This is a genomic window from Streptomyces sp. NPDC052040 (assembly GCF_044548405.1).
Classification (GTDB): Bacteria; Actinomycetota; Actinomycetes; order Streptomycetales; family Streptomycetaceae; genus Streptomyces.
On the sequence record NZ_JBIUBV010000009.1, the window covers coordinates 1 to 169,507 of the forward strand.

Annotated in this window: 158 protein-coding genes, 1 tRNA gene, 1 pseudogene and 1 riboswitch; of the genes and pseudogenes, 122 read left to right on the forward strand and 38 right to left on the reverse strand. The window is 71.4% G+C overall.

Features of this window, described 5'->3' with window-relative positions; all coding sequences use genetic code 11:
• Positions 1-154: 154 nt before the first annotated feature.
• Positions 155-1,381 (reverse strand): pyridoxal phosphate-dependent aminotransferase, encoded by a 1,227-nt coding sequence (locus ACIHAA_RS19115; RefSeq protein ID WP_399818577.1) that lies wholly within the window; start codon positions 1,379-1,381, stop codon positions 155-157.
• Positions 1,382-1,654: 273 nt separating this feature from the next.
• Here ACIHAA_RS19115 and ACIHAA_RS19120 point away from each other — a divergent pair.
• The 48 genes from ACIHAA_RS19120 to truA all read left to right on the forward strand — a co-directional run bounded on the left by ACIHAA_RS19120 (position 1,655) and on the right by truA (position 40,140).
• A tRNA-Trp gene (locus ACIHAA_RS19120) sits at positions 1,655-1,727 on the forward strand.
• A gap of 108 nt (positions 1,728-1,835) precedes the next feature.
• Positions 1,836-2,120, forward strand: a complete 285-nt coding sequence (secE, locus tag ACIHAA_RS19125) for a preprotein translocase subunit SecE (RefSeq protein ID WP_399818579.1) — start codon at positions 1,836-1,838, stop codon at positions 2,118-2,120.
• A gap of 82 nt (positions 2,121-2,202) precedes the next feature.
• Positions 2,203-3,096, forward strand: a complete 894-nt coding sequence (gene nusG / locus ACIHAA_RS19130; protein ID WP_399818582.1) for a transcription termination/antitermination protein NusG — start codon at positions 2,203-2,205, stop codon at positions 3,094-3,096.
• Between the two features lie 170 nt (positions 3,097-3,266).
• Positions 3,267-3,701 (forward strand): 50S ribosomal protein L11, encoded by a 435-nt coding sequence (gene rplK / locus ACIHAA_RS19135; protein ID WP_399818584.1) that lies wholly within the window; start codon positions 3,267-3,269, stop codon positions 3,699-3,701.
• A gap of 97 nt (positions 3,702-3,798) precedes the next feature.
• Positions 3,799-4,524 (forward strand): 50S ribosomal protein L1, encoded by a 726-nt coding sequence (gene rplA / locus ACIHAA_RS19140; RefSeq protein ID WP_399818585.1) that lies wholly within the window; start codon positions 3,799-3,801, stop codon positions 4,522-4,524.
• Positions 4,525-4,703: 179 nt separating this feature from the next.
• Positions 4,704-5,573, forward strand: a complete 870-nt coding sequence (locus tag ACIHAA_RS19145) for a hypothetical protein (RefSeq protein ID WP_399818587.1) — start codon at positions 4,704-4,706, stop codon at positions 5,571-5,573.
• A 112-nt stretch (positions 5,574-5,685) separates the two neighbouring features.
• Positions 5,686-6,555, forward strand: a complete 870-nt coding sequence (locus tag ACIHAA_RS19150; protein ID WP_399818589.1) for a DUF1396 domain-containing protein — start codon at positions 5,686-5,688, stop codon at positions 6,553-6,555.
• Between the two features lie 286 nt (positions 6,556-6,841).
• Positions 6,842-7,372: a 50S ribosomal protein L10 gene (rplJ, locus tag ACIHAA_RS19155; protein ID WP_399818591.1), complete on the forward strand. Its 531-nt coding sequence runs from the start codon at positions 6,842-6,844 to the stop codon at positions 7,370-7,372.
• Positions 7,373-7,482: 110 nt separating this feature from the next.
• Positions 7,483-7,872, forward strand: coding sequence for a 50S ribosomal protein L7/L12 (gene rplL / locus ACIHAA_RS19160; protein ID WP_399818593.1), 390 nt, complete (start codon positions 7,483-7,485; stop codon positions 7,870-7,872).
• 708 nt (positions 7,873-8,580) lie between these two features.
• A complete protein-coding gene (rpoB, locus tag ACIHAA_RS19165; protein ID WP_399818595.1) occupies positions 8,581-12,066 on the forward strand; it encodes a DNA-directed RNA polymerase subunit beta in 3,486 nt (1,161 codons plus the stop codon).
• A gap of 97 nt (positions 12,067-12,163) precedes the next feature.
• Entirely contained in the window at positions 12,164-16,063 is a 3,900-nt protein-coding gene (locus tag ACIHAA_RS19170) for a DNA-directed RNA polymerase subunit beta' (protein WP_399818597.1), read from the forward strand.
• 550 nt (positions 16,064-16,613) lie between these two features.
• Complete coding sequence (rpsL, locus tag ACIHAA_RS19175; protein WP_003948652.1) at positions 16,614-16,985, forward strand: 30S ribosomal protein S12; 372 nt, start codon at positions 16,614-16,616, stop codon at positions 16,983-16,985.
• A gap of 2 nt (positions 16,986-16,987) precedes the next feature.
• Positions 16,988-17,458: a 30S ribosomal protein S7 gene (rpsG, locus tag ACIHAA_RS19180; RefSeq protein WP_073792897.1), complete on the forward strand. Its 471-nt coding sequence runs from the start codon at positions 16,988-16,990 to the stop codon at positions 17,456-17,458.
• Between the two features lie 39 nt (positions 17,459-17,497).
• Positions 17,498-19,624, forward strand: coding sequence for an elongation factor G (gene fusA, locus ACIHAA_RS19185; protein WP_399818600.1), 2,127 nt, complete (start codon positions 17,498-17,500; stop codon positions 19,622-19,624).
• A 142-nt stretch (positions 19,625-19,766) separates the two neighbouring features.
• Positions 19,767-20,960, forward strand: a complete 1,194-nt coding sequence (gene tuf, locus ACIHAA_RS19190) for an elongation factor Tu (RefSeq protein ID WP_399818602.1) — start codon at positions 19,767-19,769, stop codon at positions 20,958-20,960.
• A gap of 235 nt (positions 20,961-21,195) precedes the next feature.
• Positions 21,196-22,071, forward strand: a complete 876-nt coding sequence (locus tag ACIHAA_RS19195) for a helix-turn-helix domain-containing protein (protein ID WP_399818603.1) — start codon at positions 21,196-21,198, stop codon at positions 22,069-22,071.
• Positions 22,068-22,277: a DUF397 domain-containing protein gene (locus ACIHAA_RS19200; protein ID WP_399818605.1), complete on the forward strand. Its 210-nt coding sequence runs from the start codon at positions 22,068-22,070 to the stop codon at positions 22,275-22,277. The genes ACIHAA_RS19195 and ACIHAA_RS19200 overlap by 4 nt, the downstream gene beginning before the upstream one ends.
• 445 nt (positions 22,278-22,722) lie before the next feature.
• Positions 22,723-23,031, forward strand: coding sequence for a 30S ribosomal protein S10 (rpsJ, locus tag ACIHAA_RS19205; RefSeq protein WP_003948644.1), 309 nt, complete (start codon positions 22,723-22,725; stop codon positions 23,029-23,031).
• A gap of 18 nt (positions 23,032-23,049) precedes the next feature.
• On the forward strand, positions 23,050-23,694 hold the full coding sequence (gene rplC / locus ACIHAA_RS19210) for a 50S ribosomal protein L3 (RefSeq protein WP_399818606.1): 645 nt from the start codon (positions 23,050-23,052) through the stop codon (positions 23,692-23,694).
• 8 nt (positions 23,695-23,702) lie between these two features.
• The gene (gene rplD / locus ACIHAA_RS19215) at positions 23,703-24,356 is read left to right on the forward strand and encodes a 50S ribosomal protein L4 (RefSeq protein WP_399818608.1); all 654 of its coding nucleotides are present in this window, start codon (positions 23,703-23,705) and stop codon (positions 24,354-24,356) included.
• Complete coding sequence (gene rplW / locus ACIHAA_RS19220; RefSeq protein WP_399818610.1) at positions 24,356-24,775, forward strand: 50S ribosomal protein L23; 420 nt, start codon at positions 24,356-24,358, stop codon at positions 24,773-24,775. Before rplD ends, rplW begins: the two co-directional genes overlap by 1 nt.
• Positions 24,776-24,813: 38 nt before the next feature.
• Positions 24,814-25,650: a 50S ribosomal protein L2 gene (rplB, locus tag ACIHAA_RS19225; protein ID WP_399818612.1), complete on the forward strand. Its 837-nt coding sequence runs from the start codon at positions 24,814-24,816 to the stop codon at positions 25,648-25,650.
• Between the two features lie 12 nt (positions 25,651-25,662).
• Complete coding sequence (gene rpsS / locus ACIHAA_RS19230; RefSeq protein WP_003974263.1) at positions 25,663-25,944, forward strand: 30S ribosomal protein S19; 282 nt, start codon at positions 25,663-25,665, stop codon at positions 25,942-25,944.
• Between the two features lie 44 nt (positions 25,945-25,988).
• Positions 25,989-26,336 (forward strand): 50S ribosomal protein L22, encoded by a 348-nt coding sequence (gene rplV, locus ACIHAA_RS19235; protein ID WP_399818614.1) that lies wholly within the window; start codon positions 25,989-25,991, stop codon positions 26,334-26,336.
• Positions 26,336-27,160: a 30S ribosomal protein S3 gene (rpsC, locus tag ACIHAA_RS19240; RefSeq protein WP_399818615.1), complete on the forward strand. Its 825-nt coding sequence runs from the start codon at positions 26,336-26,338 to the stop codon at positions 27,158-27,160. The genes rplV and rpsC overlap by 1 nt, the downstream gene beginning before the upstream one ends.
• A gap of 5 nt (positions 27,161-27,165) precedes the next feature.
• Positions 27,166-27,585, forward strand: a complete 420-nt coding sequence (gene rplP / locus ACIHAA_RS19245) for a 50S ribosomal protein L16 (protein ID WP_399818617.1) — start codon at positions 27,166-27,168, stop codon at positions 27,583-27,585.
• The gene (gene rpmC / locus ACIHAA_RS19250; RefSeq protein ID WP_054217228.1) at positions 27,585-27,809 is read left to right on the forward strand and encodes a 50S ribosomal protein L29; all 225 of its coding nucleotides are present in this window, start codon (positions 27,585-27,587) and stop codon (positions 27,807-27,809) included. Before rplP ends, rpmC begins: the two co-directional genes overlap by 1 nt.
• The gene (gene rpsQ / locus ACIHAA_RS19255) at positions 27,809-28,093 is read left to right on the forward strand and encodes a 30S ribosomal protein S17 (protein WP_153539280.1); all 285 of its coding nucleotides are present in this window, start codon (positions 27,809-27,811) and stop codon (positions 28,091-28,093) included. The genes rpmC and rpsQ overlap by 1 nt, the downstream gene beginning before the upstream one ends.
• Positions 28,094-28,222: 129 nt before the next feature.
• Positions 28,223-28,591 carry a 50S ribosomal protein L14 gene (gene rplN / locus ACIHAA_RS19260; RefSeq protein ID WP_003998823.1) on the forward strand — a complete coding sequence of 123 codons (369 nt, stop codon included), beginning with the start codon at positions 28,223-28,225 and terminating at the stop codon, positions 28,589-28,591.
• 2 nt (positions 28,592-28,593) lie between these two features.
• On the forward strand, positions 28,594-28,917 hold the full coding sequence (gene rplX / locus ACIHAA_RS19265) for a 50S ribosomal protein L24 (protein ID WP_399818619.1): 324 nt from the start codon (positions 28,594-28,596) through the stop codon (positions 28,915-28,917).
• A complete protein-coding gene (gene rplE / locus ACIHAA_RS19270; protein ID WP_399819068.1) occupies positions 28,914-29,471 on the forward strand; it encodes a 50S ribosomal protein L5 in 558 nt (185 codons plus the stop codon). Before rplX ends, rplE begins: the two co-directional genes overlap by 4 nt.
• 5 nt (positions 29,472-29,476) lie before the next feature.
• Positions 29,477-29,662 (forward strand): type Z 30S ribosomal protein S14, encoded by a 186-nt coding sequence (locus ACIHAA_RS19275; protein ID WP_003956452.1) that lies wholly within the window; start codon positions 29,477-29,479, stop codon positions 29,660-29,662.
• A gap of 209 nt (positions 29,663-29,871) precedes the next feature.
• Positions 29,872-30,270 carry a 30S ribosomal protein S8 gene (gene rpsH / locus ACIHAA_RS19280; protein WP_007384075.1) on the forward strand — a complete coding sequence of 133 codons (399 nt, stop codon included), beginning with the start codon at positions 29,872-29,874 and terminating at the stop codon, positions 30,268-30,270.
• Positions 30,271-30,294: 24 nt separating this feature from the next.
• Positions 30,295-30,834, forward strand: coding sequence for a 50S ribosomal protein L6 (gene rplF, locus ACIHAA_RS19285; protein WP_399818621.1), 540 nt, complete (start codon positions 30,295-30,297; stop codon positions 30,832-30,834).
• Positions 30,835-30,837: 3 nt separating this feature from the next.
• The gene (gene rplR, locus ACIHAA_RS19290; RefSeq protein ID WP_067045323.1) at positions 30,838-31,221 is read left to right on the forward strand and encodes a 50S ribosomal protein L18; all 384 of its coding nucleotides are present in this window, start codon (positions 30,838-30,840) and stop codon (positions 31,219-31,221) included.
• A gap of 37 nt (positions 31,222-31,258) precedes the next feature.
• Positions 31,259-31,864: a 30S ribosomal protein S5 gene (gene rpsE / locus ACIHAA_RS19295; protein ID WP_365161927.1), complete on the forward strand. Its 606-nt coding sequence runs from the start codon at positions 31,259-31,261 to the stop codon at positions 31,862-31,864.
• A 2-nt stretch (positions 31,865-31,866) separates the two neighbouring features.
• Entirely contained in the window at positions 31,867-32,049 is a 183-nt protein-coding gene (rpmD, locus tag ACIHAA_RS19300; protein ID WP_003998814.1) for a 50S ribosomal protein L30, read from the forward strand.
• Between the two features lie 2 nt (positions 32,050-32,051).
• Complete coding sequence (rplO, locus tag ACIHAA_RS19305) at positions 32,052-32,507, forward strand: 50S ribosomal protein L15 (RefSeq protein ID WP_023547373.1); 456 nt, start codon at positions 32,052-32,054, stop codon at positions 32,505-32,507.
• Positions 32,508-32,750: 243 nt separating this feature from the next.
• Entirely contained in the window at positions 32,751-34,067 is a 1,317-nt protein-coding gene (secY, locus tag ACIHAA_RS19310; RefSeq protein ID WP_399818624.1) for a preprotein translocase subunit SecY, read from the forward strand.
• Complete coding sequence (locus tag ACIHAA_RS19315; protein WP_399818626.1) at positions 34,067-34,729, forward strand: adenylate kinase; 663 nt, start codon at positions 34,067-34,069, stop codon at positions 34,727-34,729. Before secY ends, ACIHAA_RS19315 begins: the two co-directional genes overlap by 1 nt.
• 184 nt (positions 34,730-34,913) lie before the next feature.
• The gene (gene map, locus ACIHAA_RS19320; RefSeq protein WP_399818628.1) at positions 34,914-35,750 is read left to right on the forward strand and encodes a type I methionyl aminopeptidase; all 837 of its coding nucleotides are present in this window, start codon (positions 34,914-34,916) and stop codon (positions 35,748-35,750) included.
• Positions 35,751-35,892: 142 nt separating this feature from the next.
• A complete protein-coding gene (infA, locus tag ACIHAA_RS19325; protein ID WP_003948620.1) occupies positions 35,893-36,114 on the forward strand; it encodes a translation initiation factor IF-1 in 222 nt (73 codons plus the stop codon).
• 80 nt (positions 36,115-36,194) lie between these two features.
• The gene (gene rpmJ / locus ACIHAA_RS19330; protein ID WP_003974245.1) at positions 36,195-36,308 is read left to right on the forward strand and encodes a 50S ribosomal protein L36; all 114 of its coding nucleotides are present in this window, start codon (positions 36,195-36,197) and stop codon (positions 36,306-36,308) included.
• Between the two features lie 187 nt (positions 36,309-36,495).
• Positions 36,496-36,876 carry a 30S ribosomal protein S13 gene (gene rpsM, locus ACIHAA_RS19335; RefSeq protein ID WP_365161918.1) on the forward strand — a complete coding sequence of 127 codons (381 nt, stop codon included), beginning with the start codon at positions 36,496-36,498 and terminating at the stop codon, positions 36,874-36,876.
• Between the two features lie 65 nt (positions 36,877-36,941).
• On the forward strand, positions 36,942-37,346 hold the full coding sequence (gene rpsK / locus ACIHAA_RS19340) for a 30S ribosomal protein S11 (RefSeq protein WP_003956432.1): 405 nt from the start codon (positions 36,942-36,944) through the stop codon (positions 37,344-37,346).
• A gap of 164 nt (positions 37,347-37,510) precedes the next feature.
• Complete coding sequence (locus ACIHAA_RS19345; protein ID WP_003966937.1) at positions 37,511-38,533, forward strand: DNA-directed RNA polymerase subunit alpha; 1,023 nt, start codon at positions 37,511-37,513, stop codon at positions 38,531-38,533.
• A 177-nt stretch (positions 38,534-38,710) separates the two neighbouring features.
• Positions 38,711-39,211: a 50S ribosomal protein L17 gene (rplQ, locus tag ACIHAA_RS19350; RefSeq protein WP_399818630.1), complete on the forward strand. Its 501-nt coding sequence runs from the start codon at positions 38,711-38,713 to the stop codon at positions 39,209-39,211.
• A 74-nt stretch (positions 39,212-39,285) separates the two neighbouring features.
• Positions 39,286-40,140 (forward strand): tRNA pseudouridine(38-40) synthase TruA, encoded by an 855-nt coding sequence (gene truA / locus ACIHAA_RS19355; protein WP_399818632.1) that lies wholly within the window; start codon positions 39,286-39,288, stop codon positions 40,138-40,140.
• 57 nt (positions 40,141-40,197) lie between these two features.
• Here the strand turns inward: truA and ACIHAA_RS19360 are convergent, their stop codons facing one another.
• A complete protein-coding gene (locus tag ACIHAA_RS19360; protein WP_399818634.1) occupies positions 40,198-41,061 on the reverse strand; it encodes a hypothetical protein in 864 nt (287 codons plus the stop codon).
• A 337-nt stretch (positions 41,062-41,398) separates the two neighbouring features.
• Here ACIHAA_RS19360 and rplM point away from each other — a divergent pair, with 337 nt between their 5' ends.
• From rplM to glmM, 3 genes are all read left to right on the forward strand, one after another.
• Complete coding sequence (gene rplM, locus ACIHAA_RS19365) at positions 41,399-41,842, forward strand: 50S ribosomal protein L13 (RefSeq protein WP_205382460.1); 444 nt, start codon at positions 41,399-41,401, stop codon at positions 41,840-41,842.
• Between the two features lie 43 nt (positions 41,843-41,885).
• Positions 41,886-42,398 carry a 30S ribosomal protein S9 gene (rpsI, locus tag ACIHAA_RS19370; RefSeq protein WP_399818637.1) on the forward strand — a complete coding sequence of 171 codons (513 nt, stop codon included), beginning with the start codon at positions 41,886-41,888 and terminating at the stop codon, positions 42,396-42,398.
• A gap of 275 nt (positions 42,399-42,673) precedes the next feature.
• A complete protein-coding gene (gene glmM, locus ACIHAA_RS19375; RefSeq protein ID WP_399818639.1) occupies positions 42,674-44,032 on the forward strand; it encodes a phosphoglucosamine mutase in 1,359 nt (452 codons plus the stop codon).
• Here the strand turns inward: glmM and ACIHAA_RS19380 are convergent.
• The gene (locus ACIHAA_RS19380; protein ID WP_399818640.1) at positions 44,029-44,976 is read right to left on the reverse strand and encodes a DUF389 domain-containing protein; all 948 of its coding nucleotides are present in this window, start codon (positions 44,974-44,976) and stop codon (positions 44,029-44,031) included. The genes glmM and ACIHAA_RS19380 overlap by 4 nt on opposite strands.
• Before the next feature lie 34 nt (positions 44,977-45,010).
• Positions 45,011-45,979 (reverse strand): type I pantothenate kinase, encoded by a 969-nt coding sequence (gene coaA / locus ACIHAA_RS19385; RefSeq protein ID WP_399819070.1) that lies wholly within the window; start codon positions 45,977-45,979, stop codon positions 45,011-45,013.
• Between the two features lie 190 nt (positions 45,980-46,169).
• Between coaA and glmS the strand changes: the two genes are divergently transcribed.
• From glmS to ACIHAA_RS19425, 8 genes are all read left to right on the forward strand, one after another.
• On the forward strand, positions 46,170-48,017 hold the full coding sequence (gene glmS, locus ACIHAA_RS19390) for a glutamine--fructose-6-phosphate transaminase (isomerizing) (protein WP_399818642.1): 1,848 nt from the start codon (positions 46,170-46,172) through the stop codon (positions 48,015-48,017).
• A gap of 288 nt (positions 48,018-48,305) precedes the next feature.
• A complete protein-coding gene (locus ACIHAA_RS19395) occupies positions 48,306-48,605 on the forward strand; it encodes a hypothetical protein (protein ID WP_399818644.1) in 300 nt (99 codons plus the stop codon).
• 9 nt (positions 48,606-48,614) lie between these two features.
• Positions 48,615-48,986 (forward strand): holo-ACP synthase, encoded by a 372-nt coding sequence (locus tag ACIHAA_RS19400; protein WP_399818645.1) that lies wholly within the window; start codon positions 48,615-48,617, stop codon positions 48,984-48,986.
• A gap of 65 nt (positions 48,987-49,051) precedes the next feature.
• Positions 49,052-50,485 carry an NAD(P)H-hydrate dehydratase gene (locus ACIHAA_RS19405; protein WP_399818647.1) on the forward strand — a complete coding sequence of 478 codons (1,434 nt, stop codon included), beginning with the start codon at positions 49,052-49,054 and terminating at the stop codon, positions 50,483-50,485.
• Positions 50,486-50,798: 313 nt separating this feature from the next.
• A complete protein-coding gene (alr, locus tag ACIHAA_RS19410) occupies positions 50,799-51,962 on the forward strand; it encodes an alanine racemase (RefSeq protein WP_399818649.1) in 1,164 nt (387 codons plus the stop codon).
• 92 nt (positions 51,963-52,054) lie between these two features.
• Positions 52,055-53,284: an alpha/beta fold hydrolase gene (locus ACIHAA_RS19415; protein WP_399818651.1), complete on the forward strand. Its 1,230-nt coding sequence runs from the start codon at positions 52,055-52,057 to the stop codon at positions 53,282-53,284.
• Entirely contained in the window at positions 53,253-53,783 is a 531-nt protein-coding gene (gene tsaE / locus ACIHAA_RS19420; RefSeq protein WP_399818653.1) for a tRNA (adenosine(37)-N6)-threonylcarbamoyltransferase complex ATPase subunit type 1 TsaE, read from the forward strand. Before ACIHAA_RS19415 ends, tsaE begins: the two co-directional genes overlap by 32 nt.
• Positions 53,784-54,024: 241 nt before the next feature.
• The gene (locus tag ACIHAA_RS19425) at positions 54,025-54,231 is read left to right on the forward strand and encodes a hypothetical protein (RefSeq protein WP_399818655.1); all 207 of its coding nucleotides are present in this window, start codon (positions 54,025-54,027) and stop codon (positions 54,229-54,231) included.
• A gap of 79 nt (positions 54,232-54,310) precedes the next feature.
• On the opposite strand, the gene ACIHAA_RS19430 is transcribed toward ACIHAA_RS19425, so the two are convergent.
• Complete coding sequence (locus tag ACIHAA_RS19430) at positions 54,311-54,862, reverse strand: hypothetical protein (RefSeq protein ID WP_399818657.1); 552 nt, start codon at positions 54,860-54,862, stop codon at positions 54,311-54,313.
• A 175-nt stretch (positions 54,863-55,037) separates the two neighbouring features.
• On the opposite strand from ACIHAA_RS19430, the gene tsaB reads away from it, so the two are divergent.
• From tsaB to ACIHAA_RS19450, 4 genes are read left to right on the forward strand one after another with little or no spacing between them, the layout of a single operon-like run.
• A complete protein-coding gene (gene tsaB, locus ACIHAA_RS19435) occupies positions 55,038-55,691 on the forward strand; it encodes a tRNA (adenosine(37)-N6)-threonylcarbamoyltransferase complex dimerization subunit type 1 TsaB (protein WP_399818660.1) in 654 nt (217 codons plus the stop codon).
• A complete protein-coding gene (gene rimI / locus ACIHAA_RS19440; protein ID WP_399818662.1) occupies positions 55,688-56,218 on the forward strand; it encodes a ribosomal protein S18-alanine N-acetyltransferase in 531 nt (176 codons plus the stop codon). The genes tsaB and rimI overlap by 4 nt, the downstream gene beginning before the upstream one ends.
• Positions 56,211-57,311, forward strand: a complete 1,101-nt coding sequence (tsaD, locus tag ACIHAA_RS19445) for a tRNA (adenosine(37)-N6)-threonylcarbamoyltransferase complex transferase subunit TsaD (RefSeq protein ID WP_399818664.1) — start codon at positions 56,211-56,213, stop codon at positions 57,309-57,311. The genes rimI and tsaD overlap by 8 nt, the downstream gene beginning before the upstream one ends.
• The gene (locus ACIHAA_RS19450; protein WP_399818667.1) at positions 57,308-57,565 is read left to right on the forward strand and encodes a hypothetical protein; all 258 of its coding nucleotides are present in this window, start codon (positions 57,308-57,310) and stop codon (positions 57,563-57,565) included. The genes tsaD and ACIHAA_RS19450 overlap by 4 nt, the downstream gene beginning before the upstream one ends.
• 57 nt (positions 57,566-57,622) lie before the next feature.
• Here ACIHAA_RS19450 and ACIHAA_RS19455 read toward each other — a convergent pair whose 3' ends face one another.
• The gene (locus ACIHAA_RS19455; protein ID WP_399818669.1) at positions 57,623-58,795 is read right to left on the reverse strand and encodes a methyltransferase domain-containing protein; all 1,173 of its coding nucleotides are present in this window, start codon (positions 58,793-58,795) and stop codon (positions 57,623-57,625) included.
• Between the two features lie 90 nt (positions 58,796-58,885).
• On the opposite strand from ACIHAA_RS19455, the gene ACIHAA_RS19460 reads away from it, so the two are divergent.
• The 3 genes from ACIHAA_RS19460 (at position 58,886) to groL (ending at position 62,260) form a co-directional block, all read left to right on the forward strand.
• On the forward strand, positions 58,886-59,890 hold the full coding sequence (locus ACIHAA_RS19460) for a polysaccharide deacetylase family protein (RefSeq protein WP_399818671.1): 1,005 nt from the start codon (positions 58,886-58,888) through the stop codon (positions 59,888-59,890).
• A gap of 288 nt (positions 59,891-60,178) precedes the next feature.
• The gene (groES, locus tag ACIHAA_RS19465; RefSeq protein ID WP_399818673.1) at positions 60,179-60,487 is read left to right on the forward strand and encodes a co-chaperone GroES; all 309 of its coding nucleotides are present in this window, start codon (positions 60,179-60,181) and stop codon (positions 60,485-60,487) included.
• A gap of 147 nt (positions 60,488-60,634) precedes the next feature.
• Positions 60,635-62,260, forward strand: coding sequence for a chaperonin GroEL (gene groL / locus ACIHAA_RS19470; RefSeq protein WP_399818676.1), 1,626 nt, complete (start codon positions 60,635-60,637; stop codon positions 62,258-62,260).
• A 184-nt stretch (positions 62,261-62,444) separates the two neighbouring features.
• Here groL and ACIHAA_RS19475 read toward each other — a convergent pair whose 3' ends face one another.
• Together ACIHAA_RS19475 and ACIHAA_RS19480 are read right to left on the reverse strand one after the other, a co-directional pair.
• Positions 62,445-63,218 (reverse strand): SDR family NAD(P)-dependent oxidoreductase, encoded by a 774-nt coding sequence (locus tag ACIHAA_RS19475; RefSeq protein ID WP_399818679.1) that lies wholly within the window; start codon positions 63,216-63,218, stop codon positions 62,445-62,447.
• 89 nt (positions 63,219-63,307) lie between these two features.
• A complete protein-coding gene (locus ACIHAA_RS19480; RefSeq protein ID WP_399818681.1) occupies positions 63,308-63,982 on the reverse strand; it encodes an MOSC domain-containing protein in 675 nt (224 codons plus the stop codon).
• 79 nt (positions 63,983-64,061) lie between these two features.
• Between ACIHAA_RS19480 and ACIHAA_RS19485 the strand changes: the two genes are divergently transcribed.
• On the forward strand, positions 64,062-64,958 hold the full coding sequence (locus ACIHAA_RS19485; RefSeq protein ID WP_399818683.1) for a LysR family transcriptional regulator: 897 nt from the start codon (positions 64,062-64,064) through the stop codon (positions 64,956-64,958).
• 113 nt (positions 64,959-65,071) lie between these two features.
• Here the strand turns inward: ACIHAA_RS19485 and ACIHAA_RS19490 are convergent, their stop codons facing one another.
• On the reverse strand, positions 65,072-65,404 hold the full coding sequence (locus ACIHAA_RS19490) for a WhiB family transcriptional regulator (RefSeq protein WP_310765088.1): 333 nt from the start codon (positions 65,402-65,404) through the stop codon (positions 65,072-65,074).
• Positions 65,405-65,783: 379 nt separating this feature from the next.
• Between ACIHAA_RS19490 and ACIHAA_RS19495 the strand changes: the two genes are divergently transcribed.
• The 4 genes from ACIHAA_RS19495 (at position 65,784) to ACIHAA_RS19510 (ending at position 70,316) form a co-directional block, all read left to right on the forward strand.
• On the forward strand, positions 65,784-66,395 hold the full coding sequence (locus tag ACIHAA_RS19495; protein WP_003948568.1) for a response regulator transcription factor: 612 nt from the start codon (positions 65,784-65,786) through the stop codon (positions 66,393-66,395).
• 256 nt (positions 66,396-66,651) lie between these two features.
• Entirely contained in the window at positions 66,652-67,227 is a 576-nt protein-coding gene (locus tag ACIHAA_RS19500; RefSeq protein ID WP_310765333.1) for a sigma-70 family RNA polymerase sigma factor, read from the forward strand.
• A gap of 268 nt (positions 67,228-67,495) precedes the next feature.
• Positions 67,496-69,001 carry an IMP dehydrogenase gene (guaB, locus tag ACIHAA_RS19505; protein WP_399818686.1) on the forward strand — a complete coding sequence of 502 codons (1,506 nt, stop codon included), beginning with the start codon at positions 67,496-67,498 and terminating at the stop codon, positions 68,999-69,001.
• A 190-nt stretch (positions 69,002-69,191) separates the two neighbouring features.
• Positions 69,192-70,316, forward strand: coding sequence for a GuaB3 family IMP dehydrogenase-related protein (locus ACIHAA_RS19510; RefSeq protein WP_399818688.1), 1,125 nt, complete (start codon positions 69,192-69,194; stop codon positions 70,314-70,316).
• A 204-nt stretch (positions 70,317-70,520) separates the two neighbouring features.
• Here ACIHAA_RS19510 and ACIHAA_RS19515 read toward each other — a convergent pair whose 3' ends face one another.
• Positions 70,521-71,729, reverse strand: coding sequence for a nucleotide sugar dehydrogenase (locus ACIHAA_RS19515; protein WP_399818689.1), 1,209 nt, complete (start codon positions 71,727-71,729; stop codon positions 70,521-70,523).
• A gap of 261 nt (positions 71,730-71,990) precedes the next feature.
• Here ACIHAA_RS19515 and ACIHAA_RS19520 point away from each other — a divergent pair, with 261 nt between their 5' ends.
• Positions 71,991-73,697, forward strand: a complete 1,707-nt coding sequence (locus ACIHAA_RS19520; RefSeq protein WP_399818691.1) for a glycerol-3-phosphate dehydrogenase/oxidase — start codon at positions 71,991-71,993, stop codon at positions 73,695-73,697.
• 78 nt (positions 73,698-73,775) lie between these two features.
• On the opposite strand, the gene ACIHAA_RS19525 is transcribed toward ACIHAA_RS19520, so the two are convergent.
• Positions 73,776-74,876 (reverse strand): serine hydrolase domain-containing protein, encoded by a 1,101-nt coding sequence (locus ACIHAA_RS19525; protein WP_399818693.1) that lies wholly within the window; start codon positions 74,874-74,876, stop codon positions 73,776-73,778.
• A gap of 299 nt (positions 74,877-75,175) precedes the next feature.
• On the opposite strand from ACIHAA_RS19525, the gene ACIHAA_RS19530 reads away from it, so the two are divergent.
• The 6 genes from ACIHAA_RS19530 (at position 75,176) to ACIHAA_RS19555 (ending at position 87,946) form a co-directional block, all read left to right on the forward strand.
• The gene (locus ACIHAA_RS19530) at positions 75,176-77,458 is read left to right on the forward strand and encodes a serine/threonine-protein kinase (RefSeq protein ID WP_399818695.1); all 2,283 of its coding nucleotides are present in this window, start codon (positions 75,176-75,178) and stop codon (positions 77,456-77,458) included.
• A gap of 170 nt (positions 77,459-77,628) precedes the next feature.
• Positions 77,629-80,460 (forward strand): protein kinase, encoded by a 2,832-nt coding sequence (locus tag ACIHAA_RS19535; RefSeq protein ID WP_399818697.1) that lies wholly within the window; start codon positions 77,629-77,631, stop codon positions 80,458-80,460.
• Between the two features lie 176 nt (positions 80,461-80,636).
• Positions 80,637-82,247 (forward strand): serine/threonine-protein kinase, encoded by a 1,611-nt coding sequence (locus ACIHAA_RS19540; RefSeq protein WP_399819073.1) that lies wholly within the window; start codon positions 80,637-80,639, stop codon positions 82,245-82,247.
• A gap of 327 nt (positions 82,248-82,574) precedes the next feature.
• Positions 82,575-84,221 (forward strand): protein kinase, encoded by a 1,647-nt coding sequence (locus ACIHAA_RS19545; protein ID WP_399818699.1) that lies wholly within the window; start codon positions 82,575-82,577, stop codon positions 84,219-84,221.
• 127 nt (positions 84,222-84,348) lie between these two features.
• Positions 84,349-85,989, forward strand: a complete 1,641-nt coding sequence (locus tag ACIHAA_RS19550; protein ID WP_399818701.1) for a succinic semialdehyde dehydrogenase — start codon at positions 84,349-84,351, stop codon at positions 85,987-85,989.
• A gap of 211 nt (positions 85,990-86,200) precedes the next feature.
• Positions 86,201-87,946, forward strand: coding sequence for a GMC oxidoreductase (locus ACIHAA_RS19555; RefSeq protein ID WP_399819075.1), 1,746 nt, complete (start codon positions 86,201-86,203; stop codon positions 87,944-87,946).
• A gap of 622 nt (positions 87,947-88,568) precedes the next feature.
• Here the strand turns inward: ACIHAA_RS19555 and ACIHAA_RS19560 are convergent.
• A complete protein-coding gene (locus ACIHAA_RS19560; RefSeq protein ID WP_399818704.1) occupies positions 88,569-88,952 on the reverse strand; it encodes a chorismate mutase in 384 nt (127 codons plus the stop codon).
• A 338-nt stretch (positions 88,953-89,290) separates the two neighbouring features.
• Between ACIHAA_RS19560 and guaA the strand changes: the two genes are divergently transcribed.
• Positions 89,291-90,871, forward strand: coding sequence for a glutamine-hydrolyzing GMP synthase (gene guaA / locus ACIHAA_RS19565; protein WP_399818706.1), 1,581 nt, complete (start codon positions 89,291-89,293; stop codon positions 90,869-90,871).
• Between the two features lie 42 nt (positions 90,872-90,913).
• Here the strand turns inward: guaA and ACIHAA_RS19570 are convergent, their stop codons facing one another.
• A complete protein-coding gene (locus ACIHAA_RS19570) occupies positions 90,914-91,405 on the reverse strand; it encodes a pyridoxamine 5'-phosphate oxidase family protein (protein ID WP_399818708.1) in 492 nt (163 codons plus the stop codon).
• A 150-nt stretch (positions 91,406-91,555) separates the two neighbouring features.
• On the opposite strand from ACIHAA_RS19570, the gene ACIHAA_RS19575 reads away from it, so the two are divergent.
• The 3 genes from ACIHAA_RS19575 to ACIHAA_RS19585 all read left to right on the forward strand — a co-directional run bounded on the left by ACIHAA_RS19575 (position 91,556) and on the right by ACIHAA_RS19585 (position 94,664).
• Positions 91,556-92,350, forward strand: a complete 795-nt coding sequence (locus tag ACIHAA_RS19575) for a class II aldolase/adducin family protein (protein ID WP_399818710.1) — start codon at positions 91,556-91,558, stop codon at positions 92,348-92,350.
• A gap of 210 nt (positions 92,351-92,560) precedes the next feature.
• Positions 92,561-93,850 (forward strand): hypothetical protein, encoded by a 1,290-nt coding sequence (locus ACIHAA_RS19580; RefSeq protein WP_399818712.1) that lies wholly within the window; start codon positions 92,561-92,563, stop codon positions 93,848-93,850.
• A gap of 262 nt (positions 93,851-94,112) precedes the next feature.
• Complete coding sequence (locus tag ACIHAA_RS19585; RefSeq protein WP_399818713.1) at positions 94,113-94,664, forward strand: DoxX family protein; 552 nt, start codon at positions 94,113-94,115, stop codon at positions 94,662-94,664.
• On the opposite strand, the gene ACIHAA_RS19590 is transcribed toward ACIHAA_RS19585, so the two are convergent.
• Both ACIHAA_RS19590 and ACIHAA_RS19595 read right to left on the reverse strand, forming a co-directional pair.
• Positions 94,643-94,912: a hypothetical protein gene (locus ACIHAA_RS19590; RefSeq protein WP_399818716.1), complete on the reverse strand. Its 270-nt coding sequence runs from the start codon at positions 94,910-94,912 to the stop codon at positions 94,643-94,645. The two genes, ACIHAA_RS19585 and ACIHAA_RS19590, sit on opposite strands and share 22 nt — an antisense overlap.
• The gene (locus ACIHAA_RS19595; protein ID WP_399818719.1) at positions 94,899-96,431 is read right to left on the reverse strand and encodes a PspC domain-containing protein; all 1,533 of its coding nucleotides are present in this window, start codon (positions 96,429-96,431) and stop codon (positions 94,899-94,901) included. The genes ACIHAA_RS19590 and ACIHAA_RS19595 overlap by 14 nt, the downstream gene beginning before the upstream one ends.
• A gap of 177 nt (positions 96,432-96,608) precedes the next feature.
• Between ACIHAA_RS19595 and ACIHAA_RS19600 the strand changes: the two genes are divergently transcribed.
• Both ACIHAA_RS19600 and ACIHAA_RS19605 read left to right on the forward strand, forming a co-directional pair.
• Complete coding sequence (locus tag ACIHAA_RS19600) at positions 96,609-97,901, forward strand: PspC domain-containing protein (RefSeq protein ID WP_399819077.1); 1,293 nt, start codon at positions 96,609-96,611, stop codon at positions 97,899-97,901.
• Positions 97,898-98,623 (forward strand): LuxR C-terminal-related transcriptional regulator, encoded by a 726-nt coding sequence (locus ACIHAA_RS19605; protein ID WP_399818720.1) that lies wholly within the window; start codon positions 97,898-97,900, stop codon positions 98,621-98,623. Before ACIHAA_RS19600 ends, ACIHAA_RS19605 begins: the two co-directional genes overlap by 4 nt.
• 56 nt (positions 98,624-98,679) lie before the next feature.
• Here the strand turns inward: ACIHAA_RS19605 and ACIHAA_RS19610 are convergent, their stop codons facing one another.
• Positions 98,680-99,750, reverse strand: coding sequence for an NlpC/P60 family protein (locus tag ACIHAA_RS19610; RefSeq protein ID WP_399818721.1), 1,071 nt, complete (start codon positions 99,748-99,750; stop codon positions 98,680-98,682).
• Between the two features lie 459 nt (positions 99,751-100,209).
• Between ACIHAA_RS19610 and ACIHAA_RS19615 the strand changes: the two genes are divergently transcribed.
• On the forward strand, positions 100,210-100,563 hold the full coding sequence (locus tag ACIHAA_RS19615) for a hypothetical protein (protein ID WP_399818723.1): 354 nt from the start codon (positions 100,210-100,212) through the stop codon (positions 100,561-100,563).
• Here ACIHAA_RS19615 and ACIHAA_RS19620 read toward each other — a convergent pair.
• Positions 100,541-101,509 (reverse strand): tellurite resistance/C4-dicarboxylate transporter family protein, encoded by a 969-nt coding sequence (locus tag ACIHAA_RS19620; protein WP_399818725.1) that lies wholly within the window; start codon positions 101,507-101,509, stop codon positions 100,541-100,543. The genes ACIHAA_RS19615 and ACIHAA_RS19620 overlap by 23 nt on opposite strands.
• A gap of 429 nt (positions 101,510-101,938) precedes the next feature.
• On the opposite strand from ACIHAA_RS19620, the gene pcrA reads away from it, so the two are divergent.
• Positions 101,939-104,506: a DNA helicase PcrA gene (gene pcrA, locus ACIHAA_RS19625; RefSeq protein WP_399818727.1), complete on the forward strand. Its 2,568-nt coding sequence runs from the start codon at positions 101,939-101,941 to the stop codon at positions 104,504-104,506.
• An 87-nt stretch (positions 104,507-104,593) separates the two neighbouring features.
• Here pcrA and ACIHAA_RS19630 read toward each other — a convergent pair whose 3' ends face one another.
• Positions 104,594-106,249, reverse strand: coding sequence for a M23 family metallopeptidase (locus ACIHAA_RS19630; RefSeq protein WP_399818729.1), 1,656 nt, complete (start codon positions 106,247-106,249; stop codon positions 104,594-104,596).
• A gap of 218 nt (positions 106,250-106,467) precedes the next feature.
• Positions 106,468-107,328, reverse strand: a complete 861-nt coding sequence (locus ACIHAA_RS19635) for an esterase/lipase family protein (RefSeq protein ID WP_399818730.1) — start codon at positions 107,326-107,328, stop codon at positions 106,468-106,470.
• Positions 107,329-108,065: 737 nt separating this feature from the next.
• Here ACIHAA_RS19635 and ACIHAA_RS19640 point away from each other — a divergent pair.
• Positions 108,066-108,482, forward strand: a complete 417-nt coding sequence (locus ACIHAA_RS19640) for a cobalamin B12-binding domain-containing protein (protein WP_399819079.1) — start codon at positions 108,066-108,068, stop codon at positions 108,480-108,482.
• A 36-nt stretch (positions 108,483-108,518) separates the two neighbouring features.
• Here the strand turns inward: ACIHAA_RS19640 and ACIHAA_RS19645 are convergent, their stop codons facing one another.
• Positions 108,519-110,135 (reverse strand): DUF5691 domain-containing protein, encoded by a 1,617-nt coding sequence (locus ACIHAA_RS19645; protein WP_399818732.1) that lies wholly within the window; start codon positions 110,133-110,135, stop codon positions 108,519-108,521.
• Between the two features lie 41 nt (positions 110,136-110,176).
• Positions 110,177-111,529 carry an SWIM zinc finger family protein gene (locus tag ACIHAA_RS19650; RefSeq protein ID WP_399818734.1) on the reverse strand — a complete coding sequence of 451 codons (1,353 nt, stop codon included), beginning with the start codon at positions 111,527-111,529 and terminating at the stop codon, positions 110,177-110,179.
• A gap of 131 nt (positions 111,530-111,660) precedes the next feature.
• Here ACIHAA_RS19650 and ACIHAA_RS19655 point away from each other — a divergent pair, with 131 nt between their 5' ends.
• From ACIHAA_RS19655 to sucD, 5 genes are all read left to right on the forward strand, one after another.
• Positions 111,661-112,884, forward strand: coding sequence for an AAA family ATPase (locus ACIHAA_RS19655; protein WP_399818736.1), 1,224 nt, complete (start codon positions 111,661-111,663; stop codon positions 112,882-112,884).
• Positions 112,881-115,493, forward strand: a complete 2,613-nt coding sequence (locus ACIHAA_RS19660) for a DUF5682 family protein (protein ID WP_399818738.1) — start codon at positions 112,881-112,883, stop codon at positions 115,491-115,493. The genes ACIHAA_RS19655 and ACIHAA_RS19660 overlap by 4 nt, the downstream gene beginning before the upstream one ends.
• 62 nt (positions 115,494-115,555) lie before the next feature.
• A complete protein-coding gene (locus tag ACIHAA_RS19665; protein ID WP_399819081.1) occupies positions 115,556-116,719 on the forward strand; it encodes a VWA domain-containing protein in 1,164 nt (387 codons plus the stop codon).
• Positions 116,720-117,327: 608 nt separating this feature from the next.
• On the forward strand, positions 117,328-118,509 hold the full coding sequence (gene sucC / locus ACIHAA_RS19670) for an ADP-forming succinate--CoA ligase subunit beta (RefSeq protein WP_399818740.1): 1,182 nt from the start codon (positions 117,328-117,330) through the stop codon (positions 118,507-118,509).
• 21 nt (positions 118,510-118,530) lie between these two features.
• A complete protein-coding gene (gene sucD / locus ACIHAA_RS19675; protein ID WP_399818742.1) occupies positions 118,531-119,415 on the forward strand; it encodes a succinate--CoA ligase subunit alpha in 885 nt (294 codons plus the stop codon).
• A gap of 123 nt (positions 119,416-119,538) precedes the next feature.
• Here sucD and ACIHAA_RS19680 read toward each other — a convergent pair whose 3' ends face one another.
• Positions 119,539-120,381, reverse strand: coding sequence for an RNA polymerase sigma factor (locus ACIHAA_RS19680; RefSeq protein WP_399818744.1), 843 nt, complete (start codon positions 120,379-120,381; stop codon positions 119,539-119,541).
• A 96-nt stretch (positions 120,382-120,477) separates the two neighbouring features.
• Here ACIHAA_RS19680 and ACIHAA_RS19685 point away from each other — a divergent pair, with 96 nt between their 5' ends.
• Complete coding sequence (locus tag ACIHAA_RS19685; RefSeq protein ID WP_399818746.1) at positions 120,478-122,235, forward strand: DUF6350 family protein; 1,758 nt, start codon at positions 120,478-120,480, stop codon at positions 122,233-122,235.
• A 113-nt stretch (positions 122,236-122,348) separates the two neighbouring features.
• On the opposite strand, the gene ACIHAA_RS19690 is transcribed toward ACIHAA_RS19685, so the two are convergent.
• A complete protein-coding gene (locus tag ACIHAA_RS19690) occupies positions 122,349-123,122 on the reverse strand; it encodes a hypothetical protein (protein WP_399818748.1) in 774 nt (257 codons plus the stop codon).
• 353 nt (positions 123,123-123,475) lie between these two features.
• Between ACIHAA_RS19690 and purN the strand changes: the two genes are divergently transcribed.
• Positions 123,476-124,135: a phosphoribosylglycinamide formyltransferase gene (purN, locus tag ACIHAA_RS19695; RefSeq protein WP_399818750.1), complete on the forward strand. Its 660-nt coding sequence runs from the start codon at positions 123,476-123,478 to the stop codon at positions 124,133-124,135.
• Positions 124,132-125,721 (forward strand): bifunctional phosphoribosylaminoimidazolecarboxamide formyltransferase/IMP cyclohydrolase, encoded by a 1,590-nt coding sequence (gene purH / locus ACIHAA_RS19700; protein ID WP_399818752.1) that lies wholly within the window; start codon positions 124,132-124,134, stop codon positions 125,719-125,721. The genes purN and purH overlap by 4 nt, the downstream gene beginning before the upstream one ends.
• 176 nt (positions 125,722-125,897) lie before the next feature.
• Here the strand turns inward: purH and ACIHAA_RS19705 are convergent, their stop codons facing one another.
• Positions 125,898-126,503: a hypothetical protein gene (locus ACIHAA_RS19705; RefSeq protein ID WP_399818754.1), complete on the reverse strand. Its 606-nt coding sequence runs from the start codon at positions 126,501-126,503 to the stop codon at positions 125,898-125,900.
• Positions 126,504-126,776: 273 nt separating this feature from the next.
• Here ACIHAA_RS19705 and ACIHAA_RS19710 point away from each other — a divergent pair, with 273 nt between their 5' ends.
• The 5 genes from ACIHAA_RS19710 to ACIHAA_RS19730 all read left to right on the forward strand — a co-directional run bounded on the left by ACIHAA_RS19710 (position 126,777) and on the right by ACIHAA_RS19730 (position 131,889).
• On the forward strand, positions 126,777-127,631 hold the full coding sequence (locus tag ACIHAA_RS19710) for a bifunctional methylenetetrahydrofolate dehydrogenase/methenyltetrahydrofolate cyclohydrolase (RefSeq protein ID WP_399818756.1): 855 nt from the start codon (positions 126,777-126,779) through the stop codon (positions 127,629-127,631).
• Positions 127,621-128,133, forward strand: a complete 513-nt coding sequence (locus ACIHAA_RS19715; protein WP_399818758.1) for a DUF3017 domain-containing protein — start codon at positions 127,621-127,623, stop codon at positions 128,131-128,133. Before ACIHAA_RS19710 ends, ACIHAA_RS19715 begins: the two co-directional genes overlap by 11 nt.
• A gap of 396 nt (positions 128,134-128,529) precedes the next feature.
• Complete coding sequence (locus tag ACIHAA_RS19720) at positions 128,530-129,138, forward strand: helix-turn-helix domain-containing protein (RefSeq protein ID WP_399818760.1); 609 nt, start codon at positions 128,530-128,532, stop codon at positions 129,136-129,138.
• 153 nt (positions 129,139-129,291) lie between these two features.
• A complete protein-coding gene (locus ACIHAA_RS19725; protein ID WP_399818762.1) occupies positions 129,292-130,353 on the forward strand; it encodes a DUF2690 domain-containing protein in 1,062 nt (353 codons plus the stop codon).
• A 546-nt stretch (positions 130,354-130,899) separates the two neighbouring features.
• Positions 130,900-131,889, forward strand: a complete 990-nt coding sequence (locus ACIHAA_RS19730; protein ID WP_399818763.1) for a malate dehydrogenase — start codon at positions 130,900-130,902, stop codon at positions 131,887-131,889.
• A 163-nt stretch (positions 131,890-132,052) separates the two neighbouring features.
• Here the strand turns inward: ACIHAA_RS19730 and ACIHAA_RS19735 are convergent, their stop codons facing one another.
• Positions 132,053-133,459 (reverse strand): MFS transporter, encoded by a 1,407-nt coding sequence (locus ACIHAA_RS19735; protein ID WP_399818765.1) that lies wholly within the window; start codon positions 133,457-133,459, stop codon positions 132,053-132,055.
• Between the two features lie 95 nt (positions 133,460-133,554).
• On the opposite strand from ACIHAA_RS19735, the gene ACIHAA_RS19740 reads away from it, so the two are divergent.
• Positions 133,555-134,478, forward strand: coding sequence for a LysR family transcriptional regulator (locus ACIHAA_RS19740; protein ID WP_399818767.1), 924 nt, complete (start codon positions 133,555-133,557; stop codon positions 134,476-134,478).
• 91 nt (positions 134,479-134,569) lie between these two features.
• Here the strand turns inward: ACIHAA_RS19740 and ACIHAA_RS19745 are convergent, their stop codons facing one another.
• Entirely contained in the window at positions 134,570-135,346 is a 777-nt protein-coding gene (locus ACIHAA_RS19745) for a hypothetical protein (RefSeq protein WP_399818769.1), read from the reverse strand.
• Between the two features lie 193 nt (positions 135,347-135,539).
• Here ACIHAA_RS19745 and ACIHAA_RS19750 point away from each other — a divergent pair, with 193 nt between their 5' ends.
• Genes ACIHAA_RS19750 through ACIHAA_RS19770 form a run of 5 tightly spaced genes read left to right on the forward strand, consistent with a single transcriptional unit; the run spans position 135,540 to position 142,792 of the window.
• On the forward strand, positions 135,540-137,060 hold the full coding sequence (locus ACIHAA_RS19750; protein WP_399818771.1) for an aldehyde dehydrogenase family protein: 1,521 nt from the start codon (positions 135,540-135,542) through the stop codon (positions 137,058-137,060).
• A 57-nt stretch (positions 137,061-137,117) separates the two neighbouring features.
• The gene (locus ACIHAA_RS19755) at positions 137,118-138,647 is read left to right on the forward strand and encodes a GMC family oxidoreductase (RefSeq protein WP_399818773.1); all 1,530 of its coding nucleotides are present in this window, start codon (positions 137,118-137,120) and stop codon (positions 138,645-138,647) included.
• Complete coding sequence (locus ACIHAA_RS19760) at positions 138,647-139,891, forward strand: glycine betaine/L-proline ABC transporter ATP-binding protein (protein ID WP_399818775.1); 1,245 nt, start codon at positions 138,647-138,649, stop codon at positions 139,889-139,891. Before ACIHAA_RS19755 ends, ACIHAA_RS19760 begins: the two co-directional genes overlap by 1 nt.
• Positions 139,891-141,831, forward strand: coding sequence for an ABC transporter permease (locus ACIHAA_RS19765; RefSeq protein ID WP_399818777.1), 1,941 nt, complete (start codon positions 139,891-139,893; stop codon positions 141,829-141,831). Before ACIHAA_RS19760 ends, ACIHAA_RS19765 begins: the two co-directional genes overlap by 1 nt.
• A 1-nt stretch (position 141,832) precedes the next feature.
• The gene (locus tag ACIHAA_RS19770; protein ID WP_399818778.1) at positions 141,833-142,792 is read left to right on the forward strand and encodes an ABC transporter substrate-binding protein; all 960 of its coding nucleotides are present in this window, start codon (positions 141,833-141,835) and stop codon (positions 142,790-142,792) included.
• Between the two features lie 124 nt (positions 142,793-142,916).
• Here the strand turns inward: ACIHAA_RS19770 and ACIHAA_RS19775 are convergent, their stop codons facing one another.
• Positions 142,917-143,462: a carboxymuconolactone decarboxylase family protein gene (locus ACIHAA_RS19775; RefSeq protein ID WP_399818780.1), complete on the reverse strand. Its 546-nt coding sequence runs from the start codon at positions 143,460-143,462 to the stop codon at positions 142,917-142,919.
• A 47-nt stretch (positions 143,463-143,509) separates the two neighbouring features.
• On the opposite strand from ACIHAA_RS19775, the gene ACIHAA_RS19780 reads away from it, so the two are divergent.
• Entirely contained in the window at positions 143,510-144,901 is a 1,392-nt protein-coding gene (locus ACIHAA_RS19780) for a PLP-dependent aminotransferase family protein (RefSeq protein WP_399818782.1), read from the forward strand.
• Between the two features lie 70 nt (positions 144,902-144,971).
• On the opposite strand, the gene ACIHAA_RS19785 is transcribed toward ACIHAA_RS19780, so the two are convergent.
• Complete coding sequence (locus tag ACIHAA_RS19785; RefSeq protein WP_399819083.1) at positions 144,972-145,823, reverse strand: hypothetical protein; 852 nt, start codon at positions 145,821-145,823, stop codon at positions 144,972-144,974.
• Positions 145,824-145,961: 138 nt separating this feature from the next.
• On the opposite strand from ACIHAA_RS19785, the gene ACIHAA_RS19790 reads away from it, so the two are divergent.
• The 3 genes from ACIHAA_RS19790 (at position 145,962) to ACIHAA_RS19800 (ending at position 149,264) form a co-directional block, all read left to right on the forward strand.
• Positions 145,962-146,288, forward strand: coding sequence for a hypothetical protein (locus ACIHAA_RS19790; RefSeq protein WP_399818784.1), 327 nt, complete (start codon positions 145,962-145,964; stop codon positions 146,286-146,288).
• 5 nt (positions 146,289-146,293) lie between these two features.
• A complete protein-coding gene (locus ACIHAA_RS19795) occupies positions 146,294-147,478 on the forward strand; it encodes a glutathionylspermidine synthase family protein (RefSeq protein ID WP_399818786.1) in 1,185 nt (394 codons plus the stop codon).
• Positions 147,479-147,682: 204 nt separating this feature from the next.
• Positions 147,683-147,772, forward strand: a riboswitch (ZMP/ZTP riboswitch).
• Between the two features lie 40 nt (positions 147,773-147,812).
• The gene (locus tag ACIHAA_RS19800; protein ID WP_399818788.1) at positions 147,813-149,264 is read left to right on the forward strand and encodes a glycine hydroxymethyltransferase; all 1,452 of its coding nucleotides are present in this window, start codon (positions 147,813-147,815) and stop codon (positions 149,262-149,264) included.
• A gap of 44 nt (positions 149,265-149,308) precedes the next feature.
• On the opposite strand, the gene ACIHAA_RS19805 is transcribed toward ACIHAA_RS19800, so the two are convergent.
• Entirely contained in the window at positions 149,309-149,983 is a 675-nt protein-coding gene (locus ACIHAA_RS19805) for a hypothetical protein (protein WP_399818790.1), read from the reverse strand.
• A gap of 105 nt (positions 149,984-150,088) precedes the next feature.
• Here ACIHAA_RS19805 and trpS point away from each other — a divergent pair, with 105 nt between their 5' ends.
• Together trpS and ACIHAA_RS19815 are read left to right on the forward strand one after the other, a co-directional pair.
• Positions 150,089-151,102 carry a tryptophan--tRNA ligase gene (gene trpS / locus ACIHAA_RS19810; protein WP_399818792.1) on the forward strand — a complete coding sequence of 338 codons (1,014 nt, stop codon included), beginning with the start codon at positions 150,089-150,091 and terminating at the stop codon, positions 151,100-151,102.
• Positions 151,103-151,257: 155 nt separating this feature from the next.
• Positions 151,258-151,845: a 2'-5' RNA ligase family protein gene (locus ACIHAA_RS19815; RefSeq protein WP_399818794.1), complete on the forward strand. Its 588-nt coding sequence runs from the start codon at positions 151,258-151,260 to the stop codon at positions 151,843-151,845.
• A gap of 73 nt (positions 151,846-151,918) precedes the next feature.
• Here the strand turns inward: ACIHAA_RS19815 and ACIHAA_RS19820 are convergent, their stop codons facing one another.
• Complete coding sequence (locus ACIHAA_RS19820) at positions 151,919-152,683, reverse strand: SDR family NAD(P)-dependent oxidoreductase (RefSeq protein WP_399818796.1); 765 nt, start codon at positions 152,681-152,683, stop codon at positions 151,919-151,921.
• Between the two features lie 138 nt (positions 152,684-152,821).
• Here ACIHAA_RS19820 and ACIHAA_RS19825 point away from each other — a divergent pair, with 138 nt between their 5' ends.
• The gene (locus tag ACIHAA_RS19825) at positions 152,822-153,742 is read left to right on the forward strand and encodes a YihY/virulence factor BrkB family protein (RefSeq protein WP_399818798.1); all 921 of its coding nucleotides are present in this window, start codon (positions 152,822-152,824) and stop codon (positions 153,740-153,742) included.
• Here the strand turns inward: ACIHAA_RS19825 and ACIHAA_RS19830 are convergent.
• On the reverse strand, positions 153,690-154,946 hold the full coding sequence (locus ACIHAA_RS19830; protein WP_399818801.1) for a D-alanyl-D-alanine carboxypeptidase family protein: 1,257 nt from the start codon (positions 154,944-154,946) through the stop codon (positions 153,690-153,692). The two genes, ACIHAA_RS19825 and ACIHAA_RS19830, sit on opposite strands and share 53 nt — an antisense overlap.
• A 193-nt stretch (positions 154,947-155,139) precedes the next feature.
• Here ACIHAA_RS19830 and ACIHAA_RS19835 point away from each other — a divergent pair, with 193 nt between their 5' ends.
• Positions 155,140-155,382, forward strand: coding sequence for an SCO4848 family membrane protein (locus tag ACIHAA_RS19835; RefSeq protein WP_399818803.1), 243 nt, complete (start codon positions 155,140-155,142; stop codon positions 155,380-155,382).
• A gap of 173 nt (positions 155,383-155,555) precedes the next feature.
• Entirely contained in the window at positions 155,556-157,112 is a 1,557-nt protein-coding gene (locus tag ACIHAA_RS19840; protein WP_399818805.1) for an ABC transporter substrate-binding protein, read from the forward strand.
• A 27-nt stretch (positions 157,113-157,139) separates the two neighbouring features.
• Here the strand turns inward: ACIHAA_RS19840 and ACIHAA_RS19845 are convergent, their stop codons facing one another.
• The 7 genes and pseudogenes from ACIHAA_RS19845 to ACIHAA_RS19875 all read right to left on the reverse strand — a co-directional run bounded on the left by ACIHAA_RS19845 (position 157,140) and on the right by ACIHAA_RS19875 (position 162,349).
• Complete coding sequence (locus ACIHAA_RS19845; protein WP_399818807.1) at positions 157,140-157,859, reverse strand: TetR/AcrR family transcriptional regulator; 720 nt, start codon at positions 157,857-157,859, stop codon at positions 157,140-157,142.
• 11 nt (positions 157,860-157,870) lie between these two features.
• Positions 157,871-158,056, reverse strand: a pseudogene (locus tag ACIHAA_RS19850) (Uma2 family endonuclease); the annotation flags it as partial.
• 95 nt (positions 158,057-158,151) lie between these two features.
• Positions 158,152-158,931, reverse strand: coding sequence for a succinate dehydrogenase iron-sulfur subunit (locus ACIHAA_RS19855; RefSeq protein WP_399818809.1), 780 nt, complete (start codon positions 158,929-158,931; stop codon positions 158,152-158,154).
• Positions 158,931-160,685 carry a succinate dehydrogenase flavoprotein subunit gene (gene sdhA, locus ACIHAA_RS19860; protein ID WP_399818812.1) on the reverse strand — a complete coding sequence of 585 codons (1,755 nt, stop codon included), beginning with the start codon at positions 160,683-160,685 and terminating at the stop codon, positions 158,931-158,933. Before sdhA ends, ACIHAA_RS19855 begins: the two co-directional genes overlap by 1 nt.
• Before the next feature lie 19 nt (positions 160,686-160,704).
• Positions 160,705-161,187: a succinate dehydrogenase hydrophobic membrane anchor subunit gene (locus tag ACIHAA_RS19865; RefSeq protein ID WP_399818814.1), complete on the reverse strand. Its 483-nt coding sequence runs from the start codon at positions 161,185-161,187 to the stop codon at positions 160,705-160,707.
• 5 nt (positions 161,188-161,192) lie between these two features.
• Positions 161,193-161,573: a succinate dehydrogenase, cytochrome b556 subunit gene (gene sdhC / locus ACIHAA_RS19870; RefSeq protein WP_399818816.1), complete on the reverse strand. Its 381-nt coding sequence runs from the start codon at positions 161,571-161,573 to the stop codon at positions 161,193-161,195.
• Positions 161,574-161,767: 194 nt separating this feature from the next.
• Positions 161,768-162,349 carry a 2-oxo-4-hydroxy-4-carboxy-5-ureidoimidazoline decarboxylase gene (locus tag ACIHAA_RS19875; RefSeq protein ID WP_399819085.1) on the reverse strand — a complete coding sequence of 194 codons (582 nt, stop codon included), beginning with the start codon at positions 162,347-162,349 and terminating at the stop codon, positions 161,768-161,770.
• A gap of 324 nt (positions 162,350-162,673) precedes the next feature.
• Between ACIHAA_RS19875 and ACIHAA_RS19880 the strand changes: the two genes are divergently transcribed.
• The 7 genes from ACIHAA_RS19880 (at position 162,674) to ACIHAA_RS19910 (ending at position 169,220) form a co-directional block, all read left to right on the forward strand.
• Positions 162,674-164,266: a glycoside hydrolase family 20 protein gene (locus ACIHAA_RS19880; protein ID WP_399818818.1), complete on the forward strand. Its 1,593-nt coding sequence runs from the start codon at positions 162,674-162,676 to the stop codon at positions 164,264-164,266.
• 450 nt (positions 164,267-164,716) lie between these two features.
• A complete protein-coding gene (locus ACIHAA_RS19885) occupies positions 164,717-165,295 on the forward strand; it encodes a hypothetical protein (RefSeq protein ID WP_399818819.1) in 579 nt (192 codons plus the stop codon).
• A 159-nt stretch (positions 165,296-165,454) separates the two neighbouring features.
• Positions 165,455-165,847: a hypothetical protein gene (locus tag ACIHAA_RS19890; RefSeq protein ID WP_399818821.1), complete on the forward strand. Its 393-nt coding sequence runs from the start codon at positions 165,455-165,457 to the stop codon at positions 165,845-165,847.
• 207 nt (positions 165,848-166,054) lie between these two features.
• Positions 166,055-166,693: an RNA polymerase sigma factor gene (locus tag ACIHAA_RS19895; RefSeq protein ID WP_399818823.1), complete on the forward strand. Its 639-nt coding sequence runs from the start codon at positions 166,055-166,057 to the stop codon at positions 166,691-166,693.
• 36 nt (positions 166,694-166,729) lie between these two features.
• The gene (locus ACIHAA_RS19900) at positions 166,730-167,050 is read left to right on the forward strand and encodes a hypothetical protein (RefSeq protein WP_399818825.1); all 321 of its coding nucleotides are present in this window, start codon (positions 166,730-166,732) and stop codon (positions 167,048-167,050) included.
• A 434-nt stretch (positions 167,051-167,484) separates the two neighbouring features.
• Positions 167,485-168,162, forward strand: a complete 678-nt coding sequence (locus tag ACIHAA_RS19905; RefSeq protein WP_399818826.1) for an RNA polymerase sigma factor — start codon at positions 167,485-167,487, stop codon at positions 168,160-168,162.
• On the forward strand, positions 168,162-169,220 hold the full coding sequence (locus tag ACIHAA_RS19910; RefSeq protein ID WP_399818828.1) for an extensin: 1,059 nt from the start codon (positions 168,162-168,164) through the stop codon (positions 169,218-169,220). Before ACIHAA_RS19905 ends, ACIHAA_RS19910 begins: the two co-directional genes overlap by 1 nt.
• Positions 169,221-169,507: the final 287 nt, after the last annotated feature.

The window sequence follows — 169,507 nt, forward strand, 5'->3', positions numbered from 1 at the left end:
CACCGTCCCGACGGGGTGCTGGCGGGACCCGACGAGTCCCAACGCATGGAGGCGGGGGGGGGGGCGCCGGGGGGGGGCGCCCCCCCCCCCGGGGGGGGGGGGGGGGGGCCCCCCCCCCCCCCCCCGCCCCTCGTGACGCGCATCCCGTCGGACGTCAGTCCCGGGCCTCCGCCAGCAGCTTCTGGATCCGGCTCACGCCCTCCACCAGGTCCTCGTCGCCGAGGGCGTAGGACAGCCGCAGATAGCCGGGGGTGCCGAAGGCCTCGCCCGGGACGACCGCGACCTCGGACTCCTCCAGGATCAGCGCGGCCAGCTCCACGCTGCTCTGCGGGCGCTTGCCGCGGATCTCCTTGCCGAGCAGCGCCTTCACCGACGGGTACGCGTAGAAGGCGCCCTCCGGCTCCGGGCACAGCACGCCGTCGATCTCGTTCAGCATCCGCACGATGGTCCGGCGGCGCCGGTCGAAGGCCTCGCGCATCGTCGCGACCGCCTCCAGATCGCCCGAGACGGCGGCGAGGGCCGCCGCCTGTGCGACGTTCGACACGTTGGAGGTCGCGTGCGACTGGAGGTTGGTCGCCGCCTTCACCACGTCCTTGGGGCCGATGATCCAGCCCACCCGCCAGCCCGTCATCGCGTACGTCTTGGCGACGCCGTTGACCACGATGCACTTGTCGCGCAGCTCGGGCAGCAGGGCCGGGAGGGAGACGGAGACCGCGTCGCCGTAGACGAGGTGCTCGTAGATCTCGTCGGTCAGCACCCACAGGCCGTGCTCCACGGCCCAGCGGCCGATGGCCTCGGTCTCGGCCTCGGAGTAGACCGCGCCGGTGGGGTTGGACGGGGAGACGAAGAGGACGACCTTCGTCTTCTCCGTGCGCGCCGCCTCCAGCTGCTCGACGGAGACGCGGTAGCCGGTCGTCTCGTCCGCGACGACCTCCACCGGGAGACCGCCGGCCAGCCGGATCGACTCGGGGTACGTGGTCCAGTACGGCGCCGGGACGATCACCTCGTCGCCCGGGTCGAGGATGGCGGCGAAGGCCTCGTAGATCGCCTGCTTGCCGCCGTTGGTGACCAGGATCTGGGAGGCGTCCACCTCGTAGCCGGAGTCGCGGAGCGTCTTCGCGGCGATCGCGTTCTTCAGCTCGGGCAGGCCCCCGGCGGGGGTGTACCGGTGGTACTTCGGGTTCTTGCAGGCCTCGACGGCCGCTTCGACGATGTAGTCCGGCGTCGGGAAGTCGGGCTCGCCCGCGCCGAAGCCGATCACGGGGCGCCCGGCGGCCTTGAGGGCCTTGGCCTTGGCGTCCACGGCGAGGGTGGCGGACTCGGAGATCGCGCCGATCCGGGCGGAGACCCGACGCTCGGTGGGAGGGGTTGCAGCGCTCATGGGACCCATCGTTTCAGACCGGAAACGCCCGCGGCACGCGGGTTTCACAGACTGAACCGGAGCGGGCCGATGACCGGACACCAGTCCGGATACCCGGGCCGGATACCCGGGTGGCCTGGCCGATCTTCGTCCGGCAAGCCCCGTACGGGCACTTTCTGTTCGACGCCCGGCCGTGGAACACGTACACTCTCACCTCGTTGGCCTCCAGCGACAGTGATCGCGCCGGTGCACACCGAGCACCCGGCCGGATGCGGTACGTTGGGGTACACACAAAGGGTCGTAGCTCAATTGGTAGAGCACTGGTCTCCAAAACCAGCGGTTGGGGGTTCAAGTCCCTCCGGCCCTGCTACACACTCCCCGAGGGGAAGTGTGCGCACAGTACGTACGTATTGCACTCGCCGTGCGGCTCCACCGGGCGCGGCACGGTCACGACCCGGGAATCAGGTGAGGACGAGTGACGGACGCCGTGGGCTCCATCGACATGCCTGACGCCCAGGACGATGTGCAGGATCAGAAGAAGTCCCGCAAGGGCGGCAAGCGGGCCAAGAAAGGCCCGCTGAAGCGCCTTGCCCTCTTCTACCGCCAGATCGTCGCGGAGCTCCGCAAGGTCGTCTGGCCGGCGAGAAACCAGCTGACGTCGTACACCACCGTGGTGATCTTCTTCGTCGCGATCATGATCGCCCTGGTGACTCTGATTGACTATGGGCTCAACCACGCCGCCAAGTACGTCTTCGGCTGAGCCGAGAGCGAAGGACGCCGAGATGCTCCCGGCGTCCCTTTCGCGTGTTCCACCCCTATGTATCCAGGAAGAAGCAGCCACCGTGTCTGACCCGAACCTGAACGACGCCGTTGAGCCACGCGGCGAGTCCGCCGAGTCCGTGGATGACGAGCTCGACATCGTCGAGGGCGCGGACGAGCAGGACGAGTTCGAGGCTGCCGACGCCGAGGCGGGTGAGCCGGCCGAGGAGGCCGCCGTCCGCGTCGTGGACGAGGACGAGACCGCCGAGGCGGACGAGCCCGCGGACGAGGAAGCCGACCAGGACGAGGCCGCCGACGAGGAGGCCGAGGAGGCCGCCGTCGTCGAGGAGGCCGAGCCGGTCGACCCCGTCCAGGCCCTCCGCGAGGAGCTGCGCACGCTGCCCGGCGAGTGGTACGTGATCCACACGTACGCCGGCTACGAGAACCGCGTGAAGACCAACCTCGAGCAGCGCGCCGTCTCGCTGAACGTCGAGGACTTCATCTTCCAGGCCGAGGTGCCCCAGGAAGAGGTCGCGCAGATCAAGAACGGCGAGCGCAAGACCATCCGCCAGAACAAGCTCCCGGGCTATGTCCTGGTGCGCATGGACCTGACGAACGAGTCCTGGGGCGTCGTCCGCAACACGCCCGGCGTCACCGGCTTCGTGGGCAATGCCTACGACCCGTACCCGCTGACCCTGGACGAGATCGTCAAGATGCTCGCCCCGGAGGCCGAGGAGAAGGCCGCCCGCGAGGCCGCCGAGGCCGAGGGCAAGCCCGCTCCGCAGCGCAAGGTCGAGGTCCAGGTGCTGGACTTCGAGGTCGGCGACTCGGTCACCGTCACCGACGGTCCGTTCGCCACCCTTCAGGCCACCATCAACGAGATCAACGCCGACTCCAAGAAGGTCAAGGGCCTGGTGGAGATCTTCGGCCGCGAGACCCCGGTCGAGCTGAGCTTCGACCAGATCCAGAAGAACTAGCTCCTTCTGGAACACGCACTTCCGAACAGGTCAGACGGGCCCTCACAGCCGGTCTGACCTGCTCGGTTTTTAGCCGCGCAAGGGTACCCGTTATCGTTGTGCGGTATGCCTCCATCCGGATGATCCGGATCGGAAGGCGGAAAACTCTCACTAAGGACCCGGAGAGAGCAATGCCTCCCAAGAAGAAGAAGGTCACGGGGCTTATCAAGCTCCAGATCAAGGCCGGTGCGGCCAACCCGGCTCCGCCGGTCGGTCCCGCGCTGGGCCAGCACGGCGTCAACATCATGGAGTTCTGCAAGGCCTACAACGCCGCGACCGAGTCGCAGCGCGGTTGGGTCATCCCGGTGGAGATCACGGTCTACGAGGACCGCTCCTTCACCTTCATCACCAAGACGCCCCCGGCCGCCAAGATGATCCTCAAGGCCGCGGGCATCGAGAAGGGCTCCGGCGAGCCGCACAAGACCAAGGTCGCCAAGATCACCGAGGCGCAGGTCCGCGAGATCGCCACCACCAAGATGCCCGACCTCAACGCCAACGACCTGGACGCCGCCGCGAAGATCATCGCCGGTACCGCGCGTTCCATGGGCGTCACGGTCGAGGGCTGAACCCCACCTTCGTAGAACCATGCGGCCCGTCGGCCGCACGTGGCAGGGCCCGCTCGGCCCGTACCACGACTCCTTTCAGAACAACACAGGAGCAGTTGTGAGCAAGCGCAGCAAGGCTCTCCGCGCTGCGGACGCCAAGGTCGACCGGGAGAAGCTGTACGCCCCGCTCGAGGCCGTCCGTCTCGCCAAGGAGACCTCCACGTCCAAGTTCGACGGCACCGTCGAGGTCGCCTTCCGTCTGGGTGTCGACCCGCGTAAGGCCGACCAGATGGTCCGTGGCACCGTGAACCTCCCGCACGGCACCGGTAAGACCGCCCGGGTCCTGGTCTTCGCGACCGGTGACCGTGCCGAGGCCGCGCGTGCCGCGGGCGCCGACATCGTCGGCGCCGACGAGCTGATCGACGAGGTGTCGAAGGGCCGTCTGGACTTCGACGCCGTTGTCGCCACCCCGGACCTCATGGGCAAGGTCGGCCGCCTCGGCCGTGTGCTCGGTCCCCGTGGTCTGATGCCGAACCCCAAGACCGGCACCGTGACCCCGGACGTGGCGAAGGCTGTCACCGAGATCAAGGGTGGCAAGATCGAGTTCCGCGTCGACAAGCACTCGAACCTGCACTTCATCATCGGCAAGGTGTCCTTCGACGACACCAAGCTGGTGGAGAACTACGGCGCGGCGCTGGAGGAGATCCTCCGTCTGAAGCCGTCCGCCGCCAAGGGTCGCTACGTCAAGAAGGCCGCCATCACCACCACGATGGGCCCCGGCATTCCGGTCGACCCGAACCGCACCCGTAACCTCCTCGTCGAGGAGGACCCGGCCGCCGTCTGATCCTGACGGCAGCCGCGGGCACGCGCAGCTGACACCGGGCCCCGCACCTGAGAAGGTGCGGGGCCCGGCGTCGTTTCCGCCCGGCGGCCCGAGGGGCCCTGCCGTTTCCCTACCGGTGCGTACCGTTTCCGCGGCGGGGGAGTTAGCGTGAAGATCGCTGAGCGCTCTGGGGGGAACGGATGAGGGACACGATCGTCAGGCGGGGGATCCTCCCGGTCGCGGCCGTCGCCGCGCTGTCCGCCGTGGCGGGCTGCGGCCTCCTCGACGACGGCGGCCCCCACCGGGGCTCCGCGGCACCCTCCGGGAGCGCCGACCCCCGGACGGCCGCCGCCCTGCGCGCCGCCGAGCAGGCCACCGTCAGGGCCGGTTCCGCCCGCGCGGAGTCCACGACCGCCATGGGGGAGATGCTCTCGCTGCGGACGGACGGTGTGCTCGGCTGGTCCGGCGCCCCGGTCGGCACGCTCCGCATCACCTGCACCGGCGGCCGTCTCGCCGCCACCCTGCGCACCCTGAGCAGCACCTCCATGGAGGCCCGGCTGCTGCCCGACGCCTACTACGCCAAGGTCGGCGGGACCTTCGCCGCACGCCTCGGGGGACGGCACTGGATCCGCTACGGATACGGCGACCTGTCGGCCCTGCCGGACGGCTCGGGGACCGCTCTCACGGACCAGCTGCGCAGCACCGCGCCGCTCCAGCCGGTCCGGCTGCTGCGGGCCTCCCGCGATGTGCGCCGGGTGGGCGAGGAGACGGTACGCGGTCGCGGCACCACGCACTACTCGGGCACGGTCACCCCGGCGGGCCTCACCGGGCCGGACGCCGCCGCTCTGGGGAAACGGCTGGAACAGGCCGGTGTCGTCACGGAGACGGTCGACCTCTGGATCGACGACCGGGGCCTGCTGGTCAAGAAGGCGGAACAGGGCGAGCTGACCAGCGGCCGGATGTCCGCCACGGCCTACTACCGCGACTACGGGGTGCGGGCCGCCGCGGCCCGGCCCCCGGCGCCGGACACCGCCGACTTCCGAGAACTGGTGGACACCCCTGGCGCGTAACCACCCCTGCCGGACGACCGCCTCCAGGAAACCGGACGACGTTGTCAGTCCTTCGGGATAGGCTCACGGCGCTTTGCTGTGGATCAGCCAAGAACTTCTCTGGGGGAATGCAATGACTTCTGCGGTACGGAACAAGAAGGTGGAGCGCCGGGCGGCGGGCGCGGTCCTCGCGGCGCTGGTCCTCGTGGGCGGGGCCGTCGGCTGCTCGAAGGGCACCACGGACGAGTCGCCGCAGATGACGCCCGCCGCGGCCGTCGCCAAGGCCGCCAAGAACACCGAGGGCATCACGTCCCTGCACTACCGGATGACCGGTTCGGTGCCGGGCGCGGGCCAGGTCACCGCCGAGGCCCGGATGGCCATGAAGCCGCTCGCCGCGAGCATCAAGATGACGTCCTCGGCGCAGAAGGCCGAGGGCCCGGTCGAGATACGCATGGTCGGCAAGGTGATGTACCTCGGTGGGGGCGCCGAGGCCGCCAAGGAGATGGACGGCAAGCACTGGGTCAAGTTCGACCTCGGCGCGCTGGGTGCGGACAAGCAGCTGAACCCCGACCAGTTCGGCGCCGGCGGCGCGGACCGCAACCCGGCGCAGGACTCCACCTTCCTCACCAGCTCCAAGCATGTGACGAAGGTCGGCACCGAGACCGTCGACGGCGTGCGGACGACCCACTACCGGGGCGACATCACTCTCGCGGAGCTGCGCGCCGACCTCAAGGCCCAGAAGCTGGACAAGGCCACCCGCGAGCAGCGCGAGAAGAGCCTCGACCAGTACGCCACGATGGGCGCCGACAAGATGGCCATGGACATGTGGGTCGACGGAAGCAACCACACCAAGCAGTTCCGGATGCGCGGCGACACCGCCAAGGGCCCGCTGAACATGACCATCACCTTCCTCGACTACAACAAGCCGGTGACGGTGACGGCCCCGTCCGCCCAGGACACCGCCGACCTCGCCGAGATGATGAAGGCCGCCCAGCAGGGCTGAGCCCGCCGCCGGGAACGGATTTGCCTGGCGGCGATCCGTTCCCGTACTCTCCTACAGAAGCCAAAGACCGCTGGTCGTTGCCGTGGACTCGAAAGAGGACGCGGTGGCCGAAGGATCCGCTGAACTGCGGACGACCCGCGCAGGTGATTGTGGAAGAACTCCCGGAGTGCGCACGTCAGTCGTGTGTCCGACCGGTCGAGTCCGCCCCGAGCGCCTGCGCCGGGGCGTTTCGTTTTCCCAGCCCCTTCTGAGCGGTCCTCATCACCCGGAAGGAGGCCGACGCTCTATGGCAAGGCCCGACAAGGCTGCCGCGGTAGCCGAGCTGGCGGAGCAGTTCCGCAGCTCGAACGCCGCCGTGCTGACCGAGTACCGGGGTCTCACCGTGGCGCAGCTCAAGACGCTGCGTCGTTCGCTCGGTGAGAACGCCCAGTACGCCGTGGTGAAGAACACGCTGACCAAGATTGCGGCCAACGAGGCCGGGATCACGACGCTCGACGACCTGTTCAACGGTCCGACGGCGGTCGCCTTCGTCACCGGTGACCCGGTGGAGTCGGCGAAGGGTCTTCGTGACTTCGCCAAGGACAACCCCAACCTCGTCATCAAGGGCGGTGTCCTTGACGGCAAGGCGCTGTCCGCCGACGAGATCAAGAAGCTTGCGGACCTCGAGTCCCGCGAGGTTCTGCTCAGCAAGCTGGCCGGCGCGATGAAGGGCAAGCAGTCCCAGGCTGCCTCGCTCTTCCAGGCGCTGCCGTCGAAGCTCGTCCGCACCGTGGACGCTCTTCGCGCCAAGCAGGCCGAGCAGGGCGGTGCCGAGTAATTCGGCTCGCGCAGTGACCGCCGCCTGAGGCGACGGTCGTAGCGGGCCAACGTACGCCCGCCATACATGTACATCCGGCACCAGCCGACTTATTGGAAGGATCGCCCATCATGGCGAAGCTCAGCCAGGACGACCTGCTCGCGCAGTTCGAAGAGATGACCCTCATCGAGCTCTCCGAGTTCGTGAAGGCCTTCGAGGACAAGTTCGACGTCACCGCCGCCGCTGCCGCGCCGGTCATGGTCGCCGGCGGTGCCGCCGGTGGCGCTGCCGCCGAGGCCGAGGAGGAGAAGGACGAGTTCGACGTCATCCTCACCGGCGCCGGCGACAAGAAGATCCAGGTCATCAAGGTCGTGCGCGAGCTGACCTCTCTCGGCCTGAAGGAGGCCAAGGACCTGGTCGACGGCACCCCGAAGCCGGTCCTGGAGAAGGTCAACAAGGAAGCCGCCGACAAGGCCGCCGAGGCCCTCAAGGGCGCCGGCGCGGCTGTCGAGGTCAAGTAACACCTCTGGGTCCCGCACCGGGACCCACGGGCCTTCAGGGGCTCACCGGGCCGTACGGGGCTGTGCTCCGTACGGCCCGCTTGTTGTGCGGCGGCGCGCGGTTCACTCGAACGCCGCAGCCGGGATCCAGCGGATTCCGGTCGCGGCTCACCCGTAGGGCTGTAACGCGAACGCACCGAAGAGCGATCATCCATCCGGGTGGTCGCTCTTCGGCGTTCGGGGGGTCCGGCGGTGGCTGCCTTGCACCCGTCGCCGCGGAGAGTATGGTGATCTTCGTCGTGTCTCCCGAGGGGCCCGGTGACGGCTGCAAGTGACGATGGCAGCACCCGGTTCGGCCGTGGGGGGCCTTGACGAACTGCACGCAGCGCGCAATTCTCAGGACGCGTCGTCACAACGATCCGGATCCGAGGCATGGATCGACGGCGAAGAGGGCAGTATCGATGTGCATCGAGGGCGTGGCTTGCCGCAGGTGTTGAGGGACAACGAGGGGCTCCGTCGGGGGCCTGTAAACCCGCACTGGACATCAGTGTGCCAAGTGGCTACACTGACCCTTTGCGCTGCCTGTTAGCTGCCTCCTGCCCGTCACCAGGAGCATGCCCCTCGCCTGAGCACTGACGACAAAGAGTCTCTGACCTGAGGCTTTCCACTCTGTGCCCGGTGGGGACCGGTACGCGCGTAGTGAGTCCGAGCCCTCGGAAGGACCCCCTCTTGGCCGCCTCGCGCAACGCCTCGACCGCGAATACGAACAACGGCGCCAGCACCGCCCCGCTGCGCATCTCCTTTGCAAAGATCAAGGAGCCCCTCGAGGTTCCGAACCTGCTCGCGCTGCAGACCGAGAGCTTCGACTGGCTGCTCGGCAACACCGCCTGGCAGAGTCGGGTCGAGGAGGCTCTGGAGTCCGGTCACGACGTCCCCACCAAGTCCGGCCTCGAGGAGATCTTCGAGGAGATCTCCCCGATCGAGGACTTCTCCGGGTCGATGTCGCTGACGTTCCGCGACCACCGCTTCGAGCCGCCGAAGAACTCGATCGACGAGTGCAAGGACCGCGACTTCACGTTCGCCGCGCCGCTCTTCGTCACGGCCGAGTTCACCAACAACGAGACCGGCGAGATCAAGTCCCAGACCGTCTTCATGGGCGACTTCCCGCTCATGACGCACAAGGGCACCTTCGTCATCAACGGCACCGAGCGTGTCGTGGTGTCGCAGCTGGTCCGTTCGCCGGGTGTCTACTTCGACTCCTCGATCGACAAGACGTCCGACAAGGACATCTTCTCGGCCAAGATCATCCCGTCCCGGGGTGCCTGGCTGGAGATGGAGATCGACAAGCGCGACATGGTCGGTGTCCGTATCGACCGCAAGCGCAAGCAGTCCGTGACCGTCCTCCTGAAGGCGCTCGGCTGGACCACCGAGCAGATCCTCGAGGAGTTCGGCGAGTACGAGTCCATGCGCGCCACCCTGGAGAAGGACCACACCCAGGGCCAGGACGACGCGCTGCTCGACATCTACCGCAAGCTGCGCCCGGGCGAGCCCCCGACGCGTGAGGCCGCGCAGACGCTGCTCGAGAACCTGTACTTCAACCCGAAGCGCTACGACCTGGCCAAGGTCGGCCGCTACAAGGTCAACAAGAAGCTGGGTGCGGACGCTCCGCTCGACGCGGGTGTCCTGACCGTCGAGGACGTCATCTCGACGATCAAGTACCTGGTGAAGCTGCACGCGGGCGAGGCCGAGACGGTCGGCGACAGCGGCCAGTCGATCGTCGTCGAGACCGACGACATCGACCACTTCGGCAACCGCCGCCTGCGCAGCGTCGGCGAGCTCATCCAGAACCAGGTCCGCACGGGTCTGGCCCGTATGGAGCGCGTCGTGCGCGAGCGCATGACCACCCAGGACGTCGAGGCGATCACGCCGCAGACCCTGATCAACATCCGGCCGGTCGTCGCCTCCATCAAGGAGTTCTTCGGCACCAGCCAGCTGTCGCAGTTCATGGACCAGAACAACCCGCTGTCCGGGCTGACGCACAAGCGTCGTCTGTCCGCGCTCGGCCCGGGTGGTCTGTCCCGTGAGCGGGCCGGCTTCGAGGTCCGTGACGTGCACCCCTCGCACTACGGCCGCATGTGCCCGATCGAGACCCCCGAAGGCCCGAACATCGGTCTGATCGGCTCGCTCGCCTCCTACGGCCGGGTCAACGCGTTCGGCTTCGTCGAGACTCCGTACCGCAAGGTCATCGACGGCCAGGTCACCGACGAGGTGGACTACCTGACCGCCGACGAGGAGGACCGCTTCGTCATCGCCCAGGCCAACGCGCCGCTGACCGACGAACTCCGGTTCGCCGAGGCCCGCGTCCTGGTGCGCCGCCGTGGCGGCGAGGTCGACTACGTCGGCGGCGAGGACGTGGACTACATGGACGTCTCGCCGCGCCAGATGGTGTCGGTCGCGACCGCCATGATCCCCTTCCTGGAGCACGACGACGCCAACCGTGCCCTCATGGGCGCGAACATGATGCGCCAGGCCGTGCCGCTCATCAAGAGCGAGTCCCCGCTCGTCGGCACCGGCATGGAGTACCGCTCCGCCGTCGACGCCGGCGACGTCGTCAAGGCCGAGAAGGCGGGTGTGGTCCAGGAGGTCTCCGCGGACTACATCACCACCGCCAACGACGACGGCACGTACATCACGTACCGCCTGGCCAAGTTCGCCCGCTCCAACCAGGGCACCTCGGTCAACCAGAAGGTCATCGTCAACGAGGGCGACCGGCTCGTCGAGGGCCAGGTCCTCGCCGACGGCCCGGCCACCGAGAACGGTGAGATGGCCCTCGGCAAGAACCTGCTCGTGGCGTTCATGCCGTGGGAGGGTCACAACTACGAGGACGCGATCATCCTGTCGCAGCGCCTCGTGCAGGACGACGTCCTCTCCTCGATCCACATCGAGGAGCACGAGGTCGACGCCCGTGACACCAAGCTCGGCCCCGAGGAGATCACCCGGGACATCCCGAACGTCTCCGAGGAGGTCCTCGCGGACCTCGACGAGCGCGGCATCATCCGTATCGGTGCCGAGGTCGTCGCCGGTGACATCCTCGTCGGCAAGGTCACGCCCAAGGGTGAGACCGAGCTGACCCCGGAGGAGCGCCTGCTGCGCGCCATCTTCGGTGAGAAGGCCCGTGAGGTCCGTGACACCTCGCTGAAGGTGCCGCACGGCGAGATCGGCAAGATCATCGGCGTCCGCGTCTTCGACCGCGAAGAGGGCGACGAGCTGCCCCCGGGCGTGAACCAGCTGGTCCGCGTCTACGTCGCGCAGAAGCGCAAGATCACCGACGGTGACAAGCTCGCCGGCCGCCACGGCAACAAGGGTGTCATCTCCAAGATCCTGCCGATCGAGGACATGCCGTTCCTGGAGGACGGCACCCCGGTCGACATCATCCTCAACCCGCTGGGTGTGCCGTCCCGAATGAACCCGGGACAGGTCCTGGAGATCCACCTCGGCTGGCTCGCCAGCCGCGGCTGGGACGTCTCCGGCCTCGCGGACGAGTGGGCGCAGCGCCTCCAGGCCATCGGCGCCGACCAGGTCGCCCCCGGCACCAACGTCGCCACCCCGGTGTTCGACGGTGCCCGCGAGGACGAGCTGGCGGGTCTGCTCCAGCACACCATCCCGAACCGCGACGGCGAGCGCATGGTGCTCCCGACCGGCAAGGCGCGGCTGTTCGACGGCCGCAGCGGTGAGCCGTTCCCGGACCCGATCTCGGTCGGCTACATGTACATCCTGAAGCTGCACCACCTGGTCGACGACAAGCTGCACGCGCGCTCGACCGGCCCGTACTCGATGATCACCCAGCAGCCGCTGGGTGGTAAGGCTCAGTTCGGTGGCCAGCGGTTCGGTGAGATGGAGGTGTGGGCCCTCGAGGCCTACGGCGCCGCGTACGCCCTCCAGGAGCTGCTGACCATCAAGTCCGACGACGTCACCGGCCGCGTGAAGGTCTACGAGGCCATCGTCAAGGGCGAGAACATCCCCGAGCCCGGCATCCCCGAGTCCTTCAAGGTGCTCATCAAGGAGATGCAGTCTCTCTGCCTGAACGTGGAGGTGCTGTCCAGCGACGGCATGTCCATCGAGATGCGTGACACCGACGAGGACGTCTTCCGCGCCGCGGAGGAGCTCGGCATCGACCTGTCCCGGCGCGAGCCGAGCAGCGTCGAAGAGGTCTGACGGGAGTCCGGCGGGACCCTCACCCACAGGGTCCCGCCGACCCCCAGGCCCCCGTTTCAGACCACAGACTTTCGACCCTGAGAGGGATTGACGCATAGTGCTCGACGTCAACTTCTTCGACGAGCTCCGGATCGGCCTGGCCACCGCTGACGACATCCGTCAGTGGAGCCACGGTGAGGTCAAGAAGCCCGAGACCATCAACTACCGCACCCTGAAGCCCGAAAAGGACGGACTCTTCTGCGAGAAGATCTTCGGTCCGACCCGGGACTGGGAGTGCTACTGCGGCAAGTACAAGCGCGTCCGCTTCAAGGGCATCATCTGTGAGCGCTGTGGCGTCGAGGTCACGCGCGCCAAGGTGCGCCGTGAGCGGATGGGCCACATCGAGCTGGCCGCCCCCGTCACCCACATCTGGTACTTCAAGGGCGTTCCGTCGCGGCTGGGCTACCTGCTCGACCTCGCCCCGAAGGACCTGGAGAAGGTCATCTACTTCGCGGCGTACATGATCACGTACGTCGACGAGGAGCGCCGCACCCGCGACCTGCCCTCCCTGGAGGCGCACGTCTCCGTGGAGCGCCAGCAGATCGAGAACCGCCGCGACTCCGACCTGGAAGGCCGCGCCAAGAAGCTCGAGACGGACCTCGCCGAGCTGGAGGCCGAGGGCGCCAAGGCCGACGTGCGCCGCAAGGTGCGTGAGGGCGCCGAGCGCGAGATGAAGCAGCTGCGCGACCGCGCGCAGCGCGAGATCGACCGCCTCGACGAGGTGTGGACCCGCTTCAAGAACCTCAAGGTCCAGGACCTCGAGGGCGACGAGCTGCTCTACCGCGAGCTGCGGGACCGCTTCGGCACCTACTTCGACGGCTCGATGGGTGCCGCGGCGCTCCAGAAGCGCCTGGAGTCCTTCGACCTCGACGAGGAGGCCGAGAAGCTCCGCGAGATCATCCGCACCGGCAAGGGCCAGAAGAAGACCCGCGCCCTGAAGCGGCTGAAGGTCGTCTCCGCGTTCCTCCAGACCTCCAACAGCCCCAAGGGCATGGTCCTGGACTGCGTGCCGGTCATCCCGCCGGACCTGCGTCCGATGGTGCAGCTGGACGGTGGCCGCTTCGCGACCTCCGACCTGAACGACCTGTACCGCCGTGTCATCAACCGCAACAACCGCCTGAAGCGGCTTCTCGACCTCGGCGCGCCCGAGATCATCGTGAACAACGAGAAGCGCATGCTCCAGGAGGCGGTCGACGCCCTCTTCGACAACGGCCGCCGCGGCCGCCCGGTGACGGGCCCCGGCAACCGTCCGCTGAAGTCCCTCAGCGACATGCTGAAGGGCAAGCAGGGCCGTTTCCGTCAGAACCTGCTCGGCAAGCGTGTGGACTACTCCGCGCGTTCCGTGATCGTCGTCGGTCCGCAGCTGAAGCTGCACCAGTGCGGTCTGCCGAAGGCGATGGCGCTTGAGCTGTTCAAGCCGTTCGTGATGAAGCGCCTGGTCGACCTGAACCACGCGCAGAACATCAAGTCGGCCAAGCGCATGGTCGAGCGCGGCCGCACCGTGGTGTACGACGTCCTCGAAGAGGTCATCGCCGAGCACCCGGTGCTGCTGAACCGTGCGCCCACCCTGCACCGCCTCGGCATCCAGGCCTTCGAGCCGCAGCTGGTCGAGGGCAAGGCCATCCAGATCCACCCGCTCGTCTGCACCGCGTTCAACGCGGACTTCGACGGTGACCAGATGGCCGTGCACCTGCCGCTGTCCGCGGAGGCGCAGGCCGAGGCCCGCATCCTGATGCTGTCCTCGAACAACATCCTCAAGCCGGCCGACGGCCGCCCGGTCACGATGCCGACCCAGGACATGGTCCTCGGTCTGTTCTTCCTGACCACCGACGGCGACCTGCGGAACGTGAAGGGCGAGGACCGCGCCTTCGCGTCCGTGGCCGAGGCGATCATGGCGTTCGACGCCGGTGAGCTGTCGCTCCAGTCGCGCGTGGACATCCGCTTCCCGGTGGGCACCATCCCGCCGCGCGGCTGGATGCCCCCGGCGCAGGAGGAGGGCGAGCCCGAGTGGCAGCAGGGTGACAGCTTCCGGCTGCGCACCACGCTGGGCCGTGCGCTCTTCAACGAGCTGCTGCCCGAGGACTACCCGTTCGTCGACTACGAGATCGGCAAGAAGCAGCTCTCGGAGATCGTCAACGACCTCGCCGAGCGCTACCCCAAGGTCATCGTGGCAGCGACGCTCGACAACCTGAAGGCGGCCGGCTTCTACTGGGCGACCCGTTCCGGCGTCACCGTGGCCATCTCCGACGTCGTCGTTCCCGAGGCGAAGAAGGAGATCGTCAAGGGCTACGAGGCTCAGGACGAGAGGGTCCAGAAGCAGTACGAGCGCGGTCTGATCACCAAGGAAGAGCGCACTCAGGAACTGATCAACATCTGGACCAAGGCGACCAACGAGGTCGCCGAGGCGATGAACGCCAACTTCCCGAAGACCAACCCGGTCTCGATGATGGTGAACTCGGGCGCACGAGGCAACATGATGCAGATGCGTCAGATTGCCGGTATGCGTGGTCTGGTGTCGAACGCCAAGAACGAGACGATCCCGCGTCCCATCAAGGCGTCCTTCCGTGAGGGCCTGTCCGTGCTGGAGTACTTCATCTCCACGCACGGTGCCCGTAAGGGTCTGGCGGACACCGCCCTGCGTACCGCCGACTCGGGTTACCTGACCCGTCGTCTGGTGGACGTCTCGCAGGACGTCATCATCCGCGAGGAGGACTGCGGCACCGACCGCGGCCTCAAGCTCAAGATCGCGGACCGCGGCGCGGACGGTGTGCTGCGCAAGGCGGAGGACGTCGAGACCTCCGTGTACGCGCGCTGCCTCGCCGAGGACATCGTCGTCGACGGACAGGTGCTGGCCCCGGCCGGTACCGACCTCGGTGACGTCCTCATCGAGGAACTGGTCGCCCGCGGCGTCGAGGAGGTCAAGACCCGCTCGGTCCTGACCTGCGAGTCCGCCGTCGGCACCTGCGCCATGTGCTACGGCCGTTCGCTGGCCACCGGCAAGCTGGTCGACATCGGTGAGGCGGTCGGCATCATCGCCGCCCAGTCCATCGGTGAGCCCGGTACCCAGCTGACGATGCGTACCTTCCACACCGGTGGTGTGGCCGGTGACGACATCACCCAGGGTCTGCCGCGTGTCGTCGAGCTCTTCGAGGCCCGTACCCCGAAGGGTGTCGCCCCGATCTCCGAGGCCCTGGGCCGCGTCCGGATCGAGGAGACCGAGAAGACCAAGAAGATCGTCATCACGCCGGACGACGGCAGCGACGAGACGGCGTTCCCGATCTCGAAGCGCGCCCGACTCCTGGTCGGCGAGGGCGAGCACGTCGAGGTGGGCCAGAAGCTCACCGTGGGTGCCACCAACCCGCACGACGTGCTGCGCATCCTGGGCCAGCGTGCCGTCCAGGTCCACCTGGTCGGCGAGGTCCAGAAGGTCTACAACTCGCAGGGTGTGTCGATCCACGACAAGCACATCGAGATCATCATCCGGCAGATGCTGCGCCGCGTGACGATCATCGAGTCCGGCGACGCCGAGCTGCTGCCCGGCGAGCTGGTCGAGCGCTCGAAGTTCGAGCACGAGAACCGTCGTGTGGTCCAGGAGGGCGGTCACCCGGCCTCCGGCCGTCCGCAGCTCATGGGTATCACCAAGGCCTCGCTGGCCACGGAGTCCTGGCTGTCGGCCGCCTCCTTCCAGGAGACGACCCGAGTCCTGACGGATGCGGCGATCAACGCCAAGTCCGACAGCCTCATCGGCCTCAAGGAGAACGTCATCATCGGTAAGCTCATCCCGGCCGGTACGGGTCTGTCCCGCTACCGCAACATCCGGGTGGAGCCGACCGAGGAGGCCAAGGCCGCGATGTACTCGGCCGTCGGCTACGACGACATCGACTACTCGCCGTTCGGCGCCGGCTCCGGCCAGGCGGTGCCGCTGGAGGACTACGACTACGGTCCGTACAACCAGTAAGCGAGCAGCCTGAACCGAAGGGCGGTCACCGTGCAGGTGGCCGCCCTTCGGCGTGCCCGGGGGAGTGTGTGTGCCGGGGGGAGGCGCCGTAGAGCGGCTCCGCGGCACTTCTCGGCGTGGTGGGGGCCCGGTCCGGGGTGGTGGGGGGCGCGTCCGTCCCGGGACGCCCGCGGGTGCCCGTCCGCGGCGTTCCGGCCGCTCACCGGGCGTGCGTACGCACGGTGCGGTGACGTGTACGGTAAGTCAGGAACGGGCCGTTTTCGGGTAGTTCGGCAGACCGGAGCGGTGCGCGGAAAGTCCGGCGTGTCGTGAGGGGGTCCATTTGTTTTGACCGGAGTCCGTGCTGTAGGTACGCTCAGACCTTGTGCCTGGGGTGTGCCCTGGCCCTCGTGCGTGCCTTTGAACCGTACAGAGAGTCATGAACGGCCACCGAAATCTGCGCCCTTCCCGCTTCGCGGCGGGAGTTTGCGGGTTCGACACGCCCGACCGCGTGGGTCGGAGATGTTCCAGGTTAGCTTTACCTATTCGGCACACAGAAACCGGAGAAGTAGTGCCTACGATCCAGCAGCTGGTCCGTAAGGGCCGGCAGGACAAGGTCGAGAAGAACAAGACGCCCGCACTTGAGGGTTCTCCTCAGCGTCGGGGCGTCTGCACGCGTGTGTTCACGACCACCCCGAAGAAGCCGAACTCGGCCCTGCGTAAGGTCGCGCGTGTGCGTCTGACCAGCGGGATCGAGGTCACTGCTTACATTCCGGGTGAGGGACACAACCTGCAGGAGCACTCCATCGTGCTCGTGCGCGGCGGCCGTGTGAAGGACCTGCCGGGTGTTCGCTACAAGATCATCCGCGGCTCGCTCGACACCCAGGGTGTCAAGAACCGCAAGCAGGCCCGCAGCCGCTACGGCGCCAAGAAGGAGAAGTAAGAATGCCTCGTAAGGGCCCCGCCCCGAAGCGCCCGGTCATCATCGACCCGGTTTACGGCTCCCCTCTGGTGACCTCCCTGATCAACAAGGTGCTGCTGAACGGAAAGCGCTCCACCGCCGAGCGCATCGTTTACGGCGCCATGGAGGGCCTGCGCGACAAGACCGGCAATGACCCGGTCATCACGCTGAAGCGCGCTCTCGAGAACATCAAGCCGACCCTCGAGGTCAAGTCCCGCCGCGTCGGTGGTGCCACCTACCAGGTGCCGATCGAGGTCAAGCCGGGCCGCGCCAACACCCTGGCGCTGCGCTGGCTCGTGGGCTACTCCCGCGCCCGTCGCGAGAAGACCATGACCGAGCGTCTGCTCAACGAGCTTCTCGACGCTTCGAACGGCCTCGGTGCGGCCGTCAAGAAGCGCGAGGACACGCACAAGATGGCCGAGTCCAACAAGGCCTTCGCGCACTACCGCTGGTAGTCGCAGTCCACATCGAGACCGAGAGAAGACTGAAGCCTTATGGCTACCACTTCGCTTGACCTGGCCAAGGTGCGCAACATCGGCATCATGGCCCACATCGACGCGGGCAAGACGACCACCACCGAGCGGATCCTGTTCTACACCGGTGTGTCTTACAAGATCGGTGAGGTCCACGACGGCGCTGCCACCATGGACTGGATGGAGCAGGAGCAGGAGCGTGGCATCACGATCACCTCTGCTGCCACCACCTGCCACTGGCCGCTGGAAGACGTCGACCACACCATCAACATCATCGACACCCCGGGTCACGTCGACTTCACCGTCGAGGTGGAGCGCTCCCTGCGCGTGCTCGACGGTGCCGTGACGGTGTTCGACGGCGTCGCCGGTGTTGAGCCCCAGTCCGAGACGGTGTGGCGTCAGGCGGACCGCTACGGCGTTCCGCGCATCTGCTTCGTCAACAAGCTCGACCGCACCGGTGCCGAGTTCCACCGCTGTGTCGACATGATCTCCGACCGCCTGGGTGCGCAGCCGCTCGTCATGCAGCTGCCCATCGGCGCGGAGGCGGACTTCAAGGGCGTCATCGACCTCGTGACGATGAAGGCCTACGTCTGGTCCGCCGAGGCGACCAAGGGCGAGATGTACGACACCGTCGACATCCCGGCCACGCACACCGAGGCTGCCGACGAGTGGCGCGGCAAGCTGCTCGAGGCCGTCGCGGAGAACGACGAAGAGATCATGGAGCTGTACCTGGAGGGCGAGGAGCCTTCCGTGGAGCAGCTGTACGCCGCGATCCGTCGTATCACCATCGCGTCCGGCAAGGGCACCAGCACCACCGTCACCCCGGTGTTCTGCGGTACCGCGTTCAAGAACAAGGGCGTTCAGCCCCTGCTCGACGCCGTCGTGCGCTACCTCCCCTCCCCGCTGGACGTCGAGGCCATCGAGGGCCACGCCGTCAACAACGCGGACGAGGTCGTGAAGCGCAAGCCGTCCAACGAGGAGCCCCTCTCGGCGCTGGCGTTCAAGATCATGAGCGACCCGCACCTCGGCAAGCTCACCTTCGTCCGGGTGTACTCCGGCCGCCTGGAGTCCGGCTCTGCCGTGCTGAACTCCGTCAAGGGCCGGAAGGAGCGCATCGGCAAGATCTACCGTATGCACGCGAACAAGCGTGAGGAGATCGAGTCGGTGGGCGCCGGTGACATCGTCGCCGTCATGGGTCTGAAGCAGACCACGACCGGCGAGACGCTGTGCGACGACAAGCAGCCGGTGATCCTGGAGTCCATGGACTTCCCGGCGCCGGTCATCCAGGTCGCCATCGAGCCCAAGTCGAAGGGCGACCAGGAGAAGCTGGGCATCGCGATCCAGCGCCTGGCCGAGGAGGACCCGTCGTTCCAGGTCCACTCGGACCAGGAGACCGGTCAGACCATCATCGGCGGTATGGGCGAGCTGCACCTCGAGGTGCTGGTCGACCGCATGCGCCGTGAGTTCAAGGTCGAGGCCAACGTCGGCAAGCCCCAGGTCGCGTACCGCGAGACGATCCGCAAGGCCGTCGAGCGCCTCGACTACACGCACAAGAAGCAGACTGGTGGTACCGGCCAGTTCGCCAAGGTGCAGATCGCGATCGAGCCGCTCGAGGCCGGCGACACCTCGTACGAGTTCGTGAACCAGGTCAGCGGTGGCCGTATCCCGAAGGAGTACATCCCTTCGGTCGACGCCGGTGCCCAGGAGGCCATGCAGTTCGGCATCCTCGCCGGTTACGAGATGACCGGCGTGCGTGTCATCCTGCTCGACGGTGGTTACCACGAGGTCGACTCCTCCGAGCTGGCGTTCAAGATCGCTGGTTCGCAGGCCTTCAAGGAGGCCGCCCGCAAGGCCAGCCCCGTGCTGCTCGAGCCGATGATGGCCGTTGAGGTCACCACGCCCGAGGACTACATGGGCGAGGTCATCGGTGACATCAACTCCCGCCGTGGCCAGATTCAGGCCATGGAGGAGCGTGCCGGCGCCCGCGTCGTAAAGGGCCTGGTTCCGCTGTCGGAGATGTTCGGCTACGTCGGCGACCTCCGCAGCAAGACGTCGGGTCGCGCGAGCTACTCGATGCAGTTCGACTCCTACGCCGAGGTTCCGCGGAACGTCGCCGAGGAGATCATCGCGAAGGCCAAGGGCGAGTAACGCACCCCGTCACCACGCCTTAGGCTTGACACCGACCGCCGGGGGTCCTTCCTCGTGAAGGGCCCCGGCGGGCGGCACCCCAGCAAAGATCACCTGGCGCCGATGAGTAAGGCGTACAGAACCACTCCACAGGAGGACCCCAGTGGCGAAGGCGAAGTTCGAGCGGACTAAGCCGCACGTCAACATCGGCACCATCGGTCACATCGACCACGGTAAGACGACCCTCACGGCCGCCATTACCAAGGTGCTGCACGACGCGTACCCGGACCTCAACGAGGCCACCGCGTTCGACAACATCGACAAGGCGCCCGAGGAGCGCCAGCGCGGTATCACCATCTCCATCGCGCACGTCGAGTACCAGACCGAGTCGCGTCACTACGCCCACGTCGACTGCCCCGGTCACGCGGACTACATCAAGAACATGATCACCGGTGCCGCCCAGATGGACGGCGCGATCCTGGTGGTCGCCGCGACCGACGGCCCGATGCCGCAGACCAAGGAGCACGTGCTCCTGGCCCGCCAGGTCGGCGTTCCGTACATCGTCGTCGCCCTGAACAAGGCCGACATGGTGGACGACGAGGAGATCCTGGAGCTCGTCGAGCTCGAGGTCCGTGAGCTCCTCACCGAGTACGAGTTCCCGGGCGACGACGTTCCGGTCGTCAAGGTCTCCGCTCTGAAGGCCCTCGAGGGCGAGAAGGAGTGGGTGGACTCCGTCCTCAGCCTGATGGCCGCCGTCGACGAGTCGATCCCGCAGCCCGAGCGCGACGTCGACAAGCCGTTCCTGATGCCGATCGAGGACGTCTTCACGATCACCGGTCGTGGCACCGTCGTCACCGGTCGTATCGAGCGTGGTGTCCTCAAGGTCAACGAGACCGTCGACATCATCGGCATCAAGACCGAGAAGACCACCACCACGGTCACCGGCATCGAGATGTTCCGCAAGCTGCTCGACGAGGGCCAGGCCGGTGAGAACGTCGGTCTGCTCCTCCGTGGCATCAAGCGCGAGGACGTCGAGCGCGGCCAGGTCATCATCAAGCCGGGCTCGGTCACCCCGCACACCGAGTTCGAGGCGCAGGCCTACATCCTGTCCAAGGACGAGGGTGGCCGCCACACGCCGTTCTTCAACAACTACCGTCCGCAGTTCTACTTCCGCACGACGGACGTGACCGGCGTGGTGACCCTCCCCGAGGGCACCGAGATGGTCATGCCGGGTGACAACACCGAGATGAAGGTGGACCTCATCCAGCCCGTCGCCATGGAAGAGGGCCTGAAGTTCGCCATCCGTGAGGGTGGCCGCACGGTGGGCGCCGGCCAGGTCACCAAGATCGTCAAGTAAGTACTCCTTGCTCTGACGGTCACTCGCTGACCTGAAGAGGCCCGTACGACTCCGGTCGTACGGGCCTCTTCGCGTTCCCGCCCCCGCGGTGACCGCGGGCCCCTGCGGTGAGGGGTGATCGCACGGTCGCGCGCGGTGACTGTCGGCGGCTTGTCCAGCACTGTCCGGGCTGCCTGACTCGTTACCGGGGGAGGGGCGTCGCGGGACGCGCGCGGGACTACGGAGGGGGCACAGGGTGTCGGTGGACGACGAGGCGGGACAGCTCCAGGGGGAGGCGGACGAGCCGGGCTGGGAGGTGGATCCGGACGACGAGTGGGGTGTGGCCGTACTGGCCACGGTGGGGCGGCAGCTGAAGCTGCGCAGGGAGGCCGCGGGCCTACGGGCCGCCGAGTTCGGTAACGCCATCGGGTACGGCGAGGACCTGGTCTACAAGGTGGAGGGAGGGAGGCGGATCCCGCGGCAGGACTACCTGCTACGGGCCGACGAGGTACTGGACGCGGGCGGCCTCATCACGGCGACCTGGGAGGACGTACGGCGGGTCCGGTATCCGAAGAAGGTTCGGGAGCTGGGCAAGATGGAAGCCAGGGCGGTCGAGATTGCTCTGTACGAGTGCCACATCATCCCCGGGCTGCTACAGACCTCCGATCACGCACGCTCCGTGATCGGTGCGGCTCAGCCGCCGTACTCGCCGGACGATGTGGAGCGCATGGTGGCCGCACGTCTGGCCAGGCAGTCCGTCTTCGAACGCTCGCCCGCTCCGGCGCTGAGCTTCGTGCTGGAGGAGGGGGTTCTGCGGCGGCCCATCGGGGGCACAATGGCGTGGCGTCAGCAGCTCGAACACCTACTGGCGGTAGGGCGGTTGCACAACGTCGTACTCCAGGTGATGCCGTTGCACTGCGACACGCATTCGGGCCTTGACGGTCGGATCGAACTGCTGAAGTTCCCGGACGGCACAGCGGTCGGCCGCTCGGACGGTGCCTTCAGCGGTCGGCCGACCTCCGATCCCAAACACCTGCGCATCCTTGAACTGCGATATGGCACCATCCGGGCTCAGGCGCTCTCTCCAGGGGAGTCGCTGGCCCTTATTGAGCAACTGCTGGGAGAGACATGATCCGCAAGACCACGGCCGGGGACTCTTCCGAGCTGGTGTGGTTCAAGAGCAGCTACAGCGGCGGCAACGACGGCAACTCCTGTGTCGAGCTGGCCGTGGCGCCCGGTGCCGTGCTCGTCCGGGACTCCAAGGAGACCGCGGGCCCGCGGCTGGCGATGAGCCCCGCTGCGTGGTCGGCCTTCGTGCCGTACGCGGCCGGGAGCTGAGCTTCGGGGCGGGACACGGCGGCTCGCCGGTTTGACCTGTGCCACTCCCGGGGTATTCTCTCCGGCCCGATTGGCCAGGCCCCCGCCCCGTATGGCAGACTAGCGGGGTTGCTCGGTCGAGTGTTGATGCTGCGCGCCTCCCGCCGGGAGGACCGGAAGCGAGTCCCACAGTACTCGTCGTCCTAACTGCCTCACGGCAGCACTGGGACGGACGTACGGGAATCTTCCGGGAAGTGTGAGCGCGACACCGGCCAGGCACCCGGTGGGCTCTCCGCCCCCGGTCCCACAGTTCCGGAAGGGCTGTGTCCAATCCCGGACAGGGGATGTTCGAACAAGGGACATCCATGTCAGCGGAGGTGCGACACGCCCGACCGCGTGGGTCGGAGAACGGGGCCGGAACCGCCGGGTTCCAGAGCGTAAGAAGAGACAGGACTACGAAGTAGCCATGGCGGGACAGAAGATCCGCATCCGGCTCAAGGCCTACGACCACGAGGTCATCGACTCTTCGGCGAAGAAGATCGTCGAGACGGTGACTCGCACTGGTGCGTCGGTCGCGGGCCCGGTGCCGCTGCCCACTGAGAAGAACGTGTACTGCGTCATCAAGTCGCCGCACAAGTACAAGGACTCGCGCGAGCACTTCGAGATGCGCACGCACAAGCGCCTGATCGACATTCTCGACCCGACGCCCAAGACCGTTGACTCCCTGATGCGACTCGACCTCCCGGCCGGTGTCGACATCGAGATCAAGCTCTGAGGGCCGGTGATCTGAAGAATGGCTAAGCAGATCAAGGGCATCCTGGGCGAGAAGCTCGGCATGACGCAGGTCTGGGACGCGAACAACCGTGTCGTCCCCGTGACCGTCGTCAAGGCCGGCCCCAACGTCGTCACCCAGGTCCGTACGAACGACGCCGACGGCTACGAGTCGGTCCAGATCGCCTTCGGCGAGATCGACCCGCGCAAGGTGAACAAGCCCCTCAAGGGCCACTTCGCCAAGGCCGACGTCACCCCGCGCCGTCACCTCGTCGAGATCCGCACCGCGGATGCCGCCGAGTACACCCTCGGCCAGGAGATCACCGCTGAGGTGTTCGAGGCCGGCGTGAAGGTCGACGTCACCGGCAAGAGCAAGGGCAAGGGCTTCGCCGGTGTCATGAAGCGTCACAACTTCAAGGGCCTCGGCGCCGGTCACGGCGTTCAGCGCAAGCACCGCTCTCCCGGTTCCATCGGTGGCTGTGCCACCCCGGGCCGTGTGTTCAAGGGCGTCCGCATGGCGGGTCGCATGGGCAACGAGCGCGTCACCACCCAGAACCTGACCGTCCACGCCGTTGACGCGGAGAAGGGTCTGCTGCTCATCAAGGGCGCGGTTCCCGGTCCGAACGGCGGCCTCGTCCTGGTCCGCACCGCGGCCAAGGGGGCCTGAGGTAACCGATGAGCACTGTTGACATCCTTTCGCCGGCGGGCGAGAAGGCCGGTTCCGTCGAGCTCCCCGCGGAGATCTTCGACGTTGAGAAGGTCAGCGTTCCGCTGATCCACCAGGTCGTCGTCGCCCAGCTGGCCGCTGCCCGCCAGGGCACGCACAAGACGAAGACCCGTGGCGAGGTCCGTGGTGGCGGCAAGAAGCCGTACCGCCAGAAGGGCACCGGTCGCGCCCGTCAGGGTTCGACCCGCGCGCCGCAGTTCGCCGGTGGTGGCGTCGTGCACGGTCCCGTGCCGCGCGACTACTCGCAGCGGACCCCCAAGAAGATGAAGGCCGCGGCCCTGCGCCACGCCCTCACCGACCGGGCCCGCAACAACCGCATCCACGTCGTCAGCGACGTGGTCGAGTCGGACGTCTCCACCAAGGCCGCCAAGGCTCTCCTCGGCAAGATCAGCGAGCGCAAGAACGTGCTCCTGGTCGTCGAGCGTGAGAACGAGAAGGCCCTGCTGTCCGCTCGCAACCTGCCCCAGGTCCACATCCTGGAGCCGGGCCAGCTGAACACGTACGACGTGATCGTCTCCGACGACGTGGTCTTCACCCAGGCCGCTTTCGAGTCCTTCGTGTCCGGCCCGAAGGCCAACGACACCGAAGGGAGCGAGGTCTGATGGCCATCCGTCACCCCGCCATTGCCTCGAAGGCCGCCAAGGCCGCCAAGGCCGCGCGCGTCGCCAAGGCGCGTCGTCACGCCGCCGAGGGCAAGAACACCGTCGTCACCCCGGCGAGCAAGGCGTACACGGACCCCCGTGACGTGCTGCTGAAGCCGGTCGTGTCGGAGAAGAGCTACGCGCTCCTGGACGATAACAAGTACACGTTCATCGTCGACCCGAACGCCAACAAGACCCAGATCAAGCAGGCCGTCCAGGCGGTCTTCTCGGTCAAGGTCACCGGGGTCAACACGATCAACCGCCAGGGCAAGCGGAAGCGCACGAAGACCGGCTTCGGTCAGCGTGCCGCGACCAAGCGCGCGATCGTGACCCTCGCCGAGGGCGACCGTATCGACATCTTCGGCGGTCCGACCGCGTAAGCGGGTCGGATCGTCCGATATCGGACGAGGACTGAGAAATGGGAATCCGCAAGTACAAGCCGACTACGCCGGGCCGTCGTGGCGCCAGCGTCGCCGACTTCGTCGAGGTCACGCGGTCCACGCCGGAGAAGTCGCTGGTCCGCCCGCTGCACAACAAGGGCGGCCGTAACAACACCGGTCGTGTGACCGTTCGCCACCAGGGTGGCGGACACAAGCGCGCCTTCCGCGTGATCGACTTCCGTCGTCACGACAAGGACGGCGTGCCGGCGAAGGTCGCGCACATCGAGTACGACCCCAACCGCACCGCGCGCATCGCGCTCCTGCACTACGCGGACGGCGAGAAGCGCTACATCCTCGCGCCGCGTGGCCTGAGCCAGGGCGACCGCGTGGAGAACGGCCCCGGGGCCGACATCAAGCCGGGCAACAACCTTGCCCTGCGCAACATCCCGGTCGGTACGACCCTGCACGCCATCGAGCTGCGTCCGGGCGGCGGCGCCAAGTTCGCCCGCTCGGCAGGTGCCTCCGTGCAGCTGCTCGCGAAGGAGGGCGCCTACGCCCACCTGCGCATGCCGTCGGGTGAGATCCGCCTGGTCGACGTCCGCTGCCGCGCCACTGTGGGCGAGGTCGGCAACGCCGAGCAGTCGAACATCAACTGGGGCAAGGCCGGCCGCATGCGCTGGAAGGGCGTTCGCCCCTCCGTGCGTGGTGTGGTCATGAACCCTGTCGACCACCCGCACGGTGGTGGTGAGGGACGTACCTCTGGTGGCCGCCACCCGGTGTCCCCGTGGGGTCAGAAGGAAGGCCGTACTCGTTCCGCCAAGAAGGCGAGCAACAAGTACATCGTCCGCCGCCGCAAGACGAACAAGAAGCGCTAAGGACGGGTTGAGATGCCTCGTAGCTTGAAGAAGGGGCCCTTCGTCGACGACCACCTGATCAAGAAGGTGGACACGCAGAACGAAGCCGGCACCAAGAACGTCATCAAGACCTGGTCCCGTCGCTCGATGATCGTCCCGGCCATGCTCGGCCACACGATCGCGGTGCACAACGGCAAGACCCACATCCCGGTGTTTGTCACCGAGTCGATGGTCGGCCACAAGCTCGGCGAGTTCTCGCCGACCCGCACCTTCCGGGGCCACGTCAAGGACGACCGGAAGTCGAAGCGCCGCTAGCCGGCGGGGTGCAAACGACCATGACAAACATTGAAGGGACAACCATGGAAGCCAGGGCCCAGGCGCGGTACATCCGCGTCACGCCCATGAAGGCCCGCCGTGTGGTGGACCTCATCCGCGGCATGGGCGCCGCGGAGGCTCAGGCGGTCCTGCGTTTCGCCCCGCAGGCCGCGAGCGTGCCGGTGGGCAAGGTGCTGGACAGCGCCATTGCCAACGCCGCGCACAACTACGACCACACCGATGTCGACAGCCTTTACATTGCTGAGGCGTACGTCGACGAGGGCCCGACCCTGAAGCGGTTCCGTCCGCGTGCCCAGGGCCGTGCCTACCGGATCCGCAAGCGGACCAGCCACATCACCGTGGTCGTCAGCAGCAAGGAAGGAACCCGGTAATGGGCCAGAAGGTAAACCCGCATGGGTTCCGGCTCGGTATCACGACCGACTTCAAGTCGCGTTGGTACGCCGACAAGCTGTACAAGGACTACGTCAAGGAAGACGTCGCCATCCGTCGGATGATGACGTCCGGCATGGAGCGCGCCGGTATCTCCAAGGTGGAGATCGAGCGCACCCGTGACCGTGTCCGCGTGGACATCCACACCGCGCGTCCGGGCATCGTCATCGGCCGCCGTGGCGCCGAGGCCGACCGCATCCGCGGTGACCTCGAGAAGCTCACGGGCAAGCAGGTCCAGCTGAACATCCTCGAGGTCAAGAACCCCGAGACGGATGCTCAGCTCGTGGCCCAGGCCGTTGCCGAGCAGCTCTCCTCCCGTGTCTCCTTCCGTCGCGCCATGCGTAAGAGCATGCAGTCGTCGATGAAGGCGGGCGCCAAGGGCATCAAGATCCAGTGCGGCGGCCGCCTCGGTGGCGCCGAGATGTCCCGCTCGGAGTTCTACCGCGAGGGCCGTGTGCCCCTGCACACGCTCCGCGCGAACGTGGACTACGGCTTCTTCGAGGCCAAGACGACCTTCGGCCGCATCGGTGTGAAGGTCTGGATCTACAAGGGCGACGTCAAGAACATCGCCGAGGTCCGCGCCGAGAACGCTGCCGCCCGTGCGGGTAACCGCCCGGCCCGCGGTGGCGCCGACCGCCCGGCCCGTGGTGGCCGTGGCGGCGAGCGGCGCGGTCGCAAGCCGCAGCAGGCTGCCGGCGCCGAGGCCCCCAAGGCCGAGGCTCCCGCGTCCGCCGCTCCGGCTGAGAGCACCGGAACGGAGGCCTGACCGAAATGCTGATCCCCCGTAGGGTCAAGCACCGCAAGCAGCACCACCCGAAGCGCGATGGTATGGCCAAGGGTGGAACGCAGGTTGCGTTCGGCGAGTACGGCATCCAGGCCATGACCCCGGCCTACGTGACGAACCGCCAGATCGAGGCGGCTCGTATCGCGATGACCCGCCACATCAAGCGTGGCGGCAAGGTCTGGATCAACATCTACCCGGACCGTCCGCTGACCAAGAAGCCCGCCGAGACCCGCATGGGTTCCGGTAAGGGTTCGCCGGAGTGGTGGATCGCGAACGTCAAGCCCGGTCGCGTGATGTTCGAGCTGTCCTACCCCAATGAGAAGATCGCCCGTGAGGCGCTCCTTCGCGCGGCCCACAAGCTGCCGATGAAGTGCCGGATCGTCAAGCGCGAGGCAGGTGAAGCGTGATGTCGGCCGGTACCAAGGCGTCCGAGCTGCGCGAGCTGGGCAACGAGGAGCTTCTGGACAAGCTCCGCGAGGCCAAGGAAGAGCTGTTCAATCTCCGCTTCCAGGCGGCGACTGGCCAGCTCGAGAACCACGGCCGTCTGAAGGCGGTCCGCAAGGACATCGCGCGGATCTACACCCTGATGCGCGAGCGTGAGCTGGGCATCGAAACGGTGGAGAACGCCTGATGAGCGAGAAGAACGTGACTGAGAACACTGAGGCGCGCGGCTTCCGCAAGACCCGCGAGGGTCTCGTCGTCAGCGACAAGATGGACAAGACCGTCGTCGTCGCCGTCGAGGACCGCGTCAAGCACGCGCTGTACGGCAAGGTCATCCGCCGTACGAACAAGCTCAAGGCGCACGACGAGCAGAACGCCGCGGGTGTCGGCGACCGCGTCCTCCTGATGGAGACCCGGCCGCTGTCCGCGACCAAGCGCTGGCGCGTCGTCGAGATCCTCGAGAAGGCCAAGTAGGTAATTCCCGCAAGGGAATTCCAAAAAGTACGTTCCTGCGGGGCGCCCCTCGCAGGACAGTTCCGCCAGGCTCCGGGGGCCGCTCGCTGAGCGGCCCCCGGGGAACCGGCAGACAAACAGGAGATAGACGTGATCCAGCAGGAGTCGCGACTGCGTGTCGCCGACAACACTGGTGCGAAGGAAATCCTTTGCATCCGTGTGCTCGGTGGCTCCGGTCGCCGCTACGCGGGCATCGGTGACGTCATCGTCGCCACCGTCAAGGACGCGATCCCCGGTGGCAACGTGAAGAAGGGTGACGTCGTCAAGGCGGTCATCGTTCGCACCGTCAAGGAGCGCCGTCGTCCGGACGGCTCGTACATCCGCTTCGACGAGAACGCCGCCGTCATTCTGAAGAACGACGGCGACCCTCGCGGCACCCGTATCTTCGGCCCGGTCGGCCGTGAGCTGCGCGAGAAGAAGTTCATGAAGATCATCTCGCTCGCGCCGGAGGTGCTGTAAGCATGAAGATCAAGAAGGGTGACCTGGTCCAGGTCATCACCGGCAAGGACAAGGGCAAGCAGGGCAAGGTCATTGCCGCTTACCCGCGCGACGAGCGCGTCCTGGTCGAGGGTGTCAACCGGGTCAAGAAGCACACCAAGGCCGGCCCGACCGCCACTGGCTCCCAGGCCGGCGGCATCGTGACCACCGAGGCCCCGATCCACGTGTCCAACGTTCAGCTGGTCGTGGAGCAGGACGGTCAGAAGGTCGTCACGCGTGTCGGTTACCGCTTCGACGAGAACGGCAACAAGATCCGCGTTGCCAAGCGGACGGGTGAGGACATCTGATGGCTACCACCACTCCGCGTCTCAAGCAGAAGTACCGCGACGAGATCGCCCCCAAGATGCGTGACGAGTTCAAGTACGAGAACGTCATGCAGATTCCGGGCCTCGTCAAGATCGTGGTCAACATGGGTGTGGGCGACGCCGCCCGCGACTCCAAGCTGATGGACGGCGCCGTGCGCGACCTCACCACGATCACCGGTCAGAAGCCGGCCGTCACCAAGGCCCGCAAGTCCATCGCGCAGTTCAAGCTGCGTGAGGGCCAGCCGATCGGTGCCCACGTCACGCTTCGTGGCGACCGCATGTGGGAGTTCCTGGACCGCACCCTGTCGCTCGCGCTCCCGCGCATCCGCGACTTCCGCGGCCTGTCCCCCAAGCAGTTCGACGGCCGTGGCAACTACACCTTCGGTCTCACGGAGCAGGTCATGTTCCACGAGATCGACCAGGACAAGATCGACCGCGTCCGGGGTATGGACATCACCGTGGTCACCACGGCGACCAACGACGCTGAGGGCCGCGCGCTCCTTCGTCACCTCGGCTTCCCGTTCAAGGAGGCGTAAGCGAGATGGCGAAGAAGGCTCTGATTGCCAAGGCTGCTCGTAAGCCCAAGTTCGGTGTGCGTGCGTACACCCGCTGCCAGCGCTGCGGCCGTCCGCACTCCGTGTACCGCAAGTTCGGCCTGTGCCGCGTGTGCCTTCGTGAGATGGCTCACCGTGGCGAGCTGCCGGGCGTGACCAAGAGCTCCTGGTAACAACCCACTTGGGTTGAAGCCGGGCTCTCGGTAAGCATCTGGGTCGGCAGGCGGTCCATCTCCCATGCCTTAGGCTAGTGGGGTTGGGCGTCTGCCGCCCGTACGACTTACTACGCCGTAGGTCCACCGCGCCGCACCCGTCCCGTCTCGGATCGGGGAGAGGGATGGCGCACCAGGAAACCCCGGCGAGAGAGGCCGAAGGCCAATTCATGACCATGACTGATCCGATCGCAGACATGCTGACCCGTCTGCGGAACGCGAACTCGGCATACCACGACTCCGTGACGATGCCGGCATCGAAGATCAAGTCGCACATCGCAGAGATCCTCCAGCAGGAGGGCTTCATCACGGGCTGGAAGGTCGAGGACGCCGAGGTCGGCAAGAACCTCGTTCTCGAGCTGAAGTTCGGCCCGAACCGTGAGCGCTCCATCGCGGGCATCAAGCGGATCTCCAAGCCCGGTCTCCGGGTGTACGCGAAGTCCACCAACCTGCCGAAGGTGCTGGGCGGCCTCGGCGTGGCGATCATCTCCACGTCGCACGGGCTCCTCACTGACAAGCAGGCCGGCAAGAAGGGCGTGGGTGGGGAAGTCCTCGCCTACGTCTGGTAGCAGAAGGGAACGGAGGAAACAGCTATGTCGCGCATCGGCAAGCTCCCCATCGCGGTTCCCGCCGGCGTGGACGTCACCATCGACGGCCGTACGGTCGCGGTCAAGGGCCCCAAGGGCACGCTGACCCACACCGTCGTGGCGCCGATCGAGATCGCCAAGGGCGAGGACGGCACCCTGGCGGTGACCCGCCCCAACGACGAGCGTCAGAGCAAGGCCCTGCACGGCCTGTCCCGCACGCTGGTGGCGAACATGATCACCGGCGTGACCCAGGGTTACGTGAAGAAGCTCGAGATCAGCGGTGTCGGTTACCGCGTGGCCGCCAAGGGTGCGAACCTCGAGTTCGCGCTCGGTTACAGCCACCCGATCCTGATCGAGGCCCCCGAGGGCATCACCTTCAAGGTGGAGTCCCCGACCCGCTTCCAGGTCGAGGGCATCGACAAGCAGAAGGTCGGCGAGGTTGCGGCCAACATCCGCAAGCTGCGCAAGCCTGACCCGTACAAGGCCAAGGGCGTCAAGTACGAGGGCGAAGTCATCCGCCGCAAGGTCGGAAAGGCGGGTAAGTAAGCCATGGCATACGGGCAGAAGATCCTCAAGGGCGACGCCTACAAGCGCGCCGCGATCAAGCGCCGTCACATCCGGATCCGCAAGAACCTTTCCGGTACGGCGGAGCGCCCCCGTCTGGTCGTGACCCGCTCCAACCGCCACATCGTGGCGCAGGTGATCGACGACCTGAAGGGCCACACCCTGGCATCGGCGTCCACGCTGGACAGCTCGATCCGCGGTGGCGAGGGCGACAAGTCCGCGCAGGCCAAGCAGGTCGGCGCCCTGGTCGCCGAGCGTGCCAAGGCCGCCGGTGTCGAGGCTGTCGTGTTCGACCGTGGTGGCAACCAGTACGCCGGGCGCATCGCCGCCCTGGCGGACGCCGCCCGCGAAGCCGGGCTCAGGTTCTGAGCCGCCGTAGCTAGCGGAAAAGAAAGAGGTAAATCCAATGGCTGGACCCCAGCGCCGCGGTGGCGGTGCCGGTGGCGGCGAGCGGCGGGACCGGAAGGGCCGTGACGGCGGCGCTGCTGCCGCCGAGAAGACCGCGTACGTTGAGCGCGTTGTCGCGATCAACCGCGTCGCCAAGGTTGTGAAGGGTGGTCGTCGCTTCAGCTTCACCGCGCTGGTCGTGGTGGGCGACGGTGACGGCACCGTGGGTGTCGGATACGGCAAGGCCAAGGAGGTGCCGGCCGCCATCGCCAAGGGCGTTGAGGAGGCCAAGAAGCACTTCTTCAAGGTCCCGCGTATCCAGGGCACCATCCCGCACCCGATCCAGGGTGAGAAGGCTGCCGGCGTCGTGCTGCTCAAGCCCGCGTCCCCGGGTACCGGTGTTATCGCCGGTGGTCCGGTGCGCGCCGTGCTCGAGTGCGCCGGTATCCACGACGTGCTGTCGAAGTCGCTCGGCTCCGACAACGCGATCAACATCGTGCACGCGACCGTGGCGGCCCTCAAGGGCCTCCAGCGTCCCGAGGAGATCGCGGCCCGCCGCGGTCTGCCGCTCGAGGACATCGCGCCCGCGGCTCTTCTGCGTGCGCGTGCCGGGGCGGGTGCGTAATCATGGCGCAGCTCAAGATCACGCAGGTCAAGTCCTACATCGGCAGCAAGCAGAACCACCGTGACACGCTGCGGTCGCTTGGTCTCAAGGGGATCAACACCGTGGTCGTCAAGGAGGACCGCCCCGAGTTCCGCGGCATGGTGCACACCGTCCGCCACCTCGTGACGGTCGAGGAGGTCGACTGATCATGGCGGAGCAGAACCCGCTCAAGATCCACAACCTCCGTCCCGCCCCGGGCGCCAAGACCGCCAAGACCCGTGTGGGTCGTGGTGAGGCGTCGAAGGGTAAGACGGCCGGTCGTGGTACGAAGGGCACCAAGGCCCGTTACCAGGTTCCGGAGCGCTTCGAGGGTGGCCAGATGCCGCTCCACATGCGCCTCCCGAAGCTGAAGGGCTTCAAGAACCCGTTCAAGACCGAGTTCCAGGTCGTGAACCTCGACAAGCTGGCCGCGCTCTACCCCGAGGGTGGCGAGGTCACCGTCGAGGGTCTGGTGGCCAAGGGCGCTGTTCGTAAGAACAGCCTCGTCAAGGTCCTCGGCCAGGGCGAGATCTCCGTGGCGCTGCAGGTGACGGTCGACGCCGTCTCCGGTTCCGCCAAGGAGAAGATCACCGCCGCGGGCGGTACCGTCACCGAGCTCGTCTGAATTTTTCGGGCGTCTCGATGACCTGAACGATCCCGACCGGGGATACCCCACATAAGGGGTATCCCCGGTTGGTCGTTCCACGGGGGGTGTCTCGCCGGTAAGGTGGCTTGCACTGCCAACTTTCACGGAGTGCCGCGGTTCGGGCACTCAAGGCGGCAGTGGGACGTTACCCAAGTCGTTGTTCAGTCGGAATCTCAAGACCGTCACCCTTGACGCAGTTGCGCGGGGGTCGCAGGAGGCACCGTGCTCACCGCGTTCGCCCGGGCGTTCAGGACGCCCGACCTGCGCAAGAAGCTGCTCTTCACGCTCGGGATCATCGTGGTCTACCGGGTCGGTACCCACATCCCGATCCCCGGCGTGGACTACAAGAGCGTCCAGACCTGTATCGACGTGGCCAACAAGGGCAACCAGAGCCTCTTCGGCCTGGTCAACATGTTCAGTGGCGGAGCGCTGCTCCAGATCACGGTCTTCGCGCTCGGCATCATGCCGTACATCACGGCGAGCATCATTCTCCAGCTGCTGACCGTGGTCATCCCGCGCCTGGAGGCCCTGAAGAAGGAGGGCCAGGCGGGTACGACGAAGATCACGCAGTACACCCGCTATCTGACGGTGGCGCTGGCCATCCTCCAGGGCACCGGTCTGGTGGCGACCGCCCGCAGCGGCGCGCTCTTCAACGGCTGCCCGGTGGCGACCTCGATCGTCCCCGACCAGTCGATCTTCACCACCATCACGATGGTCATCTGCATGACCGCCGGTACGGCCGTCGTCATGTGGCTCGGTGAGCTGATCACCGACCGCGGCATCGGCAACGGCATGTCGATCCTGATGTTCATCTCGATCGCCGCGACCTTCCCGTCCGCGCTGTGGGCCATCAAGAAGCAGGGCACCCTGGCCGGCGGCTGGATCGAGTTCGGCACGGTCATCCTCGTCGGCCTGGTCATGGTCGGCCTGGTGGTCTTCGTGGAGCAGGCGCAGCGCCGCATCCCGGTCCAGTACGCCAAGCGCATGATCGGCCGGCGGTCCTACGGCGGTACGTCGACCTACATCCCGCTGAAGGTGAACCAGGCGGGTGTGATCCCCGTCATCTTCGCCTCGTCGTTGCTGTACATTCCGGCGCTGGTCGCCCAGTTCGCCGGGGGCACCTCCGGCTGGAAGACCTGGGTCCAGAACAACCTGACCAAGGGTGACCACCCGATTTACATCACCCTGTACTTCTTGCTCATCGTTTTCTTCGCGTTCTTCTACGTGGCGATCTCCTTCAACCCCGAGGAAGTCGCGGACAACATGAAGAAGTATGGTGGCTTCATCCCGGGCATCCGGGCCGGTCGGCCCACCGCTGAGTACCTGTCGTACGTGCTCAACCGGATCACCTGGCCGGGTTCGCTGTACCTGGGTCTGATCGCTCTGGTACCGACCATGGCGTTGGTCGGCTTCGGGGCGAGCCAGAACTTCCCCTTCGGCGGGACCAGCATCCTGATCATCGTGGGTGTCGGACTCGAGACGGTGAAGCAGATCGAGAGCCAGCTCCAGCAGCGCAATTACGAAGGGTTCCTCCGCTGATGCGAATCGTCCTCGTCGGGCCGCCCGGTGCCGGCAAGGGAACGCAGGCTGCGTTCCTGGCCAAGAACCTGTCGATCCCCCACATCTCCACGGGCGACCTGTTCCGGGCCAACATCAGCCGCCAGACGGAGCTCGGGAAACTCGCGAAGTCCTACATGGACGCGGGCAACCTGGTGCCGGACGAGGTCACCATCGCGATGGCCAAGGACCGCATGGAGCAGCCGGACGCCCGCGGCGGCTTCCTGCTCGACGGTTTCCCGCGCAACGTCTCGCAGGCCGAGGCGCTGGACGACATGCTCAAGGACGAGGGCATGAAGGTCGACGCGGTGCTCGACCTGGAGGTTCCGGAGGACGAGGTCGTCAAGCGCATCGCGGGCCGCCGCGTCTGCCGCAACGACTCGGCGCACGTCTTCCACGTCTCGTACAAGCAGCCGAAGCAGGACGGCGTCTGCGACGTGTGCGGCGGCGAGCTGTACCAGCGCGACGACGACTCCGAGGAGACCGTCCGCAAGCGGCTGGAGGTCTACCACACGCAGACCGAGCCGATCATCGACTACTACAAGGCCCAGGGCCTGGTGGTCACCATCTCGGCGCTCGGCAAGGTGGAAGAGGTCACCCGGCGCGCCATGGAGGCGCTCAAGCAGAAGTCCGGCGACAAGTAGTCGTCGTCCCTGCCACGGCCGCGGTTCCCTGCCGGGAGCCGCGGCCGAGCTGTGGGCGGTGCCGGTGGCGCCGTCCTGCGGCGGCCGGGCCGGTTCCGGTCCCCTCGCGCCGGACGGGGCGGCGCCGCGGCCCCGTATCGTTGAAGCAGTTCCCGTAGCCCCGGTCAGAAAGGCCGCAGCCCTGATGGTGCAGATCAAGACCCCCGAGCAGATCGCCAAGATGCGTGCGGCGGGCCTGGTCGTCGCCGCCGTGCACGCGGCCACGCGCGAGGCCGCGGTGCCGGGCGCCACGACCAAGGACCTGGACGAGGTGGCCCGCAAGGTGATCGCCGAGCACGGGGCGAAGTCGAACTTCCTGGGCTACGGCGGCTTCCCCGCGACCATCTGCACCTCGGTGAACGAGGTGGTCGTCCATGGCATCCCCTCCGACGAGGTGGTCCTCAAGGACGGCGACATCATCTCCATCGACGCGGGCGCGATCGTGGACGGCTGGCACGGTGACGCGGCCTACACCGCCTTCGTGGGGTCCGGTCACTCCCCGGAGCTGGTCGAGTTGTCCCGGGTGACCGAGGAGTCGATGTGGGCCGGGATCGCGGCCGTGCGCCTCGGCAACCGGCTCGTGGACATCTCCCGCGCCATCGAGACGTACATCCGTCGCCAGCCCAAGCCGGGCGGCGGCCGATACGGGATCATCGAGGACTACGGCGGCCACGGCATCGGCACCGAGATGCACATGGACCCGCACCTGCTGAACTATGTGGAGCGCCGCCGCGGCAAGGGCCCGAAGCTGGTGCCCGGCTTCTGCCTGGCCATCGAGCCGATGGTGTCCCTCGGCACCCCGCGGACCGAGGTCCTGCGGGACGACTGGACCGTCATCACCACGGACGGCACCTGGTCCTCCCACTGGGAGCACTCCGTCGCCCTGACCGAGGAGGGCCCCCTGGTCCTCACGGCCCCCGACGGCGGCAAGGCCAAGCTGGCGGAGTTCGGGATCACCACCGCCCCCGACCCCCTCGCATAATGACCTTCGGCAGAGGGCAGACTCACCCGGATTCGTGTTTCGGGATGCGCTGACGTAGACTGACTCGTCGGCTCCCGTGCACCCGCATGCCTGCATGCGCTCGGACGGAGTCGATCAAGGTAGTCGATTCGAAGGGCGAAGCGTGGCCAAGAAGCAAGGTGCCATCGAGATCGAGGGCACTGTCGTCGAGTCTCTGCCGAACGCCATGTTCAAGGTCGAGCTCCAGAACGGCCACCAGGTCCTGGCACACATCAGCGGCAAGATGCGTATGCACTACATCCGCATCCTCCCTGACGACCGGGTCGTGGTGGAGCTTTCTCCGTACGACCTGACGCGTGGCCGGATCGTCTACCGATACAAGTAGATCTTGCCCGCATCCCGTTCCGCGGGGTGCGCATCCCGCTTCTGCGGGGTGGTGGCACTGACCCGGAGAACCTCACACCCATGAAGGTCAAGCCGAGCGTCAAGAAGATCTGCGACAAGTGCAGGGTGATCCGCCGTCACGGTCGGGTCATGGTCATCTGCGACAACCCGCGCCACAAGCAGCGCCAGGGCTGACGCACGACCGCACCCTCTGCACCCCTCGCAGAGATTCGCGCGACGCAGCTGAATAGTTCATACGCAGGACCCGAGCCGCACGGCTCGACACCCCCGGTTCGGAGGCCGGGGACCCAGTTCGTACCTCGTACGGCGGCTGGGAGCCGGTCCTGTGGAAGACCTCCGAGTAGTTAACTGGAGCCATTGAATGGCACGCGTTTCCGGTGTTGACATCCCGCGCGAAAAGCGCGTGGAGGTCGCCCTCACCTACGTGTTCGGCATCGGCCGGACTCTTTCGCAGGAGACGTTGGCTGCGACCGGCGTCGACCCGAACACCCGTGTTCGCGACCTGACCGAAGAGCAGCTGGTCGCGATTCGCGAGTACGTCGACAACAACATCAGGACCGAGGGTGACCTCCGTCGTGAGATCCAGGCCGACATCCGCCGCAAGGTCGAGATCGGCTGCTACCAGGGTCTGCGGCACCGCCGCGGTCTGCCCGTCCGCGGTCAGCGCACCAGCACCAACGCCCGTACCCGCAAGGGCCCGCGTCGCGCCATCGCCGGCAAGAAGAAGCCGGGCAAGAAGTAGTCCGCAGCGGACACCTGTCCACGGTCTTCGCTGTAGGACCGACCACCTCCCGTAGGAGTTAGTAGATGCCCCCCAAGGGACGTCAGGGCGCTGCCAAGAAGGTGCGCCGCAAGGAAAAGAAGAACGTCGCTCACGGCCACGCGCACATCAAGAGCACGTTCAACAACACCATCGTGTCGATCACGGACCCGTCGGGCAACGTGATCTCCTGGGCCTCCGCCGGCCACGTCGGCTTCAAGGGCTCCCGGAAGTCCACGCCGTTCGCCGCGCAGATGGCCGCCGAGTCGGCTGCCCGCCGCGCCCAGGAGCACGGCATGCGCAAGGTCGACGTCTTCGTCAAGGGCCCGGGCTCCGGTCGTGAGACCGCGATCCGCTCCCTCCAGGCCACGGGCCTCGAGGTCGGCTCCATCCAGGACGTCACCCCGACCCCGCACAACGGCTGCCGCCCCCCGAAGCGCCGCCGCGTCTGACGCACGGCTGCTTCGTCCGGCACCGGTCGGGCAGTGGTTTCCGGGCGGTACGGCTCCTTCGGGCCGTGCCGCCCGTACCCTTGCAGTACCCGCGCTTCTCACGGGCGCGGTTTCCGTCGGACGTCAAATAGCGGGCGTCCACGAAAGAAGGATCTGATCCACACATGCTGATCGCTCAGCGTCCCTCGTTGACCGAAGAGGTCGTCGACGAGTTCCGCTCCCGGTTCGTGATCGAGCCGCTGGAGCCGGGCTTCGGCTACACCCTCGGCAACTCCCTGCGCCGTACCCTCCTCTCCTCGATCCCGGGTGCGGCGGTCACGTCCATCCGCATCGACGGCGTGCTGCACGAGTTCACCACCGTGCCGGGCGTCAAGGAGGACGTCACCGACCTGATCCTCAACATCAAGCAGCTGGTCGTCTCCTCGGAGCACGACGAGCCGGTCGTGATGTACCTGCGCAAGCAGGGCCCGGGTCTGGTCACCGCCGCCGACATCGCGCCCCCGGCCGGTGTCGAGGTGCACAACCCCGACCTCGTCCTCGCCACGCTCAACGGCAAGGGCAAGCTGGAGATGGAGCTGACCGTCGAGCGCGGTCGCGGCTATGTCTCCGCCGTGCAGAACAAGCAGGTGGGCCAGGAGATCGGCCGTATCCCGGTCGACTCGATCTACTCGCCGGTTCTCAAGGTCACCTACAAGGTCGAGGCGACCCGTGTCGAGCAGCGCACCGACTTCGACAAGCTGATCGTCGACGTCGAGACCAAGCAGGCCATGCGCCCGCGCGACGCCATGGCGTCGGCCGGCAAGACCCTGGTCGAGCTGTTCGGTCTCGCCCGCGAGCTGAACATCGACGCCGAGGGCATCGACATGGGCCCGTCCCCCACGGACGCCGCCCTGGCCGCCGACCTGGCGCTGCCGATCGAGGAGCTGGAGCTCACGGTCCGCTCCTACAACTGCCTCAAGCGCGAGGGCATCCACTCCGTGGGTGAGCTGGTCGCCCGCTCCGAGGCCGACCTGCTGGACATCCGCAACTTCGGTGCGAAGTCCATCGACGAGGTCAAGGCGAAGCTGGCCGGCATGGGCCTGGCCCTCAAGGACAGCCCGCCCGGATTCGACCCGACCGCCGCCGCCGACGCCTTCGGCGCCGACGACGACGCGGACGCCGGGTTCGTGGAGACCGAGCAGTACTGATCCGGCTGCCGGTCGTGCCCCACGCGGCCCGGCCGCACAGGGGCACAGCCCCGCGCCCTCAGGGGCGCGGACCCTCCGGGCGCCCTCTGGGGCGCCCGGATCTCCGACAGACAACCGTCTGCTCGGATACTGACTCCGGTACCTGACACGGCCGGGGCAGACACCTTAGGAGAAACAATGCCGAAGCCCGCCAAGGGCGCCCGCATGGGCGGCAGCGCTGCGCACGAGAAGCTCCTCCTCGCGAACCTCGCGAAGGCGCTCTTCGAGCACGGCCGTATCACCACCACCGAGGCGAAGGCCCGCCGCCTGCGCCCGTACGCGGAGCGTCTGGTCACCAAGGCGAAGAAGGGTGACCTTCACAACCGCCGTCAGGTGCTCCAGGTGATCACGGACAAGAGCATCGTCCACACGCTCTTCACCGAGATCGGCCCGCGCTACGAGAACCGTCCGGGTGGCTACACCCGTATCACCAAGATCGGCAACCGCCGGGGCGACAACGCGCCCATGGCCGTGATCGAGCTGGTCGAGGCGCTGACGGTGCAGCAGAACGCGGTCGGCGAGGCCGAGGCGGCGACCAAGCGCGCCGTCAAGGAGGCCGACGCCAAGGCCGAGGAGACCAAGGCCGAGGAGACGGCTCCGGCCGCCGCCGAGGCCACCGAGGAGTCCAAGGACGCCTGAGGTCCGCCCTCGCAGTGAGCGGGTCCGCCCTTCGCGGGGCGGGCCCGCTTTCGCGTACCTGAGAGGATCGAGGAGTGAGTGAGGAAGTACGGCCCGGGCATGTCCGGGTCCGTCTCGACCTCTCCTACGACGGCACCGACTTCCACGGCTGGGCCAAGCAGGCCGGGGGCAGGCGGACCGTCCAGGGGGAGATCGAGGACGCGCTGCGGACGGTCACCCGGTCCCGGGAGACCTACGAGCTGACGGTGGCCGGGCGGACCGACGCCGGGGTGCACGCCCGCGGGCAGGTCGCCCATGTGGAGCTGCCGCTGGAGATCTGGGGCGAGCACCGCGGAAAGCTGCTGAAGCGGCTCGCGGGGCGCCTGCCCAAGGACGTACGGGTGTGGGCCCTGCGGGAGGCGCCCGAGGGCTTCAACGCCCGGTTCTCGGCCGTCTGGCGGCGCTACGCCTACCGGGTCACCGACAATCCCGGCGGGGTCGACCCCCTGCTGCGGAGCCATGTGCTGTGGCACGACTGGCCGCTCGACGTGGCGGCCATGAACGAGGCGGCCCGGGGGCTCCTCGGGGAGCACGACTTCGCCGCCTACTGCAAGAAGCGCGAGGGTGCCACCACCATCCGCACCCTTCAGGAGCTGAGCCTGGTGCGCGGCGAGGACGGCATCGTCACCGCCACCGTCCGGGCGGACGCGTTCTGTCACAACATGGTGCGCTCGCTGATCGGGGCGCTGCTGTTCGTGGGGGACGGTCACCGTCCCGCCGACTGGCCCGCGAAGGTGCTGGCCGCCGGGGTGCGGGACTCCGCGGTGCATGTCGTACGCCCGCACGGGCTGACGCTGGAGGAGGTCGGCTATCCGGCCGACGGGCTGCTGGCCGCGCGGAGCAAGGAGGCGCGGAACAAGCGGACGCTTCCGGGGGCGGGCTGCTGCTGAGCCCCCGTGCACCGGGGCCCGGCGCCTTCGCGCCGGGCCCCGGTGACGTAGGAGCCGCTAGTTCGAGGCGGCGGAAGCCTGGGCCTCGCCGCGGCGCCGTATCTGGCGGAAGGTGAATTCGGCCAGATCGTCGCCGGCCGCGAAGACCTTGGCGTCCTTGGCGGTCACGTCCTTGCCGCTGGTGAAGCCGGCGAGGGTGAAGTAGGCGTAGCGGCCGTAGGAATTGGTGGTGGAGCGGCAGATCTTCGTCCGGCAGAAGGCGGGCACGCCCTTGCCGAACAGCGAGGTGATGATGCTCTTGCCGTCTGCCTGCTGCTTGGCCGCGGTCGCCTTGGACGCATTGTCGAACAGAGCCACACCCACGGTGACCGCGACGCCGTTCTTGGTGTAGGTGGCGCGGAAGAACTGGGTGCAGCCGTTCTTGGTGAGCACCGCGGGCAGGGTGCCGCGGACGGCCGAGGCGCAGCTCTTGGTGGCGGCCGAGGGGCCCCGCTTGTAGACGTTCGCGCCCACGGTCAGCTGGGTCCCGGGAAACAGCGTGTTCGCGCTGATCGGGGCCTTGTCCTTCGCGGCGCTGGAGATGAAGTCCATCGGGTTCAGCGGGGGAGGGGCCGAGGTCGGCGCGAAGGAGGGGGCCGGGTCGGCGCTCTCACTGGGGATGTGCGCCGTGCCGGGCAGCGCGCTGGCCGGCTGGTTCGAGGTGTCGGAGCCGCCGTCCGCGGAGACCACCGCGACCGTGACCGCGGCACCGACGGCGACCGTGGCCAGGGCGCCGCCGAGGATCAGCAGCAGCCGACGGCGCTTGGCGCGCGCCTCGGAGGCCTCGGCGAGCGCGGCCCAGTCGGGGGTGCCGGTCTGGCTGTCCTGCTGGGAACTCGGTGTCCAGGGATCCCACTGCGGCTCCCCCTGCCCATAACTCATGCGGCGCATCTTAGACGCGCCGTGGACCGCGTTGTTCCCCTTCGTCGGGGACCGCCGAGACAACCCGGCGCAAGGGAGACAAAGCTCCGGTCACCCGGATGGCGCGCACGGGTGGCGGCGGCCCCGTTTTGACCCTGGTGTCCGCCGCCGTTATTCTGGCTGTTCGTTATGTGTATTGGCTTGCTCATTCTCACGTGAGGGGCCCTTACACCGGTCCGCCGGGCCGATGACCAGCGACCAGCACGCGGTTTGCGTCACCGTGGTGCGGTCTGGGCTGTCGTGATCGTCTTCGGTGACCTTGTCAGGATCCTCACTGAAGAAGCGAAGGCTACGAACCGTGCGTACGTACAGCCCCAAGCCCGGCGATGTGACGCGTCAGTGGCACGTCATCGACGCCCAGGACGTCGTCCTGGGTCGTCTGGCCACCACTGCCGCCACCCTTCTGCGCGGCAAGCACAAGCCGATCTATGCGCCCCACGTGGACGCCGGCGACTTCGTCATCATCATCAACGCGGACAAGGTGCACCTGTCCGGCAACAAGCGGACCCAGAAGATGGCCTACCGCCACTCGGGCTACCCGGGCGGTCTGCGCTCGGTCCGCTACGACGAGCTGCTGGAGAAGAACCCGGAGAAGGCCGTGGAGAAGGCCGTCAAGGGCATGCTCCCCAAGAACTCCCTGGGCCGTCAGATGCTCTCGAAGCTGAAGGTCTACAAGGGTGACCAGCACCCGCACGCTGCCCAGCAGCCGGTGCCGTTCGAGATCACCCAGGTCGCGCAGTAAGTCCGGCCACACCCCCAAAGCTGAAGAGAATCTGAGGAGAATCGTGGCCGAGACCACTGCCGAGCAGCCGCTCGAAGAGCTTGACATCGACAGCTACACCACCGAGTCCGAGGTTCCGCTCGAGGGTGAGTACACCTCCGAGTCCATGGCCTCGCGCTTCGGTGAGCCCCAGCCGGCCGCCGGCCTGGGCCGCCGCAAGAACGCCATCGCCCGCGTCCGGATCGTCCCGGGCACCGGCAAGTGGAAGATCAACGGTCGCACCCTCGAGGACTACTTCCCGAACAAGGTGCACCAGCAGGAAGTCAACGAGCCCTTCAAGGTGCTCGAGCTCGAGGGCCGCTACGACGTCATCGCCCGCATCGCGGGTGGCGGCGTCTCGGGTCAGGCCGGTGCGCTCCGTCTCGGTGTCGCCCGCGCCCTGAACGAGGCCGACGTGGACAACAACCGCGGCGCCCTCAAGAAGGCCGGATTCCTCCGCCGCGACGACCGTGCGGTCGAGCGCAAGAAGGCCGGTCTCAAGAAGGCCCGTAAGGCGCCGCAGTACAGCAAGCGCTAAATCGCGTCCGCTGGTCGCACGGGCCCTCGTGGCCCGCAGCGCGCACGAATCGCCCCGGCAGCACGCTCTGTGCCGCCGGGGCGGTTCGTTTAGGCGGGCAGATGCTTATCGCCGGTTTACCACCGGCTCAATGGGGCTTATGGAGCAATCCCGACAGGCGCGGGGCGGCTGCATGGGATAAGCCTCAAGAGGGGCCTCGGGGATGTACGTATCCCGCGCCGGTCTGGACACTCGGCACGGGCCGCATAGTTGCAGCAAGTTCGGAGGACACCACAGTGGGACGACTCTTCGGCACGGACGGCGTGCGCGGTGTCGCCAACGCGGATCTCACGGCCGAGATGGCACTCGGCCTGTCCGTCGCGGCGGCGCACGTACTGGCCGAGGCGGGCACCTTCGAGGGCCACCGGGCGACGGCGGTCGTCGGACGCGATCCGCGGGCGTCCGGGGAGTTCCTGGAGGCCGCCGTGGTCGCCGGTCTCGCCAGCGCGGGCGTGGACGTGCTGCGCGTCGGCGTGCTGCCCACCCCCGCCGTGGCGTATCTGACCGGGGCGCTCGGCGCCGACCTCGGTGTGATGCTCTCCGCCAGCCACAACGCCATGCCCGACAACGGCGTCAAGTTCTTCGCCCGCGGCGGCCACAAGCTGGCCGACGACCTGGAGGACCGGATCGAGGCCGTCTACGAGGAGCACCGCACCGGCGCTCCCTGGGACCGGCCCACCGGCTCCGGCGTCGGCCGGGTGAAGGCGTACGACGAGGGCTTCGACCAGTACGTCGCCCATCTCATCGGGGTCCTCCCGAACCGGCTCGACGGGCTGAAGATCGTCCTGGACGAGGCGCACGGCGCCGCCGCCCGGGTCTCGCCCGAGGCGTTCAGCCGGGCGGGCGCCGAGATCATCACGATCGGCACCGAGCCGGATGGGCTCAACATCAACGACGGCTGCGGCTCCACCCACCTGGACAAGCTGAAGGCGGCCGTGGTCGAGCACGGCGCCGACGTCGGCATCGCCCACGACGGTGACGCCGACCGCTGCCTCGCCGTCGACCACACCGGTGCGGAAGTGGACGGCGACCAGATCCTCGCGGTGCTGGCGCTGGCGATGCGGGAACGGTCCGCGCTGCGCTCCGACACCGTCGTCGCCACGGTCATGTCGAACCTGGGCTTCAAGCTGGCCATGGAGCGCGAGGGCATCGAGCTGGTGCAGACCGCGGTCGGCGACCGCTATGTGCTGGAGGAGATGAAGGACAAGGGCTACGCCCTGGGCGGCGAGCAGTCCGGCCACGTCATCATCCTCGACCACGCCACCACCGGCGACGGCACCCTCACCGGCCTGATGCTGGCCGCCCGGATCGCCGAGACCGGACGGCCGCTGCGGGACCTGGTGTCGGTGATGGAGCGGCTGCCGCAGGTCCTGGTGAACGTCCCCGACGTCGACAGGTCCCGGGTCGGCACCTCCGCCGAGCTGGCCACCGCCGTCACGGAGGCCGAGCGCGAACTGGGCACCACCGGCCGGGTGCTGCTGCGCCCCTCGGGCACCGAGCCGCTGGTGCGGGTCATGGTCGAGGCCGCCGACATCGACCAGGCCCGCTCGGTCGCCGGCCGGCTCGCGGACGCGGTGAAGTCGGCGCTCGGCTAGGTCTTTTGCGTCGCACCGGCGCGGGCGCGCTGTCCGGCCCAGAACCACTTCTGGGCCAGCAGGGTCAGCGTGCCCGCCAGGACGATGCCCAGCAGGTTCAGCAGCAGCTGCTCCGTGGACCCCACGGCCTGCCGGTACCCGTCGTAGCCGAAGGCCACGGCCGCGTTCGCCGCGGCCGGGACCGTGGTGACCGAGATCGCCACGCCGATCAGCGCACCCGACTTCGCGGAGGTCAGGGAGAGCGTCCCGGCGATGCCCGCGAGGACCGCGACGACGAACGAGAAGGCGTCCGGCCGGTAGATGAAGTTGGTGTTGGGCCGCTCGGCGTCCAGCTTGACCCGGCTGAACAGGCCGATGGCGTCCATGAAGTACGTGAAGCCGACCGCCACCAGCAGGGCCACCGCGAAGCCCACCAGCAGCGCGGTCAGCGAGCGCAGCGCCAGCCGGGGCGCCCGCTGCACCAGCGCGGTGCTCAGCCCGGCGAGCGGGCCGAACTCCGGGCCCACCGCCATGGCCCCCACGATCAGGATCGCGTTGTCCAGGACGACACCGCAGGCCGCGATCATCGTGGCAAGGGTGAGGAAGGCGACGTAGGAGACCGACAGCGTCGACTCCTCGTGCGTCGCGTCCTCCAGGTGCTCCCACAGCACCGCGTCCGCGCCCTCGCCGGGCGCCTGTTCCGCGGCCTCGTCGGCGCGCCGGGACAGCGACAGGTCGATGTTCTCGACCGCGATCGAACCGGTCTCCTCCAGGCCCGTCTCCTTGAGCCGGGCGAGGAGTTCGTCGCCCGCCTCCCGTGCGACGTCGCACATCACGACATCACCGGCGGGATGGCGGGCGGCCCCCGGTATGACGACGAGATGCGCGGTGCCGACCGTCCCCCGGATCAGACGCACCACCTCGTCCGTCAGCTCGGCCGGGGTGATCAGACGCAGATGCAGCATGACGCCTTTCTAACAGGTCCCGTCGAACGGCTGTTCAGAGCTTGCGCAGGCTCAGCTTCTGCACCTTGTGGTCGGGGCCCTTGCGGACCACCAGGGCGGCCCGCCCGCGGGTGGGGGCGACGTTCTCCAGCAGATTCGGCTTGTTGATGGTGCGCCAGGTCGTCCGGGCGTAGTCGAGGGCCTCCTCCTCGGAGACCTGGGTGTACTTGAGGAAGTACGAGGACGGGTCCTGGAAGGCGGTCTGCCGGAGCTTGGTGAACCGGTTGAGGTACCAGCGTTCGATGTCCTCGGGCCGGGCGTCGACGTACACGCTGAAGTCGAAGTAGTCCGCGAGGCCGACCCGGGTGCGGCCGTCCTTGCCGGGCAGGGCGGGCTGAAGCACGTTCAGGCCCTCGACGATGAGGATGTCCGGGCGGCGGACGGTGAGCTTTTGGCCGGGGACGATGTCGTAGATCAGGTGCGAGTAGACGGGGGCCGTCACCTCGTCCTTGCCCGCTTTGATGTCGGCGACGAACCGGGTGAGCGCACGGCGGTCGTACGACTCGGGGAAGCCCTTGCGGGACATCAGCCCGCGGGCCTGGAGCTCCTTGGTCGGCAGCAGAAAGCCGTCGGTGGTCACCAGCTCCACCCGCGGATGCTCGGGCCAGCGGGACAGCAGGGCCTGGAGCAGACGGGCCACGGTCGACTTGCCGACCGCGACGGAGCCCGCCACGCCTATCACGAAGGGCGTGCCGGACTGGGAGCCCTGCTCACCGAGGAAGGTGTTCAGGGCACCGCGCAGCCCGTCCGTGGCGCCGACATAGAGATTGAGCAGCCGGGACAGCGGGAGGTAGATGTCCCGCACCTCGTCGAGGTCGATGACGTCACCGAGGCCGCGGAGCTTCTCCACCTCCTCGGCGGTCAGCGGGAGCGGCGTCTTGTCGCGCAGCGCGCTCCACTCGGCGCGGGTGAGGTCGACGTAGGGAGTCGCCTCCGGCTTGGGCCGGTGGGCGCTCCGGGGCATCGAGGAGACCGGAGAGATCACAGTCCATTGTTAACGGAGTTTGAACGAGCTGCGGGGTGGGGTGCGTCACGCCGGAACGGGCGGTGCGGTCCGGTCGGTGGGCGCGGGGCGTTCGTATGCCCGTGGGAATTTCCGATTTCGGGCAGGATTCAAGAGGTCGGGGAGCGTTTTCGATCGTAGGCTGCCGCACATGTGCGGAATCGTGGGATACGTAGGGCCGCAGTCGGCGCTCGATGTGGTCGTGGCCGGACTGAAGCGGCTGGAGTACCGGGGTTACGACTCGGCGGGCGTCGCCGTGCTGGCGGACGGCGGTCTGGCCGCCGCGAAGAAGGCGGGGAAGCTGGTCAATCTGGAGAAGGCGTTGGTCGAACGGCCGCTGCCGGACGGCACCACCGGGATCGGGCACACCCGTTGGGCCACTCATGGCGGCCCCACCGACGCCAACGCGCACCCCCACCTCGACAACGCCGGACGGGTCGCCGTCGTCCACAACGGCATCATCGAGAACTTCGCGGCGCTGCGGGCCGAGCTGGCGGAGCGGGGGCACGACCTGGTCTCCGAGACGGACACCGAGGCCGTGGCGCATCTGCTCGCCGAGGAGTTCTCGGCCACCGCGGACCTCGCGGAGGCGATGCGGCTGGTGTGCCGCCGTCTGGAGGGGGCGTTCACCCTGGTCGCGGTGCACGCCGACGAACCGGACGTCGTCGTTGGCGCCCGGCGGAACTCCCCGCTCGTGGTGGGCGTCGGCGAGGGCGAAGCCTTCCTCGCCTCGGACGTGGCCGCCTTCATCGCCCACACCCGCTCCGCCGTCGAACTGGGCCAGGACCAGGTGGTCGAGCTGCGCCGGGACGGGGTGACGGTCACCGGATTCGACGGCCGCCCCGCCGAGGTCCGCTCGTACCACGTCGACTGGGACGCCTCGGCCGCCGAGAAGGGCGGCTACGACTACTTCATGCTCAAGGAGATCGCCGAGCAGCCCAAGGCGGTCGCCGACACCCTGCTCGGCCGGATCGACCGGGCCGGTTCGCTGACCCTGGACGAGCTGCGGATCTCGGCCGCCGAACTGCGCGAGACCGACAAGGTCGTGATCGTGGCCTGCGGAACCGCGTTCCATGCCGGGCTCATCGCCAAGTACGCCATCGAACACTGGACGCGCATCCCGTGCGAGGTGGAGCTGGCCAGCGAGTTCCGCTACCGGGACCCGATCCTCGACCCGCGCACCCTGGTCGTCGCCATCTCCCAGTCCGGGGAGACCATGGACACGCTGATGGCGCTGCGGCACGCGCGTGAGCAGGGGTCCAAGGTGCTGGCGATCTGCAACACCAACGGTTCGACGATCCCGCGCGAGTCGGACGCGGTGCTGTACACGCACGCGGGTCCGGAGGTCGCGGTGGCGTCCACCAAGGCGTTCCTGACCCAGCTCGTCGCCTGCTACCTGGTCGCCCTGTACCTGGGCCAGGTGCGCGGCACCCAGTGGGGCGACGAGATCCGGGCCGTGATCCGCGATCTGTCGAAGATCTCCCAGTCGGTCGAACGGGTCCTGCGGACCATGGAACCGGTCCGCGAGCTGGCACGGTCGCTCTCCGCGAAGGACACGGTGCTGTTCCTGGGACGGCATGTCGGCTATCCGGTGGCCCTCGAAGGCGCGCTCAAGCTGAAGGAACTGGCGTACATGCACGCCGAGGGCTTCGCGGCGGGCGAGCTGAAGCACGGGCCGATCGCGCTGATCGAGGAGGACCTGCCCGTGGTGGTCGTGGTGCCGTCGCCGCGCAGCCGCTCGGTCCTGCACGACAAGATCGTGTCGAACATCCAGGAGATCCGGGCGAGGGGTGCGCGCACGATCGTGATCGCGGAGGAGGGCGACGAGGCGGTGGTCCCGTACGCCGACCACCTGATCAGCATCCCGGTGACCCCGACACTCCTTCAGCCGCTGGTGGCGACGGTCCCGTTGCAGGTGTTCGCCTGCGAACTGGCCACGGCCCGCGGCAACGAGGTGGACCAGCCGCGGAACCTGGCGAAGTCGGTCACGGTGGAGTGACCCCTCGGGGCGTCGACGACGGTGGGGAAGGCCGAGGTGAACTGCCCGACGCGGTCGGATTGATCGTTTTTTCGCCGCTCGAAAGGGTGAACGTCTTTTACCGCCCGGGCAGTTCGTCTTGTGATCCACCTAGTTTGCGCACATGGTCACATCAGCTCACGAGGGCATGCACCGCATCTTCCAGGAGCGGCCCGAGATTCTGGCCCCCGTATTCGGGGTGCTGGGCGTCCCGTTGTCCGAGAAGGCGACCGTGGACGCGGTCACCACGGACGTGACGGAAGGGAAATCATGTCGTTTGTCAGCTACTTCCCTGGCCGGGGCACGGTCCGTGAGACCGCTTACCTGGAGGGCAAGGCCGAAGGCAAGGTAGAAGGCAGAGCCGAGGGTAAGGCCGAGGGCCGTGTCTCGCCGATCCTGCGGGTTCTGGAGAAGCGCAAGGTTGCCGTCCCCGAGGAGATCCGGGAACGCATCCTCTCGTGCACCGATCTCGACACTCTGGCCGTCTGGTTCGACCGGTCCCTGACTGCCGCGAAGGCCGAGGATCTGTTCGTCGGAGAGCCGGGGCCGGGGGCTGTGGCCGGGTCGTAGAGTGCAGGGGTGAGCATCATCGGAGTGGGGATCGACGTCGCCGAGATCGATCGGTTCCGGGCGTCGCTGGACCGTACGCCCGGGCTTGCCCGGCGGGTGTTCCTGCCACAGGAGTTGCTGCTCCCGAACGGTGAGCGGCGTGGCATCGCCTCGCTGGCCGCGCGGTTCGCCGCCAAGGAGGCGGTGGCCAAGGCCCTGGGCGCGCCCGCCGGGCTGCACTGGACCGACGCCGAGGTCTACGTGGAGGACAGCGGGCAGCCCCGGCTCCGGGTGACGGGCACGGTCGCCGCCCGCGCCGCCGAACTCGGGGTGCAGTCCTGGCATGTGTCGCTCAGTCATGATGCCGGTGTGGCCTCGGCGGTGGTGGTGGCCGAGGGGTAGCGGCGGCCGTGCCAGCGGGGACCGCCTCCGACGGCGTACGGCATGCGTGGGGGAGACTCGACGGTATGCGGAGTGCGTACAGCGTGGAGACGGTGAGGGCTGCCGAGCGTTCCCTCATGGCACGGCTTCCGGAAGGCGCGCTGATGCAGCGCGCCGCCGCCGGACTGGCCGCGGCCTGCGCGGACCTGCTCGGGCGGGTCTACGGCAGTCGGGTGGTGCTGCTGGTCGGCAGCGGGGACAACGGCGGTGACGCCCTGTACGCGGGGGCCCGGCTCGCCCGGCGCGGCGCGGGTGTCACCGCGGTGCTGCTGTCGCCCGGGCGCACCCACGAGGGCGGGCTCACCGCCCTGCGGAGGGCGGGCGGTTCGGCCCTGGAGGTCTCGGAGGCCGCCGAGGATCCGGTCCGGCGGGCCGATCTCGTCCTCGACGGAATCGTCGGCATCGGCGGTACGGGCGGACTGCGGCCGGAAGCCGCCGCGCTCGCCGCACTCGTGGAACGGTCGCGCGCGGCCGTCGTCGCGGTCGACCTGCCGAGCGGGGTCGAGGCCGACAGTGGGGAGGTGCGGGGCGAGGCCGTCCGCGCGGACCTCACCGTGACCTTCGGCACCCACAAGCCGGCCCTGCTGATCGATCCCGCGCGGGAGTACGCCGGTTCCGTACGCCTGGTCGACATCGGGCTGGACCTGCCGGAGCAGGCCGAGCTGGAGGCGTTGCAGCATGCCGATGTGGCGGCGCTGCTGCCGATGCCGCAGGCGGAGAGCGACAAGTACCGGCGCGGGGTGGTCGGCATCGCCGCGGGTTCGGCGCGCTACCCCGGGGCGGCCGTGCTGGCCGTGTCGGGCGCGCTGCGGGGCGGTGCCGGGGCCGTGCGGTATGTCGGCCCCGCCGGGAGCGCGGTGATCTCCCGCTTCCCGGAGACGCTGGTGTCCGACACGGGACCCGCGAAGGCCGGGCGGGTGCAGGCCTGGGTGGTGGGTCCCGGCGCCGGGGACGACGCGGCGACCGTGGCGGAGGTCCTGGAGGCGGATGTGCCGGTGCTCGTCGACGCGGACGGGCTGCGGCTGGCCGACCGGGACGCCGTACGCGCCCGCAGCGCACCGACCCTGATGACCCCGCACGCCGGGGAGGCGGCCGCGCTGCTCGGGGTGTCGCGCGAGGAGGTGGAGGGCGCCCGGCTCTCGGCGGCACGGGAACTGGCGGACCGCTACCGGGCGACCGTACTGCTCAAGGGCTCCACCACGCTGGTCGCGGACCCCGGGGGCGGCCCGGTGCGGGTGAACGCCACGGGCACGCCCTGGCTGGCGACCGCGGGCAGCGGGGACGTGCTGTCCGGACTGTCCGGCTCGCTGCTCGCCGCCGGTCTCCCGGCACGTGACGCCGGCAGCGTGGCGGCCTATCTGCACGGTCTCGCGGGCCGTTACGCGGCCGACGGCGCCCCCGCCGGAGCCCATGACGTGGCCGAGGCGATCCCGGAGGCCTGGCGGGACGTGCGTGACTGAAAGGGCTGCCCTCGGCGGCCCGCACACCGGGCCGGTCGTACGGCCTGCGCGCCGCCGGTCTTCCCGTGCGTGATGCCGGTGGTGTGGCGGGACGTGCGCGGCTGAATGGGCCTCCGGCGCCCGTACGCCGGGCCGTTCGGCTGCCCGCTCTCCTCCGGTCTCCCCGTGCGTGACGCCGGTGGCGGGGCCGGACGTGTGCGGGTGGCAAGGGTCCCTGCGGCCGCCCGTACCCGGGGCCGTTCGGCCCGGTGTCCTTTGCCCCGGGGCCGGGTGCCGGGATGGCGGCGGGGGGCTCTGAGACACTGGTGGCGCGATGACGAGTACTGAGACAGCATCCCTGCGTGCCCGTGCCGAGATCGATCTGGCTGCTCTGCGGGCGAACGTACGTGCCCTGCGTGCCCTCGCGCCCGGCGCGGCCCTGATGGCCGTCGTGAAGTCGGATGCGTACGGCCATGGGGCGGTTCCCTGTGCCCGCGCGGCCCGGGAGGCCGGCGCCGACTGGCTCGGTACGGCCACTCCCGAGGAGGCCCTCGCCCTGCGCGAGGCCGGTCTGACCGGGCGCGTGCTCTGCTGGCTCTGGACCCCCGGCGGCCCCTGGCGGCAGGCGGTCGAGGCCGACATCGACGTCTCCGTGAGCGGGCTGTGGGCGCTGGAAGAGGTGCGGTCGGCGGCGGCCGCCGCAGGCAGGCCCGCCCGGGTCCACCTCAAGGCCGACACGGGACTCGGACGCAACGGCTGCCAGCCCGAGGACTGGCCCGAACTCGTCGCCGAGGCCCTTGCCGCGCAGGCGGACGGCCTGGTCCAGGTGGTGGGCCTGTGGTCGCACTTCGCCTGCGCCGACGAGCCCGGCCACCCCTCCATCCGGGCCCAACTGGACTGCTTCCGGGAGATGGTGGCGTACGCCGAGGAGCAGGGCGTACGCCCCGAGGTGCGGCACATCGCCAACTCGCCCGCCACGCTGACCCTGCCCGAGGCCCACTTCGACCTCGTCCGGACGGGCATCGCGGTCTACGGCCTGTCGCCCAGCCCCGAACTCGGCACCCCGGCCGACTTCGGACTGCGGCCGGTGATGAGCCTGAAGGCCTCGCTGGCCCTGGTGAAGCAGGTCCCCGGCGGCCATGGCGTGAGCTACGGCCACCTGTACACCACCCCCGGCACCACCACCCTCGGCCTGGTCCCGGTCGGCTACGCGGACGGCATTCCGCGGCACGCCTCCGGTTCCGGACCGGTCCTGGTCGGCGGCAAGCTCCGTACGGTCGCGGGCCGGATCGCCATGGACCAGTTCGTGGTGGACCTCGGGGGCGACGAGCCCGGGCCCGGCACGGAGGCCGTGCTCTTCGGCCCCGGCGACCGGGGGGAGCCCACCGCCGAGGACTGGGCGCAGGCCGCCGGGACCATCGCTTACGAAATCGTGACCCGGATCGGAACCCGTGTGCCCCGCGTCTACGTAAATGTGAAGGCAGAACAAGATGGGTAACCCACACGGGTGAACCTGGGCAGGTGTACGGCAGGACGAACGGAGCATCCGCGCAGAGCGGGACAGGCGGAGCATCCGGCGAGGAGGGGGACGTGAGCGAGACGAGCGCCGAGGGCGTGCGGGCTGTCGCGGGAGCGACCGCCATCACCACCGGGAACTGGCGCCTCGCCGGGTTCGCCGGTGCCGCGATAGGCGTGGTCGCGGCGGGCGCCGCGGCCGGGGTCGCCCTGGAACGGATGACGGTGGGCCGCGGCATACGGCGCAAGGCACGGCTCGCCCTCGACTCGGCCGGCCCCTACGGCACCCTCCGCGGCACCCCCGGCAGGGCCCGTGCGGACGACGGCACCGAGCTGTACTACGAGGTCGACGACGTGGAACCGGAGGGCGGCCCCGCGCCCCGCCGACGGCGGCTCTTCGGACGCAAGGCCCCGGCCCCGGTCACCGTCGTCTTCAGTCACGGCTACTGCCTCAGCCAGGACTCCTGGCACTTCCAGCGGGCGGCCCTGCGCGGTGTCGTGCGCACCGTGCACTGGGACCAGCGCAGCCACGGCCGCTCGGGGCGGGGGATCGCCCAGGCCGACGGCACGCCGGTCTCCATCGACCAGCTGGGGCGCGATCTGAAGGCCGTGCTGGACGCCGCCGTGCCCGAGGGGCCGGTCGTCCTCGTCGGGCACTCCATGGGCGGTATGACGGTGATGGCCCTCGCCGACCAGTTCCCGGAGCTGATCCGGGACCGGGTGGTCGGCGTGGCCCTGGTGGGAACCTCCTCCGGGCGGCTCGGCGAGGTCAACTTCGGACTGCCCGTGGCGGGTGTCAACGCGATACGCCGGGTCCTTCCCGGGGTGCTCAAGGCCCTGGGACAGCAGGCCGAGCTGGTGGAGCGGGGGCGCCGGGCCACCGCCGACCTGTTCGCCGGGATCATCAAGCGGTACTCGTTCGCCACCCGCGATGTGGATCCGGCCGTCACCCGGTTCGCCGAACGGATGATCGAGGCCACACCGATCGACGTGGTCGCCGAGTTCTATCCGGCCTTCACCGACCACGACAAGACCGCGGCGCTGACCCGTTTCGCGGGCCTCCCCGTGCTGGTGCTGGCCGGGGTCCAGGACCTGGTGACCCCCAGCGAGCACAGCGAGGCGATCGCCGGTCTGCTGCCCGACGCCGAGCTGGTGCTCGTGCCGGACGCCGGGCATCTGGTGATGCTGGAGCACCCCGAGGTGGTCACCGACCGTCTCGCCGACCTCCTCATGCGCTCGGGAGCGGTTCCCGCAGGAGCTACCGTGGGGGGCTATGGAAGCACCAGCACCGCACAGCCCGGCTGAGTCCCCGCTGCCGGGCGTCATCGTCGAGCTCACCGTCACCTCCCCCGAACAGATGCAGGAGCTGGGGCGCCGCCTGGCCAAGCTGCTGCGCGCAGGCGACCTGGTGATGCTGAACGGCGAGCTGGGCGCGGGCAAGACCACACTGACCCGCGGTCTCGGCGAGGGGCTCGGAGTGCGCGGTGCGGTCACCTCTCCGACCTTTGTGATCGCCCGGGTGCACCCGCCCCTCGGGGGCGGTCCCGCGCTGGTCCACGTGGACGCGTACCGGCTGGGCGGTGGCCTGGACGAGATGGAGGACCTGGACCTCGACGTCTCGCTGCCGGACTCCGTGGTCGTCGTGGAGTGGGGCGAGGGCAAGGTCGAGGAGCTGACGGACGACCGGCTGCACGTGGTCATCCACCGCGCGGTGGGGGACACCACGGACGAGGTCCGCCATGTCACCCTCACCGGCATCGGACACCGCTGGTCGGCGGCGGACCTGCCCGCGCTGTCGGCCTGAGGACCGCTGTCACCGGGGCGGCCCCGCGGGCGGCCCCGTGCTTTCTCCGCGGCGGCACACGGCCGTGACGCCTTCTCCCCGGTGCCTTCTCCGCGGTTCCTCGGTGCCTTCTCTTCGGTCGAACATGCCGACATGTCGTCGGCAAGGTGTTGCGCCGCAGGTGCCGGGCGTGGTGACATGGATATCAGTCCGTGGTTAGGTCTGCCTAACCATGCCCGCCCCCGCGAGCCAGGAGGCGTCCATGCCGGCTTCAGAACGCGACAAGGCGCCGCCGCGCGTGGCGGCCGCCACGGCCGGAGTGTCGATGCGCGACCTGCTGGCCTCGTGCGCCGCCGCACGAGCCGTCTCGACCCCGCCACGGGCCCCCGCCCCGCAGGCGCCCCAGGCGCCCTCCGGGACGGCGACGGCGGCGGGCGAGGAGCGGCCCAGGGCCGCCCGGGCCGCGTGACCGGTCTCGCAGGACTCTGTGCGGGGCTCCCGCGGGCCCGCCGCGCCTCCACCACAGCCCGGTAAGCCGGGCCGACGCCTCAGGGGACGACGACGACCTTCTCGTCGGTCGTCGCGAACTCCCACAGCGCCGTGCCGTCCGCGCGGGACTCGCGGATCCCGCCCAGCTTCCTGGAGGCGTCCGGCCTGGGCGTCGAGCCGTCCGTGGCCGCGCTGAAGCCGATCACCACGCCCTGGTTCATGGCGAACCGCACGATGTGCTCCACCGCCGTACCGTCCGAGCCGAGGGCGGCCCCGGTGCGGGAGGTCACCTTGTAGGTGCCCGGCAGCGGGTCCACCGTCCCCGGTGTGACCGCGAAGGTCCGCTGCACCTTGTTGTCCGCGCCGACCAGCCACACGCGGTCGTCGCCGAGCGCGTACACCACCCGCTCGCCGCTGCCGGAGGAGCCGGGCAGCGCCGCCGGGTGGTTCCTGGGCCGGGCCGATGCGGACGGGGTGGAGCCCGAGGCCTTCACCTTCGGCTTTCCCAGGTCCGCGGGGACGTTCGCCGACGCCTGGTAGGCGAGGAAACCGACCACGGCGATCGCCGCCACGGTGAGCCCGGCCGCAAATCCCGAGCTGCTCCTTGCCACCTGTGTCCACCTCTCGACCCCGCACGCGGAAGCAGTGCGTCGCCCGGATACCTCTCGCGGGACGGCACCGGTCTGCTGATCGATACCGTCGTACTTCTTCGCTGTGACGGTAGCAGCAGGCGTGCGCCGCACCGGCCCGGCCGTGCGTCGGGCGCGGGCGCCGTACGCTGTTTGCGTGCTCTTGCTCGCTCTTGATACCGCCACCCCCGCCGTCACCGTTGCCCTGCACGACGGGACCTCCGTCATCGCCTCGTCCAGCCAGGTCGACGCGCGGCGGCACGGGGAACTGCTGCTGCCCGCCGTCGACCGGATCCTCGCCGAGGCGGACACCCGGCTCGACGCCGTCACCGGAGTCGTCGTGGGTGTGGGTCCCGGCCCCTACACCGGGCTGCGCGTCGGCCTGATGACCGCCGACACCTTCGGCCTCGCGCTCGGGGTGCCCGTGCACGGTGTGTGCACCCTCGACGGCCTCGCCTACGCCTCCGGTCTCGAGGTGCCCTTCGTGGTCGCCACCGACGCCCGGCGCAAGGAGGTCTACTGGGCGCGCTACGACAACGCCAGGACCCGGGTCACCGGACCCGCCGTGGACCGGCCCGCGGACATCGCGGAGCAGGTCGCGGGGCTGCCCGCGGTCGGCGCGGGCGCGCTGCTCTACCCGGACACCTTCCCGAAGGCCCATGAGCCCGAGCATGTCTCGGCGGCCGCCCTCGCGTCCCTCGCGGCCGAGCGGCTGGCCGCGGGCGAGGAACTGCCCGCGCCCCGCCCGCTCTATCTGCGCCGCCCCGACGCGCAGGTGCCCAAGAACTACAAGGTGGTCACCCCCAAGTGACCGGCCCCGTGACACCCGTGCTGCGCGAGATGCGCTGGTGGGACATCGACCAGGTCCTGGAGCTGGAGAAGGAGCTGTTCCCCGAGGACGCCTGGTCGCGGGGCATGTTCTGGTCCGAGCTGGCGCACGCCCGCGGCCCGGAGGCGACCCGGCGCTATGTCGTGGCGGTGGGCGGCGAGCGGATCGTCGGCTACGCGGGGCTGGCCGCCCAGGGCGACCTGGCGGACATCCAGACCATCGCCGTGTCCGGCGCCCTGTGGGGCACGGGACTCGGCGGGCGGCTGCTGACCGAGCTGCTGCGGGCCGCCACGGACTTCGAGTGCGCCCAGGTGATGCTCGAATGCAGGGTCGACAACGTGCGGGCGCAGAAGCTGTACGAGCGCTACGGCTTCGAGCCCATCGGATTCCGGCGCGGTTACTACCAGCCGGGCAATGTGGACGCCCTGGTCATGCGTCTCACGACCGCACCCGACGGCGGCTTCGCCGCGGGCCCCCCTTCCGTACGGGAGACCGAGAACAATGGCTGACGAACCCCTGGTCCTGGGGATTGAGACCTCCTGCGACGAGACCGGCGTCGGCATCGTCCGCGGCACCACGCTGCTCGCGGACGCCGTCGCCTCCAGCGTCGAGGAGCACGCGCGCTACGGCGGTGTGGTCCCGGAGGTCGCCTCCCGCGCACATCTGGAGGCGATGGTCCCGACCATCGACCGGGCGCTGAAGGAGGCGGGGGTGAGCGCCAGGGACCTGGACGGCATCGCCGTCACCGCGGGCCCCGGGCTCGCCGGTGCGCTGCTGGTCGGCGTCTCGGCCGCGAAGGCCTACGCGTATGCGCTGGGCAAGCCGCTCTACGGGGTGAACCATCTGGCCTCCCACATCTGTGTGGACCAGCTGGAGCACGGCGCACTGCCCGAGCCGACGATGGCGCTGCTGGTGAGCGGCGGCCACTCCTCGCTGCTGCTGTCCACCGACATCACCGCCGACGTACGGCCGATGGGCGCGACCATCGACGACGCGGCGGGCGAGGCCTTCGACAAGATCGCCCGTGTGCTGGATCTCGGCTTCCCCGGCGGCCCGGTCATCGACCGGTACGCACAGGAGGGCGACCCGGAGGCGATCGCGTTCCCGCGGGGGCTGACCGGTCCGCGCGACGCCGCCTACGACTTCTCCTTCTCCGGTCTGAAGACGGCCGTGGCCCGCTGGATCGAGGCGAAGCGCGCGGCGGGCGAGGACATCCCGGTGCGCGATGTGGCGGCCTCCTTCCAGGAGGCGGTGGTCGATGTGCTGACCCGCAAGGCGGTGCGGGCCTGCAAGGACGAGGGTGTCGGCCATCTGATGATCGGCGGGGGAGTGGCGGCCAACTCCCGGCTGCGCGCCCTGGCCCGGGAGCGCTGCGAGCGGGCCGGGATCCGGCTGCGGGTGCCCCGCCCCAAGCTGTGCACCGACAACGGCGCGATGGTCGCGGCGCTGGGCGCGGAGATGGTGGCCCGCGGGCGGGCCGCCTCCGACTGGGACCTGTCGGCGGACTCGTCGCTGCCGGTGACCGACCCCCATGTGCCCGGTCAGGGGCACGCCCATCACGACCATGTGCACGAGGTCAGCAAGGAGAACCTGTACTCGTGACGGTCGCGCTGATGTGGGAGGCCCGGGCCGCGGCCGGACGGGGCGAGGAGCTGCTGGACTGGGCGCTGGCGCGGGAACTGACGCCGCCTCCGCTGCGCCGTGAGACCTTCCGGGCCCCTCAGGACCGGGTCCTCGTCATCACCTGGTGGGACGCGGACCTCGCCGACGAGCTGCCCGAACTCCCCGAGCCGGACGGGGGTCTGGTGACCCGGGCGGTGCACCGCTGGCGCTTCGAAGCGGTGGACGGCGGCTGACCGGGCCGCAGGGCCGCAGGGCCGCGGGCCGTTCGGCCGCCGCCGGGGCGCCCGCTCTCAGACCGGGTGCCCCAGCAGCATCGTCGGCGCCCCTGCCACCCGGGTCAGGAACACCGTCACCGCACGGGAGCCGTACGGCTTGGGCAGGACCTTGCGGCGCAGTTCCTCCGGTTCGACGGCCGAGCCGCGCTTCTTCACGGTCAGCACCCCGACCTCGCGCTCCCGCAGCAGCGCCTTCAGCTTCTTCACGTTGAAGGGCAGCCGGTCGGTGATCTCGTAGGCGGTGGCCCAGGAGGAGTCGCGGTGCTCGTCCGCGGTGATGTAGGCGATCGTCGCGTCGAGCAGCCCGCCGTCCAGTTCCTCGGCCGCCTCCGCCACCAGATGCGCGCGGATCACGGCGCCGTCGGGCTCGTAGAGGAAGCGGCCGAGGGGGCGCACCGGCGGGTCGGGCAGGCCGCGGCCGCGCAGTTCGCGGGGGCCGGGCAGCAGGGTGGCCCGGACGAGACCGGGCTCGGTGCCGAACCACAGCACCGCCTCCTTCACGTCCCCGCCGTCCGAGATCCACTCGGCCTCCGCCTCGGCGGGCACCGCCTCGTGCGGGATGCCGGGGGCGACCTTCAGCGCGGCCCGCGGTGCCTTCAGGGCCGCGGCGACGGCCCAGGACAGCGGGGGCGAGTACGCCTCCGGGTCGAAGATGCGGCCGCGGCCGCCGCGCCGGGCCGGGTCCACGAAGACGGCGTCGTACGCGGAGACGTCCACCTCCGTGACATCCGCCTCGCGCACCTCGATCAGCCCGGACAGGCCGAGTTCCTCGGCGTTGGCCCGCGCCACCGCGGCGGTCCCCGGGTCCCGGTCCACGGCCAGGACCCGGATCCCGGCGCGGGCCAGCGCGATCGCGTCGCCGCCGATCCCGGAGCACAGATCGGCGACCGAGGTCACGCCGAGGGCCCGCAGCCGCTGCGCGCGATGGACGGCCACCGCCGTCCTCGTCGACTGCTCCACACCGTTCGGGGTGAAGAACATCCGCCCGGCGTCCTCGGCCCCGAACTTCGCCGCCGCCCGCTCGCGCAGCCGCGCCTGGGCCAGGGCCGCCGAGACCAGCGGGGCAGGATACGCGCGGCGCAGCCGGGTGGCCACGGCCAGTTCGTCGGCCGGGGCGGTGCCGCGCACCTGGTCGAGGAGGGCGCGGCCCTCGGGGCCGCGCAGGGAGTCGAGGGGGAGGTCGTTCACGGGGCCATTGTCGGCCAGTCGGTGGACGGCGTGCGCCCGGCCGCGGTGTCGGCCCTCCGCGGCCGCCGGTGGCTGGAAGGATCCGAGATCATGCAGCTCGTACGACGAAATGACCGAAAGGGTGTGGATGCCCTGGAGGGGCCCGTCGTGCTCGTCCCCGGCTGCACCGGCGCCGAGGCGCGGGACGCGCTCGCCCCTCGCGCGGGGGCGGCCCGCCCGTCGGGCCGCCGCCCCGGCGCCCTCCGGGCGCCGTACGGGCCCGCCCACCCGGGGAACCGTCGGCCGAGAGAGCGGCGCAGGCTGCGCGCGACGGCCGCCGGAGTGCTCGCCGCGGTGCTGCTGTCCGGCTGCGCCCAGTCCGTCGACCCCATCGAACGGCTCGGCAGGAAGGCGGCCCAGGGGGTCCAGCAGAGCCGAGCACCCCGGGAACACGCCTACCGGCACTGGGGCCTGCCCGCCCCGCTCGCGCCCGCGCCGCGCCCGTACCGCGCGCCGGGACGGGCGGACGGGCGCCTCCCCCGGGTGCTCGACCGTGTCCCCACCCGCGACCGGGTGGTCTTCCTGGTCTACGGCGACGGGCCCGAGGACGACCCCCGGTTCGCCGCGATGATCCGCGAACTGCGGCTGCCGGTCAGCGTGTTCCTCACCGGCCGCGCCGCGGGCCCCCGCCGGGCCCGCGTGGCGCGGCTGCGGGCCGCGGGCGCGGCCATCCAGAACCAGACCCTGGACCGCGCCGCGCTGCGCGGCCGCCCCTACCGCGAGCAGCGCGCGGAGATCTGCGGCCAGCGCGACCGGCTGAGGGCGCGGCTGGGCGTGCTGCCCCGGCTGCTGCGTCCGCCGGGCGGCCGGTACGACCGTACGACGCTTCGGGCGGCGGCGGCCTGTGGCATCAAGGCGCTGATCCTGTGGCGCCCCGCCCCGGGCGTCCGCACCGGCCGCCGCGGCGGGGGAGCGGCGGGGCCCCGCGCGGGTGACATCGTGCTGGCCCACGACACGGGCCGCGCATTCTCCTCGCCGACCGTCGAGACGACCCGCCTGCTGCGCCGTATCCAGGCAAGAGGTTTCGCGGTCGGCCGGCTGGAGGACTACCTCTAGGGAGGACCGCCTCCAGGGAGGACCCGGACCTCTTGTGGGCGCCGCCGCTGCGGGCTCCCCGGGTGCTCTGCGGGCCCCCGCGGAGCCCCTCGCATCCGCGCCGCGCAAGCGTCAATTGGCACTCCGCTTGACCGAGTGCTAATCGCGGTCATAGTCTCGGCTCTGGCACTCACCGTTGGAGAGTGCCAACACAGCGACGGGCAGGTCCGGCACCCGCGACGACGGATCCACCTGGTCGCCACCTCAGACAGTTAACCCCGTGAGATCTCCGAAGGGGGAGGTCGGATCGTGACGACCGCCAGCACCAAGGTTGCCATCAAGCCGCTCGAGGACCGCATTGTGGTCCAGCCGCTGGACGCCGAGCAGACCACGGCCTCTGGCCTGGTCATCCCGGACACCGCGAAGGAGAAGCCCCAGGAGGGCGTCGTCCTCGCCGTGGGCCCGGGCCGTATCGAGGACGGCAAGCGCGTCGAGCTCGACGTCAAGGTCGGCGACGTCGTGCTCTACAGCAAGTACGGCGGCACCGAGGTGAAGTACAACAACGAGGAGTACCTCGTTCTCTCGGCCCGCGACGTGCTCGCGATCATCGAGAAGTAATTCACCGAAGCACACTGCTTTGAGCTGCGCCCCTGGTCCCGCGAGCCTTCAACAGCCGGGCGCCGGGGGCGCGGTTCGTTCTTCACCGTGGTGACGGCCGCACCGGGAGGGCGGCCGGGCACCGCAACGAGAGGACTGAAACGCTCCATGGCGAAGATCCTGAAGTTCGACGAGGACGCCCGTCGCGCCCTCGAGCGCGGCGTCAACAAGCTTGCCGACACGGTCAAGGTGACGATCGGCCCCAAGGGCCGCAATGTCGTCATCGACAAGAAGTTCGGCGCCCCGACCATCACCAACGACGGTGTCACCATCGCCCGTGAGGTCGAGGTCGAGGACCCCTACGAGAACCTCGGTGCCCAGCTGGTGAAGGAGGTGGCGACCAAGACCAACGACATCGCTGGTGACGGCACCACCACCGCCACCGTGCTCGCCCAGGCGCTGGTGCGCGAGGGCCTGCGGAACGTCGCCGCGGGCGCGTCCCCGGCCGCCCTGAAGAAGGGCATCGACGCCGCGGTCAAGGCCGTCTCCGACGACCTGCTCGCCACGGCCCGCCCCATCGACGAGAAGTCCGACATCGCCGCCGTGGCCGGGCTGTCCGCCCAGGACCAGCAGGTCGGCGAGCTGATCGCCGAGGCGATGGACAAGGTCGGCAAGGACGGTGTCATCACCGTCGAGGAGTCCAACACCTTCGGTCTCGAGCTGGACTTCACCGAGGGCATGGCCTTCGACAAGGGCTACCTGTCGCCGTACTTCGTGACGGACCAGGAGCGCATGGAGGCCGTCCTCGACGACCCGTACATCCTGATCCACCAGGGCAAGATCGGCTCCATCGCGGACCTGCTGCCGCTGCTGGAGAAGGTCATCCAGGCGGGTGCCTCCAAGCCGCTGCTGATCATCGCCGAGGACGTCGAGGGCGAGGCCCTGTCGACCCTCGTCGTCAACAAGATCCGCGGCACCTTCAACGCCGTCGCCGTGAAGGCCCCCGGCTTCGGCGACCGCCGCAAGGCGATGCTCCAGGACATGGCGGTCCTCACCGGCGCGACCGTTGTCGCCGAGGAGGTCGGTCTCAAGGTCGACCAGGTCGGCCTGGACGTGCTGGGTTCCGCCCGCCGCGTGACGGTCACCAAGGACGACACGACCATCGTCGACGGCGGCGGCCGGTCCGAGGACGTCGCGGGTCGCGTGGCCCAGATCAAGGCCGAGATCGAGACCACCGACTCCGACTGGGACCGCGAGAAGCTCCAGGAGCGCCTCGCCAAGCTGGCCGGCGGCGTGTGTGTGATCAAGGTCGGCGCCGCCACCGAGGTGGAGCTGAAGGAGAAGAAGCACCGTCTGGAGGACGCCATCTCCGCGACCCGCGCCGCGGTCGAGGAGGGCATCGTCTCCGGTGGCGGTTCCGCTCTGGTGCACGCCTCCAAGGTGCTCGAGGGCGGCCTCGGCAAGCAGGGCGACGAGGCGACCGGTGTCGCCATCGTCCGCCGCGCGGTCGTCGAGCCGCTGCGCTGGATCGCCGAGAACGCGGGCCTCGAGGGCTATGTCATCGCCTCCAAGGTCGCCGAGCTGGACAAGGGCCAGGGCTACAACGCGGCCACCGGTGAGTACGGCGACCTGATCAAGGCCGGCGTCATCGACCCGGTCAAGGTCACCCGCTCCGCCCTGGAGAACGCCGCCTCCATCGCCTCCCTGCTGCTCACGACCGAGACCCTGGTCGTCGAGAAGAAGGAAGAGGAGGAGCCGGCCGCCGCTGGTCACGGCCACGGCCACGCCCACTGACGGCGGACACCTCTGCGAACCGAGGCCCGGCACTCCCTCCCCGAGGGGGCGCCGGGCCTCGGCGCGTCCCGCCGGGCCGACGGCAGGACATGAAGCGGCCGAGCGGCCGGGCACATCGCCCCACCCGGGAGGCCGAGCGGCCGGGCACGTCGCCCCACCCGGGAGGCGACGTCACCGCCGCCCGTCACTGCGGCCCGTACTTGCGCCCCGTCCGGGAGGTGAGGCCGCCCAGCAGTGCGCGCGGCGTCACCTTCACCACGCCCATCAGTGCCTTGTACCGGGGGTCCGGAATGGACAGCGTTTTGCCGCGCGCCAGGTCCGCGAGCGCCGAGGCCACCAGCTTGTCGGCGTCCAGCCACATCCAGCCCGGGATGTTGTCCGTGCCCATCCCGGCGCGCTGGTGGAACTCGGTGCGGACGAAGCCCGGCGCCAGCGCCATCAGCCGTACGCCCGACCCGGCCAGGTCCCGGGCCGCGCCCTGGGTGAACTGCACGACCCACGCCTTGGACGCGCCGTAGGTGCCGCGCGGGACGAAGGCCGCGACCGAGGCCACGTTCACGATGCCGCCGCGGCCCCGGGTGCGCATGGCCTCGGCGGCCGCGCCGGTCAGCCGCAGCACGGCCTCGCAGTGCACCTTCAGCATCCGCAGCTCATCGGCCATCGGCACGTCGAGATAACGGCCCTTGTTCCCGAAGCCCGCGTTGTTGACCAGCAGGTCGACCGGGTTTCTGAGGTCGGACAGACGCGCGGCCACCGCCTCGATGCCCTCGTCCGAGGCCAGGTCCGCGGCCAGCACCTCCGCCTCGACGCCATGGCGGTCGTGCAGTTCCGTCGCCTGCTCGCGCAGCCGCTTGGTGTCCCGCGCCACCAGCACGAGGTCATGGCCGTCGGCGGCGAGCCGCCGTGCGAACGCGGCGCCGATGCCCGCGGTCGATCCCGTAATCAGAGCCGTTGTCATGCGCCAACGATAGTGACCCGGAGCGGCCGGGTCCGCCTGCCGGACCGGGGACTTCACCTACCGTTCGGCCAACCTCCGCACGGGCCCGGTCAGTTCCCCGGGGCCTGCTGGCGGGCGTACTCCCGGGCCGACTCGGCGACCCCCGCGTGCAGCGCGTCGCCCGCGGCCAACAGGGCGGGCAACAGCCGCCGTTCCGTGGTCGAGGCCCGGAACTGGAGGGCGACCGTGATGTCGTGGCCGGGCCGGTGCACGACCTCCACGGCGTCGCCCACCCTGATCTCGCCCGGCTCGATCACCCGCAGATACGCGCCGGGAGAGCCCTGCCGGGTGAACCGCCTGACCCAGCCGCGCTCGCCCAGATGCTCCTGGAAGGTGCGGCACGGTATCCGCGCCGAGGTCACCTCGAGGACCACCTCGGGCCCCACCCGCCAGCGCTCGCCGATCCGCGCGCCGGACACGTCGAGCCCCTCCGTGGTGAGGTTCTCGCCGAAGCAGCCGCTCGGCAGCTCCCGGCCCAGCTCCCGCTCCCAGGCGTCCAGGTCCTCGCGGGCGAAGGCGTACACGGCCTGGTCGTCACCGCCGTGGAAGCGCAGATCGCACACCGCGTCACCGGCCACCCCGCTCGCGCCGGTCCCCCGGGGCCCCGGCGCGGCCACCCGCACCGGTCCGTCCACGGGCCGCTTGTCGATGCCGGTCAGGCCCGCCGACTGGTCCGTATGGGGGACGGCCCGGGCGCGGCCCACGTTCACAGAGAGAAGCTTCATGCCCGCACGGTAGGCGATCGGGGTCAAAGCGTCGAAGAGGAATGTGCCGTCGTACCCAAGATGCGCTTATGCTCGGGGTGTGATCGAGGCCCGCCATCTCCGAGTGCTGCGCGCCGTGGCCGCCACCGGGTCCTTCTCGGCGGCGGGCCGCGAGCTGGGCTGCACCCAGCCCGCCGTCAGCCAGCAGATGAAGGCGCTGGAGACGTCCGTCGGCACGCCGCTGCTGGTCCGCACCGGCCGTGAGATGCGCCTGACCCAGGCCGGGGAGGCGCTGGTGCGGCACGCGTCGGGCATCCTCGCCGGGCTGACAGCCGCCGAGGAGGAGGTGGCAGCCATCGCGGGGCTGCGGGCGGGCCGGGTCCGGCTCGTCTCCTTCCCCAGCGGCAGTTCCACGCTCGTCCCGACCGCGCTCGCCGCGCTGCGCGCCGCCCACCCCGGAACCCGGGTGTCCCTGGAGGAGTCCGAGCCCCCGCAGTCCGTCGAGAAGCTGCGGGCGGGCGACTGCGATGTGGCGCTCGCCTTCCGCTACGAGGGCGCCGCGGGCGCGGAGGAGTGGGACGACCTCTTTGTACGCCCCCTGCTCACCGACCGGCTGGTCGCCCTGGTGCCCGAGGGGCACCGGCTGGGGCGCGCGGAGTCGGTCGCCATCGGCGACCTCGCCGGGGAACCGTGGATCGCGGGCTGCCCGCGCTGCCGGGGACAGCTCGTAGAGGTGTGCGAGAGCGCCGGTTTCGCGCCCCGTATCGACTTCGCGACCGACGACTATCCGGCGGTGGTCGGACTGGTGGGCGCCGGGCTCGGAGTGGCCGTGCTGCCGCAGCTCGCGATCGAGTCGGTACGGCCGAGGGATGCGCGCCCGGTGGCGCTGGAGCCCGCGGTACGGCGGGAGATCGTCGCCCTGACGCTGCCGGATCTATCGCAGGTGCCGGCGGTGGCGGCGACGCTGGGGGAACTGGCGCGGGCTGCCGTGCGCTAGCCCGGTCCGCGGCGGGGGCCGTCCTGGATGCGGCCCGGCGGTACGCCGAGAAAGTACGGCGGTACCCCAAAAATGGGCACGCTCATGCGTGCCCGTCGTGCTGAAACGTTCCTTCAGTTGTTCGAGGCGGCGGAGCCTCCGCTGGAGGTGGAGGCCGGAACCAGCCGGTTCCTCGCCCGTCCCATCAGCTCCTCGCGCTCGTCCTCGGTCAGCCCGCCCCATACGCCGTACGGTTCACGCACCGCCAGTGCGTGGGCCGCACATTCGGCGCGTACGGGGCACCTCATGCAGACCTCTTTGGCCGAGTTCTCACGAGCGCTCCGGGCCGCCCCCCGTTCGCCCTCCGGATGGAAGAACAGCGAACTGTCGACCCCACGGCAGGCCGCATGGAGCTGCCAGTCCCACAGATCCGCGTTCGGACCGGGAAGGCGGGAGAAATCTGCCATTGCGTGTCCCCTTGTTGCCGTTCTGGGCGGATACCTGCCCCTGACCGTACATCTACGATCTAAGGATATGAAAATATGACTCATTGCGAATCTAGCCCTAGACACCAGCGAACGGGAAGAAAAGCGGCTAAATGGGGCATAGGTTGTGATGAAAGTTCGAGGGTCCGCCGCGCATGTATGCACCGTGTCCGCGCCCTCACGTACAGTGCCGAAGACGGCTTGCTGCACCGTAACTCTTTCGAGTGACCATCGTTGAGAGTGCGGAGGCGGTTGAAAACACAAGCGCTCGGGCAGGCGTCCGAGGGTGTCGACCGCTCAGGTGACGATTCGTACCAGCCTGGAGGCTCAAGGTGACGCGCATCAGCTGCGGAGGGCGGTCATGACATCCGTCCTCGTCTGCGACGACTCCCCGCTTGCCCGAGAGGCGCTCCGCCGCGCGGTGGCGACCGTGCCCGGTGTCGAGCGCGTGACGACGGCGGCCAACGGCGAGGAAGTCCTCCGCCGTTGGGGGGCCGACCGTTCGGACCTGATTCTGATGGACGTACGCATGCCCGGTCTGGGCGGCGTCGAGACCGTGCGGCGGTTGCTGTCCGCCGACCCCGGTGCGCGCATCATCATGCTCACCGTCGCGGAGGACCTGGACGGGGTGGCGCTCGCGGTCGCCGCCGGCGCGCGCGGCTATCTGCACAAGGACGCCTCGCGCGCGGAACTGCGGGCGACCGTCACGCAGGCGCTCGCCGACCCGACCTGGCGGCTCGCCCCCCGGCGGCTGCGCTCGGCCGAGATGGGCGCCGCGCCCACGCTCACCGCGCGCGAGATCCAGGTCCTCGAAGGAATGAGTCACGGCCGCTCGAACGCGGAGATCGGCCGTGAGCTGTTCCTCTCCGAGGACACGGTGAAAACGCACGCGCGCCGGCTGTTCAAGAAGCTCGGCGCCTCGGACCGGGCGCACGCCGTGGCGCTCGGTTTCCGCTGGGGCCTGGTCCGCTAAGTGGACCACCGCGGGGGTGTGCAGATCCCCGCCTACCGCACGGTGGGCGGGGCCCGCAACGGGGCCCGCCGGGTGCCCGTCGCTCGTTTCGCCGCGGATGCCGCATCCTTGAGGTGTGGAGTTCCTCGGGGACGATTCGGTCGAGCGGGAGGGGAGGGCGTTGGCGATGGGTTCCGGCGCACCTGCTCATAACGCTTCGGTGCACAACTACGGACGCGGTGCCACGGACCGTACGGCGCCAAGGCACCATGGACCGATGCGCGACGACGGGACAACGGTGATCGGTGCGCTCGTCCACCGCGCCGTCGACGGCGACGAGCAGGCGACCCATGACCTGCTCGCCCGCGTTCACCCACTGGCCCTGCGCTACTGCCGTACGCGGCTGTCCCGGCTGCCCGGCGACGCCCGGCACTTCGTCGAGGACCTGGCGCAGGAGGTCTGCGTGGCCGTGCTGCTCGCGCTGCCCCGCTACAAGGACACCGGACGCCCCTTCGAGGCGTTCGTCTTCGCGATCGCCGCGCACAAGGTGGCCGACCTCCAGCGCGCGGCGATGCGCCACCCCGGCTCCACGGCCGTCCCCTCGGACGAGATGCCGGAGCGCCCGGACGACTCCCTCGGCCCCGAGGAGCGGGCGCTGCTGAGCAGCGACGCCGAGTGGGCCAAGAAACTCCTGGCCAACCTCCCCGAGAACCAGCGCGAGCTGCTGCTGCTGCGCATCGCGGTGGGCTTGACCGCAGAGGAGACAGGTCAGATGTTGGGAATGTCACCGGGAGCGGTGAGGGTGGCCCAGCACAGGGCGTTGAGCAGGCTCCGCGCGCTCGCCGAGCAGTAGCGGGTCCGGTCCTCGTCCCCATGTGCCGCGGTGTCCGTCCGCGGCCGCTTTTCTTCGCACGCGCAACGGCGACCAGCCAAGACGGCGGAGTGCGAGCAGGCGCGGAGGTCCGCCCGGCCGCGCCCCGCGGTCCCGGTCCGGCACGCCGGACCCTTGGTTTCGTACTAACGCACGAAGCTGACCGTCTCCTTCGATCGTGGAATGGGACGCCCCCGCTTCCCGTTAGCATGGACATCCGCACCGATCAAGGCCATTTGGGGAAGGTGTCATGACTGCCAACGTCGACGGAGTGCCCGACAAATTCGCGACACTCGGGCTGACCTACGACGACGTGCTGCTGCTGCCGGGCGCGTCGGACATGGCGCCCGACGAGATCGACACCGCCTCGTACGTCTCCAAGAACGTCCGGGTCAACATCCCGCTGCTGTCCGCCGCCATGGACAAGGTCACCGAGTCGCGCATGGCGATCGCGATGGCCCGCCAGGGCGGCGTCGGCGTACTGCACCGCAACCTGTCCATCGAGGACCAGGCCAACCAGGTCGACCTGGTCAAGCGCTCCGAGTCCGGCATGGTGGCCAACCCCATCACCATCCACCCGGACGCCACCCTCGCCGAGGCCGACGCCCTGTGCGGCCGGTTCCGGATCAGCGGTGTGCCCGTCACCGACCCCGCCGGCAAGCTGCTCGGCATCGTCACCAACCGGGACATGGCCTTCGAGAGCGACCGCTCCCGCCGGGTGCGCGAGGTCATGACCCCGATGCCGCTGGTCACCGGCAAGGTCGGCATCTCCGGCGAAGAAGCCATGGAGCTGCTGCGCCGCCACAAGATCGAGAAGCTTCCGCTGGTCGACGCCGAGGGCGTCCTCAAGGGCCTGATCACGGTCAAGGACTTCGTCAAGGCCGAGCAGTACCCGAACGCCGCCAAGGACGCCGAGGGCCGTCTGCTCGTCGGTGCCGCGGTCGGCGTGGCGGGCGACGCCTTCGAGCGCGCCCAGGCCCTGATCGAGGCGGGCGTCGACTTCATCGTCGTCGACACCGCGCACGGCCACTCCCGGCTGGTCGGCGACATGGTCGCCAAGATCAAGTCGAACTCGTCCGGCGTCGACGTCATCGGCGGCAACATCGCCACCCGCGCGGGCGCCCAGGCCCTGATCGACGCCGGTGTGGACGGCATCAAGGTCGGCGTCGGGCCGGGCTCCATCTGCACCACGCGCGTGGTCGCCGGTATCGGCGTGCCCCAGGTCACCGCGATCTACGAGGCCTCGCTCGCGGCCCGGGAGGCCGGTGTCCCGGTCATCGGCGACGGCGGCCTCCAGTACTCCGGCGACATCGCCAAGGCCCTGGTCGCGGGCGCCGACACGGTGATGCTGGGATCCCTGCTGGCCGGTTGCGAGGAGTCGCCGGGCGAGCTGCTCTTCATCAACGGCAAGCAGTTCAAGTCGTACCGCGGCATGGGGTCCCTGGGCGCCATGCAGTCCCGCGGCGACCGCAAGTCCTTCTCCAAGGACCGCTACTTCCAGGAGCGCATCGCCTCCGACGACGAGCTGATCCCCGAGGGCATCGAGGGCCAGGTCCCCTACCGAGGCCCCCTCTCCTCGGTCGTCCGCCAGCTGGTGGGCGGTCTGCGCCAGTCGATGTTCTACGTCGGCGGCAAGACGGTCCCCGACCTCCAGACCAACGGCCGGTTCGTCCGGATCACCTCTGCGGGCCTCAAGGAGAGCCACCCGCACGACATCCAGATGACGGTCGAGGCGCCGAACTACAGCAGGAAGTGACGTACGCGCCCATGCGCGCGCGACGGCCTGGCCAGGGGCGGTCCGGAAGCTTCCGGACCGCCCCTGGCCGTGCGCCCGGAGCGCTCCCCCGCCGCGTCCCGGCCGCCCCCTCGCCGGTCCGGGGCGGCCCCGGAGGCGGCCGTCGGCGATACTGGAAGACGCTGCAATGCATCAGGGAAAGGCCACAGACGTGACTGAGATCGAGATCGGGCGCGGCAAGCGCGGCCGCCGGGCGTACGCCTTCGACGACATCGCCGTCGTCCCCAGCCGCCGTACGCGGGACCCGAAGGAGGTCTCGATCGCCTGGCAGATCGACGCCTACCGCTTCGAGCTGCCCTTCCTGGCCGCCCCCATGGACTCGGTCGTCTCCCCGGCCACCGCGATCCGCATCGGCGAGCTGGGCGGCCTCGGCGTACTGAACCTCGAGGGCCTGTGGACGCGGCACGAGGACCCGCAGCCGCTGCTCGACGAGATCGTGGGGCTGCCGGTCGAGGCCGCCACCCGCCGCCTCCAGGAGATCTACGCGGCCCCCATCAAGGAGGAGCTGATCGGGCAGCGCATCAAGGAGGTGCGCGACTCGGGCGTGGTCACCGCCGCCGCGCTCTCCCCGCAGCGCACGGCCCAGTTCTCCAAGGCCGTGGTGGACGCGGGCGTGGACATCTTCGTCATCCGCGGCACCACGGTGTCGGCGGAGCACGTCTCCCACTCGCACGAGCCGCTGAACCTGAAGCAGTTCATCTACGAACTCGACGTCCCGGTGATCGTCGGCGGCTGCGCCACCTACACCGCCGCCCTGCACCTGATGCGCACCGGCGCGGCCGGTGTCCTCGTCGGCTTCGGCGGCGGCGCCGCCCACACCACGCGCAATGTGCTCGGCATCCAGGTCCCGATGGCCACGGCGGTCGCGGATGTGGCGGCGGCCCGCCGTGACTACATGGACGAGTCCGGCGGCCGGTATGTCCATGTGATCGCGGACGGCGGGGTCGGCTGGTCCGGCGACCTGCCGAAGGCGATCGCCTGCGGCGCCGACTCCGTCATGATGGGCTCCCCGCTGGCCCGCGCCACGGACGCGCCGGGCCGGGGCCACCACTGGGGCATGGAGGCCGTCAACGAGGAGCTGCCGCGCGGCATGAAGGTCGACCTCGGCACGGTCGGCACGCTGGAGGAGGTCCTCACCGGCCCCTCGCACACCCCCGACGGCTCGATGAACTTCTTCGGCGCCCTGCGCCGCGCCATGGCCACCACCGGCTACAGCGAGCTGAAGGAGTTCCAGCGGGTCGAGGTGACCGTGGCGGACTCGCAGCACCGGCGATGACCTGACACCGCGCCCGGCCCGAGCGCACGGAGGCCCGGTCCATCCCTGGGATGGACCGGGCCTTTTCGTATGCCGGGTGGACATTCCGTGCACCATCAGGAGCCCGCAGTGCCCTCTGCGGTGGGCTCCGTCTGCGTACCGTAGCGGCGGCGTCGGGCCGCGTGCCCATGGTTCCGGGGGCCCGGGCCTCGTGCGCGCCCCCTTTCACAGCCGATGCGCTGCCCCGGTGGGTGTGGCCCCCCGGGTGTCCAGGAGCAGCTGGGCCTTCACCGACAGGCCCTGGAGGTCGTAGGTGCGGTGCTGCTGGAGCAGGATCGTCAGGTCCGCGTCGGCCGCCGCCTCGTAGAGGGTGTCCGCGCGCGGGAGGGGGCGGTCGAGCACGCTCCAGGCGGGGACGTGCGGGTCGTGGTAGCTGACGGAGGCGCCCAACTCCATCAGGCGCAGGGCGATCTCATGGGCGGGGGTGCCCTGGAGGTCGGCGAGGTCCGGCTTGTAGGTCACCCCGAGCAGCAGGACCCGGGCGCCCCGGGCGGACTTGCCGTGCTCGTTCAGCAGGGCCGCGGCGCGCTGCACGACGTACTGGGGCATCCGGCTGTTGACCTGCTGCGCCAGTTCGACCATGCGCAGGCCGCGGCCCCCGGGGCCCGCCAGGTCCTGGGGGACGGCATGGCCGCCGACGCCTGGGCCGGGGCGGAAGGCGTGGAAGCCGAAGGGTTTGGTCTCCGCGCAGCGGATGACGTCCCAGAGGTCGACGCCCAGGTCGTGGCAGAGCACCGCCATCTCGTTGACGAGCGCGATGTTGACCTGCCGGTAGTTCGTCTCCAGCACCTGCACGGTCTCGGCCTCGCGCGGCCCGCGCGCGCGTACCACCTTGTCGGTCAGACGCCCGTAGAAGGTGGCGGCGGACTCCGTGCAGGCGGGGGTGAGGCCGCCGATGACCTTGGGTGAGTTCGCCGTCCGGTAGTCGTGGTTGCCGGGGTCGACCCGGCTCGGGGAGCAGGCGAGATGGAAGTCGCGGCCCGCGCGCAGTCCGGATCCCTGTTCGAGGAGCGGGCGCAGGAACTCCTCCGTGGTGCCGGGCGGAACCGGCGATTCCAGGATGACGGTGGTGTGCGGGCGCAGCCGTCCGGCGAGGGTGCCCGCGGCGGCCTTCACCTGGGTGAGGTCGGGGGCCCCGTCCACGGCACGGGGGACCGGGGCGCAGATGACGGCGGTGCGGACGCGGCCGAGTTCGGCCGGGCTGGAGGTGGGCCGGAAGCCCCGGGCGAGCATGCGGCGCAGTTCGGCGGGGGTGAGGGAGCCCGCCTCGGGACCCGTCCGGTAGCCGAGCGTCGGGATGCCGGCCGCGACGGCGGCCTGGGCCAGGGGCAGGCCGAGATGACCGAGTCCGATGACGGCGAGATCTGCGGGCATGAGGTGGACGGTCCTTCCCAGTAGCCGAAGCGGGAGAGGCGCGCAACCGCTGTGGACACAACGAGGGAAGCGCAATGTCACACTAGGAGTAAATATGACCGATTTGCGGGATTGACTGGGCGCGTTTCCTGGGCTGTTTGTCCACAGGTATCGGCGCGTGGTGGCCGAAGCCGGGCATCACGGTCAGACTTTGGGCATGAGGAGAGACGAGCCGGGATTCGTTTGACGGGTGTGGCCGGCGCGACATGGCGGGAGGCAGCGGTGAGGACAGCGACACTGGGGCCGGCGCAGCGAGCCGAGGCACTGACCGGTATGGCCGGGCGCGAGCTGGACGTGCTGGTCGTGGGCGGGGGAGTGGTCGGCGCGGGCACGGCGCTGGACGCCGCCACCCGCGGCCTGTCCACGGGCCTGGTCGAGGCACGTGACTGGGCGTCGGGCACCTCCAGCAGATCCAGCAAGCTGATACACGGCGGTCTGCGCTATCTGGAGATGCTGGACTTCGCGCTCGTCCGCGAGGCGCTCAAGGAGCGCGGACTGCTGCTTGAACGCCTGGCGCCCCATCTCGTCAAGCCCGTCCCCTTTCTCTACCCCCTCCAGCACAGGGGCTGGGAGCGGCTTTACGCGGGCTCGGGCGTCGCGCTCTACGACGCCATGTCGATGGCGCGCGGCCACGGCCGGGGCCTGCCGGTCCACCGTCACTTGAGTCGCCGTCACGCCCTGCGGGTTGCCCCCTGCTTGAAGCACGATGCCCTGGTCGGCGCGTTGCAGTACTACGACGCCCAGATGGACGACGCGCGCTTCGTGGCGAACCTGGTGCGCACGGCCGTGTGGTACGGCGCGAAGGCCGCCAACCGCACCCGGGTGGTCGGCTTCCTGCGCGAGGGCGAGCGGGTCGTCGGCGCCCGGATCCAGGATGTGGAGGGGGGAGGGGAGTACGAGGTCCGCGCCCAGCAGGTGGTCAACGCGACGGGCGTGTGGACCGACGACACCCAGGCGATGGTGGGCGAGCGCGGACAGTTCCACGTCCGGGCGTCCAAGGGCATCCATCTGGTCGTCCCCAAGGACCGGGTGCACTCGACCAGCGGGCTGATCCTGCGCACCGAGAAGTCCGTCCTCTTCGTCATCCCCTGGGGACGGCACTGGATCATCGGCACCACCGACACCGACTGGAGCCTGGACAAGGCGCACCCCGCGGCCTCCAGCGCCGACATCGACTATCTGCTGGAGCATGTGAACTCGGTCCTCGCGGTGCCGCTCACCCGCGACGACGTCGAGGGGGTGTACGCGGGCCTCCGACCCCTGCTCGCGGGCGAGTCCGACGCCACCAGCAAGCTGTCCCGCGAGCACACCGTGGCCCATCCGGCGCCCGGTCTCGTGGTCGTGGCGGGCGGCAAGTACACGACCTACCGGGTGATGGCCAAGGACGCCGTCGACGAGGCGGTGCACGGCCTCGACCGGCGGGTGGCCGACTGTGTCACCGAGGACGTCCCGCTGGTGGGCGCCGAGGGGTACCGGGCGATGTGGAACGCGCGGGCGCGCACCGCCGAGCGCACCGGACTGCACGTGGTCCGCGTCGAACACCTGCTGAACCGCTACGGCTCGCTGGCCGAGGAGGTGCTCGACCTGATCGCGGCCGACCCCTCGCTCGGCGAACCGCTCCAGGCCGCCGACGACTACCTGCGCGCCGAGATCGTGTACGCCGCCTCCCACGAGGGCGCCCGCCATCTGGACGATGTGCTGACCCGGCGGACACGCATCTCGATCGAGACCTTCGACCGCGGGACACGCAGCGCCCGGGAGGCCGCCGAACTCTTGGCGCCGGTGCTCGGCTGGGACCTGGACCAGATCGACCGCGAGGTGGAGCACTACGAGAAGCGGGTGGAGGCGGAGCGGGAGTCGCAGCTCCAGCCCGACGACCTGACGGCGGATGCGGCGAGACTGGGGGCGCCGGACATAGTGCCGCTGTAGGCGCCGGTGCCCCGGGGCCGGCACTCGGCACTCGGCACTCGGCACTCGGGTCCAGGATCCCCGGACGCCTCCTCGGGTTCACTCGAACGGGTGGCTGGATCCGGGATCTCTGTTCGGTGCCGGGTCGTTGGACGGGGTGCGGGGGCAGAACTCGGCCGTGAGCAGGGCCCGCTCCAGGCCGGGATCCCGGAACCCGTCCGTGTTCACCCGGAAGGTGAGGACCCGACGGCCGTCGGCGGTGGCCGCGGTGCGGACATAGCTGCCGGGTATCCGGCCGTCGTGCCCCCACACCGTGGTGCCGCACGGCAGCCGCACCGGAAAGAGACCCATGCCGTACGCCCCCTGTGCGGCCCGGGTGTCGAGCATCTCGCGCAGCGGGCCCGGGGGCAGCAGCCGCCCGCCGAGCAGCGCCGCGTAGAAGCGGTCCAGATCGGCGAGCGTCGTCACCAGCTCACCCGCCGCGCCGGCCACGCGCGGGTCCAGCCTGGTGACGTCGGTGCCGCGCGCGGTCCAGGCGCGGCCGTGGGGTGAGGGAAGCGTGGTGCGGGCACCCGGGAAGGAAGTGCCCGTCAGATGAAGGGGAGTGATGATGCGGCGCTCGGCCTCGACGGCGTAGGAATGCCCGGTGACCTGCTGGATCACCATGCCGAGCAGGACGTAGTTGGTGTTGGAGTACCGGAAGCGGCCGCGGGCGGCCGGAGGGTGGGTGAGCGCGATGTGTACGGCCTGAAGCGGGGTCAGGGGGACGACGCCCCCGGTGTCCGCGGTGAAGTCGGCCAGACCGCTGGTGTGGGTGAGCAGGGAACGGAGGGTCAGTGCACGGCCGTCGTTGCCCGCGCCGCGCACCAGCCCGGGCAGATGGCCCTCCACCGTGTCCGTCAGGGAGAGCCGGTGCTCCTGCGCCAGTTGCAGTACCACCGTCGCGATGAAGCTCTTGGTGACACTGCCCGCGCGGAAGTGGTCGGCCGGGCTGATGCCCCGTCCGGCCCGGGCGAAGTGCGTTCCCGTCCGCGCGCGGTCCAGCAGTGCGGCGGCGGGGACCCGGTCCCGGGCGACCAGCAGCGGGAGCACGGCGTCGGCCCGGTCCGCGGGACGGCCGGGACCGCCCGGGGCGAGGCCGAGCAGAGCCAGACACACGGGCACGGCCAGCAGGGTCCGTGGTGTCCGGCGCGGCGGCATCGCGATCCCTCCTTGTCGCGGCTCATGATGGGTGACCAACCTGTGACACGGACGGCCGGGGCGCCTCTGCGGCCCGTTCCGGCGGTGGAACAGGGGCGGCGCCCGGGGTGCACAACGGGCCTTAGGGGCGCACACCGGGCTCTTGGGCGCCGCGCGGATGCCACTTGTGCTTCGGTGGCCGTCCCGAGGCGCCCTCCGACACGGGGCGACCCGCCGAACCAGGGGCACCCTGGGCGTGGGCCGGTCCGCGGGTGAGGGACAATGGAGGCTCTGTCAGGGCGGGTTGCATGAGGGGACGCATGTCGGAGGCGGAGCGGGCGGGGACATCCCGTCAGGACAAGAGCGAACGTCTCCTCGCCGGGCGCTACCGGCTGGGAGACGTACTCGGCCGCGGCGGCATGGGCACGGTGTGGCGGGCCGAGGACGAAACCCTCGGTCGTACGGTCGCCGTCAAGGAGCTGCGGTTCCCGTCGAGCATCGACGAGGACGAGAAACGCCGGCTGATCACGCGCACGCTGCGGGAGGCCAAGGCGATCGCCCGGATCCGCAACAACGGTGCCGTGACGGTCTTCGACGTGGTCCATGAGGACGACCGGCCCTGGATCGTGATGGAGCTGATCGAGGGCAAGTCGCTCGCCGAGGTCATCCGCGAGGACGGCCTGCTGGAGCCCAGGCGTGCCGCCGAGGTCGGACTCGTGGTCCTCGACGTGCTGCGCGCCGCGCACCGCGAGGGCATCCTGCACCGCGATGTGAAGCCGTCGAACGTGCTGATCTCCGAGGACGGCCGGGTCGTGCTCACGGACTTCGGCATCGCGCAGGTCGAGGGCGACCCCTCCGTCACCTCCACCGGCATGCTGGTCGGCGCCCCCTCCTACATCTCCCCGGAGCGGGCGCGCGGGCACAAGCCCGGCCCGGCCGCGGACCTGTGGTCGCTCGGCGGACTGCTGTACGCGGCGGTCGAGGGCGTTCCGCCGTACGACAAGGGGTCGGCGATCGCCACCCTGACCGCGGTGATGACCGAGCCCCTCGGGGAGCCGAAGAACGCGGGCCCGCTGAAGAACGTCATCTACGGCCTGCTCGCCAAGGACCCGCAGCAGCGCCTCGACGACGGCGGCGCCCGGAAGATGCTCAACGAGGTCATCCACGCGCCCGACCCGAAGCAGGAGGTTCCGGCGGACGCCACCCGGGTTGTGGCGCTTCCTCCGGTGCCCGAGGAGAACGCTTCCGGCAGCACCCCGGCCGCCGGGGGCAAGCGGGGCGAGGAAGCCGCCGACCGGCTGCGCGGGGCCCTGCGGTCCGTACGCAAGTCCGCGGCGTCCCTCGGTGCGGCCACGGCCGCCGCGACCGCCGCGCGCACCAAGCCCTCCGGGGACGGCGCGGAGACGGCGTCCGAGGACGCGGGCTCGGGCGCGAAGGACGCGGGCGGCAAGGGTGCGGCTGCGAAGGGAGCCGGCTCCAAGCGCGCCGACTCCAAGGGCGCGGGTGCCAAGGGCGGGAGCACCAAGGGCGGGAGCGCCGCCGGAGGGGCCGCCAAACCGGGAGCCGCTGCCGGTTCCGTCGGCTCCGCCGCTTCTGGCGCTTCCGCCGGTGCCGCCGCTGCGGCGGGTGCTTCCGGCGCTTCCGGTTCCACGGGCGCCAAGGGTTCCTCGGGCTCATCCGGTTCCACGGGTTCCGCCGGGCCCGGGGCGGCGTCCAAGGGCGAGCGGGGCGGGAGCGCCGCCACCGCGTCGGACTCCGGCGCCTCGAAGCCGAGTTCGGGCTGGCCCATACTGCCGGACCCGGACCGGCCCGCGCGCCCGACGCCGCCCCCGAGGGCGCCGATCACCGATGTGGTGCCCAAGCGGACGCTGGTCATCGTGGCGGTCGTCCTGGTGCTGGCCGTGCTGGGAGTGGTGCTCGCCGTCGTCCTCCACGACGGGGGCGGCGACGCACAGGACGGCAAGAAGGGCGGCGCCCGGACCCCCGTGACCGCCGGTGCGACGGCACCGGGCGGAAGCGGCGCCAAGAGCGGTGGCAGCACCCACACGGACAGCGGCAGTTCCGGCGGTTCCGCCCCGGGCGGGTCCAACACGCAGAACACCTCGGACAGCACGCCGGGCTCCGGCGGGAGCGGCGACGGCTCCTCCGCCGGCTCCGCGGGCGGCGGCGACAGTTCGGTGACGACGTACAAGGGCGGCCAGGGGTACTCCATCGGGCTGCCCAAGGGCTGGTCGTACAAGTCGTCGGACTCGGCGGGCGACCGTTTCGCCGGGCCCGACGGGCAGCGGCTGCTCGTCGCCTGGACCTCCACGCCCAAGGGCGACCCGGTCGCGGACTGGAGGGACCAGGAGCACTACATGACGCGTCCCCAGTACCAGCGGGTCAGCATCGAGAAGGTGGACTACAAGGGCTGGAACACGGCCGACTGGGAGTTCACCTACGTCGACGGCGGTACCAAGAACCGGGTGATCGACCGTGGACTGGTCGTCAACTCGCATCTGGGGTACGGGCTCATGTACACGGCGAAGTCCGACGACTGGGACGGTGATCTGCGTACCAGCACCTGGAAGACGCTGACCGACACCTTCCGGCCGAAGTCGTGACGTACCACGTGCCGATGTGACGTTCCGCGGGGTCGTGTCGTGGGGAGATATGGCATCCCCGGGTTGCACGTTGCCTCCGGCACGTATCGTGAGGAATCAAGGAGCGAACGCAGCCGGAACGGGGCACAAGGCGAACGGAACTGACCAGCCGGGCGGCCGGGGGAGGCAACGTGGACGACTATGCGGGACGGGTGCTCGCCGACCGCTATCGCCTGCCGCTGCCACCCGCGGGCGAGTACGAACTCGCCGAGTCGCGGGCCTTCGACACCTATAGCGGCCAGGAAGTGCTGGTCCGTCAGGTGCCCCTGCCCGAGGTGGTCGAGGCGGAGGTGCTCGGCGCGGACGGGCTCCCCGAGGGATTCGTGGCCCGGGACGGCGGGGGCCGGGACGCCGGGGGCCGCGCCGGGGCCGGTGGCGGCACGGCCACCCGTAGGCCCGCCGATCCCGCCGTACGCCGCGCGATCGAGGCCGTGCAGGCCGCGGCCCGGATACCCGACCACCCCCGGCTCGACCAGGTCTTCGACGTGTTCGCCGAGGGCGGTTCGCTGTGGATCGTCAGCGAACTGGTGCCCGCGCGGACGCTGGCGGCCCTGCTCGACGAGACCCCGCTGACGCCCTATCGGGCGGCGGAGGTCGCCTCCGACGTTCTCATGGCCCTGCGGGTGCTGCACGGCCATGGCTGGGTGCACCGGAACATCACGGCACGCACGGTGCTGGTCTGCGACGACGGCCGGGTGATGCTGAGCGGCCTCGCGGCCGGGGCTGCGGAGGAGGCCCTGTGCGGGTACGACCCGGTGCCGCCGCAGGAGGACGACACCGGAACATCCCACCCGGCCGGTGACGCCGGTGGACGCACGGGGAGTGACGGACCTCCCGGCCCGGGGTCCGGGGGGCGCTCCGGTGGCGTGGCTTCCGGAGCCCCGGGAGGGCGCGCGACGGGCGGCGGCTCCCTCGGGGCCTCCGGCGTGCCCGCGCCCGGCCCGGGCACGGACCCCGAGGCCGCGCGGCGGGCCGCGATCGAGGCGAGGGCGAACGGCGCGGCCTCCGGCGGGACGGCGCCCGCCGCCGGGACTTCCGTGCCCCGGGCGCTGGAGTCCGCGGAGGACGTACGGGCCGCGCGGGCCGGGGCGATCGCGGCGTACCGCGCCGGGGCCCGGGCCGCGGCCCGGGTGCAGGAGGAACAGCGCGGCGGCCGGGCGGCGTTGCCCGCACCCCGCCAGGCCGACCCCGGGGCCGCGGGTCCGCAGCCGAGCCCTCGCCCGGACGAGGCCGGACCGGACGGGGAGCGCCGTCTCGGACCGGGGTCGGGGGCGGACGGGGAGCGCCGTCTTGCACCGGGGGCGGGACTGGACGGGGAGCGCCGTCTCGGACCGGGTCCCGGACCGGGTGGGGAGCACCATCCTGGCGTTTCGTCCGCGCCGGGCTCCGGGGCCGACGAGGGGCGTCGGGCCGGTACTCCGTCGGGGCAGATCGCCGATCCGTACGGGGTGGGCCGTAGGACGTCCTGGCATGGTGCGGTACCGCGCCCTGCCGCACCCGCCGACGGCGAGGGCTCCCGCACCCCGGCGCTGCCAGGGGGCGCGTCCGTGGCTCGCGGTATCCCGGAGCAGGCGCCCGGTACGACCCCCGGCACGGCCCCCGGCACGGCCCCCGGGGGGAACCGTGGGCAGGCGCGCAGCGGTGGTGCGCAGCCGCTCGTGGGCGGTGGGGGGCCCTCCGCCGTGGACGCGCCCTGGGGCCACCGCGGCCCCGCCACCGCTCTCGCCGCCGAGCGGGCGCGGCAGGCGCGGATGGCCGTGGTCGGGCCCGTCACCGAGCGGTGGGCGCCCGAACAGGCCGGGCCCGTGCACGAGAACTGGCGGCTGGCCCCGCCGATCGGTCCCGCCACCGACCTCTGGGCGCTCGGCGCGCTGCTGTTCCGGGCCGTGCAGGGGCACGCACCGTATCCCGAGGAGAACACCGCCGAACTGGTCCAGCTCGTCTGCTCCGAGCCGCCCGCCTTCGCCGAGGAGTGCGGCCCGCTGCGTCCGGTCGTGGAGTCGCTGCTCCGTCAGGACCCCACCGAGCGGCTGGACGTCGAGGAACTGCGCGGCTGGCTGCGCTCCCTGGTCCGTTCCGCCCCCGAGCCCGAGGCGGGGACGTATGTGATCGCCGCCCCGCCCGTCGACCCCGACCGGCTGCCGATCGTGCGGCGCCGCGGCGAGCTGGTCCGCAGGCGCCGCGCCCGGCTGCCCGCGACCACCGGGGCCCGCCACCGGCGCGCCCGGGACGAGCGCCCGCACAAGCCGCGCAGGCTGGGCCGCACCCTGCTGGTGCTGATCCTGCTCGCGCTGGCCGCGGTGGTCGCGTATGCGATGGCCTTCATGCCGAAGGCCGGTCATGACGCCGGTTCCGGCACGGGACGGCGCACCGGCGCCGCCGGGGACATCGGCCCGGCGCCCGGCCGGTCCGCCACCGGCGCACCGCAGCCGGGCAGCGGAGGCGTCAGCAGCGCCTCCCCGTCGGCCGGTTCCTCGGACACCCAGACGCAGACGGGCAGCCCCCGGGTCGCACCGGGCTTCACGCTGCGCACGGACCCGGAGGGCTTCCGTGTCTCCGTGGCGAACGGCTGGAGCCGGGCGCCGAAGAACAGTGGGGATCAGATCGTGTATTCACAGGGCGACTTCCAGCTCATCGTCGTCCCCGGACGGGACACCACCAGTCGCTACGGCACCGATCCGCTGACGTACCAACGGGAGTCCGAGCCCGAACTTCAGCCGTTCCGCGACTCGACCTGGGCCACCTCCAGCGGGATGAGACGTATCGACGTCGGCGGACGCACCATGGCGGAAGGGCAGTTCACCTGGACGGGCGGGGACGGCCGCGAAGTGTTCGTACGCAATCTGGCCCTGGTCGTCGGCGGCCGCTACCACGTGGTCCAGGTCCGCGGCCCGGACGCCGAAGTGGACGAGGTGACACGGCTGTTCGAGCAGGCGGAGCAGACATACCAGCCGACCGGCTGAGGCCCCGGACCTCGCGCACGAGGTCCGATTGAGCTGAGAGTGCGGTGGTTTCCGTCCCGGGAAGGGGGGCGAGAACCGTCACAGTGCGGTCTCCGTTGCGACCCCACCCGTTCCCACTGTGAGGGGTGCTCTTTAGTCTGGCCTCGTCAAGACCATTGCGGGGAAACGTGAATCAGATGCAGGGCCTGCTCCTCGCGGGCCGATACCGACTCGTCGACTCCATCGGCAGCGGAGGTATGGGCCGGGTGTGGCGCGCCCACGACGAGGTGCTGCACCGGGCTGTCGCCATCAAGGAGTTGACGGCCGCTCTGTATGTCACGGAGAGTGACCGACCGGTCCTTCTCGCCCGGACTCATGCCGAGGCCCGGGCCGCCGCACGGATCAACCACTCGGCCGTCGTCACCGTCCACGACGTGCTGGAGCACGACAACCGGCCCTGGATCGTGATGGAGCTGGTCGAGGGCGGCTCGCTGGCCGACGCGGTCAAGGAGCGCGGCCGCGTGGAGGCCGCCGAGGCCGCGCGCATCGGGCTGTGGGTCTTGCGGGCGCTGCGCGCCGCGCACTCGGCGGGCGTGCTCCACCGCGATGTGAAACCCGGCAACGTCCTGCTCGCCTCCGACGGGCGGGTCCTGCTCACCGACTTCGGCATCGCCCAGGTCGAGGGCGACACCACCATCACCCGTACGGGGGAGATCGTCGGGTCCGTGGACTATCTGGCGCCCGAGCGCGTCCGCGGCCACGACCCGGGCCCCTCCTCCGACCTGTGGGCGCTCGGCGCCACCCTGTATACGGCGGTGGAGGGCAGGTCGCCGTTCCGGCGGACCTCGCCGCTGACCACCATGCAGGCCGTCGTGGACGAGCAGCCCGCGCAGCCCGCCAACGCCGATGCGCTGGAGCCCGTGATCGCGGCGCTGCTGCGCAAGGATCCGGCCGAGCGGCCCGACGCGGAACAGCTCGAACACATGCTGGCCGAGGCCGCGGAGGGGCGGCGGCCCAAGGCGGCACAGGAGTATGTGGCGACCCAGAACGTCGGGATGAGCCAGGCCGGTGACCCCACCGTGTCCGTGCCCGGCCACCGGGACTCCCGCGGTTCCCATACGACCGGCAGCACCCTGAACCAGCCCACCCCGACGGCCGTGCCCGCCGCCCCCAAGCGCCGCCGCGGCCGTATGGTCGCGCTGGTCCTCGCGGTGGCCGCGGTCCTCGGCGCGGCGGGCGCGGTGGCCCTGGACACCTTCGGCAACCACGGCAGCGGCACCACCGCCAACGCCGAAACGCCCGACCCCTCGCCCTCCACGAGCCCCCAGCAGTCGGGCGGTCCCGACCCGGCGGGCTGGGTGCGCAAGAAGGACCCCGCGGGCTTCAGCCTGGCCCTGCCGTCCAACGAGTGGAAGCGGCAGCGGTTCGACGCGTTCCAGACCGACTACTCGCCCGACGGCGGCAAGCACTTCATCCGTATCGCGGTGGACAGTTCACCGGACTTCGACGACGGCTACCAGCACCAGCTGGACCTTGAGCAGCAGCTGCAACGGCTCGTCGACTACCGGCGGGTGACCCTGCACAAGAACATCTACCGCGACTGCCCCGGCTCCCTGTGGGAGTACACCTGGACGGCGCTGTCGAAGGACACGCCGTTCCCGGGACCGCGCCATGCCGTGGAGGAGACGTACTTCGCCCGCAACGGTGTGGAGTACGCCATCTACATGTCCGGTCCGGCTTCGGACTGGGAGACGACACAGCAGCAGTTCAACGCCGTACTGCGGGGCTGGCGCCAGCCGGAGGGGTGAGGGGGCGCGAGGGAGCGCTCCGCCTTACGGCGCCCGCGCGCCCCTTGCTGCTTTCTCCTCCCGGTGCCCGGGCGCCCCAGCGCCCTTGCCGCATCCCTGCCCCCGGCGCCCGCACCGCCCCGGTGCCCCTGACGGCACGTCGTCTCCTGGCGCCCGGGTCCCCTGACCGCGCGTCACTTCACGGCGCCTGCGCCCCCGTAGGCGCACCCCGTCCGCGCCCCTCGGGCGCCCTGCTCACCCCGTCCGTGCGCCCTTGTACGTCGCTTGTCGGCCACCGTCACGACAGCGTCACGGAGGGTTTTCGTCCGGTGCGGCATGATGGGGCGCATGGGGACCGAGGGGGAGAACGTCCGTGTCATAGCGGGTCGCTACCGGCTTCATGAGCGCATCGGCCGCGGCGGCATGGGTGTCGTCTGGCGGGCGACCGACGAACTGCTCGGCCGTCAGGTGGCGGTCAAGGAACTCACCCTGGACCCCTCCCTCTCCGCCGACGAGGCCCGGAACCAGCGCGAGCGCACCCTGCGCGAGGCGCGCGCGGTGGCGCGGTTGCACCATCCGCACATCGTCGTCGTCCATGACGTCGTGGTGCACGACGAGCGCCCGTACATCGTGATGGAGCTGATCGACGGCGGCTCACTCGCCGACCGGGTTGCGGACCGGGGCCCGGTCGACGCCCGCGAGGCCGCCCGGATCGGCATCGGACTGCTGGGCGCCCTGCGCCGCGCGCACGACGCCGGGGTGCTGCACCGCGATCTGAAACCGGCGAATGTCCTGATCGAGTCGGGCACCGACCGCGTCGTCCTCACCGACTTCGGCATCGCCCAGGTCGCGGGCGCCACCACGCTCACCGAGAACGGCTCCTTCGTGGGCTCCCCCGAATACACCGCCCCCGAGCGGATGTCCGGCGTCCGGACCGGACCCGAGTCCGATCTGTGGTCCCTCGGCGCGCTGCTGTGCGCGGTGCTGAGCGGCAAGTCGCCCTTCCGCCGCGACTCGCTCGGCGGCATCCTGCACGCGGTGGTCGTCGACGAGATCCGGCCGCCCGCCCAGGCCGGGCCGATCCTGCCCGTCGTACGGGGACTGCTGGAACGCGACCCGCAGCGGCGCCTGGACGCGGCCGAGGCGGAGCGGCTGCTGCGGGAGTTCCTGGAGACCGGGCGGACCCCGCGGGTACCGGCGGTCCACCCGCCGACCCAGCGGGACCTGCCCCGGCGCGCCCTGTCACTGCCGTTACGGACCGGTCCCGGGACGGCGGCGGCCCGGGACGCCGCCGGATGGCCGGTCCGCAGGCCGGGCCGCGGCGCCGTGGTCGCGGCCGCCCTGGTCGCGGCGATGGCGGGGGCGGGCGTCTCGGCGGCCGCACTGCTGATGCGGCACGGCGACGGCGGGGTCGCGCCCGCGACCACCGCACCACCCCACCCCTCGGCCGGATCCGGGACGCCGGGCCCGTCGACCCCGGGCTCCCGGCCCGGCCCCACGGTGACGGTCACCCGCACGGCGCCCTCCGCCCCGCCCGCCGGACGCACGGCACCCGCGGGCTACCGGACGGTGCGGGATCCCCAGGGCTTCTCCCTCGCCGTCCCCGCGGACTTCACCCGCAGCCCGCAGGGGGAGCGGATCTTCTATCTGTCCCCGGACCCGGACCAGACCTTCCGCCTCGGCATCAGGCTGGCGGACCCCGACCCCGGCGGCCCGCTCGCCGTGCTGCGCCGCTCCGCCGCCGAGGGGCCCTCCACCAACCCGGGCTACCGCGACGGCACCGTCACCGGGACCTCGCACCGGGGATACCCGGCCGCCCTCTGGGAGTTCAGCCGACGGGGCTTCACCACGGCGGAGGGCCCCCGGCACACCTACGACCTGTGCTGGCAGGAGGGCGGCCGGCTGTACGAGGTGTGGCTGTCGGCGCCCGTCGGAAAGGTGGCGAAGGCGAAGGAGTACTTCGACGTGGCGGTCGGCACGTTCACGCCGGGGTGAACCGGGCGACCGGCACGACCCTGGTGACCGGCACGCTGCCAGCCCTCACTGGCGCGGTGTGGACACCCGGTGAAACCCCGTTACCGACGGGTACCCAAACGCTTCACCCCGGCATACGCTGCGCCCCATGACGGACTCGCAGGCCCCGGAGAAGGCCACCGACAAGACCCTTGCGGGCGCGGCCGGTACCAACCCGCTCGCCCCCGCCCCCGTCGGCGCCCGCACCGCCGCCGACGTGGTCACCCCGGAGCTGGTCGCCCAGCTCACCAAGGGTGTCGTCGGCTCCGGCCGGACCGCCAACCACACTCCCTTCACCGGAGAGAAGCTGGCCGATCTGCCGGAGTCCACCCCCGAGGACGTGGCGGTCGCCTTCGAACGGGCCCGCGTCGCTCAGCCCGCCTGGGCCGCCACCCCCGTTCGGGAGCGCGCCGCCGTCCTGCTCCGCTTCCACGACCTGGTGCTCGCCCGCCAGGCCGAGGTCCTCGACCTGATCCAGCTGGAGACCGGCAAGGCCCGTCTCCACGCCCACGAAGAGGTGCAGGCCGTCACCATCGCGGCCCGCCACTACGGCCGCCGGGCCCCCGCGTATCTGAGGCCCAAGCGGCACACCGGCGCGATCCCCACCCTGACCAGGGTCACCGAACTGCGCCACCCGCGCGGCGTCGTCGGTCAGATCGCCCCCTGGAACTACCCCTTCGAGCTGTCGGTCGGCGACGCACTCCCCGCCTTCGCCGCGGGCAACGCGGTCGTGATGAAGCCCGACACCGAGACCTGTCTGACCGCGCTGTGGGCGCGCGATCTGCTGATCGAGGCCGGGCTGCCGCCCGAGGTCCTCCAGATCGTCATCGGCGAGGGCCCGGTCGTCGGCCCCGAGATCGTCCGGCACGCCGACTATGTCTCCTTCACCGGCTCCACCCGCACCGGGCGCGAGGTCGCCCAGGGCGCCGCCGCCCGGCTGATCGGCGCCTCGCTCGAACTCGGCGGCAAGAACGCCATGCTGGTCCTGGAGGACGCCGACCTCGACAAGGCCGCCGCGGGCGCCGTCCGCGCCTGCTTCTCCTCCGCGGGCCAGCTCTGCATCTCCATCGAGCGGCTCTATGTCCACGAGTCGGTCGCGGACGCCTTCCTGGAACGCTTCGTGGCCCGCACCAGGGCCATACGGCTCGGCACGTCCCTCGCCTACGGGGCCGACATGGGCTCGCTGGTCGGCGAGAGGCAACTGCACACGGTGTCCCGGCATGTCGAGGAGGCCGTGGCCAAGGGCGCGCGGGTGCTGGCGGGCGGGGCGGCCCGGCCGGACGTCGGCCCGTACTTCTACGAACCCACCATCCTCGACGGGGTGCAGGCCCCGATGGCGGTGTGCGCGGAGGAGACCTTCGGACCGGTCGTGTCGGTCTACCGCTTCACCTCGGAGGACGAGGCCGTCGACCGCGCCAACTCCACGCCCTACGGCCTCAACTCCTCCGTCTGGACCAAGGACGGCCGACGCGGCCGTGCCCTCGCCGCCCGGCTGCGCACCGGCACGGTCAACGTCAACGACGGCTATGCGCCCGCCTACGGCAGCGCCCAGTCCCCGATGGGCGGCATGGGGGACTCCGGCCTCGGCCGCCGCCATGGCTCCGAGGGCATCCTCAAGTTCACCGAGGCCCAGACCGTCGCACACCAGCGGCTGCTGCCGATGGCGCCGTCGCTCGGCCTGGACGACGAGCAGTACGCGGCGCTCATCAGCCGGGGCCTGCGTCTGATGAAGACCTTCCGCATCCGCTAGCCGCCCGGCCCCCGCTGTCCGCCCCACGAGCCGTTCTCAACGAGGAGAGCATGTGTCGCAGGAGAAGTCCGTCCACACCCCGGACTCCGACCGCACCCGGGACTCCGACCGCACCCCGGACTCCGACCGCACCCCGGACTCCGACCGCACCCCGGACTCCGTTCCCACCCGGGACGGGGGCGAGGACGGGTACGACTACGACGTCATCGTCGTGGGGTCGGGGTTCGGCGGCTCCGTCACCGCCCTGCGGCTGACCGAGAAGGGCTACCGCGTGGGAGTCCTGGAGGCGGGCCGCCGCTTCACCCGCGCGTCGCTCCCGAAGAACTCCTGGGACCTGAAGAACTATCTGTGGGCACCCGCCCTCGGCCTGTACGGCATCCAGCGCATCCATCTGCTCGGCAACGTGATGGTGCTCGCGGGTGCCGGGGTCGGCGGCGGCTCCCTCAACTACGCCAACACCCTCTACGTACCGCCGAAGCCCTTCTTCGACGACCCGCAGTGGAAGGGCATCACCGACTGGCAGGAGGAGCTGGCGCCGTACTACGACCAGGCGCAGCGCATGCTCGGCGCCCGGCTCAACCGCACCATGACCTCCGTGGACGTCCATCTGAAGGCCGCCGCCGAACGCATCGGCGTGGGGGACACCTTCCACATGGCGCCCGTCGGTGTCTTCTTCGGCGACGGCGACGACGCCGACGGGACCGGCAGGGCCGAGCCGGGCACGGAGGTCCCCGACCCGTACTTCGGCGGCGCCGGACCCGCCCGCCGGGCGTGCACCGAGTGCGGCGAGTGCATGACGGGCTGCCGCCACGGCGCGAAGAACACCCTCAACGAGAACTACCTGTATCTCGCCGAGCGGGCGGGCGCGACCGTGCACCCCATGACCACGGTCGTCTCGTTCACCGAGGACGCCCGGGGCGGCTACACCGTCGCCACTCTGCCGACCGACGCCAAACGCCGCGGCAAGGAGCGGTTCTTCACGGCCCGCCGGATCGTTCTCGCGGCGGGCACCTACGGCACCCAGACGCTGCTGCACCGGATGAAGGCGCACGGCAGGCTGCCCCGGCTCTCCGACCGGCTGGGCGAGATGACCCGTACCAACTCCGAGGCGGTGGTGGGCGCCCGTACCGACGACCGCCGCTACCGCGCGGCGCACGGCACGGACCGGGTCGACTTCACCCGCGGGGTGGCGATCACCTCCTCCATCCACCCGGACGAGAACACCCATATCGAGCCGGTCCGCTACGGCAAGGGCTCCAACGCCATGGGCGCCCTGTCGACCCTTCAGGTCCCCTACGCGGAGGGCTCCTCCCGTGCCCTGGCCTGGCTGGCGAACGTCGCCCGGCACCCGTGGCAGATGGCCCGTTCCCTCTCCTACCGGCGCTGGTCGGAGCGGACCCTCATCGCGCTGGTGATGCAGTCGCTGGACAACTCCCTGACCACCTATCTGAAGCCGAAGGGCCTGGGCCGGGGGCTGCTGACGGCCCGCCAGGGGCATGGCACGCCCAACCCCACCCAGATCAAGTCGGGCACGGCGACGGCGGACGCGCTCGCCGTCGAGATCAACGGTTTCGCGGGCAGCAACGTCGGCGAACTGATGGGCACCCCGCTGACCGCGCACTTCCTCGGCGGCTGCGCCATCGGGGCCTCGCCCGAGACGGGTGTGATCGACCCGTACCACCGGGTGTACGGCCACCCCGGGATCTCAGTGGTGGACGGAGCGGCGGTCTCCGCCAACCTGGGCGTCAACCCGTCGCTGACAATCACCGCGCAGGCCGAGCGGGCGATGTCGTACTGGCCGAACAAGGGCGAGGAGGACCCGCGCCCGGCGCAGGGACAGGCCTATGAGCGCCTCAAGCCGGTGGAGCCCCGGCAGCCGGCAGTGCCCGAAAAGGCGTTCGGAGCGCTGCGGCTGCCGTTCCTGGGGATCCCCGCGGTGCCGCCCAGGAGCGAGTGAGATCCCCGGCCCGGGTGTGAGGGCGCATGTCCCCGGCCTGGGCGTGAGGGCATACGCGTGTCCGTGAGGGCATACGAGTGTCAGGGCGAAGGGCCCCGCGGCTCGGCCGCGGGGCCCTTCCCTCGTCGACAACGGCGGCAGGGCGCGCCGGTGCCCGGGAGCGGCGCCGGGGGGTCGCGCCGCCTGTCCGTGTGCTGGGTACCGCCGGGGCCGGCCGTCTGTCCGACCGACGAGGCCGACCGTTCGATCGACGAGGTCGACCGTCCGACCAAGGAGGCCGACCACTCGGTCGACGGGGGGCCGGCCGGCCCGGAGCGGATTCCGCCGGCCGGCCCCGGGCGTCCCCGGAGCCGGCCGTTCACTGCTGACCGGGCTGCTGTCCCCTGCCGTCCGGTCACCTTCCTGGAGCGAGGTCCCACGGCGCTCGGCATGACGCCCGCGCCTCATCGCCCCAGCGGAGCCACGCGTGGTTCTTCCGGTTCCGCCCCTGGCTGGCGCGGACACCGGTACCAACGACGCCCCGGGGACCCGGTCACGCGCCGTACGGGTGAGGCGATGGGGGAACGTCCGTCCCGCCGTACGGGGATTCGTACGCCCCGGGACCCGATGCCGTACGGAGTGCTCAGACGCGGCCCCGGCACAGCTCCAGCAGGGTCATCGCGAGGGCCGTGCCGGGCTTGCCCAGGGCCTCCCGGTAGTGGCCGAGGATCTCCATCTCGCGGGAGAGGTTCACCCGGCGGCCGCCGGAGGCGATGCGGGCCTGCTGGATCCCGGCCGAGACCGCCATGCGCTCCTGGACCAGGCCGATGATGCGGTCGTCCAGCGCGTCGATCCGTTCACGCGCCCCGGCGATGGCATCGACGGCCTCGGGCGTACGGGCTCCGGTCCTCTCGGCGGTCGTGCTGTTCTCCGCGGCCGTCTTCCTCTGAGAGGCGGCGGCCTGCTGCGTGGCGGTGGCAGTGATGGTCGTGGTGACGGCGGTCTGCTCGGTGGTGGTGGCGGTCATGTCGTGGGCTCCTCGGAGTCGGTGGCCGGCCGGGGCCCGGAGTGACACGGTCCGTATACGCCAGGCGCCCCGGACCGAAATCGGCCCGGGGCGCCTGGGAAGTCGCTTGTCAGTGGCTCAAGCAGCACGACCATGGCATCCGGCGGGCCCGGTGCCATAGGTAAAGACGAACGTCGTGTGCGCAAGCATGGACCCAGTATGCCGTGGTCACGTCCCGCGTCCAACCGGGTTCGCATGGTGAGACGGCGGCGGCCGCCTCCGCACACGGGAGGGGCCCCGCGGCCACCCCGTTAGAATCGATGGCACAGACCCCCCGCCCGACCGCCGGAAGGCACCCCGTGTCATCAGCGACCCCCGCTGCCGCCGCCCCCGACACCGTCCTGGTCGTCGACTTCGGCGCGCAGTACGCCCAGCTCATCGCCCGTCGCGTCCGCGAGGCCCGGGTCTACAGCGAGATCGTGCCGAGCACCATGCCGGTCCAGGAGATGCTCGCCAAGAACCCGGCAGCGATCATCCTCTCCGGCGGCCCCTCGTCGGTCTACGAGGAGGGCGCCCCCCGCCTCGACCCCGCGCTGTTCGAGGCCGGCGTCCCCGTCTTCGGCATGTGCTACGGCTTCCAGCTGATGGCCCAGGTCCTCGGCGGCACGGTCGACAACACCGGCGCGCGCGAGTACGGCCGCACCGACCTGCACGTCTCCAAGGCCTCCTCCACCCTCTTCGAGGGCACCCCGGCCGAGCAGCACGTGTGGATGTCGCACGGCGACGCCTGCTCCGCCGCCCCCGAGGGCTTCACCGTCTCCGCGTCCACGGACGTGGTCCCGGTCGCCGCCTTCGAGAACGACGAGAAGCGGCTCTACGGCGTCCAGTACCACCCCGAGGTCATGCACTCCACGCACGGCCAGCAGGTGCTGGAGCACTTCCTGTACCGCGGTGCGGGCCTCTCCCCGACCTGGACCACGGGCAACGTGATCGAGGAGCAGGTCGAGGCGATCCGCGAGCAGGTCGGCAACCGGCGCGCCATCTGCGGTCTGTCCGGCGGTGTGGACTCCGCCGTCGCCGCGGCCCTCGTCCAGAAGGCCATCGGCGCCCAGCTGACCTGCGTCTACGTCGACCACGGGCTGATGCGCAAGGGCGAGACCGAGCAGGTCGAGAAGGACTTCGTCGCGGCCACCGGCGTCCAGCTGAAGGTCGTCGACGCGGAGGAGAGGTTCCTCACCGCGCTCAAGGGCGTCTCCGACCCCGAGGAGAAGCGGAAGATCATCGGCCGGGAGTTCATCCGGGTCTTCGAGCAGGCCCAGGCCGAGATCATCGCCGACGCGGGGCCGGCCGTGGAGTTCCTGGTCCAGGGCACCCTCTACCCGGACGTCGTCGAGTCCGGCGGCGGCACCGGCACGGCCAACATCAAGTCCCACCACAATGTGGGCGGCCTCCCCGAGGACCTCGAGTTCCAGCTGATCGAGCCGCTGCGCAAGCTCTTCAAGGACGAGGTCCGCATGGTCGGCCAGGAGCTGGGCCTGCCGGAGGAGATCGTCCACCGCCAGCCCTTCCCGGGCCCGGGCCTCGGCATCCGCATCGTCGGCGAGGTCACCAAGGAGCGGCTCGACCTGCTCCGCGAGGCCGACGCGATCGCCCGCGAGGAGCTGACGGCGGCCGGTCTGGACCGCGAGATCTGGCAGTGCCCGGTGGTCCTGCTCGCCGATGTCCGCAGCGTCGGCGTCCAGGGCGACGGCCGGACCTACGGCCACCCGATCGTGCTGCGCCCGGTCTCGTCCGAGGACGCCATGACCGCCGACTGGTCGCGCCTGCCCTACGACGTCCTCGCCCGGATCTCGACCCGCATCACCAACGAGGTCCGCGACGTCAACCGGGTCGTCGTCGACGTGACCTCGAAGCCGCCGGGCACCATCGAGTGGGAGTAGTGATCCCGGGGGTCCGGCTCTGACCGGCCGGACCCCTCCGGATCAGGTCCGTCTGAGCGTGCGCACCGGCTCTCCGGGCTTCCAGGTCTCGACGACCAGACAGGTCTCGTCCTCGACCCTGGTCCGTACGACCTCGGTCAACTCGGTGCGGAAGAGGTGGAACGGCTCCGGCGGTTCCGCCTCTTCGCCGTATGCGCCCTTGACCGCGGGGTCGTCGACCTCGATTGCCCGCCCGCCGATCCGCACGTCCCCGCCGCCCATCCCGGTGCCCGGTCCCGGGTTCGCCTGGAGCACGAAGCGCGGGTCGCGGCGCAGGTCGAGCGCCTTGAGCGAGTCGGGCATCATGCCGAACCACAGCTCGCCGTCCAGAAAACGCACCTCCAGGCCGGTGGTGCGCGGCGAACCGTCCTTGCGCAGCGTCGCGAGGACATGGTGGGTGAACGCCTCGAAGCGCGCCTGGACGGTGCCGGCCAGGCCGGGTTCCGCCGCGGCGAAGGACCCCCAGTTCGCTGCCGTGGGGCGAGTCGTGGTCATGAGGGCGAGTCTGCCGCCGAATCCGGACATTGTCGTGCGGATTTCGGGCGGGCGCGTCGGGTGTGCGCCATCTTTACAAACCCGCGCTGTCATCCGGGCCCGACCGGGGGTAACTTCCGGCCCGACAAGCAATCCAGTGCCGGAGGATCCATGCACGGCCCCACTCCGCCCCCGCCCCTGCCCACCGACCGGCTGACGTTCGCCATGCCGCCGAGGCACGAGTCGGCCGAGGACGAACGGGCGCACCGCAAGGAGCGGCTCGCGGGCGCCCTGCGGATCTTCGGACGGCTCGGCTTCGAGGAAGGCGTCTCCGGGCACATCACCGCCCGCGACCCGGAGTTCAGCGACTGCTTCTGGGTCAACCCCTTCGGAATGCCGTTCCGGCATGTCACCGTGAGCGATCTGGTCCTCGCCAACCAGGACGGACAGGTGGTCGAGGGCCGCTACCACGTGAACCAGGCCGCGTTCACCGTGCATGCCCAGGTCCACGCGGCCCGCCCCGATGTCGTCGCCGTCGCCCACTGCCACTCGGTGCACGGGCGCGCCCTCGCGGCCCTCGGTGATCTGCTGGACCCGATCACCCAGGAGTCCTGCGCCTTCTACGAGGACCACGCCGTCTACGAGGCCTACACCGGGGTCACCGTGGACGCCGAGGAGGGCCGCCGGATCGCGGCCGCCCTCGCCAGCCGCAAGGCGCTGGTGCTGCGCAACCACGGGCTGCTGACCGTCGGCGACTCGGTGGACGCGGCGGCCTGGTGGTTTCTGTCCATGGAACGCTCCTGCCAGGTCCAACTGACCGCCCGGGCCGCGGGACGGCCCGTTCTGATAGACCACCGGCAGGCGGCGGCGACCCGCGAGCAGCTCGGCGGGGACCTGGTGGCCTGGATCAACTACCAGCCGCTGTGGCAGGACATCAGCCGCAGCGAGCCCGACCTGCTGACCTGACGTCCTGCCGACGGGCGCTGTGTATGCCGCGGAGTGCGGCGCGTCGGGGGCAGCAGGCGGTGCGTGTCAATCGAGAGTGTGTTCTTTCACCCGCTCTGACCGGCACGGCGAACGCGAAGCGTGTTCCGTACGGCACAATTCGCTGTCGTCGCATGCCAGTTGCGGTGGCGGGTGCGACTTGGGATCTGGCGCGGGAAGGCGGCAGTGGTCGTGGCGGTGCAGGAGGCGAGGCAGGGTGCCGGGCATGGAAGTGGTCCGGGAGCCCATGAAGGTGGCTGCACCTGCGGGGACTGCCCGCACGGCGCGCGTGAGGGACATCGGCGCGCGGTGGCCGAATTCCTGGCGAAACGGGACGAGTTCGCCTCCGGCCGGGGGCTGCCCCCGGCGGTCGCGTACTCCGCGTCCGCGTCCCGCCAGTGGGTGTCCGACGAACTCACCCAGTCCGCGGACCTGGTCGCCGAGCGGAGCCGCGCCGACGGCGACGCCTGGCTGTCCCGGCTGTGGCGGCGCACGGCGGTCGTGGTCTGGGGCACGGTCACGGTCCTGCTGCTGGCCCAGGCGCTGACGGCGATCGGCGCGGGGTGGACCGCCGCGCGGACCGCCGGACTGGTCGCCGCCGTGCTGGCGGGTGCCGCGCTGACCGCCGCCGGGCATCTGCACCGGGCCCGCGGCGGGGCGCTCGCGCCGGTCGTCGGGGAGGACAACCGCCTGTCGACCTCCCGTGCGGTGGCGGCCTGCTGGGTGCTGTTCGTCGTCTACGCGCTGCTGGTGCTGATCGTCGAGCTGGCGGTGGCCTCCGCGCACGGACGCCGCGACGCGTTGATCGCCGGGCTCGGCCTCGCCCGCGGGGCGGGCGCGGTGACCGTGGTCGCCGTGGTGTGCGGGATCGCGGTCCTGGTGCGGAGGGTGGTCGGACTCCGGGTCATCGGGCAGCGGCTCCAGAAGGTCCCCGCCGACCGGCCGCGGGCGGCGGATCTGCTCACGGACGACTCCGGCCGGGGCAGCTTCGCGGACACCCAGTATGTGGTGGTCAGCGCGGTCGCCCTGGTCTTCGCGGTGGTACGGCTCGCCCGCCGTCCCGACCAGCTTCCCGATCTGCCCTGGGGTCTCGCCGTACTGGTCCTGGTCTCCGCGGGGACCTATCTCGCCGGGAAGTACGCCGAGGGCGGCCGCCCGGTCGTGCTCTCGGTGGTGCGGGCGCGGGAGGCGGGCGATCTGGACGCGCCGATCCGCACGGGTGACGACATCGAGATCCGCGGCGCCGGTTTTGTGCCGCCCGGCGCCGAGTCCCCGGGCAGGCTGTCCCGGATGGCGGTCCGCATCGGGGCGGTCCACGTCCATGTGCCTCTGGTCCCGGTCCCCGGCGGCTTCAGCAACCCGACGGACACCCTGCTGACCGTCCCGGTGCCCGCCGATGTGGAACCCGGACGCGTCGACGTCCAGGTGGTCACGGCCGCCGGACTGGAGACCAACCGGGTGACCATCGATGTGACGGAGTGACGGGTGACGGCGGCCGCCTTCCGCCTTTCGGCCCCCCTCCGGGCGACGCAGCCCCGCCCCGGTGGAACGCTGGAGGAAGCAGCAACGCGGGCCCGGGACCGGGACCGTTCGCGCCGGCAAGGGTCCGGGGGTGACGTCCTCCGGGCGCAGAAAGCCGGAATGTCGGCGCATACCGGTTGAGCGGTCGTCCCCTTTCGTACGTATGGTCTGTTGAGGGGTCAACGACTGGTAGGCGAGAGGCGGCGTCACGATGGCTCAAAGCATGCGTACGGAGTCGCACACTTCATATGTCGAGGAGGTGCGTTCCTGGCGGGACACCGCCACCCGGTACGCCCTCCTTCCTCTGCGGGTCTTCCTCGGTATCACCTTCATCTACGCGGGCCTGGACAAGCTCTTCAGCAGCACCTTCCTGCGCGACTCGGGGCCCGGCTCGATCGGCGACCTGATGCACGCCGTACGGGACTCCTCCGCGATCCCGGCGCTGGTCGACCTCGCGCTGAAGAGCCCCTCCGGCTTCGGCTGGGCCATGGCCCTCGGTGAACTGGCCGTCGGCCTGGGCACCCTGGCCGGTCTTCTGTCCCGGGTCGCCGCGCTCGGCGGTGCGCTCATCTCCCTGAGCCTGTGGCTGACGGTGAGCTGGGCCTCCACCCCCTACTACTACGGCAACGACCTCGCCTATCTGATGGCCTGGACCCCCCTGGTCCTCGCCGGTGCCCCTGTTCTCTCCCTGGACTCCGTACTCCGCGACCGACGACGGCCACACCAGCACACCGACCTCTCGGCCCTGCGGGGCTACCCCGCCCCGCGGGGCTGAGGCGCCGTCACTCCGTCCTGTCCGCCGTGCGGCCCCCTGTGGGCCGCACGGCGGCTGCGTATCGCGCGGGCCACGCTGGCCAGCAGACCGGTCACGGCCCCGAGGCAGAGACCGCCGCCGACGATCGGGACGATCACCCACCACGGTGTCGTCCAGGCACCCGCGGCGTCACCGGCGAAGAGGACACCCGCGGCGGCGAGGGGGGCACCGGTGAACAGCCTGCCGGGCTGGAACTCATGACGCAGCACGGGACACCTCCAGCTGGCCCACACCGACTTCGAGGCTGAGGTCCAGCGTGGCGACGCTCCTGGTGCCCGCCGCCGGGGAGAGCGTCACCTGCTTGTGCCTGCCCGCCTCCACCTCCACCTTCCGGGAGTCGCCCGGCAGCCGGATGTCGCCCACCCCCGCTTCGAGCCTCAGCCTCACCGTGGCGTCCTTGGGCACCACCACCTTCAGTCGGCCCACGCCCACCTCGGCCCGGCTCGTCACGCTCCCGCCTCCCGTCTGCCGCACACGGCTGAGATCCAGGGTGCCCACGCCGGCCCCCAGCTCATATCTGCTGTGGACCGCGGCCGCCGAGGACGGCGCCCACGTCGTGTGCGTCCCATGGGTGCCCACGTCCTTCGGCAGCGCGGCCGACCCGGCGAGCAGCGCCGCCGTGACCAGCGCCAGAAGGACCGAGCCCGCTCCCGTGCGCCCCAGGAGAGAGCTGACGGCGATGCCCGCGCCGAGGACGACGAGGGCGCACGCCAGGCCAGTCTGCAAGCTGGTGCCGAGGGCCCGGTCGTCCCAGGTCAGGCCGGAGCCGAGGCCTCCCGCGAGCAGGGCGAGAAGGAACACCCGGCCGCCGATCCAGCGCGGCCCCGGCGGCGCGGCGGGGCGGGACGGGGTGCGTATCCGCTCTCTGTCCGAGCCGCCCCGGGCGATGGTGACCGCCGCCGCCACATCGCGCCCGTCCCGGCCGTCGCGGCCGGGGGTGTCGCTCGGGCCCCACAGATAGCCCGTACCGCCCACATGCGTGCCGTCCTTGACGATGGGGTCGCGCCACCAGGAGGGGTGACCGGCCGGGGCGGGCGGTGCCGTCGCCTCCGGGGGCGCATCGGCCACCGCCTGGGCGGCCAGTGGGTCCGGATCGGGGGCGCCACGCTGCCGCGACCAGTACCCCGCGCCCGCGAGGAGCAGTGACAGCACGACGGCGAAGGTCAGCACCCCGCCATTTCTGATCATCGACAGAAAGACCCCGCAGCCCACCAGCGCGAAGAGGACCGCGGCCAGCCCCTGTCCGTCGACCCGGCCGGTCAGCAGTTTGCGGACCTCGTTCTCCTCCTCGTCCTCGTAGGGCACGAAGAGCCAGCAGAAGCCGTAGAAGACAAGGCCGAGACCGCCCGCCGCGGAGAGCACCGCCAGCCCGATCCTGAAGATCACCGGGTCCATCTCGCACTGCCGTCCGAGCCCGGAGCAGACACCGGCCAGCATCTTGAACCGCCGGTCGCGCCGGAAGTGGCCGGAGGCCCCGTCCGTGCCGGGCGTGCCCCCGGGCGGCGCACCGCCGTCCGCCTCGGCCCGCCCGTCCTCGCGCACGCCGTCGGCCGCCCTGCCGTACCCGGCTCCGTTCTCCCGCACGGCGGCATCCTGCCGTACGGATGTCTCCTCCTGCGCGCGCGGCTCCTCTCCCCGGGCAGCCGGGGCAGCCGCTGGCGTCCCGGCGTCGGGGGCGTGCCCCGTGCCGGGACTCCGCCCCGCTGCTGTCTGCCGCTGATCCGTCATGGGTCCATGGTCGCTGCCGCGGACGTCTCGCGGCAGTCGGGACGACCCTGGCAGAACCCTGAAATCCGCCCCGAGCGCCGCCAAGGGAAGCGTTCGATCAGCGGGATTCGAAGATCAGGGGAGTCTCGGGGGTCCACCCTGATGTCCGCGCCCACCGCCCATGTGACCATCAATGGCATGCCGGACGCCGCAGCAGCACCCCACGCCGACCCGCGGCCGCCGCGCAAGCTCTACCGCAGCAGTGACGGACGCTGGCTCGGGGGAGTGGCGCGGGGGCTCGCCGGACATCTCGGGCTGCCTGTGATCTGGGTCCGGCTGGTGTTCGCGGGTCTGATGATGGCGGACGGTCTCGGCGCCCTGCTGTATGCCGCGTTCTGGTTCTTCGTGCCGCTCGGCGTCGGCGGCGTCGACGAGCGCCGCCCGCCCTCGCTGGTCGGCACGGAGACCTCGCCCGACGGCCGCCGCCGACTGGTCGCCCGCCGACCCGACCGGGGCCAGATCGTCGCCCTGCTCCTCATGGTCGTGGTGGCGCTGACCTTCGTCCACAGTGTCAATCTCGGCGGCGCCGCCAAGGGATATCTCATCCCGGCCGTCCTGGTCGCGGCGGGCGTCGCCCTGGTCTGGCGGCAGGCCGACAACGCCCGGCGGGCCCGCTGGATGGAGGTCGGCAGCCGTCGGCGCACCCTCACCCTGCTGCGCGCCGCGGCCGGTGTCCTGCTCGTCACCGCCGGTGTCACCGCCATCTTCCTGATCCAGGGCTCGGCCGCCCATCTCGGCTCCGTCCTCCAGGCGGCGCTCGCGGTCCTCGTCGGTATAGCGCTGCTCGCCGGGCCGTACCTCGTGCGCATGTCCCAGGACCTGTCCGAGGAGCGTCTGATGCGCATCCGGGCCCAGGAGCGCGCGGAGGTCGCCGCCCATGTCCACGACTCGGTGCTGCACACCCTCACCCTGATCCAGCGCAACGCGGAGAACGCGGGCGAGGTGCGCCGCCTCGCCCGCGCCCAGGAGCGCGACCTCCGCGCCTGGCTCTACAAACCGGAGGGGACCGGCAAGGACGAGAACGAGGAGCCCCGCACCCTGGCGGAGGCGGTCCGGCGCAACGCGGCGGAGGTGGAGGACAAGCACGGCGTCCCGATAGAGGTCGTCGTGGTCGGCGACTGCCCCCTCGACGAGCGGACGGCCGCACAGATGCAGGCCGCGCGCGAAGCAATGGTGAACGCCGCCAAGTACGGTGGCGAGGGCGGCGCCGTCCAGGTCTACGCCGAGGTCGAGGGACGGACCGTGTTCGTGTCGGTCCGTGACCGCGGCCCCGGATTCGACCTCGACGCGATACCCGCGGACCGCATGGGTGTCAGAGAATCGATCATCGGCCGCATGGAGCGCCACGGGGGCAGCGCACGGCTGCGCGCGGTGCCCGGCGGGGGCACGGAGGTCGAGTTGGAGATGGAGAGGGCGGAGAGCACGACATGAGCGACGCGAACGAGGCGGCCGGTCCGGCGGAGCCGGAGGGCGCGGAGGGGGACGCGGGGGAGCGGCGCGTCAGGGTCGTGCTCGTCGACGACCACCGCATGTTCCGCACCGGGGTCCGGGCGGAGATCGGGCAGACCGAGCGGACCGGGGTCGAGGTCGTGGGAGAGGCCGCGGATGTCGACCAGGCGGTGTCGGTGATCACCGACACCCGGCCCGAGGTGGTGCTCCTCGACGTCCATCTCCCGGGCGGCGGAGGCGTCGAAGTGCTGCGCCGCTGCGCCGCGTTGACGGCGGACGCGGAGCAGCCGGTCCGGTTCCTCGCGCTGTCCGTGTCGGACGCGGCGGAGGACGTGATCGGAGTGATCCGGGGCGGTGCCCGCGGCTATGTGACCAAGACGATCACCGGCTCGGACCTCGTCGACTCGATCTTCCGTGTCCAGGAGGGCGATGCCGTGTTCTCGCCGCGGCTGGCCGGGTTCGTGCTCGACGCGTTCGCCTCCACCGACGCCCCGCCGGTCGACGAGGACCTCGACCGGCTCACCCAGCGCGAGCGCGAGGTGCTGCGCCTCATCGCCCGCGGCTATGCCTACAAGGAGATCGCCAAGCAGCTCTTCATCTCGGTGAAGACGGTCGAGTCCCATGTCTCGGCGGTCCTGCGCAAGCTCCAGCTGTCCAACCGTCATGAACTGACCCGCTGGGCCACGGCACGCCGACTGGTCTGACGGCCCGGTTCCGGGCGCCTCCTCGGGCAGCCGGGGTCGCGCCCGGCGCCCGTGGCTCACACCACCCGGGTGGCCCCGGCGAACGGCATCTGGTCGATCGGTGCCAGCCGTACCGGCGCCGAGGGGTTCGGCGCGTGGATCATCTGGCCGTGGCCCACATAGATCCCTACATGGCTGACCCCGGAGTAGAAGAAGACGAGGTCGCCGGGGCGGAGGGCGGAGCGCGGGACCCGCTGGCCCGCGCCGATCTGGGCGTAGGTCGTCCGGGGCAGCGAGACGCCCGCCGAGTGGTACGCGGCCTGCACCAGCCCCGAGCAGTCGAAGGCGCTGGGGCCGGTGGCGCCCCAGACGTAGGGGCTGCCGAGCTTGCCGTAGGCGTAGGCCACCGCGGCCGCCGCGCGGGCGTCGGGTGCCTGCGCGGCGGCCTGCGCCGCCGACACCGCACCGAGGAGGTCGCGCCCCGCCGACCGGGACGCGGCCCCCGCCCCGCCGCCCCCCGCGAGCTCCTGGCGCTGGCTCTCCGTCAGCCGGGACAGCAGCCGCCGGGCCTCGCCCAGCTTCTCGGTGACCGTCTGCTTCTGCCGCCGGAGTTCCGCCTGCCGCGACGTCAGGGTGGCCAGCTCCACGCGGGCGGCTCCGCGCAGCCGTCCGATCTCCGCCAGCTGTGCGCGCACGGCCGCCACGGCCGCCGCCTGCCGTCCGTCGACCCGCTCGGCGAACGCGGCGTCGTCCAGATAGCGCCCGGGGTCCGAGGAGAGCAGCAGCTGCACCGAGGGTGCGATACCGCCCTTGCGGTACTGCGCCGCGGCGGCGGCACCCAGCGCCTCGCGCGCCGAGTTCAGCCGGTCGGTGCGACGGGCGGTCTCGTCCCGGAGCGCGTTGAGCCGCTGTGTGGCCCGGTCCGCCTGTTCCTTCGCCCCGTCGTACTTCTCGGTGGCGACCTCGGCCTCCCGGTACAGCCGGTCCACCTCGGCTCTGGCCCGGTCCGGGGAGAGCGGTGGCCCGGCGGCGTACCCGGTCCCGGTGAAGCCGGTCGCGGAGGCCGCTCCCGCGAGGGCGAGCGTGACGGCGGTCCGGGCCGTGGCCCCGCCGAGCGAACGCTGCCTGGGCTTGCGGTGCGCTGCCACCTGACCGTCACGTCCTTTCGTACGACCGCCGAGGCCGGGTCATGCGTCCGGCGGCGGCCCGCACAGGGGGAGCAGGCCGCCGCCGGACCTTCTCGGCGGTGGTGTCCGGCGGCCGTCCGGGCGCGGACGGCGGTGGGGAGCCGGTCACCTGGGGGAGGACGCTATGCCGGACCGTGACCTCGCCGTGACGCAAAGTGCGGAAGTGGCGCGACCGGATCGGCGGTGACCGTATGTGACCACTATGTGGCCCTCTGGCCTTCGGCTTCGCACCGGTCGATGGTCATTGTGTGTTCGGTGCCGCGGATGAGGTCGGGTGAGGTCACAGAGGGCCATGGGGCGCATATGCGCGGGGAGCGCGGAGGCCGTCGATGTGTGCGCCCGGTGTCCCCGCTGTGACCGCCGTCCCACTCCGCAGCCCGGTGTCGGAGCCCCCGGAGGCCCTCACTAGGCTCCGGATCCATGGACGTACTCATCCATCTCTTCGTCGGCCTGCACATCATCGGTATCGCCGCCCTCCTCGGCGGATTCCTGACCCAGATGAAGGCGATGGGCCGCGGCACGGCCCGTTTTGTGCCCGGCATGCTGCACGGCGCGCTGACCATGCTGGTCACCGGTGTGGCCCTGGTCGGCCTCAACCAGGCGCAGCACCACCAGCTCAACACCGTCAAGATCGGCATCAAGCTGGCCCTGCTCATCGTGATCCTCGGCCTGGTCTATGTGAAGCGCGACGAGGAGAAGGTGGAGAAGCCCCTGTTCGCCCTGGTCGGCGCGCTGACCACGGTGAACATCTTCATCGCCGTGCTGTGGACCTGATGCTTCCGCCCAGGTGTCCGACGGCCCCCGCGAGGACCGCGCACCAGAGCGCCACCGCGATCCACAGCAGTACCTGACCGGGGCCGCGCAGCCATGACGCCCTGAGGCCGACGGCCACGGACAGCGCCGCCACGGCCGTCGCCCCCGCCGAAAAGGCGGTCGACCACCGGCGTACGTCGTAGCCGGGGCGCGGGCGGCGCAGCTCGGTCACCGCCAGGACGCAGTACCAGACGAAGGCGATGACCAGCAGGGCGATGGTGACGCTCCGCAGGACGTCCTCGTCGTCGTAGTTCCACAGATACGGACCCGAACGGCCGATGTGGGCCAGCCGGGATCCGGCCATCGCGGCGAGCGCGGGCGCACCGGCCGCCACCCACTGGTCCCCGGCGCCCGCGACCACCTGCCGGAGGTCGAAGCACCGGAGCCCCACCAGATAGAACGCCAGCCCGAGCCAGAAGAACACCATCGCGGCATGGGCGAGCCAGGCCACTCCCAGGACCACCGCCAGCGCGGCCCCCAGCACCGCGATGCCCTCCGTCGCCGCACAGCCGAGGAACACCGCCCCCGGCATGCCGCGCTCCCAGTTCCGTACGGCCAGGAGCACCAGGACCGCCCACAGCACACAGGCCAGCGCGAGGAGCGCCTCGGCGAACTGATGCCGGTCCAGGGCGGAGACCCGGGTTCCCAGCACCGTGGTGGCCGGAACCGCCGCGAACGCGTCCGGGGAACCGGCCGGCCACCCCGGGTGCCCCCACAGCAGCCCCACGGTGACGGCGGCGATCAGCGCCAGCCAGGCGGCGCCCGCCAGCGCCAGGGCGACACGGGACAGGACCTCGTACCCGGTCTGGTGCAGCCCCACCGACAGGACACCGGTCGCCAGCACGGCGGACCCGGTGGCGGGCGGACGCTGCGCCCACCAGGTACGGAGTGCGGAGGAACCGGACATACGCCCGATGCTAGGGACGCGCGCACGGCTTGCGTGCGGGGCGCGCGCGTGCGGTCGAAAACACCCCCGCGCGCGCCGGGTCGAGGTCGTCCGCCACCGCATCGTGCGGGGCGCCACCACTGCACCCGTCCGAAGCCGCCGCAGGTGTACCCCGCGGGGCCACCGCCGGTGGGTGCGTGCCGCACGTCCGAGGGGGCCCGTCAACTCCCGTGGCGGCCGACCGGGTTGATCGGCGGCAGGTCCGAGAGGTCGCCGCAGAGCCGGGCGCGGAGTGCGCCCCCGGGGTGCCGGACGCGTGCGGACGGCCCCGGGGAGGGGGCGCCGTGCGGCGCCGGGAAGCGGGGGCCGAGACCGGGGAGCGATGGGTTCCGGGCGGAGTTCCGGGGACGGCGACCGGTTGTCGGTGGGGCGCCCTAGACTCGTAGAGCGATGAGCAGCCTCTTTGACGACAGCTTCCTGGCGAACCTCCAGGCCACCTCGGCCCATGAGGAGGAGCCCCCGCCACCCGAGGACGATCATGCTCCGGAGCCGGTTCCGGACGATCTGTTCGGCGGGCGGTTCGACCTGCCACCGGACCGGGACGCCTACTACCGCGACGGCGCTCCCCGCCCGGCCCTCGACCCCCGCACCCTGCTCGAAGGGCTGAACGAGAACCAGCGCGCGGCGGTCGTGCACGCCGGTTCCCCCCTGCTCATCGTCGCGGGCGCCGGTTCCGGCAAGACCCGGGTGCTGACCCACCGCATCGCCCATCTGCTGGCCGACCGGGGTGTGCACCCCGGGCAGATCCTCGCGATCACCTTCACCAACAAGGCCGCGGGCGAGATGAAGGAGCGCGTCGAGCAGCTCGTCGGCCCGCGCGCCCATGCGATGTGGGTGATGACCTTCCACAGCGCGTGTGTCCGCATCCTGCGCCGGGAGAGCAAGAAGCTCGGCTTCACCTCCTCCTTCTCGATCTACGACGCCGCCGACAGCAAGCGTCTGATGGCGCTCGTCTGCCGCGACCTGGACCTCGACCCCAAGCGGTTCCCGCCCAAGTCGTTCAGCGCCAAGATCTCCAATCTGAAGAACGAGCTGATCGACGAGGAGGACTTCGCCGCCCAGGTCGCTGGGGGCACCTCCCAGACGGAGTCCGGGGGAGGTTTCGAGAAGACCCTCGCCCAGGCGTACGCGCTCTACCAGTCGCGGCTGCGCGAGGCGAACGCCCTCGACTTCGACGACCTGATCATGACGACGGTCAATCTGCTGCGCGCCTTCCCGGACGTCGCCGAGCACTACCGCCGCCGCTTCCGGCATGTCCTCGTCGACGAGTACCAGGACACCAACCACGCCCAGTACGCCCTGGTCCGCGAGCTGGTCGGCACCCAGGAGCCCCCCGTGGACGTGCCGCCCGGGGAGCCGGGCGCGTCCGGGGAGGGCGACCTCCCGCCCGCCGAGCTGTGCGTGGTCGGTGACGCCGACCAGTCGATCTACGCCTTCCGCGGCGCCACCATCCGCAACATCCTCCAGTTCGAGGAGGACTACCCGGACGCCACCACGATCCTGCTGGAGCAGAACTACCGTTCCACGCAGACGATCCTGAGCGCCGCCAACGCGGTCATCGAGCGCAACGAGTCGCGCCGCCCCAAGAACCTGTGGACCAACGCGGGCTCGGGCGCGCGGATCACCGGCTATGTCGCCGACACGGAGCACGACGAGGCGCAGTTCGTCGCCGAGGAGATAGACCGCCTCACCGACCGGGGCGAGGCCAAGGCGGGCGATGTCGCCGTCTTCTACCGCACCAACGCCCAGTCCCGTGTCTTCGAAGAGATCTTCATCCGGGTCGGCCTGCCGTACAAGGTCGTGGGCGGTGTCCGCTTCTACGAGCGCAAGGAGGTCCGGGACGTCCTGGCCTATCTGCGGGTCCTGGCGAACCCGGAGGACTCCGTTCCGATGCGGCGCATCCTGAATGTGCCCAAGCGGGGCATCGGCGACCGCGCCGAAGCGATGATCGACGCCCTGGCCCAGCGGGAGAAGATCAGCTTCTCGGCGGCGCTGCGCCGGGTGGACGAGGCCTACGGCATGGCGGCCCGCTCGACCAACGCGGTCAAGCGGTTCAACGTCCTGATGGAGGAACTGCGGACCATCGCGGAGTCGGGCGCGGGCCCGGCCACGGTCCTGGAAGCCGTCCTGGAACGCACCGGCTATCTGGCCGAACTCCAGGCCTCGACCGACCCCCAGGACGAGACCCGGATCGAGAACCTCCAGGAACTCGCGGCCGTCGCCCTGGAGTTCGAGCAGGAGCGCGGTGAGGGCGCGGCGGAGCCCGGGGCCGCGGCGGCGGGCGGCACGCTGGCCGACTTCCTGGAGCAGGTCGCCCTGGTCGCCGACTCCGACCAGATCCCCGACGAGGAGGACGGCGGCGGCGTCATCACGCTGATGACCCTCCACACCGCGAAGGGCCTGGAGTTCCCGGTGGTCTTCCTGACCGGCATGGAGGACGGCGTCTTCCCGCACATGCGCGCGCTCGGCCAGACCAAGGAGCTGGAGGAGGAACGGCGCCTGGCCTATGTCGGCATCACGCGCGCCCGGGAGCGGCTCTACCTCACCCGGTCGGCCATGCGCAGCGCCTGGGGCCAGCCCTCGTACAACCCGCCCTCGCGCTTCCTTGAGGAAATCCCGGACCAGCATGTGGAGTGGAAGCGCACGGGTGGCTCCGCCGCGCCCGGCTCCTCGCGGCCGGTGTCGGGGGTCGCGGCATCTCTGTCGTCGTCCCTGTCGTCGGCCCGGTCGCGGTCCTCGGCCGCGGGCGCGTCCGGTTTCGCCACCCGCAGGGGCGGCGCGACGGAGAAGCCGGTGGTGGCCCTGGCCATCGGCGACCGTGTCACTCACGATCAGTTCGGTCTGGGCACCGTGGTCGGAGTGAAGGGCACGGGCGCCAACACGGAGGCCACGGTCGACTTCGGGGACACCAAGCCGAAGCGGCTGCTGCTGCGCTACGCGCCGGTGGAGAAGCTGTAGTCGACCGAACGGGCAGGGCCCCGCCGTACGACGGAGGCCCTGCCCAAAGGATGTGATCGGGCCGGGTTGTGCGGCCCGAGGTCTCACTCAGGTGGGGTCGAGGCCGTGGCTGCGCAGCCACGGCAGCGGGTCCACCGCGGCACCGCCGTTCGGCCGGACCTCGAAGTGCAGGTGCGGGCCTGTGGAGTTGCCCGAGTTGCCGGAGAAGGCGATGGGCTCGCCGGCCTTCACGCTCGCCCCCGTGGCCACCTGGTAGCGGGAGAGGTGGCAGTACCACGTCTCGGTGCCGTCCTTCGCCGTCAGGATCAGCATGTTGCCGTAGGCGCTGTTCCACTGGGTGCGGACGGTGCCGTCGGTCGCGGCCATGACCGTGGTGCCGTAGGAGACGGGGAAGTCGATGCCGGTGTGCACGGACATCCAGTTGACACCGGCCTGGCCGAAGTAGGCGCTGAGCCCCTTCTGGGTGACCGGCAGCACGAACTTCGGGCGCATCCGCTCCTTGAGGGCCGCCTCGGCCGCCGCCTTCTTCTTCTCGGCCGCCTGCTGGGCCTTGAGGTCGATACGTTCCTGCGTACGGCTTGCCCGGTCCGCGAAGTCGTTCGCGCCCGCCGAGAGGCCTCGGAGCTGGGAGTCCAGCTTGTTGTTGGCGGTGGACGGCTTCACCGGCACCGCGTCGGACGCGCTTGCCGTGGTCTCGTTGCCGTCGCTTCCGCCCACTCCGACGGTCGCGGCGGCGGCGATCCCGGCGACTCCCATGACACAGGCCGACGGCACGGCGATGGTCAGCAGCGCGGAGCGCCTCGGCGGGGTACGGCGCCGGGACCGGCCGGCCGTGCGGGACGCGGCGCGGGGAGCCGGGGCGGGGGGGATGTCCTCCTGGCCCTCGAGCAGCGTCGTCTCGGTGGACGGCTCACCGGGGTGATCCGGCTCGTCGTCGGCGGGGTGCCGCTCGTACGGGAGCTGCTCGAAAGCGGCGGTGGCTCCGTGGTCGAAGCCTTCCGCGGAGTCGATGACCTGCGTCTCCGGATGACCGAAGCTTTCGGCGTGCCCGAAGGCCTCGGCGTGCCCGAGGGAATGGGCGTGCCCGAGGGTGTCGGTGTGGTCGTAGGACGCGGCGTGCCCGAACGGCTCGGCGTGCGCGAAGGTGCCCGTGGCCGCCGTCGCCGCCGCGGTGTGCCCGTCGTGCTCCCCGGGTTCGGCGGCGCCGCCCGAGTTCCACTGGGTGGCGTCGTACGCCCCCGTGTCGAACCCCTGGGTGCCCCACTCCCACTGCTGGGTGCCGTCGGCGGACCGGCCCGCCTCGGTCCAGGCCCGCGCGTCCCACTGGCCGGTGCCGTCGCAGGACCCGGCCTGCGCGGGGATGCCGGTGAACTGCTGGTAGTCCGTGGCCCAGGCGGAGGTGTCGTAGGTGCCGGTGTCGAACGCGGCATGGTGCTGGGCGGCGTACATGTCGTACGGGAGCGCCTCGTGCGTACCGGTGCCGGGCAGAGGGGCGTCGGCCCCGGGAGCCGGGTGGGTGCCGGTGGCCCAGGCGGAGGTGTCGTAGGAGCCGGTCGCCCCATGGCCCGACAGGTCCCCGAAGAGGGGGTCGGCGGGGAAGGCCGTGGTCGCGGAGGGGTCGGTGTACGAGGCGAAGCCACCGTAGTGGGCGTCCTGCCCGCCGTACGACGCGTAGTGCGCCGGGGCGGCATCGGGGCCCGGAGCCGGGGGAGTTGCGGTCCCCGACGGGTGACGGTCGTTCACCAACGTCTCTTTCGCCGACAACAGGGGCTGGCAGAGCAGTGCGGCGACTGTACCCGGCGGTGCGCGGGCGCGACAATCTTCCGCAGGTTTCCCGCGGGCAGGAAACGGGCAATCGGCCGTGTTTCGGCGTTCCCCGGTAAGGCCTTGGCGCTGCGTTCGGTGAATGTTCGAGAGTCAGGGGGTGGCCGTGAGGTGTCGGGGGCCGTTCGGGGCAGCCGTCACGCCACCGTCAGCCCACCGGTGGGAGCGTCGGCGGGGGACGTCGGGTGCACGAGATCCAGTGCCTGCCGTATCCCGGTCGCGACCGTGGGGTGGACCGGCAGGGCCAGATGGCCGATGCCGCTCACCCGGATGTTGTGCGACAGCAGATCGGGGTGGTCGACACAGGCCGTCTCCAGCGGATCCATCAGCGGGTCCAGATCGCTCCAGAAGCTCACGAAATGCGTACGGCATCCGGGCGCGGGCTCGCGCAACTCCTGGATCAGCTCGGAGTTCGGGCGCATCTGGCGGACGATCGGGTGCGCGTTGGCCAGCGGGGCGACCCGGGTGCCGGAGTGGGGCGTGCCCAGCGTCACGAGCGTACGGACATGGCGGTCGCCGCCGAGCCGCTGCACGTAGTACCGCGCGATCAGCCCGCCCAGGCTGTGGCCGACGACGTCCACCCGGCCCTGCCCGGTGCGTTCGCACAGTTCTTCTATGTGGCGGCCGAGCAGTTTTGCCGCGGTACGGATGTCGCAGGTCAGGGGCGAGTAGTTCAGCGACTCGATGTGCTGGCGGCCGTGCTGGGCCAGATTGCGGCGCAGCAGGACGAAGACCGAGCGGTTGTCGATGAAGCCGTGGACCAGGATGACCGGGGGCCGGGCCTCGGTCGGCAGCGTCGTGGCGTCCGGGGGGAGGGGGAGCGGCTGGGCATGGCGCTCCTGGATCATCCCCGACGGGTAGAGGAGCAGATGGCCGGCGAGTATCGCGAGCTCCAGGGCGGTCGCCTTCAGCAGAGCCATGGAGAGACCGGCCAGCCTGCTCGGAAACATGCGCTGGCACAGAGGTAGGAAGGGCTGCACTGCCCGCGTGACCATCATGGCCGACCTCCCGTCGGCGCACGCGGGGACGCCTGCGTCCCCCGTGTGCCCTTGTGGAAAGCCGTGGTGGCGGTGGTTTGCGGGGCGGGCGCCGTGGATACGGCCGTACCGCGGATGCGGCGCTGAGCCGGGGGTGCGGCGGCCCTCTTTTCGTCGCAGTGACGAAAGATGTGCCCGCCGTCCGCGTGATGCGGTTCCCGTCCTCCTTGTAACGGGTGCGGCTCCCGCTGTCGTCGTGCCCTGGCAATTCCTACGCCGACGGTCCCCGCCCCCCGGCGCCCGGGCCGGTGGTGGCGTGACCGCCTTGAAGCGGCTCTCCGTGCGCACGGTCCCCACGGACCACGGCGCGCGAGCCGCCGATGCTGCGGCGCGTGTGCCGCGGGGAGGGGGGCCCTGCGCGGCGAACGTGTCCCATTGTGTGATTTCCCCCTCCGTCACCGTCGCGAAACTGCCCGTTGCCGGATGCCGGTGACGACGTCCGTGTGCCGCGCGGCCCGGCGCGGGGCGGGAAGCCCCTGGTCCAGGGCCTGGTCCGGCCCCTGATCGGGGCTCGGCCGGGCTCTGGTCGAGCCCCGGACGGGACCCGGACGAGCCCCGGATGGGTGCCCGGGCGGGCGGTGGCGTGGCGGCGGGGCCGTTCCTCGGGTACACGATGGAAGGAGATGGCTTTCACGGAGGTCGCGGGGGTCGTGGAGGTCTCGCAGGCCACGGAGGTCGCTGGAGTCGTGGAGGCAGTGATGGGTGTCGCAGTCGGGCCGATCCGCGTGGTGGTGGCCAAGCCGGGGCTCGACGGCCATGACCGCGGGGCGAAGGTGATCGCCCGGGCGCTGCGCGACGCGGGCATGGAGGTCGTCTACACCGGGCTGCACCAGACGCCCGAGCAGATCGTGGACACGGCGATCCAGGAGGACGCCGACGCGATCGGGCTGTCCATCCTGTCCGGCGCGCACAACACCCTGTTCGCCGCGGTGATCGACCTGCTGAAGGAGCGCGACGCCGCGGACATCCTGGTCTTCGGCGGTGGGATCATCCCGGAGGCGGACATCCCGCCGCTCAAGGAGAAGGGCGTCGCGGCGATCTTCACCCCCGGCGCGACGACGGCGTCGATCGTGGACTGGGTCCGGGCGAACGTGCGGCAGCCTGCCGGGGCGTGAGGTGCCCGTCCTGCACTCCGCTTCTACTGCCCTCTTTTACTGCCCTCCCAGTTCCTCCCGCATCGTCGCGCGCAGACGCAGGGTCGTGGCCAGGCGCTGGAAGGCCTCGGCCCAGTAGCCGCCCGCTCCCGGTGAGGCGTTCTCCTGCTCGTCGGGTATCGCGGTCAGCGTGGCGAGGCGGGTCGCCTCCGCGGGGTCCAGGCAGCGTTCCGCAAGGCCCATCACCCCGCTGAAGCTCCACGGGTAACTTCCCGCGTCCCGAGCGATGTTGAGTGAATCCACCACCGCCCGGCCCAGCACCCCCGCCCAGGGGACCGCGCACACGCCGAGCAGCTGGAACGCCTCCGACAGTCCGTGTGCGGCGATGAACCCGGCCACCCACTCGGCCCGTTCGGCGGCGCCCAGGGCCGACAGCAGTTTCGCCCGCTCGGCCAGGGACACTGCACCCGGGCCGCCGGCCTCGGGCACCGAGGGCGCTCCGAGCAGCGCCCGGGACCAGCCGGAGTCGCGCTGGCGGGCCGCCGCCCGGCACCAGGCCGCGTGCAGTTCGTCCCGCCAGTCGTCCGCCACCGGCAGCGCGACGATCTCCTGAGGTGTACGTCCGCCGAGGTGTGCGGTCCAGGTGCCGAGCGGCGCCGCCTCCACCAACTGGCCCGTCCACCACGACCGTTCACCGCGCCCGGTCGGCGGATTCGGCTGCACCCCGTCGTGCTCCATGCCCGCATCGCAGGCGTGCGGTGCCTCGACCACGAGCGTCGGCTCTGCTGCCGTACGGTCGAGCGCCACACAGGCCGCCGCCCGTGCCGCCATCCGTGCGGCCAGGGCCGAATCCGGCAGCGCGGACAGCAGTTCCGCGGCGGTCGCCCGGACGTTGCGGCTGCGGTCGGACAGGGCTTTTTCCAGGAAGGGTTCGTCCGCGGGCTCCAGGCCCGTACGGAGCGAGTCGAGGAACATCAGGCGGTCCTCGGCGCGCTCGGTCCCCCAGGTGCCGGTCAGCAGCTCCCGCCCGGCGGACGGTCGCTGCGCGCGGAGGACGCCGAGGAGCGCCACCCGCTCGGCGAACAGGCCTTCCTGCCAGAGGCGTTGTATCTCCTCCGGCTCTTGCGACGGATGCATGGTGCCGTCGCCGGGCGCCGAGCGCAGTGCGAACCGCCAGTCCGGGTTGAGGCGGGCCAGCCACAGGGCACGCGGGCCCGCGAAGGCCAGCACGGCGGGGCGCAGATCGGTCCGGCCGCGGGCCGCGTCCAGGAGTGCGGGCAGGGCCTGAGGGGGTGGTGCGAAACCGCGGGCGTTGGCCAGGGCCAGCCACTGGGGCAGCAGTTCCATGAGGTCGGGGGCCGCACCCCGGCGGCCGCCCGAGGGCGTGCCGGGCCGGTCGGACAGCAGCAGGGTGAGCCGGCGGGCCGCCGCGGGCGGCAGCAGTGGACGGGGGTCCGGAGCCGCGGGCTCCGGCCTGGTCCCGGCCGGTGCCGGGCGCAGCCCGGCGCGGCGCCGCACGGTCTCCACGGCGGCCAGGTCCAGCAGGGCCGTCGGCGCCTCCCGGCCGCCGGGCGCCCAGGGCGGCGTACGCCGGTCGGTGCCCAGCAGTGCCACGGTCACCAGCTCCTCCCAGGGCACGGCGGGAGGTGTGTCCGGCGTGGCGGTCGTACCCATATCGGTCTCTTCCCGGTCGGTCATGAGCCGTTGCGGTGGAGTCAGCACAGCGGGACCGCCTCTCCGGCACCCTCCGGCCAGACGGTCAGCGGAGTGAAACCGCGGTGGCCGCACTCGCCGAAGACCGTGACGGGAGCACCGCCCGACAGGGCGACCAGCCGCCACAGGCCCGGACGGGTGCCCGCCTGCCCGGTGAGCGGCAGGGCCGTGCCGCGGTCCGCGTCCGCCAACTGCCAGGAGTCCTCGCAGGGCGTCGGCACCACCTGCCCCAGGGTCACTGGATAAGAGTCCAGCCACGGGTCCTCGCGCAGTGCCCGCCCGTAGCGCTCCAGCGCCCGGGACGTGGTCACCCCCGGCGGCCGTATCCCCGCCGGGGCCGCGGGTGCGAACTGCTCGCCCAGTGCCGCCCGCAGCTGCCCCGCCCCCGGATACGCGGACACCTCCGCCTCCAGCGCCAGGCCCACCGGGAGCGTCAGCTCGGGTGCGCGTCCGGCCGCCCCGTAGGCGAGGAGCAGCGCCGTACGGCCCGAGTCAGTGCCGTGCAGCCAGATGCGGCGGGTCGTCAGACGGCCGTCGAAGGTGTCGTACTGGGCCAGCACCAGCCAGTGGTCGCGGACGGGTGGCCCCTCGGGTGAGCCCGGCAGGCCCACCCGGGCCCGGACCGTCGCCGCCAGGCCGTCGGGCAGCCGCTCCCGGCGCAGCCAGCCCTGGTCCAGCAGGTGCAGCAGGGCGCACTCCTCCAGCAGGCGCGTCGGCCAGTCCGCACCCGACGCCGGGATCGCCCCCAACTCCCGTGCGCGTGCCGCCAGTCCCGGAGTCTGGGCGTCGACCATGCGGGCCGCCGTCTCCTCCCATGTCCCGTATCCGGTCCTGTCGGCCGTGGCGAGGCCTCCGCGCAGCAGGTCCGCGAGCCGCTGCTCCAGCTCGGTCGCCCCCGCGGTGATCCGCTCGGCCCGCCGCTCCGCCCTGCGCCGGGCCGCTTCCGGATCGGCGGTCCCCGCAAAGTCCGCCCCACTGGACGGCCGTTCCCCCTGTGCTCGCCCCCGCCGTCCCCCGATCCACCGCTCCGCCCAGTCCGGCATCCGCCCCCGCGGCACCGCCCCGTCCCCGCCCGCCCGGAACAGCAGCAGCCCCAGCGCGTGCTTGCAGGGCACCTTCCGGCTCGGGCAACTGCACGTGTACGCCGGACCGGCCGCGTCCGCGAGATCGACGACCGTCCGGTACGCGCTCCCGCCGCTGCCCTTGCACACCCCCCACACCGCCCCCTCCTCGCTGCTCCCCGTCTCCGACCACGGCCCGGCCGTGCCGAGCCTGCTTCCCGCCGCGCGTGACGCAGCGTCAGGCGCCAGTGCCAGCACCTGTTCCGTGGTCGGTCGCACCCCCTGCTCAGTCATGTCTCGACGGTAGGTCCCGCCACTGACAATCACCGGTCCCCGGGCATCTGCGCAGGTCACCACGCATTGTCAGTGGGGTGGTGCACGGTTGTCGGCAGCTGGGAACCGGCCGAGCCGAGGGGGATGTGGCCATGCGTGTGTCCGTTGATCCGACGTCCGTGGAACCGAACCGGGGCACGTCCGCGCCCGTGGCGGGGGCTGGGGGCGCCGACGCCCACGGGGGAACGCCCGGCCCCGTGCACCCGGCCGCGCGGGAGACGGCGGCCGGGGCGGCGGGGGAGCCGCTGCGGCCGCACGCCGAGAACGCCTTCGCCGCCGAACTCGCCGCGCTGGCCGCGCAGGACGACCGCCCCCGCCCGGCCCGCTGGCGGCTGTCGCCCTGGGCCGTGGCCACCTATCTGCTGGGCAGCACCCTGCCGGACGGCACGGTGATCACCCCCAAGTACGTCGGGCCGCGCCGCATCGTCGAGGTCGCCGTCACCACCCTGGCCACCGACCGGGCGCTGCTGCTGCTCGGTGTGCCCGGCACGGCCAAGACCTGGGTGTCCGAGCATCTGGCGGCCGCCATCAGCGGCGACTCGACCCTGCTCGTCCAGGGCACGGCCGGAACACCGGAGGAGGCGATCCGCTACGGCTGGAACTACGCGCGGCTGCTCGCCCACGGCCCCAGCCGTGACGCACTGGTGCCGAGCCCCGTCATGCGGGCCATGGCCGAGGGGGGCATCGCGCGGGTCGAGGAGCTGACCCGGATCCCCGCCGATGTGCAGGACACCCTGATCACGATCCTGTCGGAGAAGACCCTGCCGATACCGGAGCTGGGGCAGGAGGTGCAGGCCGTCCGCGGCTTCAGCCTGATCGCCACGGCCAACGACCGCGACCGCGGGGTCAGCGAGCTGTCCAGCGCCCTGCGCCGCCGTTTCAACACGGTGGTGCTGCCGCTTCCGGAGAGCGCCGACGCCGAGGTGGACATCGTCTCCCGCCGGGTTGCGCAGATCGGCCGCTCGCTCGATCTGCCGACCGTGCCCGAGGGCATGGACGAGATCCGTCGCGTCGTCACGGTCTTCCGCGAACTGCGCGCCGGGGTCACCGCGGACGGCCGGACGAAGCTGAAGTCGCCCAGCGGGACGCTGTCCACCGCCGAGGCCATCTCCGTGATCACCGGCGGGCTGGCGCTGGCCGCGCACTTCGGTGACGGGGTGCTGCGTGCCGGGGACGTGGCCGCGGGCATCCTCGGTGCCGTCGTCCGCGATCCGGCGGCCGACCGGGTCGTCTGGCAGGAGTACCTGGAAGCGGTGGTCCGGGAGCGCGCGGGCTGGACGGACTTCTACCGGGCGTGCAGGGAGGTGAGCGCATGACCGGCTCGCCCGGCCGGGGGCCGCTGCTGCTCGGGGTGCGGCACCACGGCCCCGGCTCCGCCCGCGCCGTGCGGGCCGCGCTGGAGGCGGCCCGGCCGGGAGCCGTGCTGATCGAGGGGCCCCCCGAGGCGGACACCCTGATCCCGCTGGCGGCGGACGAGGGGATGCGGCCGCCGGTGGCCTTGCTCGCCCATGCCGTGGACGAGCCCGGACGGTCGTCGTTCTGGCCGCTCGCCGAGTTCTCCCCGGAGTGGGTGGCGCTCCGCTGGTCCCTGGAGCACGGCGTCCCGGCCCGCTTCATCGATCTGCCCGCGGCCCACACCCTGGCCTGGGACAGGGCGTCCGGGGACGCCGGACCACCCGGGCCGGAGGGTGCCGGATCCGGACCCGGTGAACGACCCGGGCCGGAGGGCCCCGGATCCGGACCCGGTGAACGCCCCGGTGAACAGGGGGCGTCGGATCCGGGCTCCGGCGAAGCCGTCCGTATCGATCCCCTGGCCGTGCTCGCCGGGGCCGCCGGGTACGACGATCCCGAGCGGTGGTGGGAGGACGTCGTGGAGCACCGGGGCCCGGACGGTGCGGATCCGCTCGCGCCCTTCACGGCCCTGGAGGAGGCGATGACGGCGCTGCGGGAGGAGTACGGCACCGCAGGCCATCGGCGTGACCTCGTGCGGGAGGCGTATATGCGGCTCCAAGTGCGAGCTTCCGTAAGGGAGTTCGGGCCGCGGGTGGCGGTGGTGTGCGGGGCCTGGCATGTGCCCGCGCTGCGGCACAGGGCCGCCGTCGCGGCCGACCGCACCCTGCTGAAGGGTCTGCCCAAGGTGAAGACGGACATGACCTGGGTGCCCTGGACCCACCGCAGGCTGTCCCGGGCGGGAGGGTACGGGGCGGGGATCGACTCACCCGGCTGGTACGCCCATCTGTTCACCGTGCCCGACCGTCCGGTCGAACGATGGCTGACCAAGGTCGCCGGGCTGCTCCGGGAGGAGGACCGGACCGTGTCGCCCGCGCATGTCATCGAGGCGGTGCGGCTCGCGGACACGCTCGCGGCCCTGCGCGGCCGCCCGCTGCCGGGTCTGTCCGAGACGACCGACGCGGTCCGGGCGGTGATGTGCGAGGGCTCGGACGTGCCGCTGGCGCTGGTGCGCGACCGCCTGGTGGTGGGCGATGTCCTGGGGGAGGTGCCGTCGTCGGCCCCCGCGGTGCCGTTGCAGCGGGACCTCGCGCGGATCCAGAAGCGGCTGCGGCTGAAGCCGGAGCCGCAGGAACGGGAGCTGGAGCTGGACCTGCGCCAGGACACCGACGCCGGACGCAGCCGACTGCTGCACCGGCTGTGCCTCCTCGGCATCGGCTGGGGCGGGCCCGCGGTCTCGCGCGGCAGCACGGGCACCTTCCGGGAGACCTGGCGGCTGTGCTGGGAGCCCGAGTTGGCGGTGCGGGTCGCGGAGGCCGGGGTGTGGGGGACGACCGTGCTCGCCGCGGCAACCGCCAGGGCCGAGGCGGACGCGGTCGCCGCGCGGTCGCTGGCCGATGTCACAGCCCTCGCGGAGCGGTGCCTCCTGGCGGAACTGCCGGACGCGCTGCCGGTGGTGATGCGGGCCCTCGCCGACCGGGCGGCCCTCGACGCCGATGTCGGCCACCTCGCGCAGGCGCTGCCCGCCCTGGTCCGGTCCCTGCGGTACGGGGATGTGCGCGGCACGGACACCCGGGCACTGGCCGAGGTGGCGGCGGGGCTGGCGGAGCGGGTGTTCGTCGGACTGCCACCGGCGTGCACCGCGCTCGACGCGGAGGCGGCCGAGGAGATGCGCCGCCATGTGGACGCCATGCACACGGCGGTGGGACTGCTGGCGGAGGGGGCGGCCGCCGCGGACGGGGGGATACGCGGGCGCTGGCGTGCCGTGCTGCGGACGCTGGCCGACCGGGACACCGTCGTGGGCGTCGTCCGCGGACGTGCCGTACGGCTTCTGCTGGACGACGGGGAGCTGACGCCGGACGGGGCCGCGCGGCTCATGGGCCTCGCGCTGTCACCGGGGGCGGCACCGGCGGACGCGGCCGCGTGGATCGAGGGGTTCGTCGGAGGCGGCGTCGGCGGGGGCCTGCTGCTGGTCCACGACGAGCGGCTGTTCGGGCTCGTGGACGCGTGGCTGACAGCGGTGCCGGGGGAGGCCTTCACGGGCGTACTGCCCCTGCTGCGGCGCACGTTCTCCGCGTACGAGCCGGGAGTCAGACGCACACTCGGCGAGTTGATACGGCGCGGCCCGAAAGCACGGGGCGTGGTGGGTGCCGTCGGCGGTGGCGGCCCCGGGTTCGCGTCCGGCCTGGATGCCCGGCGGGCGAACCAGGCGGTCCCGGTGGTGCGGCTGCTGCTGGGCCTGGCCGACCCCTGCGACGGCGCGCCGGAGGTGCGCGTCGGCGGCGGCCGGGGCGGGACGCGGGGCAGCGGCCCGGAGGGATGCGTCGGCGAGGGCCGGGGGCGGGCTGCGGCTGCCGGGAGAGAGGGGGCCGACAGCAGCGGCTCGGGTGGGGTGGGCGGCAGCAACTCGGGTGGGGCCGACAGCAGCGGTTCGGGTGGGGTGGGCGGTGTTGATCTGGTGGGAGCGACGTGGTGAATGACGTGGTGAACAGGGACGGGACGGGCACCGAGGCGACCGCGCTGTCCGGGGGTCAGGCCATGGAGCCGTCCGGCGGCCCGGCGCGGGCGGACGAGCGGCTGCGGCGCTGGCGGCTTGTGCTGGGGTCGGACGCGGCGGACGGGACCGGGTACGGGCTGACCGGGCGGGACGCGGCGATGGACGGGGCGCTGACCGCGTTGTACGGAAAGCCGCACGGAAAGGGGGACACGGCGGGCCGGGCCGGGCTGGGGGCCTCGGCGCCGTCCGTGGCGCGCTGGCTCGGGGACATCCGTACGTACTTCCCGGCGTCCGTCGTCCAGGTCATGCAGCGGGACGCCATGGACCGGCTCGGTCTGTCCGCGCTGCTGCTCGAACCGGAGATGCTCGAAGCCGTCGAGGCGGATGTGCACCTGGTCGGCACGCTGCTCTCGCTGAACAAGGCGATGCCCGAGACGACCCGGGAGACGGCGCGGGCGGTGGTGCGCAAGGTCGTCGAGGACCTCGAGAAGCGGCTTGCCGCCCGCACCCGGACCGCGCTCACCGGCGCCCTCGACCGCAGCGCACGGGTCCACCGCCCCCGCCACCACGACATCGACTGGAACCGCACGATCGCCGCCAACCTCAAGCACTACTTGCCGGAGCACCGCACGGTGGTGCCCGAGCGGCTGATCGGATACGGGCGGGCGTCCCGCTCGGTGCAGAAGGAGGTCGTCCTCTGTATCGACCAGTCGGGATCGATGGCGGCGTCGGTGGTGTACGCGTCGGTGTTCGGAGCCGTGCTCGCGTCCATGCGCTCCCTGGCGACCCGGCTCGTCGTCTTCGACACCGCCGTCGTGGACCTCACCGACCAGCTCGACGACCCGGTCGACCTCCTCTTCGGCACCCGGCTCGGCGGCGGTACGGACATCAACCGGGCTCTGGCGTACTGCCAGTCCCGGATCACCCGGCCCGCGGACACGGTCGTGGTCCTCATCAGCGACCTATATGAAGGGGGCATACGGGACGAGATGCTCAAGCGGGTGGCGGCGATGAAGGCGTCGGGGGTGCAGTTCGTGGCGCTGCTCGCGCTCTCCGACGAAGGGGCGCCCGCCTACGACCGGGAGCATGCCGCGGGGCTGGCGGCGCTGGGGGCCCCGGCGTTCGCGTGCACACCGGATCTGTTCCCGGAGGTGATGGCGGCGGCGTTGGAGAAGCGGGCACTGCCCGTCCCGGAGACGGCCTGACCGGGGCGCCGCCGGGCGGCGGCGTACCCGGCGGGGCCGTCCGGACCTGGCGGGGCCGTCCGGACCTGGCTGCGCACCCGGCCCTGGCCGCGCCCCGCACCCGGCTGCCCGGGCCGCGTGCGGGAGCTCCCGGGCCGCGTGCGGGAGAGCGTCACCCGTTCGGCGTAGCGCCTGATGGATGGGTGGCGGCCGGAATCCCGGGGCGGGCGGCTCCGGGGCGCCTTTCCCCGTGATTGCGGGGAAAGAGGCTCCGGGGCGGTCGGAATCCGTCGGCCGGTCCCGCCGGAACCCCGTGGACCGGGTGGGCGGCCCCCTTGGGGTGGGGGCCCGCTCGCTCCGTGTACCTCCCGGGGCGGCGCAAGGGTCCCGCCGGGCCCGCCCCAACCCGGTGGGACCCCCACTGCCACGTGCGCATGTGACAGGTATCACCGCTCAGGTGGGATCTGCGATTTAGAGCCCCACCGCATGCGGCGATAACCTGCGAGACGGACATGCCGCGCGCTCGGACACCGTGTGCGCCTCCCTTGTGACAGCGGACGTCACGTTGCCCTTCGCGGCACGCCCACGCATCCAACGAACCGCGAGATCACTGATAGGGACGGAAGCGCGTGGACCTGTTCGAGTACCAGGCGAGGGACCTCTTCGCCAAGCACGGTGTACCGGTGCTGGCCGGTGAAGTCATCGACACGCCTGAGGCGGCGCGCGAGATCACCGAGCGGCTGGGCGGCAAGTCGGTCGTCAAGGCGCAGGTGAAGGTCGGTGGCCGTGGCAAGGCCGGTGGCGTGAAGCTGGCGGCCACCCCGGACGAGGCGGTCGCGCGTGCGACGGACATCCTCGGCATGGACATCAAGGGCCACACGGTCCACAAGGTGATGATCGCCGAGACCGCTCCGGAGATCATCGAGGAGTACTACGTCTCCTTCCTCCTCGACCGTGCCAACCGCACCTTCCTCTCCATCGCCTCCGTCGAGGGCGGCATGGAGATCGAGGAGGTGGCGGCCACCCGCCCCGAGGCCGTCGCCCAGATCCCGGTGAACGCCATCGACGGTGTCGACAAGGCGAAGGCCCAGGAGATCGTCGCCGCGGCGAAGTTCCCGGCCGAGGTCGCCGACCAGATCGCCGACGTCCTCGTCGGCCTGTGGGAGGTCTTCGTCAAGGAGGACGCCCTCCTGGTCGAGGTCAACCCCCTCGCCAAGGTCGCCTCCGGCCAGGTCATTGCCCTCGACGGCAAGGTGTCCCTCGACGACAACGCCGAGTTCCGCCACCCCGACTTCGAGGAACTCCACGACAAGGCCGCCGCCAACCCGCTCGAGGCGGCCGCCAAGGAGAAGAACCTCAACTACGTCAAGCTCGACGGCGAGGTCGGCATCATCGGCAACGGCGCGGGTCTGGTCATGTCGACCCTGGACGTCGTCGCGTACGCCGGTGAGAACCACAAGGGCGTCAAGCCCGCCAACTTCCTCGACATCGGTGGCGGCGCCTCCGCCGAGGTCATGGCCAACGGCCTGGAGATCATCCTCGGCGACCCGGACGTCAAGTCCGTCTTCGTCAACGTCTTCGGCGGCATCACCGCCTGCGACGCCGTCGCCAACGGCATCGTGCAGGCCCTGGAGCTCCTCGAGTCCAAGGGCGAAGAGGTCAACAAGCCGCTCGTCGTGCGTCTCGACGGCAACAACGCCGAGTTGGGTCGCCAGATCCTGGACGACCGCAACCACCCGCTGGTGCAGCGCGTGGACACCATGGACGGCGCGGCCGACAAGGCCGCCGAGCTGGCTGCTGCCGCGAAGTAAGGGACGAGGTCACAGACAACCATGGCTATTTTCCTCACCAAGGAATCCAAGGTCATCGTCCAGGGCATGACCGGCTCCGAGGGCCAGAAGCACACCAAGCGCATGCTGGCCTCCGGCACCAACATCGTCGGCGGCGTGAACCCCCGCAAGGCGGGTCAGTCCGTGGACTTCGACGGCACGGAGATCCCGGTCTTCGGTTCCGTCCAGGAGGCCGTCGAGAAGACCGGCGCCGATGTCACGGTCATCTTCGTCCCGGAGAAGTTCACCAAGGACGCGGTCATCGAGGCGATCGACGCCGAGATCCCCCTCGCGGTCGTCATCACCGAGGGCATCGCGGTCCACGACTCCGCCGCCTTCTGGGCGTACGCGGGCAAGAAGGGCAACAAGACCCGCATCATCGGTCCGAACTGCCCCGGCCTGATCACCCCCGGTCAGTCGAACGCCGGCATCATCCCGGCCGACATCACCAAGCCGGGCCGCATCGGTCTGGTCTCGAAGTCCGGCACGCTGACGTACCAGATGATGTACGAGCTGCGTGACCTCGGCTTCTCGACCTGCGTGGGCATCGGCGGTGACCCGATCATCGGCACCACCCACATCGACGCCCTCAAGGCGTTCCAGGACGACCCCGACACCGACCTGATCGTCATGATCGGTGAGATCGGCGGCGACGCCGAGGAGCGGGCCGCGGCCTTCATCAAGGAGAACGTGACCAAGCCGGTCGTCGGCTACGTCGCGGGCTTCACCGCGCCCGAGGGCAAGACCATGGGCCACGCGGGGGCCATCGTCTCCGGTTCGTCGGGCACCGCCCAGGCGAAGAAGGAGGCCCTGGAGGCCGCCGGTGTCAAGGTCGGCAAGACGCCGACCGAGACCGCCAAGCTGGCGCGCGAGATCCTCGCCGGCTGAGTCTCCCCTCGTAGTACCGGCCCCGAGCGGTCGGCAGGCTGAACGCCGGGTGGGCCCGTGCTCCCTTTCCAGGGGGCGTGGGCCCACTGTCGTGTCCGGTGCGGAGAACCCCGCGGGGCGGGGTCAGCGGGGGTCCGGGGCCAGGCGGTTCGGGCCGCGGAGCGCCTGGGAGGCGAGCAGGGCGCGGGTCCGCAGCTGCTCCTCGGACAGCGGGCCCGCGGCCCCTGGCGGCGGCAGGTCGCGGATCGCCGTGCCCCGGGCCACCGGGGGTTCGTAGTGGTCCTGGGCGATGTGCAGGGTCAGCGCCGTCGCCGCGACGACCGCGGTCGTGCAGGCCAGTGAGGCGGTGGTCCACCGCCGCACGCGCCGTTCGCTCCCGTCCCGGACCCGCGGCGGCCTGGCGGCACGGAGCGGCTGGGCCGACGCCAGTTCGCTCAGCCTGCGGCCCAGCACCTCCGGTGCGGCCTGGGCCGGGACCAGTTCGGCGAGCGCCTCCCGGGCGTGCAGCAGCCGCCCCGCCGTGGCCGGAGTGCTCGCCTGTGTCTCCGCCGCCGTCTCCGCCAGACCGAGGCCGACACCGTCGTGGAGCAGCAGGGTGCGGCGGTGGCGGGGCGGCAGCGCCAGCAGTGCGTGCAGCAGCGCGCGGTCGGACGGTTCCTCGGGGAGTGGCTCGGCCTGCCGGTGGCCCGGGCGGAAGCGGTGCCAGGGGGAGAGGGCCCGTTCGTGTGCGGCGGCCCTCACCCAGCCTCCCGGATCGGGGTCCCCGGCCACCTCCGGCCAGTGCTCCCACGCCTCCTGGAAGGCCCGTTCGACCGACGCGCGGGCCAGTTGCCGGCGGCCGGTGAGCAGATAGGTCTGGCGTACGAGGGCGGCCACACAGGACTCGTACAGGGCGTCGAAGGCCTGCTGGGGCGTCATGGCGGGCCCCGCGTCCGGCGGTTGCGGGGCGGCGGGAGTCCGGTTCATGGGGCGACCCTCCGTACGAAAAAGTACATAAGAATATATTGAGCGACACATCGGTGGTTCCTCCGTTACGCCCGAAAAGCGCGTGTCGTTGGGAGCATGGCGGGCGTGATCCCTTGGACCGACCGCCGAACCCCGCCGTCGCCCCCGCTCTCCCGGTCGCGCACATCGCGCACATCGGGCCCCACGCACACAGCGCGCACCCGGTGGCCCGGCCTGGGCGGAAGCCTGCTGGCAGGTGCCGTCGCCGCCGGGCTGGGGCTCGGCGCGCTCGCCCTGCTGGTGATCCTGATGTGGATCAGCTCGCCCTTCCCCGACAACGGCCCCGGCGGTGCGTTGCGCCTCGCGGCCTCGCTCTGGCTGCTGGCCCATGGAGTCGTCCTCGTCCGCACCGACACGCTCTCCGGGCTGCCCGCGCCCGTCGGGGTGACGCCCCTGCTGCTGGCCGCGGGGCCGGTGTGGCTGCTGTACCGGGCCGGGCGGGACGCGGTGATCGGCGAGGACGCGGAGGACCCCGGAGCCGAAGGGGCTGCGGGGACGGCGGGGGCTGAGGACGAGGCGCCGCTTGTCCCCGCGCGCACGGCATGGTCCGGGGTGGTGGCGGCCTATCTCGCCGTCGGAACGGCGGCCGCGCTCTTCGCCTCCGGCGGATCGCTGAGGCCGTCGTGGACCTGGACCGCGGTCTGCCTGCCCCTGGTCACCGCGGTGACGGCGGGAGCGGGGGTGTGGACGGCGCACGGGCGGCCGGGCGGACCGGCGTGGTCGCGCGGGACGGCCGCAGGGCCGCACCCGGGGGCGAGGCGGTCCGGGGGCGACGGGCCCCGGGACCCCGAGGGGCGGCCGTGGCCGGCGGTCTCCCTGCGCGCCGCCCTGGCCGGTACGGCCGTGCTCCTCGGCGGGGGCGCGCTGCTCATGGGCGCGTCGCTGGGGTGGCACGGCGGGGCCGCGCGGATGTCGTTCCTCCAGCTCGCCCAGGGGTGGCCGGGGCGGTGCGCGGTGCTGCTGCTGGCGCTGACGCTGGTGCCGAACGCGGCAGTCTGGGGCGCGGCCTACGGGCTGGGGCCCGGCTTTGTGCTCGGGGCGGGGCATGTGATCGCGCCGCTGTCCGGGGGACGGCCCCCGGCGCTGCTGCCGCCGTTTCCCCTGCTGGCCGCGGTGCCCGCCGCGGGGGGCGGTCCGCTGTACTGGGCGGTCGGGGCGGTTCCGGTGGCGGCGGGGGCGGTCACCGGGTGGCTGGTGGCGGGGGCCGCGTGCGGGAGCCGGGGGGTGCGGCGGGACCGGCGGGGGGCGTGGTCGGCGGCCCGGACGGCGGGGGCGGCCGGGGTGGCGGCGCTGCTGTGCGGGGCCTTGCTCGGCGGGCTCGCCCAGGCGGCGGGCGGCCCGCTGGGGGTGGCCGCGCTGGCGCACTTCGGGCCGGTGGGCTGGCAGGTGGGAGGCGCCGCGACCGGCTGGACGGCGGCGCTGGGGCTGCCGGTGGCGCTGGCCGTACGGGGCTGGCGGCTGCGCGGGAGCGGGAAGGCGAAGCGAAGCGCGCCGCGGGTGCTGCGGGTTCCAGGGGTTCCACGGGTGCCGCGGATGCGCTGGCCCAGGGTGGCACGGGAAGCGCCCGCGGTGCCCGCGCCCTCGCCGCCCACCCCGCCGCTCCCGGAACCGGCCGGGCCGCGCGCGAGGGGCGGGGCGCCCTGGGAGGACCCCGATCTACGGCCGTACGAGGTGCTGTCGAGGGAGATGGACCCGTTCCTCACGGCCCCGGAACCGGACCTGTCCCGCACGGACCGGGACACGGACCCGGCCCCGGACCAGGGCCCGGCGAAGAACGACCCTCCGCAGGCTCCAGGCCCGCATCCGCATCCCTGAGACCGGAGACGGCCCTGAACGGCCCTGAGACCGCACCCGGCCGCGGGACCACCCGCGGCCGCCAGCTGCGGCCTCCCCCCGCTCCGCTCACCCCCGGCGGACCGGTCCCGGTCTTACTCCTGGGTGCCCAGCACGCCCCGTAGATCCTTCGGCAGCAGGTCGTTGCACGAGTGCTTCGCCGCCGTGGTCAGGGAGTCGTTCACACAGGTGTAGTAGTCGCGGTAGACCAGTTGGGCCGTGAAGGTGGCCGCCACCATGGTGATCGCCAGGGACGCCGTGACCAGGCCGCTGACCGCCGCCGTGGTCTGGGGGCGGGCCTGGGGCGCCGGGTTCTTCGGCTCGGGGGTGCGGGGCTTGGCGCGCAGCGCGCTGATGCTCCAGTACACCGCCAGCGCGCCCAGCAGCAGGGCCACGTACGGCCAGCTGAAGAGGGCGAAGAAGAAGGCCCACATGCCGGACAGGAGTGCGTAGCGCGCACGGCGCTGGGCGGGGTCCGTGGGGTCCCAGCGCAGGTTGGGGCCCTGGGCGCCGGGCCCCTCGGGGCCGCCCTGCCCGCCCTGTCCGCCGGGGCTGCCCGGCCGGTCGCCGAAGCGGCCGCCGGACGCGGGGCCGGGCTGCCGGTCGCTCCACTGGCTGCCCCACACGGGCTGCCCGCCGTCCTCCTCGGAGCCGTCCCGGCCTGACTCCGGGTGGCGCGGCCGCCAGGGCCGGTCCGGGGTGCCCTCCGGCGGGGGCGCGAAGGGGTTGTCGTCCGCGGGGCCTCCCGCGCCCTGCCCGTCGCCCGCGGATCCGCCTCCCGGGGTCTCGTCGCTCTCCCGCGGCGGCACGGGCGAAGGGTGCCGCTCGCGCAGCAGCGGCAGCGGGAGTCGGAGACTGCGGTCCGGCATCAGGTGTGCGTCTTCCCCTTGGTGGTTCTGGCGGGCGGCTGGTCGGCGGGGCCTGCCACGAGGCGGGATGCCCGGCGGGCGTCCTCGCCCGGATCAACGTCCCGCAGGTGCGCGGCGTTCCCCCGTGCCGATCCGCTTCCCCGGGCGGTTCCTCCGCAGACGCTACCTCCCGCCCGTCCCCCCGTCCCGTGGGGGCCGTCGGGTGTGCCGGTATCGTTGCTGCCGGTCGTCCGCTTCGTAGACTTCCCCGTATTCGAGTGTGCGAAGCATTCGTACGACCATACAAACGCGCTCCCGGGTCTCCCGCCCGCCGGGCGACCCGCACGCACGCTCCCCCGAGAAAGGGCCCCGACGTGGCCGAGCCCGTGGCCGAGACCGCCTTCGAGTCCGAGTCCGAGTCCGCGGCCAAGCGCCTGGTCGTCCTGGTCTCCGGGTCCGGCACCAACCTTCAGGCGCTGCTCGACGGCATCGACGGGGCCGGGCCCGCCTACGGGGCCCGGATCGTCGCCGTGGGCGCCGACCGCGACGGCATCGAGGGCCTCGCCCGGGCCGAGCGCGCCGGGCTGCCCACCTTCGTGTGCCGGGTCAAGGACCACGAGAGCCGCGAGGCGTGGGACGCCGCCCTGACCGAGGCGGTCGCCGCCCATGATCCCGACCTGGTCGTCTCCGCGGGCTTCATGCGGATCGTGGGCAAGGAGTTCCTCGCGCGGTTCGGCGGGCGGTTCGTCAACACCCACCCCGCCCTCCTGCCCAGCTTCCCCGGCGCCCACGGGGTGCGTGACGCGCTCGCGTACGGCGTCAGGGTCACCGGCTGCACCGTCCACTTCGTCGACGACGGGGTCGACACCGGTCCGATCATCGCCCAGGGCGTGGTCGAGGTCCGGGACGAGGACGACGAGAGCGCTCTGCACGAGCGCATCAAGGAAGTCGAGCGAAGGCTGCTCGTCGAGGTCGTGGGGCGGCTCGCCCGCAACGGCTATCGCATTGAGGGACGAAAGGTAGTTATCCAGTGACCGCCGAGAGCACCAAGCGGCCCATCCGGCGCGCGCTCGTCAGCGTCTACGACAAGACCGGGCTCGAAGAGCTGGCCCAGGGCCTGCACGAGGCCGGTGTCGAGCTCGTCTCCACCGGGTCCACCGCGTCGAGGATCGCCGCCGCGGGCGTTCCCGTCACCAAGGTGGAGGAGCTGACCGGCTTCCCCGAGTGCCTGGACGGCCGGGTCAAGACGCTGCACCCCAAGGTCCACGCGGGCATCCTCGCGGACCTGCGCCTGGAGGGCCACCGCGCCCAGCTCGCCGAGCTGGGCGTCGAGCCCTTCGACCTCGTGGTGGTGAACCTCTACCCCTTCCGGGAGACCGTCGCCTCCGGGGCGTCCCCCGACGAGTGCGTCGAGCAGATCGACATCGGCGGCCCCTCCATGGTCCGTGCCGCCGCCAAGAACCACCCCTCCGTGGCCGTGGTCACCAGCCCGGAGCGGTACGCCGACGTGCTCGCCGCGGTCCGTGACGCGGGCTTCGACCTCGCCGCCCGCAAGCGGCTCGCCGCGGAGGCCTTCCGGCACACGGCCTCGTACGACGTGGCGGTGGCCTCCTGGTTCGCCTCCGAGTACGCCCCCTCCGACGCCCAGGCCGAGGGTGGCCCCGCCGCGGGAGCCTTCCCGGACTTCGTGGGCGCCGCCTACGAGCGCAAGAACACCCTGCGCTACGGCGAGAACCCGCACCAGCCCGCCGCGCTCTACGTCGACGGCACCGGCGGCGGCCTCGCGGAGGCCGAGCAGCTGCACGGCAAGGAGATGTCGTACAACAACTACACGGACACGGACGCCGCGCGCCGTGCCGCGTACGACCACGACGAGCCGTGTGTGGCGATCATCAAGCACGCCAACCCCTGCGGTATCGCGGTCGGCGCGGATGTCGCCGAGGCCCACCGCAAGGCGCACGCCTGCGACCCGCTCTCCGCGTTCGGCGGCGTCATCGCCGTCAACCGGCCGGTGAGCCGGGAGCTGGCCGAGCAGGTCGCCGAGATCTTCACCGAGGTCATCGTGGCGCCCGGCTACGAGGACGGCGCGCTGGAGGCCCTCACCCGGAAGAAGAACATCCGGGTGCTGAGGGCTCCGCAGGCCCCCGGCGGCCAGGTGGAGGCCCGGCAGATCGACGGCGGTGTCCTCTTCCAGGTCACCGACCGCCTCCAGGCCGACGGCGACGACCCGGCCCGCTGGACCCTGGCGTCCGGCGAGGCGCTCTCCCCCGGGGAGCTGGAGCAGCTGGCCTTCGCCTGGCGGGCCTGCCGGGCCGTCAAGTCCAATGCCATCCTGCTCGCCAAGGACGGCGCCTCGGTCGGTGTCGGCATGGGCCAGGTCAACCGGGTGGACTCCTGCAAGCTGGCCGTCGAGCGGGCGGGCGAGGAGCGGGCGCGCGGTTCCTACGCCGCCTCGGACGCCTTCTTCCCGTTCCCCGACGGGCCGGAGATCCTGATCGCGGCGGGCGTGAAGGCCATCGTCCAGCCGGGCGGTTCGATCCGGGACGAGCAGGTCGTGGAGGCCGCGCAGAAGGCGGGCGTGACCATGTACTTCACGGGCACGCGCCACTTCTTCCACTGATCGCACCGATCGCCGCTGATCGCCGCCGATCGCACTGACCGCCGCTGATCGCGCCGATCGCCGCCAGTCCCACCGGTCCCACCGGTCCGAGGCCCGTTCCGCACGGGCCCGGACACCACTGCGGCCTCCGGCCCTCCCCTCGGGGGAGCCGGAGGCCGCAGTGCGCAGGTCCCGGGTCAGTACGACGGCTGCCTGGGGCGGTTGAACCAGGAGGCGCCGCCCGTGTTGCCGACGAAGACGGCGATGAGGATGGCGAGCACCGTGTGGAGCAGGCCCACCACGATGAACGGGTAGATGCCGAGGATCGCGGTGATGATCGCGAAGACCAGAACGGCGACCCGGAGCCCGTTGCCGCCGGTGTTGAACTTCACCGCCAGCACGATCGCGAAGACCGCCCAGGCCAGGGCGAACACCGTGGCCGCCCACAGCCAGCCGGTCGAGTAGTCGGCGAGGTGCTGGAAGTTGGTGTTGTCCTTCAGCTGCGCGTCGTTCTTGGCGGCGTGCACACTGGCCGCCGCCACCGCGAAGAGGGCCGCACCGATCAGCTGGAGGCCGACGATGACCCACAGCAGCACCCGGGCGGTCGAGACCGTGCTGGGCATGGCCGTCGGGAAGGGCGGCTGGCCGTAGCCCCCGTGGACGGGCGGGGCCTGGGGATAGCCGTAGCCGGGCTGCTGGCCCTGGGGGTGGCCGTACCCCTGCTGGCCCTGCGGGTAGCCGTAGTCCGGCTGCTGGCCCGGGGGCGGGGGGCCGTAGGGGCTGTTCGGTTCGCCGAAACTCATGTGCGGTCTTTTCCTCCGTCTGCTCAACTGCGGGACGAGCGCGGCAGGGGTCGGAGGAATGTTCTACAGCTGCGGTCCGTCCCCCCGGATACTGCCCGCGGCACCGCCCTTCATCGTTCTCAACCGCTCGTCCCTTTGTCCAGCGGCTTTTCACAGGTGTTGTGCAAGCGCAACCTCCGTGATCACGGGTGGGAAGGGCCGGGAGGGCCGGGGTTGCGGCGGGTTGCGCACCGGATTGGAACCCGGGGCGGGTCATCCGGGAGGATGGGAGCCATGACCGCCCAGATTCTCGATGGCAAGGCCACCGCAGCCGCGATCAAGTCCGATCTGACCGCCCGCGTGGCGGCGCTGAAGGAGAAGGGGGTCACGCCCGGGCTCGGCACGATCCTGGTCGGGGACGACCCCGGCAGCCGGAAGTACGTCGCGGGCAAGCACCGCGACTGCGCCGAGGTCGGCATCGCGTCCATCCAGCGCGAGCTGCCCGCCACGGCCACCCAGGAGGAGATCGAGGCCGCCGTCCGCGAGCTGAACGAGGACCCGGACTGCACCGGCTACATCGTGCAGCTGCCGCTGCCCAAGGGCATCGACGAGAACCGGATCCTGGAGCTGATGGACCCGGAGAAGGACGCCGACGGGCTGCACCCGATGAACCTCGGCCGCCTGGTGCTGAACGAGCCGGCGCCGCTGCCCTGCACCCCCAACGGCGTGCTCACCCTGCTGCGCCGCTACGGCGTGGAGATCAAGGGCGCCGAGGTCGTGGTGGTCGGCCGGGGCGTGACCATCGGCCGCCCGATGCCGCTGCTGCTCACCCGGCGCAGCGAGAATGCCACGGTCACCCAGTGCCACACCGGCACCCGTGACCTCTCGGCGCATCTGCGCCGGGCCGACATCATCGTCGCGGCGGCGGGCTCCGCCCATCTGATCCGGCCCGAGGACGTGAAGCCGGGCGCCGCAGTCCTCGACGTCGGTGTCTCCCGCAGCGCCGAGGGCAAGATCGTGGGCGACGTCCACCCGGGCGTGGCCGAGGTGGCGGGCTGGATCTCCCCGAACCCCGGCGGTGTGGGCCCGATGACCCGTGCCCAGCTGCTCGTCAACGTGGTCGAGGCGGCGGAGCGCAGTGTCGGCTGACGGCGAGCCCCGGGGCACCCGGGAGAAGGACACCGAGGAGCGGCCCGCGGCCGGTACGGAGCCCGAGGTGCGGGACGCGGTCAGCGCCCCCGACGCCTCCGGGCGTCCGGTGCGGACCACCCGGCGGTTCCCGCGCATCACCCGGGACACCGCGCGGCCCGAGGGCGGCGGCCGGGCCGCGCCCAAGGGCGCGCCCGCGCCCGCCCGGCAGTGGCCGATCCTCGCGGTGCTGTCCCTGGTGGGAATCGGGCTGCTGGTGACCGCGCTGGACGCGTTCCGCTTCGGCACCATCCTGATCGGCCTCGCGCTGCTGGGCGGTGCCGTGATGCGCTGGACGCTGCCCGATGTGGGCATGCTCGCGGTGCGGTCCCGCTTCACCGACATGGTGACCTACGGGGTGCTGGGCCTCGCCATCGTGCTGCTCGCGATGATGGCCCAGCCCGATCCCTGGCTGGAGATACCGTTCCTGGACGACACCCTGCACTTCACGGTCCGCGCCTGAGACCGCGGACCGGGCCCCGGGCCCCGCACGGACAGCACGGCGGGCCGTTCCTCCTGGGGGAGGGGCGGCCCGCCGTCGTCGTGTCCGGGCCCGCGCGGGCGGGGACCCGGAGGGGCGCACGGCCTCTTCCCCCGTGGGAGGCCGGGCGCCCGGCACACCACCCTTGTGCAGATGCGCGGACCGTTCAACACCCGGCCGCCCGCTGTGGCATGGAGGTGACCATTCCGCTGTCTTGCGTTCGCCGTGCACCCCTCCGCCACCCGCCCGGGACCCGCGCGGACCCGCTCGGACCGGCTCGGACCGGCCCCGACCGGCCCGGATCGGAACCGACTGGGGCCCTGGCGCCGTCAATCGAGCGGGTGGACGCCTTCGGGCGGGTGAGCGGAGGAGAGAGCGATGAGCGCCTGGCAGCCCCTGCCGGACGGTCTGCCGTCGGAGGTACGGCACTTCGTGGAGCAGTTAAGGCTGCTGAAGGACCGCACCGGGCTCAGCCTCGTCGCCCTCGGCGCGCGCACCGCGTACAGCAAGTCGTCCTGGCAGCGCTATCTCAACGCGGTCCAGCCGCCGCCCCGGCACGCGGTCGCCGCGCTGTGCCGGGTCGCGGGGATCCCGGACGAGGAGGCCGAACGCTTCGGGGTGCGCTGGGAACTGGCCGTGCACGCCTGGCCCCGCCAGCCCGCTCCCGTGGCTGCACCTGTTGCCGGTCCTGCGGCCGCTCCCGGGCGGGGACCCGGGCTGGGGGCCGTGCCGGGGCCTGGGCTGGGTCCCATGCCGGGAGCAGGGCCGGGGTCCATGCCGGGGCCCGTGCCCGACTTCGTGCCGGGGTCCGTGCCGGATCCGGTGCCGGGGGGGTACGAGGACGATCCGACGGTTCCGTGGTGGGAGCGGCCCGCGGAGGTGTCCGCGCCCCGGCCCGCCCCCGGGCGGCGGCTGCTGCTCGTCGCGCTCCTGGCCCTGCTGGCCCTGTTGGTCGTCGCCCTGGCCGGCGTCGTCGCCCTGGGGTGAGGCCGCTGCGCCCCGGCGGTTGCCCGTGGCGTCGATACGCGGACAAGTTCGCGGACGGCGCCGAATGGGTGCCGGGGCGGGGCTAACGTGACTTCCGGGGAGGACCGGGGACGGACCGCGCGCCCTCGCCCCAGGGGAGTTGAGGGGGAAGCGATGCCTCGTTGGAAGGCTCTGCCCGAGGAACTCGATCCACGGACAAGGGAATTCACGGAGCAGCTGCGGCGGCTCGTGGACCACGGCGGTTTCGGCCTCTTCGCGCTGGCCGACCGCACGGGCTACGACAAGCCGTCCTGGGACCGCTACCTGGGCGCGCGGCTGCTCGCGCCGAAGGGGGCCGTCCTGGCCCTTGCCGAGGCGACCGGCACCGACCCCGCCCCGCTGGTCCTCCTGTGGGAGAGGGCCGAACACGCCTGGAAACGCTCGCAGACGCGCCCCGACACAGAGTCCGGGCCCTCCGCCCGGACCGCCCCGGACGCCGGGCCGCCGCCGCCCGGGACCCGGGCCGCCGGGCCGCCGTACGGAACCGAGGCAGCCGGACCGCCGCGCGGGACCCAGGCCGCCGGGCAGCCGTACGAGGCTGAGGCTGCCGGGCCGCCGCCCGGGACCTGGGCCGCCGGGCTGCCGTACGGGGCCGAGGCCGCCGGGCCGCCCCACGAGACCCGGGCCGCCGGGCCACCGCACGAGGCCCAAGCCCCCGGGCCGCCGCCCGGGAGCCGAGGCGCCTGGCGCGGGCGGCCCGTGATGTTCCTTGCGGGGATGGTCGCGGCGCTCGTGGTGATTGGTGCCGTCTTCCTGGCCACCGGCGGCAACGGCAGGGGGTCCACCGGGGCGTTGGGGCCGTCCGCGGCCTCGGCGAGCGCCCACTCGCGGCTGCCCCCGGGGGTCGGGTGCGCCGGAGCGGGCTGCACCGGGAAGGACCCGGAGGCGATGGGCTGCGGGGGTGCCTCGGCCCGGAGCACCGGCAGTGCCCTCGTGGGCCCGGCCCTGGTCGAGGTCCGGTACAGCAGGACCTGCGGGGCCGTGTGGGCGCGGATCAGCCGGGCGGTGCGGGGCGACCGGGTCGAGGTGTCCGCGGGCGGGTCCGGCCGGGAGAGCGGGACGGTCGACGAGGCGGCGGACACGGATGCCTACACCCCCATGCTGTCCGTGCGGGACCCGGCCGCCGCGCGGGCATGCGCGACGCTGGTCTCGGGGCGCACGGGGTGCACCAGGTAGCGGGCGGGGCGCGGCCGCTGCCGCCTCCGGCACGGACGGGTGCCGGAGGCGCCCCCGCGTACGGAGGCTCACGGCCCGGACTTCCGAGGCGTGCGGATTGGGCCCGCGCGCCCTCCCTCGAAAAGATTCGCCGCCGCCGTGCATGAGTCCGCCGTCGTGGGGCAAGCGGACGGTACCCCCACGGGAGTCCGGTCGCGCCGGAAGGGCCCGTCTCTTCCGGCTTGGACGTCCCCCCGCGGCGGCCGCCGCCCGTCCCCCCTCTACGGAGCGGACGGCCGCCGCCCCCTTCGCCCCGGGAAACCGGTGAATCCGCCGAAGGGGGCGACCGCCTGTCGATGGCCGGTTGTGGGGCGGGCCACACCGGCCCGGCAACCCGGGGTCACACAGGCGCGATAGCCTGACGGGCGGATCTCTCTTGACGCCAAGAGATCGGTCGCCCCTACCCTTGATCGATCATCGCGGCGGGCGCCGGTCACGAGCCGGCGGCGGGGATCCCGCACCCCGGGGCGACGACGCCCCACCGCCAGCTGTCCTACGGAGAACGCCATGACCCGCACTCCCGTGAACGTCACCGTCACCGGCGCGGCCGGCCAGATCGGCTACGCACTGCTCTTCCGCATCGCCTCCGGCCAGCTGCTCGGCGCGGACGTGCCGGTCAAGCTGCGCCTCCTGGAGATCACCCCCGCGCTGAAGGCCGCCGAGGGCACGGCCATGGAGCTCGACGACTGCGCGTTCCCGCTCCTTCAGGGCATCGAGATCAGCGACGACCCGAACGTCGCCTTCGACGGCACCAACGTCGCCCTCCTCGTCGGCGCCCGCCCCCGCACCAAGGGCATGGAGCGCGGTGACCTGCTGGAGGCCAACGGCGGCATCTTCAAGCCGCAGGGCAAGGCCATCAACGACCACGCCGCGGACGACGTCAAGGTCCTGGTCGTGGGCAACCCGGCCAACACCAACGCGCTGATCGCCCAGGCCGCCGCCCCGGACGTACCGGCCGAGCGCTTCACCGCGATGACCCGCCTCGACCACAACCGCGCGCTGACCCAGCTCGCGAAGAAGACGGGCTCCACGGTCGCCGACATCAAGCGCCTGACGATCTGGGGCAACCACTCCGCCACCCAGTACCCGGACATCTTCCACGCCACGATCGCCGGGAAGAACGCCGCCGAGGTCGTCAACGACGAGAAGTGGCTGGCCGAGGACTTCATCCCGACCGTCGCCAAGCGCGGTGCCGCCATCATCGAGGCCCGCGGCGCCTCTTCGGCCGCCTCCGCCGCCAACGCCGCCATCGACCACGTGCACACCTGGGTCAACGGCACGGCCGAGGGCGACTGGACCTCCATGGCCATCCCGTCGGACGGCTCCTACGGCGTCCCGGAGGGCCTGATCTCCTCCTTCCCGGTCACCACCAAGGACGGCCGCTACGAGATCGTCCAGGGCCTGGACATCAACGAGTTCTCCCGCGCCCGCATCGACGCCTCGGTGCAGGAGCTGGCGGAGGAGCGCGACGCGGTCCGTTCGCTCGGCCTCCTCTGATCCCTTCCGGTCCGCCCGGCTCGCCCGGCGACCGCACGACAGGCCCCGCCCCGGTTCTCTTCCGGGACGGGGCCTGCCGTCTTTCCGCGGCGGTCGGCCGCCCGGCCGGGGGCGGCCGACCGCCGCCCCAGGCCGCGGAACACGACCGCATCCGGGCTCCGCGTCACGAGCGCACCGACGGCGACGGCGACGGCGACGGCACCGGCCCCGCGGTCGCAGGGCCGCGGCTGCGGGTGCCGTAGCCCGCCACCACCAGCGCCGTCGCGGCCAGCACCGCCAGGGCGACCGTCCGCAGCGCCGGGCCCATGCCGTGCGCGAGGTCGGGACGGCCCGCCAGCACCGTGCCGGTGACCGCGACCCCGAGGGCCGCGCCGATCTCCCGGGCGGAGGTGCCGAGTCCGGACCCCAGACCGGCCTGGTGCGGCGGGAGCGAGGTGACCACGCCGAAGGTCAGCGCGGGCATGGACAGTCCGGTTCCCGCCGAGATGACGAGCAGCCAGCAGGCGTACGCCCAGTAGGGGGTGGCCGCGTCCGCGGTGGACGCGCCGAGCAGGCCGAGGCCGATGAGCGCCAGACCGCCGCCGATGACCGCCCGGGGACGGTGCCCCCAGCGGGCGGCGAACCGCGGCATCAGCGCCATGCCGATGGTCAGCGGGGTGATCGCGCATCCGGTGAGGGCGGCGCCGTAGCCCTTGACCTCTTGCAGGTACTGCGAGTTGACGTAGAAGAGGGAGAACAGGCCGAAGAAGCCGGTGGCGGTGCCGAGGGTGGCCGCGCGCAGGGTCCGCGAGGCGAAGACCCGGGGGTCGAACAGCGGGGTGCGCGAGCGGAGCGCGTGCGTGGTGAACAGGGCGACCAGCAGGGCCCCCGCGATGAACGCGCCCAGGATGCGGGGCGAGGCCCAGCCGTAGGAGGGGCCCTCGATGATGCCGAAGAGGACGGCGACCAGACCGGCGGTCAGCAGCAGGGTGCCGCCGGGATCGGGGTTGCTCCGCGTCGAGCGGTCGGTGCGCGGGACGGCGAGCGTGACGGTGAGGGCCAGCAGCGCGGCCAGCGGGACCATCACCGCGAACAGGGCGCGCCAGGACAGGAACTGGCCCACCAGACCGCCGCCGAGATTCCCGGCCAGGCCGCCGAGTCCGATGGCGAGGGTCCAGGAGGCCATGGCCCGGGGCCGGTGCTCCGGGGCCGCGAGATGGATCAGGATCGACAGGGTCGCCGGGGTGATCAGGGCGGCACCCGCGCCGGACAGGCCGCGGCCCGCGATCAGGACGGCGGGCACGGTCGCGCAGGCGCTGGTGGCGGCGCCCGCCGCGAAGAGGGCGAGCCCGGCGAGCAGGGCACCCTTGCGGCCGTGCCGGTCGCCGAGCGCCCCCGCCGGGATCAGCAGCCCGGCGAAGACGATGACATACGCGTCCACCGTCCACAGGATCTCGCTGTGCGAGAGATGCAGGGGCGACGAACTCAGCTGCGGTATCAGCAGGTTGATGGCCGCCACCATGCTCTGCGCGACCAGGACGCAGGCGCACAGGGTCAGCAGGGCGGACCGTTTCAGGGCGTGCGGGGGCAAGGCTCCTCCCGGGAGCTTCGGTGTGGTGGGGGATTGCCCGGTCACCGTAGGCTCGGTGCCGACCTGCTTTCCAGTGCAACCTTTGCAATGAATGGATGCGTATGACGCAATCGGCCTCGGACCTCGACCTCAATCTGCTGGCGGCCCTGGAGGTCCTCCTGGAGGAGCAGAGCGTCCAGGGCGCCGCCCGGCGGCTCCATCTGTCCGAACCGGCCATGAGCCGCACCCTCGGCCGGATCCGCAAGGCGCTGGGCGACCCGATCCTGGTGCGCGCCGGGCGCGGAATGGTGCCCACCCCGCACGCGCTGGCCGTACGCGCCGAGGTGAGCGCGGTGGTGGAACGGGCCCGGGCGCTGTTCGTGCCCGGCCGCGACGCCGACCTCGGAACCGTCAGCCGGACCTTCACCATCCTCGGGCACGACGCGATCGCCGCCTCCCTGGGCGCGCCCCTGTTCGCCCGCGCCGCCGAGGAGGCTCCGGGCATCCGCATCCGCTTCCTGGGCGAGAGCCATGTGGACGTCCCGTTGCTGCGCCGGGGCACCGCCGACCTGGAGGTGGGGGTGGTGGACGCGCAGGAGCCCGAGGTGCTGGTGGAACCTCTGTTCGAAGACCGCATGCTGGGCGTCGTACGGGCGGGGCATCCGCTGCTCGACGGGGAGCTGACGGCCGCGCGGTTCGCCACGGAGGCCGACCATCTGATCGTCTCCCGCCGCGGCCGCCTGCACGGCCCGGTGGACGCCGCCCTCGCCGACCTGGGTCTGGAGCGCCGGGTGGTGGGCACCGTCGGCACCTATCCGGCCTCGCTCTTCGTCCTCCGCGACACCGATCTGGTGGGTCTGATCGGCTCCTGGGGGCTGCCGCTCGCGGCGGAGCTGGGCCTTGCCGTCTTCGAGGTGCCGCTGGAGCTGCCGCCGCTGCACCTGGCTCTCGCCTGGCATCCGCGCCACGACGCCGACCCGGCGCACGCCTGGCTGCGCGACTGCGTCCGCCGCCTGGCGGCCGAGTGGCCCACCTTCTGACCGGGGCTCCCCCCGGCCGGAAGGCGGGCCGTGTACCGGGCCAGGCCGTGTACCGGGCCAGGCCGTGTACCGGGCCAGGCCGTGTACCGGGTCAGGCCGTGTTCAGCAGGCCCTGGAGCCGGGAGACGTCCAGTGACTGGCTCGCGGGCGGGACCTTGGCCGGGACCGGCACGTTGTAGTCCGTGAAGGTCAGGGTCAGGTCCGTGCCGGGGCCCTTCTGGGCCGCGCGGTAGAGCCGGTGCGGGGCGCCCGTGGTGACGTAGAGCGTCGAGGTCGTCCCGTTGGTCCGGAAGGACAGCGGGACCACCCGGGTGCCGTTCACGGTCGTCGCGAGGCCCTCCTTCAGGGTGGCGGGCGGTGTCGCCGTCGCGGCCGCCTGGAGATCCTGGAGGCTGCACGCGTTGACCACACCGCTGAAGACCATGTTGGTCGTGGAGCCGTGGATGTAGTGGTTCTTGAACTCCCGGGCCGCGGCGGCGCCCCGGTCGCCCGGCAGTTCCGCCGTCCAGAACGCCGTGTTCGGCTTCAGCCACACATCGGTGCCCCGCTTGACGATCTGGACCATGCCGCCCTGGCGTCCTAGGCTCAGAGTGCCGGCGCAGTTGCCGCTGCGGTCCAGCGCCAGGTTCATCGCCGAGGGCACCGTGATGCTGCTCGCCGCGGCGGCGCTGCGGTCTTCGTAGTGGATCCGGACCGATGTCGCCTTCCGTAGCGCGCCCTGCGCCTGTGCGGCCAGCTGCTGTGGGCTCTGGTCGCCGCCGGTCCGGGCGGACGACACGCCGCCCAGGACCGGGGAGAACAGCAGACCCATCGTCGCGGCCGTCACCGTCGCACGCGTCGCGATCGTGAAGCCTTGCGTCCGGAACATCGCGTCACCTCCAGCAGTAGCTCAGGCTCAGCGTACTTTTCACCCTTTTCGACCGCATTTTCAGTGACGCGGAGCACTTTCGGTCACCCGGATGCATGCATTCCCGTTCGAGGGGCAGGCGCACGCCGCCCAGTGGGGGGTGGCCCACGGGTCACACCGGGCGACCGAACAGGAACGGAAGGCAATACCGATCATGGCCGGACAGCAGGCACGGCAGGCAGTACAGACCATTCACGCGGCGGGCGAGTGGCGCGCGGCGCTCTCGGGCGCCACGCGCGAGATCCTCGACCCCGCCGACGCCGCGCTGCTCGCCCTGGTCGCGGAGGGTGACGAGCGGGACACCGATGTGGCCGTCGCGGCCGCCCGCCGCGCCTTCGACGAGGGCCCCTGGCCGCACACCCCCGTCGCGGAGCGCGCCGCGCTGCTGAACCGCGTCGCCGATCTCCTCGTACGCGACCGCGAAGAGCTGGGCCTGCTGGAGAGCCGGGACGCGGGCAAGACCGTGGAGGAGGGGCGCGTCGACATCGACTGCGTCGCCGACGCCTTCCGCTACTTCGCGGGCCTGGTCGCCGGGGAGAGCGCGGGCCGCGTCGTCGACGCCGGTTCGCCCGATGTCCACAGCGTCGTCGTCCATGAGCCGGTCGGCGTGTGCGCCATGATCACCCCCTGGAACTACCCGCTGCTCCAGGCGAGTTGGAAGATCGCTCCCGCGCTCGCCGCGGGCAACACCTTTGTGATCAAGCCCAGCGAGATCACCCCCATGACCACCATCGCCCTGATCGACCTGCTGGCCGAGGCCGGGCTGCCCGCCGGGGTCGCCAACATCGTCACCGGCCCCGGCCACTCGGTCGGCGCCCGCCTCGCCGAGCACCCCGACGTCGACCTGGTCTCCTTCACCGGCGGACTCGTCAGCGGCACCAAGGTCGCCCAGGCCGCGGCCGTCGGCGTGAAGAAGGTCGCCCTCGAACTCGGCGGCAAGAACCCCAACGTGGTCTTCGCCGACGCCTGCGCCACCGACGAGGGCTTCGACACCGCCGTCGACCAGGCCCTCAACGCCGCCTTCATCCACAGCGGCCAGGTCTGCTCGGCAGGATCCCGGCTGATCATCGAGGAGTCCGTCCGTGAGCGCTTCGTCACCGAACTCGTCCGCCGCGCGGAGCTGATACGCCTGGGCCGCGGCACCGAGAAGGGCGTCGAGTGCGGCCCGATGGTCTCCGCCCAGCAGCGCGCCAGGACCGAGTCCTACGTCGCCTCCGCCCTCACCGAGGGCGCCGTGCTGCGCTGCGGCGGCAAGCGCCCCCAGCCCGACGAGACCCGCCCGGCCGGCGGCTATTTCTACGAGCCCACCGTGCTCGACGCGTGCCACCGGGAGATGAAGGTCGTCCGCGAGGAGGTCTTCGGACCCGTCCTGACCGTGGAGACCTTCCGCACCGAGGACGAGGCGGTCGCGCTCGCCAACGACACCGAGTACGGCCTCGCCGGCGGCGTCTGGACCTCCGACGCGGGCCGCGCCCGCCGCGTCGCCGGACGGCTGCGCCACGGCACCGTCTGGATCAACGACTTCCACCCCTACCTCCCGCAGGCGGAATGGGGCGGCTTCGGCAAGAGCGGTGTCGGCCGCGAACTCGGGCCCGCGGGCCTCGCCGAGTACCGGGAGGCCAAGCACGTCTACCAGAACCTCGCCCCCAAGCCGGTCCGCTGGTTCGCGGGCTGACCCCGGCCGCGCGCCCTCCCCTCCCCCCACCGCACAGCACTTTTGGAGCAGTTCCCCATGCACCCGACCACGCACGAGTACGACTACGTCGTCATCGGCGGCGGCACCGCGGGTTCCGTGATCGCCTCCCGGCTCACCGAGAACCCGGATGTCACCGTCGCCGTCATCGAGGGCGGCCCCAGCGACGTGGACCGCGACGACGTCCTCACCCTGCGCCGCTGGATGGGCCTGCTGGGCGGTGAACTGGACTACGACTACCCGACCACCGAACAGCCCCGCGGCAACTCCCACATCCGGCACAGCCGCGCCCGGGTGCTCGGCGGCTGCTCCTCGCACAACACCCTGATCGCCTTCAAGCCGCTGCCGTCCGACTGGGACGAGTGGGAGACGAACGGGGCCGAGGGCTGGGGCGCCGTCCCGATGGAGGCGTACTACGCCCGGCTCCTCAACAACATCGTCCCGGTCGACGAGAAGGACCGGAACGCCATCGCCCGCGACTTCGTGGACGCCGCCCAGTCGGCCCTCGGCGTGCCGCGCGTGGAGGGCTTCAACAAGAAGCCGTTCACCGAGGGCACCGGCTTCTTCGACCTCGCCTACCACCCCGAGAACAACAAGCGCTCCAGCGCCTCGGTCGCGTATCTGCACCCGGTGATGGACCAGCGCCCCAACCTCACCATCCTGCTGGAGAGCTGGGCCCACAAGCTGGAGCTGGACGGCACCCGCGCGCAGGGCGTCCACGTGCGCACCAAGGACGGCGAGGAGATCCTCGTACGCGCCCGGCGCGAGGTCGTGCTCTGCGCCGGTGCCGTCGACTCCCCGCGGCTGCTGCTGCACTCGGGCATCGGTCCCAAGGCGGACCTGGAGAAGCTCGGCATCCCGGTCGTCCTCGACCTGCCGGGCGTCGGCGAGAACCTGCTCGACCACCCCGAGTCGGTGATCGTGTGGGAGACGCACGGACCGATCCCGGAGAACTCCGCGATGGACAGCGACGCCGGACTGTTCGTGCGCCGCGACCCCGAGAGCCCGGGCCCGGACCTGATGTTCCACTTCTACCAGATCCCGTTCACGGACAACCCGGAGCGACTGGGCTACGAGCGGCCGGAGTTCGGCGTCTCGATGACCCCGAACATCCCCAAGCCGAAGAGCCGCGGCCGCCTCTACCTCACCAGCGCCGACCCGGCCGAGAAGCCCGCGCTCGACTTCCGCTACTTCACCGACGAGGACGACTACGACGGCCGCACCCTCGTCGACGGCATCCGCATCGCCCGCGAGATCGCCAAGACCCAGCCGCTCGCCGGCTGGCTGAAGCGGGAGGTGTGCCCCGGCCCGGAGATCACCGGAGACGAGGAGCTCAGCGCCTACGCACGCAAGGTGGCCCACACCGTGTACCACCCGGCCGGCACCTGCCGTATGGGCGCCGCCAACGACGAACTCGCCGTGGTCGATCCTCAGTTGCGGATCCGCGGCCTGGACGGTATCCGCATCGCCGACGCGTCCGTCTTCCCCACCATTCCCGCCGTGAACCCGATGATCGGGGTACTCATGGTCGGGGAGAAGGCCGCCGATCTCCTCGGAGGTGAGGCCTGATGGCACTCACAGTTCCCACCCGTAAGCCGCCCACCGACGAATCCGACGCCCCGGTCTTCTCCGTCGACGGCCTCTGGAAGGTCTTCGGACCCAAGGCCGCCCGGATACCCGAGGACCCCGAACTGGCCGCGCTGCCGGTCGCCGAGCTGCGCGAACGCACCGGCTGCACGGCCGCCGTCCGCGATGTCTCCTTCGACGTCCGCAAGGGCGAGGTCTTCGTGGTCATGGGCCTGTCCGGCTCCGGCAAGTCGACCCTCGTGCGCTGTCTGACCCGGCTGATCGAGCCGACCTCGGGCACCATCGCCATCGACGGCGAGGACGTCCGCGCCATGGACAAGACCCGGCTGCGCGAGCTGCGCCGCCACCGCGCCGCGATGGTCTTCCAGCACTTCGGTCTGCTGCCGCACCGCACGGTCCTCGACAACATCGCCTACGGCCTGGAGATCCAGGGCGTCGGACGGGCCGAACGCCGCGAGCGCGCCGCCGAATTCGTCGCCAAGGTCGGCCTGGAGGGCATGGAACAGCGGCGCCCCAGCCAGCTCTCCGGCGGTCAGCGGCAGCGTGTGGGACTTGCCCGCGCCCTCGCCGTCGACCCCGAGGTGCTGCTCTTCGACGAGCCGTTCAGCGCGCTGGACCCGCTGATCCGGCGCGACATGCAGGAGGAGGTCGTGCGGCTGCACCGCGAGGAGGGCCGCACGATGGTCTTCATCACGCACGACCTGAGCGAGGCCCTCAAGCTGGGCGACCGCATCGCCCTGATGCGCGACGGCCGGATCGTGCAGCTGGGCACCCCCGAGGAGATCGTGGGCTCCCCGGCCGACGACTACGTCCGCGAGTTCGTCCGTGACGTACCGCGGGAGCAGGTCCTGACCGTCCGCTCGGCCATGCGCGCCGCGTCCGCCCAGGAAGCCGGCGGCGGCCCGGCGGTGTCGCCGGACGCGACGGTCTCGGAGGCCATCGAGGCGGTGGCCCGCAGTGGTGCCCCCGCCCGTGTCATGGACCACGGCCGCTGCGTCGGCGTCGTCGACCACGAACGCCTGCTGGGCGTCGTGGCCGGCACGGAGGGCACGCTGCCCGGCGCCGACGAGAGTGCCGCGGACGTGACCACCAAGACCGAAGGCGCCGCGAACGCGGACGCCAAGGCCAAGAGCACCGCGGCCGCAGCCGCAACCGACGAGGGCGCCGCGCGCGGGACGGGGCGGGGCACCGTGACCGGAACGGAGCAGGCCGAGGAGGTGGCGTAATGGCCACTCTCACCGCCACCGCTCCGAAGTCCGCGACCCCCGGCCTGCTCAGGCACCGGGCTGTCGGCAAGCTGCTGCTGCTCGCGGTCGTGGCCGCGGTCCTCGTCCCGCTGGCCAACGCCCACTGGGCGAGCGGCACCTGGCCGCACGCCCTGACCGTCGACCTCTCCAAGCCGCTGTCCTCGGCCAGCGACTGGATCATCAACAACCGGGACAGCCACCCCCTCTTCCTGTACTTCTTCGGCTACATCAGCAACGCCGTGGTCCTGTCCGTGCGCGCCGTCTACCTGGTGCTGCTCGCCGCGGGCTGGGCGGGTGTGACGGCCGCCGCCGGGCTGCTGGCCTGGCGCGCAGCGGGCGTCCGGCTGGCTCTCGGCACGGCCGCGGCGTTCCTCGCCTGCGGTGTGCTCGGGATGTGGGAGCCCACCATGCAGACCCTCGCGCTGATGGTGGTCGCGGTCCTCGTCTCGGTGCTGCTCGGCGCGCTGCTGGGCCTCGCCGCCGGACTGTCGGACCGTACGTTCCGCGCGCTGCGCCCGGTCCTCGACACCATGCAGGTGCTGCCCGCCTTCGCGTATCTGCTGCCCGTCGTCCTGGTCTTCGGCATCGGTGTGCCCGCGGCCGTGCTCGCCACCGTCGTGTACGCGGCCCCGCCGATGGCCCGGCTCACCGCGCTGGGCCTGCGCGGAGCCGACAAGGAGGTCCTGGAGGCCGTCGAGTCGCTCGGCACCACCCCGCGCCAGCGCCTGTTCACCGCCCGGCTGCCGCTGGCCCGCAAGGAACTGCTGCTCGGCCTCAACCAGACGATCATGATGGCGCTGTCCATGGCGGTCATCGCCTCCGTGATCGGGGCCGGCGGTCTCGGTGACCGCGTCTACCAGGCGCTCGCCTCCGTCGACGTGGGCGCCGCGCTCGCCGCGGGCATCCCGATCGTGCTGCTCGCCGTCGTCCTGGACCGGGTCACCGGCGCCGCGGGCACCGAGGCCGAGCAGCCCCGCGGCCGCGCCGGATGGGCCTACGCCGCCGTCGCGACCGTCGCCGCCGCCCTGGCCGCGCGCTTCGCCGGACAGCTCGACTGGCCCGACGGCCTGACCCTGAAGATCGCCGAGCCGGTCAACCGGGTCGTCGACTGGATGACCGCCCACCTCTACTCGGGCGTCCCCTACATCGGCGGCACCGCCGACTGGGCGGCCCACTTCACCACCTGGATCCTGGACCCGGTGCGCTCCGGGCTCCAGGGGCTGCCCTGGTGGTCGGTGCTGCTCATCGTCGCCGCGCTGGCCTGGCTGATCGGCACCTGGCGCACCGCGCTCACCGCCGTCCTCGCGATGGCCGGGACCGGGGTGCTCGGGGTGTGGAGCCCGTCCCTGGACACGCTGTCCCAGGTGCTCGCGGCCGTCGCCGTGACCCTCGTCCTCGGTTTCGGCATCGGCATCGCGGCCGCCCGCAGCGGCCGTTTCGAACGGCTGCTGCGCCCGGTCCTGGACGTCTTCCAGACCATGCCGCAGTTCGTGTACCTGATCCCGGTGGTCGCGCTGTTCGGCGTCGGCCGCGCGCCCGCCGTCGTGGCGGCGATCGTCTACGCGCTGCCCGCCGTCGTCCGGATCACCACCCAGGGCCTGCGCCAGGTCGACCCGGCCGCCCTGGAGTCGGCGCGTTCGCTCGGCGCGACCAGCGCCCAGCAGCTCCGCCAGGTGCAGCTTCCGCTCGCCCGCCCGGCGCTGCTGCTCGCGCTCAACCAGGGCGTGGTCCTGGTCCTGGCCGTGGTCATCATCGGCGGTCTGGTCGGTGGTGGCGCGCTCGGTTACAACGTCATCTTCGGCCTCGCCCGGGGTGACCTCGCGACCGGTCTGGTGGCCGGTGCGGCCATCGTCTGCCTGGGCCTGATGCTGGACCGGGTGACGCAGCCGACCGAGCGCCGCGCGAAGAAGGGAGCGTGACATGGCTCGTACGCGTACGAAGATGCTGACCGCCGCCGTCGCCGTGCTGGCGCTGACCACCGGCTGCGGCGCGGCCGACATGACCAAGCAGGCCTCGCCGTTCGCGAACGCCCAGGGCTCCAAGTCGCTGACCCTGTCGGTGCAGTCCTGGGTGGGCGCGCAGTCGAACGTGGCCGTGGCCCAGTACATCCTGGAGCACAAGCTCGGCTACCGGGTCGACACCGTCCAGGTCGACGAGATCCCCGCCTGGGACGCCCTCAGCCAGGGCCGCGTCGACGCCATCCTGGAGGACTGGGGCCACCCGGACCAGGAGAAGCGGTACGTCGAGGACAAGAAGACCATCACCCCCGGCGGCAGTCTCGGAGTCACCGGCCACATCGGCTGGTTCGTTCCGACCTACCTCGCCAAGCAGCACCCGGACATCACGGACTGGCGCAACCTCAACAAGTACGCCTCCCTCTTCCGCACCGCGGAGAGCGGCGGCAAGGGCCAGCTGATGGACGGCTCGCCGTCCTATGTCACCAACGACAAGGCGCTGGTGAACAACCTGAAGCTGAACTACCAGGTGGTGTTCGCCGGTTCCGAGGCCGCGCAGATCACCCAGATGAGGCAGTTCGCCAAGGAGCACAAGCCCTTCCTGACGTACTGGTACACGCCGCAGTGGCTGTTCAAGAAGGTCCCGATGACCGAGGTGAAGCTGCCGGCGTACAAGGAGGGCTGCGACCAGGACGCGGCGAAGATCACCTGCGCCTACCCGCAGACACCGCTCCAGAAGTTCCTGAACACGGACTTCGCCAAGAAGGGCGGCAAGGCGGCGACCTTCCTGAAGAAGTTCCACTGGACCACCGAGGACCAGAACGAGGTCTCGCTGATGATCGCCGATCAGAAGCTGAGCCCGGACGAGGCCGCCAAGAAGTGGGTGGACAGCCACCCCGCCACCTGGAAGGCCTGGCTGTCCTGACCGTCCCCCCCCCCGCAGCTGCCGCGAGCCCCGGTTCGCGGCAGCTGCGGGCCGGCGGGACCCGGCTCTCAGCGCCGGGCGTCCCACGCGGCCGTCAGGCGGGATCGTGCGATCCCGCGCGGACTCACGCGAACTGCCCCGGCGTGTAGCGGCCCGGCACGGCGCGGGTCGTCACCCCGAACCGGTTCCAGGCGTTGATCACCGCGATCGCGGCGATCAGCTGGGACAGCGCCGCCTCGTCGAAGTGGCGGGCGGCCCGCTCGTACACCTCGTCCGGCACGAAACCGTCGGTCAGGACCGTGACGGCCTCCGTCAGCTCCAGCGCCGCGACCTCCTGCTCGGTGTAGAAGTGGCGCGACTCCTCCCAGGCGCTGAGCTGCACGATCCGCTCGACGCTCTCGCCCGCGGCGAGGGCGTCCTTGGTGTGCATGTCGAGGCAGAAGGCGCAGTGGTTGAGCTGGGAGGCGCGGATCTTCACCAGCTCGCGCAGCTTCGGTTCGAGGCCCTTCCCGGCGGCCGCGTCGAGCCGGACCATGGCCCGGTAGACCTCGGGGGCGTGCTGGGCCCAGTTCAGCCGGGGGGTGTGCTCGGGCGCGTAGGGCGCGTCCGTCGCGGGGGCCCCGGCGGTGGTGGCGCTGTTCTGCGTGGCGGTGCTGTGGTTCGTCGTCATGCTTTCGACCCTAGAAGCGAAGCAGCCCAGGAGTATGGTCCATTTCCATGGGGAATCCTTGGGCCACTCTGGGCGCCGACCTCTATCTGAAGCCGAGCGGCCCGGGCCTGCGCCGAGGCCTCACCGACGCCCTGCGCGAGGCCGTGCGCACCGGCCGTCTCGCCCCCGGCACCCGGCTGCCCTCCTCCCGGGCGCTCGCGGCCGACCTGGGCATCGCGCGGAACACGGTCGCCGAGGCCTACGCCGATCTGGTGGCCGAGGGCTGGCTCACCGCGCGCCAGGGCTCGGGCACCCGGGTGGCGGAGCGCGCCGCGCCCGGTCCGCCGGACCCGGCGGCGCCCCGGCCGCGCGACCCCGGACGCCTCCCGTACAACCTGGTGCCGGGCACCCCGGACCTCGCCTCCTTCCCCCGCGCGCAATGGCTCAAGGCCGCCCGCCGCGCCCTACTCGCGGCGCCCAACGACGCCTTCGGCTACGGCGATCCGCGGGGCCGCCCCGAACTGCGGACCGCGCTCGCCGGTTATCTCTCCCGCGTCCGGGGCGTCCGCGCCGACCCCGAACGGATCGTGGTCTGCGCCGGGTTCGCCCAGGGGCTGAAGCTGCTCGGCGACCTGCTGCGCGGCCGCGGTGCGGACTCCCTGGCCGTGGAGTCGTACGGCCTGGACATTCACCGGTCCATCGTGGAGCGGGCGGGGCTGCGCACGGTCCCGCTCCCCTTCGACGCCCTCGGGACCCGCGCGGAGGTGCCGGAAAAACCCTCGGCGCTGCTGCTGAACCCGGCGCACCAGTTCCCGATGGGCGGGGTGCTGGGGCCCGGGCGCCGGGCGGCCCTGGTGGACTGGGCCCGCCGCGGCGGCGGCCTGGTCCTGGAGGACGACTACGACGGCGAGTTCCGCTACGACCGCCAGCAGGTCGGCGCCCTCCAGGACCTCGACCCTGACCATGTGGTGTACCTGGGCACCGCGAGCAAGGCACTGGCCCCCGGGCTGCGCCTGGGCTGGCTGGTGCTGCCCCCGTCCCTGGTGCCGGAGGTGGTCGCGGTGCGGGAGGGCGGCGGCTGGGCCGGGAGCGCCCTGGACCAGCTGACCCTGGCCGAGTTCATCGTCTCGGGCGCCTACGACCGCCATGTCCGCGCCGCCCGGCTGCGCTACCGGCGCCGCCGTGACGCCCTGGTCGAGGCGGTCGCCGCGCATGCCCCCGGGGTGCGGGTCAGGGGCATCGCGGCCGGTCTGCACGCCGTACTCGAATTGCCGCCGGGCACCGAGGCCTCGGTGGTCCGGGCCGCCACCTGGCAGGGGCTGGCCGTGCACGGCCTCTCCCGCTTCCGCCACCCCGACGCGTCCACCGAACCCCTGGACGCCCTGGTCGTGGGCTACGGCACCCCACCCGACCACGCCTGGACGGCGGCACTCCAGGCCCTGTGCCGGGTGCTGCCGTGACCACGGGCCGCTGACCGCGGCACGGTGAACGGCGGGACGGCGACCGCGGGGGGCTGGGACAGAAGGGCCGTCAGGCCCGTCCCGCCGGTTCCTTCGCCGCAGGTGTCTCCGCCGCCGGTGCCTCGCCGAAGCGGGCCAGCAGCAGGGCGCCCGCCACGGCGACGGCGAAGCCGAGCACCGCCAGCCAGGTCAGGCCCTCGCGGGTCCGGTCGCCCAGCCACACCACCCCGACCGCCGCCGGACCCACGGTCTCGCCCAGGACCATGCCCGCCGTCGCCACCGTCACCGAGCCGCGCTCCAGAGCCGTGGTCAGCAGCAGAAAGGCCGCGCCACCGCCCAGCAGCAGCGCGTAGACCGCGGGGTTGGCGAGCAGGGCGGACGGCGCGAGCCGGTCGATCAGCCGGACCGACACCTCCACCACGCCGAACCCGAACCCGGCGCCCAGCCCCAGCACCAGGGACCGCGCCCGCCCGGGCAGCCGCCCCCCGGCCGTGCCCAGCACCAGCACGGCCACGGCGGTCGCCAGCATCGCGTACTTCAGCTCCATGGACCCGGCCCGGCCGCCCTCGCTCCCGGAGGCCAGGCCCAGCATGGCGAGCCCCGCGCACACCGTTCCCACCGCGGCCCACTCGTTCCCGGTCAGCCGCACCCCCAGCAGCCGCGCCCCCGCCACCGCCGTCACCGCCAGGCTGGACGCGAGCGCCGCGCCCACCGCGTAGATGGGAAGCGACCGCAGCGCCGCGATCTGCAACAGAAAGCCGAGACCGTCCAGCGCGAGCCCCGCCAGATACCGCCATTGCCTGAGGGCCCGCAGCAGCAGCGCCGCCTCCCCGCCCGCGCCCGGCCCCGCCGCGCGGGCCGCGACCGCCTGCAACACCGTCGCCATACCGAAGCAGACCGCCGCGCCGAGCGCGCACACCATTCCAAAGAACACAAAGCGACTCTAGGCGACCGCCGGGGGGCAGGGGTCCACTCGAACGGGGGAAGGCCGCTCTCTAGTCTGGGGCCGGAGACTCTCACCGGGGTCTCAACAAAAACTCACTCGACGGGGGAAACGGACATGGCGGACACACGCCGTCAACTGCGCTCGGGCACGGTCGTCCTCGGCGGTATGGGGCTGCTCGCGGCCGCCCTCACCGCCTGCTCCTCGGACCCGGACCGGCGCTGCGTCGACCGCGACAGCTACACCCTCGGCCAGGGCTACAAGGTCGTGGCCGACAAGAACTGCACCTCGCGCACCTCCTCGCACGGTGTCTGGTACTACGGCGGCAGGAAGAAGAGCGGCTTTGTGACGAGCGGCTCCTTCACCAAGTCCAAGGGGTCCGGCGGAAGCCACGGCGGTGTCGACCGCGGCGGCTTCGGCGGCCACGGCAAGTCCGGCGGCTGAGAGCCGTGGAACGCCGCAGGACCGAGCCCCGCCCCGACTGGCAGCGGACCGTCGAGGCCCAGGGGCTCGTCTACCCCCTCACCCGCCACCCGGACGGCTCCCTGCGCCCCTACTGGGACGAGAGCGCGTACTACGTCTTCAGCCTGGACGAGGTGGAGGCGCTGGAGGAGACCGTCGAGGAACTGCACCGCATGTGCCTGGCGGCGGCCGCGCACATCGTCGAGCAGGACCGCTTCGCGGACCTCGGCATCACCGATCCCAGGATCGCCCGCGCGGTCGCCGAGGCCTGGCACCGCCGCGCCGAACTCCCCTCCGTCTACGGCCGGTTCGACCTGCGCTACGACGGCACCGGCCCGGCCAAGCTCCTGGAGTACAACGCGGACACGCCCACCTCCCTGGTCGAGGCGGCCTCCCCGCAGTGGTTCTGGATGCAGGACCGCTTCCCGGGCGCCGACCAGTGGAACTCGCTCCACGAACGCCTGGTGGCCGTCTGGGAGAAGCAGTCCGGGCTGCTCCCGCCCGGCAGCCCGCTGTACTTCGCCCACTCCTCCGTGGACGAGCTGGGCGAGGACCTGATGACGGTCGCCTATCTGAAGGAGACCGCCGAGCAGGCCGGGCTCGACACCGACTGGATCTCCATGGAGGAGATCGGCTGGGACGCCCTCTCCGGGCGCTTCGTCGACAACCGGCTCCGCTTCATCCGCAGTTGCTTCAAGCTCTACCCCTGGGAGTGGCTCCTCGACGACCGCTTCGGCGGCCATGTCCTGGACACCCTCGACAACGGCGGCGGCACCGGAAGCACCCTCTGGATCGAGCCCGCCTGGAAGATGCTGCTCAGCAACAAGGCACTGCTCGCCGTCCTCTGGGAGCTGTACCCGGGCCATCCGAACCTGCTCCCGGCCCATCTCGACGGCCCCCGGGACCTGGCGGACACCACCGGCTATGTCGCCAAGCCGCTGCTGGGCCGCGAGGGTGAGGGGGTCACGGTCCACGAGCCGGGCGCCGCCCCCGCCGTCCCCGAAGAGCCCTGCTGCTACCAGGAGCTGGCACCCCTGCCGTCCTTCGACGGCAACCATGTCGTCCTCGGCGCCTGGGTCGTGGGGGACGAGTCGGCCGGACTCGGCATCCGCGAGTCGTCCGGCCTGGTCACCGACGCGTACGCGCGGTTCCTGCCGCATGTGATCCTCTGACACCCGGCCGCGCGACCCCCTTCCGGCCGCGCGACCCCCTTCCGGCCGCGCGACCCCCTTCCGGCCGCGCGACCCCCTTCCGGCCGCGCGACCCCCTTCCGGCCGCGCGACCCCCTGACGCCCGTCCGGCCCGTCCCACTGCCCGACGCCGTGGCCCGCATGGTGGACGGCTGCCCCCCGCCGTCCGACCGGCCCGGTAGGCTGGCCGCGGGCCGTGACTGGCGCGCTGGGATGGGACCGACCATCGGGGAGCGGCCCTGGTGAGACCGAGTGCCGTGCGCCTGGGCCGACCGTGCACCGTGACCGCTTCAAGCCACGCCACCCGGAGGCCGACATGCCGGAGCAGCAGCCCCTCTCCACCGAGTCCACCGCCTTCCGCGCCGCCCTCGACGTGATCCGCGCCGTCGAGCCCCGCGTCGCCGACGCCATCGGCCAGGAGGTCGCCGACCAGCGCGAGATGCTCAAGCTGATCGCCTCGGAGAACTACGCCTCCCCGGCCACCCTGCTCGCCATGGGCAACTGGTTCAGCGACAAGTACGCCGAGGGCACCATCGGCCGCCGCTTCTACGCAGGCTGCCGCAATGTCGACACCGTCGAGTCGCTCGCCGCCGAGCACGCCAAGGAGCTGTTCGGCGCCCGCCACGCCTACGTCCAGCCGCACTCCGGGATCGACGCCAACCTCGTCGCCTTCTGGGCCGTCCTCGCCCAGCGCGTCGAGGCCCCCGCACTGGAGAAGGCGGGCGTCCGCCAGGTCAACGACCTCTCCGAGCAGGACTGGGCCGAGCTGCGCCGCGCCTTCGGCAACCAGCGCATGCTCGGCATGTCCCTGGACGCGGGCGGCCACCTCACCCACGGCTTCCGCCCCAACATCTCCGGCAAGATGTTCGACCAGCGCTCCTACGGCACCGACCCGGCCACCGGCCTGATCGACTACGACGCCCTGCGCGCGTCCGCCCGCGAGTTCAAGCCGCTGATCATCGTCGCGGGCTACTCGGCCTACCCCCGCCTGGTGAACTTCCGGACCATGCGCGAGATCGCCGACGAGGTCGGCGCCACCCTGATGGTCGACATGGCCCACTTCGCGGGTCTGGTCGCGGGCAAGGTCCTCACCGGGGACTTCGACCCCGTCCCGCACGCGCAGATCGTCACCACCACCACCCACAAGTCGCTGCGCGGCCCCCGCGGCGGCATGGTCCTGTGCGACGACTCCCTGAAGGACCAGGTCGACCGCGGCTGCCCGATGGTGCTCGGCGGCCCGCTGCCGCATGTGATGGCCGCGAAGGCGGTGGCCCTGGCGGAGGCCCGGCAGGACTCCTTCCGCGACTACGCCCAGCGGATCGTGGACAACTCCCGCGCCCTGGCCGAGGGGCTGACCCGCCGCGGCGCCACCCTGGTCACCGGCGGCACGGACAACCATCTGAACCTGATCGACGTGGCCTCCTCCTACGGCCTCACCGGCCGCCAGGCCGAGGCCGCCCTGCTGGACTCGGGCATCGTCACCAACCGCAACGCCATCCCGGCCGACCCCAACGGCGCCTGGTACACCTCCGGCATCCGCGTCGGCACCCCCGCGCTCACCACCCGGGGCCTCGGCACGGCGGAGATGGACGAGATCGCCGCCCTGATCGACCGCGTCCTCACCACGACCGAGCCGGGCACCACCGCCAAGGGCGCCCCCTCCAAGGCCCAGCACGTCCTTGAGTCGAAGATCGCCGACGAGATCGCCCACCGGGCGGCCGACCTGCTCCAGGGCTTCCCGCTCTACCCGGAGATCGACCTCGGCTGACCCGGCCCCGCCGGTCCGGCTGATCCGGCTGACCCGGCCCCCGTCTACAGATCGATCAGCTCGTGCCGCGGCTCGCGAGGCTCTCCCTGCCTCCGGGCCGCGGCCCGGCGTCCGGCCCAGCTGCCGCCGACACCCAGTGCGAGCCCGGCCGCGAGTCCGGCGGCCCCCCAGCGCAGACCGCCGGAGGAGCCGTCCCCGGCCGGGGCGGCCGGACCGCCGAGCAGCCCCTCCTTCTCCAGCCGGTCGAAGACCGGCCGCGGCCCCCGGTGCCAGCGGACGCCCGCGCCGGAGAAGTCCGGTGCCGGAGCGGACCGCACCCACGGTGTTCCGTCCGCCGCCAGGAACACCTCGTCCCGCCGCTCCACGGCCACATCGCCGCCCGGCGCCCGGCGGGTGTACGGCCACCCGCCGATCCCGGTCAGCGCCCACACCACACTCGCCCGCACCTGCGGCAGGTGCCCCCGCCGCCAGCCGTCCGGCACCGGCTCGGTGGAGGTCTCCGTCGGCGACAGCAACTGCCACAGCAGGGCGAAGTCCCGGTCCCCGGACCGCAGTGCCGTCGTACGGCCCGAGCCATTGGCCGTGACCAGCGCCAGATCGGGGATGTCACTGCTCATCGCCCGCGCCGGGGCCGCCGCCCCCACCAGCACCACGGCCGCCGCCACCAGCGCCGCCACCGATCCACGCCGCCCGCGCACACCCGTCCCCTCGCTCCTCATGCCCCCTTGTTACACCGTCCGCCGCGCCGTCGTGCCACGGCCTCCGGCACAGCGCGGAGCGCGCTGCTTCCCGAGCGGTCCGCGGGACCTGAGAGAATGGTGAACATGGCCTCAGACAGTCCCCGCGTGCTCTCCGGGATCCAGCCCACCGCCGGCTCGTTCCACCTCGGCAACTACCTCGGCGCCGTCCGCCAGTGGGTCGCCCTCCAGGAGACCCACGACGCGTTCTACATGGTCGTCGACCTGCACGCGATCACGGTCCCGCAGGACCCCGCGGAGCTGCGCGCCAACACCCGTCTGGCCGCCGCCCAGCTGCTCGCCGCCGGACTGGACCCCGAGCGCTGCACGCTCTTCGTCCAGAGCCATGTCCCCGAGCACGCCCAGCTCGCCTGGATCATGAACTGCCTGACCGGCTTCGGCGAGGCCAGCCGGATGACCCAGTTCAAGGACAAGTCCGCCAAGCAGGGCGCCGACCGGGCCAGCGTGGGCCTGTTCACCTACCCGATCCTCCAGGTCGCCGACATCCTGCTGTACCAGGCGAACGAGGTGCCGGTCGGCGAGGACCAGCGTCAGCACATCGAGCTGACCCGCGACCTCGCCGAGCGCTTCAACGGCCGCTTCGGCGAGACCTTCACGGTCCCGCGGCCGTACATCCTCAAGGAGACGGCGAAGATCTACGACCTCCAGGACCCGTCGGTCAAGATGAGCAAGTCGGCCTCCACGCCCAAGGGCCTGGTCAACCTGCTCGACGAGCCGAAGACCACGGCCAAGAAGGTCAAGAGCGCGGTCACGGACACCGACACCGTGATCCGTTTCGACCGGGAGGAGAAGCCGGGCGTCAGCAATCTGCTGACCATCCACTCGACCCTCACCGGCACCCCCGTCGCCGATCTGGAGCAGCACTACGCCGGCAAGGGCTACGGCGCGCTCAAGACGGACCTCGCCGAGATCATGGTCGACTTCGTGACGCCGTTCCGGGAGCGCACCCAGCAGTACCTGGACGACCCCGAGACGCTGGACTCGGTGCTGGCCAAGGGCGCGGAGAAGGCGCGCGCGGTCGCGGCCGAGACGCTCAGCCAGGCCTACGAGAGGGTGGGCTTCCTGCCTGCCAAGCACTGACCCGCGTCGTGCCCCGACGCGCCCCGGAGTGCTGCACTCCACTCCGACTGTGCCTGCCCGACGGCAGTGCGTGGTCGTACAGTCGTAAAGCGAACACCGTAGCGGCAGCCCGCACTGCCCCGGCCACGCACACCAACACGACGACAGGAGACGACGTGGGGACCGTAACGATCGGTGTGTCGATCGCGGTCCCGGAGCCTCACGGCAGCCTGCTCCAGAAGCTGCGCGCGGGTTTCGGCGACGCCGCGGCGTACGGCATTCCCTCGCATGTCACCCTGCTGCCGCCGACGGAGGTCGACGCCGCCGCGCTGCCCGTGATCGAGGCGCACCTCGCACGGGTCGCGGCGGGCGGCCGGCCCTTCCCGATGCGGCTGTCCGGCACGGGCACCTTCCGCCCCCTGTCGCCGGTGGTCTACGTCCGGGTCGTCGAGGGCGCGGAGCAGTGCACCCGGCTCCAGCAGCGGATCCGGGAGGCCTCCGGACCGGTGCCGCGCGAGCTGCTCTTCCCGTACCACCCGCATGTCACGGTGGCGCACGGGATCGACGAGGCGTCCATGGACCGGGCGTTCGAGGAACTGTCCGACTACGGGGCCGCGTGGCCGTGCACCGGCTTCGCCCTCTACGAGCAGGGCCCGGACGGTGTCTGGCGCAGACTGCGGGACTTCCCTTTCGGGAGCGCGGTGGTACCACCGCAGGCCACCGCCCCGACCGAGGACGCGCCCCTTCCGGCCCCCAGGGGCTGATCCCGGGCTGATCCCGGGCCGGGGCCCCTCTCCTGCCAACGGCACCGCACCCCCGGAAAAGCGGCCCCGGACCCTAGACCGGCAGACGCCGGTACACGGCCCTGGGCAGATGCCGCAGGACCGCCATCACCGGGCGCAGGGATCCCGGCACCCACACCGCCTCCGACCGCCTCCGCAGCCCCAGTTCGATGGCCGCGGCGACCCGCTCCGGGGTCGTGGTCAGCGGCCCCTGGTCGGGCCCGGCCGGGCCGGGCCTGCGGAGTGCGGCCGGGCGGACGGTCATGACACGCACCCCGGTGCCGTGCAGGGCGTCCCCGAGGCCCTGCACGAAGGTGTCGAGGCCCGCCTTGCTGGAGCCGTAGATGAAGTCCGAGCGGCGGGCGCGCTCGCCGCTCACCGAGGACAGCACCACCAGCGCGCCATGGCCCTGGCTCTGGAGCGCCCGGCCGCACACCAGCCCCGCCGAGACCGCGCCCGTGTAGTTGGTGGCCGCGACCCGGGCCGCGGCCACCGGATCCCGCTCGTCGCGCGCCTGGTCGCCGAGCACCCCGAAGGCGAACAGCACCAGATCGACGGCCCCCTCCGCGAACACCTTGCCGAGCGCGCTCTCGTGGGACTCGGGGTCGAGCGCGTCGAAGGGGACGGTGGAGGCCTCCACGCCGAGCCCCCGGAGCTGCGCGGCGGCCGCCTCCAGCCCGGGGGAGGGGCGGCCGGCCAGCCGGACGGTCCGTGCGCCCCGGGTGATCAGACGGCGGGCGGTGGCCAGCGCGATCTCGGAGGTGCCGCCGAGGATCAGCAGGGAGCGGGGAGTTCCGGAGGCGTCCTTGAGGGCAGGCATGACCGTGACCGTAGCGGCGCAGAAGGGGCATACCCTCTCAATGTGCCCACCCGGTGTCGCTGCTCACTGAAATGGGTGATCCGGGGAAGCCGGACTGCGCCGGGACACGGCGACAGGCACGAGGAGAGCGTTCGGATCATGGACTGGCTGAGGAAACTCCCCGGGATCGGGCCGCTGGTGGCCCGGCTGATGGCCACCCACGCCTGGCACGCCTACGAGCGCCTCGACCGGGTGAAGTGGACCCGGCTCGCCGCCGCCATGACCTTCGTGAGCTTTGTGACGCTCTTCCCGCTGCTCACCGTGGCCGCCGCGATCGCCGCCGCGACCCTCAGCACGGCCCGGCAGGACAAGCTCCAGAGCAAGGTCGCGGAGCAGTTCCCCGGCATCTCCGACCAGCTCGACATCCACGGCCTGGTGCAGAGCGCCGGGACCGTCGGCGTGATCGCCGGTGCCACCCTGTTCTTCGTCGGCATCGGCTGGGTCGGACAGGTGCGGGACTGCCTGCGCGCGGTGTGGGAGCTGCCCGACGGCGACGAGAACCCGGTGCTGGCCAAGGTCAAGGACGGCGTGGTGCTCATCGGCCTGGGCGGCGCGGTCCTGGTGACCCTCGGCGTCTCCGCCGTCGCCAACGCCCTGGTCGGCCATCTGGCCGGGGACCTGGGCCTGGACCAGGGCGGCTGGGGCACCGTACTGCTGCGGATCGCCGCCTTCGTCGTCGCCGTCCTCGCCGACTTCCTGGTCCTGCTCTACGTCCTCACCCTGCTGCCCGGGGTCGAGCCCCCGCGGCGGCGGCTGCTGACCGCCGCCGGGATCGGCGCGTTCGGCTTCGAACTGCTGAAGCTGCTGCTCAGCGGCTATATCCAGGGAGTCGCCTCGAAGAGCATGTACGGCGCCTTCGGAGTCCCGGTCGCCCTGCTGCTGTGGATCAACTTCACGTCGAAGCTGGTGCTGTTCTGCGCCGCCTGGACGGCGACGCACAGCGGCGGCGAGGACGCGGCCGACGACGTCAGGGACGCGTCCGGCGGCGTACCAGATCGGGCAGCGGCCAGCGGCGGTTGACCAGGAAGGCACCCGCGGCGAGCAGGGCGAGCACCCCGCCGATGATCGCGAGCGCCACCCCGGCCCCGCCGGAGCCGCCGCTCTTCGCCGAGGCCGAGCTCGTGCCCGTGCCCGTGCCCGCGCTGGGCGCGCCGCCGCCCTGGGGCCCCTTGCCCGCGCTGCGGGGGGCGACCAGCTCGCCCACCGGCTTCACCTTCCCGGCCGCGCCGAAGCCCCAGTCGAGCAGCTGGGCGCTCTCCCGGTAGACCTGGTTGTGCACCTTCTTCTCCGGGTTCATCACGGTCACCAGCAGCACCCTGCCGTTGCGTTCGGCGACTCCGGTGTAGGTGGCGCCCGCGTGGGTGGTGTTGCCGTTCTTCACGCCCGCGATGCCGGGGTAGGGGGTGATGTCGTAGTCCCCGGCGAGCAGCCGGTCGGTGTTCTGTATCTCGAAGGACCCGCGGGTCGTGCGGCCGCCCTTCTTGACCGTCTCGCCCGGGAACTTGGCCCGCACCGTCGCGCAGTACTCCCGGAAGTCCTTCTTCTGGAGCCCCGACCGGGCGAACAGCGTCAGGTCGTACGCCGAGGAGACCTGTCCGGGGGCGTCATAGCCGTCCGGGCTGACCACATGCGTGTCCAGGGCCTGGAGCTCCTCGGCGTGCGCCTGCATGTCCCGCACGGTCCGGTCCACCCCGTGGTTCATCGCGGACAGCACATGTACGGCGTCGTTGCCGGAGCGCAGGAAGACACCCAGCCACAGGTCGTGGACCGTGTAGCTCTCGCCCTCCTTGATCCCGACCAGGCTGGACCCGGCGCCCATCCCGGCCAGGTCGGCGGGGACCACCGTGTGCGTCTCGGTCCGCGGGAAGCGGGGCAGCACGGTGTCGGCGAAGAGCATCTTCAGGGTGCTCGCCGGGGGCAGCCGCCAGTGCGCGTTGTGGGCCGCCAGGATGTCGCCCGACTCGGCGTCCGCGACGATCCAGGAGCGCGCCGTGACGTCCTTGGGGAGCACGGGGACACCCGGGCCCAGATTCACCTGGGTGCCGGGCCTGCCCAGCAGTTCCCCGCCGACCGTGGACATTGCCGCCGGGGGCGTGGCCGTGGGGGGCGCGGTGGGGCTGTGCGGGACCGCCACCGCGGTCGCGGGTGCGGCCAGCGAGAGGGACAGCACGGTCGCGGAGGCCAGCGCCAGGCGGCGGCCGGTGATCTTCCTGGGGGCGGACACGGAGGCGAACGTACCGAGTGCGCCGCCGGGGGCCCCGGCCGGTCCCCTCCGGTACCCGTCACCCCCGGACGGGCCGCCGGAGGACGGCGGCGATACTGGGTCCATGCTGCGCTCGTCCGGGGAAGGCCCCCCGGACCCCCGGCCGGCCGGCCCGGCCCCGGGCACCCGGCGCAGCGAGGAAAGGCCCGCTCTGGTGAAACTCAGCCGCCCCGTCTCCTGGTTCCTGCTCGCCTTCGGGGTGTGGAGCTGGGTCATCTGGATCACTTTCGTAAAAAACCTGTGGCAGGACGGCAGCGGACTGGCGTTCGACGACGCGGGGAATCCGACGGCGTACTTCTGGGTCCATCTGACGCTCGCCGTCGTCTCCTTTCTCTTGGGGACAGCGATCGGCGTCCTCGGGTTGCGTGGACTGCGCGCTTTGCGACGGACGCCATAGCGCGAGGCGGGCCCCGCGGATGCCCTTCAGGCCCGTGAAACCGGCCTGAAACACCCCCTCGGTAAGTTCTTTCTCATCTCAACAGATCCCCCTTCCCCCAGGCGAAACGCTGTGATTAGGTGATCTGCGCCACAGGGGAGTGGTGTGCGCTGAGGGCCTGGGGAGGGGCGCCGATGCGATCGGTTCGCATGCGGATTCTCGCGACCGTGCTGGTACTGGCGGGCGTGGGGGTGGGCGGCTGGGAGTTGCTGCCGGCCAAGGAGAACACCAACAGGACGATCACGGTCGGCACGGCGGACGCCGTCACGTCACTGGATCCGGCGGGCGCCTACGACGCCGGGTCCTGGGCGCTGTACAGCAATGTCTTCCAGTCGCTGCTGACCTTCGAGCCGGACGGCGTCGCACCGGTGCCGGACGCCGCCCGGAGCTGCGGCTTCGAGGGGACGGACCTCACCACCTACCGCTGCACCCTGCGCAAGGGCCTGACGTTCCCCGACGGGCACGCCATGACCGCCGCGGACGTCAAGTACTCCTTCGACCGGGTCAAGCGGATCAACTCCGACGTCGGGCCCGCGAGCCTGCTGGAGACGCTCCGCTCGGTCGACGCCGCCGGGCTCACGGTCACCTTCCATCTGTCCTCGCCCGACGCGACCTTCCCGTTCAAGGTGGCCACCGGCGCCGGGTCGATCGTCGACCGCACCAAATACCCCGCCGACAGGCTGCGCAAGGACAGCGGCGTCGACGGGACCGGGCCGTACACCCTGACCTCGTACACCAGGGACAAGGAGGCTGTCCTCGCGCCCAACGGCCACTACCGGGGCGATGTGGGCAGCACCGGCCGGCCGGTCGTGCTGCGCTACTACGCCGACCCAGCCGCCCTGGAGAAGGCCTGGAAGGCCAGACTGATCGACGTCGCCACGCGCCAGCTGCCGCCGTCCGTGCTGGCCGGGCTGTCGCCCAGCGACCCGAACGAGCGCGTCAGCGAGACCGACAGCGCCGAGATCCGCAACCTGGTGCTGAACACCGCCGCCGGATCACCGCTGCACGACCGCCGTGTCCGCCAGGCCCTCGCCCTGCTGGTCAACCGCGAGGAACTGGTCGGCACGGTGTACGAGGGCACCACCGATCCGCTGTACTCGCTGATCCCGGCGGGCATCACCGGCCACACCACCTCCTTCTTCGACACCTACCCCAAGCCCGACCCGCACCGGGCCCGCGCCCTGCTGACCGCGGCGGGCGTCCAGGCGCCGGTGCGCTTCAGCTACGGCTATGCCGAGGGCAGCGGAGCCGCCGCCGCGGAGGCCGCCGAACTCAAGCGGCAGCTGGAGGCGAGCGGGCTGTTCAAGGTGGACATCAAGGGCTACGAGTGGACCGACTTCCAGAAGCGGTACGCGAGCGGCAGGCTCGACGCGTACGCGATCGGCTGGGTCGCCGACTTCCCCGACCCGGACACCTTCGGCGCACCGCTCGTCGGCACCGGCAGCAGCATGAAGAACGGCTACAGCAGCAAGGACGTGGACCGTCTGATCCTGGACAGCCAGCGCTACTCGGACCGCAGCCGCACCGCCGACGACTTCCAGCAGATGCAGAAGATCGTGGCCCGGGACGTGCCGCTGATCCCGCTGTGGCAGCGCAAGGAGTACGTGGTCAGCAGCGAGGACGTCGGCGGCGGGCAGTATCTGTCGGACGGCACCGGTGTCTTCCGGCTGTGGCGGCTGGGCTGGATCTGACGCCCCGCCCCGGCCCCGGGCCGACGCTCAGGGGCGCTCCTCGGAGGGCGCCCCGGCGCGGCGGGCGGGGTCCGGGAGCGCCTTCGTCATCCCCGGCAGGAAGTCCGTGAAAAGCGCGTGCACCTCGTGGACCAGGGGGCGCAGCACCCGGAACCGGGCCAGCGAGATGCCCCGCGCGGTGAGCCGGGCGCCGCGCTCGGCCAGCCGGTAGCTGCGCTCGCGCCCCGGCGTCCGGTCGAAGATCCAGTACAGCACGAGCCCCATCTGGGCGAGCCACATCAACTCGGGCAGTACGTCCCGCAGTTCGCCGGGCACCTTGGTCTTCGCCCCGTGCAGCACCTCCCGGTGGACACCGATGGCGTCCGCGCGCGCATGTTCCGACTCCTGGGAGAACGGGCTGAGCGGGCTGTCCGGGTCGGCGGCGTTCCGGAAGAACTGCACCGCGAACTCGTGGTACGGGGTGGCCACGTCCAGCCACGCCGTGAGCACCCCGGCGAGCCGGGCCTCCAACTCGCCCTCCTGGTCCAGGACGTCCCGTACGGCCGCCCGGTGCTCGGCGGCGATACGGTCGTAGAACCCCTGGATCAGGTGTTCCTTGCCGGCGAAGTAGTAGTACGCGTTCCCGACCGAGACCCCGGCCTCCTGGGCGATGGCCCGCATGGTCGTCCCGTCGTACCCCCGCTCCCGGAACAGCCGCATCGCGGTCTCGATGATCAGCGCACGGGTCTGCTCGGACTTGGAGGACACAACCTCAGAGCCTAACTCCCCTGCCCGCGGCGCCCTGCTTCCAGGATCTCCGCAGCGTCCAGGGTCACCTTGGCACCGAGGGAGTCCGGGAGGGTGACGAGATCGCCGGGGGCGTGGACGCGGTGGGTGGCGTAGCCTCCCTCACCCGGATCGGTGAGGAGATGGAGGCGCTGGTGCCGTCGGTCGACGATCACATGTCCCCTGTGCGGGGGGTCACCCGAAGGTGGCGCACGCACGCGCGAGGGCCCCGTCCTCCAGGGAGAACGGGGCCCTCGACGGGCTCCTGAAGGAATCAGAAGCGGCGCGTGATCAGCGCTCGCTTCACCTCCTGGATCGCCTTGGTCACCTCGATACCGCGCGGGCAGGCGTCCGTGCAGTTGAACGTGGTGCGGCAGCGCCACACGCCGTCCTTGTCGTTGAGGATCTCCAGACGCTGCTCACCGGCCTCGTCGCGCGAGTCGAAGATGAAGCGGTGCGCGTTGACGATGGCGGCCGGGCCGAAGTACTGGCCGTCGTTCCAGAACACCGGGCACGAGGAGGTGCAGGCGGCGCACAGGATGCACTTCGTGGTGTCGTCGAAGCGCTCGCGGTCCTCGGCCGACTGGAGCCGCTCGCGGGTCGGCTCGTTGGTGTCCTTCGTGATCAGGAAGGGCATCACGTCCCGGTACGCCTGGAAGAACGGCTCCATGTCCACGACCAGGTCCTTGAGGACCGTGAGGCCCTTGATGGGCTCGACCGTGATGGGCTTGTCGGGGTTGATGTCCTTGATCAGCGTCTTGCAGGCAAGGCGGTTCTTGCCGTTGATCCGCATGGCGTCCGAGCCGCAGATGCCGTGCGCGCAGGAGCGGCGGAACGTCAGCGTGCCGTCGACGTCCCACTTGATCTTGTGCAGACCGTCGAGGACGCGCTCCTTGGGGTCGATCTCCAGCTGGAAGTCTTCCCAGGTCGCCTCCGCCGAGACCTCCGGGTTGAACCGGCGGATCCGGAAGGTGACGGTGATGTAGGGGGAGTCGGCGAAACCGGGCTCGGGCCGGCCGGCCTCGTCCGCCTTGTCCAGAACAGGGGTAGCCATCAGTACTTACGCTCCATCGGCTGGTAGCGGGTCTGGACGACCGGCTTGTAGTCGAGACGGATGGACTCGGCGCCGTCGTCGCCCACCTCGCGGTACGCCATGGTGTGGCGCATGAAGTTGACGTCGTCGCGGTTCGGGTAGTCCTCGCGGTAGTGGCCGCCGCGGGACTCCTTGCGGGCCAGCGCCGACACGGCCATGACCTCGGCCAGGTCGAGCAGGTTGCCCAGCTCGACGGCCTCCAGCAGGTCCGTGTTGTACCGCTTGCCCTTGTCCTGGATCGCCACGTTCCGGTAGCGCTCGCGCAGCTCGGCGATCTTCTCGACGGCCGTCTTGATCGTCTGCTCGGTGCGGAACACCATGACGTTCGCGTCCATGGTCTCCTGGAGCTCGCGCCGCAGCTCCGCCACCCGCTCGGTGCCCGTCGACGAGCGCAGCCGCTCGATCTGCGTGGTCACCAGCTCCGCCGGGTCCTCGGGCAGTTCGACGAACTCCGCCTTCTGCGAGTACTCCGCGGCGGCGATACCGGCACGGCGCCCGAAGACGTTGATGTCGAGCAGCGAGTTGGTGCCCAGGCGGTTGGCGCCGTGCACGGACACACAGGCGACCTCGCCCGCCGCGAACAGGCCCGGGACCACCGTGGTGTTGTCCGCCAGGACCTCACCCTCCACGTTGGTCGGGATGCCGCCCATGGCGTAGTGCGCGGTCGGCTGGATCGGGATCGGGTCCGTGTAGGGCTCGATACCGAGGTAGGTGCGCGCGAACTCCGTGATGTCGGGCAGCTTGGCGTCCAGCTGCTCCGGCGGGAGGTGGGTGAGGTCCAGGTAGACGTGGTCGCCCTCGGGACCGCAGCCCCGGCCCTCGCGGATCTCCGTGTAGATGGAGCGGGACACGACGTCACGCGACGCCAGGTCCTTCATGACGGGCGCGTACTTCTCCATGAAGCGCTCGCCGTCCTTGTTGCGGAGGATGCCGCCCTCGCCGCGCGCGCCCTCGGTCAGGAGGATGCCCATGCGCCAGATGCCGGTCGGATGGAACTGGAAGAACTCCATGTCCTCCAGCGGCAGGCCCCGGCGGTAGACCGCGGCCTGGCCGTCACCGGTCAGGGTGTGCGCGTTCGACGTCACCTTGAAGAACTTGCCGGTGCCGCCGGAGGCGTAGATCACGGCCTTCGCCTGGAAGATGTGGATCTCGCCGGTCGCCAGCTCGTAGGCCACCACACCGGCCGACTTCTTGACGCCGTCGACCTCGGTGATCAGCTGGTCCAGGACGTAGAACTCGTTGAAGAACTCCACGCCCTCCTTGACGCAGTTCTGGTACAGCGTCTGGAGGATCATGTGGCCGGTGCGGTCGGCCGCGTAGCAGGAGCGGCGGACCGGCGCCTCACCGTGGTTGCGGGAGTGGCCGCCGAAGCGGCGCTGGTCGATCCGGCCCTCGGGCGTCCGGTTGAACGGCAGGCCCATCTTCTCCAGGTCGAGGACGGAGTCGATGGCCTCCTTCGCCAGGATCTCGGCGGCGTCCTGGTCGACCAGGTAGTCACCGCCCTTGATCGTGTCGAAGGTGTGCCACTCCCAGTTGTCCTCCTCCACGTTGGCCAGCGCGGCGGCCATGCCGCCCTGCGCGGCGCCCGTGTGGGAGCGGGTCGGGTACAGCTTCGTCAGCACGGCGGTACGGCTGCGCTTCGTCGCCTCGATCGCGGCGCGCATGCCGGCGCCGCCGGCGCCGACGATGACGGTGTCGTACTTGTGGATCTTCATGATTCTCGCAGCCCCGTGCCTAGCGGATGTTCGGGTCGAAGGTGAAGATCACCAGCGTGCCCAGCAGGATGGTGAACACCGTGGCGGTGTAGAGCAGGCCCTTGAGCCACAGGCGGGTGTTCGCCCGCTCGGCGTAGTCGTTGATGACGGTACGCAGGCCGTTGGCGCCGTGCAGCATCGCGAGCCACAGCATGGCGAGGTCCCAGACCTGCCACCACGGGGAGGCCCAGCGGCCGGCCACGAAGGCGAAGCCGATCTTGGACACGCCGCCGTCCAGCACCAGCTGGATCAGCAGGTGGCCGAGGACCAGGACGACCAGCACGATGCCGGACAGGCGCATGAACAGCCAGCCGTACATCTCGAAGTTGCCGCGGGTCGACTTGGGGGTCTTCTTGGTCCGCTTGCGCGGCGGCTCGATGACCGGCGCCGGGTTGTCGGCGTCGTAGAGCGGGGCACCCTCGACGGGACCGATCCCGGAGGCGGTGGTTTCAGTCGTGGACATGCGCGTCAGCTCCCGAACAGTTCACGAGCGGCGTGGCCGAGGACGGGGTAGATCGCCCCGAGCATCAGCACGAGCCAGAGGCCGACGACGGTCCAGAGCATCTGCTTCTGGTAGCGCGGGCCCCTCGACCAGAAGTCGACGGCGATGACGCGCAGGCCGTTCAGTGCGTGGAAGAGGATGGCGGCGACCAGGCCGTACTCCAGCACGGCGACGATCGGCGTCTTGTACGTGGCCACGACCTTGTCGTAGGCCTCGGGGGAGACACGGACGAGAGCGGTGTCCAGCACATGTACGAACAGGAAGAAGAAGATGAGGACGCCGGTGACTCGGTGAGCCACCCAGGACCACATTCCTTCCCGGCCGCGGTACAGCGTTCCAGCCGGCACGGAAGAACCCTCCGGGAGCGGGGACTAGGGCCGCGCCGGCTTCTGTGTCGGTCGGGCCCGGCCGGGTACGGTCCACCGGCCCCCAGCATCGTAGCGACGTGTTGTCGGAACGCTTACGGCGCCCCTGCCGATGTGATCAAACCGGCAATCAAACGAGCACGGACGGGCTATCGGGCGGGGGCCGACGGCCAGGGCTATGGGGCGGCGTGGCCCGCCACCGTGCGGCCCGAGGTGTCCCGGACCAGGCGCGTCAGCCTGCCCTTCGCCAGGCGGCGCAATTCCTCGGCCGCGAGGAGGCGTTCCTCCTCGGGATCGTTCGCCAATCGTGACCGGATGGCGGCCAGCATCAGATCGGCGGACTCGTCCGGGGTCACATCGTCCAGGCAGATGACGAACACATGTCCGAACCGGCTCTCGTAGGCCGCGTGCGCGGCGCTCAGGGCGGTGTGGGCCGCGGAGTAGGCGCCGTCGGGCAGCAGGGTGAGCGTCTCGCCCGCCAGGGCCTCGGCGAGATCCGAGGGTGACAGGTCGTACGCCGCCTCGTCGGCCGCGGCGAGCAGGGATTCCACATCCGGATAGGGGCGGTGCTCGGCGACCCGGTGCACCCAGCGCAGGCTGCGGCAGCAGGCCAGGAGGGCGTGCCGGGCCTCGGGGGCGGGTGCGGAGTTGAACCGCTCCAGGCCGGTGTGGGCCGCGGTGCGCTGTTGGCCCGGCAGAGCGGTGTGACCGGGGAGACGGGGGAGGCGGTGCGCGGGCAGCGTGAGTCCTCGGCGGATGGCGGCGTGGCGTCGGGGGAGACGTCACATGCGGGTCGGCAGGGAGGGTGGGGGGAGACGCGCCGTCACGTTATCGACGGCAATCGGGCAGACGTCCAGCACCTGCCCGGATTTCACCCGAACGGGAGAGGTTCAGGGCGTCTTGTGGACGATCGTGTCGCGTTGAGGCCGTAGGTTCGGAAGGGACAAAGGGGGCAGAAGCGCGGAGGTGGGTAGTGTGCGGTCGATAGTCGAGCGAATACGAGAGGGTGCCGCGCCCGGCGCGGAGCAGCAGCCCCCGGGCACGGTGCGTCCAGGCGCGGGCGCGGTGCGGGGAGCGGCGTGGTGACCGGCCGAGGACGGCAGGCCCCCGAGGGCAAGACGCACCAGCGGCGCAACAGGTTGCTGCTGGGTGCCGCAATAGTCACCGCCGGTGCGGTCGCCGCGGCCGTGGCGCTGTGGCCCTCGGGCGGCGGATCGTCCGGGTCCAGGATCACCGGCGGCACCCCCTCCGCGAGCTACCCCCTGTCCCGGGCGCCCGGGACCATACCGGCGGTCCGTGAGTTCACCGCGGCCCGCGGCCCGGGCTGGCGGCCCGCCTCGGGGAGCCGGGTGGTGGTGGACGACGACTCCCTCGCCGACGAGGGGAAGCTGCTCGCCGGTGAGCTGAAGATGGCGTACGCGGGCCGGACGGGAGCACGGGCCGGGGACGTGGAACTGGCCATATCCGGCAGCGGCGACCAGGAGTCGTACGTCCTGACCGTCCAGAACGGACAGGTGAAGATCACCGGCCCGGCCGAGGCGGGGGTCTTCTACGGCACCCGCACCCTCAAGCAGGAGGTGCACGGCGGAGGCGCCGCGCCCGAGGGCGTCGTCCGGGACAGCCCCGCCAAGCCGCGGCGCGGTCTGATGCTCGACATCGCGCGCAAGTTCTACTCGGTCGGCTGGATCGAGGACCGCATCCGTGAGCTGGGCGATCTGAAGTACAACGAGATCGGGCTGCACTTCTCGGACGACCAGGCCTTCCGCATCGAGTCCTCCTCGCACCCGGAGATCGTCTCGCCCCAGCACCTCAGCAAGGCCGACGTGAAGGCGATCGTGGACCTCGCCACGAGCCGCCACATCACCGTCGTCCCCGAGATCGACTCGCCCGGACATCTGGGCGCCGTGATCGCCGCCCACCCCGACCTCCAGTTGCGCAACGCCTCCGGTACCGCCGTGCGCGGTGCGGTCGACATCTCCAAGCCCGCCGCCGCCAAGATCGTGGACGACCTGCTGAACGAGTACGCGGGCGTGTTCCCGGGCAACCAGTGGCATCTGGGCGGCGACGAGTACCAGGCGCTGATGGTGAAGAACCCGGCCGCCTCCTTCCCGCAGCTCGCCGCGGCCGCCCGGGCCAAGTACGGCCCGCGGGCAGGGGTGGCGGACCTCGCGACGGGCTGGCTCAACGACCGGGCGAACGTGGTGCGCAGCCACAACCGGACCATGCGGGCCTGGAACGACGGCTTCTACCCGACGAGCGTGGTGCAGCCGGCCAAGGACCTCCAGGTCGCCTACTGGACCGGCAAGGAGATCGGCGCCCGGCAGCCGACGGACTATCTGGGCTCGGGCCGGAAGCTGATCAACTACAACGACGAGTTCCTGTACTACGTGCTCGGCCAGCCGCAGACCTTTGTCTACCCCACCGGCCAGCGGATCTACGAGCAGTGGACCCCCCGGGTGGTCCGGGGCACCAAGCCGGTGCCCGCGCAGTACGACGGGCAGATCCTCGGCGGGGTGTTCGCGGTCTGGGGCGACCACCCGAACGCCCAGACCCAGGACCAGGTGGCCGCCGGAATCCGGATGCCCCTGCGGGCGACGTCCCAGAAACTGTGGGACTCCCGCACCCCCTCACTGTCCTGGGCACAGTTCCAGCAGTTGGCGGGGCGGGTGGGGTGACGGGGCGGGGCCGCTGAGGGGGGCACTGAGGGGGCCGCTGAGGGGGCGCTGAGGGGGGGGCTGGACCTGGAGCCGGGGCTTCGTCCCCGGCTCCGGCTTCGTCCCCGGCTGTGTCCCCGGCTCCGGCTTCGTGCTCGGCACCGGCCGTGGCCGTGGCCGCGGGGGCGGGGGCAGTGGTTGCGGGCTTGCGGCCGGCGGATTCGGCCGGCGGAACTCTGCATTGCGGAATTCTGCATTCCGGGCGCGCGACCGGTTTCGTTGTGGTCTATTCGGTACCTTGGCGGCAAGCCGGGGGCATGCTTGGCCGAAAACACCCCCTCGGAGGGCGGGTCGGTCCGGCCGGTGCGGCGGGGAATGTTCCAGTGACACTCCCGGTCCGTCGCACGCAGTAAGGGGAAGTGCGGGCTCCGTAGAGATGAGGCGCCCCGTCGAGGGTTTCGAGGAGGCGTCATGAGCCTGGTGGACCTGATCGCGAAGGCGGACGAACGGGCGCTCGCGGCAAGCGGACTGGCTTGTTTGGATCGGTGCGTGCCCCTCCTCGGTGGCGACGACGACGTCCTGCGCCCGCTGTGGGCGAGCCTGGCCGAGGGCCGGGAGTGGGAGGAGCGGCTCGCGAAGGCACGGGTCGCGCTGGAGGCGGAGGCGCTGGTGGCGGACGCCGCCGCGGAGTGCGCCCTCGAGGCCGAGGCCGCGCGGCTCGCCCGCCGGATGCTGGTGGCGGCCCCCGCCGAGCAGTCCGCCGACGCCCTGCGCCGGTGGGCCGACGACTGCTCGGTCGCCGCGCTGTGCATCCACCAGTTGCTCGACCCCGCCGACGACGACGGCGAGTCCGCCGTGGCGGCCCACCGCGAGGGTCGTACGGACGCCGTGCCGCCGCTGGTCGCCGCCGAACTCCGGCGCCAGATCACGGTCCTGGAACTGGTCGGCGACCACGGCGCCACCGGACTGCGGCAGGCCCGTGACATCTCGACCGAGGGGCGCCGCGTGCTCCAGGCGGTCGTCTCCCGCCGCGCCCGCGGCCGCGCTTAGCCACCCCACGCCCCACCGGCTCAAACCCCTTCGCTGCAAGGATCCTGTGACTGTCGTGTGCGGCGGCGGGGCGGTCCTGCGCCGGTGTCGGGGAGCCACTCCGAGGGGCGTGACACCGACCGGCGGCGGGGCGCTCTTCCGGGTGTGAACGCAACTGAGGTGACCAGGCCCCATGCCGCCGCCAAGCCAGTGCGCTGGGCTGCGGACGCCGTCGCGGCCCTGCGCGAGGGCGCCCGGATGCGGCTCGACTACTCGGCGCAGAGTCTGTGGCGGGTGGACCGGACGATCGAGGAGATACGCGGTCAGGGGGTGCCCTACGCCGCCGTGCAGACCGCCCTGCGCGGCCTGGGGGCCTACGCGGGCGAGGTGGTGGTCCGGCTGACCGGCGGGGAGTGGTGGGCGACCGGCGGCGACCACTGGATACGCACCCCCGACGGACGGCTGTGGGACCCCATCGACGAGGCCCGCCGCTGCTACCAGAGCGACGGCTCCCTCCGACTCCTGTGCCGGGACGCGACGGGCCTGCCGGGCGGCCGGGGCACACACGGCTGACGCCGGGACCCCGGCGGCCAAAGCACCCGCAGCCGACACGGGACCCCCGCCCCGCGCGGCCGCCCCCGACGGGTGGGACTCCAGGGGCGTCTGACGGCCAGTGACGTTTCTGTGGCGGCGGACGCTGATGACCTTGGGGGCGTAGGGCACGACCGGAGTGTCCCGCCCCGGGGACGCGAGACCACTCGCAGGCGAACGAGGACAGCGTTGGGCCAGGGAGGGGAACCCCGCCGCGTGCAGGCGCACGACGGGGAGCTGGGCGCGGCCGTCGCGCGGGCCCAGCAGGGGGACGAGGCCGCCTTCGCGGTGGCCTACCGGATCGTGCAGCCGGGGCTGCTCGGCTATCTGCGCGGGCTGGTCGGCGACGACGCGGAGGACGTGGCGTCCGACGCCTGGCTGGAGATCGCCCGCGACCTGGGCCGGTTCCGAGGCGACGGCGCGGGCTTCCGCGGCTGGACCGCGACCATAGCCCGGCACCGCGCCTTCGACCATCTGCGCCGCCAGCGGGTCCGCCCCCGCGCCGCGGCCCTGGACGGGGACGCGCTCCAACTCCCCGGCCGCCATGACACCCACGACCAGGCGTTGGAGTCCCTGTCCACCGTGCGCGCCCTGGAGCTGATCTCCCGGCTGCCGCGCGACCAGGCGGAGGCCGTGCTGCTGCGCGTGGTCGTCGGCCTCGACGCACCGTCCGCCGCCCGGGTCCTGGGCAAGAGGCCCGGCGCCGTCCGCACCGCCGCCCACCGGGGTCTGAAGCGACTCGCGCGCGAACTCGCCGACACCGCTGTGACGGAAGGCGGCACCGCTGTGACGGAAGGCGGCACCGGGACGCTGGGGGAGTCGGAGTGAGCGCGCGTGCGGTGCGGAAGGGGAGCGGACACGGCCATGGGTGAGCGATACGGCAGCGGCCGCACCGTCCGTCCCTCCGGGCACCCCGGCCCCGAGCCCCGGACGGCCGACGCCCTGCGCGCCGCGCTGGGCCGCTCGCTTCCCGGCCCCGAGGCGGAGGCTCGGGCCCTCACCGCCTTCCGGGACGCCCGCAAACAGCCGCAGGACCCACGGCCGGGCCGGATCCGCCGCCGCGACGACTGGCGCCCACGCGCCCGGCGCCGTGCGGGCCGCCCGCTGCCCACCCTGCTCGCGGTCCTGCTGTGCGGCGCGGCATGCGGCCATCCCGTCACCGAGGCGAGGAGCGAACTGCCGTAGACCACCGGCCTGTGCGGGAACACCGGCCACGACGGGGAAGAGGCGCCCATGAGGGCGGGCGGCAAGGCGGGGTGGCGGGGCGGAGTGCCGGGACCGTGGCAACGGCCGGGGCCGCCACCCCCCACAGGAGAGGCCCCGGCCGTCGCGCGGCACGGGCCGCGCGGCGACCCGTACTCCCTACAGCGCCGGGGATGCGTTTTCTGTCACACCTCGCCGTGTCATGGAGTGGTCGCGCCGCGTGCGGACATGGACGGGGAGCGGTTTAAAGCCGTAACGTTCCTTTCGCGCCGACCACGGATGATCAGTAAATCGGGTGAGAGTATCCACCGCACATCACGACCGGCCGCAGACCGCAACGAACGACGAGGAATCACGACAGCGAGAACCCGGTCCGCGGGCATGTGCGGGCCGAGGTGCACAGAGGGGCAGTTCGGGTGCTGGGGGACGACGCGGAGCTGACGGCCGCGGTGCTTGCGGCACAGGGCGGGGACGAGACCGCGTTCCGGACCGTCTACCGGGCCGTGCATCCGCGGCTGCTCGGATATGTGCGGACACTCGTCGGCGACCCGGACGCGGAGGACGTCACCTCCGAGGCATGGCTTCAGATCGCCCGTGACCTGGAACGCTTCAGCGGTGACGCGGACCGCTTCCGCGGCTGGGCGGCACGGATAGCCCGCAACCGGGCGCTGGACCACATACGGATGCGCGGCCGCCGCCCCGCGATCGGCGGCGACGAGACGGAACTGACCGGCAAAGCGGCCGAATCGGACACCGCGGGCGAGGTCATGGAGGCCCTGGCCACCGGCCGCACCCTCTCCCTCATCGCCCAGCTCCCGCAGGACCAGGCGGAGGCCGTGGTGCTGCGCGTGGTTGTGGGCCTGGACGCCAAGTCGGCCGCCGAGACCCTCGGCAAGCGCCCCGGCGCCGTCCGCACCGCGGCCCACCGCGGCCTCAAAAAACTCGCGGAGCTGATCGGCGCCGCCGACCTCGAAGGGGATCCGGAGTCGGCCGGAGTGCTCGGTGCCATGCCGCCCCAACGGGGAGCGCGCAGACGTGCGGTGACGTCCGCCGGTGTGACGCATATGCGTTCGCGGACGCAGAAGGACATGTGATGGCCGACGAGCAGTACAGGTGGCTGGACGGCGACGCGGCGGAGCGTCTGCTGCGCGGGGAGCCGCTGGACACCGTCGACGGCACCGCCCGGGAGCAGGCCGCACGGCTTGCCGAGACCCTTGCCTCACTCGCCGTCACACCCTCTGCCACCAGCGCCGAGCTGTCCGGTGAGGCCGCCGCGCTGGCCGCCTTCCGGGCCGCGCGCAGCGAGGCGGCCCCGGCGCGGGAGGCCCTCGCCGGACCCGGTTCCGCGTATGCCGCCCACCACGGGTCCGACGCGGGGCTGGTACGCCTCGGCCGGCCCGCCGCAAACGGGCCTCGCACCGGCGCAAACACGGGACGGAACCGCTGGGGGCGCCCGCTGCGGTTCGGCCTGGCCGCCGCGGTGGCCGCCGGGACGATCGGCGGGGTCGCCTTCGCGGCCGGAACCGGAGTCCTGCCGACGCCCTTCCAGCGGGAACCGGGCCCCGCGGCCTCCGTCACGGCCGACACCTCGTCCCAGGAGCCGCTGCGCACCCCGACGCCCGGGGCCACGGCGAGCGGCGGACCCACGGCGCCGACGACACCGGGTTCCACCTCCGAGGAGTCCACGCCGGGCGGCCCCGCGCGCGACGAGGCGGGCGCCGGTGCCACCTCCACCCCCCTCCCCGGGGACCCCACCGGCGATCACCCCGGCGGGCGGGCCCAGAACGGGTGGAGCGCCCTGCGCTCCTCCTGCGAGGACATGGTCGTCGGCCGGGTGCTCGGCGACGCCCGGCTGCGCGATCTGCGGGACGCGGCAGGCGGCGACGCCCGGGTGAAGACCTTCTGCAAGGTCGTGCTGGGCGGCGGCGACGGCACGAACGACGGCCGGGACGGCGGCGACGGCAAAGGATCCGGCCACGACGGAGGCGGCGCGGGCGGCCACGGCGGCGGGGGCGGTCTCGGCGGTACCCGCGGTGGCAACGGTGGTGGCGGCAAGCCCCCCGCCTGGCCCGGCGGCCTCGGTGGAATCGTCCACCCGACCGGCTCCGTAGCCGCCCCGGTCTCGGCGCTGGCGACCCCGAACCCCCGCTGACCTGCGATTTCGTTGTTCTTTGAAATTTCTTCGATCCGGGTGTGACACTTCCGGCCGCCGCGGCGCAGTACTGAGTGAGCCGACTGGTCATCGGCCGTCGCACAGAGCCGGGGTTCCCCCCGTACCCACGGCTCGTGCACATCGGCGCGGGGGGGGGGGGGGGGCCCCCCGCCCCCCCCCCCCCCCCCCCCCCCCCCCCCACAAACAACCCCCCCCCCCCACCCCCCCCCCCCCCCCCCCGGCGCCTGGGTGTTTGTATATAAAAAAAAAAATAAGAGAAAAAAAAT

Bases quoted from the DNA above. Each gene is read 5' to 3' on its own strand.
- ACIHAA_RS19115 (WP_399818577.1), bottom strand. From the start codon at position 1,381: ATGAGCGCTGCAACCCCTCCCACCGAGCGTCGGGTCTCCGCCCGGATC.
- rplK (WP_399818584.1), top strand. From the start codon at position 3,267: ATGCCTCCCAAGAAGAAGAAGGTCACGGGGCTTATCAAGCTCCAGATC.
- ACIHAA_RS19145 (WP_399818587.1), top strand. From the start codon at position 4,704: ATGAGGGACACGATCGTCAGGCGGGGGATCCTCCCGGTCGCGGCCGTC.
- ACIHAA_RS19150 (WP_399818589.1), top strand. From the start codon at position 5,686: ATGACTTCTGCGGTACGGAACAAGAAGGTGGAGCGCCGGGCGGCGGGC.
- rplJ (WP_399818591.1), top strand. From the start codon at position 6,842: ATGGCAAGGCCCGACAAGGCTGCCGCGGTAGCCGAGCTGGCGGAGCAG.
- rplL (WP_399818593.1), top strand. From the start codon at position 7,483: ATGGCGAAGCTCAGCCAGGACGACCTGCTCGCGCAGTTCGAAGAGATG.
- rpsG (WP_073792897.1), top strand. From the start codon at position 16,988: ATGCCTCGTAAGGGCCCCGCCCCGAAGCGCCCGGTCATCATCGACCCG.
- fusA (WP_399818600.1), top strand. From the start codon at position 17,498: ATGGCTACCACTTCGCTTGACCTGGCCAAGGTGCGCAACATCGGCATC.
- ACIHAA_RS19200 (WP_399818605.1), top strand. From the start codon at position 22,068: ATGATCCGCAAGACCACGGCCGGGGACTCTTCCGAGCTGGTGTGGTTC.
- rpsJ (WP_003948644.1), top strand. From the start codon at position 22,723: ATGGCGGGACAGAAGATCCGCATCCGGCTCAAGGCCTACGACCACGAG.
- rplC (WP_399818606.1), top strand. From the start codon at position 23,050: ATGGCTAAGCAGATCAAGGGCATCCTGGGCGAGAAGCTCGGCATGACG.
- rplD (WP_399818608.1), top strand. From the start codon at position 23,703: ATGAGCACTGTTGACATCCTTTCGCCGGCGGGCGAGAAGGCCGGTTCC.
- rplW (WP_399818610.1), top strand. From the start codon at position 24,356: ATGGCCATCCGTCACCCCGCCATTGCCTCGAAGGCCGCCAAGGCCGCC.
- rplB (WP_399818612.1), top strand. From the start codon at position 24,814: ATGGGAATCCGCAAGTACAAGCCGACTACGCCGGGCCGTCGTGGCGCC.
- rpsS (WP_003974263.1), top strand. From the start codon at position 25,663: ATGCCTCGTAGCTTGAAGAAGGGGCCCTTCGTCGACGACCACCTGATC.
- rplV (WP_399818614.1), top strand. From the start codon at position 25,989: ATGGAAGCCAGGGCCCAGGCGCGGTACATCCGCGTCACGCCCATGAAG.
- rpsC (WP_399818615.1), top strand. From the start codon at position 26,336: ATGGGCCAGAAGGTAAACCCGCATGGGTTCCGGCTCGGTATCACGACC.
- rplP (WP_399818617.1), top strand. From the start codon at position 27,166: ATGCTGATCCCCCGTAGGGTCAAGCACCGCAAGCAGCACCACCCGAAG.
- rpmC (WP_054217228.1), top strand. From the start codon at position 27,585: ATGTCGGCCGGTACCAAGGCGTCCGAGCTGCGCGAGCTGGGCAACGAG.
- rpsQ (WP_153539280.1), top strand. From the start codon at position 27,809: ATGAGCGAGAAGAACGTGACTGAGAACACTGAGGCGCGCGGCTTCCGC.
- rplX (WP_399818619.1), top strand. From the start codon at position 28,594: ATGAAGATCAAGAAGGGTGACCTGGTCCAGGTCATCACCGGCAAGGAC.
- ACIHAA_RS19275 (WP_003956452.1), top strand. From the start codon at position 29,477: ATGGCGAAGAAGGCTCTGATTGCCAAGGCTGCTCGTAAGCCCAAGTTC.
- rpsH (WP_007384075.1), top strand. From the start codon at position 29,872: ATGACCATGACTGATCCGATCGCAGACATGCTGACCCGTCTGCGGAAC.
- rplF (WP_399818621.1), top strand. From the start codon at position 30,295: ATGTCGCGCATCGGCAAGCTCCCCATCGCGGTTCCCGCCGGCGTGGAC.
- rplR (WP_067045323.1), top strand. From the start codon at position 30,838: ATGGCATACGGGCAGAAGATCCTCAAGGGCGACGCCTACAAGCGCGCC.
- rpsE (WP_365161927.1), top strand. From the start codon at position 31,259: ATGGCTGGACCCCAGCGCCGCGGTGGCGGTGCCGGTGGCGGCGAGCGG.
- rpmD (WP_003998814.1), top strand. From the start codon at position 31,867: ATGGCGCAGCTCAAGATCACGCAGGTCAAGTCCTACATCGGCAGCAAG.
- rplO (WP_023547373.1), top strand. From the start codon at position 32,052: ATGGCGGAGCAGAACCCGCTCAAGATCCACAACCTCCGTCCCGCCCCG.
- ACIHAA_RS19315 (WP_399818626.1), top strand. From the start codon at position 34,067: ATGCGAATCGTCCTCGTCGGGCCGCCCGGTGCCGGCAAGGGAACGCAG.
- map (WP_399818628.1), top strand. From the start codon at position 34,914: ATGGTGCAGATCAAGACCCCCGAGCAGATCGCCAAGATGCGTGCGGCG.
- rpmJ (WP_003974245.1), top strand. From the start codon at position 36,195: ATGAAGGTCAAGCCGAGCGTCAAGAAGATCTGCGACAAGTGCAGGGTG.
- rpsM (WP_365161918.1), top strand. From the start codon at position 36,496: ATGGCACGCGTTTCCGGTGTTGACATCCCGCGCGAAAAGCGCGTGGAG.
- rpsK (WP_003956432.1), top strand. From the start codon at position 36,942: ATGCCCCCCAAGGGACGTCAGGGCGCTGCCAAGAAGGTGCGCCGCAAG.
- ACIHAA_RS19345 (WP_003966937.1), top strand. From the start codon at position 37,511: ATGCTGATCGCTCAGCGTCCCTCGTTGACCGAAGAGGTCGTCGACGAG.
- rplQ (WP_399818630.1), top strand. From the start codon at position 38,711: ATGCCGAAGCCCGCCAAGGGCGCCCGCATGGGCGGCAGCGCTGCGCAC.
- ACIHAA_RS19360 (WP_399818634.1), bottom strand. From the start codon at position 41,061: ATGAGTTATGGGCAGGGGGAGCCGCAGTGGGATCCCTGGACACCGAGT.
- ACIHAA_RS19380 (WP_399818640.1), bottom strand. From the start codon at position 44,976: ATGCTGCATCTGCGTCTGATCACCCCGGCCGAGCTGACGGACGAGGTG.
- coaA (WP_399819070.1), bottom strand. From the start codon at position 45,979: ATGCCCCGGAGCGCCCACCGGCCCAAGCCGGAGGCGACTCCCTACGTC.
- glmS (WP_399818642.1), top strand. From the start codon at position 46,170: ATGTGCGGAATCGTGGGATACGTAGGGCCGCAGTCGGCGCTCGATGTG.
- ACIHAA_RS19395 (WP_399818644.1), top strand. From the start codon at position 48,306: ATGTCGTTTGTCAGCTACTTCCCTGGCCGGGGCACGGTCCGTGAGACC.
- ACIHAA_RS19405 (WP_399818647.1), top strand. From the start codon at position 49,052: ATGCGGAGTGCGTACAGCGTGGAGACGGTGAGGGCTGCCGAGCGTTCC.
- alr (WP_399818649.1), top strand. From the start codon at position 50,799: ATGACGAGTACTGAGACAGCATCCCTGCGTGCCCGTGCCGAGATCGAT.
- tsaE (WP_399818653.1), top strand. From the start codon at position 53,253: ATGGAAGCACCAGCACCGCACAGCCCGGCTGAGTCCCCGCTGCCGGGC.
- ACIHAA_RS19425 (WP_399818655.1), top strand. From the start codon at position 54,025: ATGCCGGCTTCAGAACGCGACAAGGCGCCGCCGCGCGTGGCGGCCGCC.
- tsaD (WP_399818664.1), top strand. From the start codon at position 56,211: ATGGCTGACGAACCCCTGGTCCTGGGGATTGAGACCTCCTGCGACGAG.
- ACIHAA_RS19460 (WP_399818671.1), top strand. From the start codon at position 58,886: ATGCAGCTCGTACGACGAAATGACCGAAAGGGTGTGGATGCCCTGGAG.
- groL (WP_399818676.1), top strand. From the start codon at position 60,635: ATGGCGAAGATCCTGAAGTTCGACGAGGACGCCCGTCGCGCCCTCGAG.
- ACIHAA_RS19475 (WP_399818679.1), bottom strand. From the start codon at position 63,218: ATGACAACGGCTCTGATTACGGGATCGACCGCGGGCATCGGCGCCGCG.
- ACIHAA_RS19480 (WP_399818681.1), bottom strand. From the start codon at position 63,982: ATGAAGCTTCTCTCTGTGAACGTGGGCCGCGCCCGGGCCGTCCCCCAT.
- ACIHAA_RS19490 (WP_310765088.1), bottom strand. From the start codon at position 65,404: ATGGCAGATTTCTCCCGCCTTCCCGGTCCGAACGCGGATCTGTGGGAC.
- ACIHAA_RS19495 (WP_003948568.1), top strand. From the start codon at position 65,784: ATGACATCCGTCCTCGTCTGCGACGACTCCCCGCTTGCCCGAGAGGCG.
- ACIHAA_RS19500 (WP_310765333.1), top strand. From the start codon at position 66,652: ATGCGCGACGACGGGACAACGGTGATCGGTGCGCTCGTCCACCGCGCC.
- guaB (WP_399818686.1), top strand. From the start codon at position 67,496: ATGACTGCCAACGTCGACGGAGTGCCCGACAAATTCGCGACACTCGGG.
- ACIHAA_RS19515 (WP_399818689.1), bottom strand. From the start codon at position 71,729: ATGCCCGCAGATCTCGCCGTCATCGGACTCGGTCATCTCGGCCTGCCC.
- ACIHAA_RS19525 (WP_399818693.1), bottom strand. From the start codon at position 74,876: ATGCCGCCGCGCCGGACACCACGGACCCTGCTGGCCGTGCCCGTGTGT.
- ACIHAA_RS19530 (WP_399818695.1), top strand. From the start codon at position 75,176: ATGTCGGAGGCGGAGCGGGCGGGGACATCCCGTCAGGACAAGAGCGAA.
- ACIHAA_RS19540 (WP_399819073.1), top strand. From the start codon at position 80,637: ATGCAGGGCCTGCTCCTCGCGGGCCGATACCGACTCGTCGACTCCATC.
- ACIHAA_RS19545 (WP_399818699.1), top strand. From the start codon at position 82,575: ATGGGGACCGAGGGGGAGAACGTCCGTGTCATAGCGGGTCGCTACCGG.
- ACIHAA_RS19550 (WP_399818701.1), top strand. From the start codon at position 84,349: ATGACGGACTCGCAGGCCCCGGAGAAGGCCACCGACAAGACCCTTGCG.
- ACIHAA_RS19560 (WP_399818704.1), bottom strand. From the start codon at position 88,952: ATGACCGCCACCACCACCGAGCAGACCGCCGTCACCACGACCATCACT.
- ACIHAA_RS19570 (WP_399818708.1), bottom strand. From the start codon at position 91,405: ATGACCACGACTCGCCCCACGGCAGCGAACTGGGGGTCCTTCGCCGCG.
- ACIHAA_RS19575 (WP_399818710.1), top strand. From the start codon at position 91,556: ATGCACGGCCCCACTCCGCCCCCGCCCCTGCCCACCGACCGGCTGACG.
- ACIHAA_RS19585 (WP_399818713.1), top strand. From the start codon at position 94,113: ATGCGTACGGAGTCGCACACTTCATATGTCGAGGAGGTGCGTTCCTGG.
- ACIHAA_RS19595 (WP_399818719.1), bottom strand. From the start codon at position 96,431: ATGACGGATCAGCGGCAGACAGCAGCGGGGCGGAGTCCCGGCACGGGG.
- ACIHAA_RS19600 (WP_399819077.1), top strand. From the start codon at position 96,609: ATGCCGGACGCCGCAGCAGCACCCCACGCCGACCCGCGGCCGCCGCGC.
- ACIHAA_RS19605 (WP_399818720.1), top strand. From the start codon at position 97,898: ATGAGCGACGCGAACGAGGCGGCCGGTCCGGCGGAGCCGGAGGGCGCG.
- ACIHAA_RS19615 (WP_399818723.1), top strand. From the start codon at position 100,210: ATGGACGTACTCATCCATCTCTTCGTCGGCCTGCACATCATCGGTATC.
- ACIHAA_RS19620 (WP_399818725.1), bottom strand. From the start codon at position 101,509: ATGTCCGGTTCCTCCGCACTCCGTACCTGGTGGGCGCAGCGTCCGCCC.
- pcrA (WP_399818727.1), top strand. From the start codon at position 101,939: ATGAGCAGCCTCTTTGACGACAGCTTCCTGGCGAACCTCCAGGCCACC.
- ACIHAA_RS19635 (WP_399818730.1), bottom strand. From the start codon at position 107,328: ATGATGGTCACGCGGGCAGTGCAGCCCTTCCTACCTCTGTGCCAGCGC.
- ACIHAA_RS19640 (WP_399819079.1), top strand. From the start codon at position 108,066: ATGGGTGTCGCAGTCGGGCCGATCCGCGTGGTGGTGGCCAAGCCGGGG.
- ACIHAA_RS19645 (WP_399818732.1), bottom strand. From the start codon at position 110,135: ATGGGTACGACCGCCACGCCGGACACACCTCCCGCCGTGCCCTGGGAG.
- ACIHAA_RS19650 (WP_399818734.1), bottom strand. From the start codon at position 111,529: ATGACTGAGCAGGGGGTGCGACCGACCACGGAACAGGTGCTGGCACTG.
- ACIHAA_RS19655 (WP_399818736.1), top strand. From the start codon at position 111,661: ATGCGTGTGTCCGTTGATCCGACGTCCGTGGAACCGAACCGGGGCACG.
- ACIHAA_RS19660 (WP_399818738.1), top strand. From the start codon at position 112,881: ATGACCGGCTCGCCCGGCCGGGGGCCGCTGCTGCTCGGGGTGCGGCAC.
- ACIHAA_RS19665 (WP_399819081.1), top strand. From the start codon at position 115,556: ATGGAGCCGTCCGGCGGCCCGGCGCGGGCGGACGAGCGGCTGCGGCGC.
- sucD (WP_399818742.1), top strand. From the start codon at position 118,531: ATGGCTATTTTCCTCACCAAGGAATCCAAGGTCATCGTCCAGGGCATG.
- ACIHAA_RS19680 (WP_399818744.1), bottom strand. From the start codon at position 120,381: ATGAACCGGACTCCCGCCGCCCCGCAACCGCCGGACGCGGGGCCCGCC.
- ACIHAA_RS19685 (WP_399818746.1), top strand. From the start codon at position 120,478: ATGGCGGGCGTGATCCCTTGGACCGACCGCCGAACCCCGCCGTCGCCC.
- ACIHAA_RS19690 (WP_399818748.1), bottom strand. From the start codon at position 123,122: ATGCCGGACCGCAGTCTCCGACTCCCGCTGCCGCTGCTGCGCGAGCGG.
- ACIHAA_RS19705 (WP_399818754.1), bottom strand. From the start codon at position 126,503: ATGAGTTTCGGCGAACCGAACAGCCCCTACGGCCCCCCGCCCCCGGGC.
- ACIHAA_RS19710 (WP_399818756.1), top strand. From the start codon at position 126,777: ATGACCGCCCAGATTCTCGATGGCAAGGCCACCGCAGCCGCGATCAAG.
- ACIHAA_RS19720 (WP_399818760.1), top strand. From the start codon at position 128,530: ATGAGCGCCTGGCAGCCCCTGCCGGACGGTCTGCCGTCGGAGGTACGG.
- ACIHAA_RS19725 (WP_399818762.1), top strand. From the start codon at position 129,292: ATGCCTCGTTGGAAGGCTCTGCCCGAGGAACTCGATCCACGGACAAGG.
- ACIHAA_RS19730 (WP_399818763.1), top strand. From the start codon at position 130,900: ATGACCCGCACTCCCGTGAACGTCACCGTCACCGGCGCGGCCGGCCAG.
- ACIHAA_RS19740 (WP_399818767.1), top strand. From the start codon at position 133,555: ATGCGTATGACGCAATCGGCCTCGGACCTCGACCTCAATCTGCTGGCG.
- ACIHAA_RS19745 (WP_399818769.1), bottom strand. From the start codon at position 135,346: ATGTTCCGGACGCAAGGCTTCACGATCGCGACGCGTGCGACGGTGACG.
- ACIHAA_RS19750 (WP_399818771.1), top strand. From the start codon at position 135,540: ATGGCCGGACAGCAGGCACGGCAGGCAGTACAGACCATTCACGCGGCG.
- ACIHAA_RS19755 (WP_399818773.1), top strand. From the start codon at position 137,118: ATGCACCCGACCACGCACGAGTACGACTACGTCGTCATCGGCGGCGGC.
- ACIHAA_RS19760 (WP_399818775.1), top strand. From the start codon at position 138,647: ATGGCACTCACAGTTCCCACCCGTAAGCCGCCCACCGACGAATCCGAC.
- ACIHAA_RS19765 (WP_399818777.1), top strand. From the start codon at position 139,891: ATGGCCACTCTCACCGCCACCGCTCCGAAGTCCGCGACCCCCGGCCTG.
- ACIHAA_RS19770 (WP_399818778.1), top strand. From the start codon at position 141,833: ATGGCTCGTACGCGTACGAAGATGCTGACCGCCGCCGTCGCCGTGCTG.
- ACIHAA_RS19775 (WP_399818780.1), bottom strand. From the start codon at position 143,462: ATGACGACGAACCACAGCACCGCCACGCAGAACAGCGCCACCACCGCC.
- ACIHAA_RS19780 (WP_399818782.1), top strand. From the start codon at position 143,510: ATGGGGAATCCTTGGGCCACTCTGGGCGCCGACCTCTATCTGAAGCCG.
- ACIHAA_RS19785 (WP_399819083.1), bottom strand. From the start codon at position 145,823: ATGGTGTGCGCGCTCGGCGCGGCGGTCTGCTTCGGTATGGCGACGGTG.
- ACIHAA_RS19790 (WP_399818784.1), top strand. From the start codon at position 145,962: ATGGCGGACACACGCCGTCAACTGCGCTCGGGCACGGTCGTCCTCGGC.
- ACIHAA_RS19800 (WP_399818788.1), top strand. From the start codon at position 147,813: ATGCCGGAGCAGCAGCCCCTCTCCACCGAGTCCACCGCCTTCCGCGCC.
- ACIHAA_RS19805 (WP_399818790.1), bottom strand. From the start codon at position 149,983: ATGAGGAGCGAGGGGACGGGTGTGCGCGGGCGGCGTGGATCGGTGGCG.
- trpS (WP_399818792.1), top strand. From the start codon at position 150,089: ATGGCCTCAGACAGTCCCCGCGTGCTCTCCGGGATCCAGCCCACCGCC.
- ACIHAA_RS19820 (WP_399818796.1), bottom strand. From the start codon at position 152,683: ATGCCTGCCCTCAAGGACGCCTCCGGAACTCCCCGCTCCCTGCTGATC.
- ACIHAA_RS19825 (WP_399818798.1), top strand. From the start codon at position 152,822: ATGGACTGGCTGAGGAAACTCCCCGGGATCGGGCCGCTGGTGGCCCGG.
- ACIHAA_RS19840 (WP_399818805.1), top strand. From the start codon at position 155,556: ATGCGATCGGTTCGCATGCGGATTCTCGCGACCGTGCTGGTACTGGCG.
- ACIHAA_RS19855 (WP_399818809.1), bottom strand. From the start codon at position 158,931: ATGGCTACCCCTGTTCTGGACAAGGCGGACGAGGCCGGCCGGCCCGAG.
- sdhA (WP_399818812.1), bottom strand. From the start codon at position 160,685: ATGAAGATCCACAAGTACGACACCGTCATCGTCGGCGCCGGCGGCGCC.
- ACIHAA_RS19865 (WP_399818814.1), bottom strand. From the start codon at position 161,187: ATGTCCACGACTGAAACCACCGCCTCCGGGATCGGTCCCGTCGAGGGT.
- ACIHAA_RS19885 (WP_399818819.1), top strand. From the start codon at position 164,717: ATGAGCCTGGTGGACCTGATCGCGAAGGCGGACGAACGGGCGCTCGCG.
- ACIHAA_RS19900 (WP_399818825.1), top strand. From the start codon at position 166,730: ATGGGTGAGCGATACGGCAGCGGCCGCACCGTCCGTCCCTCCGGGCAC.
- ACIHAA_RS19910 (WP_399818828.1), top strand. From the start codon at position 168,162: ATGGCCGACGAGCAGTACAGGTGGCTGGACGGCGACGCGGCGGAGCGT.